The organism is Rhizobium favelukesii (assembly GCF_000577275.2).
Taxonomy (GTDB): domain Bacteria; phylum Pseudomonadota; class Alphaproteobacteria; order Rhizobiales; family Rhizobiaceae; genus Rhizobium; species Rhizobium favelukesii.
In genome coordinates, this window is the sequence record NZ_HG916852.1 from 1852154 (window position 1) to 2076186 (window position 224033).

Annotated in this window: 225 protein-coding genes, 4 tRNA genes and 10 pseudogenes (2 of these 239 running past the window's edge); 145 read left to right on the forward strand and 94 right to left on the reverse strand. The window is 58.1% G+C overall.

Annotation, left to right across the window (positions count from 1 at the left end):
• From LPU83_RS47720 to LPU83_RS47740, 6 genes and pseudogenes are all read right to left on the reverse strand, one after another.
• Positions 1-623 carry the 5' portion of a serine hydrolase domain-containing protein gene (locus LPU83_RS47720; RefSeq protein ID WP_024313986.1) on the reverse strand. The gene continues 607 nt to the left of window position 1, outside the view, so 623 of the gene's 1230 nt are visible here — the first part of the coding sequence; it begins with the start codon at positions 621-623; the stop codon falls past the left edge of the window.
• A 229-nt stretch (positions 624-852) separates the two neighbouring features.
• The gene (gene mhpT, locus LPU83_RS47725; RefSeq protein ID WP_024313987.1) at positions 853-2043 is read right to left on the reverse strand and encodes a 3-(3-hydroxy-phenyl)propionate transporter MhpT; all 1191 of its coding nucleotides are present in this window, start codon (positions 2041-2043) and stop codon (positions 853-855) included.
• Positions 2044-2363: 320 nt separating this feature from the next.
• Positions 2364-2669 (reverse strand): AMP-binding enzyme, encoded by a 306-nt coding sequence (locus LPU83_RS75795; protein ID WP_425301948.1) that lies wholly within the window; start codon positions 2667-2669, stop codon positions 2364-2366.
• 165 nt (positions 2670-2834) lie between these two features.
• Positions 2835-3804: pseudogene (locus tag LPU83_RS75800) on the reverse strand (AMP-binding protein); the annotation flags it as partial.
• 21 nt (positions 3805-3825) lie between these two features.
• Positions 3826-4656 (reverse strand): p-hydroxycinnamoyl CoA hydratase/lyase, encoded by an 831-nt coding sequence (locus tag LPU83_RS47735; RefSeq protein ID WP_024313988.1) that lies wholly within the window; start codon positions 4654-4656, stop codon positions 3826-3828.
• Positions 4657-4668: 12 nt separating this feature from the next.
• Complete coding sequence (locus LPU83_RS47740) at positions 4669-6114, reverse strand: aldehyde dehydrogenase (RefSeq protein WP_024313989.1); 1446 nt, start codon at positions 6112-6114, stop codon at positions 4669-4671.
• 112 nt (positions 6115-6226) lie between these two features.
• Between LPU83_RS47740 and LPU83_RS47745 the strand changes: the two genes are divergently transcribed.
• Positions 6227-6670, forward strand: a complete 444-nt coding sequence (locus LPU83_RS47745; RefSeq protein ID WP_024313990.1) for a MarR family winged helix-turn-helix transcriptional regulator — start codon at positions 6227-6229, stop codon at positions 6668-6670.
• 45 nt (positions 6671-6715) lie between these two features.
• Here LPU83_RS47745 and LPU83_RS47750 read toward each other — a convergent pair whose 3' ends face one another.
• Together LPU83_RS47750 and LPU83_RS47755 are read right to left on the reverse strand one after the other, a co-directional pair.
• Positions 6716-6961 carry a hypothetical protein gene (locus tag LPU83_RS47750; RefSeq protein WP_141652543.1) on the reverse strand — a complete coding sequence of 82 codons (246 nt, stop codon included), beginning with the start codon at positions 6959-6961 and terminating at the stop codon, positions 6716-6718.
• Between the two features lie 847 nt (positions 6962-7808).
• A complete protein-coding gene (locus LPU83_RS47755; RefSeq protein ID WP_024313992.1) occupies positions 7809-8636 on the reverse strand; it encodes an oxidoreductase in 828 nt (275 codons plus the stop codon).
• Positions 8637-8711: 75 nt separating this feature from the next.
• Between LPU83_RS47755 and LPU83_RS47760 the strand changes: the two genes are divergently transcribed.
• Positions 8712-9662: an AraC family transcriptional regulator gene (locus LPU83_RS47760; RefSeq protein WP_029709940.1), complete on the forward strand. Its 951-nt coding sequence runs from the start codon at positions 8712-8714 to the stop codon at positions 9660-9662.
• Positions 9663-10302: 640 nt separating this feature from the next.
• On the opposite strand, the gene LPU83_RS47765 is transcribed toward LPU83_RS47760, so the two are convergent.
• A complete protein-coding gene (locus LPU83_RS47765; RefSeq protein ID WP_024313994.1) occupies positions 10303-10728 on the reverse strand; it encodes a winged helix-turn-helix transcriptional regulator in 426 nt (141 codons plus the stop codon).
• 45 nt (positions 10729-10773) lie between these two features.
• Between LPU83_RS47765 and LPU83_RS47770 the strand changes: the two are divergent.
• The 5 genes and pseudogenes from LPU83_RS47770 to LPU83_RS47790 all read left to right on the forward strand — a co-directional run bounded on the left by LPU83_RS47770 (position 10774) and on the right by LPU83_RS47790 (position 14852).
• Positions 10774-11582 (forward strand): annotated as a pseudogene (locus LPU83_RS47770) (SDR family NAD(P)-dependent oxidoreductase).
• A gap of 249 nt (positions 11583-11831) precedes the next feature.
• Entirely contained in the window at positions 11832-12422 is a 591-nt protein-coding gene (locus LPU83_RS47775) for a TetR/AcrR family transcriptional regulator (RefSeq protein ID WP_024313995.1), read from the forward strand.
• A gap of 74 nt (positions 12423-12496) precedes the next feature.
• Positions 12497-13123 (forward strand): hypothetical protein, encoded by a 627-nt coding sequence (locus LPU83_RS47780; RefSeq protein WP_024313996.1) that lies wholly within the window; start codon positions 12497-12499, stop codon positions 13121-13123.
• Between the two features lie 104 nt (positions 13124-13227).
• Positions 13228-14082 carry a cytochrome b/b6 domain-containing protein gene (locus tag LPU83_RS47785; protein ID WP_024313997.1) on the forward strand — a complete coding sequence of 285 codons (855 nt, stop codon included), beginning with the start codon at positions 13228-13230 and terminating at the stop codon, positions 14080-14082.
• Positions 14079-14852, forward strand: a complete 774-nt coding sequence (locus tag LPU83_RS47790) for a molybdopterin-dependent oxidoreductase (protein ID WP_024313998.1) — start codon at positions 14079-14081, stop codon at positions 14850-14852. The genes LPU83_RS47785 and LPU83_RS47790 overlap by 4 nt, the downstream gene beginning before the upstream one ends.
• 280 nt (positions 14853-15132) lie before the next feature.
• On the opposite strand, the pseudogene LPU83_RS47795 reads toward LPU83_RS47790, so the two are convergent.
• The 4 genes and pseudogenes from LPU83_RS47795 to LPU83_RS47810 form a co-directional block, all read right to left on the reverse strand.
• Positions 15133-15273, reverse strand: a pseudogene (locus LPU83_RS47795) (RadC family protein); the annotation flags it as partial.
• A 58-nt stretch (positions 15274-15331) separates the two neighbouring features.
• Complete coding sequence (gene map / locus LPU83_RS47800) at positions 15332-16168, reverse strand: type I methionyl aminopeptidase (protein WP_024314000.1); 837 nt, start codon at positions 16166-16168, stop codon at positions 15332-15334.
• Between the two features lie 674 nt (positions 16169-16842).
• Positions 16843-17244 (reverse strand): ester cyclase, encoded by a 402-nt coding sequence (locus LPU83_RS47805; protein ID WP_024314001.1) that lies wholly within the window; start codon positions 17242-17244, stop codon positions 16843-16845.
• 491 nt (positions 17245-17735) lie between these two features.
• Complete coding sequence (locus LPU83_RS47810; RefSeq protein WP_024314002.1) at positions 17736-19067, reverse strand: DUF2778 domain-containing protein; 1332 nt, start codon at positions 19065-19067, stop codon at positions 17736-17738.
• A 315-nt stretch (positions 19068-19382) separates the two neighbouring features.
• Between LPU83_RS47810 and LPU83_RS47815 the strand changes: the two genes are divergently transcribed.
• The gene (locus LPU83_RS47815) at positions 19383-20405 is read left to right on the forward strand and encodes a methyltransferase (protein WP_024314003.1); all 1023 of its coding nucleotides are present in this window, start codon (positions 19383-19385) and stop codon (positions 20403-20405) included.
• A gap of 24 nt (positions 20406-20429) precedes the next feature.
• On the opposite strand, the gene phaC is transcribed toward LPU83_RS47815, so the two are convergent.
• Positions 20430-22268: a class I poly(R)-hydroxyalkanoic acid synthase gene (gene phaC / locus LPU83_RS47820; protein ID WP_029709942.1), complete on the reverse strand. Its 1839-nt coding sequence runs from the start codon at positions 22266-22268 to the stop codon at positions 20430-20432.
• Between the two features lie 154 nt (positions 22269-22422).
• Here phaC and LPU83_RS47825 point away from each other — a divergent pair, with 154 nt between their 5' ends.
• The 4 genes from LPU83_RS47825 to recJ all read left to right on the forward strand — a co-directional run bounded on the left by LPU83_RS47825 (position 22423) and on the right by recJ (position 27653).
• Positions 22423-22839, forward strand: a complete 417-nt coding sequence (locus LPU83_RS47825) for a hypothetical protein (protein WP_024314004.1) — start codon at positions 22423-22425, stop codon at positions 22837-22839.
• A 224-nt stretch (positions 22840-23063) separates the two neighbouring features.
• Positions 23064-24281 (forward strand): LL-diaminopimelate aminotransferase, encoded by a 1218-nt coding sequence (locus tag LPU83_RS47830; protein WP_024314005.1) that lies wholly within the window; start codon positions 23064-23066, stop codon positions 24279-24281.
• A gap of 65 nt (positions 24282-24346) precedes the next feature.
• Complete coding sequence (locus tag LPU83_RS47835; RefSeq protein ID WP_024314006.1) at positions 24347-25669, forward strand: homoserine dehydrogenase; 1323 nt, start codon at positions 24347-24349, stop codon at positions 25667-25669.
• Positions 25670-25850: 181 nt separating this feature from the next.
• Positions 25851-27653, forward strand: a complete 1803-nt coding sequence (gene recJ, locus LPU83_RS47840) for a single-stranded-DNA-specific exonuclease RecJ (RefSeq protein WP_024314007.1) — start codon at positions 25851-25853, stop codon at positions 27651-27653.
• Between the two features lie 88 nt (positions 27654-27741).
• On the opposite strand, the gene LPU83_RS47845 is transcribed toward recJ, so the two are convergent.
• The 6 genes from LPU83_RS47845 to LPU83_RS47870 all read right to left on the reverse strand — a co-directional run bounded on the left by LPU83_RS47845 (position 27742) and on the right by LPU83_RS47870 (position 33054).
• A complete protein-coding gene (locus LPU83_RS47845) occupies positions 27742-28986 on the reverse strand; it encodes a glycosyltransferase family 2 protein (protein WP_024314008.1) in 1245 nt (414 codons plus the stop codon).
• Positions 28987-29413: 427 nt separating this feature from the next.
• Positions 29414-29488 (reverse strand) — tRNA-Glu (locus LPU83_RS47850).
• A 363-nt stretch (positions 29489-29851) separates the two neighbouring features.
• The gene (locus tag LPU83_RS47855; RefSeq protein WP_024314009.1) at positions 29852-30403 is read right to left on the reverse strand and encodes an alpha/beta fold hydrolase; all 552 of its coding nucleotides are present in this window, start codon (positions 30401-30403) and stop codon (positions 29852-29854) included.
• 718 nt (positions 30404-31121) lie between these two features.
• Positions 31122-31196 (reverse strand) — tRNA-Glu (locus LPU83_RS47860).
• A gap of 196 nt (positions 31197-31392) precedes the next feature.
• Positions 31393-32457: a YcbK family protein gene (locus LPU83_RS47865; RefSeq protein WP_024314010.1), complete on the reverse strand. Its 1065-nt coding sequence runs from the start codon at positions 32455-32457 to the stop codon at positions 31393-31395.
• A gap of 156 nt (positions 32458-32613) precedes the next feature.
• Positions 32614-33054, reverse strand: a complete 441-nt coding sequence (locus LPU83_RS47870; protein ID WP_024314011.1) for a VOC family protein — start codon at positions 33052-33054, stop codon at positions 32614-32616.
• A 195-nt stretch (positions 33055-33249) separates the two neighbouring features.
• Here LPU83_RS47870 and LPU83_RS47875 point away from each other — a divergent pair, with 195 nt between their 5' ends.
• The 7 genes and pseudogenes from LPU83_RS47875 (at position 33250) to LPU83_RS47905 (ending at position 38802) form a co-directional block, all read left to right on the forward strand.
• Positions 33250-33828: a cold-shock protein gene (locus LPU83_RS47875; protein ID WP_007535143.1), complete on the forward strand. Its 579-nt coding sequence runs from the start codon at positions 33250-33252 to the stop codon at positions 33826-33828.
• Positions 33828-34310 (forward strand): DUF192 domain-containing protein, encoded by a 483-nt coding sequence (locus LPU83_RS47880; protein WP_024314012.1) that lies wholly within the window; start codon positions 33828-33830, stop codon positions 34308-34310. The genes LPU83_RS47875 and LPU83_RS47880 overlap by 1 nt, the downstream gene beginning before the upstream one ends.
• A 570-nt stretch (positions 34311-34880) precedes the next feature.
• Entirely contained in the window at positions 34881-35579 is a 699-nt protein-coding gene (locus tag LPU83_RS47885; protein WP_024314013.1) for a hypothetical protein, read from the forward strand.
• Positions 35580-35582: 3 nt separating this feature from the next.
• Positions 35583-36128, forward strand: a complete 546-nt coding sequence (locus tag LPU83_RS47890; protein ID WP_024314014.1) for an acyltransferase — start codon at positions 35583-35585, stop codon at positions 36126-36128.
• Positions 36129-36182: 54 nt separating this feature from the next.
• Positions 36183-37046, forward strand: coding sequence for a hypothetical protein (locus LPU83_RS47895; RefSeq protein ID WP_024314015.1), 864 nt, complete (start codon positions 36183-36185; stop codon positions 37044-37046).
• A 74-nt stretch (positions 37047-37120) separates the two neighbouring features.
• Positions 37121-37319: pseudogene (locus LPU83_RS47900) on the forward strand (DUF192 domain-containing protein); the annotation flags it as partial.
• A 148-nt stretch (positions 37320-37467) separates the two neighbouring features.
• Entirely contained in the window at positions 37468-38802 is a 1335-nt protein-coding gene (locus tag LPU83_RS47905) for an ISNCY family transposase (RefSeq protein WP_037069090.1), read from the forward strand.
• Positions 38803-38993: 191 nt separating this feature from the next.
• Here the strand turns inward: LPU83_RS47905 and LPU83_RS47910 are convergent, their stop codons facing one another.
• Complete coding sequence (locus tag LPU83_RS47910) at positions 38994-39110, reverse strand: outer membrane protein (RefSeq protein ID WP_374046192.1); 117 nt, start codon at positions 39108-39110, stop codon at positions 38994-38996.
• Between the two features lie 401 nt (positions 39111-39511).
• Here LPU83_RS47910 and LPU83_RS47915 point away from each other — a divergent pair, with 401 nt between their 5' ends.
• Entirely contained in the window at positions 39512-40174 is a 663-nt protein-coding gene (locus LPU83_RS47915; protein ID WP_024314016.1) for a DUF4145 domain-containing protein, read from the forward strand.
• 53 nt (positions 40175-40227) lie between these two features.
• The gene (locus LPU83_RS47920; protein ID WP_024314017.1) at positions 40228-41235 is read left to right on the forward strand and encodes a hypothetical protein; all 1008 of its coding nucleotides are present in this window, start codon (positions 40228-40230) and stop codon (positions 41233-41235) included.
• A 2-nt stretch (positions 41236-41237) separates the two neighbouring features.
• Here LPU83_RS47920 and LPU83_RS47925 read toward each other — a convergent pair whose 3' ends face one another.
• The 4 genes from LPU83_RS47925 to LPU83_RS47940 form a co-directional block, all read right to left on the reverse strand.
• Positions 41238-42842, reverse strand: a complete 1605-nt coding sequence (locus LPU83_RS47925; RefSeq protein WP_024314018.1) for a DNA methyltransferase — start codon at positions 42840-42842, stop codon at positions 41238-41240.
• 127 nt (positions 42843-42969) lie between these two features.
• Positions 42970-43254 carry a DUF2293 domain-containing protein gene (locus LPU83_RS47930; RefSeq protein ID WP_024314019.1) on the reverse strand — a complete coding sequence of 95 codons (285 nt, stop codon included), beginning with the start codon at positions 43252-43254 and terminating at the stop codon, positions 42970-42972.
• Positions 43255-43305: 51 nt separating this feature from the next.
• A complete protein-coding gene (locus LPU83_RS47935) occupies positions 43306-43626 on the reverse strand; it encodes a hypothetical protein (protein WP_024314020.1) in 321 nt (106 codons plus the stop codon).
• 222 nt (positions 43627-43848) lie between these two features.
• Entirely contained in the window at positions 43849-44034 is a 186-nt protein-coding gene (locus LPU83_RS47940; protein WP_024314021.1) for a hypothetical protein, read from the reverse strand.
• A 248-nt stretch (positions 44035-44282) separates the two neighbouring features.
• Between LPU83_RS47940 and LPU83_RS47945 the strand changes: the two genes are divergently transcribed.
• Together LPU83_RS47945 and LPU83_RS47950 are read left to right on the forward strand one after the other, a co-directional pair.
• A complete protein-coding gene (locus LPU83_RS47945; RefSeq protein WP_024314022.1) occupies positions 44283-44591 on the forward strand; it encodes a hypothetical protein in 309 nt (102 codons plus the stop codon).
• Positions 44592-44938: 347 nt separating this feature from the next.
• Complete coding sequence (locus tag LPU83_RS47950; protein ID WP_024314023.1) at positions 44939-45223, forward strand: hypothetical protein; 285 nt, start codon at positions 44939-44941, stop codon at positions 45221-45223.
• Between the two features lie 89 nt (positions 45224-45312).
• Here LPU83_RS47950 and LPU83_RS47955 read toward each other — a convergent pair whose 3' ends face one another.
• The 12 genes from LPU83_RS47955 to LPU83_RS48010 all read right to left on the reverse strand — a co-directional run bounded on the left by LPU83_RS47955 (position 45313) and on the right by LPU83_RS48010 (position 55805).
• Positions 45313-47973 (reverse strand): phage tail tape measure protein, encoded by a 2661-nt coding sequence (locus LPU83_RS47955; RefSeq protein ID WP_024314024.1) that lies wholly within the window; start codon positions 47971-47973, stop codon positions 45313-45315.
• An 11-nt stretch (positions 47974-47984) separates the two neighbouring features.
• A complete protein-coding gene (locus LPU83_RS47960) occupies positions 47985-49610 on the reverse strand; it encodes a terminase large subunit (protein WP_024314025.1) in 1626 nt (541 codons plus the stop codon).
• Entirely contained in the window at positions 49610-49999 is a 390-nt protein-coding gene (locus LPU83_RS47965; protein WP_024314026.1) for a phage terminase small subunit P27 family, read from the reverse strand. Before LPU83_RS47965 ends, LPU83_RS47960 begins: the two co-directional genes overlap by 1 nt.
• Positions 49996-50313, reverse strand: coding sequence for a phage head closure protein (locus LPU83_RS47970; protein ID WP_024314027.1), 318 nt, complete (start codon positions 50311-50313; stop codon positions 49996-49998). The genes LPU83_RS47965 and LPU83_RS47970 overlap by 4 nt, the downstream gene beginning before the upstream one ends.
• Before the next feature lies 1 nt (position 50314).
• Positions 50315-50731 (reverse strand): DUF3168 domain-containing protein, encoded by a 417-nt coding sequence (locus LPU83_RS47975; protein WP_024314028.1) that lies wholly within the window; start codon positions 50729-50731, stop codon positions 50315-50317.
• Positions 50724-51158, reverse strand: coding sequence for an HK97-gp10 family putative phage morphogenesis protein (locus tag LPU83_RS47980; RefSeq protein WP_024314029.1), 435 nt, complete (start codon positions 51156-51158; stop codon positions 50724-50726). The genes LPU83_RS47975 and LPU83_RS47980 overlap by 8 nt, the downstream gene beginning before the upstream one ends.
• Positions 51148-51450: a head-tail connector protein gene (locus LPU83_RS47985; protein WP_024314030.1), complete on the reverse strand. Its 303-nt coding sequence runs from the start codon at positions 51448-51450 to the stop codon at positions 51148-51150. The genes LPU83_RS47980 and LPU83_RS47985 overlap by 11 nt, the downstream gene beginning before the upstream one ends.
• A 260-nt stretch (positions 51451-51710) precedes the next feature.
• A complete protein-coding gene (locus LPU83_RS47990) occupies positions 51711-52064 on the reverse strand; it encodes an HNH endonuclease (RefSeq protein ID WP_024314032.1) in 354 nt (117 codons plus the stop codon).
• Entirely contained in the window at positions 52061-52657 is a 597-nt protein-coding gene (locus tag LPU83_RS47995; RefSeq protein ID WP_024314033.1) for a hypothetical protein, read from the reverse strand. Before LPU83_RS47995 ends, LPU83_RS47990 begins: the two co-directional genes overlap by 4 nt.
• Before the next feature lie 3 nt (positions 52658-52660).
• Positions 52661-54184 (reverse strand): phage major capsid protein, encoded by a 1524-nt coding sequence (locus LPU83_RS48000; protein WP_029709944.1) that lies wholly within the window; start codon positions 54182-54184, stop codon positions 52661-52663.
• A complete protein-coding gene (locus tag LPU83_RS48005) occupies positions 54181-54576 on the reverse strand; it encodes a gene transfer agent family protein (RefSeq protein ID WP_082321192.1) in 396 nt (131 codons plus the stop codon). Before LPU83_RS48005 ends, LPU83_RS48000 begins: the two co-directional genes overlap by 4 nt.
• Positions 54576-55805: a phage portal protein gene (locus LPU83_RS48010; protein ID WP_024314036.1), complete on the reverse strand. Its 1230-nt coding sequence runs from the start codon at positions 55803-55805 to the stop codon at positions 54576-54578. The genes LPU83_RS48005 and LPU83_RS48010 overlap by 1 nt, the downstream gene beginning before the upstream one ends.
• 176 nt (positions 55806-55981) lie before the next feature.
• Here LPU83_RS48010 and LPU83_RS48015 point away from each other — a divergent pair, with 176 nt between their 5' ends.
• Positions 55982-56536 (forward strand): hypothetical protein, encoded by a 555-nt coding sequence (locus LPU83_RS48015; RefSeq protein WP_024314037.1) that lies wholly within the window; start codon positions 55982-55984, stop codon positions 56534-56536.
• A gap of 5 nt (positions 56537-56541) precedes the next feature.
• On the opposite strand, the gene LPU83_RS48020 is transcribed toward LPU83_RS48015, so the two are convergent.
• The gene (locus LPU83_RS48020; RefSeq protein ID WP_024314038.1) at positions 56542-58107 is read right to left on the reverse strand and encodes a site-specific integrase; all 1566 of its coding nucleotides are present in this window, start codon (positions 58105-58107) and stop codon (positions 56542-56544) included.
• Positions 58108-58201: 94 nt separating this feature from the next.
• Positions 58202-58278: transfer RNA gene (locus LPU83_RS48025), tRNA-Pro, on the reverse strand.
• 320 nt (positions 58279-58598) lie between these two features.
• Between LPU83_RS48025 and LPU83_RS48030 the strand changes: the two genes are divergently transcribed.
• Entirely contained in the window at positions 58599-58904 is a 306-nt protein-coding gene (locus LPU83_RS48030; protein ID WP_024314039.1) for an ETC complex I subunit, read from the forward strand.
• Positions 58905-58953: 49 nt separating this feature from the next.
• A tRNA-Arg gene (locus LPU83_RS48035) sits at positions 58954-59030 on the forward strand.
• Positions 59031-59050: 20 nt separating this feature from the next.
• On the opposite strand, the gene LPU83_RS48040 is transcribed toward LPU83_RS48035, so the two are convergent.
• From LPU83_RS48040 to LPU83_RS48120, 17 genes are all read right to left on the reverse strand, one after another.
• Complete coding sequence (locus tag LPU83_RS48040; protein WP_037069585.1) at positions 59051-60127, reverse strand: tyrosine-type recombinase/integrase; 1077 nt, start codon at positions 60125-60127, stop codon at positions 59051-59053.
• Positions 60127-60309 (reverse strand): hypothetical protein, encoded by a 183-nt coding sequence (locus LPU83_RS48045; RefSeq protein ID WP_037069587.1) that lies wholly within the window; start codon positions 60307-60309, stop codon positions 60127-60129. The genes LPU83_RS48040 and LPU83_RS48045 overlap by 1 nt, the downstream gene beginning before the upstream one ends.
• Position 60310: 1 nt before the next feature.
• A complete protein-coding gene (locus LPU83_RS48050) occupies positions 60311-60856 on the reverse strand; it encodes an HNH endonuclease signature motif containing protein (protein WP_051509084.1) in 546 nt (181 codons plus the stop codon).
• Entirely contained in the window at positions 60853-61188 is a 336-nt protein-coding gene (locus LPU83_RS75805) for an HNH endonuclease (RefSeq protein ID WP_082321193.1), read from the reverse strand. Before LPU83_RS75805 ends, LPU83_RS48050 begins: the two co-directional genes overlap by 4 nt.
• Complete coding sequence (locus tag LPU83_RS48060) at positions 61178-61618, reverse strand: hypothetical protein (RefSeq protein ID WP_037069592.1); 441 nt, start codon at positions 61616-61618, stop codon at positions 61178-61180. The genes LPU83_RS75805 and LPU83_RS48060 overlap by 11 nt, the downstream gene beginning before the upstream one ends.
• A complete protein-coding gene (locus LPU83_RS48065; protein ID WP_162392078.1) occupies positions 61619-62740 on the reverse strand; it encodes a hypothetical protein in 1122 nt (373 codons plus the stop codon).
• 233 nt (positions 62741-62973) lie between these two features.
• On the reverse strand, positions 62974-63336 hold the full coding sequence (locus LPU83_RS48070; RefSeq protein WP_037069598.1) for a hypothetical protein: 363 nt from the start codon (positions 63334-63336) through the stop codon (positions 62974-62976).
• Positions 63333-63581 (reverse strand): hypothetical protein, encoded by a 249-nt coding sequence (locus tag LPU83_RS48075; protein WP_037069601.1) that lies wholly within the window; start codon positions 63579-63581, stop codon positions 63333-63335. The genes LPU83_RS48070 and LPU83_RS48075 overlap by 4 nt, the downstream gene beginning before the upstream one ends.
• Positions 63581-63787 (reverse strand): hypothetical protein, encoded by a 207-nt coding sequence (locus tag LPU83_RS73605; RefSeq protein WP_037069604.1) that lies wholly within the window; start codon positions 63785-63787, stop codon positions 63581-63583. The genes LPU83_RS48075 and LPU83_RS73605 overlap by 1 nt, the downstream gene beginning before the upstream one ends.
• A gap of 352 nt (positions 63788-64139) precedes the next feature.
• Entirely contained in the window at positions 64140-64490 is a 351-nt protein-coding gene (locus tag LPU83_RS48085) for a DUF1367 family protein (RefSeq protein ID WP_244656140.1), read from the reverse strand.
• 76 nt (positions 64491-64566) lie between these two features.
• Complete coding sequence (locus LPU83_RS48090) at positions 64567-65319, reverse strand: hypothetical protein (RefSeq protein WP_051509085.1); 753 nt, start codon at positions 65317-65319, stop codon at positions 64567-64569.
• Positions 65319-65990, reverse strand: a complete 672-nt coding sequence (locus LPU83_RS48095) for a 3'-5' exonuclease (RefSeq protein WP_037069612.1) — start codon at positions 65988-65990, stop codon at positions 65319-65321. Before LPU83_RS48095 ends, LPU83_RS48090 begins: the two co-directional genes overlap by 1 nt.
• Positions 65987-66136 (reverse strand): hypothetical protein, encoded by a 150-nt coding sequence (locus tag LPU83_RS48100; protein ID WP_157997342.1) that lies wholly within the window; start codon positions 66134-66136, stop codon positions 65987-65989. Before LPU83_RS48100 ends, LPU83_RS48095 begins: the two co-directional genes overlap by 4 nt.
• Complete coding sequence (locus LPU83_RS48105; protein ID WP_037069615.1) at positions 66136-66372, reverse strand: hypothetical protein; 237 nt, start codon at positions 66370-66372, stop codon at positions 66136-66138. Before LPU83_RS48105 ends, LPU83_RS48100 begins: the two co-directional genes overlap by 1 nt.
• Positions 66365-66601 (reverse strand): hypothetical protein, encoded by a 237-nt coding sequence (locus tag LPU83_RS48110; RefSeq protein WP_037069618.1) that lies wholly within the window; start codon positions 66599-66601, stop codon positions 66365-66367. Before LPU83_RS48110 ends, LPU83_RS48105 begins: the two co-directional genes overlap by 8 nt.
• A complete protein-coding gene (locus LPU83_RS48115; RefSeq protein ID WP_157997343.1) occupies positions 66598-66837 on the reverse strand; it encodes a hypothetical protein in 240 nt (79 codons plus the stop codon). The genes LPU83_RS48110 and LPU83_RS48115 overlap by 4 nt, the downstream gene beginning before the upstream one ends.
• Positions 66838-66848: 11 nt before the next feature.
• Positions 66849-67808 (reverse strand): pentapeptide repeat-containing protein, encoded by a 960-nt coding sequence (locus LPU83_RS48120; protein WP_051509086.1) that lies wholly within the window; start codon positions 67806-67808, stop codon positions 66849-66851.
• Between the two features lie 229 nt (positions 67809-68037).
• On the opposite strand from LPU83_RS48120, the gene LPU83_RS48125 reads away from it, so the two are divergent.
• The gene (locus LPU83_RS48125; protein WP_157997344.1) at positions 68038-68277 is read left to right on the forward strand and encodes a helix-turn-helix domain-containing protein; all 240 of its coding nucleotides are present in this window, start codon (positions 68038-68040) and stop codon (positions 68275-68277) included.
• 197 nt (positions 68278-68474) lie between these two features.
• Here the strand turns inward: LPU83_RS48125 and LPU83_RS48130 are convergent, their stop codons facing one another.
• Entirely contained in the window at positions 68475-68729 is a 255-nt protein-coding gene (locus LPU83_RS48130; protein ID WP_051509087.1) for an Arc family DNA-binding protein, read from the reverse strand.
• A 405-nt stretch (positions 68730-69134) separates the two neighbouring features.
• Positions 69135-69557, reverse strand: coding sequence for a helix-turn-helix domain-containing protein (locus tag LPU83_RS75810; protein ID WP_425301942.1), 423 nt, complete (start codon positions 69555-69557; stop codon positions 69135-69137).
• On the opposite strand from LPU83_RS75810, the gene LPU83_RS48140 reads away from it, so the two are divergent.
• From LPU83_RS48140 to LPU83_RS48330, 40 genes and pseudogenes are all read left to right on the forward strand, one after another.
• Entirely contained in the window at positions 69556-69786 is a 231-nt protein-coding gene (locus tag LPU83_RS48140; protein WP_037070275.1) for a hypothetical protein, read from the forward strand. The genes LPU83_RS75810 and LPU83_RS48140 overlap by 2 nt on opposite strands.
• Complete coding sequence (locus tag LPU83_RS48145) at positions 69783-70172, forward strand: GIY-YIG nuclease family protein (RefSeq protein ID WP_037069632.1); 390 nt, start codon at positions 69783-69785, stop codon at positions 70170-70172. Before LPU83_RS48140 ends, LPU83_RS48145 begins: the two co-directional genes overlap by 4 nt.
• On the forward strand, positions 70169-70360 hold the full coding sequence (locus LPU83_RS48150) for a hypothetical protein (protein WP_037069635.1): 192 nt from the start codon (positions 70169-70171) through the stop codon (positions 70358-70360). Before LPU83_RS48145 ends, LPU83_RS48150 begins: the two co-directional genes overlap by 4 nt.
• A complete protein-coding gene (locus LPU83_RS48155; RefSeq protein WP_037069636.1) occupies positions 70357-70656 on the forward strand; it encodes a hypothetical protein in 300 nt (99 codons plus the stop codon). The genes LPU83_RS48150 and LPU83_RS48155 overlap by 4 nt, the downstream gene beginning before the upstream one ends.
• A complete protein-coding gene (locus LPU83_RS48160) occupies positions 70653-70844 on the forward strand; it encodes a hypothetical protein (protein WP_037069637.1) in 192 nt (63 codons plus the stop codon). The genes LPU83_RS48155 and LPU83_RS48160 overlap by 4 nt, the downstream gene beginning before the upstream one ends.
• Positions 70844-71056: a DUF551 domain-containing protein gene (locus tag LPU83_RS75815; protein WP_082321196.1), complete on the forward strand. Its 213-nt coding sequence runs from the start codon at positions 70844-70846 to the stop codon at positions 71054-71056. The genes LPU83_RS48160 and LPU83_RS75815 overlap by 1 nt, the downstream gene beginning before the upstream one ends.
• A gap of 364 nt (positions 71057-71420) precedes the next feature.
• Positions 71421-71768, forward strand: a complete 348-nt coding sequence (locus tag LPU83_RS48170; RefSeq protein ID WP_231052229.1) for a hypothetical protein — start codon at positions 71421-71423, stop codon at positions 71766-71768.
• A gap of 198 nt (positions 71769-71966) precedes the next feature.
• Positions 71967-72194, forward strand: coding sequence for a hypothetical protein (locus LPU83_RS48175; RefSeq protein WP_037069641.1), 228 nt, complete (start codon positions 71967-71969; stop codon positions 72192-72194).
• A gap of 64 nt (positions 72195-72258) precedes the next feature.
• Positions 72259-72807 (forward strand): annotated as a pseudogene (locus LPU83_RS75820) (DNA cytosine methyltransferase); the annotation flags it as partial.
• A gap of 163 nt (positions 72808-72970) precedes the next feature.
• Entirely contained in the window at positions 72971-73525 is a 555-nt protein-coding gene (locus LPU83_RS74075; RefSeq protein ID WP_244656141.1) for a hypothetical protein, read from the forward strand.
• Positions 73526-73538: 13 nt separating this feature from the next.
• Positions 73539-73856 (forward strand): DUF3824 domain-containing protein, encoded by a 318-nt coding sequence (locus tag LPU83_RS48185; protein ID WP_037069645.1) that lies wholly within the window; start codon positions 73539-73541, stop codon positions 73854-73856.
• The gene (locus tag LPU83_RS48190; protein ID WP_037069648.1) at positions 73853-74062 is read left to right on the forward strand and encodes a hypothetical protein; all 210 of its coding nucleotides are present in this window, start codon (positions 73853-73855) and stop codon (positions 74060-74062) included. The genes LPU83_RS48185 and LPU83_RS48190 overlap by 4 nt, the downstream gene beginning before the upstream one ends.
• Positions 74059-74436, forward strand: a complete 378-nt coding sequence (locus LPU83_RS48195; RefSeq protein WP_037069650.1) for a DUF1064 domain-containing protein — start codon at positions 74059-74061, stop codon at positions 74434-74436. Before LPU83_RS48190 ends, LPU83_RS48195 begins: the two co-directional genes overlap by 4 nt.
• Positions 74433-74801, forward strand: coding sequence for a hypothetical protein (locus tag LPU83_RS48200; RefSeq protein ID WP_051509088.1), 369 nt, complete (start codon positions 74433-74435; stop codon positions 74799-74801). The genes LPU83_RS48195 and LPU83_RS48200 overlap by 4 nt, the downstream gene beginning before the upstream one ends.
• Complete coding sequence (locus tag LPU83_RS48205) at positions 74798-75022, forward strand: hypothetical protein (RefSeq protein ID WP_037069653.1); 225 nt, start codon at positions 74798-74800, stop codon at positions 75020-75022. Before LPU83_RS48200 ends, LPU83_RS48205 begins: the two co-directional genes overlap by 4 nt.
• On the forward strand, positions 75019-75216 hold the full coding sequence (locus tag LPU83_RS48210) for a hypothetical protein (RefSeq protein WP_037069656.1): 198 nt from the start codon (positions 75019-75021) through the stop codon (positions 75214-75216). The genes LPU83_RS48205 and LPU83_RS48210 overlap by 4 nt, the downstream gene beginning before the upstream one ends.
• Entirely contained in the window at positions 75213-75764 is a 552-nt protein-coding gene (locus tag LPU83_RS48215) for a GcrA family cell cycle regulator (RefSeq protein ID WP_037069659.1), read from the forward strand. Before LPU83_RS48210 ends, LPU83_RS48215 begins: the two co-directional genes overlap by 4 nt.
• The gene (locus LPU83_RS48220) at positions 75761-76216 is read left to right on the forward strand and encodes a helix-turn-helix domain-containing protein (RefSeq protein WP_037069663.1); all 456 of its coding nucleotides are present in this window, start codon (positions 75761-75763) and stop codon (positions 76214-76216) included. Before LPU83_RS48215 ends, LPU83_RS48220 begins: the two co-directional genes overlap by 4 nt.
• Before the next feature lie 17 nt (positions 76217-76233).
• Positions 76234-76884 (forward strand): hypothetical protein, encoded by a 651-nt coding sequence (locus tag LPU83_RS48225; RefSeq protein WP_037069666.1) that lies wholly within the window; start codon positions 76234-76236, stop codon positions 76882-76884.
• An 88-nt stretch (positions 76885-76972) separates the two neighbouring features.
• Positions 76973-77161, forward strand: coding sequence for a hypothetical protein (locus tag LPU83_RS48230; RefSeq protein ID WP_037069669.1), 189 nt, complete (start codon positions 76973-76975; stop codon positions 77159-77161).
• A 9-nt stretch (positions 77162-77170) separates the two neighbouring features.
• Entirely contained in the window at positions 77171-77539 is a 369-nt protein-coding gene (locus tag LPU83_RS48235; RefSeq protein ID WP_037069671.1) for a DUF2493 domain-containing protein, read from the forward strand.
• Positions 77540-77821: 282 nt separating this feature from the next.
• On the forward strand, positions 77822-78199 hold the full coding sequence (locus tag LPU83_RS48240; RefSeq protein WP_157997346.1) for a phage tail fiber protein: 378 nt from the start codon (positions 77822-77824) through the stop codon (positions 78197-78199).
• 9 nt (positions 78200-78208) lie between these two features.
• Positions 78209-79459, forward strand: coding sequence for a hypothetical protein (locus LPU83_RS48245; protein WP_037069677.1), 1251 nt, complete (start codon positions 78209-78211; stop codon positions 79457-79459).
• A gap of 8 nt (positions 79460-79467) precedes the next feature.
• Positions 79468-79740: a phage fiber-tail adaptor protein gene (locus tag LPU83_RS48250; protein WP_037069679.1), complete on the forward strand. Its 273-nt coding sequence runs from the start codon at positions 79468-79470 to the stop codon at positions 79738-79740.
• A 4-nt stretch (positions 79741-79744) separates the two neighbouring features.
• Positions 79745-80203, forward strand: a complete 459-nt coding sequence (locus LPU83_RS48255; RefSeq protein WP_037069681.1) for a terminase small subunit-like protein — start codon at positions 79745-79747, stop codon at positions 80201-80203.
• Positions 80181-81686, forward strand: coding sequence for a terminase large subunit (locus LPU83_RS48260; protein WP_051509089.1), 1506 nt, complete (start codon positions 80181-80183; stop codon positions 81684-81686). Before LPU83_RS48255 ends, LPU83_RS48260 begins: the two co-directional genes overlap by 23 nt.
• Positions 81687-83789, forward strand: a complete 2103-nt coding sequence (locus LPU83_RS48265) for a portal protein (RefSeq protein ID WP_037069683.1) — start codon at positions 81687-81689, stop codon at positions 83787-83789.
• Positions 83789-84031 carry a hypothetical protein gene (locus LPU83_RS48270; RefSeq protein WP_037069685.1) on the forward strand — a complete coding sequence of 81 codons (243 nt, stop codon included), beginning with the start codon at positions 83789-83791 and terminating at the stop codon, positions 84029-84031. The genes LPU83_RS48265 and LPU83_RS48270 overlap by 1 nt, the downstream gene beginning before the upstream one ends.
• A complete protein-coding gene (locus tag LPU83_RS48275; protein WP_037069687.1) occupies positions 84031-84267 on the forward strand; it encodes a hypothetical protein in 237 nt (78 codons plus the stop codon). The genes LPU83_RS48270 and LPU83_RS48275 overlap by 1 nt, the downstream gene beginning before the upstream one ends.
• 31 nt (positions 84268-84298) lie before the next feature.
• Positions 84299-85285 (forward strand): hypothetical protein, encoded by a 987-nt coding sequence (locus LPU83_RS48280; protein ID WP_037069690.1) that lies wholly within the window; start codon positions 84299-84301, stop codon positions 85283-85285.
• Positions 85286-85309: 24 nt separating this feature from the next.
• Positions 85310-86302, forward strand: coding sequence for a DUF5309 domain-containing protein (locus LPU83_RS48285; RefSeq protein ID WP_037069693.1), 993 nt, complete (start codon positions 85310-85312; stop codon positions 86300-86302).
• 73 nt (positions 86303-86375) lie between these two features.
• Entirely contained in the window at positions 86376-86546 is a 171-nt protein-coding gene (locus LPU83_RS48290) for a hypothetical protein (RefSeq protein WP_157997347.1), read from the forward strand.
• Entirely contained in the window at positions 86543-86860 is a 318-nt protein-coding gene (locus tag LPU83_RS48295) for a hypothetical protein (RefSeq protein WP_037069696.1), read from the forward strand. Before LPU83_RS48290 ends, LPU83_RS48295 begins: the two co-directional genes overlap by 4 nt.
• Positions 86861-87454 (forward strand): phage adaptor protein, encoded by a 594-nt coding sequence (locus LPU83_RS48300; protein ID WP_051509090.1) that lies wholly within the window; start codon positions 86861-86863, stop codon positions 87452-87454. It abuts the gene before it with no gap.
• The gene (locus LPU83_RS48305; RefSeq protein ID WP_051509091.1) at positions 87451-88065 is read left to right on the forward strand and encodes a phage adaptor protein; all 615 of its coding nucleotides are present in this window, start codon (positions 87451-87453) and stop codon (positions 88063-88065) included. The genes LPU83_RS48300 and LPU83_RS48305 overlap by 4 nt, the downstream gene beginning before the upstream one ends.
• Complete coding sequence (locus LPU83_RS48310) at positions 88062-89678, forward strand: hypothetical protein (protein ID WP_157997348.1); 1617 nt, start codon at positions 88062-88064, stop codon at positions 89676-89678. The genes LPU83_RS48305 and LPU83_RS48310 overlap by 4 nt, the downstream gene beginning before the upstream one ends.
• Complete coding sequence (locus tag LPU83_RS48315) at positions 89675-90133, forward strand: hypothetical protein (protein WP_037069698.1); 459 nt, start codon at positions 89675-89677, stop codon at positions 90131-90133. Before LPU83_RS48310 ends, LPU83_RS48315 begins: the two co-directional genes overlap by 4 nt.
• A gap of 4 nt (positions 90134-90137) precedes the next feature.
• The gene (locus LPU83_RS48320) at positions 90138-91151 is read left to right on the forward strand and encodes a tail fiber domain-containing protein (protein ID WP_051509092.1); all 1014 of its coding nucleotides are present in this window, start codon (positions 90138-90140) and stop codon (positions 91149-91151) included.
• Between the two features lie 416 nt (positions 91152-91567).
• Entirely contained in the window at positions 91568-93337 is a 1770-nt protein-coding gene (locus LPU83_RS73450) for a hypothetical protein (protein WP_197901952.1), read from the forward strand.
• Entirely contained in the window at positions 93334-94710 is a 1377-nt protein-coding gene (locus LPU83_RS48330) for a hypothetical protein (protein ID WP_157997349.1), read from the forward strand. Before LPU83_RS73450 ends, LPU83_RS48330 begins: the two co-directional genes overlap by 4 nt.
• Here LPU83_RS48330 and LPU83_RS48335 read toward each other — a convergent pair.
• Positions 94707-94988 carry a hypothetical protein gene (locus LPU83_RS48335; RefSeq protein WP_037069700.1) on the reverse strand — a complete coding sequence of 94 codons (282 nt, stop codon included), beginning with the start codon at positions 94986-94988 and terminating at the stop codon, positions 94707-94709. The two genes, LPU83_RS48330 and LPU83_RS48335, sit on opposite strands and share 4 nt — an antisense overlap.
• Before the next feature lie 79 nt (positions 94989-95067).
• Here LPU83_RS48335 and LPU83_RS48340 point away from each other — a divergent pair, with 79 nt between their 5' ends.
• Both LPU83_RS48340 and LPU83_RS48345 read left to right on the forward strand, forming a co-directional pair.
• Positions 95068-96078 carry a hypothetical protein gene (locus tag LPU83_RS48340; RefSeq protein ID WP_037069703.1) on the forward strand — a complete coding sequence of 337 codons (1011 nt, stop codon included), beginning with the start codon at positions 95068-95070 and terminating at the stop codon, positions 96076-96078.
• Between the two features lie 3 nt (positions 96079-96081).
• Entirely contained in the window at positions 96082-96939 is an 858-nt protein-coding gene (locus tag LPU83_RS48345; protein WP_157997350.1) for a hypothetical protein, read from the forward strand.
• Here LPU83_RS48345 and LPU83_RS48350 read toward each other — a convergent pair whose 3' ends face one another.
• A complete protein-coding gene (locus LPU83_RS48350) occupies positions 96940-97959 on the reverse strand; it encodes an FkbM family methyltransferase (RefSeq protein ID WP_157997351.1) in 1020 nt (339 codons plus the stop codon). It lies immediately after the preceding gene.
• A 166-nt stretch (positions 97960-98125) separates the two neighbouring features.
• Here LPU83_RS48350 and LPU83_RS48355 point away from each other — a divergent pair, with 166 nt between their 5' ends.
• From LPU83_RS48355 to LPU83_RS48365, 4 genes are all read left to right on the forward strand, one after another.
• Entirely contained in the window at positions 98126-98974 is an 849-nt protein-coding gene (locus tag LPU83_RS48355) for a glycoside hydrolase family 108 protein (protein ID WP_051509096.1), read from the forward strand.
• The gene (locus LPU83_RS48360; RefSeq protein WP_157997352.1) at positions 98971-99189 is read left to right on the forward strand and encodes a hypothetical protein; all 219 of its coding nucleotides are present in this window, start codon (positions 98971-98973) and stop codon (positions 99187-99189) included. The genes LPU83_RS48355 and LPU83_RS48360 overlap by 4 nt, the downstream gene beginning before the upstream one ends.
• A gap of 171 nt (positions 99190-99360) precedes the next feature.
• Positions 99361-99567: a hypothetical protein gene (locus tag LPU83_RS72795; protein WP_082321198.1), complete on the forward strand. Its 207-nt coding sequence runs from the start codon at positions 99361-99363 to the stop codon at positions 99565-99567.
• A gap of 153 nt (positions 99568-99720) precedes the next feature.
• Positions 99721-100182, forward strand: coding sequence for a hypothetical protein (locus LPU83_RS48365; protein ID WP_037069715.1), 462 nt, complete (start codon positions 99721-99723; stop codon positions 100180-100182).
• Between the two features lie 91 nt (positions 100183-100273).
• Here the strand turns inward: LPU83_RS48365 and LPU83_RS48370 are convergent, their stop codons facing one another.
• The 3 genes from LPU83_RS48370 to LPU83_RS48380 form a co-directional block, all read right to left on the reverse strand.
• Positions 100274-100561, reverse strand: coding sequence for a DUF982 domain-containing protein (locus LPU83_RS48370; protein WP_037069717.1), 288 nt, complete (start codon positions 100559-100561; stop codon positions 100274-100276).
• 119 nt (positions 100562-100680) lie between these two features.
• On the reverse strand, positions 100681-102063 hold the full coding sequence (locus LPU83_RS48375) for an IS701 family transposase (RefSeq protein WP_037068948.1): 1383 nt from the start codon (positions 102061-102063) through the stop codon (positions 100681-100683).
• A gap of 245 nt (positions 102064-102308) precedes the next feature.
• Positions 102309-102575, reverse strand: coding sequence for a hypothetical protein (locus LPU83_RS48380; RefSeq protein ID WP_037069720.1), 267 nt, complete (start codon positions 102573-102575; stop codon positions 102309-102311).
• 262 nt (positions 102576-102837) lie between these two features.
• On the opposite strand from LPU83_RS48380, the gene LPU83_RS75140 reads away from it, so the two are divergent.
• Positions 102838-102963: a hypothetical protein gene (locus LPU83_RS75140; RefSeq protein WP_258579698.1), complete on the forward strand. Its 126-nt coding sequence runs from the start codon at positions 102838-102840 to the stop codon at positions 102961-102963.
• Between the two features lie 87 nt (positions 102964-103050).
• Here LPU83_RS75140 and LPU83_RS75355 read toward each other — a convergent pair whose 3' ends face one another.
• The gene (locus LPU83_RS75355) at positions 103051-103401 is read right to left on the reverse strand and encodes a DUF982 domain-containing protein (protein WP_309475109.1); all 351 of its coding nucleotides are present in this window, start codon (positions 103399-103401) and stop codon (positions 103051-103053) included.
• A 257-nt stretch (positions 103402-103658) separates the two neighbouring features.
• On the opposite strand from LPU83_RS75355, the gene LPU83_RS48390 reads away from it, so the two are divergent.
• Positions 103659-103844 (forward strand): hypothetical protein, encoded by a 186-nt coding sequence (locus LPU83_RS48390; RefSeq protein WP_024314041.1) that lies wholly within the window; start codon positions 103659-103661, stop codon positions 103842-103844.
• A gap of 729 nt (positions 103845-104573) precedes the next feature.
• On the opposite strand, the gene LPU83_RS48395 is transcribed toward LPU83_RS48390, so the two are convergent.
• Entirely contained in the window at positions 104574-105740 is a 1167-nt protein-coding gene (locus tag LPU83_RS48395) for a dihydrodipicolinate synthase family protein (protein WP_024314043.1), read from the reverse strand.
• 267 nt (positions 105741-106007) lie between these two features.
• Here LPU83_RS48395 and LPU83_RS48400 point away from each other — a divergent pair, with 267 nt between their 5' ends.
• From LPU83_RS48400 to LPU83_RS48465, 14 genes are all read left to right on the forward strand, one after another.
• Positions 106008-107051 (forward strand): LacI family DNA-binding transcriptional regulator, encoded by a 1044-nt coding sequence (locus tag LPU83_RS48400; RefSeq protein ID WP_024314044.1) that lies wholly within the window; start codon positions 106008-106010, stop codon positions 107049-107051.
• Entirely contained in the window at positions 107048-108052 is a 1005-nt protein-coding gene (locus tag LPU83_RS48405; RefSeq protein WP_024314045.1) for a Gfo/Idh/MocA family protein, read from the forward strand. Before LPU83_RS48400 ends, LPU83_RS48405 begins: the two co-directional genes overlap by 4 nt.
• Before the next feature lie 9 nt (positions 108053-108061).
• Entirely contained in the window at positions 108062-109672 is a 1611-nt protein-coding gene (locus tag LPU83_RS48410) for an acyl CoA:acetate/3-ketoacid CoA transferase (RefSeq protein ID WP_024314046.1), read from the forward strand.
• Positions 109665-110444 carry an enoyl-CoA hydratase/isomerase family protein gene (locus LPU83_RS48415; protein WP_024314047.1) on the forward strand — a complete coding sequence of 260 codons (780 nt, stop codon included), beginning with the start codon at positions 109665-109667 and terminating at the stop codon, positions 110442-110444. The genes LPU83_RS48410 and LPU83_RS48415 overlap by 8 nt, the downstream gene beginning before the upstream one ends.
• Positions 110444-111964 (forward strand): aldehyde dehydrogenase family protein, encoded by a 1521-nt coding sequence (locus LPU83_RS48420; protein WP_024314048.1) that lies wholly within the window; start codon positions 110444-110446, stop codon positions 111962-111964. The genes LPU83_RS48415 and LPU83_RS48420 overlap by 1 nt, the downstream gene beginning before the upstream one ends.
• Positions 111965-112051: 87 nt before the next feature.
• A complete protein-coding gene (locus tag LPU83_RS48425) occupies positions 112052-113314 on the forward strand; it encodes an ABC transporter substrate-binding protein (RefSeq protein WP_024314049.1) in 1263 nt (420 codons plus the stop codon).
• 80 nt (positions 113315-113394) lie between these two features.
• The gene (locus tag LPU83_RS48430; RefSeq protein ID WP_024314050.1) at positions 113395-114348 is read left to right on the forward strand and encodes a carbohydrate ABC transporter permease; all 954 of its coding nucleotides are present in this window, start codon (positions 113395-113397) and stop codon (positions 114346-114348) included.
• Entirely contained in the window at positions 114345-115292 is a 948-nt protein-coding gene (locus tag LPU83_RS48435) for a carbohydrate ABC transporter permease (RefSeq protein WP_024314051.1), read from the forward strand. Before LPU83_RS48430 ends, LPU83_RS48435 begins: the two co-directional genes overlap by 4 nt.
• Positions 115293-115296: 4 nt before the next feature.
• Complete coding sequence (locus LPU83_RS48440; RefSeq protein ID WP_024314052.1) at positions 115297-116412, forward strand: ABC transporter ATP-binding protein; 1116 nt, start codon at positions 115297-115299, stop codon at positions 116410-116412.
• Positions 116413-116432: 20 nt separating this feature from the next.
• Positions 116433-117938: an FAD-dependent oxidoreductase gene (locus LPU83_RS48445; RefSeq protein ID WP_024314053.1), complete on the forward strand. Its 1506-nt coding sequence runs from the start codon at positions 116433-116435 to the stop codon at positions 117936-117938.
• Positions 117935-118714: a 3-ketoacyl-ACP reductase gene (locus tag LPU83_RS48450; protein ID WP_024314054.1), complete on the forward strand. Its 780-nt coding sequence runs from the start codon at positions 117935-117937 to the stop codon at positions 118712-118714. The genes LPU83_RS48445 and LPU83_RS48450 overlap by 4 nt, the downstream gene beginning before the upstream one ends.
• A 12-nt stretch (positions 118715-118726) precedes the next feature.
• Positions 118727-120382 carry a GMC family oxidoreductase gene (locus LPU83_RS48455; protein WP_024314055.1) on the forward strand — a complete coding sequence of 552 codons (1656 nt, stop codon included), beginning with the start codon at positions 118727-118729 and terminating at the stop codon, positions 120380-120382.
• Between the two features lie 41 nt (positions 120383-120423).
• A complete protein-coding gene (locus LPU83_RS48460; RefSeq protein WP_024314056.1) occupies positions 120424-121683 on the forward strand; it encodes a glycerate kinase type-2 family protein in 1260 nt (419 codons plus the stop codon).
• A 392-nt stretch (positions 121684-122075) separates the two neighbouring features.
• On the forward strand, positions 122076-122843 hold the full coding sequence (locus tag LPU83_RS48465; protein ID WP_024314057.1) for an SDR family NAD(P)-dependent oxidoreductase: 768 nt from the start codon (positions 122076-122078) through the stop codon (positions 122841-122843).
• A gap of 85 nt (positions 122844-122928) precedes the next feature.
• Here the strand turns inward: LPU83_RS48465 and LPU83_RS48470 are convergent, their stop codons facing one another.
• Entirely contained in the window at positions 122929-124140 is a 1212-nt protein-coding gene (locus LPU83_RS48470; protein ID WP_029709945.1) for an MFS transporter, read from the reverse strand.
• 109 nt (positions 124141-124249) lie between these two features.
• On the opposite strand from LPU83_RS48470, the gene LPU83_RS48475 reads away from it, so the two are divergent.
• From LPU83_RS48475 to LPU83_RS48520, 10 genes are all read left to right on the forward strand, one after another.
• Positions 124250-125074, forward strand: coding sequence for an AraC family transcriptional regulator (locus LPU83_RS48475; RefSeq protein WP_024314059.1), 825 nt, complete (start codon positions 124250-124252; stop codon positions 125072-125074).
• A 211-nt stretch (positions 125075-125285) separates the two neighbouring features.
• A complete protein-coding gene (gene glpD / locus LPU83_RS48480) occupies positions 125286-126803 on the forward strand; it encodes a glycerol-3-phosphate dehydrogenase (RefSeq protein ID WP_024314060.1) in 1518 nt (505 codons plus the stop codon).
• Positions 126804-126844: 41 nt separating this feature from the next.
• Positions 126845-127921: an ABC transporter ATP-binding protein gene (locus tag LPU83_RS48485; RefSeq protein ID WP_024314061.1), complete on the forward strand. Its 1077-nt coding sequence runs from the start codon at positions 126845-126847 to the stop codon at positions 127919-127921.
• 11 nt (positions 127922-127932) lie between these two features.
• Entirely contained in the window at positions 127933-129003 is a 1071-nt protein-coding gene (locus LPU83_RS48490; RefSeq protein ID WP_024314062.1) for an ABC transporter ATP-binding protein, read from the forward strand.
• 2 nt (positions 129004-129005) lie between these two features.
• A complete protein-coding gene (locus LPU83_RS48495; protein WP_029709946.1) occupies positions 129006-129872 on the forward strand; it encodes a carbohydrate ABC transporter permease in 867 nt (288 codons plus the stop codon).
• A gap of 26 nt (positions 129873-129898) precedes the next feature.
• Complete coding sequence (locus tag LPU83_RS48500) at positions 129899-130729, forward strand: carbohydrate ABC transporter permease (RefSeq protein ID WP_374046193.1); 831 nt, start codon at positions 129899-129901, stop codon at positions 130727-130729.
• Positions 130730-130745: 16 nt separating this feature from the next.
• The gene (locus LPU83_RS48505; RefSeq protein ID WP_024314064.1) at positions 130746-131027 is read left to right on the forward strand and encodes a DUF2160 domain-containing protein; all 282 of its coding nucleotides are present in this window, start codon (positions 130746-130748) and stop codon (positions 131025-131027) included.
• 78 nt (positions 131028-131105) lie between these two features.
• A complete protein-coding gene (locus tag LPU83_RS48510; protein ID WP_024314065.1) occupies positions 131106-132830 on the forward strand; it encodes an ABC transporter substrate-binding protein in 1725 nt (574 codons plus the stop codon).
• Between the two features lie 150 nt (positions 132831-132980).
• Entirely contained in the window at positions 132981-134498 is a 1518-nt protein-coding gene (glpK, locus tag LPU83_RS48515; protein ID WP_024314066.1) for a glycerol kinase GlpK, read from the forward strand.
• Between the two features lie 172 nt (positions 134499-134670).
• Positions 134671-136332, forward strand: coding sequence for a phosphoethanolamine transferase (locus LPU83_RS48520; RefSeq protein WP_024314067.1), 1662 nt, complete (start codon positions 134671-134673; stop codon positions 136330-136332).
• An 86-nt stretch (positions 136333-136418) separates the two neighbouring features.
• Here LPU83_RS48520 and LPU83_RS48525 read toward each other — a convergent pair whose 3' ends face one another.
• Both LPU83_RS48525 and LPU83_RS48530 read right to left on the reverse strand, forming a co-directional pair.
• The gene (locus LPU83_RS48525) at positions 136419-136778 is read right to left on the reverse strand and encodes a response regulator (RefSeq protein WP_024314068.1); all 360 of its coding nucleotides are present in this window, start codon (positions 136776-136778) and stop codon (positions 136419-136421) included.
• A 226-nt stretch (positions 136779-137004) separates the two neighbouring features.
• Positions 137005-137790, reverse strand: coding sequence for an IclR family transcriptional regulator (locus tag LPU83_RS48530; protein ID WP_024314069.1), 786 nt, complete (start codon positions 137788-137790; stop codon positions 137005-137007).
• A gap of 232 nt (positions 137791-138022) precedes the next feature.
• Between LPU83_RS48530 and LPU83_RS48535 the strand changes: the two genes are divergently transcribed.
• The 3 genes from LPU83_RS48535 to LPU83_RS48545 all read left to right on the forward strand — a co-directional run bounded on the left by LPU83_RS48535 (position 138023) and on the right by LPU83_RS48545 (position 141588).
• Positions 138023-139300 carry an L-fuconate dehydratase gene (locus LPU83_RS48535; RefSeq protein WP_037069725.1) on the forward strand — a complete coding sequence of 426 codons (1278 nt, stop codon included), beginning with the start codon at positions 138023-138025 and terminating at the stop codon, positions 139298-139300.
• A 173-nt stretch (positions 139301-139473) separates the two neighbouring features.
• Entirely contained in the window at positions 139474-140628 is a 1155-nt protein-coding gene (locus tag LPU83_RS48540; RefSeq protein ID WP_024314070.1) for an amidohydrolase, read from the forward strand.
• A 303-nt stretch (positions 140629-140931) separates the two neighbouring features.
• The gene (locus LPU83_RS48545; protein WP_024314071.1) at positions 140932-141588 is read left to right on the forward strand and encodes a CBS domain-containing protein; all 657 of its coding nucleotides are present in this window, start codon (positions 140932-140934) and stop codon (positions 141586-141588) included.
• Between the two features lie 9 nt (positions 141589-141597).
• On the opposite strand, the gene LPU83_RS48550 is transcribed toward LPU83_RS48545, so the two are convergent.
• Complete coding sequence (locus LPU83_RS48550) at positions 141598-142710, reverse strand: acetate/propionate family kinase (protein WP_024314072.1); 1113 nt, start codon at positions 142708-142710, stop codon at positions 141598-141600.
• A gap of 338 nt (positions 142711-143048) precedes the next feature.
• Between LPU83_RS48550 and LPU83_RS48555 the strand changes: the two genes are divergently transcribed.
• The 7 genes from LPU83_RS48555 to LPU83_RS48585 all read left to right on the forward strand — a co-directional run bounded on the left by LPU83_RS48555 (position 143049) and on the right by LPU83_RS48585 (position 153311).
• The gene (locus LPU83_RS48555; protein WP_024314073.1) at positions 143049-144488 is read left to right on the forward strand and encodes an MFS transporter; all 1440 of its coding nucleotides are present in this window, start codon (positions 143049-143051) and stop codon (positions 144486-144488) included.
• Positions 144489-144525: 37 nt separating this feature from the next.
• Positions 144526-145083, forward strand: a complete 558-nt coding sequence (locus LPU83_RS48560) for a DUF924 family protein (protein ID WP_024314074.1) — start codon at positions 144526-144528, stop codon at positions 145081-145083.
• Positions 145084-145114: 31 nt separating this feature from the next.
• Positions 145115-147712: a mechanosensitive ion channel family protein gene (locus tag LPU83_RS48565; RefSeq protein ID WP_051166641.1), complete on the forward strand. Its 2598-nt coding sequence runs from the start codon at positions 145115-145117 to the stop codon at positions 147710-147712.
• Between the two features lie 121 nt (positions 147713-147833).
• Positions 147834-148097 carry a hypothetical protein gene (locus LPU83_RS48570; protein WP_024314076.1) on the forward strand — a complete coding sequence of 88 codons (264 nt, stop codon included), beginning with the start codon at positions 147834-147836 and terminating at the stop codon, positions 148095-148097.
• A gap of 207 nt (positions 148098-148304) precedes the next feature.
• Positions 148305-150818, forward strand: coding sequence for a GcvT family protein (locus LPU83_RS48575; protein ID WP_024314077.1), 2514 nt, complete (start codon positions 148305-148307; stop codon positions 150816-150818).
• A gap of 146 nt (positions 150819-150964) precedes the next feature.
• A complete protein-coding gene (locus LPU83_RS48580; protein ID WP_024314078.1) occupies positions 150965-151795 on the forward strand; it encodes a response regulator in 831 nt (276 codons plus the stop codon).
• A 184-nt stretch (positions 151796-151979) separates the two neighbouring features.
• Positions 151980-153311, forward strand: a complete 1332-nt coding sequence (locus LPU83_RS48585) for a diguanylate cyclase (RefSeq protein ID WP_024314079.1) — start codon at positions 151980-151982, stop codon at positions 153309-153311.
• A 14-nt stretch (positions 153312-153325) separates the two neighbouring features.
• On the opposite strand, the gene LPU83_RS48590 is transcribed toward LPU83_RS48585, so the two are convergent.
• The 3 genes from LPU83_RS48590 to LPU83_RS48600 all read right to left on the reverse strand — a co-directional run bounded on the left by LPU83_RS48590 (position 153326) and on the right by LPU83_RS48600 (position 156457).
• Positions 153326-154348: a GlxA family transcriptional regulator gene (locus LPU83_RS48590; RefSeq protein ID WP_024314080.1), complete on the reverse strand. Its 1023-nt coding sequence runs from the start codon at positions 154346-154348 to the stop codon at positions 153326-153328.
• A 297-nt stretch (positions 154349-154645) separates the two neighbouring features.
• Positions 154646-154837: a hypothetical protein gene (locus LPU83_RS48595; protein ID WP_024314081.1), complete on the reverse strand. Its 192-nt coding sequence runs from the start codon at positions 154835-154837 to the stop codon at positions 154646-154648.
• Between the two features lie 1023 nt (positions 154838-155860).
• Positions 155861-156457, reverse strand: coding sequence for a hypothetical protein (locus tag LPU83_RS48600; protein WP_141652544.1), 597 nt, complete (start codon positions 156455-156457; stop codon positions 155861-155863).
• 944 nt (positions 156458-157401) lie between these two features.
• Between LPU83_RS48600 and LPU83_RS48605 the strand changes: the two genes are divergently transcribed.
• The 4 genes from LPU83_RS48605 (at position 157402) to LPU83_RS48620 (ending at position 162575) form a co-directional block, all read left to right on the forward strand.
• Positions 157402-159702, forward strand: coding sequence for a DDE-type integrase/transposase/recombinase (locus LPU83_RS48605; protein ID WP_024314084.1), 2301 nt, complete (start codon positions 157402-157404; stop codon positions 159700-159702).
• 24 nt (positions 159703-159726) lie between these two features.
• Positions 159727-160686 carry a TniB family NTP-binding protein gene (locus LPU83_RS48610; RefSeq protein WP_024314085.1) on the forward strand — a complete coding sequence of 320 codons (960 nt, stop codon included), beginning with the start codon at positions 159727-159729 and terminating at the stop codon, positions 160684-160686.
• A 112-nt stretch (positions 160687-160798) separates the two neighbouring features.
• Positions 160799-161584, forward strand: a complete 786-nt coding sequence (locus LPU83_RS48615) for a hypothetical protein (protein ID WP_141652545.1) — start codon at positions 160799-160801, stop codon at positions 161582-161584.
• A complete protein-coding gene (locus tag LPU83_RS48620) occupies positions 161541-162575 on the forward strand; it encodes a hypothetical protein (RefSeq protein ID WP_024314087.1) in 1035 nt (344 codons plus the stop codon). Before LPU83_RS48615 ends, LPU83_RS48620 begins: the two co-directional genes overlap by 44 nt.
• Before the next feature lie 98 nt (positions 162576-162673).
• Here the strand turns inward: LPU83_RS48620 and LPU83_RS48625 are convergent, their stop codons facing one another.
• From LPU83_RS48625 to LPU83_RS74085, 4 genes and pseudogenes are all read right to left on the reverse strand, one after another.
• Positions 162674-164413, reverse strand: coding sequence for an ATP-dependent nuclease (locus LPU83_RS48625; RefSeq protein WP_024314088.1), 1740 nt, complete (start codon positions 164411-164413; stop codon positions 162674-162676).
• A gap of 346 nt (positions 164414-164759) precedes the next feature.
• Positions 164760-164825, reverse strand: a pseudogene (locus tag LPU83_RS74080) (arsenate reductase ArsC); the annotation flags it as partial.
• Positions 164826-164863: 38 nt separating this feature from the next.
• Complete coding sequence (locus LPU83_RS48635) at positions 164864-165235, reverse strand: GNAT family N-acetyltransferase (protein WP_231052168.1); 372 nt, start codon at positions 165233-165235, stop codon at positions 164864-164866.
• Between the two features lie 104 nt (positions 165236-165339).
• The gene (locus LPU83_RS74085) at positions 165340-166641 is read right to left on the reverse strand and encodes a DUF5623 domain-containing protein (protein WP_024314089.1); all 1302 of its coding nucleotides are present in this window, start codon (positions 166639-166641) and stop codon (positions 165340-165342) included.
• Positions 166642-166883: 242 nt separating this feature from the next.
• On the opposite strand from LPU83_RS74085, the gene LPU83_RS48645 reads away from it, so the two are divergent.
• From LPU83_RS48645 to LPU83_RS48655, 3 genes are all read left to right on the forward strand, one after another.
• Positions 166884-167390 carry a hypothetical protein gene (locus LPU83_RS48645; RefSeq protein WP_141652547.1) on the forward strand — a complete coding sequence of 169 codons (507 nt, stop codon included), beginning with the start codon at positions 166884-166886 and terminating at the stop codon, positions 167388-167390.
• A gap of 622 nt (positions 167391-168012) precedes the next feature.
• Positions 168013-169125, forward strand: coding sequence for an AAA family ATPase (locus tag LPU83_RS48650; RefSeq protein ID WP_024314091.1), 1113 nt, complete (start codon positions 168013-168015; stop codon positions 169123-169125).
• Positions 169126-169128: 3 nt separating this feature from the next.
• Positions 169129-169905 carry a DUF4435 domain-containing protein gene (locus LPU83_RS48655; RefSeq protein ID WP_024314092.1) on the forward strand — a complete coding sequence of 259 codons (777 nt, stop codon included), beginning with the start codon at positions 169129-169131 and terminating at the stop codon, positions 169903-169905.
• A 449-nt stretch (positions 169906-170354) separates the two neighbouring features.
• Here LPU83_RS48655 and LPU83_RS48660 read toward each other — a convergent pair whose 3' ends face one another.
• Together LPU83_RS48660 and LPU83_RS72800 are read right to left on the reverse strand one after the other, a co-directional pair.
• The gene (locus tag LPU83_RS48660; RefSeq protein WP_082321199.1) at positions 170355-173813 is read right to left on the reverse strand and encodes an SIR2 family protein; all 3459 of its coding nucleotides are present in this window, start codon (positions 173811-173813) and stop codon (positions 170355-170357) included.
• Positions 173702-174055: a hypothetical protein gene (locus LPU83_RS72800; RefSeq protein ID WP_162392071.1), complete on the reverse strand. Its 354-nt coding sequence runs from the start codon at positions 174053-174055 to the stop codon at positions 173702-173704. Before LPU83_RS72800 ends, LPU83_RS48660 begins: the two co-directional genes overlap by 112 nt.
• Before the next feature lie 232 nt (positions 174056-174287).
• On the opposite strand from LPU83_RS72800, the gene LPU83_RS48665 reads away from it, so the two are divergent.
• Entirely contained in the window at positions 174288-174890 is a 603-nt protein-coding gene (locus LPU83_RS48665; protein WP_024314095.1) for a hypothetical protein, read from the forward strand.
• A 98-nt stretch (positions 174891-174988) separates the two neighbouring features.
• On the opposite strand, the pseudogene LPU83_RS74095 reads toward LPU83_RS48665, so the two are convergent.
• Together LPU83_RS74095 and LPU83_RS48670 are read right to left on the reverse strand one after the other, a co-directional pair.
• A pseudogene (locus tag LPU83_RS74095) lies at positions 174989-175164 on the reverse strand (S-(hydroxymethyl)glutathione synthase); the annotation flags it as partial.
• 492 nt (positions 175165-175656) lie between these two features.
• On the reverse strand, positions 175657-176574 hold the full coding sequence (locus LPU83_RS48670; RefSeq protein WP_024314097.1) for a PD-(D/E)XK nuclease domain-containing protein: 918 nt from the start codon (positions 176572-176574) through the stop codon (positions 175657-175659).
• 167 nt (positions 176575-176741) lie between these two features.
• On the opposite strand from LPU83_RS48670, the gene LPU83_RS48675 reads away from it, so the two are divergent.
• From LPU83_RS48675 to LPU83_RS48690, 4 genes and pseudogenes are all read left to right on the forward strand, one after another.
• Positions 176742-178124 carry an IS701 family transposase gene (locus LPU83_RS48675; RefSeq protein WP_037068948.1) on the forward strand — a complete coding sequence of 461 codons (1383 nt, stop codon included), beginning with the start codon at positions 176742-176744 and terminating at the stop codon, positions 178122-178124.
• A 97-nt stretch (positions 178125-178221) separates the two neighbouring features.
• Positions 178222-179055, forward strand: a complete 834-nt coding sequence (locus LPU83_RS48680; protein WP_037070297.1) for an IS5 family transposase — start codon at positions 178222-178224, stop codon at positions 179053-179055.
• A 169-nt stretch (positions 179056-179224) separates the two neighbouring features.
• Complete coding sequence (locus LPU83_RS48685; protein ID WP_141652662.1) at positions 179225-179608, forward strand: hypothetical protein; 384 nt, start codon at positions 179225-179227, stop codon at positions 179606-179608.
• Positions 179609-179626: 18 nt separating this feature from the next.
• Positions 179627-180975: pseudogene (locus LPU83_RS48690) on the forward strand (L-serine ammonia-lyase).
• A gap of 197 nt (positions 180976-181172) precedes the next feature.
• On the opposite strand, the gene LPU83_RS48695 reads toward LPU83_RS48690, so the two are convergent.
• From LPU83_RS48695 to LPU83_RS48710, 4 genes and pseudogenes are all read right to left on the reverse strand, one after another.
• Complete coding sequence (locus LPU83_RS48695; protein ID WP_024312936.1) at positions 181173-182780, reverse strand: AAA family ATPase; 1608 nt, start codon at positions 182778-182780, stop codon at positions 181173-181175.
• 106 nt (positions 182781-182886) lie between these two features.
• A pseudogene (locus LPU83_RS48700) lies at positions 182887-183192 on the reverse strand (AMP-binding enzyme); the annotation flags it as partial.
• 736 nt (positions 183193-183928) lie between these two features.
• Positions 183929-184267 (reverse strand): metallophosphoesterase, encoded by a 339-nt coding sequence (locus LPU83_RS74100; RefSeq protein WP_231052167.1) that lies wholly within the window; start codon positions 184265-184267, stop codon positions 183929-183931.
• A gap of 162 nt (positions 184268-184429) precedes the next feature.
• On the reverse strand, positions 184430-186433 hold the full coding sequence (locus LPU83_RS48710) for an AAA family ATPase (RefSeq protein WP_024312934.1): 2004 nt from the start codon (positions 186431-186433) through the stop codon (positions 184430-184432).
• Positions 186434-186908: 475 nt separating this feature from the next.
• Here LPU83_RS48710 and LPU83_RS48715 point away from each other — a divergent pair, with 475 nt between their 5' ends.
• The 3 genes from LPU83_RS48715 to LPU83_RS48725 all read left to right on the forward strand — a co-directional run bounded on the left by LPU83_RS48715 (position 186909) and on the right by LPU83_RS48725 (position 191598).
• Entirely contained in the window at positions 186909-187463 is a 555-nt protein-coding gene (locus LPU83_RS48715) for a helix-turn-helix domain-containing protein (protein WP_082321200.1), read from the forward strand.
• 4 nt (positions 187464-187467) lie between these two features.
• On the forward strand, positions 187468-189159 hold the full coding sequence (locus tag LPU83_RS48720; RefSeq protein WP_024312931.1) for a hypothetical protein: 1692 nt from the start codon (positions 187468-187470) through the stop codon (positions 189157-189159).
• 246 nt (positions 189160-189405) lie between these two features.
• Complete coding sequence (locus LPU83_RS48725; protein WP_024312930.1) at positions 189406-191598, forward strand: putative bifunctional diguanylate cyclase/phosphodiesterase; 2193 nt, start codon at positions 189406-189408, stop codon at positions 191596-191598.
• Positions 191599-191819: 221 nt separating this feature from the next.
• Here LPU83_RS48725 and LPU83_RS48730 read toward each other — a convergent pair whose 3' ends face one another.
• The 3 genes from LPU83_RS48730 to LPU83_RS48740 form a co-directional block, all read right to left on the reverse strand.
• Complete coding sequence (locus tag LPU83_RS48730) at positions 191820-192974, reverse strand: glycosyltransferase (protein WP_024312929.1); 1155 nt, start codon at positions 192972-192974, stop codon at positions 191820-191822.
• A gap of 182 nt (positions 192975-193156) precedes the next feature.
• The gene (locus LPU83_RS48735) at positions 193157-193384 is read right to left on the reverse strand and encodes a hypothetical protein (RefSeq protein WP_024312928.1); all 228 of its coding nucleotides are present in this window, start codon (positions 193382-193384) and stop codon (positions 193157-193159) included.
• Between the two features lie 320 nt (positions 193385-193704).
• Entirely contained in the window at positions 193705-194511 is an 807-nt protein-coding gene (locus tag LPU83_RS48740) for a class I SAM-dependent methyltransferase (RefSeq protein WP_024312927.1), read from the reverse strand.
• Between the two features lie 318 nt (positions 194512-194829).
• Here LPU83_RS48740 and LPU83_RS48745 point away from each other — a divergent pair, with 318 nt between their 5' ends.
• Together LPU83_RS48745 and LPU83_RS48750 are read left to right on the forward strand one after the other, a co-directional pair.
• A complete protein-coding gene (locus tag LPU83_RS48745) occupies positions 194830-195771 on the forward strand; it encodes a LysR family transcriptional regulator (protein ID WP_024312926.1) in 942 nt (313 codons plus the stop codon).
• A gap of 93 nt (positions 195772-195864) precedes the next feature.
• A complete protein-coding gene (locus tag LPU83_RS48750) occupies positions 195865-196020 on the forward strand; it encodes an entericidin domain-containing protein (RefSeq protein WP_007788385.1) in 156 nt (51 codons plus the stop codon).
• Positions 196021-196027: 7 nt separating this feature from the next.
• On the opposite strand, the pseudogene LPU83_RS48755 reads toward LPU83_RS48750, so the two are convergent.
• Positions 196028-196376, reverse strand: a pseudogene (locus LPU83_RS48755) (hypothetical protein).
• 179 nt (positions 196377-196555) lie between these two features.
• The gene (locus LPU83_RS48760; protein WP_024312925.1) at positions 196556-197554 is read right to left on the reverse strand and encodes a glycine betaine ABC transporter substrate-binding protein; all 999 of its coding nucleotides are present in this window, start codon (positions 197552-197554) and stop codon (positions 196556-196558) included.
• 562 nt (positions 197555-198116) lie between these two features.
• Between LPU83_RS48760 and LPU83_RS48765 the strand changes: the two genes are divergently transcribed.
• Positions 198117-199571 (forward strand): cobyric acid synthase, encoded by a 1455-nt coding sequence (locus LPU83_RS48765; protein WP_024312924.1) that lies wholly within the window; start codon positions 198117-198119, stop codon positions 199569-199571.
• Here LPU83_RS48765 and LPU83_RS48770 read toward each other — a convergent pair.
• Positions 199568-201358, reverse strand: coding sequence for a chloride channel protein (locus LPU83_RS48770; protein WP_024312923.1), 1791 nt, complete (start codon positions 201356-201358; stop codon positions 199568-199570). The genes LPU83_RS48765 and LPU83_RS48770 overlap by 4 nt on opposite strands.
• Positions 201359-202128: 770 nt before the next feature.
• Between LPU83_RS48770 and cobU the strand changes: the two genes are divergently transcribed.
• Genes cobU through cobO form a run of 4 tightly spaced genes read left to right on the forward strand, consistent with a single transcriptional unit; the run spans position 202129 to position 208119 of the window.
• On the forward strand, positions 202129-202653 hold the full coding sequence (gene cobU, locus LPU83_RS48775; RefSeq protein WP_024312922.1) for a bifunctional adenosylcobinamide kinase/adenosylcobinamide-phosphate guanylyltransferase: 525 nt from the start codon (positions 202129-202131) through the stop codon (positions 202651-202653).
• 5 nt (positions 202654-202658) lie between these two features.
• On the forward strand, positions 202659-203708 hold the full coding sequence (cobW, locus tag LPU83_RS48780; RefSeq protein WP_024312921.1) for a cobalamin biosynthesis protein CobW: 1050 nt from the start codon (positions 202659-202661) through the stop codon (positions 203706-203708).
• Between the two features lie 9 nt (positions 203709-203717).
• Positions 203718-207485, forward strand: coding sequence for a cobaltochelatase subunit CobN (cobN, locus tag LPU83_RS48785; RefSeq protein WP_024312920.1), 3768 nt, complete (start codon positions 203718-203720; stop codon positions 207483-207485).
• A gap of 1 nt (position 207486) precedes the next feature.
• Positions 207487-208119 carry a cob(I)yrinic acid a,c-diamide adenosyltransferase gene (gene cobO, locus LPU83_RS48790; protein WP_024312919.1) on the forward strand — a complete coding sequence of 211 codons (633 nt, stop codon included), beginning with the start codon at positions 207487-207489 and terminating at the stop codon, positions 208117-208119.
• Positions 208120-208209: 90 nt separating this feature from the next.
• On the opposite strand, the gene LPU83_RS48795 is transcribed toward cobO, so the two are convergent.
• Positions 208210-208995, reverse strand: coding sequence for a TSUP family transporter (locus LPU83_RS48795; protein WP_024312918.1), 786 nt, complete (start codon positions 208993-208995; stop codon positions 208210-208212).
• 102 nt (positions 208996-209097) lie between these two features.
• Between LPU83_RS48795 and LPU83_RS48800 the strand changes: the two genes are divergently transcribed.
• The 13 genes from LPU83_RS48800 (at position 209098) to LPU83_RS48860 (ending at position 221262) form a co-directional block, all read left to right on the forward strand.
• Positions 209098-209517: a cobalamin biosynthesis protein gene (locus LPU83_RS48800; protein WP_024312917.1), complete on the forward strand. Its 420-nt coding sequence runs from the start codon at positions 209098-209100 to the stop codon at positions 209515-209517.
• A 74-nt stretch (positions 209518-209591) separates the two neighbouring features.
• On the forward strand, positions 209592-210542 hold the full coding sequence (locus LPU83_RS48805) for a nucleoside hydrolase (RefSeq protein ID WP_024312916.1): 951 nt from the start codon (positions 209592-209594) through the stop codon (positions 210540-210542).
• A 135-nt stretch (positions 210543-210677) separates the two neighbouring features.
• A complete protein-coding gene (cobA, locus tag LPU83_RS48810) occupies positions 210678-211514 on the forward strand; it encodes a uroporphyrinogen-III C-methyltransferase (RefSeq protein ID WP_024312915.1) in 837 nt (278 codons plus the stop codon).
• On the forward strand, positions 211511-212818 hold the full coding sequence (locus LPU83_RS48815) for a cobyrinic acid a,c-diamide synthase CobB (protein WP_024312914.1): 1308 nt from the start codon (positions 211511-211513) through the stop codon (positions 212816-212818). Before cobA ends, LPU83_RS48815 begins: the two co-directional genes overlap by 4 nt.
• Positions 212815-213819 carry a threonine-phosphate decarboxylase CobD gene (gene cobD / locus LPU83_RS48820; RefSeq protein ID WP_024312913.1) on the forward strand — a complete coding sequence of 335 codons (1005 nt, stop codon included), beginning with the start codon at positions 212815-212817 and terminating at the stop codon, positions 213817-213819. Before LPU83_RS48815 ends, cobD begins: the two co-directional genes overlap by 4 nt.
• Complete coding sequence (cbiB, locus tag LPU83_RS48825) at positions 213816-214796, forward strand: adenosylcobinamide-phosphate synthase CbiB (RefSeq protein WP_024312912.1); 981 nt, start codon at positions 213816-213818, stop codon at positions 214794-214796. Before cobD ends, cbiB begins: the two co-directional genes overlap by 4 nt.
• 172 nt (positions 214797-214968) lie before the next feature.
• The gene (locus LPU83_RS48830; RefSeq protein WP_007533215.1) at positions 214969-215247 is read left to right on the forward strand and encodes an acyl carrier protein; all 279 of its coding nucleotides are present in this window, start codon (positions 214969-214971) and stop codon (positions 215245-215247) included.
• Positions 215248-215361: 114 nt separating this feature from the next.
• On the forward strand, positions 215362-215844 hold the full coding sequence (locus tag LPU83_RS48835) for a 3-hydroxyacyl-ACP dehydratase FabZ family protein (protein ID WP_024312911.1): 483 nt from the start codon (positions 215362-215364) through the stop codon (positions 215842-215844).
• Positions 215841-217037: a beta-ketoacyl-ACP synthase gene (locus tag LPU83_RS48840; protein ID WP_024312910.1), complete on the forward strand. Its 1197-nt coding sequence runs from the start codon at positions 215841-215843 to the stop codon at positions 217035-217037. Before LPU83_RS48835 ends, LPU83_RS48840 begins: the two co-directional genes overlap by 4 nt.
• An 11-nt stretch (positions 217038-217048) precedes the next feature.
• Positions 217049-218335 carry a beta-ketoacyl-ACP synthase gene (locus tag LPU83_RS48845; RefSeq protein WP_024312909.1) on the forward strand — a complete coding sequence of 429 codons (1287 nt, stop codon included), beginning with the start codon at positions 217049-217051 and terminating at the stop codon, positions 218333-218335.
• Between the two features lie 54 nt (positions 218336-218389).
• Positions 218390-219418, forward strand: a complete 1029-nt coding sequence (locus LPU83_RS48850) for a zinc-binding dehydrogenase (RefSeq protein ID WP_024312908.1) — start codon at positions 218390-218392, stop codon at positions 219416-219418.
• A gap of 4 nt (positions 219419-219422) precedes the next feature.
• A complete protein-coding gene (locus tag LPU83_RS48855; RefSeq protein ID WP_024312907.1) occupies positions 219423-220355 on the forward strand; it encodes a lipid A biosynthesis lauroyl acyltransferase in 933 nt (310 codons plus the stop codon).
• A gap of 184 nt (positions 220356-220539) precedes the next feature.
• Entirely contained in the window at positions 220540-221262 is a 723-nt protein-coding gene (locus LPU83_RS48860; protein ID WP_024312906.1) for a PAS domain-containing protein, read from the forward strand.
• Here the strand turns inward: LPU83_RS48860 and LPU83_RS48865 are convergent, their stop codons facing one another.
• The 3 genes from LPU83_RS48865 to LPU83_RS48875 all read right to left on the reverse strand — a co-directional run bounded on the left by LPU83_RS48865 (position 221263) and on the right by LPU83_RS48875 (position 222882).
• A complete protein-coding gene (locus LPU83_RS48865) occupies positions 221263-221616 on the reverse strand; it encodes a VOC family protein (protein WP_024312905.1) in 354 nt (117 codons plus the stop codon).
• 9 nt (positions 221617-221625) lie between these two features.
• Positions 221626-222024 (reverse strand): polyketide cyclase, encoded by a 399-nt coding sequence (locus tag LPU83_RS48870; protein WP_024312904.1) that lies wholly within the window; start codon positions 222022-222024, stop codon positions 221626-221628.
• A gap of 69 nt (positions 222025-222093) precedes the next feature.
• Positions 222094-222882, reverse strand: a complete 789-nt coding sequence (locus LPU83_RS48875) for a helix-turn-helix domain-containing protein (protein ID WP_024312903.1) — start codon at positions 222880-222882, stop codon at positions 222094-222096.
• A 115-nt stretch (positions 222883-222997) separates the two neighbouring features.
• Between LPU83_RS48875 and gndA the strand changes: the two genes are divergently transcribed.
• A protein-coding gene (gene gndA / locus LPU83_RS48880; protein WP_029709870.1) for an NADP-dependent phosphogluconate dehydrogenase crosses the window boundary here: on the forward strand, positions 222998-224033 show its 5' portion. Its footprint extends 416 nt past the window's final position; only the first 1036 of its 1452 coding nucleotides appear in the window; its start codon is at positions 222998-223000; its stop codon lies beyond the right edge, outside the window.

Sequence of the window (224033 nt, forward strand, 5' to 3'; positions counted from 1 at the left end):
GCGGCGATGCCCGGATTCGCAAAGTCGTAGCGCTCCTCATAATCCACACCCGACCGCATTTCCAAAATCTGTCGAATCGTCACATCGCGATATCCGCCATTTTTCAATTCCGGCAGGTATTTTACGATGGGATCATCGATGGATTCGATGGATCGATCGGCCACCGCGGCTCCAACCAGTATGGAAGTGATGGATTTCGTCATGGACCAGCCCATGAAGCGAGTACTTGCATCGCTATTATTGCGATAGATTTCCGTGACGATCTTGCCGTTTTTCATCACCAGAAATGCGTTGGTATAATTGCGTTCTAGAAAATCTTCGGCGTTGAAAGTCCGCCCGTTGAATTCATAGGAGAAATCCATCCTATGATCCTCACGCGGGAGGATCCATGCAGTGCCGGAATGAGGCACGGTGCGAATGCTGAAAAGTTCGTCCATATTGCGGAAAGCAAACGCGTTGACGTCGCCGTCATTCATATGCCAGCGCATTATCTGCGTCGCGATCGGAACGTCTGAAGGTTTACCTTTCGCAATTTCGTCGGGCAGTGCCTGCTGTGCCCCGGCCGTATTGATGTTCAGCATGACGACAGTCATGGCGGCACCCAGCTTGATCAATTTCTTCATTTTTCCTCCCATTTGTCTGTTGCGTCGAGCGCGAACGCATGCCCGCCCGACTGTCCCTTCGAAATCGCGGACGCTGGCCAATTACGCTCTCCATGGATCGGCATTCGAGCAGATGAATCGATGTGCTGATAATCCGCTATCCAGCATAGCGGGTTGGTTGCCTATATAGCCATTTCAACGTGGAAAATGGCGAGTGAGAAAGCCGGGCGCGCCTGGGCGCCCGGCTTTCTCAGGAAATCGACGTCGCGCGCTTGCGGCGAGTCAGAAACCAGGTCGCAATGCCGCCAAGCACAGCGATTGGCAAGATACCCGTCAGCACTTCGGAGGCACTCTGACCCGCGGCAACCAGTGCTCCGGCAAGCAGCGGTCCTGCCACCGAGCCGAAACGACCCACCGCCACGGCAAGGCCGACCCCCTGACCGCGCACCTCTGCCGGATAGCACTGCGGGGCGATGCCGTAGAGCACTGCTTGCACCGAGATGATTGCGGCACCCAGTATCGCCCCCACCACGAGCGTCACGAAGATATTTGCGGGCGCCACGGCCAATAGCGCAAGCGCTACGACGAGTCCGCCAAAGGAACCGGCAACCCAGAATGAGCGGTTTCGCGCATCGAGGGCCACGCCCCCTAGGAGACTGCCAGCAGCTCCTGCCAGATTGAAGGCAAGTTGGACCATCCCCGCCTCGGCACGCCCGAAGCCGCGCGAGACCATAAGCGCCGGAAGCCAGTTGAGCAGCAGATAAAGCACCAGCAGCGAAAAGAAGAAACCAGCCCAAAGCAATAGCGTCGGCGCAAGGTTACCGCTGCCAAGAACCGTACCGATCCCTGTCACATCGCGCCCCTTGGGTGCCACGCGCAGTTCGGGCAGGGTCATGACCAGGGGCACGATCATCAGGGGAAGCAGACCGCCGATCACAAACAGCACCCGCCAACCATCGCCCAGACCGGCGATGGAGATCAGGCTGACCGCGGCACCACCCAGGGGAATGCCCGCATACATCAGCGCGACGGCGCGGCCACGGCGCTCCGGTGCCGCTGCCTCCGATGCGATGGCCACGAGATTCGGGAGAGCCCCGCCCAGCCCCACGCCAGTCATGAACCGCATCACCAGAAGGGTCTCGTAATTTCCCGCCAACGCCGTTCCGATGGCAAACAATCCAAACACGGCAAGCGAGATTGCAAGTCCTGCCCGCCGCCCATGCCTGTCTGAAAGCCATCCGCCCGCCAATGCGCCGAAGATCAGCCCGAAAGTTGCTGACGAGAAAAACATCCCCATCTGGGCAGGCGAAAGACCGAGCGCCGGGCCGAGGCGCGGCGCCGCAATGCCGGCAACCTGGATATCGAAACCTTCAACAAGGGCTGCGGCGAAGCATATGAGTATGGCCCGGCTACTGCCGGCACCTGATGTTGAAATTCCCATTGATCCTCCAAAATCAAAATAGTGAGTGGAAGGCGCGTCTCCTCCTGCGACTTCCGTTCGAGCAAGATGTCGTCAGGGCATGCGTTATGTCAAGAAAAAACGCTATGTCATATAGCGATATAAAATAGCAATCTTGCTGTTGTCCATGCAGCGGCGTGTAATCCTGCCACCCGGACAGTCGCTCATTGCTCATCATTCACGATTTCGACCGTAAGCCCGGCATGGTCCGATATGCGCCGGGTCGGCATCGGCGGCAGAATTCGGCGCCCTGCCGACAGAGCGGGCAGGGTGCCGAGCGTCGCCAGCAGTCGGCGTTTCGTTCACGCCGTGAGGAATTCGTCGCGCAGAATGTGTTTCATGACTTTGCCAGAGGCGGTGCGCGGCAAGGCATCGACGGTTACGAAGGTTTTCGGGATCTTGTAGCGAGCGAGGGAGGTTTCGCAATGCTGGGCCAGTTCGTTCACCGCAATCGACTTACCGGGCACCAGCACCACGAAGGCACGGCCAACCTCGCCCCAGCGCGAGTCGGGCACGCCGATAACAGCGACCTCGCGTATGGCTGGATGGGAGGCCATCACGGATTCGATTTCAACCGGATAGACGTTCTCGCCACCCGAGATGAACATGTCCTTTCGCCGGTCTACGATAGTGATGTAGCCGTCAATATCTGCGCGGCCGACATCGCCCGTGCGCAACCAACCATCGGCACCGAGCGCGCTGTCCTCCCGGTCCCAGTAACCCCTGATCACGTTCGGCCCGTGCACAAGGACCTCGCCTTCGGCCCCGTGGGGCACCTCCCGCCCATCTTCGTCCACTAACCTTACGCGAGTAAGAGGGCCTGGCAGGCCGACCGCCCCGGCCTTTTCGCGCACGATCCGGGCCGAGAGAGGCATTCCCAGGATCGTGCCGCATTCGGTCATGCCGTAGCCATCGACCATTGCCACGCCGCGGTCCAACCACCAGTGGATATGAGCGGCCGGATTCGGCGCGCCGCCGGTGAACAGGGCTTTCAGCGCCCATCGATCTGGCGCAAAATTCCGTGCGTGGCGTAGCCCCTCGGCCATTTGAGGCACACAGAAGATGTGTGACACGCAGCTCCGGATCGGCCAACCGCGTATTGGTCAGTTCAGGATCGAATCCGGCTGAGATCATGCATGTCCCGCCGCGCAGAAGCGCGGGCCAGATCTGTGTCACCAAGCCTATGACGTGGAAAATCGGCGTGTCGCAAAGGAAGACGCTGTTGCTGTCCACTTCGCCGAGCACACCGAAATTGACAGCGGTGGCCAGAAGGCAGCTCGCACTCAGCATCGCGCCCTTGGGACTTCCGGACGTGCCGGAAGTATAGAGGATCGTGCAGGTCTCAGACTGCGAACGAGGCGTGCAACGGTCACCCGGAACGGCCAGTTCAACAGCTTCAGCAAAACCCGCCATGTCACGATACAATTCCTTCGGGGCGCAATCGGCCAGAAGGATATCGATCTCGGGCTCTGAAAGCCTCCAGTTCAGCGGAACAAAAATGCCGCCCATGCGGATTAGCGCTTGCTGCATCACGACCTGCCAGCCCGAATTACGAGCCAATACAGCCACGCGGTCGCCTTCCGTCACTCCCTTGGCCCGCAGCACCGCTACGGCACGCTCAATGTCAGCATCCAACGCCGTGTAGGTCCATTTCTTGCCCGTAGCGAGGTCGAGACAGGCAAGAGCATCGGGCCGGAGGCGCGCGTGAAGCGCCACCGGATCGGGGGTTGTAAAGTCCAGCATCACATCTCCTCCCTGAGATCGTCAGCCTGCCTTGCGCGACGTGTCGTAAGCGCCTAGGCCGGGCTTGTAGCTCTTCTCGTCGATAAACTGGCGGATTCCCTCCTTCCGCCCCTCGGCATCGTAGGAGTTGGCGGCCTCCTGCGCGCGGACGAGATAGTCCTCGGCGTCGTCATAGCTCATCGGCCCGACACGGCGAACAGCGTCCTTGGTGGCCTTCAGCGCAACGGGGTTTTTTTCCAGAAGCACCCTCGCGACCTGCGTCACGCGGTCCTTCAACTCTTTCAAGGGCAGGCTCTCGTTCACAAGGCCCCAGTCTGCGGCTGTCTTCCCGTCGATCGGCTCGCCGGTCATTGAGTGGTACATCGCCTTGCGGAAAGGCAGCAGCTCCACCGCAACCTTCGTGGCTCCGCCTCCGGGCAAAATGCCCCAGTTTATCTCGGAAAGGCCGAACTTCGCCTCGTCGGCGGCAAAGGCAAGATCGCAAGCGAAGAGCGGTCCGTAGCCACCGCCGAAGCACCAGCCGTTGACCATAGCGATGGTCGGTTTCTGGTACCAGCGCAGCCGCCGCCACCAGCTATAGCTTTCGCGCTGCGCCTTGCGTGTGCCGGCAAGACCATCAGCCTCGGTCTCGCGGAAGTATTCCTTCAGATCCATGCCCGCGGTCCAGGCGGAGCCTGCGCCGGTCAGCACCAGCACGCCCACGTCGTCGCGAAACTCCAACTGGTCCAGCGCCTCCATCATCGCCCGGTTAAGCGTTGGCGACATAGCGTTGCGCTTGTCGGGGCGGTTAAAGCGCAGCCAGGCGATTCCGTCCGCTATATCCCAAGTCACGGTATCAATGTCGTTTGCCATATGTTCGTCCTTTCAAATTGGAAAATGTCCAGGCTGTGTCTCGACCGTGATCCAGCGCAGCTCCGTGAATTCGGCTATGCCGGCACGACCACCGAAGCGACCGTAGCCAGAGGCACCGGTACCACCGAAGGGCATTTGGGCCTCGTCATGCACAGTGGGTCCGTTGACGTGGCAGATGCCGGACCGTATCTGCCGCGCCACGGCGATCCCGCGCGAGATGTCGCGGGTAAATACCGCCGCCGACAGCCCGTATTCACTGTCGTTGGCAAGCCTTACTGCGTCCTCTTCATTTTCTGCGCGCAGAATGGCGACGACGGGACCAAAACTCTCCTCCGTGTAGATCCGCATGTTCGAGGTGACGCGGTCAACGACCTGCGCGGGCATTAGAACGCCCTCAGCCGAGCCGGCACTGGTCACAGTGGCTCCTTTTGACTGCGCGTCCTCAATTAGCGACTGGACCTTCGTTACCGTGTGGGCGTCCACGACTGCTCCCAAAGGGGCGTTGCCCTGTGCCGGATCGCCCGCCTTCAGCTGCGCCGCGCGGTCGGTGAACTTCTCAACAAATGAATCGGCCACGTCGCTCACGACAATAATGCGTTCGGTGGACATGCAGATCTGGCCTTGGTTGAAGAAGGCTCCGAAGATTGCCGCCTTGACCGCCTCGTCAATGTCGGCGTCCTTCAGCACCAGAAGCGGAGCCTTGCCCCCCAGTTCCAGCAAACAGGGCTTCAACTGCCGCCCGGCACGTTCCGCGATGATCCGGCCCACCTTGGTTGACCCGGTGAAATTGATGCGTCGGATCGCCGGGTGGTCGATCAGCGCTCCGACGATCTCGGCTGCGTCCTCGGGTGCGTTGGTCACGAGGCTGACAAGACCCGGGGGAAGGCCGCCTTCCTCCAGCGCCTCAACGATCAGCGCGTGGGTGCGAGGGCAGATCTCGGAAGCCTTGAACACGACGGCATTGCCGCAGGCGAGGGGCGTGGCCAGCGCGCGCACCCCGAGGATCACTGGCGCGTTCCAGGGCGCGATGCCGAGACATACGCCCGCGGGTTCGCGGATGCCCATCGAAAGGCAGCCCGGTTTGTCCGAAGGGATCACCTCGCCCGAGACCTGCGTGGTCAACGCCGCAGCCTCGCGCAGCATCGAGGCGGCGAGCATCACGTTGAACCGCGCCCAGCCTTCGGTTGCGCCTATCTCGGAAGCCATTGCGATGACGAAGGCCTCACCCTTCGCTGTGATCACGTCGGCGGCCTTAAGCAGTACCGCGCGACGGGCATTAGGACCAAGGGCAGCCCATGCAGGGAATGCATCGGCCGCCACTTCCGCGGCTGCACGGGCGTCTTCGACGCTGGCGGCGGCGGCCTCGCTGGCAAGTGCTCCCGTCACCGGGTTATATCGGCGGAATGTGCGGCTCGCGGCCCGCTCTGCCCCCGCGATGCGAAGATTGACAATGCTCACGACAGTCCTCCAAGAATGCTGCCCGAACCGTCGAGCATATCGTCCGAGGGTAAATTAACGCGAAGATCGCTATCTTGTATAGCGGTTTTTTTGGAAAGGCACATGACGGCACATGATTGACAACGAAAAGAGCGCCTTGCTGAGCCTTGTAGGCTATCATCTTCGCCGTGCATCGGTCTTCGACCTGAACGGAGCAGTGGAAACGCTTGCGCAGGTGGATGCCCGCCCAATCGGCCTGAGCGTGCTATTGTGCATGGTCGAAACGCCTGGGCTGACCTCGGCCGAGATTTGCCGCATCCTCGGGATGCAGCGCGCCAACATTGTGCAGTTCCTGGCCGATCTGGAGGCAAAGGGCCTGTTCACCCGAGAGGCTGAGGCGACCGATCAGCGCGTTCAACGGCTATTCCCGACACAGGCCGGCAAAGACGCCGCCGCCGATTGGCTGCGCCGCCTGAACGAACACGAGGACCGGATGCTGGAAAGGCTTAACGCGGACGAACGCGCCGAGCTTCGCCGCCTGCTAGGGAAAATCTGGATGAACGCGCCCCGGCGCTAGTTGCTCAGTTTCGACGTCTGGTGGATCGGATTGGCGATGAATCTGTCAGTTCTGAACCAACTGCACCCCCGCGTCGAAGCCGGCCGCCACGATGTCAAATGTATCGTCGGTCACCGTCACACCGCTGCGTTCAAGTCGTTCTGCAACATCTGCGCTATGCACTCGCTGCCGCCGAGAAACGCCCGTTTCCGTCAAGCTTCCATTGCGCTGGACTTGCAGGAGCCGACAATCAGTTGATGCATCCGCGTTTTCCAAGACGAGATCGGCTTCACCCTGTTCGAACGCAGCCATGCTGGCGTGCGCTTGACGAAAGCAGATAAGCATTATCTGCGCAACGTCCGCGCAGTTCTCAGATATCTCGATCGCGCTACGGGGAGGCGCTGTCGATAGCGTCGGGACGGAACAAAAGAGTCAGCGACATTCCAATACCCAAAGATAAGGAGCAACATGAAACTGAGCGGCAATACTATCCTCATCACAGGCAGCACAAGCGGCATCACCTTCAGTTCACTCTCGATCGTGCAGGATCATGTAAAGCCACGGTGCGGCACATACGATGTCGAATGAGCGATGGGACGGCACGAGTACTTTTAGTCCAAGAAAGTTGGGGCAAAGGACTGGGGTATGAAGACTAGGGTTGCACTCGCCGTCGGGCGCTTCAGGCTAAAATCTCCCACATCCACCTGCGCCGCAGCATTGTAGACTTCGATGATGCGCCGTCCGCTAGCGTGCGTCACTTGACGGGCTGTGCCGCGGACATTCCTGACGGCTACATGGAACGCTTTCCGTTGTCGGCAGCGCGGGATGTGTAGAGTTCGGCGAACTTGTGCGGACCGCGCGCGCAGTGACGCTCGAGCGCCTGATGGCACGCTTTGGCCGAGGAGAGGAGGGTGGCGAGATTCCGGTGTCGACGGGCACCCATGCGCTGGCCCGGTTCGTACCGACCGTCCAATTCAGCATGTCCATCCTGGCGCGGGTGGTGTCGGACGCGCCCGAGGGTGGAAGCGGTTGCTAGGGTCGCGCTGACGGGCTAGGACGCCCGTACCATGCGGCTTCCCGCCACTGCTACACCATAGTTCAGTCGATCGAAAAAGATTCTGCTCGTGCTTTGCATTAGGAGCGAGCCCACTTGCAGCCATCAGCCGTCGGTCGAGACGGTGACAGACTTCCATTCCGCGATCTCCTGCTGCAGACGCTCCACTCTTTCCGATACAAACTTGAGCGCATCGCTCCCAAGCAGAAGCTGCGGTGGAGGATTGTCAGACTCGATCAGCCGTAGAACGGCCGTTGCCAGTTTGTCGGGGTCACCAAGCTGCTTGCCGCTTTTTTCCTGGCGCGCCTTTCGGATCGGATCGAAGAGTGCGTCATAATCGGCGATGGACCGGTCGGTCCGGGCCATCGACCGTCCAGCCCAGTCCGTCCGGAACGAGCCGGGGCAGAGTGCGGTGACACGCACACCAAACGGAGCCATTTCGGAACGCATGACTTCCGAGATGCCCTGCAGGGCGAACTTACTGCCGCAGTAAAAGGCAATCCCCGGCATGGTGATCATTCCGCCCATGGACGTGACGTTGACGATGAAGCCGCTACGCCTCTCACGGAACAGCGGCATGAAGGCCTTGGCAATCGCAACCGCACCGAAGACGTTGACGTCGAACTGACGCCGCATCTCTTCAAGCGGAGACTCTTCCAGAATCCCCTCGTGGCCGTAACCGGCGTTGTTGATCAGGACGTCAACCGGGCCGTGCTCTTCCTCGACTCGTCGGACGATGTTGGGGATCCGGTCGAATTCGGTCACGTCACACAGGACTGAATGCACCCTCGGCAGGCGTTCCGCAAGGAAGGATCGCGAGGCTCCCGAGCGGACGGTACCGATAACCCTATGGCCCTCACAGTCGGCGGCAGCTGCTATGGCGAGACCGAAGCCGGAATTGGCACCGGTTATGAAGAAGGTCTTCTGTGACATGATGTGTTCTCTGCTTGATAACTCGAATGATTAGACAAATAGTCTCCCTATCGAGGGCTCACGATGCTGAGAACTATGAACTCCTTGCCAAATCCTATTAAGCTGAAGGACGAGAGATTAAAGCGCCAGGAGTTGGTGGAACGGGCCGGGCTTCTTGCGCCTCTTCATGGATACAATGCGACGCAGCTCGACAGCGTTCGCATCCTCAGGACAGAGGCAGTCCTTCACGACGTCCCTGTGCTCTATAGGCCGGGTGCGGTATTCGTGTTGCAGGGGCGCAAGCAAGGCCTGTGTGAGGGGAAGGTCTATCTCTACGACGAGGAGCATTATCTGGCTGTGTCGGTGCCTGTTCCGTTTCGGATGGAATCGGTGGCTAGCCCATCACGCCCTCTGCTGGCGGTCTATGTTGAGTTCGACATGCCGATGGCTGCCGAAATCGCTTCAGAAGTGGAGATGAGACGTTCCGGTCCGGCAGTCGGAGAAGCCAAAAGCCTTGTTTCGAGCAGAATGGAACCGGAGATCGAAGATTGCCTGCTGCGCCTACTGCGGGCGCTCGGCGATCCGCTTGAGACGGCGGTTCTAGGATCGGCCTTGTTGCGCGAGCTGCAATACCGGGTGCTGATCGGACCGCAGGGCGATGCAATAATCTCCGCCTTGCAGCAGAGAGGCACAGCCGGGAGGATTATGCAAAGCCTAGCCCGGCTCAGCGAAACCTATTGCACGCAGATTTCGGTCGCCGCGCTGGCGAGCGAATCGGGCATGAGCGTCCCTTCCTACCACGCCCATTTCAAGTCTCTGACCGGCAGTACGCCGATGCAATACGTGAAGGCGATGCGACTTCACGAGGCGAGGCTCATGATGGCGCGCCGGGACCGAACCATCGCGGAGGTCGCGCTGTCGGTCGGCTATGTCAGCCCCTCCCAATTTAGCCGCGACTTCAAACGCCACTTCCGCCGCACGGCCTCCGAAGAGGTGAAATGGGTCCGCCAACATCTCGGCGAACTCTACACGGACGCCGCCGGATAATGGTGCTTAGCCGTCTCAACATCGATCCTTCGAGAAGGTGGGCATGAGTGCCGATGAATAAGAAGAGCCGGAACCACGCGCAGCCGCGTCGCTCGATCTGCGTCACCGGAGCCGTGGGGAGAATCAAGATCCCATGACCAACGGATCGGCCGACGAAGGGACAAACGTCGTGCCTTGGCGTGGAAGACGCGTTGGCAGAGCCCTTTGAAAAGGACAGGTCATCAAGGCCCTTCCGCAGCAGTTCCTGGTGAGATTCCGAGCCATCAACTGGCAGGAGGGTTAGCCTTCTAATTTTCCATCTGCCCCCATGTCGCTCCAGTTCCCAGCGGTTCACCACAGCGCGATGAATCCGGTAGCCCGTCGACATGCCAGGGTTGGCGAGAACTCTTTGTTCGCCCTGGCAGTCCAGGTGAAACGATCTGAAGATAAGATGTCACCACCGCGACATCGCCCGCAGGTCGATCAGCGGCTGGCCGTAAAAATGTGCAAGGCCGCCGGCAATCGCCTCATCATGCTCGGGACGCTCGATGAAGGCACCTCGGCGCCCGTCGCGCCGTCCAATGAGGGACCACGGTCGAGGCCCAATCCTCCCTTCTCAATGTTCCGATGGGCGCGATTGCGCGACAAAACTGCGCGTTGCTCAACCACCACCCTCGTTACGTCGACGTGCAACAACCGAGCTCGTGGGGTTCAGATCTGGATGAAGGCGGGAGAACTCCCTTGCTGACATCAGCACCGGCATGAGGCCGCGACCAGAATCCGTAAGAGCGTACTCGACATGTGGCGGCTGCTCACCAAAGTCTCGCCTCACGACAAGCCCGTCGTTCTCAAGCTCTCTGAGATGCTGCGTCAGCATTTTCTGCGAGATGTTGGGAATGCCCCGCAACAACTGCGAAGTCCGCATCGAAGATTTTGCGAAAAGGCGGAACAAGATCGGCAGCTTCCATCGTCCGCTGATCATACGAAGCACCCTGTTCACATGCGCGACCGAACCTTCCGGGCCAAGGCAAACATCTCTTTCCTCACGTTCTACAGGCACTTTTAAGTGCGTAATTGCGTCACTCATCGTCCTGTCCTCATAACATCCTGACACTAGCACGGGAGCGACGTAATGGATCTGAAACTCGATGAAAGGGTTGCGCTGGTCACTGGCAGCAGCAAAGGGATTGGCGAAGGGGTGGCTCGCGTGCTTGCCCGCGAGGGTGCGATCGTCATTGTTCATGGCCGCAACAAGATCAAGACTGAAGAAGTCGCTCACGACATAGTCGCTCAAGGTGGACGCGCCCATGTCGTCATCGGCGACCTGACGGACGACGATCAGGTACAACGCCTTGTCGATGATGCGCAGGCTTTTGTTAAGCCCGTTGAGATCGTGATTAATAACGCAGGTGGGTCCGGCGCGACTGAGGACTGGACAACAACGCGGCCCGAGACTTGGGCGGCGGGATATGATCGCAACGTCCTTGCGGCGGTTCGAATTACATCGCGTCTGCTGCCGGCCATGCGGGAGGCGAAGTGGGGAAGGATCGTCAACATTTCCAGCCTCGCGGCAATGATGCCTCCTTTCAAGAGACCTGACTACGCGGCAGCAAAAGCGGCCATGATCGCGATGAGGCATCTCTGGCGAAGGCTGTCGCTATGGATGGTATTACAGTGAATACCGTTTCGCCCGGGACGATCCATAGCGCCAGCCTCGACGTAGCTTTCCGGAAGGTGGCTAGCAACCAGGGAGTTGCGGCCGACGCTCCATGGAGGGAAATCGAAGAATCGGTACTGCCCCTGTTCCCCCAGGTTCCTGTTGGACGAGTGGGAACGCTTGAAGAGATTGCCGACGCGATCTGTTTTCTTGTCAGCCCGCGAGCAAGCTACATCACCGGAGCAAACCTCAGGCTCGATGGCGGAATGTGGCCCGGGCTTTAGCTCTTGCCTGGCGCTTCGGCCCGACATCCATCGAAGGTCTTTCCCGTTTCTGAGCTGCAACGGCAGGTTGATCATCGGCCGGTTGGTTCAGATGCGGCCGGGCGGCCGGAACGCGGCTGCGCACCATGCTTGGAGTTTGGATGCCGGTGAAACATCGACAGGTGCTCACCCTGCGACCTAACGACCGGAATGTGAGACCTTTCGCATCTTTCACTTGACCGTCTTCCTACTGGAAGGTAGATAAACTCCATGAGCAATCTTTTGACAACCTCTGACGAAATCCTGGCCTCCGCCCGATCCCTGATCATGAGCGGAGGATATAACGGCTTCAGTTACGCCGATATCGCTGAAGTGGTCGGGATCCGCAAGGCCAGCATCCACCACCATTTCCCGAGCAAGGTCGAGTTGGTCCGCGTGCTTGTAGCGAGATATCGTGACGATGCCGAGCTGGCCGTGGCGGGTCTGGAACGGAACGTCCAGAACCCCTTCGAGCTCCTCCAAACCTACGCGGGCCACTGGGCCAAATGCATCGAGGACGCGAGCAGGCCTTTTTGCGTGTGCGCTCTGCTTGCGAGCGAACTGCCAGCGCTGCCGCCCGAAGTTGCGGCGGAGGTGAAGGCGTTTTTCCACTTTGCCTCAAAATGGTTGACCTCCGTCATGGAACGCGGCGCCAAGGAGGGATCTTTGAACCTCTCCAGCGAACCCAGCGTTGAGGCCGAGGCGTTCATGGCGTCCGTGCATGGAGCCATGCTCTCAGCGCGAGCTTACGGAACCCCTGAAGTGTTCGCCACCATTCTGGCGCCCACCTTGCAGCGACTGTCCCCGACCGTCGCTCAATAAAGCTGCGGGCGGGATTGCCGCCCGAAGCAACAACTGCGGCAAATAATCCTATCAACTAGTAGGAAGATACACTGATGATCAAGAAGATTCTCCCCGCCCTTGTGTTGGGGCTGTCCAGTATCTCGGCGGCCGTCATCGCGGCGCCTGTCCATGCCGAAGATATGAAGGCCGAACGGGTCAATGTCCGGGGCACCATCGTCAACTATAGTGGGTCCACTCTCAAGGTGAAGACGCGCGAAGGACAGACCCTCGATGTGGCCCTCGCTGACGACTGGAAGGTTTCCAGCGTCGCAAATGCAAAGGTCACGGACATCAAGCCCGGCGACTTCGTCGGCATTGCTTCTCTGCCGAAAGAAGGTGGTGGTGACGGCGCGCTTGAAGTGCTCATCTTCCCGCCGGCTCTCAAGGGTGCCGGTGAGGGCAGCTACGGTTGGGACCTCAAGCCCAACAGCAGCATGACCAACGCGACCGTGGCGGATGCAGTTAAAGGTGTCGACGGCCGGACCGTCACCATGTCCTACCATAGCAAGGAAAGGAAGATTTCTATTCCGGACGGCACGCCCGTCGTGACATTTGCTCCGGCGACCAAGGAGGATCTCATTCCCGGCGCCGTCGTCTTCATCCCGGCCGAAAAGGCTGCGACCGGCACGATCGCCCAGCAGGTGCTTGTCGGAAAAAATGGCGTGGTCCCGCCCATGTGACCACGCGTCGCCGGTCGGCTCGTCCGCCCCACCGGTTCGACCGGCGACTACCAACGAATGCTGCCTGACTTGCAGCCGATCGATGTTATGGACGGAGCCGCGTCATGAACGAGAATGCCAGCAATGACAATGTGCGATATCCTCAAACGATCTTCATCCGCCGCCACTCCCTCGTCACGCGGCTCACGCACGGGCTGAACGCGCTTTGCCTGAGCTTCCTCCTGCTGAGCGGGCTGCAGATCTTTAACGCCCATCCCGAGCTTTATTGGGGCCATTACGGCGCAGACGGTGATCGTGCTGACTTGACGATTGGCTCTGAGGAACGGGGAGGCGAAACGCGCGGTTTTGTGCGTGTCGCGGGCGTCGGATTTGCGACAACGGGCGTCCTCGGAGTCTCGGATGTCGACGGCGGGCGGACGAAACAGGCTTTTCCGGGTTGGGCTACGATACCGTCGATTCAGGATCTCGCCGCTGGACGCCGCTGGCATTTCTTCTTTGCTTGGCTCCTTCTTTTCAATGGCGTCCTTTACCTCGGCTTCAGCCTCCTAAGCGGCCATTTCAGGCGGGATCTCGCACCGACAACCCGCGAGCTGTCGCCGCATCACCTGTGGCACGAAGTCCTTGACCACGCTCGTCTTCGCTTCCCGGAAGGCGAGGAGGCCAAGCACTACAACGCGCTTCAGAAACTGACCTACCTTGCCGTGATTGTTGTTCTGCTGCCGCTGATGGTTTTGACCGGCCTGACCATGTCGCCCGGTATGGACGCTGCCGTTCCCGCGCTGGTTGATGTCTTTGGCGGGCGCCAATCCGCGCGAACCATCCACTTCATCACCGCATCGCTTCTGGTGCTCTTCGTCATCGTTCATATCGCGATGGTCGTGCTGTCGGGGACCTGGAACAATATCCATTCGATGATCACAGGCCGCTACGCGATCCAGGAGAAAGGCATGAAATCATGAGCCATCTTCTCACGCGCCGCCGGTTCCTGATCGGCAGTACACTGGGCGCCAGCGCCATCACCCTGTCCGGCTGCGACCTGTTGGATCAAAACACCGACGTCGCCAATATCCTTCGTCCAGCCGAACAGTTGACAATGAAGGTGCAACGGCTGCTTCAGGGGCGTGATGCCCTGGCCCGTGAATTTACCGAGGCCGACATTTCGCCATCCTTCCGCGTAAACGGCACCAGCGCTCCCGACAGCGACGAATATGCTCAACTGGCGGAGGGCAAGTTCAAGGACTGGAAACTGAAGATCGACGGCCTCGTGGAGCGGCCTCAGGAGATTTCGCTCGCCGACCTCAAGAAGCTCCCGGCCCGTACCCAGATCACCCGCCACGACTGCGTTGAAGGATGGAGCGCCATCGGCAAATGGACCGGCGTTCCAGTCGCGCTCCTGCTCGCTTTGGCGGGTCTAAAGCCCGCAGCGCGCTACGTGGTCTTCCACTGCGCCGATGAGCTCGAAAAGACGCTCGACGGAAGCGGCCGCTACTACGAAAGCATCGATCTTGTCGACGCTTTCCACCCACAGACGATCCTCGCCCATGCGATGAACGGTAACGAGCTCAGCATCGGTGGCGCGCCGTTGCGGCTCAGGGTCGAGCGGCAGCTGGGCTACAAGCAGGCAAAGTACATCATGCGTATCGAGCTCGTCGACAGCTTTACGGGTCTCTGGGGCGGAAACGGCGGTTTCTGGGAAGACCGCGGATACGAGTGGTATGCGGGGATCTGACCCGCGTATGCCAGCTCCGGCGGCTGGCCGGCACGGCTCCTGGTCTAAGTCAACCAACTGCAGGATGATCCCGCTGCGCCTTTGTTTTCAGTAAGCAAAAAGCAGACGCCAGGCGATCAGGAACAGAAGACGCGGAGGGCCCCATGAGCAGACGAAGGGCAGCCTCCGCAGACTCATTGAACCGCATGCCCGCATCGAGGCCGACCGCAACCGCTTGCGCAATCGTAGTGACGCCTTCGAGGATGGAGTTGGTTAAAGCAAAATCAATTGCTTATAACTGAATGCGGAACTGCTCACGTGTCTCGTGCGCCATCGCTGCGTGGCGGTACTGGGTCACCGACGACCAGGACGACAGGACCTGCTTGCCTCGGAGTTCGCTCTTCAGGGTGCGGTGAGCGACCGTCGATACCAGTTCGCTGTCGGCGAAGGGCAGTTCGGCGTCGTTGGAGTGCGAAACAGGACCCTTCGTCATCAAGCGCTCATCGGTTCAGGGACGGAAGGCCTGGTCGGTCGAGGCCGCCGGGCGAAAGCGTGAAGATCTCGCAGCCGCCGGCGGTGACGCCGACCGTGTGTTCGTATTGCGCCGAAAGCGAGCGGTCGCGCGTGACGGCAGTCCAGCCGTCCGCCAGCACTTTCACATGCGGCCGGCCGAGATTGATCATCGGCTCGATGGTGAAGATCATGCCCTCGCGCAGCTCCGGCCCTTCGCTTGCGCGGCCATAATGCAGAATATTCGGGGAGTCGTGGAAGAGCGCGCCTACGCCATGACCACAGAAGTCACGCACGACGGAACAACGCTCGGCTTCGGCATATGTCTGGATGGCTTCTCCGATCGCGCCGGTACGAGCACCGGGACGAACGGCTGTTATACCGCGCAGAAGGGATTCATAGGTCACTTCAAGCAGCCGCTCAGCGGCGCGCTTGATGGTGCCGACCGGGTACATCCGGCTTGAATCGCCGTGCCAGCCATCCACCACGTAGGTGACGTCAATGTTGACAATATCGCCCTCGCGCAGCGGCTTTGCATCCGGAATACCATGGCAGACGACATGGTTGATCGAAGTACAGGTCGATTTCGTGTAGCCGCGATAGTTTAGGGTCGCCGGAATCGCCCCGTTGTCCATGCCGAACTCAAACACGAAGCGATCAATTGCATCGGTCGGCAGGCCGGGCCTGACGACAGCAGCCAACTCATCGAGGCAACGCGCCGTCAGCTGGCAAGCCTTGCGCATCCCCTCGAAAGCTTCAGGACCGTAGAGCCTGATTGCGCCCGTATTCTTCGATGGCGCGGAAGAGGCTTCGATATAATTCACCATTGCATGGCCTTAGCGATTGTCATTCTGGTACATCATGCAGCTATGCCGGGTTCGTGCATCGCGATCAATGGGGTGGATGTCATTTCTACCGTACTAGGGTGTGTTCGATGGCGGCGGGTGGATTTGATGAACCCACATTAAAGCGACGCAAATACTGGTCTAAAGCGCCTCAGATTCACCTAAAGCGAGCCCGATTCAGCCAAAGCGAAGCAGTCGAGGATCAACAATCTCAAGCATTTAGCATACTCGCTTTCGGGTATCGAAAGCAGGACCCGATCTGGCCAAGATGCGTTATTGTGGTGATGCCTGTGGGGCAATCTCTGCCATGCCACCGAGGGAACGCAAAGAGACCGTTACTTCACTTGAGGCGCTTCGACCGAAGAATGTCGGGATAAGTCATTTGCGACGGTAGATCCGATGCGGACGGTTTCTAGCGCCGATCGATCCCGAACAGAGCTATTCGAGCGACAATGTCGAGTTCCATTCGTACTGCCCAATCGACGATCCGCGGCAAAGCCGAAAACGAAAAATCGACCACTAAGAAAGGCCGCTGCGGCCAAACTTCGTTGCCCTTCGGCCCAAGAGAAAAGAGCTCTTGAAATCCGGGAGAGGGACGAGCGCCGACAGAGACTGGTGCGGCGCTCGTGAGCCTGCAAACCGGTGACAACTTCCCTTTACTTGCCAGTTGAGACAGCGAGCTGCCGTTCGATCGCTTGCTTGTCCAGAGCCGACCATACGCGGCGAATCTTCGTCCCCTCGAACTCATAGATCACATTCTCCGCGAAGGATACCGTTCGACCATTCAGGAGCAGGCCAAGGAATTCGCCTTTCGGCGAGCAGTTGAATGTCAGGCGCGCCGCGATCATTGGCGGCTCGCTGACGATCGTGTCGGCATTGAAATGAAGGTCAGGAATGTCTTGGTAATCTTTGATCAGCATTGCCCGATAGCCTTCCAAACCAAACGGACGACCGTTATGTTCGGCATCTTCGCAGACGAACTTCCCCAACTCGTTCCATGCCTGCCGATTGAGGCAGCAAAGATACGACTGATAGATGTCACGCAAGGTCGTCGTCATCGTAGGTCCGGCGCTCCATCGGTCAAGCCGGTGGCCCATGCTCGCCGAGTGCCACTTGGCATCGTGCAACCTTTTGCCTGGCCGAAGAACTTTACCCTAGCAGTAGTAGCCATGTCATTCCTCTGAGGCGCTCTGTCGCTCACGTGCCGCCCAATCCGGTGTCCGCAACTGAAATCATCCTCTCGCTTTGCGTTCGGTGCGCTGTCGAACGGGCTACGCATTCTGCCGGCGATGTTGATGACCATGTAGTTTCGGCGCCCAATGGTTCAAACGCTCGCCCGTTTTCGCTCTGAATTCGAACCCGGCAAATTTTCTCACCGTGCGCATTTCTGCGAAACCCCCGAAGGAGCCTGCGTCGTTCTCCATCATCCAGCGCCGGTCCCGTCTCGCCGCAACGCCTTGCGGTGTATCCGAAGATGGAACGAGGAGATGCTAGCATGGCGGCGCGATGCGGGGAAAATCGAGCGCGCGTCGTTTTGCCTACGATCTGATTAGGAGCGCGACGAGAACAGCGAGGCAAAGGTGGACGTCGGCTTGTTCGGCATGCTCGTGACCACCACCAGCTGACGGATCTGGCCGCGTTTGAAGGCAGCGAGAAAACGCCTGTAGTCCTTGAAGGATACGCAGCCATTGGAGTCGCCGCGGGCGCCGAGCATGTAGGTATGCGCAAGCAGGCCAACGCGGTTGTAGATATAGCCCGCCCCACCGACGGGGCTAAGGCGGATGGCCGCAACGCCATGGAACAGGCTTTCGCGCATCGTCAGATTGTAGGTATGAGGCGGGGTTGGTCCGCGGTTCTTGGCATGCACATAGCGCGGGTTGTCACGCATCTTGCCGAGGCCGGAATGGGCCTCCAGGCGTTCGCCGTTCGGAAGGTAGACCATGTTGGCGGAAATGTCGTAGACCGCGACGCCATTGCGGGCGATGGGGCCCGAAAGTCCCTTCTTCAAGGTCGGCATGGCGTCGTCGTCATCATCCGAAGCGCCGGCATCGGGCCGTGCATAGGCCAGCACGGGTTCTGCCGGGGCGTTGCGATCGTCGGGCGCGGCCCGCTTGTTCAGGCCATCGGGCCGGGCCATCGGCAAGGGGATCGACGTGTCGCTGCCGCTCAGCACGAGATCGAACGGCTGGGCCGTCGTGGACGCAGGCTGCTCGGTCGGGGCAGTCGGCGCAAGGCTTGCAATTTCGACCGGACCCGGCTTGGCGGCGGCAGCCGGTGCCTCTGCCTTGGCGTCGGCCAGGGGCACTGCGAGCGCCAGTAGAGCCGGTCCTTCGGCGGCTGCAACCTCTTCCTTCGACGGGATGATGATGCGATCAGCCGAGGCGACAGCGACCGGCGTGGCGGTCACGGCATCGTCCTTGGTCGCGCGGGCCGGCTGGGCAGGTGCTGTTGATGCGACAATCATTGCCGGCGGCTTATTCGGAGAGGCTTCGGAAAGAGTGAGAGGTTCGGACTGCCCGACGAATGCTGCTGCCAGCGCAGCGGACGGAGCGGCCACGTGAGCACCCCTTACCAGTGCTAGCTCTCTTTCCGTGCTCATGCGCAACCGCGAGAATTTCGTGACGTGAACGAGGCGCTGCGTGGGATCGGTCTTGGCGATGGCAGTGGATGCAAGCGCGACATCGGCATGCGGACCGGCGCTCGGATGCGGAGCCGGCGCGGCCATGTGCATGGTAGCGACTGTGGCGACCACCCAAACTGAAGCGGCAAAGCCCGCACCGATAAGAGCTGCACCTGAGAGAAAGCGGAAAGAGCGACGGAAGCGAGAAATGGACGTACCTATGGGCCTGCTATTGCTAAACACATCGACCGCAAACGCCATAACACTTGTCTTTCACAACTCGTTACTAGGCCGGCGGTACTGACAGATTGATATTTTCTTCGCCGGGGCCGGTATAGGAGCATCAGGGCTAAATTGCGGCCCGCTAATATATCCGGTCGCCTGATAGAATGACGAATTATGGTAACCAATTCCTTTACGTGATCGCTCGCCTCGTACGAATTCGAATGCAGGGATTTCAGCGCATCGCCGCGGTCCGATATTGCCGGCCTCCTCCTTTGTCATGAGGTGTCGAAGAGTGCGGGTTCTGCTATGAATGCCTCCCGTCGCGGAACTCCGCGTTGGGAGGAAAAGCCAATGTCTTCGACACATCCAGTGGCGCATGAAGAAATCTCGCCGGCCTTGCTGGTCGATGCGATGTTCGCATTTCGGAAAACGGCCGCGATCAAGGCGGCAATCGAATTCGATCTTTTCACGAAACTTGGCGGGGAAGGCCGCACGGCGACAATCCTCGCGTCGGAATTGGGCTGCGCCGAGCGCGGAGTGCGTATTCTCTGCGACTTTCTGGTGGTTTCGGGATTCTTGACGAAGAGCGGCGAGACTTACGGGCTGACGCCGTCGAGCCAGATCTTTCTCGATCGGCGTTCGCCTGCCTATATGGGAGCAGCAATCGATTTCCTGGCTTCTCCGCAAATGGTGTCGTTGTTCCTAGACGACCCGGCCGCCTATGTTCGTAATGGCGGCTCCGTCGGCTTGGCGAACGTGGCGCCGGATAATCCCATATGGGTCAAGTTTGCCAGAGCCATGGGGGCATTCACCGGCGCAAGCGCGAAGGCCGTGGCATCGGACGTGGCGACATGGTCAAAACCGCCAAGCAAGGTGCTGGACATTGCCGCCGGTCCCGGCGCTTTCGGTATTGAAATCGCGAAAGTATCGCCATCGGCAAGCGTGGTCGCACTCGATTGGAAGCCGGTTCTTGCGGTGACTGAGGAGAATGCGACGAATGCGGGGGTGGTGGCGCGCTTCACCTTCCAGCCCGGCAGCGCTTTCGACGTCGATTGGGGCAGCGGCTATGACCTGATCTTGCTGCCGAACTTCCTCCATCATTTCGACGTCGATGGCTGCGTCACGCTCTTGAAGAAGGCGCGCGCGAGCCTGGTGCCTGGAGGCCGTGTTGCGATTGTCGAGTTCGTTCCGAACGAGGATCGTGTGTCGCCCGAATTTCCGGCTGCTTTTGCCATGGTCATGCTGGCGACGACGCCGAAGGGCGACGCCTACACCGAGCGGGAGCTTGCCGACATGGCCAAGTCAGCCGGTTTTCCTGACGTCGTCACGAAACCGCTGCCACCATCACCAGCGAGCCTGATCTTCCTGGAGTGACGAAGCCGAGCAGGAATATCGCGCTCAGACGCGCTCCATCACATAGCTTCCCGGCGCCTCTTCGATGGCGTTGAGCGCGGCGCCGCCCGGCTTGCGGGCGGGCACGCGCTTGCCGTCCTTCGCCTCGATCCAGGCTTGCCAGTGTGGCCACCATGAGCCGGCATTCTCGGCCGCTTCGGTAAGCCACGTGTCGTAGTCGCCCTTTGCAGCGCCTCCCGTCCAGTATTGGTACTTCTTCTTGTCCGGCGGATTGACGACCCCGGCGATATGACCGGAGCCCGCCAGCACGAAATCGACTTTGCCGCCGAAGAACTGGCTTCCGACAAACACCGACTTGGCCGGCGCGATGTGATCTTCGCGGGCGGCGAGATTGTAGATCGGAATCTTGACGTCCTTCAGCGACAGCGTTTGACCGTCGAGGATCATCTCGTTCGCGGTCAGTGCGTTCCTGAGGTAACAATTGCGCAGGTAGAAGGCGTGGTTTGCCGCCGCCATGCGAGTGGAATCGGCGTTCCAGAAGAGAAGGTCGAAGGGCATCGGTTCCTGGCCCTTCAGGTAGTTATTTACGAAATAGGGCCAGATCAGTTCCGAGGCCCGCAGCATGTTGAAGGCGGTCGCCATCTTCGAGCCGTCGAGATAGCCGATCTCGTCCATATGGGCCTCTAGTCGCCCCAACTGCTCCTCGTCGACGAAGACCTTGAGATCGCCGGCATAAGTGAAGTCCACCTGCGTCGTGAAGAGGGTGGCGGTCTTGATCCGCTTGTTCTTCTCCTTGGCGTGCAACGCCAGCGTTGCGGCAAGCAGTGTGCCGCCCACGCAGTAACCAATGGCGTTTGCTTCCTTCTCGCCCGTCGCCTTCTCGATCGTATCGAGGGCAAAGTCGATGCCTTCGCGCGCATAGGCCGCCCAATCCTTCTGAGCATGGCGCGCGTCCGGATTGACCCAGGAGATGACAAAAACGGTTTGCCCCTGATCGACACACCATTTGATGAATGATTTCTGTGGGTTAAGGTCTAGGATGTAGAACTTGTTGATCCACGGCGGGCAGATGAGGAGAGGGCGCTTCAGCACCGTCTCGGTCGTTGGCTCGTACTGGATGATCTGGCAGATTTCGTTCTGCGCGATCACCTTGCCCGCGGTGAGCGCCATGTCGCGTCCGACGGCGAATTTGGTCATGTCGGTCTGGCGAAGCTTAAGGTCGCCATGGCCCTTGACGATGTCCTCGGCGAGCATCTTCATGCCACGCACCAGGTTCTCGCCGCTCGTCGCGATCGTTTCCCGGTAAAGCTGCGGGTTTGTTGCAACGAAATTGGTCGGCGAGAGAGCGGCCGTTATCTGCTTCACATAAAAACCGGCCTTGTGCTTCGTGTGCTCGTCGAGGCCCTCGGTTTCGGCCACGATCTTTTCGGCCCAATCAGCGGTGATCAGGTATACCTGCTTCAGGAATTCGAAGAACGGGTTCTTCTGCCAATCCTCGTCGGCAAAGCGCTTGTCCTTGCTGTCCGGTTCCGGCGCCGGCGTTTCGCCCTGCATCCGTTGCATCGAGCGCATCCAGATGCCGAAGTAGCTGCTCATCAGCTGCGTCTGCGCTTCGAAGGTGCGGCGCGGATCGGAAATCCAGTATTCGGTGACCTTGGAGAGCGTCTTGACCATGTCGGTCACCGGCTCCGCCGCATTTTGTGCAATCTCGCCACGTTCGCGTGGCGCGAGCCAGGCCGTAGCCGCCTTGCCGAGATTCTCGAGCGCGCGGGCGAAATTGATCGCCATGGCCTCGGGATCTTTCAACAGGTAGGGATCCAGGTCCTTTGCATCAAAGCCCTGGCTCTTTGCCTTGTCGCCGTTTTCCTGCTTGCTGTCGGTCACGCGTTTCCTCCGGCGGCAGCATGTTCCTGCAAATCGAGTTGTACATCTGGAAAGATCGATAAAACAAGTTCCGCTGATGCTCGCTCGTGCTATTGCTTTGTGGCGGCGACGAATTTAACAGTCGAAGCACCTCAGGATTTGGGACCTCTGGCACATGACGAAAAACGGCATTCGCACCATCGCAAACGTGACCTGCATCGCGCTCATCGGCGCTGCCGCGGCCATGACGCTTGCCGGATGCATGCAAACGCCTGAGGAAAAGGCCGCCTTCGCGGCCAGGCAAGCGGCGCCGACGCCCGTTGTCATGAACGCGACAAAGGGTGAGGCGCCCACCCAAAGCGGCCTTTCGCATTACAAGGACGGCTACCCGGGATTCGGTGCGCCGCTGACAGCCGCAAACGTTCAGATGAGTGACGACGAGGCCGGCGGGCTTCAGAAAAAGCTGACCGCACTCGGCGCCCAGCGCAACGCCGGCACCATTTCGGAAGCCGAGTATCTGCGTCGTGTTGCGGAATATCGCAAGCTCGCGGCTGAGCACGGCGCCGAAACGCTCTCCGAAATCGCCAATTAGGCCTTGCCTTCGCTGCTATTTGGAAGCAAAGCCTTCCGACAGTAGCGGAAGATCAATTTTTCCTGATAATGCGCGGCCTGCACGGCTTTCCGTCAAACAAATGCCTTGTGACGCAAGTCTGATGAATACGGCGTTGGCGATTCTGAAGTTCGTATCGCGAACAGCCGGGAATTAGGACGAACTTCGAGCGCGGTCGTGGTGGCCGCATTTCCGTGGGGAAAGAAATGGAAGAGTTTCACAAAGTCCGGCGTTTGCCGCCTTACGTTTTCGAACAGGTCAACCGTTTGAAAGCGAGCGCGCGAGCGGGCGGGGCCGATATCATCGATCTCGGCATGGGAAACCCTGACCTTCCGACCCCGAAGGCGATCGTCGACAAGCTCTGCGAAGTTGTCCAGGATCCGCGCACGCATCGCTATTCGTCGTCCAAGGGCATTCCCGGCCTGCGCCGGGCCCAGGCTGCCTACTACGCCCGCCGCTTCGGCGTGAAGCTCAACCCGGACACGCAGGTCGTCGCGACGCTGGGCTCCAAGGAAGGCTTCGCCAATATGGCGCAGGCGATCACCGCACCGGGCGACGTCATCCTCTGCCCGAACCCGACCTATCCGATCCACGCCTTCGGTTTCCTGATGGCTGGCGGCGTCATCCGCTCGATGTCGGTCGAGCCGGACGAAAGCTTCTTCCCGCCGCTGGAACGTGCCGTCCGTCATTCTATTCCGAAACCGCTGGCGCTGATCCTCAACTATCCGTCCAACCCGACGGCGTTTGTGGCAACGCTGGACTTCTACAAGGACGTCATCGCTTTCGCCAAGAAGCACGACATCATCGTGCTTTCCGACCTTGCCTATTCGGAAATCTACTTCGATGGCGAGCCGCCTCCGTCGGTTCTGGAAGTTCCGGGCGCAATGGATGTGACGGTCGAGTTCACCTCGATGTCGAAGACCTTCTCGATGCCGGGCTGGCGCATGGGCTTTGCCGTCGGCAACGAGCGGCTGATCGCGGCCTTGACACGTGTCAAATCCTACCTCGATTATGGCGCGTTCACGCCGATCCAGGTGGCGGCAACGCACGCGCTGAATGGCGACGGTTCGGACATTGCGGAGGTCCGCAACGTTTACAAGCGCCGCCGCGACGTCATGGTGGATACCTTTGGCAAGGCTGGCTTCGAGGTGCCGCCACCGGCGGCGACGATGTTTGCCTGGGCCAAGATCCCGGAAAAGTTCCGGCATCTCGGTTCGCTGGAATTCTCCAAACTGCTGGTCGAGAAAGCCGACGTGGCGGTAGCGCCTGGCATCGGTTTCGGCGAAATGGGCGATGACTATGTCCGTCTCGCACTGGTGGAGAATGAGCATCGCATTCGCCAGGCTGCTCGCAACATCAAGAAGTTCATGTCGACGGCGGATGAGACGATGCACAACGTCATCTCGCTCAACGCACATCGCTGATATAATCCCCCTCAATGGCAGCCGCTCCGGCGGCTGCCTTTCATGACACATTTCAGGATCAATCCATGGCAGATGCCCTCAAAATCGGCATTGCGGGCTTGGGCACCGTTGGTGCTTCGCTTGTCCGTATCATTCAGCAGCGCAGCAATGAGCTTGCCGCAACATGCGGGCGCCCGATCCTGATTACGGGCGTTTCCGCCCGCGACAAGAGCAAGGACCGCGGCATCGACGTCGGCGGCATCGAGTGGTTCGACCGGCCGGAGGACCTGGCGGAGAAGGGCGACATCGATGTCTTCGTCGAACTCATGGGTGGCGTCGACGGTTCGGCAAACACCTCCGTGCGCGCGGCGCTCCAACGTGGTCTCCATGTGGTGACCGCGAACAAGGCGCTGCTTGCCTATCATGGCGTCGAACTGGCAACGCTCGCAGAAGAGAAGGGCGTGCTGCTGAACTTTGAAGCAGCCGTCGCCGGCGGCATTCCCGTCATCAAGGCACTACGCGAATCTCTGACGGGTAACACGATTTCCCGCATCTATGGGATCATGAACGGTACCTGCAATTACATCCTGACGAAGATGGAGAAGGAGGGCCTGTCCTTTGCCGATTGCCTGAAGGAGGCCCAGCGTCTCGGTTATGCCGAAGCCGATCCGGCCTTCGACATCGAGGGCAATGACACGGCCCACAAGCTCTCCATTCTCACCACGCTTGCGTTCGGAAACCAGATCGCAGCCGACGACATCTATCTCGAAGGCATCACCAACATCTCGATCGAGGACATTCACGCTGCTGCCGATCTCGGCTACCGCATCAAGCTGCTCGGCGTTGCACAGCGGACGGATACCGGCATTGAACAGCGCGTGCATCCGACGATGGTGCCCGTCGATTCTGTCATTGCACAGGTCGACGGCGTGACGAATGCCGTTGCGATTGAGTCCGACGTTCTCGGTGAACTGCTGATGGTCGGCCCGGGCGCTGGCGGCAATGCAACGGCTTCGTCGGTGCTCGGCGACATCGCCGACATCGCTAAAAGCCGCCCCGGCGCACAGCGTGTGCCGGTTCTCGGCCATCCCGCCAAATCGCTCGAGCCGTACCGCAAGGCGCAAATGCAGAGCCACGAAGGCGGATATTTCATTCGCCTGACCGTGCTCGATCGCACTGGCGTGTTTGCAAGCGTCGCCACCCACATGGCGGAAAACCATATCTCGCTGGAGTCGATTGTTCAGCGCTCGAAGCAGCATTTGGCGCCGTCGCATCACCAGACAATCATCATGGTCACCCATGCGACGACGGAGGATTCCGTTCGCAAGGCGGTCGCTGCGATCAAGGGCGAGGGGTATCATGTCGGCGAGCCCCAGGTGATCCGCATCGAGCGGCCCAAGGAAGACTGAAAACTCTTCCCTCCGACCACATCGACATTGCCTGAGGCGCGCCGCGGCAGACTTGCCCGTGCGTCCACAGCTAACGTCGCCCGCCTCGTCCAAAACCGTTGTGCGACCGCGCGAAGGCGCATAAGCTGCCGATATCACTCCGGTCCCGGGGTGGTGACAAGCGATGAGGGCAGCAGACCACATGGAACTTCCGGCCGATCCGGTGCAACGCGCATTTCTGGGGGTGGAGAAGTCCGTCTTGGACAACCGCTGGATATCGCGCCTGGATCAAGCCGGTCAGAACCGGGCGCTCGCCATGTCCCAGATGCACGGAATGCCTGAGCTCATTGCGCGCGTTCTCGCTGGACGTGGTGTCACCGTCGATGAGGCGCTGGAGTTTCTTGATCCGACGCTTCGCGGCTTGATGCCCGACCCCTATACGCTGACGGATTGTGAGAAGGCGGCCAAGCGGCTCGCGCAAGCCATTCGCGGTCAGCAGCAGGTCGCGATTTTCGGTGACTACGATGTCGACGGCGCCTCCTCCTCGGCGCTGATGTTCCGTTTTCTCAAGCACTTTGGCGCCAAGGCCGAGATCTACATTCCCGACCGCATTTTCGAGGGCTACGGCCCCAACGCGGCCGCAATCGGCAGCCTGATCGGCAACGGTGCACGGCTGATCGTCACCGTCGATTGCGGGTCTACCAGCCATGATGCTCTGGCTGAGGCTTGCAGGCGCAACACCGACGTCGTGGTGATTGATCATCACCAGGTGACACATGATTTGCCGCCTTGCCATGCGCTGGTCAATCCGAACCGCGAGGACGATCTCTCCGGCCAGGGACATCTCTGCGCCGCGGGCGTCGTATTCCTCGTACTCGTCGCGACATTGCGCCTGCTGCGAGAGGCTGGGGATCCACGCGTGCGATCGATCGACCTGCTGCAATGGCTTGATATTGTCGCGCTTGCGACCGTTTGCGACGTTGTCCCTCTGAAGGGCCTGAACCGTGCCTATGTCGTCAAGGGGCTGATCGCCGCACGCCATCAGGGCAATGCCGGCCTGTCCGCTCTGTTTCGCAAGGCCGGCCTTGCCGGCCCGGTGACACCCTATCACTTTGGCTTCCTGGTTGGCCCGCGCATCAATGCGGGTGGACGCATCGGCGATGCGGCGCTCGGCAGCCGCCTGCTCACCCTGGACGATACGGGCGAGGCCGAGGCTATCGCCCAGAAACTGGATGAGCTCAACCGCGACAGGCAGGCGATGGAAGCGGCAATGCTGCAGGAAGCCGAGGCCGAGGCGCTGGCGGAATACGGGGATGGCGAGGGGGCCTCGGTCATCGTCACTGCGCACGAAAAGTGGCACCCAGGCATCGTCGGCCTGATTGCCGCCCGCCTCAAGGAAAAATTCAAGCGTCCAGCCTTCGCAATTGCTTTCGATCCATCCGGCAAGGGCACCGGCTCGGGCCGCTCGATCAACGGTTTTGACATGGGCAAGATGGTGCGCGCGGCAGTCGATGAGGGCTTGCTGGTCAAAGGCGGTGGCCACGCTATGGCCGCCGGTCTCACCGTCGAGCGCGACAAGCTCGGCCACCTGCGCAGTTTCTTCACCGAGCGTGCCGAAAAGACGGTAGCGGCGCTCGTGGCCAACGAAACCCTGAAAATCGACGGTGCGATTGCTGCCAGCGGTGCAACGATCGATCTGATCGATCGCCTGGAGACCGCCGGGCCTTACGGTTCTGGCCATTCTCAACCGCTCTTCGCGATTCCCGCTCATCGAGTCCGCGATTCCCGTCTGGTTGGCGACAAGCACGTGAAGGTGACGCTCGAAGCCATGGACGGCGCCCGCCTCGACGGGATTGCTTTTCGGGCCGCCGATACGCTGCTCGGCAGCCTGCTCCTGAATTCCAGGGGCGCCAGCCTGCACGTTGCAGGCTCGCTCGGCGCGGACCACTATCAGGGCTCCCGACGCATCCAGTTGCGCGTTCAGGACGCTGCGCCTGCCCGCTGAGCTCGGTGGATGTATAGGCGCAGCGTTTCGTTAGACGGCTGCCGTGCCATAGACGTGAGTTCCGGTCCCTGGCGCGGCGATCGTCGCGTCAGATGAGAATGTGCTGCGTCAAGTCGCTTTCGATGAAGATCATGTTGGGCTTGTAGCCGAGCTCGAGGAACTTCTCGCGGCGTGCCATATCCGCCGCGAAGATTATCGTGCTTTCGACCTCTGCTGAGGCGCTATCGTCTAGGTCTGCGGTGACTTCGATTTCTGGCGCTAGACCGACGTCGCGAAGGAGTTCGGTGATCAACGCCGGATCGGCCATTCCGCTGAGAACCAGCCGGTCAACGCCTGCCGTTGCACTCACCTGGTAGGCGAGGGTCTGCATGGCTACCAGCATCGGGAAGGATTCGCGCAGCGCTGCCACCTCGGGGTGATTGCCCATGCCGCCAAGTGCCATGCGCGTGTAGAGTTCATAGGCCTTGATGAAATCCTTGCGAACGGCCCAGAAGCGCACCGCCACCGCCATTCGGTTGAGGGTGAAGACCTTGCACATTTCTTCGTAGATTGCGCGCGATTCCGGCCCTGTGTTGAGCTTTCCGCGCTTGGCGGCCATGTAGAGGAAGTACTCAAGCCCGCCGCGATATTTATCCCACGCGACCATGACCTCTTCGTTGCCGGTCTGCGAACGGTTGGGCGCCAGCTTCGAGGTGACGACAGAGCGATAGAAAGGCTGCTTGAGGAAGGCCACTCCACCTTGATCGAGAACGTGCGCGAGATAAGCAAAGAAGCAGAAGCAAAAATCGCGCGGAACCCACACGGATCGAAGCGCCGACGATCGGTAGATTGCGATTTCCGGGAAGATGTGGCGTTCAAAAATGAACTGAAACACTTCGACAAAATCATGTCGGCCAAACTTGATATCCTCATCGACCTTATAGAACGTCGTGAGGTCGCGGTCGGCGATCTCGTCATAGAGATACCAGGAAGCGTGGCACGCGGACACGTCCGAATTAGCATCGAGATACGCGACGGCCGCCTTAACGCCATCTGGCATCAGGAAGTCGTCGTCGGCGAGATAGATCGAATACTCGCCAACGGCGTGGCGGAACGTGCTCGCGATATTCTTGTATGGCCCGCCGTTGACCGCACGGCGGTGAAAGCGAATGGGAAGGCCCTTGGCGACGAACTCTTCGACCACCTGCGCTGTATTGTCGGTCGAGGCATTGTCCGAGATCACGATTTCGTATGAGAAGTCGAAGTCATAGGTTTCGCAATGCTCGAGTGCATTGCGGAGATAGGCCTCCCGATTGTAGGTCGGGATACATATGCTGAGTTTGATGCCGCTCAATTGAATTGTCTCCGGGGCAGGGGCCTGTCGCCTTCATGGCATTGGTCGAAGGGCGCGGGGCGCCCGAAATTGTGCGGATCATGATGTCAGAGTAAGGCGTGCGCCCGCGGGACGGCAAAGAAGGTGCCGCCTCTTCTCCATGGGGAACTGCTCCCCAGCGCGCATCATGACTTCCACCAAGATCGCCTCCGCGATGGCGATATCTGCGCGGCTCGCTTGCCGGCAAAGATCTAGCAATGACTATCTATGGGGCAGAGTTGGAGCGAGGCTGGTGTTCGCGGCCGCGGAGGAAGCGGCAATGGTCGGTGCGAAAGAAAATCGGAGCGAGGCGCCAGCATCCCACGATATCAGGGGCACCACGTCAGCGATACCCTTTTGCCCAGCCCACCAGAGGGACAGCGTATGATGCTGATTTTTATTATGAAAATGGCACGCCCTAGGGGAATCGAACCCCTCTTTACAGAATGAGAATCTGTTGTCCTAACCGATAGACGAAGGGCGCATCAGGCAAGGAAATAGGAACAGACAAGCCTCTCGGCAAGATGCTCAAGCTTTGTAGAAAAAGAGAAATGGCACGCGCCAGGGTGAAAAGACGACGCTTTTTTCGGGTGCACATGGGGCCGCGTGCCCATTTGCGCCCAGTATTTAATGCGGGTGCAAGGGCAGGGGCATGTTCAGAACTCTTATGGAGGTCTGCTCGTGCCGTTTTCGTAGACTACGGTTGCGACGGTGCGCGTTCATGACAGTTCTTAGCTAGGTGCGAGTCGGCGGAATAAGAATCTTGTTTGAGAAAGTCTCACCGCTGCACGCAGAGACCGGCGGCTTCTTGGTCTTCCTCGGCCGGGCGCGAATCGGCGCCCTCAGCTTAGCCCACTGAACGGATGTCTTGCGCGACGTCGCTCATATCATTGTTGAGCTGATGATCCCTACGTTCAAACGTGCGGACCACGGCGTGCGGAATCGCTTTCGCATAGAGATGAACATGGGCAGGGGGCACGATGGCGTCGTCAGCGCCATGATAGAGATAGACGGGAACGCCGGGCGGAAGGCGTTCTGAGAAGTCCTTGCAATCGTGGATGTCATCGCTCGGCCATCCACCTTCACCGATGAAGGGCGCCGCGATGATAAATAGGCCGCCGAGCCTTAGTTCCGGCGACTGCTCGGCAAGCGCATGGATCAAAATGGTGCCACCGACTGAGTGGCCGACGAGAATCGCCCCGGCCTCCAGTGAGACGAATTCTCCCATCAGCGCTGCCTTCCAGGCCGAGTAGCTAGGATCGTCCTCGCCGGGCATTCGGGGGTAGCGCACAGCATAGCTTTCGCCGAGTTCTCGCGCGAGGCTCGCCACGAGCTTGTTGTCCCAGCGATCGTGGACGCCTTCGCCGGCTCCTTGAACGAAGAGGACCTGCTTAGCCATGGCGCCATCTTATTCGACGAACGCTGACCGACGCAAGGCTGGGCTATCCGCTGCGTGGATTACGCAGAACCTTTGCTGTCGCGCCCCCTAAACGGGAGTCGATGTGCGGGCGCCTATCTTCGCGGGACGGCGCTAGAGGCCGTCTTCCTTTTCGATTTTGGTGGCATTGGGTGATAAACGAGGGAACAGGCGAACAGATCTTGGTTCATATGCACAACATTCGATTTGGCGAGATCAGTCCATTCCGTGGAGCTATGGGTAGGTCCGAAGAGAGTGCCCGTGTAGCGTAGCTTTCCGGTTGGGCTCGATCCTGGAGTAGGTCACAAGAATGGATGCCTTGAGTTCGATACAGAAAGCCGCATCCGTATCAAGCTCTAGTTCGACCTCGTAAAGGTCCTTCTCGCTGAACCAAAACCTGCTTTCGAACCTATATTTTTCAGCACTTAATTGCCGGTTAGATAGGGCCCGTCGGTGGCCGATTTGGGAGGCGCAGCAGCGATGACTTGCTCGGGGGCATGCCTCATTTGGTATATTGCCAATCAGCTTGTGCCGATGGAGCGGCACAGGGAAGGGTCATAGATATAGCCAAACAACCGATAGTCCTCATTTTCCCCTCCTGCATTTTTTGCAACCAGGCGAAAACGAAAATCTGCTAAGAGGGTAGCGGCTTTAGCAGCTGCCCGTAAGATACTGAAAACATTTAAGGAGGAGAATGAAGTGGCACGCCCTAGGGGAGTCGAACCCCTCTTCCCAGAATGAAAATCTGGTGTCCTAACCGATAGACGAAGGGCGCTTCCTTCGTGGTGGCGCCCTTATAGTCAGGCACTTTGAATCCCGCAAGCGGCAAATTCGATTTTTCTCAAAATAATGACAGGATTTTTTTGCGAGCGCGAAACGCCGTTTATTGCAGCCGAATCAAAACACTACTGGTCGGTGCTCGCAATTCATCGGGCAAGCTTACGCTGCGTTATGAAAGCCTGAATGAGACGTCACAGGGCGCGCGCGATGGTCGCCGGAGCCGTCCTGCCGCCGCAACCCCAGTTCCAGTCCCGGCTTTTGCCGGTATCGAGGTGGACGGAGTCCGTATGGCAATAGGTACCGACACCGCCGCGATCCGGCAGTGAGCGTATATAGCTTGCAATATCCCATTTCGACACGCCGTCGATCTGAATGTCGGCAGCGTCGCACGTCTTGTGCATGGATTCCTCGGCGCCGCCGACCATGCGGTTATGGTCCGGGTCGCGATAGCCTGACGTGACCACGACCGACTTGCCGAAATGCGTTTCGACGGCCTTGATCACGTTCAGCAGGTTCGGCTTGAAACAGCCGACGTCCACCCCGTCGTTCTGAAGATGCAGGCCGTTGGGGGCGATCCGCGTCATACCGGGCAAGGAGACCTTTTGCAGCAATCCGGAAAGACTGCCGAGCAGGTTTTGCCTGGGCGCGCTGTAGAGCGCATTCATCGTCTGGCCAGCAAGGGCTCCCGTCGAGGATGAGGCAGTCTGAACCGGCGCTATTTGGGTGCCCGTATTTTGTGAGGACTGCTGCGGCAGCAAGGGTTGACCCTGCTGCGTTTGCTGCGGTTGATCGACCGGGACCTGGCTGCTGTAGACACTCGAGCGCATGGGGCTGACACCGACCGGCGCGTGGGCGTCGCCACCGGCCGGATGCAGTTGGGTCGACGTCGGATTGTTCTGCGGCGTCGCGCGCACCGAGAAGATGCTCATCGCCTGGGCGTTAATACCGGTTGATTGCATTGCAAGGCCGCCGATATTGGCGGGAGCCGAAGCGGTTGATCCAACTGCCATCGGCTGCGCGTTCGGAGCCTGCGCCGGCTGAGCGCCCGATACATTCGCCACCATGGGGTCGCGATAGCCGGGTTGGGCAGGCGTGGCTGCGGCGGCCTGCTGCGCTACTGCTGCTGGTTCGACAGGGGCAACGACGGCTGCGGCATCGGCAGTCTTCTTGTCCGACACGCAGCCGGTGAGCAGCAGCGCCGATGTGGCGATCAGCAGGGCAGGTCCGAAAGGAATCCGCTTTTCAACAGCGAGCACGCGAGCATTCTCCAAGGGACGGCGAAAGCTGCGCCAAAATCGCATCGTTCGCCTTGAGTCGGCCGGAGAGTGCCTGCGCCGCAAGGCTGCGGCAAGCGCGATGCGGACCCGCAGATCCGAAATCGCAAAAGCCGCAAGCCTCGCAAAAGCCTCGGCCTACCAGGCGCCGGTATTTCCCATTGAAGCCCAGGGTTCGGCCGTCGGGAGGCTGCCGCCCTTCTGCAGAATCTCGATCGAGATTCCGTCCGGCGAACGAACAAAAGCCATGTGGCCGTCACGCGGCGGACGGTTGATCGTGATGCCGCTATCCATCAGCTTCCGGCAGATGGCATAGATGTCGTCGACCTCGTAGGCGAGATGACCGAAATTCCGCCCGCCGGTGTAGTCCTCGGCGTCCCAATTGTAGGTCAATTCCAGGCAGGGCGCGCCCTTGGCGCTGGCCTCGGTCTTGTCGCCGGGCGCTGCAAGGAAGACGAGCGTGAAACGGCCCTTCTCGTTCTCCGTGCGCCTTATTTCCTCGAGGCCGAAGAGCGTGGTGTAAAAATGCAGGGAGGCGTCCAGATCTTTCACGCGGACCATGGTGTGGAGATAACGCATTCTATTTCCTCTCTAATGCAGGGCGATGGATTCTTATGTGGTGGAACACCAGTTTCGGGCAAGACAGGGGGGTATGATTGGCAACTGGGAATAATCGAAAAGTAGGACTTGCGCTAATCCGTTACCAACATGTTAATCTTGATCTCAAGAATCAGTTAACCGTAACAGTGTGACGCGTATTGAGGGGCTGGCGATATGGCTGACAGGATTTCATCAAAGGAATTCACTGACCTCGATCAACTCGCGGGGGAAGCGGTCGACCTCATTGAAATCACCGGCGTCGTCAAGTGGTTCGACGTGGCCAAGGGCTTCGGTTTCATCGTCCCTGACAACGGCATGCAGGACGTTCTTCTGCATGTGACCTGCCTGCGTCGCGACGGTTATCAGACAATTCTCGAAGGCACGCGGATCGTCGCGCTGATCCAGCGCCGTGAACGCGGCTATCAGGCATTCAAGATTCTCTCCATGGATCAGTCGACGGCCGTACATCCTTCGATGCTGCCGCCGGTTCGCACGCATGTGCAAGTGACGGCAACGAGCGGGCTTGAGCGCGCACTGGTCAAGTGGTTTAACCGCACGAAGGGCTTCGGCTTCCTGACGCGTGGCGAAGGCACGGAAGATATTTTCGTCCACATGGAAACGCTGCGTCGGTTCGGTCTCACCGAGTTGCGCCCCGGCCAGGTCGTGCTCGTGCGCTACGGCGATGGTGACAAGGGCTTGATGGCTGCCGAGATCCATCCCGACGTGCCGAGCCCGGTGAGCCGCGCACACTGATGCGTAGGTCCGCAGCCCATTGGATCAGAAGCGCCCTTGCGGCGCTTTTTTTCATCGTCACCCTTCCGGCTCTTTCCCAACAGCCGATGACGTTCGACAAGGAACCGCTGATCATTCAGACGGCGTCCGGCAAGCGGCTGAATTTCACCGTCGAGATCGCCGACACGAACGAGCAGCGCCAGCGCGGCCTCATGTATCGCAAGGAAATGGCCGATGATGCCGGCATGATCTTCGACTTCGGCGTTTCGCGGCGGGTGCAGATGTGGATGGAAAACACCATCCTGCCGCTCGACATGCTGTTCGTCGATTCGACCGGCACCATCCGCAGCATCAAGCAGAACACTGTGCCGTACTCCCAGGACATCATCGATTCGATGACGGAGGTGAAATACGTGATCGAACTCAATGCCGGCGTGATTGCCAAGCTCGGCATTCAGCCTGGCGACAAGGTGATGAGCGCGACGACCACGAAGAAGAGGTAGCGCCCGCGCCGCGCTGTGTGAATTGCCGGGAGAAGGTGTTCGACTGCACGGATCAGAGCTTTTCGAAAAAAAAGGGTTTCGAAATCCTCGCAAGGAGCCCGGCGAGGGGCAGTCTTCGTGAAGCGCCGCCTTGTTTTTGCTAACAGTTCTCGAAGCCTCCCAAGCTGCGTACACCCAGGCAGGCGGCGGGATTGGAAAGGCACGGGACCTTGGCTTGCTCGTCTCGACATAGAAGCCCTCATCCGTTCGCTTTGGACTGGCAATCAATCTTCCGATCATTTGTCACCATCGAGCCTCGCGCGCTTACTGGTCGCGGAATGTCCACATTTTTCGTCATCTATGGTGAGATTTACTGTTTACATTCGTTGTTTACATTTGTTCAAGTCAACCTTGAGCGTTCGAGGAACGCGGCTGACGCTCTGACGTTAGCAAGCAGTAGAGGTCATTCAGTGCGCTCCTAGGCATCCGCATTTCGGTGCGCGAGGTAGCAATGATCGGTGCTGATAAAACGCATACAGCGCCGAGTGTCATCCATTGGCCTCTGGTTAGCGAAGAACAGGAGGAGTGTGTATGGCGGAGCTATCAGTCTATATCGGATGGGATTCTCGTGAAAATATCGCCTACGAAGTGGCGAAAGAAACTTTGCTGGAAAATGCCTCTATCGACGTCGATGTACACCCAATCAAGCTGCAGGATCTGATCGACCGTGGTGTCTACACCCGTGAGGTGGATCCGCTAGCATCAACGGAGTTCACATACTCGCGATTTTTCACTCCCTGGCTCGCTGACTACAAAGGCTGGGCTTTGTTTTGCGATTGCGATTTCCTGTTCTTTGGCGATATCGCTGAACTCATTCAGTTTAAAGACGAAACGAAAGCGGTGTGCTGCGTCCCCCATGATTACGTCCCGAAAGAAGGGGTGAAGATGGATGGCAAGGTGCAAACCACCTATCCGAGAAAAAACTGGTCCTCATTCATGCTCTTCAACTGCGCGCATCCGTCCACCCGGGCGCTGACCCCTGAACTCGTGAACAGGGAAACCGGTGCCTATCTGCATCGGCTGCAATGGGCCGCAGACAGCGAGATCGGGCAGATACCTGAAGAATGGAACTGGCTCGAGGGTTGGAATACCAAGCCTTCAGTCGGCTTCCCAAAGGGCGTGCATTACACGAATGGCGGCCCCTGGTTTCACAATTGGCAGGATGTCGAATACGCGCAGATCTGGCGTGACAAGGCCCTGGCGATCGATCCTCAGTTCATGCCTGTGTGACGCTTGAACCTCGGCTTTCTGGTCAAGCTCCGTTCGTTTCTCTCAGGCGGGTCTTTGAGGATCGGAAAAGAACCGAACATGCGCTATTGGCCACGATTCCGGTACCGGCGCGGCAAGATCGAGATCGGCGACCGGCTTTTTACCCGCTGTGGGGTGATTATCGATGCTCAGAGCGGAGTGATCACAATAGGAAATGATGTCTCCATAAACGACTATTCCATCCTGCTGGGGCATGGAGGCATCCAAATCGGCGATAATGTTCGTATCGCCGCTCATGTGGTCGTGGTCGCATTCGAACACAGGTACAATGATCCCGCGGTACCAATACGGCTGCAACCCGTGAAGAAGGATGGCATCGTTATCGGAGACGACGTTTGGATCGGTGCCGGAGCAAAGGTGCTGGCAGGCTGCCACATCGCTCAAGGTTGCGTCATCGGGGCGAACAGCGTGGTGAAGGGGGCAACGGTGCCGTTTGGCGTCTACGTGGGGGCACCAGCGCGTCTGGTGAAAACACGGACGGCAAAGGCGGTTGAGAATGGAGAGCAATGATCGCGTATTGTGGAAGCGCTCCATCAGCAAGATAACATCAACATGGTTCCAACGATGAGCAGATCTGACACTAGCGATCCCGATACAATGGACGCAACTGAGGAAATCCACACGGAGGACTGGAGGTCGTTCTTTCTCGGCTACAGCGATATCGTCCTGGTCGCAAATAGCGATGAGGTCGACATCGACGAGCTTATGTCCCGCTTTCCTGAGACAACGCTCTTCATCTTTTTCAACAAGGTTTACAAGGTTCTGAGCGAACCGTTCACGCGCAAGGCCCTGCTGGTATCGCGAAGCGGAACGTTGGGTGCCAACCTCGTCAAAAGCGGCAAAGTGTCCAAGGTTCTGCAGTATTTCGACAGAAGCAGCTTCCTCGGGATCGTCAATCTGACCATCGGCAACCGCGAAAAATTCAGCCCAGCTTCTGCATTTGGTGATGTGAAAGTCAGGCATCTGGATCTGACGGACGTGTTCGCTCCGTTTTATCCACCTGCAAGTCTGCCGACCACCGGGTTTGCACTGTGCCTTTGGCTCACCAACCTCCAACTGGGCGTCAAGATCACTCTGGCGGGCTTCTCGTCAAAGCGAAGCGAGCGCTATCAGGTCCTCGACGTCCATGACTGGACGTTCGAGCAGGTCCTTTTGCGGCTCCTGTACCGCAACGGGAAGATCGACATTATTGGTCGCGAGCGGACCAATCCTTATGCCGAGCTTTCCACGCACTTTCCGGAATATTCTCCAGCCGAGATCGCTTTGACGGCAAACGAAGTACTGGCGGAGCGTCTTGTGAATTTGAGCTCATTCGTTGACAAGTTGATGCATGTGACGAGGTTCCTTCGTTTCGTTGATAGAACGTACAAGAGGCTAAAGCCGAAGACGCGGAAGGAACGGCGATGGGAGTCGATGGAGGGCAAGTAGGATCCGTCGCACCTGACCGGCGAAAGTTGAGCCTGGTGCGCTTCCAGTAATCGCAGCCATACAAAGGTTCCGCCAAGCAGAACGCGGTGCCGTACTCCCGGGACATCATCGATTCGATGACGGAGGTGAGGTACGTGACGGAACTCAATGCCGGGATCACCGCCAAGCTCGGCATCAAGCCTGGCGACAAGGTGGATGAGTGCGACAACCGCGAAGAAAAGTGGGCGCGCTCGCTTCAACCCGGTCTGGCGCGTCGGAGACTATCGGCCGTGACGCTAGTTAGTGTCCGTCCACAAACGGTAAACCGCTGAAATTATTGGAGGAATCGCGATATTGCCGCGGGCAAAGCCCGGCGGTTTCAGGTACACTTTAGATCAAGCCATTGATTCTAAAGACAAACCCGCAACCGCCGGAGCCGACAATGCGCCAAGAACGCACCGTCCAATCCAATATATTCGATCTTTTCGCCGAACACGAGATCGGCCGCGAGCTGAAAGCCATGTCGCAATGGCTGGATGAGCATCGTGATCTGCTCGGGCTGGTAGCGCAGGACCTGCGCCGCCACGGCGTCAAGGAGACCGGCCGCGAGGGCCTGCCGGCGGAGGCCGTGCTGCGTTGCGCCCTGCTCAAACAACACCGTCAGTTGAGTTATGAGGAGCTGGCCTTTCATCTGGAAGATTCCGCCTCGTTCCGGGCTTTTGCCCGGCTGCCATGGGGGTGCAGCCCGAAGAAGTCGGTCTTGCACAAGACGATCAGCGCGATCCGGGCCGGGACCTTTGAAGCGATCAATCGCGTGCTGTTGACAAGCGCCCGGCAGGACAAGGTGGAACGCGGCAAGGTCGTGCGCATCGACAGCACCGTCACTTCGGCGCTGATGCACGAACCGAGCGACAGCAGTCTTTTGTGGGACTGCGTGCGGGTGATGGTGCGGCTGTTGCAGCAGGCGGCTTCCTTGGGCAGCGCCATCTTATGGCACGATCACTGCCGCGCGGCGAAGAAGCGATCCCGGGCGATCCAATTTACCCGCGGTCGTCCGAAACGAGTTCAGCACTATCGCGCGCTGCTCAGGATCACGCGCACCACCTTGAGCTATCTCGAACAGGCGGCGGCGCAGCTGCCCTTGGCGGCGGGCCCGGCGGTCGAACGCTGGCAGGCCCAAGTCCGCCACTATAAGCCGCTGATCGAACGGATCATCGCCCAGACCGAGCGGCGGGTCCTGGCCGGCGAGGCGGTGCCGGCTGGCGACAAGCTGGTCAGTTTGTTCGAGCCGCATGCCGACATCATCGTCAAAGGCAGCCGCGACGTCGAGTATGGCCATAAGATCAATTTGACCACCGGCACAAGCGGGCTGATCCTCGACCTCGTCGTCGAAGCCGGCAACCCGGCCGACAGCGAGCGCTTGCTGCCGATGCTGGAGCGTCACATTGGCATCTGGGGCGAGCCGCCACGGCAGGCCGCCGCCGACGGCGGCTATGCCAGCCGCGAAAATCTGAGCGGAGCCAAGGCCTGGGGCGTGCGAGACATGGCCTTCCACAAGAAGTGCGGCCTCAAGATCGAAGACATGGTCAAAAGCCGTTGGGTCTATCGCAAGCTACGCAACTTCCGCGCCGGCATCGAGGCCGGCATCTCCTGCCTCAAACGCGCCTACGGCTTGGGGCGCTGCACCTGGCGTGGGCTCGACCACTTCAAGACTTATGTCTGGTCCTCGGTGGTCGCTTACAATCTCGCCCTCTTCGCCCGCCTCAGATCGAACTGACATCCCATGTCGCCAGCCAAAACCGGACCGGCGGAACGCCGGCAGTTCCCAATGCGCGCATTTCCACCAGAAATCCTGGCCGCCGCAATTAGCACCCATGAGCCACACCGCATGGCTTCAAAGCGGCCACCAAGCGGAACCCAAACGCGCTGCAAGCACAAGAAAACCAGCCGTTTATGGACGGAAACTAGTTAGAATTTCACGCCGATACCCGCCGAGACGGCATGTTGATCAAGATCGACGCCGGTTCCCTGAATTTCTTCGTCGCCATAATCGCTGTAGCGATATTCCGCCCGGCACGACATCATGCGACTTCTCCCGTGGGGCTAAGAAAATGGGATCGAATATAGTGAATAATATCAGACACAACCTTAACAACGGGTTTCTTGGCTCGTTCGCGCGTTAGTGTCGTTGCTTGCTCCGCGGCTAGCCGAAGGACAAGACCTTTTGCGGGAGGGGGTCGGATGGCGCGGCTATTTTCGCGCGGCTGCGGGGCCAAGCCACAATCGTTAGTCATGCCGTTAACTAAGGGGAAGTGGTCGGAGTGGAGAGATTCGAAATCTCATATCATATTGAAAAACAAAGATTATTTTTATAATTTGTAACATTGTGACGACCAGGATTTTGATGTGGAAAAGTAAGTTGCGCCCGCGCCGAGCCCGCCACTTTAGGTTAATTTGCAATGTTGCAAGTTATGGGAGTTTGCTCGATGGGAGCGTTGATTACGCGTGATTGTATTCGCTGCGGGACGGCGAAGGTCCAGCTAACGGCGGTGGGGTGGATCCAACAAGGCTCTGACTGCGAAGTAGCCTTTGTATGCAACAATTGCAGCCAACTCAGTATCTACCAAGCGCAATGCCGCATCGACCTCAAGAACAATCACGTGAACCTAGACAAGAACGCAAACGCTAGTTGTGAACCAAACCCTGTCTTCAACACGGTTCCGCTTGAGCCGCTAAATGACGAAATACCAGGGCGAATAGCTGAAATATTCACACAAGCCGCAAAGGCGCGTCGCCTCCAAATGTTTGACGCATCAGGTGCGATGTTTCGCAAGACGATCGATGTGGCAACTAAACACATATTTGCTACAGACTCGCGCCTCGAGGGCCGAAATCCCGCTGACGCCCTACGGGTGAGAATCAAAGCGCTCGGGGATTTGAAAATTCTAGAGGATGACATCGTCGAATTGGCTGATGTTGTCGCAGTTGATGGCAACGACGCCTCGCACGACATGGATCCCTATACCGGGGAAGAGGCAGAAGCGCTCGAAGATCTGACCCTCGACCTTCTTGATCGCCTTTTCGTTAGGCCGGCACGTGTGGCAAAGGTTCGCGCAAAGCAAATTGCTGCCGGGCAGCGAAAGGAGTAGGTCGAACATCAGCCGACTGCGCTCACGCCAATGACCATTCTGGAAGATCGTGCATGAATACCAAAAAACCAATAGATAAGATTCGTGACGGCGCGGGCCAAATGGACGTAGGCGACGAAGCCGACGGCAGGATCACGAGTGCCACTACAATCAATGATCGACTCTACATTATCAAGGAACGAGCCGTTTACGTCATCGCAATGGCGGATGAGATCGATCCAGATCGCACCAACATTGGCATCCCCAATACTCAGCAACTTGTGTTGAGTATCGGGTCTGACTCGGAAATCATCCAACGGATCCTGCTCACAGCCGCTGAACTTTTCAAGAAGGATCGCCTCCTACCAGAAATTGACTGGAACGCGGCGCTCGTCACTGCATTAGATATCGTTAAGGACCTTGTTGCAGCTCAAGAGATTGCCGAGAGCTACAACGTCGCAAAGTTGAATGCCGAATCGAAAATGCAATCTGCGAAGGGCATGTCCTTCCGGCTACCGGCAATCCCAGATATCCAAGCTCGGACCAAAGATTATATCCAGAAAATGGATCACGCGTTTCAAAACGTTTATCGATTGTGCTCAATCTTTTACGACGAGAAAGATATGAGGGCTGCTGGCGCGTGGCTAGATGGGTTTGTTGTCAATCTACAAACACGCTTGGCAATCGACGATCCTTTCATCCCATTCGCCACGGCGCTCGCTAATTTTGGGAAGCTTGTAAGAAATATCCGACACTGTATCGAGCACCCGAAGTCTTCGCAGCGGCTGGATCTCAGGGATTATCATCTTACGCCGAATCGAGAATTAGTCGCCCCATCGATTGCGGTGGTCCACCCGGCGACACCAATTGATCAAACGCCACTTGAAGAGTTCTTTGCGGTCATTCTTTCGCAATCAGTCGACGGCATTGAAACTCTAATGGCCTTTCTGGCCGCCTCAAACGTTGCTACTTTGGGCAAGTTTCAAATCATGGTAGGAGAAGTGCCTGAGCATCAACGTCGGGACGGAGTGCGTTTTGGCTATCTGGTCGGTGTAGGGGGCGGGTGGAACCGGCTCGGCTGATATCAGAGTAGATTTCCTTGCCTGCCTTCCGATTCCCTTTCTGCCTTCTTGTAGCCCTCGCTATGTCCGAACGGTAATTGGGGACGCCGCTTATCTAAAATCTGAGCGGCAGTCATAATTTGGAGGCGCGGTATTTTTTGCCCGCCGGTTTCGTAGATACCTGCAGCGGCAGCCTCTTTTTCCATCTCGCGAGTAGGCTCATTCAATGAAAGAAAAATGCCTAAGGCGGCTTTTTCTCGCTCCATAGTTCCTTTCAAATCGCGAATATCACCAGATTTTATTCCGCCTCCTTTAACCGAAATAATCGCAAACTGCGGCTTCTTGTCAGCATCACGGAAATGCAAGTAGCCGTCGATACCGCGGTCCATTCCCTTTTTCCCACCTTTATAAGGCTGTCCGCCGATTGACCCCACGATCCATTTTTGGAATTCGTGTTTGTCCCGCAGGGCGAGATCTTGCGCCGCTTGTTTGTCCTTGGGCACGCCAATGACTTCGTAGACAATGCTGGGAAAGCTTTCTTTAAGGCGACGCTCTATCAGACCGATTGCAAGATGCGTGACGTCAATGCCTATCCATTGGCGACCTAGTTTCTGCGCCGCGTGCACGGTTGTCCCGCAGCCGCAGAAGGGGTCGAGCACCACATCACCAGCATTTGATGATGAAGCGACAATGCGCTCAAGAAGCGCAACCGGCTTTTGAGTAGGATAACCAAGACGTTCTTTAGCCTGCGAATTGATTGGAGGAATGTCGTCCCAAAGGGTGTCAACAGTTTCGCCGTCGAGTTCATCGAGATAACGCTTGCGCTGCAATCTCTTCGTTTTGTCTTTTGGGAAGTATACGCGGCCGTCGGCGTCCATCTCCCTCATCCGCTCAATCGATACTGCCCATCCGTTTGCCGGCGGCGCGTAGCCTTTGTATTCATACGTCAGATTTGGGCGGGGCGATGGGCTGGTGAGGTTGTCAAGTCGATATAGGCGCCCATCCCCGTCATCGTGCGTGAATTTCGTGGCGATGTAGTTTTCATTGTTCTGGCGAAATTGGCGATTGAAGCGGGCAGCGCTCGATTTGGCTACGAAAAGTATAACGTCGTGGCTAACACCGAACCTAACGGCGGCGTTGTTCGTCTCACCACGTCCGGCTTTTCGTTTCCAAATGATCTCATTTCGGAAGTTGCTGGCCCCGAAGATGGAATCGAGGATGATCTTGAGGTAATGGCTCGAGGTCGGGTCACAGTGAAGATAAAGTGACCCTGTCGGTTTCAAAACACGATGCAGTTCAATCAAGCGGACTGTCATCATTGTCAGGTAGGCCATCATGTCATTTTCGCCGAGCGCGGAGCGCATCGCTCGGAGCATGATCGCAGCGTCAGAATGCTCGCCTGTCAAAACCTCATCAAAGGCCATTTCTGCGGAATCAGTCCAGTGCCAAGTATCATCGAAAGCTTCAATCTGCGCGGCTGACTGTTCACCTGCCGGACCTCTAAAAAGAACGTTGTAAGACGCGTTCGAGTTAAAGGGCGGGTCGAGATATATGAGGTCAACGGACTCGGATCGGATGCTCTCCCGGAGCACCGAGAGATTGTCTCCATAATAGAGTTTATTTGGCATCCGATCCCACCCCGACTCACGATTTTCAATCGTTATGCAACATTAAATTGCGGTGGGGAAGCCCGGTGATTTCCCTTGGACAACAACGCCTATACTGAGCCCGCCGACTAAGATTGGTGAGCGTCCGTCATTCAGGTTGCTTCTTCCACGTCGCTATCATTGCATTGATTTTCGGCTGCACCCGTCGACGGGCGTCATCGCGATCAACGCCGGCCAAAAGCATCTGATCATAATCGGTCATTGAATGGCGCATCACATTCTGCATCGTGATGCCGACGGCTTTCCCGATTGATGCGCCGTTCCAATCCTTCTTTGTGATCTCGGAGACAAAGAACGCGATAGCGAACTCTGGGCATCCGGGATGCTTGCGCCGAATGTGCTTTTCGACGATTGCAGGTGAGAATTTTGCCATGGAAGGTCCAAAAAGCGAAAGGCCCGCTGTTACGCGGGCCCTCGATCTCCTTTAAAGCGTCGCAGCGATTGCTCTTGCGCGCTCGGCACCATCATCACCAGCGACCAGAGCCGCCACGTAACCAGCGGCAAACGCATAATCATGAAAATGGTCCGGCGACGCGGCACACGCCACTTCTGCGGCTTTGATCAGAACTGCAAGCTGGTGAAGGTCGTCAGGTTCATCTTTGACCACAACATCGGCGAACCGTTTTCGATTTGCATCGATAAGTTCTTGAAGTGCCGGAGAGAAGCGTGACGCTACACTCGGATTGGCTTCGATGCGCTCACCGTGCTCATCAATGATAAGCGTTGCGGCAGTAATCTTAGACATGTATTTTCCACTTCTGGCCTTCGGGCCGCTGAGGACAGGTTGCGCCTGTCACGCTGTTTCCTGCTGGTTGAGAGAGGGTCTCAAGCTGCCCTCAACCAGCAGGACCAGACGACGCTTCTGCGCGGAAAGGCCTACGCCTGCCGCTTCGATATGTCTCAATGTCTGGGATTTCGCATTAGTCACATAGTTAGTTGGGAAACAAGATGGCGAAAGATGGCACGTTCATTTCGCCGCCGGAACGTTCGCGCCATAGCCGCCCGTCACGCTCTCTGGCCAAAGCCCCGCGATTTCACCTAGAGCGATTTTGAAGGGATCGGTGTCTTGAGAGACATAGACGTCGGCTGAGCAAGACAGCAAGGCGTCCATGAGCCGTGCGTAGGTCACACTGTCGAGAATGAATTGAGGCATGTCGGTAGGAGGCTCCTTCTACCTGGTTTCAATTGATACGTGAATCATCACCCAACGCCGGACAAAGGTCAAGCTTCATTGAGAGTAAACCGTTAAGTTTCAATAAGTTAGTAAGTAAATTTTGACTGATAGACTCTCCGATCGAGGCGCTGGGACCGAGGCCTTTTTAGCGCCGCACCTTCCGTTGTTATTGTCGCGGCGCGCGGTGCGCTATACGCTCCTAGATAGAATCGTCTTAGGGGGAATTGATGCTTAGGGTTTTATGCGCTGCGCTGCTTGCGGCTGCGTGTTCGAACGTGGCGAAAGCCGAGGAACTGCCGGACGATACACAAGTCAGAGCAATGACTATTCACCCAAGCGATGACATGACCATTCCGGCAGGGACTGGCACGCTCAAAGAATGCCGGGAAGCGGTAGCGGAGATGATGGAGCAGCTAAAGCAAGAAAATGATCCGCTTTCAGACGGCACTATATACGCGTGCATTCCGGTGGATCTCCCAAGTGATCAACCAACGCTCCTCAAGGCCTCTCGTTTCAAGCGGAACATGTTCAATTAAAGTTCCGGCGACAGCTCGCGTCTTCCGCTGTCTTAGTTACCGAACCAAGGGTGCATCAGATGTTGAAGGCGGTCCTACAAACCTCTTAACCTACAACCTTTCTCTAGGAAGCTGACATAGCTTTACCTAGGGCATGAACAGGATGTAACGCCTATCGGCCAAGCATCCAGTCACATCGCTCTAGGCAAAGCTCTGTCTGGAAAGAAGAAAATTCTTTCTCTGAGGCCACACGACGGCCCATATGGCGGGCCAATCGGGGAGACATACCAAACTTGACAACCTTGTCACAGGGAGGCCGGGGTCAGACTGTCGGCCTTTATGTCAGACTTCCCATACCGTTGCCGGATATGGCTGGCGTAGAGTTATCAAACCAGTTTGGCGATCTGATAACGCTCACGAGTCGCAATCTACCAGCGTTGCTCGTCCTGCCGGATCTGACGTTATTGGGTGGAAATCATCGGCGGCTATGCCAGCCTATTCTACAGCAGATAAGTCAGACCCTGCTTGAGAACATAATAGCAACAATCGTAGCCGGTTGCGCGAAATTTTTCTTCGAAAAGGCAAAAAAACTACACGCAACCGGTGCTTTTGCCGACTATTATATTGGTGATCGCGGCGCAGCGATTGAATGAAAGACCCCGGCGACGTCAGACCCGCCGGGGTCTTTCTGTTTCAAATTGATTATGAAGCGCAAGTCAGAGATAACTTCCGGCGTCTGCTTCTATCGCCCGCGCCCAGGTGAAAGCATATTGCCGGGCCGCATCTGTCGCGCCAGCTCACTACAGACGACGCCGCGCATGGTTGCCTCCATTTGTGCGCCGATCTGCTTCGCGAGATCGGCGTTTTGTTCTGGCGTTCCGCTACCGGACGTATTGACCGTGACCGGCGCGGAAATGCTAATCTGCTGAAGCGGCGAAATGCTGTTTGGCCCGGTCTTGAGGTTCGGTGAGCGGATAGCGGGCGCATTCCCAACGTAGCCACCTTCGGCAAAGCCACCGAGCGCACCACGGTGTAGAGATTCAAGGTTGCCGACACCAATCCGGCTGGTCGCCTTCTTGCTCATGACGTATTCCCCACGATGCACGACGCCTGCCCGTTCATACTTGCCACCATCGCCGGTATAGCCACCCTCGCTAAAGCCGAAGATCGCGCCGAGAATGCCGCTACCCGCACCGCCGAACAAACCGGCTAGCGGGCCTTTCCCAAGCAGCGCGGCCTGAAGCGTCGCGTCAACGAGGTTGTTAAGTAGGCTCTTAAGCGCGCCGTTGAGGTCTTGCGTGCCTGTAAGGAGGCCGGAAAGTGTGCTTGTGAAACTTTCCGCGAAATACTGCTCTGCCGTCTTCAAGCCTTCCGTAGAAGCGGCGACTTCCTTGCTCTTGCCGTCAAGCTGCTGCGTGAGAGTGATCTTCTCGCGAAGCTGCTGAAGTTCGGAGTCGCTAAGCGTGATGCCTGCGCGTTTCGCTTCCTGCTGCGCCTGATACACAGCAAGCTCAATTCGCTGCTGGGATGCCGACATACCGGAAATCGACTGTTCGAACCGGGCAAGGTCAAGACCTTCCTGCACCGTCTGGTTCAGGCTCTTGCGGGCAGCGTCTTGCTGCTTGATGAGTTCGGTCCTCTCCTTCTCGCTATCTGTCGGGGCGAGGGGCTGTGCTGCGGTCGGCGTCCCGGCATAGGCGTTACGAATGGTGCCGTCATCAACGCGGTTAAGCCCGGTCCATTCCTGCCGAAGTGCTGCCGGATCATTGCCCCGACGTCGAAGAAGCGCGCGGGCAAGTTCGTCCTGGGTCTTCTCATCAAAGAGACGATCACCGGAAAGGCCAAGTTCCTTAATAAGCCCTTCAAGGGTTGCGCCCGTGATCTGATATCGGCCAAGGGCCGATGAGCCCCTACCATCGCCATAGAGAGCGCGGTTAGCGGGGTCGGCGAGCATACGGCGCTGAAGATCGCGAACTTGATCGAGTGTCATGCCGACAAGGTTCTGAGCGCCACCGGTCCAGCGGCCATTGTCGAGGGTAGAATTATAGTCCCCGCCGCTTTCGACGGTGGCGATGAGATCAAGAATGTTATCGTGCTTGCCGAACCGAGCGATGCTCTTGGCGCGATTGGCGAGGTCGGTGGCGTTCATGACCTCGCCCATTGTCCGGGCGCTGCCAACGGCCTTCTGATAAGCCGCGTCAATGCCGTCAGTCGTAGCGAGGGTATCGAGTTCGGACTTTAGTTCCGGCACAAGCTTCTTCAGGTCGGCGAGGGCGGTCTTGAAGTTTGCCGCTGCGGTCGTGTTCGCGGCAAAGCCCCTACCGACGTTCACGGTCATGTCGGACAGTTCCTTGAGGGCGTTCTTCAGTTCCTCGCTGCCGCCGCCTAGATCGCTAATCTGTTCGTCAACGGCAGCAAGTGCCGCGCGAAGCTGGCGAAGTTCAACTTCCTTCATGACGTTGAGCGGGTTCGCTTCGGTATCCGCGATCTGGCGTTCGATCTTTGCCCGCTGTTCCTGAAGCCGCTTCAACTGCTGTTCGGGGCTATTAAAGCCTGCAATGGCGCGGTCACGCGCGCCCCCGGAAGGGTCATTGATATAGCCGATGATCTTGGAAGCCACGTTGACGCCTTCGACTGCCGCCTGCTTGGCGTAGATCGTGAAATTGCGCCACATGGTGGAGAACTCGCGATCGATCTTCTTCGCGGACTCAATCTGTTCGTCGGTGAAGGTCGCGGCCTCGCTGCGCATCTTCTGGATTTCGGAGACGGACAGGCCGAGAACCTTGGCGAGGTCTTCCGCTCCCTGTCCCCCGAATACCTCGTCAAGGATACGGGTCTGCGCTGCCGCGTCCAATTTCTGAAGCTTGCCGATAATCTCATCAAGGAAGCGGTTCGGGTCCTTCAGCTTGGCCGCAACGTCGGTTGCGGTATAGCCAAGGCGCTGAAACGCCTCTTCGGCGCTGCCCTTGCCGGTCTTGGCAAACTCGTCGCCGCGAATGTTCAGTTCCTTGAGGGCGTCGGTTACGCCGTCAATGCTCATGCCGGTAGCGGTAGCGACATAGGTCCACTGCTGCCAAACCTTCGAAGAGACGCCAGCCTTGCGGGCTTCGCGGTCAACTTCGGCAACGGTATCGGCGATTTCCTTGAGCGCAATGGCAGCACCGCCCACGCCAGCAACAAGTGCGCCGCCCTTCATGAGTGGGGCAAACATGCCTTCAAGCTTCGCACCGATGGACGCGGAAGCCTTGCCGAGCGTCTTTTCCATGTTCTCAGCCGACTGGCGGGCGCGGCCCTCCATCTTCTTGAAGTTGTCGTTCGTCGCCGTCCGCGCGCGCATCATGTCACGCTCATACTTGTTCAGGCGGGCCTCAAGACTCACGACAAGGCGCTGTGTGTCATCCATTACTAATGTTCCTATGCTGCTTCGGCGCGGAGCCGGTCAAATTCGTCGGGGTCGAGATCGAAAATCGAGCGCTGGTTATCGTTTGCAACGGCACGCGATACAGCCATTGCAGCCGCAACCGCGCCGTCAATCCGGTCGGTTTTCTTGCCCTTGTGCATCCGCACTAGGCCGGTATCGTTGCGGCTGGCAACGACACTATCAAAGTGATGCCGAAGGATCGGGTGCCCGTTGTGCCGGATCATGCGACCGTTAACGGTGCGTTCGAGGTGCCCGATAGCGGGTCCCATCGTGAGCGGTCCCTGTCGCATCTCAACTGCGGGCAAGCCGTCATCATGAAGGCGCTGCATCGTCATCCGGGCAAGGTGCGGGTCAAAGGCGATTTCACGCACGTCGCCATTGTCGGCGCAAATCTCGCGAATGTGTGCTTCGACTACTTCCGGCTCGATCACCGGGCCGTCAATGACAGTGATTAAGCCTTCGTCGCGCCATTGCTCGTAAGGCACGCCGTCACGCTGCGAACGGCCCTTCAGGTCTTCGCCAGGAACGAAGAACCACGGGTGAACCGTGACGCGGCGATCATTGTGACGCCATGCGCCAACAACTGCCGTCAAGTCGCCGTTGACGGACATATCGACGCCAAGGAAGCACGGCAGCCCGGACAGATCGGCAAGATCGAAGTGCGGATCAAGCCCAGCGTCGTAGACTCCCATATCGAACAACGGATCGCGGGAAGCTGCCTGCCAGATATTCAGGTTGAATTGCTGGAACGCGAAACGCTCTGCCGGGCGGTCGGCGGCTTCCTTCGCTGCCGTGCGCAACGCGTTCAAGTTGGGGAAGCCGTGGGCAAGGCCGGGATTGACGCGGTGCCATACGATCTCATCCTGCCAATCGTCGCCGGGCGCTGCTTCGAAAATGATCGGCAGATAGGCCGGGTTTTCAATCTCACCGCGCGCTACCTTGCGGGCATAATCGTATTCGGTGAAGCCAAGATTTTCGGAACCGCGCCCGGCAGTCGTGGCGATCACCATAAGCGTGCCGCTGGTCTTGACCATACCGGATTTGAGCGCTTCCCAAAGGTCGCGGCCCTTCCAAACGTGGATTTCATCGACAAGCACAAAGGCAGGCGTCTTGCCGTGCTGTGCCGCGCCGTCGCTGGAAATCGCCTGAAGTTCGACGCCTTCCGACTTGAGAACAATCTTCTTCGCGCTGTTGTGTGCGTCATAGATGCGGGTCGCGGCGACAAGACGCTTGTCCATGCGGACGATGTTCGCGGCTTCCTTGAAGCCAAGCCCGGCTTGCTCACGGTCGGACGCGGCAAAGATCACCTGTCCGGCAGGAACGCGTTCCGGGCCGATGGTATGAAGAAGGGCGAGGGCAGCGGCGAGGCTGGTCTTTCGATTGCCGCGCGGGATCATCCAAAAGACAGTTTCGACAATGCGCCTGCCGTCTGGGTGCCGGGGTCCATAGATGCGGCGAACAATCCGCTCCTGCCAATCATAGAGCTGAAAGAAGTGGCTTAGCGCCGTGCTGTTCGGATGCCTGAGCAAGCGAAGGAAATTCACGGCACGTTCGCCATAACCGAACGGGTCATCAATCGGACTGCCGTCAAAAATCCACGAAGGATAGGTGCTCGCCATCAATGCACCTTCAGCGGATTGTCGCTGTCGTCATCGTCGGTCGCTGCGTTGCCGACACGGGCGCGCGAGACCGGCGAGAGGCCGTATTCAGCGGCAAGCTGCCGGGCGGTTTGCATAGCCTTGTCCTGAAGGCGGCAAAGCTTCATGTCGATTTCGCCAGAACTGCGAAGGCCGTCTTCAATCTCGCGAACAAGGCCACGGGCGCGGCAGTAGTCTTCGACGCCACCAAGGTCGCCGCGCGTGATAATACCGCGCTCAATGAGGCCGGGCATAATCCGCTTCCATTCGGCGCGCGCAAAAGCCGAAAGCTGCTTCGGCGCTGCCGGTGCCTTTGTTAATGCGCTGCTGTCCGGTGAAATAGCGGGCTTGATGCCGCGAAGGTGGGTCACTTCAGGGCCTCGCCGCGAAGCTCAAGGGCGTCACGCCTGCCGAGTTCCTTAACTTCTTTGAGGCCGTAAGCGGTGCCGTCATAGGTCACGCGGTCGGCGGTCGTGATGCCAGGGCGAAAACGGACACGAAAAATCATGGTGCCGGTCTCTGCCTCGCCGTAGCCGGTGAAGAATTCGCTGGCCGTCTGCTGAAGGACTTCCGCCCATACGGTTGCAACGGGCGTCCACGCCTTCACAACGCTGCCCGACGGCTTAACAGTCTCCGTCTCGCGTTCGATCGTGACGCGCCGGTCCATGTTTCCGATATTCAGCACGTCAGATGATCCACCGAGCAAGAGCTTCGACGGACAGGACACCATGACCATAAGCGGGGTCAGGGTCACGCGGGAACCGGGCAGCCGTCACGCGGAAATGGTCACAATAGCCGCCGTCAATGGGCAGGCTTCTCTTGTCGAGAGCAGCCATAGCAGCGCCAGCAATCTCCTTCGCCACGTCCTGTCCGGCGTCCAACGTCCAAATATGGAGGTCCAGATAGACCCAGGCCGTGCGCTGGCTGGCGTAGTCGTGGCCGTGCAAGCTGGTGTTGCCGTCGCTCATGATGATGGCGGGCGTCTTGTCCGGCCGGGTGCTACCGGCGCGAATGTGGTTTGCCGGAACAAGGTCGGTGACGCTCTGCGTATTGACGAGAGCGGTGCGGATTGCAGTTTGAAGGGCCAAAGTAGGTTCAATCATGCTCATTCCATGCGTCTTTCACGGCCTTCTTCGCGGCGCGATTGATCCGGTTCTGAAGGCGTTTGCGGAGAAGTCGAAGGGCGGGCCAAAAGAAGGGCTGAGCTTCGGTGTCATTGGTGCCGTATTCAACGAGGTGCGCGTAACGAACGTCTGCGTTTCCAGCGGTGACGATGACTTCCGTCTCACCGGCAAGGCGTGCGCCGCCCGGCTGCGAATAGGCAGGCGTCGATTGTCCCGGCATGGTGACATGAATGCTGTCGATCAGTGCGCCCGTGTCGCGGGACGTTTCGGCAAGCGCCTTCTGATGGTGCGCAAGCTCTTCGCCGGACTTTAGCAACGCGGGAAGCACTGCCTCACGCGGCGCGCGCCTGATCCGGTCGAAAGCTGCCAGGGTTTCGGCTAGGCCGTTGCCGCTCTTATTCGCCATCGCCGAACCACGTTTCACGGTAGGAATCGAGGATCGAGGTAACGCCGAGCGGTGCAAGCTGCGCAGAAACGCCAAAAGTCGCGATGTTTCGGCACTCGAAATAGAAAGAAACGAGCCGCAAGAGTGCGATTTTGACGTCTGCCGGAAGTGGGTCCAGGTCGGCGAGGGGCCTGCCGATGTAATTGCCGATCCACGTTTCTGCGCCGTCGATATAGAGCGAAACAAGCTCATCTTCGGCGTTTCCGTCGACCTTCATGTGTGCCTTGGCGAGTTCAAGACTGACTGGGGACATGCTGAATTTAGGCCTTCTCTGAAAAAGTTATTTTCGGTGTCTCTTGTGCGGTGCTCCCCGCGCCGGTCCCCTCGAACGCGGGTAAGTTAGAGACCACCCCCGCCCGTCGCTGCTTGGGTGTCGGGCTGCCCAAGGCTTGTTCCATCGTCCATCCAAGGCGAATACGTGCATGGATCGTGCATGCGGGAATGCCGGTGATCTCGGAAAGCTCTTTGAGAAGCCATCGCTGGCCGCGAAAAGTGTAGAGGCGCATTCCCATGCTAAGGCTGCCTTTCTTGGCGTTGCTTGAATGAGTTGTGGCAAGGTGCGCAAAGCGGTTGCCAGTTGGCGCGATGCCAAAAGAGATTCTTGTCGCCGCGATGTGGGATGATGTGATCGACCACGCTTGCAAGGCGGGTGATGCCGGACTTACTGCATTCGCGGCAGTGTGGATGCGAGGCGAGATATTCGAGGCGGGCCTTGCGCCATTCGTAGTTATAGCCACGGTCGCGGGCAGACGGTCGGCGAGCGTCATGACGCGCGTTGCGTTCGCGCCGGGCGTTGCTCTGGCAGGCGCAGAGCGCGCCATGCGGAACGATGTTGCCGCAACTGCAAAGGCGAGGTGGCTTGCTCATAGCTTCCCCCGCTTTGCATTGGCCTTCAGCTTGGAGAGCCCGTTGCGGGCCTCTTCGTCAGAGACTTCCTCACGCGGATCGTGCGCGGGCTTGTCTTGCTCAGCGCTGCCGTGAATGGCCTTCAGCTTGGCGATATAGCCTGAATAGGCGCGGTCGATTTCGGTCGGCGTGGCGTTCCATGTCGTTTCCGGCGTCCAGCCAAGCCAGCCGGTCGCCTTTTCATAGAGGTCTCTATAGAATTCGGCCCATGCCACGGCTTTGCCCGGATTGGTGGTCTTCGCCTTCGGATCGGTTGCGGGCTGCAACATGGACACGAATTCGGCGAGCGGCCCGACGACTGCGGGGAAAAGGGATGAAAGCGGCCTTCGAAAGTTCCCGCCCAAGAAGGCCGCTGCATCCTGCCGTTTGATGGAAGCCGTCAGGATGATTTCAGAGATGATTGTGAAGTTGCCTTCGTCTAGCGCCCGGAAGAGGGCCGCAAAGCCAAAGCGTGCTTCAAGAGTGGCAGCGGCCCGCAAAGAAGGGCGAAGCGTCACGGTGTCGCCACCGTGCGCAATCGTCACTTCTTCAAATGCGGGCCGCTGATAGATCATGGATTAGGCCGCGACCTTCAGCTTCGTGAGGGCCTCGCCCATGACGACACGGCCACCGACACGACGGCGAGCATGAAGCTTCACGATGCCGTTGCCAGCGCCGGTCAGGTCGTCGCGGATGATTTCGAACCCGACACGATCAGCAACGGCGTAGCCCGTAGCAAAATCGCCGAACACAATCGGGGTTGCGTCTGCGGCAACGTCGGGCATGTCCACGCCTTCGTAGACCGGGCGACCGAGAAGCAAGGCGGGCTGGCCTGCCGCAATCGAGCGTTCCCAAAGGTAGCTGCCATCCGTATCCTTCAATTTGCGGACTGCGGCCATCGTCTTGCGGTTCATAAGCCACGAACCGTTTGCCGAATAGGCAGTTTTAATGCTGTAAAACAGGTCAATCAGGTCGTCGGCAGCAATCTCGCCTTCGAACTCCTGCACGTCGTCAGACGTAAGGACGCCTTCGGCCTGAGTCGTGCCATTGCCGCTGACGAACCAAGCGGCCTCTTTCTGACCGAACCGGCGCGCAACGTGGTTGCCCAGGTAGCTCGAAAGATCGATCTGCGCGTCTTCCAGCAGGATGCGCGTGACCGGAACCACGACGGCCATTTCAAACGGCTTCAAGTCGATCTGATCGAACGACGGTTCACTTTCCGGGCGCGGCGCGGTCTCGGCGACTTCACCAACGGTGATTTCCTCGACAAGGCGCGGAAGCTGAAGCAACGGGCCGGACATGCTGATCGTCTGGGCAAGGCCGCGAACCGGGGAAAACTCTGCGACCTTTTCGAGGATCGAAGTCGAGACAGCTTCCGGTGCCAAAATACCGCCTGTGGACGGCGAACCATAGCCGAGCGACTTCACTTCGCTGGCATCACCGTTGCGGATGAAATCAGCAAAAGCCTTCTTCTCGCTGTTGTCGTTCTCGCCTGCCGGGTGGTTGTTATTTGCGGAAAGCGGGCGGTGAGCCTTGGCTTCCAGCTTATCCATGCGGGCCTTGATGGCCTTCAGTTCGTCGGCAGACACAACCGGATCGCTCTTCGTTTCCAGTGCGTTCTGTGTATTTTCGTTTTCCATACTATTTTCCTCAAGATCGGATTTAACGACGGTGACGTGCGCGCCGGGATGAACCGGGCGACGGCAAAGACTGATTTCGTTGACGGTGATGGACTTGAAGACGCGGCCACCTGCGGGACGCGGATCAAAACCGGTGTGACGGAAGCCGATGGACAATCCGCCGATCTTACCGGCCTTAAGCTGCCGGTGAGCATCGCGAGCGGGTCCAATGCCTTCCACGAACAAGCGGCCGTTAACTTCAAGGCCCTTGTCGGTCTCGGCGTAGGTTTCCCACACACCGACAACCTTCTGCTGATCATGTTCCATGACCATAGGCACGCTATTCGCAAAAGCGATGGTGCCCTTTTCGATGACGTCGCCGACACTATCCGGCGAGCCGAAAGGCCACGCGATGCCGGTCACGATGCCAGTATCATCAATCGAGACTTCGGCCTTGATTTCGAGGTTTTCAGCTTCGATCACAGGCCGGACTCCGCAAGTGCTTCGTTGATAGCTGCCGAGAGGTCGCCGGTTGCTGCGGCCTTTCCGATTTCGTCCAGGGCGATTGCCGGGACTTCCGGCTTGCCGTTCCAACGGGCGTCAAGAATGTCGAAGGCGAGGGGAAGAACTTCCATGATCGGGCGCGGCTTGGCGTAGGTATCAACAAGCGTCTGAGCTTCAGCCGGGGACGTTCCACCGCCAATCAGGCCCGTGCGGACGATTTCAACCATGTCGGCGAAATGGAAATCCTGCCGCATGAAGCGGGCGTAAAGGGCTGCAATGCCGACGCCGGTCTTGCGTTCCAATTCGAGAATCATTTCGGAGGTGAGGGCGAAGGTCTTTTCGCCGTCACCAAAAAAGGCGATGTGCTGCATTATTCGGCTGTTTCCTTCGGCTGCTGGCGTTCTGCCGGGCCGCTCGCGGTTGTGTAGGGGTTTGCCAGTTCGTCGCCGCCCGCCAATGCCGGAAGGTTCATTGCGGCGCGGACTTCGTTCGGGGTCATGGCGCGCATGGCGACAAGCTTGCCAAAGATTTCGGCCCGGCCTGCCGCGTCGGCGCGCTGAAGGTCGTCAATGACGAATTCGAAATAATGGCTGTCGCGCTCATCATCGGAGAGAAGCACGGTCGCGTAGGCGTCCTGCCATTTGTCTAGCCAGGGCCGAAGGCAAAGCTGAAGGAAGCTTGCGGCCATCTGTTCGGCATTGCTCCACGTCGCGCGCTCAAGCTGATAGAGCATGTGCGGCGGCACGCCGAATATACGAGCGACTTCGTTGATCTGCTCCAGCCGGTTTTCGATGAACTGAGCATCGGTGCTTGCCATGGTCGGCTGTTCGAACTTCCAACCGGCGTCCATAACGAGCGGATCACCGTTGGCGCTGGCGCGCCACTTGCGCCACGACTTCAGAATATTGGCTATCGCTGTGCTTCCGGCTTCGCCGCCCTGAAGCTTTTCATTGGTGATGATGCCGCTAGGGCGAGCGCCGGAACTAAAGAACTGAGATGCATGGCGCTCAAGAACTGCCGCAACGCCGATAGCCTCGCGGCCAAGCTTGACCGGCGAAACGCCAGCGAAGGCCGGGATATAGAGAACATCACGATAGGAAAGCCGAACCTGTCCGCGTTCCGTAGAAACGAGATAGAATGGTTCGCCGTCATCCTCGAAGCGCTGTTGCACCTTCGAAGGGTCTAGCCGGTGAAGCTCAAGGGGGCGATCGTCTGACGCGCGGACAACTTGAGCATAGCCAGCTCCGCGAAGCAGGGCGTCAATCGTGAGATCAACGCGAAGCTGCCCGGCGCTGGTCCAGTCATTCGCGCGACTATGGGTGATCTTGTGGCCGGTGTTATCCTTGGCAGCTTCCTTGCTGCCATCGCTGTCGCGATAGAGCTTGCAAGGAAGTGAGCCAATCGTTTCGGAGATCAGGCGGACGGCTTGAAGAACAGCCGGAACGCGCATCGCGGAATATCCAGTAATGGACACGCCTGACGCAGTAGGGACAACGCCGAAAAGCTCATTGATGGCGGGATCGCTAAGGGAATACGCCTTCTGTTCTTGGCGAAGGCCAAGTGCGGTTGCAGCTTTCGTAACTACAGAGGCGATTTTCATTTAAGCTCCCAAAAACAATCTGGGAACTATTGTCTCATGGTCGGAATCCCCTGTGAATCCCAAAAATGAAAATATTCCTATTATAGGATAAAAATACTAAAATGGGGCAAGCTGTTCTGTTCCCTTGGCTGCGTCCGAATGTGTGCTAGACCTGTTCGCAGGGTTTGGGGGATCACATGGATCGAACAATATTTATAGCTTTGTTGTTGTTATTGGCTGGGTGTTCAGATCCAGGGGTGCGAAACCTCGACTACTTTAAGATTGGAAAGTTCGACACGCGGGAAGGAAGGCAGGCGCTTCTTTCAAAGCTGACATCCACGGACGAGACGGTGGATGTATTCGATCCAAAGTTTCGCGTAGCCACTGGAAATGACGCTGATGGGAATGCTGTTACAGCGGTTTTCTACGAGGAGAAGGCTGTCAAATTCAGCATTCAATTGAAATACGAAATTAGAACGCAAACTTCTAACGAATTCAAAGCCGTTGAGGTGAAGTATGAGTTAGATAAGCTGCGACGAGACAGCCTTGGGGAGTGCCAGGTCGATAAATGCGTGATTGCGGACTACAACTGCGACTATACCATCATTGATAATGCTGAATGCTCAGTTGTCGTCCACTCGCACGACAACGGAGACGGTTGGTTCACTGATATCCGTTGGTCAGATCAAGCTTTTTGGAGGGCGCGGACGAACGATTACTTGAGTTCCGTCAGCAAAAAATTGCCTGACTAACTCGGCTACAGAAAATGCCGCACGTTTCTCATTTGATTCGCTAGCTCTAGTAGCTTGACATCACTCCCGCCGTAGTCGTCTGCGGAGGAGCCCGAAGAGCGGCCCGTAATATAGAGCGCGGCCTTGTTGCTTACGCCGCCGAAAAGCGCGTCCTCGAAAAGGTGCCGAAATCCATGGTTAGGCGGTGGGGCGTTGTCGACGTCTTTTAGCGGTCCTTCTTTGATCCACTCGCGAAGCCGCTGATCTTGGAAGGTCCCTGGAAACAACTTACCGGCAGGACGTTCTTTGATCCATTCGATAAAGCCTTCGGCAACGAGAGCTTGATGAATCGGAACCTTACGGCCCTTGCGGGTCTTCGTCGTCCGGCCATCGCCGACGCGAATGTGCATGAACCAGTTCCCCTCAAGCTCAACGACGTCTGCCCTTTCGAGCTGAAGTGCCTCACCAACTCTCATCCCACTATGAGCGAGCAGCCAAGGTATCCAACGGAAGTTAGGACGCGCGACCTCTGCGCGCGCTGCCTCGAGGACCTTGCGAGCTTGCTCAAGCGTGTAGGTGCGGTCAGCGCTATCCTTCACTTCGGCGACCGGAAGTTCTAGGTAGTCAAACGGAGTTCCCTTAGGTATTGCCGGAAATAGCTTTCCTCTGCACTGTTCCTGTCCCCATGTCAGGATAGCGCGTATCGCGGCGAGTTTGTCTCGAATCGTCTTTCTCGAAAGCTTGCCTGCTTCAAGCATGGCATTACGCCAAGCCTCGCCTTCCTCAAGCGTAACGCTCGCGACTTTTTTGCTACGGCGATGATGCTCGAAATCATGGACAGTCTGGCGATACTTCTCCAATGTCGAGGCGGATTTCTCGTTGCCGCCTAAACCCATCCCGGTCAGCCGCTCTTTTTCTTGAATGACGGCCTCAAAAGTTAGGTTGTTGAATTCGGCTTCCGATACATCAGCGGCAATTTCGTCAACCTCAACGGCCTTCGCTAGCATCGGGTTTTCGGGCTTTCCGGCGAAATCCCCTTCATCGCGTTCGGCGACACGGGCAAGGGCCTCCAATTCCGACATGCACAAAGCACGCGCCAAGGTGCGCCATTCATCGCTGCCATTCACAACGGTCGTGTTGCCTAGGCTGCGATATCGGTCGATCCTTTCACCGACCAACCGTTCAAGAGCAGCGTCGTTAAGCTTGCCTGCGATACCGTCGCGCAAAAGCGCGACGTGCAAATCGTCAATGCCGACGCTGGTCCACCGGGGACCGGAGTTTCGCAACAAATCATCAAAAGAAAGGCGTTCATTGTAATTGCGAAGCGCGATCTGATCGACCGGAAGCGGGTAGCGGCCCGGCGTGATCCGCTCGCCCCTCGCAATCTTGGCCTTACGTTCGGCGACTGCTATTTGAGCCTGGAGGCCTGCGAGTGCCGTTGCGTGCCGGGCGAGCGCAGCGCGCCGGTCAGGGCCAAGAGCCTCGCGGAGCTCCGTTTTGTTGTCGAGAAATGGCCGTAGCTCCCTCGGGACCACAATCCGAGAAAAATAGCGCCCGTCGCGATTGAGAAGGTTCTTCACCTTACCGGCCATTTCAAATCACCCGTTTTGTAACGAACTTTGTAACGGACGATTGGAAAATCCCGTTGGGATCTCAGTAACCTAATTGATTTTAAAGGGAAATAGGTGGTCGGAGTGGAGAGATTCGAACTCCCGACCCTCTGGTCCCAAACCAGATGCGCTACCAGACTGCGCTACACTCCGTGCCGACGAGGGAGGGCAATACACGGTTCGCCTCGCGTCCGCAATATCTAAATCGCCTAACCCCCAGCTTGGTGTAGGCGCTCTTTTCGTTCAGGTCGGCGTGAGGAATGTTTGACGTCAGCGCGAATTGTGGGAAGGCACGGCTGCCGGAAATGGCCGAACATCCAGCTCCCGCCGCCGCGGCTTTTTTCTTGAAAAGAAAGGGATTCGCCGCTAAGCAAAATTCATCTCTTCGTGCGACGGTTTGGATGAAGAGCCCCGACCGTGGGATCGAATGAAGTTTCAAGTGCGAAAGCCGCTAATTCGGAGGCGCTGCAGCAATGTCTGCCAAGATCTATCGTCCAGCCAAGACCGCGATGCAGTCCGGCAAGGCAAAGACAAATATTTGGGTTCTTGAGTTCGATCAGGAGACGCCGCGCACCATCGATCCGATCATGGGCTACACGTCGTCTTCGGATATGCGCCAGCAGCTAAAGCTGACCTTCGAAACGCAGGAACTCGCCGAGGCTTACGCAAAGCGCAACGGCATCGAGTACCGGGTCATTGCCCCGAAAGATCCGCAGCGCCAGATCGTGGCCTATCCCGACAATTTCCGCTATACGCGGACGCAACCCTGGACGCACTGATCCGCGTTCAACAAGACGGATTTGACCGGGACATGTTTCCCGGTCACGCGGCCCCTTAGCTCAGCTGGATAGAGCACCTGCCTTCTAAGCAGGTTGTCGCAGGTTCGATTCCTGCAGGGGTCGCCACTCAATTTGCAAGCTATTGATTATGCTTGATCTTTTGCCTTTGTTCCCCTCACTGAATTCAAGTGAGGGGTTAGGCTGTTCTCGTTCAGTTTCTCCGCGCCCGCAATTGCAAGCTTCCGCTTGTTGGCGTTTCGCGTGTAAAGGCTGGCCATTGCATCGCTTCTCCAGCCAAACCGAGCCTTAAGCTCGCTGTTGCTGTTTCCTGCTTCAGCCAGGATCGTTGCCAACGTCTTGCGCAGCCCATGCGCTCTTCCATCGACGTTCGCTTCATCGCAAACATCCCCGAACCAATTACCGAATGCCGCCGCGCTCTTGAAGGGCCGGCCATGAACTGGCGTCACCAAATATGCCATGTGCGTTGTCTGGTGGTTCTCAAGGATCTCCCTGAGCGTGGTGTGGACTGGGCTATACGTCATTTCCTCATTCTTCGACGCCCTGTATTCAATTACGCCATCCCTGATGTGCTGGGGGCCGATCCTGTAAATGTCTGATCGACGCAGACCGGTGAACAGCAGCATATCCATGGCAAGGCGCGCTTGGCTGCCTTCCTTGTGCTTTTCGTAGAACCGCTCTAGGTCAGCCATCGTCCACGGCTTGTGACCTTCGGTCTTTGCTTTGGGTTTCTTCACCCCTCGGGCCGGATTGTCCGACATAAAGCCAGAATCGACAGCCCATTCAAAGAGGTATCCCATAACCTTGAGATAGGTTATCGCAGCGAATGGCGTGTCTGCTCGCCTGTCCCGGCCGGCGGCAATCATCTTGCGGTCGATTTGGGAGAGAATGACCTTCCCGCCTGTCTTGCAGACGACCTTAAGGATGTTATGACGAGCGCTCTGCGTCGATTCTCTGAGGCCCTTGAAGGCCGCGCTCTGCACGTACTTATCCACAAGCCATTGGAGAGTGTGCTTAGTAGGAGCCGTCGGGGCTTCCTCGTTTGCCATGCACTTTCGCCATGCGGCGGAAAATTCTTTTGAGCCCCATTCGCCGGGGAGGCGTGTCCGCTTTCCCTTGCCGACGCGAAAATACCAGCGGACATTCCCGAACCGGTCAACTTCTCTCAGGGTGTTGGGATATTTGTTGCGGGGCATGTCCTCCATCAGAAGTAACCTGCCGCACTTTCGTCAAGTTGTTTCTTGGAAAACCCGTCGCTTTCGCCGTTGATAACGACGGAACCGTCCGGCTCGACGCGAACAGTCTTCACATCAACGCCAGCCTTTTTCACGGCGCGGATGGCGCGAGAAACGGAATCCTCGGTAAAGGATACGGCGCGGCGCCCCATGTCACATGCTCCTCGTCTTCTGAAAACCTTCAGGCCATGACTTTCCCTGTCTGACCAAGGATACCAATTGAGGAGTGACCTTGAATTTACGAGCTAGGGCTACGCCAGTAAGGCTGTGCGGATTATCCCGTATTTCTGCGACTGCCTCATTAGTGAGCTTCGCTCTGCCGTTTCGCTCACCCCTGCTATCAGTGGGTTTCTTCAAGCCAGTGTCGAAAGCGTGCTTGTTGTTTTGGCCGTAAGTTACCCACTCAAGATTTTCAGCGTGATTGTTGGTTTTATCGCCGTCGATGTGGTTTACCACCCTTCCGTCTGGTTGTCCGTGGAAGGCAATGCAAACTAGACGGTGGATAGTAACGCTGGTGACTTTTGATGCCTTACTGAGACTGACGTAGTCGTATCCGGTGTTCAGGCGCCTAGTCATCAAGACACTTTTCCCAACGCGCCGCACTTTGCCAGACCGGCAGACTTCGTAGAGGTCATTTTGCTCTACAATTCTCCATTCATCGTCACTCATGTCCGCTTTCCCAACGAGATCTGTTTTCATCGGAGAACAACCTTTCCACTCAGAGTTCGCTTCCACTTTGAGTTCTTGCCGCCGGGGAAATGCGTTGGTGGGACGGCCTGTATGTGTTTGGCGCGAATTCTGTCCGCCTTTCGGATATCGGCCACATCGTCGGCTGTTTTTACCTTGTGGCAGGTTTTATGGGCTGGCCGGATATTGCTGTCGCTGTCGTCGCGCGTCAGTTCCCACGGAACGAGATGTTCTATGTCCCAAGCTTCGCCAACCTGTATTTTCTGGCAGCAGATATGGCATCGACCGCCTGAGAGGTCGAAGATCCGCACCCTGTCCGTTCTTGAAAAATGCTTACGAGGCATCTGTCGCCTCCTTGCGGTATTCGGAGAGGGCCGCGCGCGCGATTGCTGCGCAACGATATGGTCGAATGTCGAGATCGCAGATTTGCTCCAGCGCTTCCGTTAGGATGACGTACTGCGCCTGAAAATCATTGGCGATGGCTCGAAGTCGTTTTGCTTCCTCCATTGCGGCGTCCCTGTCTACTTCCAAAGAGAGGGCTATGGCCGCCTCAAGGTCACGAGATGCTTCAGCCTCACGACGGAGACGCCAGTGTTCGGCCCGCTCCGCTTCCGCCTTCTCGGCTCTGGCGCGGAGGGCTTCGATCTCGTTAGCTTGGAAGACGATAGTTGCTGCGGCCTTCTCCGCCGTTTCAATGTCAACCTCGATAAAGGTCTCGCCTCGGACGCGGGCGCGACCGGCCCACGTCGCCAGATCATTATGAACGCTCCCCATCTACGCCTCCGCCTTGTTGGATTGGCGGAAGGACGCTTCTGCGCTGTCTCTGCGGTAAAGCCCATTGTATTCGAACCCGCTGTTTTGCGCGGCGATTTCTGAACGGGTCAGATATGTCCCATTCTCTTGGTCAAGAACTTCGAATGCTGCTGGCAGTTTATCCAACAGGGGTGCCGCCTCGTGGCTTCGGATGACCGCATAGATTTCTTCTATGACTGAGGCGTCTTCGATAGCTCCATCGAAGACCTCGTCCACAATTCTTCCCATGAGTGCGCGGCTGATACCCGCCTTCTCATGCCCGCTATCTTCCTTGGGGGCTGGTGTGGCGCTATCGGTCTGTTCCGGCTTTGCGGTGAGGGCGGCGAGACGGCCAACAGCTTTGTTGAAAAGTTGGCGCTGCACCAACATGACGGCATCACCACCCGACTGGTTGTCAACCAAGTCTCGCAAACGAGCGATCAGCGCTTTATCGTCTTGCCGCCAGTCACCCTTCTCATGCGCCCCGCCTTCCGTTGCATCTGGGTTAGCGCTTGCTAAAGCGGCAAGAGCAGCCTTTCGGGCATCGTAATAGAGACGAGCGTCGTAGCATTGGCTTCCTTCGCCTCCGTCATTGTCCAAGACGTTCTTGAGCAGATAGCGGAAGTTTTCGACTGGCGCGTAGTTGTCGTGCAAAGCGGCCATGATATCGCTGATGTCGTATTCGTCTCTCTGATCCATCATTTCGTGCTTTACGAAGAAGCCGACTATCTGGCTGAACCAGTCGTCCGTTGCCTCTGGCTTTGGCGGATGGGCGTAGAGAGGCACGCTAGGACGAGTAAGCTTCAGTTGCTCATGCCCATCCTTGTCCCAAATCAGGCCGGTGCCGTACTGGGAAACGCTTTCGATTTCCTTCGTGTCGGTCCACGCTACCGGCTCCGCCTCTGGCTTTGGAGTGGCGATGAGGGCTGAGAGGATGCGGCGCTCGTGGTCGGCTTGTGCCGCTTCCTGCGCGGATGGCAGGTCATCGCCATCGTAGAGGATTTCCCCATCGTATCGGACAGTGGTGAAGTAGTAGCTGTCAGAACCGAAGGTCTGATTTATGTGGTAGATGACGCCGCAATAATCCTTGACGACATAGGTCATCATCTGCCGCTCGCGGTATTCCCACTGCAAAGCCTTCACACTCACCGGCATCTCTGCCCCGCGCTTCTGTTCCGGGTATTCGGCGTTGAGGTAATCTCGCACGGCTCTGCTGATGTCGCCCGCTCGCACGTTCCCAATAATCCGAGCATCTGGAACCCATGATTCCGCGCACTCAAGGACCGCCAGCAGGACAACGCGAGGATTTGCGTCGTCAGAATAGGATTTCCGTTCCGTCATGGCGTTACTCCTGCTTTGGAGAGAGCGGCTCCAGCCACGTCAACGGCATGGCACGGGCGCTGCCAAGCCTCGTAATCCTTCACATCAGCCAGCAAGAGCCGTAGGGCTTCCCGTAGCTGACTGATCGTTTCAGACTGGCGCTCGACTTGGCCCTTCCACATTTCGCGGTTCCGTTCGATCCGGTCGCGGTCTGCGGCGAGGGTGGCAATGTCCTTCTTTGCGTCGTCAATGAAATACATCACCTGAGCCAGTGAGCCTTCGGCAATGGCCTTCGCGCTGCAAGCGGCGTAGCGTTCAAGGGTTCGGACACGTTTCATCTCACTCATGGCGTTACCAGCCTTCTCGTGGGGGGAGGTCATGGGGTCGTGTCTCCGTAAAAGCGAGGATCGACGAACTTCACGACGGGCAGCGGCGTGCTGCACCAAAGCTCAACGAGGGCCTTACCAAGGTCGCTGGTGGTGAGGTGTTCGCCGGAGTGAACGAGGATGCCGCTATCGATCAGATCCCCGATGGTGGGCTGGTAGAGCGGCGCTGAATGGTTCGGATACATCGCGTGGCTGGTGTGATGATGCAGGATCACGTCGATGATGTATGGGGTCCACATTATCGAGCCTCCCCGCGAAGTGCTGCCGTCATCACGTCCGTCCGCAGCTTGCGGATATCGCTCACACGGCGATGGCGCTCTCTGGCTTCACGCTCTGCCTCGTCGAGGACACGGAGGCCGGGAAGTGCTCGGTACAAGCGGCGGCGTGTCTGCCAGGATTGCCAGGATGAAACAGCGCGGCGGATTAGTCTGTCGAAGCGGGTCATGCTGCACCTGCCTTGGCTATTGCGCTCCTGCGCAAAACGTGAACCTTTTCGATCTCTTCGGCCGGCGTGAAGAGTATGCCTTCCTGATAAAGCTTCTCCGCTGCCACTAACGCCTCCAATAGCTCAGGAGCGGCGGAGATCAGGCGGGCGTTGGCTATCTCGACATCGCGAGGATACCGTTGCGGCTCGGTCCCTTCCTGCCCTTCCGGTGCAGGTTCGTGTCCGGGCTGGCATATAGCTCTGCCATCGCCTTCTGGTCCGTAGATAACGCCGCGATATCCGCATGAGCATTGATCTCCGTCTCGGAGATGGGCGCACAGTGTCCAAGGGCCCGGTGTGTGCTTACTCTCGCTCATGCTGCTTTCTCCACATCTTCCGGAACGATTCCGTATTCTCTCGCGATGAAGGCCAACGCCTCTTGCAGGAAGGCGCTGAACTCAGTTTCGTCCATGGCTTCGAAGGCCACGCTTGCGGGAATTTTCACCTTGAAGCCGCGAAAGATGACCTCTTCCGTGAAGCCGGTTTCCATCTTGATGAGCGAGTGAAACGCCTTGTCCGTGGGTGCGCAGCCGGTGGCGATCCTCACCTCGCGAATGAACGACCAATAGAACCGCAACCTTTTCGGCACTCTCCCGGTGCGCACGTCAACGCGGACGCGCTCACCTTCCTTGATTTCGGCTATGCGCTCACGGTCGGCTGCCATCTCTCCAACGAGGTTGGAACCGTATCTGACAACGTAAATCGAAGGCGATTCTGAGGATTTCTTGCTCATCCGCGCCTCACGCATTCAACGGGTGCTGGAGGGCTTCGCCGTCCGTCACCATCTTCGGGAGGGCCGAACGCTTGGCAGCGAACCGGCGCCGTGCCTCGTTCCAATACTCGGTTGACCAGCCGTCGCGCTCGGCGATGTTTGCCCAGATGTCGACAAGGCGCTTCACGTCCACTTCGGAGTGAGCATCCATAAGATCGTTGTCTATCTCTGCCAGTTGGCGCTTCTGCTCGGCCGCGCTGATAGGCTTGGGCTCGTCCTTTGCCTTGGCGCCGCCCTTCTTCTCGTCTTCGAACTCCTTGGCGACGGTGTTGACGTATTTGCTATCGTCAAACATCCCCATGTGAACGTCAGCGCCGACGCCGATCATTTTCAGGGCATTGGTAACGGCGTCGGTGTAGGCTTTCTTGAACGCCTCGTCGTCGTTCTCCCAGCGCTCTGGACGCTTGTATTGGTCATTGGCCTTGATGTGGGTAACGATCTTGTCGCCGCCGACGCCGTAGACGGTCTTGCTGGCGCTCTCGTACCAGACGGAAACGGTGCAATAGACCAGAACTTCCTTGTTATCGCCGGGGACAACCTGGAATGAAGGCTCGTTGATGCCCCAGCCTTCGCCGCAGGAGCCGAACTCTTCCGTCATGCGACGGTAGGACCACATCGGCTTGATCGCCGTTCCTGAGAAGCCTCCGCCGCGCTTGAACTGCTTTGTGTGGGCCGGGTCGGTCTTGCCGAGCTTGTCCCAAAGAGCTGTTTTGTCAGACATTACGCTGCCTCCCCATATGCTACGAGCATCCGGCGATGAATGGCTCGGGTGCGTTCGATGTCGGCTCGGCAGTAGGAGTCGATCCGTTCGAACTCGCCACGCGCCCACATGTCACCAACCATGGAGCCGTCCACGTCGTCCTTGCCTTGAAGGCCAAGAGCAGAGCAGAGATTGTCCATGCTGATCGTGTCGCGAGCGCCGGCCCACGCTGCCATTGTGTCGAAAACTTCGATGCCCCACGGCTTAGGATCGCGAGGGAACCAACCGGGCATCTTCACGCCCAGAACCATGGCGCGCTGCCACATGAACCGGATATCGAAACCAGCGACGTTGTGGCCGATGATAACCGGCGATCGATTGTAAGATTCCATCGCTTCCGAGAACGCGACCAGCAGCTCACGTTCGCCGCTGTAGTCGAGCGGCCACGAAAGGGAGGTTGGACGGTTTTCGTCTAGGGCGTACCCGATGCAGCAGATATGGCCGAACGCGCCATTAAGACCGCTTCTGGAGATTGCCTCCTCGACGGCGGCGGGTCTCTGGTCCTTCTCCCAAGCGGCGATGCTATCAGCCTTCTTGAGGTTGCCTGGAGGCTTTACCGACGCGGAAATCCTCTGCTTGGCCGCGTCCGTCTGGGCCGGGATGGTTTCGATGTCGAGATACAGATAGGTCATTTCTTCACCTTCCATTGCCTTGCCTGCAGAAGCGGGAGGCGGGTTTCCTGCATGATGAGGCGGTGCATGAAGCGGTCGCCTCTGCGGAGGTATCGGAGAGCGTCACGGCGCAAGGAAAGCGCTTGATCGACGCGGGTACGGAGCATCACTTTTTCCATGACGACACCTGTTCCTGATTGATGCGATCCTGAATGGCGAACTGTCTTTCGGCTTCCGAAACCGCCCAGAACGTCGCGACCGTGATGACGATGGCAGCCCCGAAGAACATGGCGAAGTCCTTCCAGACGGCATGAATGTATGGAGCCGGAATGGCTACGACCTGCTGGCAGGTGCCGGTGCAGTCGCATTCCCGATGGTCGCGGAGATGGCATATGTCACGCATTGGATTTCTCCGCAGCCTTGCTGTAGGCTCGCGCTTCGCAGTCGCTTTCACAGACAGCCAGATAGAACCAGCCGCCTTCCTTGTTCGCGCCTCGGTTCTCGTCGTCGGCCAACTTGGCCTCACAGAACATCTGTGCATCGCGCATGTACTGGAACTTGGCGATCAGTTCGGACGAGCCATCGAAGCGCCAAATCATCATGACGAGGGCGCCACTGGTGAAATTCTTCATTCTGCAGCCTCCCGGTATTCGAGACGCGCACGAACGCTGTGACCGGTAAACCTCGGGCTTTCGGAAGCATTGATGCTGGCGTTGTAGCCTTGGCTTTCGAGATATTCGTAATCCTCGGTCGCCTCGTCGAGGTCGGTGTATTCAAGGCAGTCGTCGCGGTTGGACGACAAGACGCCAGTGCCGCAGAGGTACAGGGCGTTGCCGCCTTCGAGGACTTCGATGAACCAGAATTTCATTTCCATCATCCTCAACCAGAGTAAGATTCTGCTTCCGCGCGGGTGATGAAGAAGTGGATGCCGGAAGAGCACTCCACGACCCAATTTTCATCGAATTTGTCAGGTGTTACGCGCTGGCCTACTTCGTACTTCGTCTTGCCGTCGTGCAGAGAGACACCGACTTCAGCGCCGTGGACTTCGATCACATCGGCGTATTCAGCGCGGCACTTTCGGCCGAATGCATGGGAGCGTTTTGCCTCTGCAGGTATGCGAAGTTTGATAATCACGTCGCTCCTGCACTTCTTCCAGCCGATCAAATCGCCTTCAGGAAGAATGCGCGTCATGGCGATAGCCATATCAGCATTATTGGCGGAGCTCAGGTCGGCGGAGCGCAGGTCGGCGTAGCTCAGGTTGGCGGAGCTCAGGTTGGCGTAGCTCAGGTTGGCGTAGCTCAGGTCGGCGGAGCTCAGGTTGGCGTAGCTCAGGTCGGCGGAGCTCAGGTTGGCGTAGCTCAGGTTGGCGGAGCTCAGGTCGGCGGAGCGCAGGTTGGCGGAGCTCAGGTCGGCGGAGCGCAGGTCGGCGTAGCTCAGGTTGGCGGAGCTCAGGTTGGCGTAGCTCAGGTCGGCGGAGCTCAGGTCGGCGGAGCTCAGGTTGGCGGAGCTCAGGTCGGCGGAGCGCAGGTTGGCGGAGCTCAGGTCGGCGGAGCTCAGGTTGGCGTAGCTCAGGTTGGCGGAGCTCAGGTTGGCGTAGCTCAGGTCGGCGGAGCTCAGGTCGGCGGAGCGCAGGTTGGCGGAGCTCAGGTTGGCGGAGCTCAGGTCGGCGGAGCTCAGGTCGGCGGAGCTCAGGTTGGCGTAGCTCAGGTCGGCCTTTTCCTTGATTGCCCACTTCACAGCCAGTCCAAGCTTCAGAGAAGGCAGCGCGTCATCGGCGCATTCGATCTCTGCCGTGAACTTCACTTCGCCTGTGAACCTGTTGAGTACGTCGAATTTCATGATTGCCCCGTCCTCTCTTCTGATGCCGATCCCGTTTCTCGCGTCCCGTTTGGGAGGTCATTCGTCGTCGGCTGTCTATGAGGATCAACGTACGATCTGTACGAAATCAAGTCAAGTACATTTTGTACGATTTTGCTTGAGACTCGTACTTTTTGTCCGTATGTTCGTCCGCATGGAACAAACTATCGGTACAGATGCGGGCAGATGGCTGAAACGACGAGACGCATGGATGCGTCAGATCGTCAGCGACAGCTTTGTAAGCAGGAACGGGAAACTGGCCGGCGTCTATGTGGCGCTGCGTCTGAGCTCGAAACGGCCATTCACTTATCCAGCCATGAGGACAATGGCCAAGGATCTTGGGATATCGCTACGGCAGGTAGCCAGAGCGCTAAAAGAGCTTGAGGATGAGGAATTCATTCTGGTGAAGCGCAATCTAGGTCGATCGAGCGTCTACAGCCTCAACCTATGACATGGCTGGCATATCCACCTATGACATGGTTGGCAGACGAAATACGGAAAGCTGAAATACGGAAAGGGTTATTTGTTTTAGAAGGTTCTTGCTCTGAGAGGAGTAATTGGAAGGGTGAGAACCACGAAAACACTGATATTCACAAGCATGCTATGCAATTGGTTCACGCAGGACCGAACTGTCCCAAAACCGTGATATCAGCGCTGGCTCAGTATCTCCGTAGCTTTAGCGAGCAGATCGAAAGCCTCTTTTTGGTCCGAAGCTTTCAAATCGGCGATAGTTTTCAGGAGATTCTCTATCTCGCGCTTAGTATCCGGCGCGAACGATGCTTCCAGCCGAGCCAATATCTCAGCGTTCATCGATCGGCCGTTATCGACAGCCGAGTGCGCAATCTTTCGCTTTAGTTCGAGCGGCAAACGCAAGTTGTGTCTAGGGTCATCGATCTGAGGCATGATCGCCTTATGGCCGAAAACCTACTCTGTGAAAATGGTGCAAGTATGGTGCGGATGTGCCGTGGGTGTGCCATTGTATATTCGGTAGGCGAAATCTATCAATTGACGGCGTTAGGATTTGGTTCCTATTATGTTCTCGTCTGACGGGAGAAATCAAACAAGGTGGCGCGGCTGAAATGAGTTCTGAATACGTGGGTGGACTAAGTCGTAGGTCAGTGATTCTCGGGGCTGTAGCAACGGCGGTGGTGGTAACTGCAGATGACTGTTCTGAGGCTGCAGAGGATCCGCTTGAAGCGGTCGAGAGAAACGCTCGACTGGTCGCCGATTGCATGAAGGCTATTCACGGTGGTTCATGGAACGTGAATGTAAGCCATAGCCTGGGAATGGTATCGATCAGCAAGCAGGTCACGTAGGCTTGTTGAGCTGTTCCAATTCGAATGTGATGAAATTGATAATGCGCTCCTTGATTATCGGAGGAGCGTCAGACGCCGACAGAACGGCATCTTGTAGCCGCTTATCAACGGTTGTTGCGACTTCGCCACCAAAAAGCAGCCAGCCAGGATCGACCCCAAATACCCTGCCATACTTCTCGGCGGCTTTGCGAGAGATCGGCCGCGTACCATTTTCGTTGCTGATCAGAGTATTTATATTCAGGTCACGCGGATGCGAACGAGCTGCATCTGTTGGGTTCTTAAACCCAGCAGCAGCGCGCGCTTGCTTAAGTCTATCCTTTGGACTCTCCATTCGTACGTTATGACTTAATTTTATCGTGCAAGGTGTACGATTTTCGCTTGCTTTTCTTTCGTACGTTTTGTACGTTATGTTCATGAGCAACGCACCCACATCAATTTCCGCCCTCATCGAGCAGTGGCCCACGATCACGGAATTCGCAGCCGAGGTTGGTTGCGGATACGAAGCGGCGCGTCAGATGCGTCGTCGTCAAAGCATCGCTCCTGAGCATTGGGCAAAAGTCGTCGAGGTGGCAAAAGCCAAATCGATCGATGGCGTCACGTTTGAATGGTTGGCGAAGCAGCGTGTGTCGGAGACGGCAGCATGAACGCGTCCATCTATTTCATAGCCGTGAAGGGAAGGGACATGAGCCCCATCAAGATCGGGACATCCAAGAACCCCGATCAACGGCTTTCCCTTCTCCAAGCTGGATCGCCGGATGAGCTTTACACCATCGGTGTAACTGCTGGCTCTTACAAGGATGAGGCCCTGATACATCGGGCATTCTCCGGGCTTCACATGCGGAACGAGTGGTTCCGATACGACGCAGAATTGGAGTTCTTCGCTCATGAAATTATCCGGCGAGGGGTCAATGCCGTCCGTGTGGAATTGCAAGATCGCGCGCAGTCCGGTCGAGGCATCCGCGTAAAAAGTATCGGCGGCATCGAACGTATCCGCCTCGGGGTCGCTCGTAGAAGTGAGGTTGCAGCATGATCACCCTCCCTGCCTACCTAATCGACGCCATCACCAACTACGACAAGATGACCGAACAACTCGACACCCGTCCATCTGTCGATGATCTCCAATCCTCCCAAGCAGAATATGCCGCCGCGTTCGAACGAATGAAGGCAGCGATGAGCAAGGCATTCGTCGAGATCGAGTTGAGGGCAGGTGAAGCATGAGCAACTTCCGTGTTGGGCAGAAGGTAGTTTGTGTGGTGGACGAATGGCCATTCGGCAAATCACCGCTTCGCAAAGGCTCAGTCTACACGATCACGCAGATCACTGAGCCGCGCGTCACTCTCAGTTTTAACGGCTTTGGCCGCAGGCCTGATTTGAAGCTGGCGGAAACCAAAAATCCGGACAGCAAGGACGGCGGGTTCAATCCTGAACGCTTCCGTCCCGTCGACACCCGTAAGGCTGACATATCCATCTTCAAAGCCATGCTGAATTCTTCCAAGCAGAGGGCAGACGCATGAGCGACACGGTTTACATCCTACTCCTGATCGTCGGCGTCCCTGCCATCTTCATCGCTGGCCTTTGCCTCGCGATCTGCGTCACCTCTGGACGGTGCAGCCGCAGGGAAGAGGCAGCAATCGACGCTGCAGCTCTGGAAGGCGACCTAACACACTACATCCGCGCCCTGAACAAAGGCGAGGTGGCGTGATGGGCGAGTGGCAACCAATCGAGACTGCCCCAAAGGACGGTACGTCCATCTTAGGCTCGAATGGTAAGTGGCTGCACGTCATTTACTGGTCAGACGGCTGGGATGAATTCGTAATCGCGCCTCAGCTTATAGCGAGAAACGCAACACACTGGATGCCACTCCCGGCCCCACCAACACCAATCCTCAATCCTGGTCCTCCCCCGGTAGATTGAGGCGCCGGTCCCGGCTCTCCTCCTCATATCCGGCCGGGACCGGCAACATTTGCATTCTAGGCAGCGTAAATCGCGCCATGACACGAACGGCTACGGAGCCCAACTGCTCAAACCCCAAGTCGGGCTCCGTAGCATCACCAAACCCATCCGAGGCGGCGGCGGAAGATGGGCGGTGAACTAGAATTACGGGTTTCCGAGTTGCCTCGGCGGGCCTGGACATAGGGGCATCAACCTCGCCAAAGACCTTGGCCCCTATGTCGTCTGTATGAGTGATCCGGTGGGACATCTCGCGGCTCCTTTGCACGAGTTGAGATAACCACAGGAGTTTTCGGAAATGTCCGAATATCAATCGGAGAAGTCAGAAATGTCTACTGTCGAATTTTGTCAGAGAGCTTTGAGAGACGAAATCGCTCCCCGCAATATCGGGGACGTTCAGACGCGAATCCGTCAGGCAGCGCGCGCACTCGGCTGGTCTTACACCCGAACCAAGGACACTTGGTATGCTGATCCACGAATTTCCATCAAGCCTGAAGAGCTGTTCCGTATCGAGGCGGTCAGCGGGCTTGTCTACGCACGAGAGGAGATGCGGAAGAATGAACAAGCAATCGAACGAGCAACGGCTCTCCTTGGCGGCGAGGATGCGCATCTCATTCGCTCGATGGTTACTGCGGTCTTCGCGGCGCTTGGCCTATCGCATAGCTCCCGAGCTTAGGGAAGACGGTGATGGCTAAGGCCTCGCGCCAAGTGAAAAAGGCAGGGAAGAACCCGCCTTACAGAATTCAACCCATTCCAAACCAGGACCCAAAAAATGGCAATGATCGAAAAGGGAAGTCCAGACCGGCAGTATTCAACTGCAGGAGGCCTTCAAGGGCAGGTTAACAGAAACGTGCCAGTCCGGAAAGAATCGCCAGTGAATACCGTTCGTGACGCCCTGAAGCAGTCACGAGAGCTTTCTGGATACGTTCATTCGCTCGTCAACCGGCTTTGCGGCGCGCAACCGGAAGTCTCCGGGGTTGGCACAGACTCCGAGCCATCCAACGGCATTCTCTTCGATATCGAGAGCGATGCAAACGACGCTTTGCATATGATGTCGAACGCGATGCAAGCCCTTCGCCGGCTCGAAAGCCATCTCCCCTAACCCTTCCCCCTGCGGCTCCCTCCAAGCCGCACACCTAAGCCGCGAATGGCTTTCTTTCTTTTCGATGAGGCGATGCGAAGTGAATGTGGCTCTACGTTCCCAACCTCTCAACATCCTCTCCATCTGCACAGGTGGAGGAGGCCTCGATCTCGGCGTCGAGCTGGCAATTCCAAGCGCTAGAAGCGTCTGCATGGTCGAGAGGGAAGCCTTCGCGATCGCGCAACTGGTATCAGCTATGGAAGCGGGCCTCATGGCTCCAGCGCCTATATGGAGCGATGCCAGAACCCTCGACGGCCGCGCATGGCGTGGCGCAGTGGACGGCTTCATTGGGGGCATCCCGTGTCAGCCTCATAGCCTTGCCGGCAGGAAGCAAGGCAGCCTCGACCAGCGAGACCTTTGGTCAACAGCCCGCCGCATCATTGTCCAGTCGCGGGCATGGTTCGTCCTCATCGAGAACGTCGCCGGCATGCTCTCGGCGGGGGATGACGAAATCGCTGGCGCAGAGCGGGTTCACCGAGACCTTCGCAAGCTTGGCTTCCAGGTGGAGGGAGGACTGTTCACGGCGTCAGAAGTCGGCGCGAGCCACCAGCGCGAGCGAGTCTTCATCCTCGGCATCTCAGGCGAACGATTGGAAGGGCAGCGGACCGACGTTGCTTCGCTCAGACGGACAGATGCGGGGCGATCGGCTGGATTATGCGGCCGAGCAGCTTTGGTCGACCCCGAGAGCGTCCGATGCGGAAAAGGGAGGCCCGAACCAGAGCTTCGGAGCGGGCGGAATGCCTTTGCCGGCTCAAGCAAGCCAGTGGTCGACTCCTTCAGTTGCGGACACGACTGGCGGACGGATGAGCCGCTCGGGACAACGATCGAACGAGTTGCTCCTGAAGGGGCAGGCTTTCGATGTGAGCGAGAAGATGTGGTCGACACCGCGGGTTTCCTCGGAACGAACGTCATCGATCGCCATGGATCGGCCGGACAGCGTGTCGTCGCTATCGATCGCCCAGCAGGCGGAGATGGTGATGGGCGAGGTACCGCGCGAAATTTATCTCGTCAGCGAGAAGACGCAACGCCGGCTAGGCTTCGACCCCTCTTTGCTCCGGGACCGGCTGACCTATCCAGTTGGAGCGACACTCTCGCATCCGCGCCGGAGTTTGAACCCGCTTTTCGTCGAGTGGCTGATGGGCTGGCCTCCCGCATGGACGTTGGTCGCGTGGACCGACTTCGCATGCTCGGAAACGGAGTTGTCCCACTTCAAGCAGCGTATGCGGTCCGCACTCTTGTCACTCGGCTTGCCGCAAGAGGCTCCTTTGGCGCAGCTAAGCTTGTTCGGATGATGGAGATCGCAGCATGACACAGAAGCTCCTCTCCCTCTTCCGAGAGCCCCACAACATGGACACGGCGCAGATTGCCAGACATCTCGGCAAGTCAGAGGCATGGGTCTACGCCGCCATCCATCGCGAGCGTTGCCTTGAGAAGGGCGACACGGCCCACGAGGACGCCAAAGAACAGCAGCGCTCTGCGGCACAGAAGGAACGCGAGCGCCGCCGTCAGGAATACCTCAAGAACCGCGACCGCCGCGAAGAGTACGTCCGCACCAAGAAGCGCACTCTGAAGCCGCTGATCATGCCGGCAGGCGTCACGCGTCAAGTATGGGTGGAGCAATGACCGATCCCCAAGAGATGTTGGATTGGCTCGACAAGCGCATCGCCAGCGCCATGACCTGGCTCGACGACCACGGCCGGGAATCTCGCAAGCCCCGCCCAGATCACGAGATCGAAACCAAGGAATACGACATCTCCATGTTTGAGGAGATCAAGGTGGCTTATGTCAAGGCTCTCAATCGGAAATTGGCGAACGAGGCAGCGGCATGACGGCAATCCTCTCCCGCGAAGAAGGTCGCAAGCTCCTCTCGGCCCCGAAGAAGAAATCCAAGTACGGCAACACCCGCGTTCAGGTCGATGGCATCTGGTTCGACTCGAAGCGCGAGGCAGCCTTCTACGGCGAACTGAAGCAGCGCGAAAAGGCTGGCGAGGTGTCCGGCGTCGATCTTCAGCGCTCGTTCGCCCTTCTCGGCCCGCAAGGGATGCTGATGGCAACCTACCGATGCGACTTCGCCTTCATCGACCACAGCCAGGATCACCGCCTGCGCGTCGTCGATGTGAAAGGAGTCGAAACGAAAGAATTCAAGATCAAGCGCCGGATGATGAAAGCGCTGTTGGGCATAGACGTGGAGGTGATCAAGTGAATGAGCTTATGGAAATCCTCTCTCCCATCCTCGGGGATGAACTGGCGAAAGACATTATTGCCCATCGCCGCGGCAAGAAATGCCCGCTAACGCCTCGTGGAGCGAAAGCATTGCTCCGAGAGTATCAGGCGACCGGCAACCCTATCAACGCGGCAGAGGAGCACCTGAACCGTGGCTGGCAGGGCTTCAAAGCCGAGTGGGTCATGAAGGGCAAAGGCTTCCACGATCCGCACAATCCCATGCCCCGCCAGGAGACGCGCGAAGAATACCTCGCCCGCGCCATCCAGAAGAACCAAGACGATTGGGAAGGCAACTCCCGCGCCCATCAGGTACGCCAGCTTATGGCACAGGCGGTGAAGCAATGACGGGATGGTACATCTACCGCGTTGCTGATCTCCTCGCGCCTTTCGGCAATGAAGTCGGCATGGAAGGCAAGTGGTATCGAGCGGTTCCATTACCGTTTTATCCCGGCCCCATAGGTCGCCTCAAAGCAGCATTCCTCGTCTTCACCGGCAAAGCCCACGCCGTTCAATGGCCTGAGCCTGGAGACTTCGAGAAGGCTTGGCGACGGGGGATGGGTCAATGATCGACCATTGCCAACGTCAACGCGACATCATCGCCCGAGAACGCCTCCAGTTCGTCGGGGAGAACGTCTCCCAAGAGGCCTTCGTCATGGGCGTCAACCGCCGCGCTTGGCCGATTGGGGCCCGATATTTCTTTGCATTGCAACAGGTTTGGGCGCCACGCAGCGCCGTCATGCCGAAGGAAGCCGCAGAATGAACATGAGACCCGAATTCGACATAGATACAGCCTCGAAGATGTGGAACGACGGTTTCTCTGCGGGCATGATCGCAAACGCCCTCGGTGTGTCCCGCAACGTCGTCATCGGGAAGGCCAACAGAAACCGGGAGCTTTTTCCAAACAAAGCAAAGACAGGCATCAGGGGAGGCCATCGGGTAGGTATACCTCGCGCCGAGCTAACCGAAGAAGAACGCGAGCGCCGCAGAAACGCTCAGAACGCCAAGCGCAGGACTGAACGTGGGTTTACGAGGCGGACCAAGGCAGAGTCGGTAGAGCAGCGCCGCGAGGAGCGCGAGGACAAGGCAGCACAGCGCCGCCAGCGCGGATTTACCGCGTCGATCGACATTCTCCGCCAGCCAACCGCCAAGCCGCTATACGACCTTCGTGCATGTGACTGCCATTGGCCTTGCAGTGACGGCCCCGCGTATCTCTTTTGCGCCGCCGAAACGACCGAGGGGTCTGCCTACTGCGCCGAACACCTCGAGCGCTCCCTGCCGTCTCTGGCCGAACGGAGGGTAACAGCATGATCGTCCAAGCCCGAGATTACACGTCAGCCGACGAGATGCGCGCCAGCGCCCACGCGCTTCATCAAAAGCTCATGAACACGCGGCCAGCAAAGAAGGTAGCCGTAGTAATTGCCCCGAAGGTCATTGCCCTTCGCCCTTCATGGCGGCGTGCTGTTCAGCCCTTCGATGCGCATGTGAAGGACTGGCAGTTGTGGTGCCTTGAGCGCATGTCTCCCTGCAAGGCCCATATGCGCCGCCGCTGCGAAGATTTCGGCATCACCATGGAAGAGCTAACCGGCCGTAGCCGACGCCATCCGATCGTCGAATATCGCCAACTCGTGATGTGGGAGATCAAGACAATCATCAAGCCAGAGATCAGTTACCCGGAAATCGGCAGGCTTTTCGGCGGCAAAGACCATACGACGGCACTTTGGGCAGTACGCAGAGTGGCGGCAATGAAGGCGGCTCAGTAATCGAGGAACAGGCGGCAATGGCATCACAGGCGGAAAAACTACGGCGCAAGCGAGCGGCACAAGGCGCAGGGCGTCCACGCAAGCAGGGCGTCGACAGATATCCGAGCGGCAAGATCAAGCCGGCAGAGACCGAGAAGGAAACGCAGAGCGTGGCAATCCAGGCAAGAAAGCGCGTCAACGGCTGGAGCGATGAGACACCGGACAAGAAGGCGCTTGACCCCCGCGCAGGGTACACGCTCGGCCTCATATGCATCGATGGCAAGATCACCGAAGAGCAGATGGAGATAGGGAACGAGTACGCCCTAGCCATCGCTCGTTATCACCGCCTCGTCGGCATCCCGTTCCCTTCGGCGCGGGCTCAGTCGCTATTCAGCATCAAAGGCCATGACGGGGAAGTCACCGACGAGCACGCAGCTCGGGCTCGATCGGCAAGCAATCTGATGATGAGGCTTCAAGGCATCCTGCTTCAGTGTGTGGACGGACCACAGGTGCGGCAGACGGTAAACTCTGTTTCGGTTATGGATCTCCAGCACCTCCGCGACATGCCTCCACAGCAATTGTTGTGGCTTCGCAGGGGATTGACGGCTCTCATCAATAGCGGGGCATTGCCAAATCATAACCGAAATGCTACCGATATTACACGCTTCGAAGTTCGTGCTTCGGCGTGATCCCATTTCCAGAGTTGCAGTTAGCTCCAGAGAACCCGCTGCCGAACTTTCCAACCGGTCGGCGGGTTTCTCGATTTCAGGGATTGAGATGAGCGACACAGACGCATTCCCCCCTCTCGAAGCCCACTGCTACGTACGCCAAGCGGAAACTGAGGACGGCCGTCAAGGATGGGCCCTCATAGACAGTGACGGAGAGGTGGAGCTTTTCTCCGAGAACCGCAGCGACGTGTTCTTCTACGCCGCAGCGCATGAGATCCGCATCGTCCAGACTAATTGAGGGCCACCGATGCGCGTTCTGATCTGCGGTGGGCGTGATTACAACGATTACAACAAGTTCGGTTCTGTCATGGAGCCAATCGCCAGAAAGCAGTGGAATAGCGTCAAAGGTGCGTTCGATCTCACCATTATCTCCGGTGGAGCGCGTGGCGCCGACACGATGGCGATAGAATGGGCCGATGAGTTCGCCGCCAACCTCATGAAGTTCAACGCAGATTGGCAGAAGCACGGGCGCGCCGCTGGCCCGATCAGAAATCAAGAGATGATCGATATAGGCCAGCCTGATTTGGTGATCGCGTTCCCCGGCGGGAAGGGTACTGCTGACATGGTCAAGAGGGCAAAGCAGGCCGGAATTGACGTCATGGAAATCGCATCATGACCCCCACCATTCGCTCCACTCTCATCCTCATAGCCATACTAGCAGGGGCGATAGCAATATCGTGGCTGGCAGGGTGTGCTCACCAGCCGCCATGCTCTGATTGCTGGAAGGCGCTGTAATGGAAGGCAATGTCCTGAAGCAGGCCAAAGAGGCTAGCATCTCAGCGGTTGTCACCCGCGCTGACGGAACGGTCGAGCACCTTGGCATCATCAGCTACTGGCATAAGAACCCACTCCGCAGGATGGCGTGGCACGTCAAACAGGACTTGAAGGATTTGCTGCAATGGTCTCACGAGTCCAAAACGCGGGTCTAGCCCGCATCACGTCCTTGCTCGCCGCCGCATCCTGGTGGCTGCAGTGGGGGACGGGTTCGGCAGCAGCAGCGGCGGCGAACGTAGTCACGACCACGACGACGACCGAAGCGCGGGTTTCCGCGACGCCTGCACAGGGCACAACCACCGTCACCAACGACAAGATCACCTTCACTGGCACCGTTACTGCTGCCGGCACGCGTGCGATTACTGAGGTCGGTGTGTTCGATGCCGTTGGGTCCGGTTCACCCCCAACGGGCGGGAACATGGACGTCTATGGCGATTTCACCGCAATCAACCTTGCGTCCGGAGACTCGATCGCTTTCACGGTAAACGTCACCTTCTCGTAAGGTACTGCCATGGCTATAGCGTTTCGGTCGATTTCGAGCACGACATACGCGAGCCGCGCCAACACTGCCGTCACGGCACCCGCTGGTATCGTCAACGGCGACATACTGATTGCCATCATCTTCTTGGGCCAGTCTGGCGGGACAGCGCCCACGGCGCCCACGGCGCCAAGCGGTTTTACACAGATCGGCACAGGGACCAGCGTTACCGAGAGCGGCAACAGTTTCAGCGCCCTGTTCGGTGTCTATTGGAAGCGGGCAGCCAGCGAAAGCGGCTCCTATACGTTCACGCACTCGACCGCTTCGTCGCAGGCCGCGATTGCCGTGTATAGCGGCGCGCTTTCTTCCGGTTCGCCTGTTGATGTGTTGTCTCAGAATTCAGGGACGCTGAGCCCAGGCACCACGGCAACGGCAACGGGCGTCACAACGACTGCCGCCAACGATTTAGTTATTTATGCCGGTCACAATTGGGACGCGACCGGGACGCTATCGCCGCCGACAGGCATGACCGAACGCGTTGACAGTCTCGTCTACATCGCCGACGTGGCGCAGCCTTCCGCGGGGGCTAGCGGAAACAAGACGCAAACGCTTGCTTCGAATAATCCTTGGGCTGCGTTCCTTGTCGCGATTAAGGAAGCTGCCGGTGGAAGCTCGACGCCGCAGTCTGTCACGACAAGCTCAACCACTTCTGCAACGTGCAGCAAACGAGCTGGGAAGGTTTCGTCGGCGACTTCTGCTAGCTCGGTGACACTGCGAAAGGTGGCCTCCAAGATCATAGCTGCGACGGTTGCTGATACCGTAGTCATCAGGAAAGCGGCCGGTCGTATCATCGCCGTCGCGTCATCCTCCGCGGTGAGCTCAAGCAAGAGAGCGGGCAAGGCATTCAGCGCAACGTCTTCGGCAATAGCCTCGATCGTTGCTCATGCGGCAGTGACATTCACCAAGACCGTGGGTGTGTCATGCACCGCGGCAGCGTCGGTCACGAAGTCGATCGCCAAGCGCATAAGTGCAACACTATCAATCGGCGCCCTCGTAGATGCCATCGCGCGCATCCTGGCGCCATCGCCGATCGATTTAAGACGCAAGAGCGCCACAGCAGCGGCAGAGGGCCGAACAGTCTCCACGCCGCCCGAGACAAGATCGGCACTGACAATTCTGGAGCATCGCACGGTTCCAGCGCCTGAAGAGCACAGAGCAGTCTCTGTGCAGGAACCGTCAAGAGCAATAACGCCATCCGCCACAAGGCGTCGAGACAACGTCTAGGAGACACCATGGCGCTAGAATGGCCCTTCAAAGACCCCGACGAGGTTCTTGACTATCAACTCGATTGGTCCGGTCGCCTCGGTGAAGACCAGATAGCAACCAGCACATGGACCGTGCCCACCGGCATCGTGAAGAACAGCGATACCAACACGACCACGGTGTCTACCATTTGGCTTTCATCCGGCACGCTCAATTCCGCATACGAACTGGTCAACCGCATCACAACGACAGGCGGGCGCACAATGGACCAGACAGTCCGCATCCGTATCAGGGCGAAGTAAAGCAATGGCCGGTGTATCAACATACACAGAGGAGATGGCAGACATCATCTGCGAGCGCATCGCAAACGGTGAGAGTCTGAAGGGCATTTGCGAAGACGAGGCCATGCCGTCAAAGGCGACCGTGTTCAAATGGCTTGGTGAAAACGCCTCGTTCTCTGACAAGTACGCGCGCGCACGCGAAACCCAGGCGGACGCTATTTTCGATGAAATCCTGTCGATCGCCGACGATGGCCGGAACGATTGGATGCAGAAGAATTTCGGCGAGGAATCTCGTTGGGTTGAGAACGGAGAGGCGCTTCGTCGCTCACAGCTGCGCATCGATGCACGTAAGTGGATGGCAGGAAAGCTCCGCCCGAAGAAATACGGCGAGAAGCTAGAGATAGACCAGAAGACAACGCATGAGGTCGGGAACTCGGTTTCTGCGCTCATGGAAGCGATCGATGGCCGCACCCGCACTAAGTGAGGCTCTCGTAGAGCAATGGGCTGACCGCAAGTGGCGGCTCAATCACCTTTATTACATTCAGGACAAGCGCGGAAACGTGGTGCTGTTCGAGCTGAATGAAGCTCAACAGACGCTGCTCGATGATCTACATTATCTGAACATCATCCTCAAAGCCCGCCAGATGGGCTTCTCGACATTCATTCTTATCCTGGCGCTGGATTGCTGCCTGTTCAATAGCAACCTCGCCGCCGGCCTCGTCGCAGACACGATCGACAACGCCAAGGGCCTGCTGAAGCGCATCAAGTTCGCATACGAGCATTTGCCGGAGGAGATAAGGGCTGTTGTCCCGATCAAGACGGATAATGCATACGAGATTGAGTTCGGCAACGGCTCTGGTGTCGAAGTCGGTGTTTCGCTGCGTTCTGGTACGAAGAACTTCGTGCACATCTCGGAATACGGGAAGATCTGCGCAAAGCAGCCAGACAAGGCCAAGGAAATAAAGTCGGGCACGCTCAACACGATTGCGCCGCGGCAGTTGGTGTTCATCGAGAGCACGGCAGAGGGCAGGGCGGGCGACTTCTACGACAAGACGCAGCAGGCCCGGTCGCTGATCGACGCTCGCAAGGATCTCGGTGAGCTGGATTACCGGTTTCACTTCTTCCCATGGTGGAAGGATGCCACGTACCAAGTCGAGCACGAGCACCTGATCACAGATGAGGACGCCAAATACTTCGCAGAACTGCAGGCAGAGCACGGAATCGTTCTCACTGAGCCACAGCAATGGTGGTACGCGGCCAAGAAGGTCGAACAGGGCGAGGATATGTGGAAGGAATACCCATCCACACCCGACGAAGCCTTCAAGGCAGCAAAAGACGGAGCCTACTTCGCCAAGGAAATGCGGTCGCTTCGCCAGATGGGAAAGATCGGCGCATTCCCGTTTGTGCCTAAGATTGCCGTCGATACCATGTGGGACTTCGGACTCGGCGACACGCAGACCATCTGGCTTCATCAGCTCGTGGCCGGCGAGAACCGGTTCGTTGGCTACTTCGAAGACAGCGGCATGGGCCTCGGTCACTACTTCAACTGGCTTGAGAAGTGGCGGGCCCAGCGCAACGCGACATGGGGCAAGCACCTCGCACCGCATGACGTTGACCATCGCAGGCAGACAGCGACCAGCGGGCAGGCAGAGACAATCAAGACGATGGCCGCGGGGCTTGGCTACACATTCACGACGGTCGAGAGAAATCCCGACAAGATCAACTCAATCCAGAGCATTCGTTCGAAACTTCCCGGTTGCTGCTTCGACGAGTCGGGTTGTTCAGCCGGCATTGTGCATCTCGAAAATTACAGCCGCGATTGGGATGAGAAGCTCGGCGTCTGGCGCAGTCATCCACGACATGACGAACACAGTCACGGTGCTGATGCGTTCATGGTGTTTTCGGATGGCTATACACCGCCAATCAAGACGGGCGAATGGAATTTCAAGGCTCGAAAGGTCGTATAAATGGCAGAAATGACCGACGAGCGCCTTGCCGCCATTGTCTCCGCGCTGGTCAAGGACAGCGAGACCTATCGCACCGATCTGTCGACAGACCGCGAAAAGGCGATGGAATACTACGACGGCGTCATGAAGGACGTTCCGGTCGAGGACAATCGCTCGAAGGTTGTCTCGCGCGACGTTCGCTCTGCCATCAAGAAGGTCCTGCCGTCTGTTATGCGCACGATCCTCGGCAATGACCAGGTCGTCGAGTATGAGCCGGTAGGCGAGGGCGACGAAGAGGCTGCAGAGCAGGCAAGCGATTACATCAACTATATCGTCTTCCCGGAAAGCGACGGATACGAGGCTGTTCAGGACGCGATCAATGATAGCCTGAAGCTTCGCAACGGTATCATTCGCTGGTGGTACGACAAGCGCATCAAGGTCAGCGTGTCGACGCACACCGGGCTGGATGAAGCTGCACTTGTCCAACTGGTCAAGGACGATGACGTAGAGGTTCTGGAGCAAAACCAGACCGTCCAGCAGATCGACACACCGGAAGGCCCGGTCGAGCAGACGATTTACGACGTGAAGATCCGTCGCAAGGCGCCGTATGGCTGCACCAAGCTTGCCGCGGTGCCACCGGAAGAGTTCTTGATCCATCCTGACGCACTCGACATTGAGGAAAGCCCGCTCACAGGTATCAACCCGCGCCTCCGCCGGTCTGATCTCGTCGCCATGGGCTATGACCGCGCCAAGATCGATTCGTTGCCGGCCGCTGGCAGCGATATTGACAAGGACACGGAGGAAGACACCCGCCGCCGTGAGATAGACGACAATCTCGACCAGACAGCGCGGGAACTGCATGAAATCGAGTACTACGAGCTCTACGTCAGGGTCGACGCTGACGACGACGGCATTGCCGAGCTTCGCAGGCTGGTCTTTGCCGGTGGCACTGGCGTTAACAATCTGCTCGAAAACGAGGAATGGGACGAGGTCCCGTTTGCAGACATCATCTCGGAGCGCCGCCCGCATCAGCGCGAGGGCAATTCCATCTCCGACGACACGATGGACATTCAGCGCATCAAGACCGTCCTGCTGCGCCAGACCCTGGATAACCTCTACTGGCAGAACATGCCGCAGCCGGTTGTGCAGGAAGGCGTGATCGTCAATCCAAGCTCGGTCCTGAGCCCAAAATTTGGCGAACCGATCCGAGTATCGCAGGGGACGGACGCGAATACTGCTGTTGGCTACAATAGGGTGCCATTCGTCGCCAAAGACTCGTTCTCCATGCTGGAATATATGGACAATGAGGCCACAGACAGGACGGGCGTCTCTGACGCATCGAGCGGCCTCGCCCCTGACGCGTTGCAGAACATGACGGCCAAGGCGTCGGCCATGATCGAGCAGGCCGGCATCGGGCAGACAGAATTGATGGTTCGCACCATCGCGCATGGTCTCAAGCGGGTTTTCCGTGGCCTCCTGCGCATGGTCATCAAGCATCAGGACCAGCCGCGCACGGTTCGCCTCCGCGGCAAGTGGGTGACGTTCGATCCGCGCGAATGGAATGCGGAGATGGACGCCACGGTCAACACCGGCCTTGGTGCAGGCACCCGCGAACGCGACATGATCATGATGCAGCAGGTCATCAATCTGCAGAAGGACTTACTGCTCTCGCTCGGGCCAGACAACCCGTTCGTGAAGCCGGATAATCTCTACAACTCGATTTCCAAGTTTGCGGAATCGGCCGGCGCGAAGTCTCCGGAGCTGTATTTCACCAAGCCTGATCCGGCTGAAATCCAGGCGAAGATGGACGCGGCAAAGAACCAGCCGAATCCCGATGTGGTGAAGGTTCAGGCTCAGGCAGAAGCAAAGAAGCAGAAGGCAGCGCTAGACGCACAGATCCAGCAGCAGCAGAACCAGACCGATGCAGAGTTGGAAATGGAGAGGCTGAACCGCGAATTTGCTCTGAAGCAGGAGCAGTTGAACCGTGAGCTTGATCTGAAGCGCGAACAGTTGGTTGCCGAACTCGACCTGAAGCGCCAGCAGAGCGCCGCACAGATCGCCATGAACGCGCAGGTGACGAACGCTCAGACGTCGCAGGTTGAAATCGGAGGGCAGCCAGGCTGATGGGTAGTGTTCATCACATTGACGGCGACGAGATCGTCCCGAATGCCGGCGGCAACCAAGAGTGCATTGAATGCCTCGAACGACTGCTGGAGAAGGCCCGAAACGGTGAGGTCGTCGGAGTGGCGATCGCCGCACAATATGCCGACGGTTCGACCTCTGGCCCAGCCGGCGGGTTCCTCTACAACTCAAGGATCGTCGGAGAACTGATGATCCGCGTCACTCGCTTAAGTTTGGGGCAATAATGACCGAAGCTGAAAAGGTCGCACAGGCCCGCTCCCTACTCGATACGCCGCTCTTCCACGTCCTCTGGGATGAAATGGAGAAGGCAGCGATCGACGCTTGCATATTCGCAGACCCAAAGGATGACGAGAAGCGCCACGCCTACGCGGCAGAGGCGCGCGCCATCAAGAATTTCCGCAGTAAGCTGAAGGCTCTCGTGAGCGAAGCCAATACCCAGCGGAAAGGCGCTCCTGCATAGGGCAGGCGGCCGCAACCCGTAAGGAAAACCCATGACTATAGGCGAAAGTGCCAACCTGCCATCTGGCGGGAGCAAAACCGCTGACCCCTCGACTGATCTCAACAACCCGGAAAACCTGAACTTCCTGGATTCTAGCGACGAAGACGAGCAGAACAACCAGGCCGAAGGCGACGAAGGGATTGAAAGCGAGACGGATGAGGCCTCTGAAGATGGCCAAGAGTCCGACGATGCCGAACAGCAGGACGACCAGGACGCAGAATCCGAAGGCGATGAGCCCGAGGAGGAAGGCGAAAAGGAAGAGCCGGTTGTTGTTACCCTGAAAGGTGGCGAACAGGTTCCTCTTGAGGAACTGAAGCTTGGGTATATGCGGGATCGTGACTACCGCCACAAGACGCAAGAGACGGCGAACAAGGCCAAGTCTCTGGACGAAATGACAACGCGCGTCACACGCACCGTGGACGCCATCGCAACCCATCTCGCCGGCATGTTGCCGGAAGAGCCGCAGCACACGTTGGCCATCCAGGACCCGAACGAGTACACGCGCCGAAAGGCGATCTACGATTCGGCACTGGCCCAGGTCAACGCGATCATCAACCTCGCCAACGAGCCCAAGGAAGTGGCGAACAAGCTCACCAAGCAGCAAGAAGACGAGTCCATCGCCTTCAACGACGCCAAGCTTGCTGAAGCATTCCCACAAACCCGGAAATCTGCCGAAGAACGCAGGAAATTCTTCGAACAGACATTCCAGACGGCTCGTGATCTCGGTTTTACCGACGAGGAACTGAAGGGGCAGATCGACCACCGTTATTTCAAGCTCGCGCACTACGCCCGTATCGGCCTCGAAGCTGAACAGGCGAAGGGCAAGGCCTTGGCGAAGGTGCAGAATGCTCCCCCGGCAGCGGTCAAGGTCAAGCAACGGGCCGCGGTCAATGCGGACGTGCAGAAGAGCAGGGACGCGATGAAGAAGTTGTCGAAAACCGGTTCGATCCAGGACGCGCTCCGGATCGACTTCGACTAACCCCATCTTCAAAGGAACAGAACCATGGCAGCACTTGCCAATACCTTCCTCACGAGCGCCGCCAAGGGCAACCGTGAGCAGCTTTCGGACGTTGTCTCCCGTATTACGCCCGAAGACACACCGGTCCTTACGGAAATCGGCTCCGAAAGCGTCATGGGCTCCCACCCGGAGTGGGAAACCATCGACCTTGCCGCACCCGCCGCGAACGTCCAGGCTGAAGGCGACGAATATTCGTTCAACGCCTCTACCCCCGCCGTCCGCGTCGGCAACTACACCCAGATCATGCGAAAGACCGGCATCGTCTCGGGCACGCAGGATGCGGTGGACAACGCTGGCCGCGCTGAGCAACTGAAGTATCAGAAGCTGATGCGCGGTCTCGAACTCAAAAAGGACGTCGAGTTCTCGATCGTCTCCAACGTCGCATCGGTCGGTGGCACAAGCCGTGTTTCCGGTGGCCTGCCATCGTGGGCAACCACGAACGTTTCCCGCGGCGCGACTGGCGCCAACGGCGGCTACAGCTCGGGCACGGGTCTGACGGTCGCAGCAACGGATGGCACCCAGCGTGCCTTCACGCAGGCGCTTCTTGATACCACCATGGGTCTCGGGTTCAACAGCGGCGCAAACTTCAAGATTGCGTCTGTTTCGCCATACGTGAAGTCCGTGTTCGTTACGTTCATGTCTAACTCCAACGTCGCGACATTCCGCTACGCAGTGGATAGCGGCAAGAACAACACGGTGGTTTCGAACGCCGACTACTACGAGGGTCCGTTTGGCCGCATCAAGGTCATGCCGAACCGCGTACAGGCCGTCAGTGCAGGCGTTGCGAGGAATGCGTTCCTCCTGGATTCGGAGATGTTGTCGTGGCTCTGGCTGCGCAAGATCAGCTCCGACCCGGATGTCGCGAAGACCGGCGATGCTGAGAAGTTCGTTCTGATCGGCGAAGGCTGCCTCAAGGTGAAGAACGAGAAGGGTATCGGCGTCGTTGCCGACCTCTTCGGCCTGACAGCTTCCACGTAATCGGCGACCTGCATGTCAATCTAATGGGCTGCTTCGGTGGCCCATTTCTTTATCCAAACGAAAGGAAACGGCCATGGCCGAAACAGCTAAACCACAGATGGTAGACGTCGAAATCCTGCGTGACTTCTGGGACTCGGAATGCGTTCGGCACCCTGCCGGGACGATCATCTCTGTTCCTGTCGAAGCCGCTCTCGATGGCATCGAGAAGGGCGCCATTCGCCGTGCAAAGAAGGACGGTAAATGATCAAGGACGGCGACTGGACTTTGATCGACTGGGAACCAGTATCCGGTCGCTCCGTCTGGCACTATTTCGACGGCGAGAAAACGCATATCCGGACGGACTATCCGGTAACCGCGACGATTGCCGAGAATACAGCATTCCGCAACGAGGCTGGAACTGCGTGGAAGGGCGACTGGCACCGCGTGGCTTCGGTCCCCCTGAATATCTACTACGACCAGCTTCATGAGGCTGAACGACAGGGCGACGAGAAGTTCGTCAGCCGTTGGCTGAACAATGGCGATAATCGCGCCTGGCGCACGAAAGACGGGACACTATAGATGGCCGTTTTCGCAGGATACGTCGATCTCCGAATTGCTGTGGCTGATCACGTCGGCAATCGCAACATTTCGGATGTGATGAGCCGTCTCACGCAGGCCGCTGAAGCTTGGCTGAACCAGAAACTGCGCGCTCGTGAGCAGATCACCATGGACACGGTGACTTTCACCAGCGGTGTTGGGGCTCTCCCCGCCGACTATCTGGAAATGATCGCCCTCTATGACACCAGCGGACGCTATCCTCTGACGCAGGGAACATTGCAGGAGGTCAAGCGGGTTAATTCTCCCTATTGGCGATATGCGATCGACGGGTCGAGCGTCTATCTGTACGGCGTGACCGGAAGCCGCAATATTGAATATTACGCCTCGCTGCCGACGATTTCGGCCAGCGCGACCGGCTCCAACTGGCTCCTGCAGAAATACCCGAACGTCTACCTCTACGCCGTCGGTCTCGAAGCCGCGAAGTTCCTTCGTGATGCCGAACTGACACAGGCAACCGCTGCGCTCCTACAGGGCGCGATGAACGACCTCAAGATCGACGACGAACGCGCCCAATGGGGCAATGGTGCCGTCCGTCTGCAGATGCAAACGCCATGATGACCATTCTCGAAATCATCCAAGCCGTTTCCAAGAACGTCGGCCTTGATGTCCCGTCGCTGGCTGTCGCCAACACCAAGCGAGAAATCGTCGAGCTTATCCAGTTCGCGACGGAAACAGCTACCGAAGTGGCCCGCCGTGCCGATTGGAGCGCATTGCGCGCGACCGCGACCATTACAGGGACGGGGACCAACGATAATTTTGCGCTGCCGGCCGGTTTCGCAAGGCTGACGATGGGAAGCGCAGTCACGACGGGCGGGAACCCCGTCCGTGGCGGCATCAGCCAGGATGAATGGCTGTCTCTCACCTCTATTTCGGGAACGCCTCGCTATTTTCGCATCAACGGCACGTCCTCGATCTCGTTCTATCCGTATCCAGCTCTCGCAGCGACCGCGACCGTTTCCTACCTGTCGAAGAATTGGGCATCGAACGGCACAGCCGCTTGGGTCAATGATGCAGACACGCCGCTCGTGCCTGATGTTCTCGTCACTCAGGGCACGATCTGGCGCTTCAAGCGCAAGTCAGGCCAGGATTACAGCGACTATCTGGCCGAATTCGAAGCCACATTGGCGGACCTCGCCGCAACTGACATGCGGGAACGCCTGCCGTGACGGTGAAGCCAGGAAGGGCGCAAGTCAGGCCCACAGCAAAGGCAAACCCGCAAGCGCCGCGCATGCAGCACAAGGCATTCCCGGCGCCGACGAGGGGATGGATTGCCAACGAGAACCTTGCACTGTCGCAGCCAGCCGGCGCGCTGATGCTGGAAAACTGGATTCCGACGTCGACGGGCATCCGGTCTCGGGGTGGTTCGCTGAAGCATGCGACCATCTCAACCGGTCCCGTTCTTCGCATGTGGACCTACAAGAGCGGCGACGTTGAGGAATTCTTCGCTTCTGATGCGACGAAGATTTTCAACATCACGACGGTTGCGGACGCTGACGTCATTCCTACGCCGGTCGTTACCGGACAGACGAGCGGATACTACTCAACGGCTCAGTTCGGCACGGCCGGTGGCGATTATCTCTATGCTGTCAATGGCACCGATAGCCCCAGGCTTTACGATGGATCAACGTTTACCGCGATAACCGGTGTATCAACGCCCGCTATAACCGGCGTGACGACTTCGATCCTGTCATTTGTTTGGTCCTTTGCCAACCGGCTTTTCTTCATCGAAAAGAACTCGATGAACGTCTGGTATCTGCCGGTTGATAGCATCGGCGGCGCAGCACAGTCTTTTAGCCTCGCGGGCATATTCCAGGATGGCGGATCTCTCCTTTGCGGCGGCAAATGGTCGATGGATTCTGGTGATGGCCTTGATGACAAGTGGGTTGTCATCTCGACCGCTGGCGAGGTCGCCGTCTATCAGGGAACAAACCCCGGAAGCGCTGCAGATTGGCAGAAAGTCGGCGTCTACCAGATCACAGGCCCAATGGGGCCGAATGCGACCATGCAGGCTGGAGGCGATCTTCTGATCGGGACGAAAGACGGGATTGTCCCGATCTCGGCTGCCGTCGACAAGGATATCGCTGCGCTGTCTTTGGCGGCAGTCACGGCGAGCATCGAGCCTGAGTGGAAGGCGGAAGTCGTCGCCCGCGGCTCGCTGCCGTGGGAAATCATCAAGTGGCCGACAAACAACCTTATGGTCGTGTCTCTCCCGGTTCCGAACGACACGATTGCCCCATATTGCTTCGCAGCCAATCTGGAGACTGGCGCATGGGCTGGCCGGATTACCGGATGGAATACTCGCTGCATCGCGCTTTTTGCCGATCAGGGCTATTTCGGGACAAACACCGGCACCATCCATGCAATGGAAGTGGGCGGCTCCGATGATGGCGAGAACTACACCTGCAAATACGTCGGGCTTCCGGACCATCTGGACGCACCGGGCGTCACAAAGACCATTCACCAGGCGCGGTCGATCTTCAAGTCCACATGCCCATTCGATGCCCAGATAAGCGCCTCTGTCGACTATACCGTAGATCTTCCGGGTATTCCGTCCTCCACCGCAGATTTCATCCAGGATGTGTGGGACGTCGGGCTCTGGGATGTGGCCATATGGGATGCGGGCACGGCCTCGACGATCAGCACGCAGTGGGTATCAGTCGGCAAGACCGGGTTCGTGTTCATGCCGCAAGTGCAGATCACGTTCGGCGTCACGCCGAAGCCGGTGACTGAGCTTGTCGCGTTCGATGTGCTCTACGAGAACGGCGGGGTAATGACGTGAGGTTCACATGGGCCTTCACGAACCCTGCCGACACCGCAATCCTGTCCCACCTCGTTGCCGATCGCATCTGGCCGACGAAGGGCCGCAACTTCGGAGAGTGCAGGGGGATTGCCGTTATGGAAGGCGGGAATCTCGCGGCCGGCCTGATCTATCACAACTACGACCCCGACGCCCATGTCATCGAGATATCCGGGGCTGCGTGGGTCAAAGGGTGGCTCACCAAGGATGTCCTCAAGGCCATGTACGGCTATCCGTTCATTGACTGCGGCTGTCAGGCAGTCGTTCAGCGGGTTTCCGATGACGACACGGCGCAGCACCGGATGCTGAAAGTCTACGGCGCAGAGCGCTACCGCATCCCCAGACTCCGCGGCATTGATGCCGCTGAAAACATCTTCATTACGACGCGCGAGGCATGGGCTTCGAACAAGTTTAATCGTTCGGCCAAGGAAGGATAGAATTGTGGGGAAACCGAAGGCGCCAGCCGCTCCAGATCCAGCGAAAACCGCCGCAGCGCAGACCGGCACGAACGTCACCACTGCGCTTGCTAACGCGCAACTCGGCAACGTCAACCAATACGGCCCTGACGGCAGCGTAACCTATTCGCAGAATGGCGGAACGACGTTCACGGACCCGACGTCTGGCGCTAAGTATTTCATCCCGCAGTATACGCAGACGACGTCATTATCTCCGCAGCAGCAGGCGATCAAGAACCAGTCTGACGCGGCAAGCCTGAACCTCGGATCGATCGCCAACCAGCAGTCCAACTTCCTGAAGGACTATCTGGCGAAGCCGGTCAACCTCGATACGCAGGCCACTGAAGCGCGAACGATGGATCTGGCCAATCAGCGCCTCGCGCCTCTGATCGCAAAACGGGATGAGGATCTGCGCACACGTCTCGCCAATCAAGGTATTAAGGCCGGTTCTGACGCCTACAAGAACGAACTGAACACTTTCAACCAGGGCACCAACGACGCGTACAACTCACTAATCCTCAATGGCCACCAGCAGGCGGTTCAGGACATCCTGACGCAGCGCAACCAGCCACTCAACGAGATTTCCGCACTCATGTCTGGCTCGCAGGTTGGCATGCCGCAGTTCGGTGCCGGCACGAACCAGCCGAGCCTTCCGACCGTCGATTATTCCGGCCTCGTTGAGCAGAACTACCAGAACCAGTTGGGCGCCTACAACACGCAGATGCAGCAGCGTAATGGCATCCTCGGGGGTCTGTTTGGCCTCGGCGGCAAGCTTATCGGCCTGTCTGACAAACGCTCAAAGGAAGACATTCACGAGGTAGGCGAGATGGCTGGGCATAAATTATACTCCTTCAAATACAAGAAGGGCAAAGGCGACGGCAAGCATCACGTCGGCGTCATGGCCCAAGAGGTCGAGAAGAAGCGCCCGGATGCGGTCTCTCGCCGCCCTGATGGCATGAAACAGGTCGATTACGGCAAGCTATTCGGAGCATCCAAATAATGGCTGTACCTTCTTTCCTGTTCGGCGGGTCGACCAACGAAACGCCGCAGTCGATCAAGCAGAAACGCGATCTCGTCCGCGCGATCATGGGTGCATCCAGCGCCCCTAGGAACATCGGCGAGGGCCTGAACGCCCTGGGTGATGGCATCGTGGCAAACGTCCTAGATCGCCGCGCCAACAAGGCTGAGGAAGCAGGGCAGAGCGCCGCAAACAGCCTGTTCAACAGCATCCTTGGCGGCTCTTCCGCGCCAACCCCTGGCGGTTCGGCCATGCCTGCGGTATCGTCCAGCTCAGCAGGTGGCCCGTCGTCGTATCGTGATGCCATTGCTTCGATCGAGAGCGCCGGCAGCGGTGACTATTCTGCAGTCGGGCCAACCAGCCCGAAGCTTGGGCGAGCACTCGGGCGGTATCAGGTCATGGAGGCCAACATCGGCCCATGGTCGAAGGAAGCGCTTGGCCGTGAAGTGACTCCTGACGAATTCCTTGCCAATCCCCAGCTTCAGGACGCCATCTTTGACAAGAAGTTCGGCGGCTACGTCCAGCAGTATGGACCACAAGGCGCTGCTCAGGCGTGGTTTGCCGGTCCCGGTGGTGTGGGCAAGCTTGATCGCAAGGATTCTCTTGGAACGAGCGTTGCAGCATATGGCGACAAGTTCAACCGTGCAGTTGGTGGGGACCAGGTCGCAAGCCTCGATCCGTCCGTAGGGATGCCGCAGCAGCCGGCCCAGAAGCCCTACGTCGACCCGCAGGTAACGACGGCCTATGCGCAGCCCGCGCCTGTAGCCAACACGCCGGCCGCGCAAGCTATTCAGCAGCAGGCGCCCGCTCTTGCGCCACCAACGACGGTTGCGACTCCTCCGTCGCCTCCGCAGCAATCCATGCAGCCCCAAGCGCCGCAGCCGGTCCAGGTCGCTCAAAACAGCCCGTTCGGTGGGGTTGACCCACGTCTATTGCAGGCCATTCAGAACCCTTGGCTGAACGAAGGCCAGAAGGCGGCGGTTCAGTTGCTCATCCAGCAGCAGCAGCGACAGGCGGAGCAGTCCGCAGAGCAAGAGACATGGAAGGCCCGCGAGGATTACAAACTCAACTCTCAGCGCGCCGATCCTGCCTATAAACTTGAGCAGGATTACAAGCAGGCCCAGCTTGACGCCCTCAAAGCCAAGACAGGGAAGCGTGCGAACGTCACCAATCTTGGCGATGGCTGGCTATACGACAACGATAAGGGCGAAGCTTTCAGGCCGCAGGACGAGGTTGATAGACCAGGCGGAGGCTTCCGCTTCGGCGGCAATTCCGTCGAGGCACAAGCTCTTAACGGTCTCATCGACAGCCGGCAGATCACCGCAGATCAGGCGCAGCAGCTAGGTGCGGGCAAGACAATCACCGATCCGAGCACTGGCGCAATGATGTTCCTCACGCCGCAGGGCATATTCAAGCAACAGGGGCAGCAACAGCCAGCGCCCCAGCAGCAGAGCGTGGATCTGTTCGGTGAAAACGCACAGCAGCCCCCTCAAGGTGTGGACTTGTTCGGGCCAAGCTCAGGCGCACCTTCAGCACAGACGCCTCCAGTCGCACCAACCGCCCAGCAGCAGTCTCCTGCTCCGCAGGCAACGGACGCTGTTTCTTCGAACAACGCTGGCATCATCCCACTGACAGGCGGGAAGCCTCAGAAGCTTCTCTCAGAGGCAGAGCGTAAAAATCAGTCTCTCTTCTCTGTCATCAAGCCCGAATTGAAGACGGTTGAAGACAACTACGACGCTCTGTCCGAACTCGGGAACCAAGCTTATTCGAAGCTCCCCTTTAGCGAATTCGCGACGACGCCCGAATATCAAAAGGCGGCAAATTCTCTTCAGACGATAGTGTCGTCCTACCTGTATAGCGTTTCTGGCGCGACGGCCACGCCCGAAGAGGTGCGGAAACAGACGGATATTCTGACGCCTCGGCCCGGGGAATCGAAAGAGTCGATCGATAATAAGAAGCGACGGGTTCGGACGATGGTCAATGCGGTGGCGCAGGCAGGCTCATTGCCTCCTCTGGATGAACCGCAAGCTGTTGCACCGGTAGCGGCTCAGACCGAAAATCCTCTCCCCCCAACTCCTAAGCCTCAAGGTCAGCGCCCGCGCGCGATGAACCCGAAAACAGGCGAAACCATTGAGTTTGACGGCACGAATTGGGTCCCCGTACAATGAGCGAACTTCCTCCGCTGCCCCCGGGTTTTGTCCTGCAAGGATCGTCAGGAAATGGGTCGCCCCCGACTCCTCCAGATGGCTTCGTTGTGGCCCCGCCGGTTGACCAGTCATATACTGGACAGTTTCTGCCATTCAGCGTTGACGCCCAAGGGAACAAAAGCTTCGACAGCAACGCGGGTATCCTCGGATTTGCCAAGGATATTCTTGGTTCTGCAAAGAGCGCGTTCATGCTCCCCGGCGACGTCTACACAGGCAAGGAACAGGTCATGGGCGCGGACGGCAACGTCAGGCCCGAGGTGCTTGGCCGATCGCTGGAGTTCGCCGGTACGTTCTCGCCGTCAACCCCTGGGCTTCGCACCGGTACCGGTATCGTCCCCGGGGAGAAGCAGCAACTTCGTCAGAGTGTGCCTAATGTCCCGTCTGCAGATGATCTTTTTGCTGAAGCAGGCCGGAATTTCGACGCCATGCGCGAAAGCGGCGTTGATTATGCGTCAACTGCGGTTAAAGATGCGGCGCAGGCGGCAAAGGCAAGATTAGAGGAACAAGGCTTTGACGCACAAGTTGCCGGGAAAACACATAGTATCCTCGACAAGCTATCCAACCCGCCAGAAAACAGCGTTGCCAGCATCAAAGGGCTCCACTCCGCCCGCAAAACCTTTGGCAAAATCGCTCAGAACTTCACCGACCCAACCGACCAAGCGGCGGCAACGCAAGCGATTCGAGGGCTGGATGAGTTCATTGGTTCTGACAATCCGGCAAGTGTTGTGGCTGGAACCGCTAGCGATGCAGCCAGTGCGCTCAAAGCCGGTAACGCCAACTACGCCGCAGCCAGCCGCTCGGACGCCCTTACCGGTGTCGAAAGAGCCGCAGATCTTCGCGCCGCGGCATCCAATTCCGGCACAAATACCGGAAATGCGATCCGTCAACGAATTGCCGCCGCTATCCTCAAGCCAAAAGAAATCTCTGGTTATTCTCCCGAAGAACTAGTCTCTCTTGAGAGAATCGTGACGGGTACACCAGCGCAGAATGCCACGCGATATGTTGGCAATCTCCTCGGCGGGGGCGGTGGCCTTGGGCAGATGCTCACTGCCGCTGCCGGTGCTGGTGCTGGTGGTGCAGCGGGTGGTAGCGCAGGTGCAGCCATCGGTGCAGCTCTGCCTCTCGGCGTCGGGGCAGCAAGCAAGGCGATATCGAACGCTTTGACCAGAGGCGCGCTTCGATCAGCCGATGAAGCCGTCCGCACTCGATCCCCGCTTTACGAGAGAATGAAAGCAGATGCCCCGCTTGAAGTTGTCCGCCAAGCGAGGACGGAAGCGCTAATCAGGGCACTGCTCATGGGAAGGCCGCGCCAGCTAGATCCAAACGAGACCTAGAAGCACACCACGCTGTTTCCGTAACCCTGGCAATAGGTCGACGAGTTGGCTGCAGCCTGGAGGCGGGCGTTTCGGTTGTGACGAAGAGCGGCCTCGCGGTTCATTTCATGCGTCACGCACATCTTCATTTCGTTCGTCCCCGGCTTGATGCCTTGGGCGGCGCATTCCTTGTTCTTCTGGATGGCTAGGTCTTTCGTCTGGGAATAGCTCATCTCCGAGACTTCTTGCGACTGGCAACCGGCTAGCAGAAGCGCCAGCCCAATAATCAAAACCCTCATTCGGTTCTCCAACATAAGCCGCCAACACAATCTTAGCGGGTTTGTGGGCGCGTGCCTAGATATGGAAGTGGAAACGTAAATGCCTCGCAACGGCGCAAACGTGTACAGCCCGCCAGCAGGAACGCTCGCGACAACTCTCACGACCATCAAATCGCCTGAGTACAACGCATTTGTGAACGATCTCACGGCAGATGCTAATTTGGCTCGCCCGATCGTTGCAGGCGGCACAGGAGCTACGTCTGTAGCCGGCGCGCAGACATCCCTTTCTGTCGTGGGGTTCAACAGCCAGACATTGACGGCTGCCCAGCAGGCGCAAGCAAGGGCGAACGTATCCGCAGCCCTATTCGGCCATCTCTACGGCTTGACGCTTTCGAACAACGCGACCGACGCCACCAACGATATCGACATTGCAGCAGGCGAAGCCGCCAGCACTGAAGCAAGCCCAGTGCTCATGGTGCTCGCCTCGGCCCTAACAAAGCGACTAGATGCCGCCTGGGCTGTCGGCAGCGGTAACGGTGGCCTGGACACCGGCTCGATCGCCAACACGACCTATCACGTCTGGCTTATCCAGAGATCGGATACGGGCGTTGTAGACGCTCTGTTCTCGGCCTCTGCCACGGCCCCAACAATGCCGACGAACTACGACCGCAAGCGGCGCATCGGCTCAATAATCAGGAAATCAGCAGCAATCATCGCTTTCAGCCAAAGAGGTGACCAGTTTCTTTTTTCTACCGTTCAGGAAGATATCTCGCAGGCAAACCCTGGGGTGGTAGCACTAACGCCCACACTGACGGTCCCGAGCGGAATCGTGGTGGAAGCATTGCTGCACACCAGAGCCGTCAATACAGCGGATCTGGTAACGTTCGCTGTATATTTTTCGTCCTTGTCGCAAACCAGCGAAAGCGTTGTCGCATCAAAGATGCAATTGATCGCGCGAGCTGGGTCCAACTATTCGAGAGAAACCGCACAGGATGTCTCCATAAGAACAGACACCAGCAGCCGGATAAGGGCGCTCGCCAGCGCTTCCGACGCTAACTGTACTCTTATTGTTGGGACTTATGGGTGGCTCGATGAGCGGGGCCGCGTGTAGGCCATGGGAAATGTGAGCCCTCAAGAGTACGGAGCCATCGGAGACGGGATCGTTGATGATACCGCTGCGATCGATCTCTGGTTGTCTGAGATTTTAACGCAAAAGCATTCCGGGCTACTGGATGGGTGGTATCGTTACCGCCCTACGTGTCCATGGAATTTAGGCGGTAAAAATTTCGGTGTGACGATAGAAGGGAAGCGGAGAAACTATGATGGGTTCATTCTGGACCCAGGATATTCTCTTAGTATCCACGCTGAAGGCGACGTCTTCTATCCTCTTTTTTCAAATTTCAGAGTGGGTGGCCATGTTGCCGGGCCTCTCGTTCGTATCGGAAATGACAATCTGTCTGGCGCCATAAATTCAATGATCGTTGACGGGCTTGTAATTCAAAACGGCTTGCAGTCTCCGAGCAACATTGGGCTTCTGTGTAACCATGTCTGTAACTCATTCTTTCGCGGCATAACCGTAAACTCCGGTGGGTCTGGTAGGCCTGCAGCCGTCACCGGGATGGCGAACAACCCTTGCGCTCCGGGGTATGGGAATGCCCTAAGATTGAGACAAACACAGTTCTCGAGTTTTAGCGGCTCCTTTTCCAATGCAAACATCGGGATATTGTTGACTGATGGGTACAGCTTCTCAAACTCTTTTGAAAATCTGGACATCGAAGAAGTAAATACCTGCATATATATAAACAGCCCGTATGCGAACAAAAACGATTTCAGGAATGGCCAGATTCTCGGGAAAATATCGTTCGATTGCCCATCAGGCAGGAATTTATTTAATTCTAAGTCTTGCAATATCCAGACGTACGCCAGCCCAGAGTCTTCGATAGGCAACACGTACGGTATAAACTTCTACTAACTACCGATGAATGGAGCCCGTAGAGATGCGGGATCGCTTCATCCGGAATTCCTCACCGCGCAGCAATTCAGAATAAAGCATGCCTAGTGTTAGGTCGTTTCTGCCCTCCCAATGCTTAACGTCCGCGTCCCCAGGCCCTCGGTTAAGGACGCGATTGAACGCCAGGTTTATGCCCTCTCGGGAGGCTGATCGGTTCCGTTCCTCTTCAAGCAAGTCCCACGTCATCACCTGATAAAGCCGCTCATCCGTCTCAGTTGATGCTGCATTGAACAGGCGCTTAGCAAAATTGATGGACCATGCATGGTCTGGGTGTCTGTTATCATGCAGAGGGTGTCCGAACGAGTGAAAGACGGTGGCGCCGTCAAATGGATTAATCGGCGTTTGAAAGTGGACGCAAAGGTCACTTCTTTCTCGCGCAACGTACCATTTGTTCACACCGTCAAAAAATACACTGATGTAATCTGCATTGAGCAGATCGTCTTCCCATGCGACCCATGTCGGGGAGTGGTCGGATGCGTCCACGGCCTCTATTAGTAGAACGGCCGGCCGCCACTTGGACCAATTTGCTCCCGCGATGACTTCGGCCTCGGCACCTTCGACATCGATTTTAAGGAAATCGATTTCCTCCGGAGCGTGCTGCTCACAAAGCGTTGCCAAGGAGATCAGATCAACATTGAGTCTGTGTACAGATGCCCGATGAGAGCCGATTATATCTGCGCTTTGTTGGTGAAGCGATGACAAATGGTCAGCGTTCAAGCTGAGATTGAAACTGGCCTTTCCGTCCTTCCTGCCCACCGCTGCCATAATGTTGATGTCACGCGGACGCGCGCGGACAAGTTCTCCAAAGCGATAGGGTGTCGGCTCGACGTTAATGCCCGACCACCCGCGCTGATAGAAGTGATACGTGGAGTTGCAGTGCACAGGATGGCTCGCGCCGATATCGATGTAAAAGCCGCGATCTTTTCCTGAAAAGCAGCGGTGGAGAAAAACATCTTCGGAAAGTTGAGCATAGGAAAGCACGTCGATAATCCCCTTTTGGCAGCCTGCCATTTGCGCGGAATATTTCACACCCGCAGGGCATGATCAACCATAGCATCTGGTCCTTATCCTCTCGACTCGGCACCCGGCCGGCATCAGCTCAAGTCCAAGCCTTTCTGAATCTCTCTCGACAATCTGGAGCCTATCAATGCAGGTCATAGACCCGGCAAAGGAATTCTCTCGTTCTCTCGCCAAGGTGCTGAAAAGCGAAGGCGGATACAGCAATCATAAACTCGATCCCGGCGGAGCGACCATGATGGGGGTAACGCAGCGCGTCTATGACGCCTATCGCGACCGTCAAGGCCAGCCACATCGCAGCGTCCGCTTCATAGACACGGAGGAACTTCAGGATATCTACAGGTCAAGCTACTGGAACACGGCCCGCCTCGACAAATTCCCCGCCGGCGTCTCCTATGTCGTCTTTGACGGCAATGTGAACTCTGGCGTCAAGCAATCGGTTCTCTGGCTTCAGCGCGCCCTCGGCGTCAATGCTGACGGCGTCGTAGGCCCTGCGACCATCTCTGCGGCGGTCAACCACCAGAACCACGACCAACTCATTGCCGATATCCTGGCGCACCGTCTGGCCTTCCTCAAGGCGCTGAAGACGTGGCCGACGTTCGGCAAGGGGTGGGCGGCTCGCATCAAGGATGTGAAGGCGACGGGGCAGGCGTGGGCGACAGGGGACGATGCTCCGCTGCCGATTGCCAGATTTGCCGAAGTATCGCCATCCCACAAGGCCTATGCGTCCGATATCAAGGCGGCACCATCGCCCGCAGTGGCCGATGCGGCGACAGGCGGCGGCATTGCCTCCGGGGGCCTCGCTGCCACGCTCCAGCAGGTTCAGGACCAGCTTACGCCCCTGAGCTACAGCAGCGATCTTGTCGGCAAGGTTGTCGCCGGCCTGATCATCGTTTCGGCGCTCCTGACGGTCGGCGGACTTGCCTATGGCTTCTATGCGCGTCGCAAGAAGGCGCGGATCGCGGAGGCAACACAGTGAATATGCCCTCCGCAAACACACTCACCAACGGCACGGCCTATTTCCTCACCTTCTCGTCATTGCTCATCGCCAGCTTGACGACATTCAATTGGCAGTCGTTTTTCACCCCTGAACAGTCATTGCAGATCGTTGCGGGCCTGAACGTGGCTAGCCTCGGGCTGCAAGCGTGGATGAAGACTGCCGAGATGATGGCGAAACAGATGGCGGCAAAGTGATGTTCGGTCTCGGCTTTCTCGACGCAATCAAAATCGGTGCTGGTGTGGCGCTAGGCGCTGCTTTGACCGTCTACCCGTCAATACTCATCGGGCGGCATGAGGGACGCCAGCAGGCCGCTACGCAAGCCCTTTCCAATTCGGTCAACATCCTTCGCAAGAGGAACGAAATCAATGATCAGGTCTCTACTGCTGACGCTTCCGCTCTGTGCGCTTCTATGGGGCTGTCAGACGACGACCAAGCAGAATGCGTGCGACGGGTTCTCACGCCTGACGCCGAGCCTGGGGACATCGGTCACAATCCTCCGCACTGATCGACCTTTCGCCAATCAGGTCGCCAGCCACAACAAATTCGGCAAGTCGCAAGGCTGCTGGAAGTAACGAAAGCGGCCCGACACCTGCGCTAACAGGATGCCGAGCCTACCATCCACGATTCATCGCATCGCAAATGGCTGGCAAACACAATGCCCGTCGATCGTTCCAAAAGCTTTAACAGGCAGCAGCAGGGCAGGGGCAAGAATGGCAGGAGATACTATGCATATCGATATCGAGAAGCCAAAGATCAATCCAGTTCACTTCATCGCCATCGTCGGAGGCGCCATCGTCAACGCGTTCTTCGTTGGTGGCGTATGGGTTAGCCTAAACCGAGATGTTGCCGATATCAGGGAAACACAGCGTTCCCAGGCAAGCCGTTTCGACAGTGAGTCTCTGGACCGTAAAAACGACAACAGCGAAGTGCAGCGGCAGATAGCCCAGATTGCGCCCCTGTCATTTCAGACAACTCGAGCACTCGAAGCGACGGCGGAGAACAAGAAGGGGATAGAGGCGGCGAATACCCGCATTGACCGTGTCGTGGAATCCTTCGGTGGCAAGCTCGACACGATGATCGATACCATCAACAAGGTTGCCACTCGTGTTGAGGTTCTTTCGAGCAAGATCGACGCCAGTGGGAAGAGCGACAAGACGCTCTATAAGATGCCTATCGTTCGCCCCTAAACGGGTGGCCGGTTATTCACGGGGATACCCTGTTTATTGACGAAAATGTCAATGAAATCAACGATGGTATGGTGGCCGGTAATTTGAGGCCCTAGAGCTTCGGCGGTCGAAACTGCTCCGCGTCAGCATTCACGCGAATACCGGCGTCTTCCGCAGCCATGATGAACGCGGCTCGTGCGGCCTCTCCATTGGCTTGCTCCTCAAGAGCCCGTAGGCAGGCACTCACTGCGGCTTGCCATGCATCCCCCTGCTGATCCTCTGGCCATCTCATCGTCAGGATCTCGCCCATTGCGGCGACAGAGGTCACAACCCGATACTTGCCGGGGCGATCCAAGACAATCCCAAGCGGCGGGATTGGCATTGATGAAGGTTCTGGCATTTCAGCCTCACTTATTCGGCGCGACTCGAATCCCCCACGGCATCTCGATTGTCTTCGGTGGGTGAAGCCCTAGAGCCTCCTCAATGTATTTCGGCAACACCTGAGCTCGACTTTGTACATTATGCAGCGAAGCAAAGTGCTTGTGTCATCCGCTTGAGGCGGCTTGGTTGAGTTTCAGGAATGTCCGGGTCTGGCGGGTGCTGTCGATAAATATCCTGATCCCACAGGATCATGCGAACCGCACCGATGGCATCGGAGAAGGTGAACTCTGTTTTCTTGTACCAGGCGGCGGCATAGGGAAGGACGCCATGACCGAGCAGATCGCATGCCCAGAGTGTGACGAGGCTGTAGAGCGCCAGCAGCGACGGGGTCGTGCGCATGATGGCTTTGTCGTTCCACTGCCGTTGGGTTTCCACGCCAAGATGCGCTCGCGTTTCGGCGAAGGTGACCTCGATCTGCCAGCGCCGAACGAAATAGGCAATGATCTGAGCGGGCTCAAGGTTGACGTTGGTGCTCATGAACGCCTGGGGTTCACGACGGCCTGATGGATCGCGAACGAGAACCCAGCGAATTGGTCTTGGGGGCGTTCCACGCCGATACCAGAGGCCGGTTCCTGATGTGACATCAAGGGTTTTGTCGGTTTGCTTGCCGTACCAGGACGATGCGACGATGCGCTGCCACTCGGTCTTTGCGTCTTTGAGGAGCGTTTTCAGTTTCGGCAATGGCCTGCCTTTTTGCGCCGGTCGCCCGAGCGTATGTTCGTGCCGTTGATCTGGTGGAGCAAAGAGACTGGCATCCAGACGCAACCGCGTGATGAGAGTGGCCGTGTCGGGAAGAGCCGCAGCCAGTGTATGAACGGCAAAGCTGCTATCGCCGACAAAGATGATTTCGCGGCCCGGCAGCCAGCGGCAAAGCTGCAAGACGCCTTGCCTTGCCCAATCAGTCAGCAGCTTGTGCTTTCGGCCCTTCTTCTGATCATGGCGCTCAGAGGGACACAGGATCGTCAGCACCGGCAGGGCTTTAATACATTTTGCCCATGGGACAGGTGAAAGAACCATGAAGCTCAACCATCTCAAGCCGCTGGCCTTGACAAAGTGGCCATGGCTGGAGCGCACCGGGTCACGATAAATTCCACGCGCGGCGATGCGTTGGCCCCAACGCCGTTCGATTGTATCATCCATGCCAATCACGACAGGGCCCTCGGGCACGAGCCGGGCAACAATGATGGACAGCAGACGGGCCGCCAACGTGCGAGGGTTCCAGCGGGCTCGGTTGAGGAGTTGATGATAGGCGGCAAAATTACTTACCTCCGCGCGTCCGGTGATGCGCAGGCAGGCCGTCACCGTTCGCTTGCCAGGCGAAAGGAGCGCACCCATCACCAGGACCAGCAGATGCTCCCAGCTTGGCGCGGTAAACCAGAAACGAAACGGCGACAGCCATTTGCGAAGGATGTGGGGGACCGCGTCTCCCGGCTCACGGCTACAATCATGTTGTTCGCTCATCCATTCGTTCGAATCCGATCAAACGAATGGCGCAAGGCCGGGACCCTGCGGCGAATTGATTCACCCAGGGCTGCTCAGATGCCCCCGAAATCACCACCGATTTTGTACAAAGTCGAGCTGAGAGCATAGCCCGTTGCCGTGATCTATGATCTGAACCCCCATATGAATTCCCACAGGAAGCGCAGGTGGTTGCCCATAAGGCCACTTGGCGCGCTCATCGTCGGTGAATGGCTCGCTCTGCTGTCTCATCCCACCTTCTCCTCTTCCTTGAGGGCTGCAGAGATCATATGGCCCCACGTTTCTTCCGGAGTCATCACATCACCGGGTTCATCGCAAAATCCGGGGTCTCGGTTGTCGTAGGCTTCCTTGATCATCTCTGGAGTAGGCTCCCGCATTGCCTCGATCGCCACTCGGGCCAATCTCGTCTCTATCGGAATGTGATGCGCTAGCGCTCCCATGTTTTGGGTCTCAGCCAATAACGCACTGGCAACCTTCTCCACCATGCTATCCATCACTTCACCTTCCGTGCATCTGCTTCAGCTTATCATAAGTCTCTTCGAGCAATCGAGGTGCCTTTCAGTGAGGGGAAGGCGATAAAATAATCTAATGATATCAATCGCACCAAATCGCCCCTCACTATCGACAATAATCATTGTTTTTACGTCTAAAATTGAAACTTCTTGCAGTCCTGCAGGGGTCGCCAATCATTTCAACCTCTTAGATAACCTCTAATCGTGTTCCTGCCAGGGTAGGCCAAGAATCGGGATAAGCCGCATGAATGCAGATGCTGCCAAGGCGCCCGGCTGGGTTCGGAATGTCGCAGCGGCAAAGTTCATCCTGCCGGCGATCGGAAGTTTCGCGATTACAAGCTCGGGACCTTCGGCGCTGCTTCTGACATGAAGCGCATCGACCGGCTGCGTACCTGACTGAGCAAGCCGCGCGAGGTGAGCGTTGAACCAATCTCCAAACAGCACCAGTCCGAACGACTTAGCGTGCAGCCGCGAACAGAACGGCGGGTTTGGCATCTTCGGCCCTCATCCGACCCTCAATGACCGCTCGGCAAGCTTCCCATGCTCGCTGCCATTTCGCCGTGCTCTGGTTCGGCTCATGAATGAGCCAGGTCAAGGCCTCCTCCGGGGAACCGACAACGATGCGGATGCGGCTATCTCCCAGCACGAGGGGTTTTTTCCATCGGTGTACCAACATGGCTGCGCTCCAATCGTGGGGGTGTCCTGTCATCGACGGGTGTTGCTCCGCCTCTCCAAAAGTGGGGATCGCGAGCCCGCAATGGAAGAGGAAGACAAGCAGAACCCTTCGGTGACGCCGCTGCTCAATCATTGACAAACGGCAGGGATTTGAACATGGAACTCACGCCTTCCTTCAAATCAAGGAAGAGGCATTCAGGACTTTGCGAGCCGGTGAGGGTATCATTGGCAAGTCGGACTCGCCGCGCGAGCGCTGGTAGGCATCCTGATGAGCGCTATAGTACAAGCTACTAAGTCGCTGGTGACATTCTCGTGCCGTACGTTCAATCGTTGACATTGCTGTGGCCGTGAACGGCCCGTAAGATTCCCGTGCTTTCAGGGTACGCCGCCGTGACCGATACGATTGTCCCACAGCTGATATTCACTCTGAACGTTGCGTGGGAAATCGCCTCGCGGGAGACTCCGGACTACGATCTCGTCGTGTATTTTATCCAGCAGGCCATCCAGGCAGCTCAAGAGGAGGCACTGCGACACGGAACGGTTATCGCTTCTGAAGAGAAGTCTGAGCTTCAGTAGGCCGTCGGCTTAAAAGCATCCGCCGGAAGCGTCTTAAGCGCCGACCGGGTGCTCTTGACCCGGGAGGGCTGCGCGGGCTTCAACCCCATCGATGTATCCGTGTTCATATCGCCGCTTTCGTCGTTGTTCTTTTCGTATTGAATGGAGCGTGAACCAACCGCCCCAAAGGTTGCGGGGCCCAGGTCCAATGTGCAGTCCTCTTGGGTCATCTATATTCGGGATTGCCACAATCTCCTGGTGGCTATGAACCGAGGACAAAAGGGGCTGGCGTCGGTTCGAACGAGACGAGGGAACTTTGCTGCTTCCCCACGCCGTGAGGTTCCTTCGAACTTTATCGGCAGGCGGTCGTCGCCTGTTGCTTCGGAGCGGGTTATGATGCTTGATCCTACGAAGGAGAAGGTCAGATGAACCGATTTCACAGATTTGTAGTGGCGGGGGCGTTGATCAGCCTTGCGGCGATCACATCGGCCTGTACTTCGACAACCGGCCAACAGGATCGAAATCGCCCCCTAAACTCAGCCTGCGCACTTGGATTCGATAACGACCGGCCTTGTAGCTACTAGGTAGAACAGCCGAACAAAAAAACCTCGGTGTTGGTGAGGCGAGAGCAAGGTATGCCGGAAAGGTCGCGCCGGAGAAAGACAATCTCGACGCGATCTGCGCCTTGAACGCCGAACGTTCGCTCTGGTTCCCTTGTTCGAGCCCCCTTTAGCGCCTCTCGTCGGCGGCTCATTCTATGCCAAACACGCCTACGAAATGCCTCATGCGTGCGACGGCAAGGTCGGGTTTGTCCAGGACGTTTGCTTTGTCTGCGAGCCGGAAAATATCGGCATAGTGATTGACGCCGCGCGCCGACTGCAGCCCTGCCGGAAGGCTGAAATGGCTCTGGTGACCGTTCAACCACGCCAGGAAGACGACGCCGGCCTTATAGTATTGCGTCGGGGCTTCGAAAATCTTGCGGGAGAGCGGAACGGTCGGCTCGATGATGGATCGGAAGGTAGCGGCGTCACCCGCAGCGAGCGATGCCAACGCCTTTGATGCCGAAGGGGCGACGGCGTCGAAGATGCCAAGCAGCGCATGACTATAGCGCTTGCCATCCCCCTCGATCAGTTCCGCATAGTTGAAATCGTCACCGGTAAAGCAGAGCACGCCTTCCGGAAGCCGATTGCGAAGTTGCACCTCCCTGGCATTGTCGAGCAGCGAGATTTTGATCCCCTCGACCTTGTCCTTGTTCTCGTTGATGATTCTGAGGACGCACTCGAGCGACGGTTCGAATTGCGCGCTGCCCCAGTAGCCGGCTAGGTTCGGGTCGAACATTTCTCCCAGCCAATGCAGGACGACCTTGTCCTTGGCCTGCGAGAGAATTCTGCCATAGACCTTGGCGTAGTCGTCGGGGGAGGACGCCACGCGGGCGAGGGCGCGGCTGGCCATCATGATGGCGCGGCCGCCATTCTTTTCCACGAATTCGATCTGCGTCTCGTACGCCTGGATGACATCGTCAATCGATCTCGCATCGGCTGCCGCGAGATGATCAGTGCCGGCACCACATGCAAGGTCAGCGCCCGGAACCGTGCGAGCCTCCTGCAGCGATCGCCGGATCAGTTCCTGCGCGCCAGCCCAGTCGAGCCCCATGCCACGCTGGGAGGTATCCATCGCTTCGGCGATCTTGAAGCCGAGGCTCCACAGGTGCCGGCGGAAGGCGATCGTCGCGTCCCAATCGATTGCCGGACGGCCCCAAGGGTCAACGTCCTTTCGAGGCTCCGATACGACATGGGCGGCCGCATAGGCGATCCGGTTGAATTTTGGCGGTGTGGAAGGGCGCCCGATCGGTGTGCCGAGAAGCCGGTACTCGCTGGCGGAACCGTCAGTGTTCGGCAGATTTAAAGACAAGCTCATTGCGATCCTCCTCGATAGGTGAATGACGCAATAATTTGGATCGTTCCAAATTGCAATAGCCTTTTTTTAAATCTAGGGAACGGGGGCGGGGAAGCGGGAACCTCGGCGCGAACTGGTGACAAAATATAAGAGAAACAATGAGAAGCAATGCGATTGTTGTGTGTTTTGTCGCGTTACGGGGGTGAAGGTTTTCCAAAGAATGTGCTTGACAAGTTTGGAACGTTCCAATTATTTACTGCCCAAGTTGGCGCGGGCCGGGAGGAATTCATGTCGAAAGGGAGGGTGACGGTCATTGACATCGCGAAGGCCGCCGGCGTCTCGAAGTCGACCGTCTCGCTGGTATTGCAAGGGTCCCCTCTGGTGAATGAAGGGACGCGATCCAAGGTGAATGCAGCGATGCGTGAGCTTGGTTATGTCTATAACCGCGGGGCCGCGAACCTTCGCCAAACGAGTGCAAAGTCGAAGATCATCGGCGTCGTGGTGAACGACCTCACCAACAGCTTCTTTGCCGAACTTGCTGTTGGCGTCGATATGGTCGTGCAGTCTGCCGGCTTCGTGCAGTTCCTCTCGAACACGAGCGAGAGCATTGACAGGCAGCGGGAAGTCATCGCCTCGATGAGGGAGCATGGTATCTCGGGGCTCATCGTCTCTCCGGCGCGTGCTACCGAGGCGGCCGATTTCAAGCCGCTTGTTGCAGCCGATATTCCGGTTGTCGTTGTTGTTCGCAGCCTGCCTGGTGCAAAGGTCTCGTCGATTGTTTCCGACAATCAGGACGGGACTTCAGCGGCAGTCGAGCACCTGGCGTCCCTCGGCCACGCACGAATCGCATTTCTCGGCGGATTTCCAGACACGGCGGTCTTCGAGGAGCGTCTTGCGGGTTATATGGATGGCATGAACGCCGCCGGTTTCAGTTTTCATGAAGAGCTGGTGGTCTCATCGGCGCCCTCGAGAGCAGGCGGAGCCGATGCGATCGGGCGGGCGATGGCAATGAGCAACCGGCCAACGGCGGCGGTTTGCTTCAATGATGCCGTCGCCTTCGGCGTGTGCGATGGCCTGCGCGCGCGTCATATGGAACCCGGTCGTGACTTCGCTGTCGTCGGCTTCGACGACGTGATCGAGGCACAAACGGCGGTCCCTGCTCTCACGACGATCTCCGTCGATCCGCAAAGCATGGGCAGACGCGCAGCACAGCTTCTCCTCAAGCAGATCAACGCAGGCAAGGCGGAGCCCGAAAGCGTGACCACGGCTGTCCGGCTCGTCATTCGCGAGAGCTGCGGAGCCGCGCAGAAGACAGGGAGAAAGATGGCATGACCGTTCGTTGGGGACTGATTGGGGCAAGTACCATTGCGCGTGAATGGGTGATTGACGCTATCCGCGCTACTGGCGGCGATATCGTGTCCGTCATGAGCTCGAGCGTCGAGCGCGGCCGGTCCTATGCGAAGGAAAACGGGATCCCGAGGCATGTCGCTGATGTCGATGTCCTTGTGAACGATCCGGATGTCGATGCGGTTTACATTTCGACGACGAACGAACTTCATCGCGACCAGGCGATCGCTGCGGCGCGCGCCGGCAAGCATATTCTTTGCGAGAAGCCGTTGGCGATGTCGCTGCACGATGCGCACGCCATGGTCAAGGCGGCGAAGAACGCCGGTGTCGTTCTCGCCACCAACCACCATCTCCGCAACGCCTCCACTCACATCGCCATGAGAGACGCCATCGCCTCCGGCAAGATCGGCAAGCCGTTGGCCGCTCGCGTTTTTCATGCGGTGTACCTCCCGGCTCACCTGCAAGGCTGGCGGCTGGATCGGCCCGAAGCCGGAGCCGGTGTTATTCTCGACATCACCGTTCATGACACCGACACGCTGCGTTTTGTGCTCGGCCGCGATCCGGTCGAGGTCATTGCGTTTTCGCAGGCGGCGGGGATGGGCAAGCCAGGCGTCGAAGACGGCGTGATGGGTGTCATGCGTTTCCAGGACGGGATCCTTGCCCAATTCCACGATGCCTTCACGACCAAATATGCGGAGACCGGGTTCGAGGTGCATGGCACTGAAGGTTCGATCATCGGCCGTAACGTGATGACGCAACGTCCTGACGGAACGGTGACGCTTAGAAATGCGGATGGCGAGCAGCAACTGCCGACCGACGCGAGCAACCTTTATGAGACGGCACTGCAAGCCTTTCACGGTTCTGTCGCCGGAAAGGGTCGTCCTTCGGCGACGGCGGAGGATGGCATCTGGTCGCTGGCGACAGGTCTGGCGGTCGTCGAAGCCACCAAGAGCGGGACGGCCGTGAAAATCCAAACAGGACTTTGAGCAATTCCAATGAGCAAGCATATCACCCCGGCCGAAGCTGCCGCACTGATCCCCGACGGAGCCATGGTGTCGGTGTCGTCGTCCAGCGGTCTTGGTTGCCCTGACCTTATGCTGAAGGCGATTGGCGAGCGCTTCGACAGCACCGGCCATCCGCGGGAGATCACGACCCTGCATCCGATCGCCGCGGGCGACATGAGTGGTATCAAGGGTGTCGACTACATCGCCAAGAAGGGCCTGATCAAGCGTATCATCGGCGGCTCCTATCCGTCGGGTCCATCCAGCGCAGAGCCGCCGCTGATCTGGCAGATGATCACGAACAACGAGATTGCGGCCTACAATATTCCTTCGGGCATCATGTTCGATATTCACCGGGAGGCTGCCGCGAAACGACCCGGTGTCCTGACGAAGGTCGGTATCGACACTTTCGTCGACCCGAGAAGACAGGGTTGCGCGATGAACGACCTCGGGGCCAAGGAGCCCGTCGTCAAGCGTGTCTCGTTCGAAGGAGAGGACTGGCTGTTCTTCCCATCGATCGTGCCGCAGGTCGCGATCATCCGAGCGACAACTGCAGACGAGCGCGGCAATCTGACTTATGAGCACGAAGGCGCTTATCTCGGTGGTCTGGATCAGGCGCTCGCCGCCCGCAACAATGGCGGCATCGTCATCGCCCAGGTCAAGCGCATCACCAAGGAAGGTTCGCTGAAGCCGCACGACGTGCGCGTACCTGGCATGTTGGTCGACTATGTCATCGTCGATCCGGATCAGAAGCAAACCACTCAGACGCTCTATGATCCGGCCATCTCAGGCGAGATCCTCCGTCCGCTGGAGAGCTTCCGCGTTCCGGAATTCAACATCCAGAAGGTCATCGCGCGCCGCGTTGCACAAGAGTTGCAGGCGGGGAGTTGCGTCAATCTGGGCTTCGGCATTTCCGCCAACGTGCCGCGCATCCTGCTTGAGGAGGGGCTGCACGGCGCGGTCACCTGGGTCATCGAGCAGGGGGCCGTCGGAGGGGTTCCTTTGCTGGACTTCGCATTCGGCTGCGCTTCGAACGCCGACGCCTATATGCCGTCGCCATACCAGTTCACCTACTTCCAGGGCGCCGGCTTCGATGCTTCGCTCCTGTCTTTCCTCGAGATCGGCAAGGACGGTTCTGTCAACGTCTCGAAGCTTTCATTCAGACCCCATGTGACAGCGGGGGCCGGCGGCTTCGTTGATATAACCGCGCGGGCGAAGAAGATCGTGTTCTCGGGAATGTTCAATGCGGGAGCGAAGCTTGGCATCGCCGACGGCAAGCTGGTCATCGAGAAGGAAGGCAAGTTGAAGAAGCTCGTCAATGAGGTCGAGCATGTCACCTTCTCCGGCAAGCGCGCGATCGAGCAGGGCCAGGACATCACTTATGTCACCGAGCGGTGCGTGATGAAGCTGACGCCGGAAGGCGTTGTTCTCACGGAGATCGCACCGGGGATCGACCTGAGCCATATCCTCGCTCAATCCGAGTTCCCGCTGATCATAGCAAAGGACCTCAAGGTTATGGATGCACGCCTCTTTGACGAAGCAAACATAGGCCTGTCTCTGCCGACGAAGAGCGCCCGCGTTCTGGAGGGTGCCTTCAATGGCTAGCGGCACCGTAAGAATCCAAGTCGAGGATCACGTCGCGATCATGACGGTATCGCGTCCAGAAAAGCTCAATGCGCTTGATCTGGACATGCTGAAAGCGCTTTCAGATGCAGCCGACAAAGTCGAGGCAAACGCCGACGTGCGCGCGGCAATCCTGACGGGCGAGGGCAAGGGCTTTTCTGCCGGCGGCGACATCAAGGCCTGGGGCGGCATGCAGCCGCAGGAATTCGGTCATGCCTGGGTGCGCCACGGACATCGCGTTTTCGAAAGACTTGCGACCCTCAGGATACCGCTGATCGCCGCCCTCAATGGGCATGCCCTCGGCGGTGGGCTGGAGCTCGCTGGCGTCGCTGACATTCGCATTGCTGAAGAGCACATCAAGATCGGACTTCCCGAGACCGGTCTAGGCATGGTTCCCGGCTGGTCTGGCACGCAACGCCTGGTCAAGCGCTTCGGCGCGCAGGTCGTTCGTCGCATGGCGCTGGGTGGCGAAATTTTCACTGCGGAGGAAGCCCACGTGCTCGGCATCGTGGATGCGGTCACATCGAGCGGAAACGCGGTCGATGCCGCGAAGGATTATGCGCAGAGGGTCTCGGCAAGAGGGCCTGCCGCGCTCGAGATCGTGAAGCTGATGATCGCTTCAGCAAACGGCGAGGACAACGGCACCGCCGTCGAAGCGTTGGGTTCGATCCTCGTTGCGAAGACCGCCGATCTCAAGGAGGGCATTGCTTCCTTCAGCGAGAAGCGCCCGGCAAAGTTCAAGGGAGAATGGTAATGACGGTTCTGGTGAATCCGAAGGCGCTTAGCGACCACAGGGCCCGCGAATTCAAGATGCTGGTCGACGGCAAGTGGGAAGCCGGGTCCTTCCAACCGATCGAGCGCGTTGCTCCGAGCCATGGTGTCGTGGTGAGCCGATTTCCGGCTGGCAGCAAAGCAGATGCCGAGCGGGCGATCCTCGCTGCTCGCAAGGCTTTCGATCATGGACCGTGGCCGCGGATGACCGCTTCCGAGCGGTCCGCCATTCTGCTCAAGGCGGCTGGCCTGATTACGGCCCGTGCGGAAGAACTCGCGTTTCTGGACGCGATCGAAGCCGGCAAGCCGATTTCCCAGGTGCGGGGTGAGATCGCCGGCTCGGTTGACATCTGGCGATATGCCGCAGCACTTGCCCGCGATCTGCACGGTGAAAGTTACAACACCCTTGGAGACGGTACGCTGGGTGTCGTCCTGCGTGAAGCGATCGGCGTAGTATCGATCATTACACCCTGGAACTTCCCCTTCCTGATCGTCGGCCAGAAGCTTCCCTTTGCATTGGCGGCGGGTTGCACCACGGTCGTCAAGCCATCGGAACTGACCTCAGGGTCGACGCTCGTGTTGGGTGAAATCCTTCAGGAGGCGGGCGTTCCGGACGGCGTCGTCAACATTGTCACCGGTACGGGACCCGAGGTCGGCGCAATGATGACGTCCCATCCTGCGGTCGACATGGTTTCATTCACCGGCTCGACCGGTGTCGGCAAACTCACCATGACGAATGCCGCGCAGACGCTCAAAAAGGTCTCGCTGGAACTGGGTGGCAAGAACCCACAGATCGTGTTCCCGGATGCGGATCTCGATGCGTTCATCGATGCGGCCGTCTTCGGCGCCTATTTCAATGCCGGCGAATGCTGCAATGCAGGCTCCCGCTTGATCCTCCACAAGAGCATCGCGTCCGAGGTTGTCAGGCGCGTGGCGGAACTCGCCAAGGACGTCAAGGTCGGCGATCCACTTGATCCAACAACGCAAGTTGGTGCTATCATCACACCGCAGCATCTGGAGAAGATTGCTGGTTACGTGGCTGGCGCGACAAGCAGCGGTGCACAGGTCGCGCATGGCGGTGAAAAACTCGACTTGGGCATGGGGCAATACATGGCACCAACCATCCTCGAAGCTGTTACGCCTAGCATGGCGGTTGCGCGCGAGGAGGTCTTCGGTCCTGTCTTGTCCGTACTCACGTTCGAAACCACTGCGGAAGCGATCGAGATCGCAAACGCGATCGACTACGGCCTTTCGGCGGGCGTCTGGAGCCGAGACTTCGATACCTGCCTGACCGTCGGGCGCAGGGTGCGCGCCGGTACGGTCTGGATGAACACTTTCATGGACGGGGCTTCCGAGCTCCCGTTCGGTGGCTACAAGCAGTCTGGCCTGGGCCGCGAACTCGGCCGCCATGCGGTGGAGGACTATACCGAGACGAAGACGCTCAACATGCATATTGGCAGCCGGACCAACTGGTGGATGCCGCAGAGGGAAAAGCTGGCGTAGCTGGCTTGAGGGAGACCACGCTCGAGGAGGGCGGGTAATTGGAGCGGGAATGGGTTCCGTTCCACACTTTAAACTGGGAGGTTTAACATGCGCAGGTTTCTTACGGCGACCGCAGCGGTCGCATTGGCAATGGGCGCGGCGGGCGGCTTGGCGCGCGCTGCCGACGTGAAAGAAGTCCAGATGCTGCATTGGTGGACGTCGGGCGGCGAAGCTGCGGCTCTCAACGTCCTCAAGGAGGACCTTTCCAAGGAAGGGTTTGCCTGGAAGGACGTGCCGGTTGCCGGCGGTGGCGGTGATGCGGCAATGACCGCGCTGAAGGCCATGGTCGCAGCGGGCACCTATCCGACGGCATCCCAGATGCTCGGCTACACCGTCCTCGACTACGCGCAGGCGGGCGTCATGGGCGACCTCACCGAGACGGCAAAGAAGGAAGGCTGGGACAAATCCGTTCCGGCAGCGCTGCAGAAGTTCTCCGTTTATGACGGCAAGTGGGTTGCTGCTCCGGTCAACGTTCACTCCGTCAACTGGCTGTGGATCAACAAGGCTGTCATGGAGAAGATCGGCGGCACCGAGCCGAAGACCTTCGACGATCTGATCGCGCTGCTCGACAAGGCCAAGGCGGCAGGTGTCACTCCGCTCGCGCTCGGCGGCCAGAACTGGCAGGAAGCGACGATGTTCGACTCGATCGTTCTGTCGACAGGCGGCCCCGAGTTCTACAAGAAGGCCATGAACGATCTCGACGAGGAGTCGCTCAAGTCGGACACGATGAAGAAGTCGTTCGACAACCTCCAGAAGATCGTTACCTACGTCGATCCGAACTTCTCCGGACGTGATTGGAACCTTGCAACGGCCATGGTCATCAAGGGCGATGCCCTCGTTCAGGTTATGGGCGATTGGGCAAAGGGCGAATTCGTAGCGGCCAAGAAGACGCCGAATACGGATTTCCTGTGCTACCGCTTCCCGGGCACTGACGGCAGCGTCATCTACAACTCCGACATGTTCGGCATGTTCAATGTGCCGGACGATCGCAAGGCGGCCCAGGTCGCGCTTGCAACGGCAACTCTTTCCAAGAGCTTCCAGTCTGCATTCAACGTCGTCAAGGGCTCGGTTCCGGCTCGTACCGACGTTCCGGATACCGACTTCGACGCTTGCGGCAAGAAGGGGATCGCCGACCTGAAGGCTGCCAACGAAGGTGGCACGCTGTTCGGCTCGCTGGCACAGGGCTATGGCGCTCCTCCAGCAGTCGCCAATGCTTACAAGGACGTCGTCTCCAAGTTCGTGCATGGCCAGATCAAGACCTCCGATCAGGCGGTCGAAGAGCTCGTCAAGGCAATTGAAGACGCCAAGTAATCACGGCCTCCTACGGTCTTCCCCGCCTTTGTGGCGGGGAAGATTTCGTAATGGACGACATCGTCGGAGGGGATGAACCCATGAGCACCATCGCTACAGATAAATCTGTTCTCGCACCACATCGGGGAACGCCCATTTCAATCCGCGCGCGCCTGCAGGACGCGCTGCCGAAGATCGTGCTCGCGCCGAGTTTCGTCATCACGCTCGTCTTCGTGTACGGCTTCATCATCTGGACGGTCTATCTGTCCTTCACCAATTCCAAGACCTTTCCGTCCTATGCCCTGACGGGGCCACGCGCCTATCAACGGCTGTGGCGCTGGACGTTTGAAAGCGATCCGCCGTCCAGTTGGTACACCTCGATCACCAACATGGGCATTTTCGGTTTTCTCTACATCGGTATCTGCCTCGCCCTCGGCCTGTTTCTGGCGATCTTGCTGGATCAGAAGATCCGCGGGGAAGGCTTGCTGCGACCCATCTTCCTGTACCCGATGGCACTTTCCTTCATCGTCACGGGCGTTGCCTGGAAATGGTTCCTCGATCCGGGGCTTGGCCTTGAGCAGACACTGCATCAGTTCGGCTGGACGAGTTTCCATTTCGACTGGATCAAGAACAAGGATTTCGTGATCTATACCGTGGTGATCGCCGGCGTTTGGCAAGCTTCCGGCTTTGTGATGGCGATGTTCCTCGCAGGCCTTCGCGGCATTGACAGCGAGATCATGAAGGCGGCACAGATTGACGGCGCAACGACGGTGCAGCTCTATCGACGCATCATTATTCCGCTGCTGCGGCCGATCTTTCTGTCGGCGTTCATCGTGCTCGCGCACATGGCGATCAAGTCTTACGACCTCGTCGTGGCGCTGACATCGGGCGGACCTGGCGGCTCGGCCTGGCTGCCGTCCAACTTCATGTACGAATACACCTTCAAGCGAAATGAGATGGCGGTCGGTTCGGCCAGCGCGGTGATCATGCTGATGACGATCTCGGCAATCATCGTTCCGTATCTTTATTCCGAACTTCGGGAGAAATCGCGATGAGCGCCGTAACCTCCACTACCCTTTCCGACGCGGCCAATGCGGCACGCTCAAGAATGTTCAGCCGGATCTTCATCTACGGCCTGCTGGTCATATTCGCGATCATCTACCTGATGCCGCTGTTCGTCATGCTCGTCACCTCGTTCAAGACCATGGACGAGATCCAGAATGGCAATATGCTGGCCTTGCCGAAGTCGCCGACCACCGATCCCTGGTTCAAGGCATGGGGCGAGGCCTGCGTCGGTCTGACCTGCGCCGGCATCAAGGGTTACTTCTGGAACTCGATCAAGATGGTCGTTCCGGCCGTGGCGATCTCCACGATCATGGGTGCGCTGAACGGCTACGTGCTGACGAAGTGGCGCTTTCCGGGGCACACGCTGGTTTTCGGCTTGATGCTGTTTGCCTGCTTCATTCCGTTCCAGTCAGTCCTCCTGCCCATGGCGACCATCCTTGGCAGCCTCGGCCGGTTCGGAGCGATGTTGCGCAACGAGATTGGCGTATCGCTGGGCTTCGGCAATCCGACCGTCAATCTCGTCACGGTTCACGTCATCTACGGTCTCGGCTTCACGACGCTTTTCTTCCGCAACTACTACGAGGCCTTCCCGACCGAGTTGGTGAAGGCGGCGCAGGTGGACGGTGCGAGCTTCTTCCAGATTTTCCGCCGCATCATGCTTCCCAATTCGCTGCCGATCATCGTCGTCACCGTGATCTATCAGTTCACCAACATCTGGAACGACTTCCTGTTCGCGTCAGCCTATGCGGGAACCGGTGATTCCATGCCGATGACCGTGGCGCTCAACAACGTCGTGAACACCTCCACCGGTGTCGTTGAATACAACGTCAACATGGCGGCGGCGATGATCGCAGCCCTGCCCACACTCCTCGTCTACATTCTCGCCGGCCGCTACTTCGTGCGTGGTCTGATGGCGGGCGCTGTCAAAGGATAATCCAATGGCTTTCCTCGAAATTTCAGGTCTCAAGAAGCGCTTCGGTGCATTGGAAATCCTCAAGGGCATCGACCTTGAACTGGAGAAGGGCGGCTTCCTCGTGCTGGTCGGCCCCTCCGGTTGCGGCAAGTCGACATTGCTAAACACGATTGCCGGCCTTGAGTCGATCACCGCGGGCGATATTCGCGTCGATGGTCGGAGCATCGCCGACCTGCATCCGTCGAAGCGTGATATCGCGATGGTGTTCCAGAGCTACGCGCTTTATCCGAACATGACAGTCGCCGGAAATATATCCTTTGGCATGGAGATGCGCGGCGTGCCGGTTGAGGAGCGCAACAAGGCGATCGACAAGGTCGCCAAGGTGCTGCAGATCGGTCATCTGCTCGATCGCAAGCCGAGTCAGCTGTCGGGTGGTCAGCGGCAGCGTGTTGCCATGGGCCGTGCACTTGTGCGCGATCCCAAACTGTTCCTGTTCGACGAGCCGCTGTCAAACCTCGACGCCAAGCTGCGCGTCGACATGCGCATCGAGATCAAGCGGCTTCATCAAGCAACCGGCACGACGATCGTCTACGTGACCCACGACCAGATCGAGGCGATGACGCTCGCCACCAAAATCGCCGTCATGCGGGACGGAGAGGTTCAGCAATTCGGAACGCCTGCGGAAATCTATAACAACCCCGCCAACATGTTCGTCGCCGATTTCATGGGATCGCCAGCCATGAATCTTCTCTCGGGTACGATAGAGAAGGGTGCTGCGGGACTGACCGTATCGCTGGCGCGTCCGCATGGGGAGCCAATCCGACTTCCCGTGACATCGGGCAACGGCGCCCTTGAAGCGCATACAGGCCGAGAGATCGTCTTCGGCATTCGGCCGGAGGCGCTGACCGATCCTGACGGTGCAGACCGCAACGCCAAGGCCCTGGCAGAGAGCGATTGCCTGATCGAGGTGGTGGAGCCTGCGGGATCGGATACGTTCGCGGTGACGAAGCTCGGCGGGAAGGAAGTCGTGGCACGTCTGCGCGCAGACGCCCGGATTCAGCCGGGACAGAGCGCTCGCCTGGCATTCAATCTCGACAAGGCGGTGTTCTTCGATCCGCAAAGCCAGATGCGCATCGCTTAGTCTAGCGCTGGATTTTCGAAATGAGCAGCACTCCTGATATCGTCATCATAGGGTCGGGCGTGGGCGGTTCCACCGTTGCCGCCGGACTGGCGGCGACCGGCGCCGAGATCCTAATCCTCGAGGCTGGCGACTTCATTGCCGATCGCCCCGAAAACCGTGACCAACGGGCCATTTTCCAGCGCGGGCATTTTCGACCGAAGGAAACCTGGTACGAGGCTGACGGGACCGGCTTTAACCCGGGCAACTACTACAATGTCGGCGGCAACTCGAAATTCTATGGCGCGGTGCTGTCGCGCTATCGCAGGGAGGATTTCGAGGAGATCCGCCACGCGGAAGGGATCTCGCCCGCATGGCCGTTTCCCTATGAGGCCCTAGAACCTTGGTACAACCGGGCGGAACAGATGTATCAGGTCCGGGGAAGCCTGAACGAAGACCCCACTGAACCAACCCACTCCGGCAACTACGAATACCCCGCTGTTCCCGACGAGCCGCCGATCGCCGATGTCAGAGCGCGGCTGAAGGCGAAAGGTCTGCACCCGTTCTCGCTGCCATTGGGCGTGAACGTTGAGGCATGGCTTTCGAAGGCCAAGACGCCTTGGGACGCGCACCCGAATTCTCGCGATGGAAAGATGGATGCGGAAACTGCTGCTCTCCTTAAGGCCTTGGAATATCCGAATGTCCGTCTCGAAACGAACGCCAAGGCCACGAAGCTGGAGTCAGGCCCGGGCGGCACGATCGAGCGTCTCCGCTACCGCAAGAACGGTGAGGACATTGTTGTCACTCCAAAGCTTGTCATCCTGTCGGCAGGTGCGGTTCAATCCGCTGTTCTGTTGCTGCGTTCGGCGGACACGCGCCATCCAACTGGACTGGCGAATTCTTCCGATCAGGTCGGGCGCAATTTCATGAACCACAACTCTTCGGCGGTGATTGCGGTATCGCCAACCTATCGAAACAGCTCGATCTATCAGAAGACGTTCGGCTTCAACGATTTCTATCTGTCCGACGGAAACGGCGGTCCGCCACTCGGGAACGTTCAGTTGCTGGGTCGGATCTCGGCGAAGGTGCTGAAGGGATCGCTGCCTTGGGCGCCGGAATGGCTGCTGCAGAACATCACCGCTCACGCGATCGACTTCTATGCCATGAGCGAGGACGTGCCCAACCCCGAAAGCCGCGTGAGGGTGGATGGAGACCGCATCGTTCTGCAATGGCAGCGGACGAATTGGAATGCGCATCTCGCACTGGTGGCGAAGCTGAAATCAATACTCAAGTCGATCGGATTCCCGATCGTCCTCGCTAGGCCCTTCGACAAGCGCACGCCATCTCACCAATGCGGCACCGTTCGAATCGGAAACGATCCGGCAAGTGCTCCTCTCGACCCATACTGCCGCTCCTACGACCACGCGAACCTTTTCGTGGTGGATGCCAGCTTCCTGCCGACCTCGGCGGCGGTGAATCCAGCTCTGACGATCGCCAGTCAGGCGCTGCGGGTCGCCGACCACATCGCATTGAAGGATCTGCACGTATGACAGACCACGTTGAAAGGCCAGTCGGCATCGTGACCGGCGGACGTCGCGGCATCGGTCTCGGGATCGCGACCGCGCTGGCGAAAGCCGGTTACAACATCGCCATCACTGGCGTGGGTGCTCAGGAAGGTAGCCAGGACGCCGTTGACGAACTTCGGTCCTTCGGGGTGGATGCAGTCTATCTGCAGGCTGATGTTTCCGATGTTTCGAGGCATGACGAGACCGTGCGCGCCGTTCTCTCGAACTTCGGTCGCATTGATTGCCTCGTTAACAATGCCGGCATGGCGGCGGTGGTCCGGGGAGATTTCCTGGGACTGCTTGCCGAGAATTTCGACACCGTCATGGCGACGAACCTCAAGGGCACGGTGTTCTTCACGCAGGCTGTCGTGAAGGCCATGCTTGTCACCGGCGCGGCTCCCCATCCAAGATCGATCATCAACATCACATCGGTCTCCGCCGAGGCAAGTTCGCCGGAGCGACTGGATTACTGCATCAGCAAGGCCGGCCTTGCCGCCTTTTCGCAGGGGCTTGCGCTGCGGCTGGCGGATTCCGGAATCGCGGTTTTTGAAGTGCGGCCCGGCATCATCCGAACCGACATGACCGCAGGCGTGACATCAAAATATGACGCCCTCATCGAAAACGGCTTGGTGCCGATGAGACGATGGGGCGAAGCCGAAGACCTTGGGAAAATCTGCGCCGCGCTTGCTTCCGGTGATTTCGGTTTTGCGACCGGAACGGTGATCGACGCCGATGGCGGCCTGTCCATTCCTCGCTTGTAACAGGATAGAAAAATGCGTTTTGACTACATCATCACCGGCGCAGGCCCAGCGGGATGCGTGTTGGCCAACCGGCTGAGCGAAGATCCCGACATCAATGTGCTGCTGCTGGAGGCTGGTGGGGGCGACTGGAACCCACTCTTCCATATGCCGGCGGGTTTCGCGAAGATGACAAAGGGTGTTGCGAGTTGGGGCTGGGAAACAGTCCCGCAGAAGCACATGAAGGGCAGGGTGCTGCGCTATACGCAAGCCAAGGTGATCGGCGGCGGCTCGTCGATCAACGCCCAGCTTTATACCCGTGGGAACGCGGCAGACTATGACCTCTGGGCAAGCGAGGATGGATGCGAAGGCTGGGACTATCGCTCCATATTGCCGTACTTCAAGCGCGCAGAGGACAATCAGCGCTTTGCCGACGACTATCACTCCTACGGCGGCCCCTTGGGCGTATCGATGCCCGTGTCGCCCTTGCCGATCTGCGATGCCTATATCCGGGCGGGCCAGGAACTTGGCATTCCCTACAATCATGACTTCAATGGCCGACAACAGGCGGGTGTCGGTTTCTATCAGCTGACGCAGCGCGACCGCCGCCGGTCGTCGGCGTCGCTGGCATATCTCTCTCCGATCAAGGCGCGGAAGAACCTAGAGGTCCGCACGGGCGCGCGGGTTGCTCGCATTGTCCTGGAGGGCAACCGCGCCGCCGGCGTCGAGATCGCAACCGAACGTGGCGCCGAGATCGTTCACGCCGAACGCGAGGTGCTTGTTTCGTCCGGCGCGATCGGATCCCCCAAGCTTCTCCTTCAGTCAGGGATCGGTCCCGCTGACCATCTCCGATCGGTAGGGGTCAAGGTGCGCCACGATCTCCCCGGCGTCGGAGGGAACCTTCAGGATCATCTCGATCTCTTCGTCATCTCCGAATGCACCGGCGACCACACCTACGACGGCGTCGCGAAGCTCCACAGGACGATCTGGGCAGGCGTTCAGTATGTCCTGTTCAAAACAGGCCCGGTTGCCTCCTCTCTCTTTGAGACCGGCGGTTTCTGGTATGCCGACCCGGAGGCGCGGTCGCCGGATATTCAGTTCCATCTCGGCTTGGGATCGGGGATCGAGGCAGGGGTCGAGCGTCTGAAGAACGCCGGCGTGACGCTGAACTCGGCCTACCTGCATCCACGCTCACGAGGAACGGTGCGGCTTTCCTCGGCTGACCCGAGTGCCGCGCCTCTGATCGATCCGAACTATTGGTCCGACCCGCATGACAAGGTCATGTCACTCGAAGGATTGAAGATCGCACGCGAGATCATGCAGCAGGCAGCGCTCAAGCCCTACGTTCTGGCCGAGCGTTTGCCGGGCCCGAAGGCAATGACCGACGAGCAGCTCTTCGACTACGGCTACGCGAATGCCAAGACCGACCACCACCCTGTCGGCACGTGCAAGATGGGGACGGGGCCAGAAGCTGTTGTCGGTCTCGATCTCAAGGTCCATGGTCTCGAGGGGCTTCGCGTGTGCGATTCGTCGGTCATGCCGCGAGTTCCATCCTGCAATACCAACGCACCGACCATTATGGTTGGCGAACGAGGCTCCGACCTGATCCGGGGACTGCCGCCGTTGCCCGCAGCGATCTTTGCTCACGAGCGCAACGAAACGCGACCAAGGGCGAGGGCAATCGTCAGCTAGACCGAGTGTCCGGACTGCGAACTTTTAGAATGGAGAAGGGTTTGATTTCTGATCCACGAGCTTTCCTGCAAACCCTATTTCACGAGGCAGTCAGGGCGGCGGACCCGTACGAGGCGTTGGTCCGCCATCTGCCAGATCCGCCGAAGGGAAGGACAATCGTTGTCGGGGCCGGCAAAGCAGCGAGCCAAATGGCTGCCGCGTTCGAACGCGCGTGGTCTCATCCCTTCGAAGGGCTCGTTGTTGCCAGGCATGGGCCGATTGCCGATTGCCGATCGACCAAAGTTCTCCAGGCGGCCCATCCCGTCCCCGACAGAGCGGGTCTCGTCGCAGCGGAGGCGCTGATGAACCATCTGCATGGGTTGACCTCCGACGATCTGGTCATCGCGCTGATATCCGGTGGCGGGTCGGCGCTCTTGCCGGCGCCCCCGACCGGCTTTACTCTCGCTGACGAGAGCGCCCTGAACGAGGCATTGCTGGCGTCGGGCGCTCCGATTTCCGGAATGAATGTTGTGAGGAAGCATTTCTCTCGCATCAAAGGAGGACGACTTGCCGCCCTTGCCCACCCGGCAAGGGTTGTCAGCCTGGTCGTGTCGGATGTTCCGGGGGACAATCCGGCCTTCGTTGCCTCCGGACCAACGGTTCCCGACGGCAGCGATGCGGAGGAGGCGCTACGGGTGATCCGGGACTACCGGATAGATCTCCCGGCGCGCATGATCGACTGTATCCGCAATGCCAGAGCACCAACCGCCGGCGACAGCGTGTTCGCGAACAACGAAATTCATGTGATTGCCTCCGCGCGGGTGTCCCTGGAGGCAGCTGCCGATCGGGCGAGATCTCTTGGTGTGCAACCCCTCATTCTTTCGGATTCGATCGAAGGGGAGGCGAAGGATATCGGCCGGATGCATGCGGCGCTCGCTCGTGAGTTCGAAGCGAGCCCCCCGGCTCCAAAGCCTCTCGTGCTGCTTTCCGGCGGAGAGACCACAGTCAGTATCGGAGCTGGAACGTACGGCAAGGGGGGCCGAAACTCCGAGTTTCTTCTCTCGGCAGCGATCGATCTTCAAGGTGTCGACGGCGTCGTGGCAATGGCCGCGGACACCGACGGAATCGACGGCTCGGAAGACAATGCGGGCGCGTTCTGTGACGGCGGGACGGTGGCGCGCATCAGGAGCGCAGGCGGCGATGCGCGCACGTTCCTCGCAGGCCACGACGCGTGGTCGGCCTTCAACCTCACGGGCGATCTCTTCGTGCCGGGGCCCACTGGTACGAATGTCAATGATTTCCGAGCTTTTTTTGTAGTGTGACGACGAGAGTCTGATCAGCTTTCGCGTGCATCGACCCGAATTGTTCCCAGCAGTCGCCGGAGCGTCAGGTTCAGCGTGCCGCAAGACGCCGGATGGCATTGCCACCGGCGCGTATGTCTTTGTTCTGATATTGGAAGCCCGCCCCGGGCCCCTCGGGGCGGGCTCTATCGATCCGGACCCCTTCCGGACCGCGGCTGATGGTGAGCCGCTGGAAATACAAATGGCCGTTGTCGCGCGTTGAGACAACCGAAAGCTGTTTTGTTGGTTATTTGGTAAGGTTACCGGCCGGCGCGCCGTGCGTCTGGACATCGGACGGGATTCTCTTCAACACTGGTATCGGCAGCGTTCTCTTGAACGAGAGTGCGCGACGGCGGAACAAAGGGGACTGTGTCATGGTGGACCGGCTGAAGGGAAAAGTTGCAATCGTTTCAGGTGGCGCGACGGGCATGGGCGGGGCAGCCTCGCGTCTCTTTGCTGCCGAGGGCGCCAAGGTAGCGATCATTGACCGAAATGAAACGGCGGCTCGCCAAACGGCGGAGGAGATCCGCGCTGCCGGTCATGTGGCGGAGTACTGGGTCGCCGATGTGTCCGAAGAGACGGCGGTCATCCAGGCCGTCAAGGGTGTGGAAGGCAAGTTCGGTGCCGTCACCGTGCTCTTCAACCACGCGGGGACCATCGTGATAAAGCCGTTCCTGGAAACGACACTCGACGAGTGGGAATGGCTGCATGCGGTCAACGTTCGATCCATGTTCTTGATGACCCGAGCCGTGCTGCCTGGGATGATCGCTGCAGGCGGCGGTTCCATCGTCTGCACGTCGTCGATCTCCGCTGTCGCGGCAACGCCGATGGAGGTGCTGTACGACACGACGAAGGGCGCAGTGCATATGTTTGCGCGGGCGATCGGGGTTGAGTTCAGAGATCGCAATATTCGCTGCAATGCTGTCTGCCCCGGTTTCATCCGCACACCGCATGGGTTGCGCGAGGTCAGCGAATTGCAGGCGCTTGGCGTGGATGTCTCAGATGCCGCCATCGCCGCTCAACAGGGCCGTATCGGCGAGCCCGACGACGTGGCGCGTGCTGCGCTCTACCTTGCCAGCGACGAATCGATGTTCGTCAATGGCGCGCATCTCTTCGTCGACAACGGCTTCACCGCCATCTAGGTCCGGTCAGCTCATCGAGGGTAAAATCGAAAGGGCCGAGATTATGATCTCGGCCCTTGTCGTTTCGTATCCTGCGGGTACTCTCTTACCTGCCCGCTTTCGCGGTGTGGCGGCGGCCCTTGCCGATATCGGGCAGGAAGACGGTCAGCAGGCCAAGCAGTGGCAGATATGAGCAGATACGATAGACAAACTCGATGCCCATGTGGTCTGCCACCATACCGAGGCCGGCAGCGCCGATGCCGCCAATGCCGAAGGCAAAGCCGAAGAACAGGCCGGCGATCATGCCGACGCGACCCGGAACCAACTCCTGCGCGAAGACGACAATGGCCGAGAAGGCGGAGGCGAGGATCACGCCGATCAGGAACGTCAGGAAGACCGTCCAGTTGTAGTCGGCGTAAGGCAGGGCAAGCGTGAAGGGCAGGGCGCCGAGGATCGAGAACCAGATCACGAACTTGGTGCCGAACCAGTCGACGACAGGGCCGCCGGCGACGGTGCCGATGGCGACGGCGCCGAGGAATACGAACAGCAGAATCTGCGCGTGCTGCACAGATACCCCGAAGCGCTCGATCATATAGAAGGTGTAGTAGCTCGACAGGCTTGTCATGTAGACGTACTTCGAGAACACCAGAAGTGCCAGCACACCGATCGCTGCGATGACTTTCTTGCGTGGCAGGTGTACGGCGGGCACGGCGACCTTGCGGCCGGCGTTGCTTTTGCGGTGGTCGGCATACCAGGCGCCGACGCGCCACAGGATGATCATCCCAGTCAGCGCCGCGAGCGAGAACCATGCTACGCTATGCTGGCCGCGCGGCAGCACGATGAATGCCGCCAGCAACGGACCGATCGCCGAGCCGAAATTACCGCCAACCTGGAACAGAGACTGGGCAAGGCCGTGGCGACCGCCTGATGCCAGGCGGGCAACCCGTGAGGATTCCGGATGGAACACGGCCGAGCCGAGGCCGACGACGCCGGCGCCGACGAGCAACACCCAATAGGCATGTGCATAGGCCAGGAGCACCAGGCCGATCAGCGTGAAGCCCATGCCGACTGCCAGCGAATATGGTAACGGGCGTTTGTCTGTGTAGAAGCCGATCAGCGGCTGTAGAAGCGATGCCGTGACCTGGAACACCAGGCCAAGGAAGCCGATCTGCGTAAAATCGAGGCCGTAGCCTTCCTTGATCATCGGATAAAGAGCGGGAATCAGCGACTGCATGGTGTCGTTGAGCAGGTGGCAGAAGCTCACCGCCATGATGATGCCGAAAACCGTCTGTTCCGCAGAGTGCCTCTCTGCCGTCATTGCGCTGTTTGTCACGATTCCACTCCGTCAATTGACGATCCGGAGATAGCCGACTTGCCGTTGTCCCGCTTTCGTGTTTTGGTCTTGTTGTTTCGCGAGTGGGCCAAAGATGACAAAATCCGGACAGCGGTTGGCGGTGAGCGAGCTGGCCAAGCTTCATGTGGAGCGTCTTGCCGCCATCGAGGCTGCCTCCGAGCCGGTCTACGCCATCCCCTCGGAATATCCGGCCGGCTATCACGTGAAGCCGCACCGCCATAGCCGCGCGCAGTTCGTCTATGCCCGAGCCGGCGTCGTCATGGTGTCGTCCGTGCAGGGGCGTTGGATGGTGCCGCCGCAGCATGCCCTGTGGATACCCGCGGGTCTTGTGCATATGGTCGACATGCTGGGCGATGTCACCATGCTGTCCGCTTATGTCGCGCCGAACGCCTTGGCCGATCCGCCGACGGCGATTCGTGTTGTGGCACTGACCGACCTTGCCCGCGCGCTGATCATAGAGGCCGCCGCGTCACCGTCGGGAGCCACGAGCGGGCGGCATGATCTCGTCATGGCTCTGCTGCTGGAAGAGGTCTTGCGGCTTCCTGACCGGCCGCTGGGATTGCCGTTTCCGTCTGATGCACGCCTGGCGGCCCTTTGCCGCGGCTTCATAGAAAATCCGAGTGCCCGGCTGCTTATCGACGACTGGGCAGAGCGGCTTGCCATGAGCCGTCGCGCCTTCACCCGATTCTTTCGCAAGGAAACGGGAATCAGTCTCTCGACCTGGCGCCAGCAGGCGGCCGTATTCACAGCCTTGCCCCGCCTCGCGGCCGGGGAGGCCGTCACGGCCGTCGCCATCGACCTCGGCTACGACAGCGTCGCTGCCTTCACCACGATGTTCAGACGGATGCTGGGCGCCGCTCCGCGAGCATATTTCAAAGCGCCGCCCGAACAATATTGAGCCTCGGAGGGACGGATCGCGGTGTCGCAAGGCCCCCTGCGGTATCCGTGGGGAGTCCCGACATGACGTTGACGTTCACGGCAAATCTGTGGCTTTCAAAAATTCGAAAAACATTCGTTTGACATTCGAATAATCTTCGCTTTAACTGCATTCACTTTCGCAAATGCGCAAGCATGTTGCGTTGCAGTATATTCTGGCTCGGAGGGGGAATGTGAGCCGTCAGATTCACGATCTTTTCATCATCGGCGGTGGCATCAACGGCTGCGGGATCGCGCGTGATGCGATTGGGCGCGGCTATACGGTCGCGCTTGCGGAGATGAACGATTTCGCGTCCGGCACGTCCTCCGGCGCGACCAAGCTCATCCATGGGGGCTTGCGATATCTCGAACATTACGAGTTTCGTCTGGTGCGCGAGTCGCTGATGGAGCGCGAAGTGCTCTGGGCGATGGCGCCGCACATTATCTGGCCGATGCGCTTCGTACTGCCCTATCACAAGGGCGGCATCCGACCGGCATGGCTGATCCGCGTCGGGCTGTTTCTTTACGACCATCTCGGCGGCCGCAAGCTATTGCCGCCGACCGCCGTTCTCGACATGCGTCGGGATCCGGCTGCTAAGCCGTTGAAGGCGCTCTTCACGAAGGCATTCGAGTATTCGGACGGTTGGGTCGACGATGCACGCATGGTTGTGTTGAACGCGAGGGATGCCGCCGACCGCGGCGCGCTGATCATGCCGAGAACGAAGGTGGTGTCGGCGCGGCGCGAGAACGGTCTATGGTCGATCGAGACGATCGACACCGTTAGCGGGCAGGCGAACAGTTTTCAGGCGCGGATGCTGGTGAATGCAGCCGGTCCCTGGGTCGATCACGTCATTCGCGCGGCCTTCGGGCAGAACGAGGCTCACCATGTACGGCTCGTCCAGGGCAGCCATATCGTGGTGAAGAAGAAGTTCAACGATCCGCGTGCCTATTTCTTCCAGAACCCAGACAACCGCATCATCTTCGCGATCCCCTACGAGCAGGACTTCACACTGATCGGTACCACCGACCGCGACTACTCGGCCGATCCAAAGGATGTGAAAATTTCCGAAGAAGAAACGGCGTATCTCTGCAACGCGGCGAGCGAGTATTTCAAGGAGCCGGTGCGGCAGGAAGACATCGTCTGGACCTATTCGGCCGTGCGGCCGCTGTTTGATGACGGCGCTTCCAAGGCACAGGAGGCAACCCGCGACTACGTGCTGAAAATCGAAGGCGAGGGTGAAAGTGCGCCGCTCCTCAACGTCTTCGGCGGCAAACTCACGACCTATCGGCGGCTTTCCGAGCATGCGCTGGAAAAAATCGCTGCGGCGATCGGTGCCAAAGGCGCGCCGTGGACAGCGAAAAGCCATCTGCCGGGCGGCGATTTCGCAGCAACCGGCTATGAGGCTGAAGTCGCGAAACTGAGGGGCCGCTATCCGTTCCTGGCCGACCGGCACGCGCGCCGACTGGTGCGCCGCTACGGCACGAAGGCGTCGGTTCTTCTTGGACGGGCGACCAACACCGAGGACCTCGGACGCTGTTTCGGTGGCGATCTCTACGAAGCAGAGGTTCGCTATCTCATCGATCACGAATGGGCCAGACGCGCAGATGATGTGCTGTGGCGAAGAACGAAGGACGGCCTGCGTCTAACCAAGGAACAGGCTGCGCTATTGGAGGAGTACATGGCCGCGCGACCGGCACAGATGGCTGGTTGAAGCGGTAATGTCCCCGCTGTTGAGGAGGCACGGGAACCGGAATGCTTGAATTGCGGAACGCCGCAAAGATGGTGGGCGGGGAGTATCATATCCACGCGACCAGTCTTGCGTTTGAAAAAGGCACGCTGAATGTGCTGCTGGGGCCGACGCTGTCCGGCAAGACGTCGCTGATGCGGCTGATGGCCGGGCTCGATCGTCCGACGAGTGGTTCCGTCCATTTCGACGGCGCGGATGTGACCGGCATGGCGGTGCAGAAGCGCAATGTCGCGATGGTCTACCAGCAGTTCATCAACTATCCGGCGCTGACGGTGTACGAGAACATCGCCTCGCCGATGCGGATTGCCGGCAAGAATGTGGCGACGATCGACCGGGAAGTGCGCAAGGCCGCCGATCTGCTGCGCCTCACGCCCTATCTGGACCGGACGCCGCTCAATCTCTCCGGCGGCCAGCAGCAGCGCACGGCGCTTGCGCGCGCCCTCGTCAAAAATGCCAGCCTGGTGCTGATGGACGAGCCGCTCGCAAACCTCGACTACAAGTTGCGCGAGGAACTGCGGGCCGAGCTACCGAAGATTTTTGCGCAATCCGGCGCGATCTTCGTTTATGCCACGACGGAGCCCTCCGAAGCGCTTCTGCTCGGCGGCAACACGGCGACCCTTTCGGAAGGTCGTGTGACCCAGTTCGGACCGACCATTTCAGTCTATCGAAACCCGTTCGATCTTGTCACGGCAAAGACCTTTGCCGATCCGCCGCTCAATTTCATTGATGTCGTAAAGGCTGGTGGAGTGTTCCAAAGGAAGGATGCGACGATGCTTCCGGTGCCTGCACATCTGGCCGCAATGGCCGATGGTCCGGTCACCATTGCCTTCCATCCGCATCACCTCGGTCTTTCGCTGCAAACCCCGGCCGCCGCAAGGCTGCAGGCTCGCACACAGATCTCGGAAATTACCGGGTCGGAGAGCTTCGTGCACCTGGATTTCGATGGCGTGCGCTGGGTCATGCTCGCCCACGGTATTCACAACATTGATCCCGACACCGAGGTCGACGTGTACCTCGACACGCGTCATGTCATGGCTTTTGGCACCGACGGTCGCGCTATCGCAACTGGCGCAAAGGCGTAAGGGAGAAGGACATGGCACGCATCACGCTCGACCACATCCGCCACGCCTACGGACCGAACCCGAAGTCGGACACGGACTACGCGCTTCGCGAAGTCGATCACGAATGGAGGGACGGCGGCGCCTACGCGCTCCTCGGACCATCCGGCTGCGGAAAGACAACACTGCTCAACATCATTTCCGGCCTGCTGCAGCCATCGCATGGCCGCATCCTCTTCGACGGAAACGATGTGACGAACCTTTCGACACAGGCGCGCAACATCGCGCAGGTGTTCCAGTTCCCGGTCATCTACGACACGATGACCGTCTACGACAATCTGGCCTTTCCGTTGCGCAATCGTGGCGTCGCCGAACCGGACGTCGACCGCCGCGTTCGTGACATTCTCGAGATGATCGACCTCGGGGGTATGGCCAAACGCAAGGCGCAGGGCCTGACCGCCGACCAGAAGCAGAAGATTTCGCTCGGTCGCGGCCTGGTGCGCAACGACGTCAACGCCATCCTGTTCGACGAGCCTTTGACCGTTATCGACCCGCACATGAAGTGGGTGCTGCGTTCGCAGCTGAAGCGGCTGCACAAACAGTTCGGTTTCACCATGGTCTACGTGACCCACGACCAGACGGAGGCGCTGACCTTCGCTGACAAGGTCGTCGTTATGTACGAGGGGGAAATCGTCCAGATCGGCACGCCGGCAGAGCTTTTCGAGCGGCCGAGTCACACGTTCGTCGGCTACTTCATCGGCTCACCGGGCATGAATGTCCTGCCGGTCCAGTTGCAGGGTAACGCGGTCCGTATCGGCAGCGAGACATTGTCATTGGACTATGCGCCGCAAACGGCCGCTGGTGCAAAGACCGAGTTGGGCATCCGTCCGGAGTTCATCAATCTCGGCCGCGAGGGGATGCCGGTCACCGTCAACAGGGTCGAGGACATTGGACGGCAGAAGGTCGTGCGGGCCACCTTTGCCGGTCAACCGATCGCCATCGTCGTGACGGAGGACTCCGAAATCCCGACCGATGCGCGGGTGACCTTCGATCCGGATGCAATCAACATTTATGCCAATTCCTGGCGCGTCGGCAGGGAGGGCTGAGCATGGAAAAGACCTGGAACAACAAAGCCTGGTTTCTGGTTCTACCAGTTCTGGTCCTGGTTGCCTTCTCAGCCGTCATTCCGCTGATGACCGTTGTGAACTACTCGGTGCAGGACACATTCGGGAACAACGAGTTCTTCTGGGCGGGTACGGACTGGTTTGTGCAGACGCTTCATTCCGACCGCTTCTGGGCGGCATTGCAGCGCAATCTCGCCTTCTCGCTGATCATTCTGGCGTTGCAAATCCCGCTTGGCATCTTCATCGCGCTGAACATGCCGAAGAAGGGGCTCGGCGTGCCGGTCTGCCTCGTGCTGATGGCGCTGCCGCTGCTCATCCCATGGAACGTGGTCGGTACGATCTGGCAGGTTTTCGGTCGTGTCGACATCGGCCTGCTCGGACATACGCTGGAAGCACTGGGGTTTGACTACAACTATGTCCGTGACCCGATCGATGCGTGGATCACCATCATCGTTATGGACGTCTGGCATTGGACAAGCCTTGTCGTCCTGCTCTGCTATGCCGGCCTCGTGTCGATCCCGGATGCCTATTATCAGGCGGCGAAGATCGACGGCGCGTCGCGCTGGTCCGTCTTCCGCTATATCCAGCTGCCGAAGATGAAGCGGGTGCTTCTGATCGCCGTGCTGTTGCGCTTCATGGACAGTTTCATGATCTATACCGAGCCTTTCGTCGTCACCGGCGGCGGTCCCGGCAACTCGACCACGTTCCTGTCGATCGACCTCGTGAAAATGGCCGTCGGCCAGTTCGACCTCGGTCCGGCAGCGGCAATGTCGATCATCTACTTCCTGATCATCCTGCTACTCTCATGGATCTTCTACACCGTGATGACCAGCGGCGACGAGAACGCGTGAGAAAGGAGAGGACCATGGATCAGACAATGAAATACAAGCCTGCGAAATACAAGCCAGCGGGCAACTTCTCCTGGGTCGTTTCGACGATCTACATCATCTTCCTGCTGCTGCCGATCTACTGGCTGATCAACATGAGCTTCAAGGAAAATGCCGAGATCACCGGCACCTTCTCGCTCTGGCCGCTTAACCCGACGCTCAGAAACTACACAGTTATCTTCACCGATCCGTCCTGGTACAACGGCTACATCAATTCGATCACCTATGTCGCCATGAACACAGTGATCTCGGTGCTGGCGGCGCTGCCTGCGGCCTATGCCTTCTCGCGCTACCGGTTCCTCGGCGACAAGCATCTATTCTTCTGGCTGCTGACGAACCGGATGGCGCCGCCGGCCGTCTTCGCGCTGCCGTTCTTCCAGCTCTACTCCGCCTTTGGCCTCATCGACACGCACATAGCGGTGGCGCTCGCCCACTGCCTGTTCAACGTGCCGCTGGCGGTCTGGATCCTCGAAGGCTTCATGTCGGGCGTGCCGAAGGAGATCGACGAGACGGCCTATATCGACGGCTACTCGTTCCCGCGCTTCTTCATCCGGATCTTCATGCCACTTGTGGCTTCAGGCATCGGCGTGGCCGCCTTCTTCTGCTTCATGTTCTCGTGGGTGGAACTGCTGCTGGCCCGCACGCTGACGACGACGGCGGCCAAGCCAATCTCGGCGATCATGACGCGAACGGTGTCTGCCTCGGGCATGGACTGGGGCGTGCTGGCGGCAGCCGGCGTGCTCACCATCATTCCCGGCGCGCTCGTCATCTACTTCGTACGCAACTACATCGCCAAGGGCTTCGCGCTCGGTCGCGTCTGACAAGGGAGGACCACTCATGCATTTTTCCTGGATGGCGTGGACGCTGCCGACAGCATTGTTTTTCCTGACGATTCTCATGCTGCTGGTCGGCATGAGCGTCTGGGAGTATCTCGCGCCAGGCGGTTCGCCGCGTGTGGGAATCCTCAGGTTTGAAACCACGCGAGGAGACCGGCTCTTCGTATCGCTGCTTGGCGCAGCGTTCATTCAACTCGCATGGCTGGGTCTTGTTGGACCCAACCTGTGGTGGGCTCTTGCCATTTCCGTAGTCTACGCCATCGGCGTCTTCCGCTACGTGTGACGGCAGGGAAAGACAGATGGCCGGGGGCACTGGCCGCCTGAAACGTGAAGACTGCAATCGCAACCCTGGGAGGATATTATGCGAAAGCATTTACTAGCGACAACAGCAAACATGTTGCTGGCCATGGCGGGCTCCGCCTATGCCGGCATGGATGAGGCGAAAACCTTTCTGGACAAGGAAGTCGGCGAACTCTCGACGCTTTCCCGCGCCGACCAGGAAAAGGAAATGCAGTGGTTCGTCGATGCGGCAAAGCCTTTTGCCGGCATGGACATCAAGGTTGTTTCCGAAACGCTGACGACTCACGAATATGAATCGAAGGTTCTGGCGCCTGCCTTCACGGCGATCACCGGCATTAAGATCACCCACGACCTGATCGGCGAAGGCGACGTCGTCGAAAAGCTGCAGACACAGATGCAGTCGGGCGAAAACATCTACGACGCCTATGTCAACGACTCGGACCTGATCGGTACGCATTGGCGCTACCAGCAGGCCCGCTCGCTGACCGACTGGATGGAGAAGGAAGGCAAGGACGTCACCAATCCTGGCCTCGACATCAATGACTTTATCGGCACCAAGTTCACGACGGCACCTGATAAGAAGCTCTACCAGCTTCCCGACCAGCAGTTCGCGAACCTCTACTGGTTCCGTTACGACTGGTTCAACGACGAGAAGAACAAGGCCGACTTCAAGGCGAAGTACGGCTACGATCTCGGCGTTCCGGTCAACTGGTCCGCTTATGAGGACATTGCCGAATTCTTCACCGGCCGTGACGTAGGCGGCAAGAAGGTCTTCGGCCATATGGATTATGGCAAGAAGGATCCGTCGCTCGGATGGCGCTTCACCGACGCCTGGCTCTCGATGGCCGGCAACGGCGACAAGGGTCTTCCGAACGGCCTTCCGGTCGACGAGTGGGGCATCAAGGTCGATGAGAACTCCCGTCCCGTCGGCTCGTGCGTCGCGCGCGGTGGTGACACCAACGGCCCGGCCTCTGTCTATGCGATCCAGAAGTATCTGGATTGGTTGAAGGCCTATGCACCGCCGGCAGCGCAGGGTATGAACTTCTCCGAATCCGGCCCCGTTCCGGCGCAAGGTGAAGTGGCCCAGCAGATCTTCTGGTACACCGCGTTCACGGCCGATGCCGTCAAGCCCGGCCTGCCAGTGGTCAACGAGGACGGCACGCCGAAATGGCGCATGGCACCGAGCCCGCACGGCGTCTACTGGAAGGACGGCATGAAGCTCGGCTATCAGGACGTCGGTTCCTGGACGCTGATGAAGTCGACACCTGACGATCGCGCCAAGGCTGCGTGGCTATACGCGCAGTTCGTGACCTCGAAGACGGTGGACGTCAAGAAGAGCCATGTTGGTCTCACCTTCATCCGCGAATCCACCATCCGCGACAAGAGCTTCACGGAACGTGCTCCCAAGCTCGGCGGTCTGATCGAGTTCTACCGCTCGCCGGCCCGCGTCCAGTGGTCGCCGACCGGCACCAACGTTCCTGACTATCCGAAGCTGGCACAGCTCTGGTGGCAGGCCGTCGGCGATGCATCTTCGGGTGCGAAGACCGCGCAGGAAGCCATGGATTCGCTTTGCGCAGAGCAGGAAAAGGTCCTGCAACGCCTGGAGCGCGCCAAGGTGCAGGGCGATATCGGTCCGAAGCTCGCCGAAGAGCATGATCTCGAATACTGGAACAAGGACGCGGTCGCCAAGGGCAACCTCGCTCCCCAGTTGAAGATCGAGAATGAGAAGGAAAAGCCGGTTACCGTCAATTACGACGAACTGGTCAAGAGCTGGCAGTCCAACTGATCAGCGGCATTTGGTCGGGTACGAGGCCCGACCAATAGCAATGCCGACGGCGCGCAAACGCCGTCGGCACCAACCACCCCATGGAATGACCTATCGTATGAGCTGGCGCATTCGCGGCGGCGAGGCGAACTGTTGCGCCCGGAGAAGACAATGAGCGGCCATATTCTCGCGATCGACCAGGGCACGACGTCCTCGCGCGCGATCGTCTTCGACGCCGGGATGAAGATGATCTCTTCTGCGCAGGAAGAGATCAAGCAATCCTATCCCCAACCAGGTTGGGTCGAGCATGACCCGGACGAGATCTGGACCACGGTGGTCAATACGGCACGGAAAGCTTTGGCAAACGCCAACGTTCCAGTGGCCGATATCGCCGCGATCGGTATCACCAACCAGCGTGAGACGACCGTTGTCTGGGAGCGAAAGTCGGGCAGGGCGCTCTACAAGGCAATCGTATGGCAGGATCGGCGCACGGCCGAGGTCTGCGACAGTCTCAAGGCTGACGGTTACGAGAAGCTCTTCAGCGCTAAGACGGGTCTGCTACTGGACCCTTATTTTTCCGGAACGAAACTGCGCTGGCTGCTCGACAATGTCGACGGATTGCGGGAGCGTGCCGAGGCTGGCGAGGTGTGTTTCGGTACTGTCGACAGCTGGCTTATCTTCAATCTGACCGGCGGACGCGTTCATGCCACGGATGCCACCAACGCGTCGCGAACGCTGCTTTTCAATATAACGGAGGGCCGGTGGGACGACGAGCTTCTTGGCCTCCTCAGGATCCCGGCAGCCATGCTTCCGGAGGTCAAGGACTGCGCGGACGATTTCGGCGTCACCGATCGCGATGTCTTCGGGGCAGCCATCCCAATCCTCGGTGTTGCCGGCGACCAGCAGGCGGCCACTATCGGCAATGCCTGCTTCAAGCCCGGCATGATGAAATCGACCTATGGGACAGGCTGCTTTGCCCTGCTGAACACAGGGCGTGACTGCGTGGCATCCAGCAACCGGATGATTACGACGATCGCCTATCGGCTCGGCGGCAAGACGACCTATGCGCTGGAAGGCTCGATTTTCATCGCCGGTGCAGCCGTGCAATGGCTCCGCGACGGCCTTGGCCTTATTTCACAGGCATCGGAGAGCGGCACCCTGGCGACGCGAGCCGATCCCAATCAGCAGGTCTATGTGGTACCTGCCTTTACGGGGCTCGGCGCTCCTTATTGGGATCCAGAGGCGCGGGGTGCGATTTTCGGCTTAACCCGAAACAGCGGCCCGGCCGAATTGGCGCATGCGGTACTCGAATCCGTGGCCTACCAGACACTCGATCTGCTGATCGCGATGCGGAAGGATTGGGGCGGCCATCACATCGAGACGGTCCTGCGCGTCGATGGCGGTATGGCCGCCAGTTCCGACTGGACGATGCAGCGTCTTGCCGATGTGGTCGGCAATCCAGTGGACCGGTCCGCTGTTCTGGAGACAACGGCGCTGGGCGCGGCCTGGCTCGCGGGTTCGAGAGCGGCGGTCTGGCCGGACCACGAGCAATTCGGAAAGGCCTGGGCTTGCAACAGGCGGTTCCAGCCCTCGATGGAGGAGGCCGAGCGGCAGACGAAGATCGCCGGTTGGCGCAATGCCGTGTCGCGCACGCTATCCGGCGCGCAATACGGCAATCCGCTGGCCTGAACCGCTCAATGTATGCTCGCCCTTTAGAGGCGGCTGCGATGCCTCGTCTTCAAGCGTTCAGGTGACTGTCAGAAAATCCGGCCATGGCTGGCGAATATTATCGGCGGCCATGAACTACCTATGATCCAATCCTGGTTCCGTCGACGCCAAATCTGGACGCGGAGACGACCAATTGAAAGATAGTGCCACCAAGGCCGGCCTGATTGACCGGCGGCCGGCAATCGGCAGCGTGACCCTTTGCGTTGCTACCACTCTCTACCTGCTTTTTGTGACAAATCACGCGTTCTGGAGCACTGCCTATGGCGATTTCGCTACCGATCGTCTGTCGTTCGTGCTGTTTGCGATCGGTATTTCGGCAGTCAGCATGGCAATCGTCACTGCTTTCTCTGCGAAGTACGTTACCAAGCCGTTTCTGATCCTTTTCGTGCTCACGGCAGCCGCCGGCTCCTGGTTTACCGATCAGTTCGGGGTGATCGTGGACAAGGAGATGATCCGCAATGCAGCTGTGTCGACAGGCGCGGAGGCAGGGCATTTGATAACGGTGCGCTTTGCGCTTCATATGCTGCTCACTGGAATATTGCCGTCGCTTCTCATTGTGTGGGTGCGTATCCGGCATCGCCCGGTGCTGTCCAAGCTTGCTCATAATACGGGCGTGATCCTGGCTTGCCTTTCCGTCTTCGCCACAATCGGATTCGGCGACTACCGGGCCTTTGCGGGTGTCGGGCGGGCTCACAGGGACATCCTCGAGAGGTTAAATCCATTTGCGCCGATCACAAGCACCATTGGATTTGCAGTCTCGTCCGAGGAGGATGCGCGTGTCGCTGCTGCGCCGCTTGGCATAGATGCGCATCGGGTAAATACGGCCGGTCTAAACAAGCCGCGCGTGACAATCATCGTCGCCGGCGAGACTGCCCGTGCAGACGATTTCTCGCTTGGTGGTTATCCGCGCAAGACCAATCCGGAACTCGAAAAGCAGAACGTCGTCTATTTTCCGAATACGAGCAGCTGCGGTACAGCGACGGCAATCTCGATTCCTTGCATGTTCTCCATCTATCCGCGGACGGCCTATACGCATCGCAAGGGCCTGGCGACCGAGAACCTTCTCGACGTGCTGAGCCACGCCAAGGTCGACGTGTCCTGGCTGGACAACGATACCGGCAGCTATCACGTGACTGACCGCGTCGCCTATACCTCGCTGCCGCAGTCTAACGATCCACGCTTTTGCAAGGACAGCGAGTGCCTTGACGCCATCCTGCTCGACAAGGTCGACGATTGGCTCGATCACGTGAAGGGTGACAGCGTCTTAGTCCTCCACCAAATCGGCAGTCACGGGCCTGCCTACTTCGCTCGTTACCCCGATGAGTACCGACGCTTCGTTCCCGACTGCCGGGCAAATGACTTTGGCAACTGTACGGCCGAAGAGATCACCAACGCCTACGACAATACCATCCTCTATACGGATCACGTCGTTTCGACCGTCATCGACAAGCTCAAGCAGCATTCTGAGAAAGTCGCGGGTGCAGCGATCTACGTATCGGATCACGGTGAATCGCTTGGCGAGAACGGCATCTACCTGCATGGTGCGCCGTATATCGTGGCGCCGTCGCAGCAGACGCACGTCCCGTTCCTGGCGTGGGTCAGCGACGATCTCGCCAAATCCGCCGGCTTCGACATGAGCTGCATGGCCAAACAGACGGATGGCTCCCGTTCACATGACAACCTCTTCCACAGCGTGCTTGGGCTGATGGATGTGGCGACCAAGGTTTATGATCCGCATCTCGATGTTTTCGCCGCGTGTCGCCGACAGACGGACAAGACGGCAAGTATCCAGTGATGAACCAGTCAGCCTCGGTGTGCTGCCGCAGCGGTTGGCCGAGGCCTACGGGTATTGGCCGCCTCATTTGGGCGGCCAATCAGGATTCAGTGCTTGCGGTTTGCCGCTTTCATCCGCTCCGAAAGTTCCGAGAGCCCGAAGGGCTTCACCAGGAAATCGTCTGCGCCACTTTGCAAGCCCTCGATCTGATCCGAGGTCTGGTCATGGGCTGTGAGAATGATGACGGGGACGAAATTCGCTTGTCGTCTAAGCGCCTTCAGCAGAGTAAGGCCGTTGCCATCAGGTAAGCGCAAGTCGAGCAGAATTACGCCGTACTTGCCGGTTCCGGCCGCTTCCGTCGCTTCGGCGAGGTTAAGGCACCAGTCGACTGAATGACCGTCGGCCGCGATGTGATCGCGCACGGCATCTCCCAGCAGGACGTTGTCCTCAACCAGCAATACGTTCACGCGTCACCTCCGCTGCTGCGTGCCTGCCTTGCGGCAGCATGCCCAATCACCATGATGGTTTCGCTTGGGGGCGTCGCAGAGCGTCGCCAGGATTTCTAATGAGGTCGCTAGCTGACAGTGGCCTTAAAGCTGTGTGGGTCGCGTTCAAAAGCTGCCGTGGCGAACGCTCCGAAGCTGTGCCCCGGCAAGCGACCAGCCGAGCGAAATGTGCTCTTGGCGAGCTGGCTCACGCCGGTGTTCTGACGTCAGAGCCGGCCAGCAGCGAAAGCTCGCCCGCGGTTTTCATCACCATGGTGATCGTCTGGCTGATGTCGGGAGAGGCCGGCGCGTTGACCAGGGCAATATAGGGACAGGTAAGAGCTGCAATGCAGCGCCCGTCTGGCCCAAGGATCGGCGCCGACAGGTTATGAACGCCTGCCGTCTGCGCGCTCGCCATCATTTCGTAGCCGCGCTCGCGGATATGGGCGAGGCGCTCGTGAAACTCCGGTCCGAGATTGACCTCCTCGCGGCTGCGTGCATGTTCTGCGATCATCATCTGTCGTTCTTCGTCGCTTCGGAAGGCAAGAAGCACATGGCCGGAACCGGTGTCGAAGAGACTAATATGGGAGCCGACGCGGATCGAGATGCCCCAATAGTCCGGCGCCTCGTGCTGGGCGATCACCACCGCCGAACCGCGATCAAAGACGACCAGGTGGTTCGCCTGCTTGGTCCGTTGCGCAAGCTCGCGCATCAACGGTGTGGCGAAGGAAGCCAAGCGGCGCGTCGGCGCATGCAGTTGCGACAGCCCGAAAAGCTTGAGCGTGAGGGTGAACCGATCGCCCTCCAGCTTGGTGACGTAGCCGCGTCGCACGAGGCGGTCGAGCATGCGATAGAATTCGTTGGGGCTGCGATCGAGACGTTTGGCGATCTCCGCCTGGGTCAGCCCTTCCTCGACGCTGGCCAAAAGCTCAAGGATATCGAGCCCCTTGTCCAGCGCCGGGGCGCGGTATCGATCAGCGTCATCAGCTTCCATCAAACTTCTCCTGTGAATACGCACTTACATATACAAATGTGCAATTGCCGAAAAGCGTAAGTTGACATCGCGTTGCGCCCCCGCGCGTCTTGCATATAAAAAGAAAACTCATTCATGAGTTGTCGGTGGCGACGCAGCGTGGTTGTATTGGCGCGATGTTCCGAGCTTGCCGTCTGATTGGTGGGTGCCATCTATAGAACCGAACGCCCGTGTAACCGAATTCGAGAATGCCATGACCCGTATCACCGACCTTCGCGTCTTCGACCTTCGTTTTCCGACGTCGCAGAGCCTTGATGGCTCTGACGCGATGAACCCGGATCCCGATTATTCGGCGGCCTATGTCGTCTTGGAGACCGATGAAAGCGGCCTGTCCGGCCACGGGCTCACCTTCACCATCGGCCGCGGCAACGACATCTGCTGCATGGCGATCGAGGCGATGCGCCATCTCATCGTCGGCGCTGAGCTTGCCGATGTTCTTGCTCATCCAGGCAAATTCTGGCGGCATCTCACCAGCGACAGCCAACTGCGCTGGATCGGGCCGGAGAAGGGCGTGATGCATCTCGCGACAGGCGCTGTCGTCAACGCCGTCTGGGATCTGCTCGCCAAGCAGGCCGGCAAGCCCGTCTGGAGACTGGTGGCGGAGATGTCGCCGGAGGCGATCGCCGACATTGTCGACTATCGCTATCTGACCGATGTTTTGACCCGCGATGAGGCGATCGAGATTCTGAAGCGCGCGGAGACTGGGAAGGCCGAGCGGATCGCGACGCTCGAGACGGAAGGTTATGCCTGCTACACGACCTCGGCAGGTTGGCTTGGTTACGACGATGCGAAGCTGCGCCGCCTGTGCCAGGAAGCGATCGACGCGGGCTTCAACCATGTGAAGATGAAGGTCGGCCGCGACCTCGAAGACGATGTCCGTCGCTTGAGGATCGCCCGCGAAGTGATAGGTCCCGACCGTTACTTGATGATCGATGCCAACCAGGTATGGGAGGTGGGGCAGGCGATCGATTGGGTGAACAAACTCGCTTTCGCCATGCCGTTCTTCATCGAGGAGCCGACGAGTCCGGACGATGTTGCCGGCCATCGCAAGATCCGCCAGGCGATCGGTCCCGTGAAGGTCGCCACCGGCGAAATGTGCCAGAACCGCATCATGTTCAAGCAATTCATCGCTGAAGGCGCGATCGATATCGTGCAGATCGACTCCTGCCGCATGGGGGGCTTGAACGAAGTACTGTCTGTCCTGCTGGTCGCAGCGAAGTTCGGGCTACCGGTCTGGCCGCATGCGGGCGGCGTCGGGCTTTGCGAATATGTACAACACCTGTCGATGATCGACTACGTCGCCGTTTCCGGAACAAAGGACGGGCGCGTTATCGAATATGTCGATCACCTGCACGAGCACTTCCTCGATCCCTGCGTGATCAAGGATGCGGCCTATATGCCGCCGCAAAAGCCGGGCTTCTCCATTGAGATGAAACCTGCTTCGATCGCCGACTATACGTTTCGGGGATAGATCTTTTCCCGGCTGAGTCCGCAGTCGCGGCCTCTTTATCTGGCGCGGCCGCCGCCTCTGCGCGCTCGGATCCTACCGGCGACCTTCTCCATCGACTATGAATGACGGACAGGCTAGGTTCGTGCCCGGAGCGCTTCGTGCGGCAAGGTCATTGTATTCCCGGGATTTTGACGATGTTTCTGACGGATGGAGAATTCAGCGAAATCAAGGCGTTTCGGCGTGAGCTTCACCGTAATCCGGAAGTGTCCGGTGAAGAGGCGCAAACCGCGTTGCGGCTGAAAGAGGAACTCTGTCTCACCGGACCCGATCGCATCGTTGCCGACATCGGCGGACATGGCCTAGCAGCCGTCTACGAGGGGGCGGCGTCAGGCCGAACGATCATGATCCGTGCGGAACTGGACGGCCTGCCGATCGACGAAATCTCCGATGTAACACACCGCTCGACCGTCCCGGGTAAGGGTCACCTCTGCGGCCATGACGGCCATATGGCGATCCTGATGGCGCTCGCAAAAGGGCTCGGGCAGAGGCGGCCTGCGAGAGGGCGGGCAATCCTGATGTTCCAGCCGGCCGAGGAGAACGGTGCGGGCGCGGCGGCCGTGCTTGCGGATCCGAAGTTTGCGGCACTGACGCCGGATATGTCGCTCTCACTTCACAATTTCCCAGGCGTCCGGCTCGGCCACGTCCTGCTGAAGGCAGGGCCGGTCAATTGCGCATCGCGCGGAATGAAGATCGTTCTGAAGGGCAAGACATCGCACGCTTCGTATCCGGAGCAAGGTATTGCGCCGACTTTCGCGATGGCGCGGCTGCTCGATGGTCTGACAACACTGGGGAACAACGGTTCGCTGGGCCCGGATTACTCGCTGGTGACGGTCACACATGCGCGTCTGGGGGAACCGGCGTTCGGCATCAGTCCCGGTGAAGCGCAAATCTGGGCAACCTTGCGGACGCTGACCGATGAAGCGATGACTGCCTTGGTTTCGCGCGCCGAGGAACTGGTACTGACCCAGGCGAAAGCCGGACAGTTGCAGGTGGAGATCAGCTACGAGGACGTGTTCCACCAGTGCTACAATTCCGCCGAAGCAGTGGCGCAGTTGCGCCAGGCGCTGGATGACGAGGGCGTGAGCCATGACGATGCGAGCAGCCTGCTGCCGATGAAAGCATCGGAAGACTTCGGTGTGTTCCGGACCGTGGCGCCCGCCGCGATGTTCTTTCTCGGGGCAGGCGAAGATCATCCGCGCCTGCACAACCCCGACTACGACTTTCCCGATGAGCTGATTGCCATCGGTTCGCGGGTATTCATGCGGGCCATCAGAAACCTTCTCGGCTGAGCCACCGCCGTGCCGCCATCCCTAAAGGAGCCATTGAACACTCCGGCCGACGCTTGGCCGGAAGGCGAAGGTGCCGCTTCCCCGGCACACCTCCGCTTCACGGACAGACGCGTCGGTCGCGGCCTTCGCAACTGTTTTGCGCGCGATTGAAAACTAATCTCTCAGGTTGAAATTAAGATCGTGATCGCTGATCGACTTGCGCGCCGATTTGCGCAATATTTTTCGGCGGCCGATGTATGCGCTGTTTGCGCTTGGCATCCGATCGGCACCATTCGACTTCCTCCAGAGTGCGATGGGATTATCATGTTTGCTCAAGACATCATGAATACCGACATCACGACGATCAGCGCCGACAGCAGCGTGCATCAGGCAATCGACCTGATGGTTGCCAAGAACATCAGCGGCCTGCCTGTGATCGACAACGATGGCAACATTTGTGGCCTGCTGACTGAGGGCGACCTGCTTCGCCGCATCGAATTTGGCGGCGGCAGGTCCGCCGGCAACCCCGATGAAACATCGCTCGTCGATTTCGACGACTATATCCGCAGCCGCAGCTGGCGGGTATCAGATGTCATGTCCGCAAGCGTGATCAGCGTTACGCCCGACACGCCCGCGGCGACCGTCGCCGAGGTGATGTTCCAGCACAAGATCAAGCGTGTTCCTGTCGTCAGCGGCAAGCGACTCCTTGGCATTGTCAGCCGCATCGATCTCCTGAAGGGCATCGTTGCTGCACCGGCCGAGAGAACGGCAAGTGGTGACGATGCCCTCGCTCGTGCCATTCGAGCAAGACTGCAGGGCGACCTCGGTCTCGACACCGATGCGATCAAGGTATCGGTTCAGGATTCCAGAGTAGTGCTTGAAGGGACGGTATCCAGCGACCTGGAACGCCGCGCCATCCGCGTGCTGGTGGAGAACGTCAAGGGCGTCAGCGGCCTTATCGACAAGCTGAGCCTGGCCTGATTGGAGATCCTAGGCTGCCGAGCGTAGGAGCTTTTTGGCGTGCGTTGCCATCAGGCGTTCCTCGTTTGTCGGGATCACGAGCGTCTTGAAATCACCGAGGAAGCGGAGCCTTCCGAGGATTGCCTCGCGGACCGGGCCGGCGTGCTCGCCGATCCCGCCCGTGAAGACAAAGGCATCGATCCCGCCCATGGAGACGGCCATCATCGCGGCATGCTGGGCCGTTTTCAGAGCGAAATATTCGAGGGCGAAGGCGGCGTGCGGATCGTCGCTGCGAAGCAACGCCTCGACGTCATTGCTGATACCGGACAATCCCTTCAGGCCGGAACGCTCATAGAGGATATCCTGGACCGTCTCGACGCCGAGATCCAAGTCGTGAAGCATGTAGAGGACGGCGCCGGGATCGATTGATCCGCTGCGCGTTCCCATCGGTATGCCGTCGAGCGCGGTCATGCTCATCGTGGTATCTACGCTGATGCCGTTCTTCAGCGCGCAGAGGCTGGCGCCGTTGCCGAGGTGGCCGACGACGACGCTGCCGGCACAAAGGTCCGGATAGTCCCTGGACAGCACCTGCGAGATCCATTCATAAGAAAGCCCGTGGAAACCATAGCGGCGAACGCCTTTGTCGCGCATCTCCTGTGGCAGGGCGAAGCTGCTGGTCAATTCGTCGTGTCCCGCGTGGAAGGCGGTATCGAAGCAGGCGATATCGGGCGCTCCGCTTGCGAGCCTGGCAGAAGCGGTGATGCCGGCGAGGTTGTGCGGTTGGTGAAGCGGCGCCAACGGGATCAGCGCTTCGAGGCGGTACATCACCTCGGGCGTGACAATGACGGGCTCTGCGAAATCCTGCCCGCCATGGACGACGCGATGTACAACCGCCGCTGTGCGCCAGGCGTGGTCGTGCCCGCCGATGAGGTCCATCACGGCGCTGAGCGCCGAATCGTGATCCGTGTTCGCGGGCAGGGAGGTTTGCGTCTCTTGTCCACCGGGGAGTTTGGCGCGCATCTCAGGTGTGTCACCAATGCCGGTGACCTTGCCGCTCATCAGCACGTCCAGGGTCTGATCCTCGAAAATCTGAAACTTGAGGCTCGATGAGCCGGTGTTGAGAACAAGCAGCGTGTCGATCATCGAATTGTGCTCCGAGTCCGGTCACGTGAATGGTGAAGCGACGCTGCGTCAGGAGCCGGGTGCCACCGCGCGGCCGCTGAGATGACATTGACGCTGCCCCTGCGGGCCACGGTGGCCGCAGAAGATGTAGCTGTCAATTGTTTTTGTTTCGAAATTTCGCGCAACGCGAGGTGCCTGCGGCGTGCCTGGATGGCCTTTCGGAGATCAAAATCCTTTGAGATCTCAGGATTTTCTCTTTCCGCATTGCACCGATCGGCCTATCTAGCGGTAGTGCTATTCGGCACTTATCGGATCCGGCTTCCTGCCCGTTCCTGCATCCAATTCACACCGGCAGATCAATGATAGCTATGCAGACGACAGAGAAAGACGATGCGGAGAGCATCCGCAGGGCAAAGATCGTAGCGCTGGTCGTCGCCGTTTCGTTTTTCATGCAGATCCTCGATGGCACCATCGTCACTACGTCACTGCCGCAGATGGCCGCGAGTTTCGGTGTTCAACCGGTGTCGATGAGTATCGGCATCACCGTCTACATGCTGACGATGGCGGCCTTCATTCCACTTTCGGGATGGCTTGGGGATCGATACGGCGCAAGGCGGATCTTCATGGCGTCCATTGCCGTCTTCACCGTCGCCTCGCTGTTCTGCGGGCTCTCCGGCGGCCTTGCCGAGTTTGTCGTCGCTCGCGCCGTGCAGGGAGCGGGCAGCGCACTAATGACGCCGGTCGGCCGGATCATTGTCCTGAAGAATGCCCGCAAATCGGAACTCGTCCAGGCGATCGCGCTGATTACCTGGCCGGCGCTGACGGCTCCCGTTATCGGTCCGCTGCTTGGCAGCTTCATCACCACCTATGCAAGCTGGCATTGGAACTTCCTCATCAATCTGCCGATCGGCGTGCTCGGTATGGCGCTGGTTCTTCGCTTTGTGCCGGAGCAGCGCGAAGAGGATGCCGGCCGGCTCGATATGCTGGGATTCGTTCTCAGCGCTGGCGGGCTGACCTTCCTGCTGGCGGCGCTTGAACTCTCCGTGAAATGGGATGGCGGCCTGCTGCCGATCCTGCTGATGCTCGCGGCCGGCATTGCATTGTCTGTCATGGCGACGCGACACTTCCTGCGGGTCAGCAATCCGCTGCTCGATCTATCCGCCTTCAGGGTGCAGACATATGCGATTGCGACCCTTTCGGCTGGGACGGCGAGCCGTGTCGCGATCAATGCCACGCCGTTCCTCTTGCCGCTCCTCTTCCAACTCGGCTTCGCACTGAGCTCGATCGAGGCGGGTGCCTATCTGCTGGTGTACTTCCTCGGAAATCTCGGCATGAAGGCCGTGACGACGCCGCTGCTCGCCAAGCTTGGATTTCGCACCGTGCTCTTCTTCAATGGGATGATTGCCGCCTTGTCGATTGCGGCCTGCGGCTTTCTCGTGCCCGAGACGCCACGCGCGATCATCTACGCGCTGCTGATGATTGCGGGCCTCTCGCGGTCGATGGAATTCACGGCACTAAACACGTTGGCTTTTGCCGACATTAATCCAGCGCAGCGCAGCTCTGCGTCCACGCTCTCGAGTATGCTGCAGCAAGTTTCGATGCTGCTTGGCGTCGCGATCGCGGCGGCGGCGCTCAACATCTCCGTCGCTTTGCGTAGCGTTGAAGGTCCCGGGCTCATCGATTTCCGCTGGACGTTTCTTGTCGTCGGAGCAATCGGTATCATATCGTCACTGCGTTTCCTGCAGCTGGCGCCGGATGCAGGCGCCGAAGTGTCGGGTCACAAGATCGGCACGAAATAGTTGGTCGCTTTGCGGTCGGCCTTTGTCAGGAGGAAATATGGATCTCGGATATATCTGCACGCCGCAAGAGGTCTTCGACTTCTGGTTCGAGGAGTGCGGGCGTGACCAATGGTTCAAGGCGACGTTGGACCTTGATCGGGATATTCGCCAGCGCTTCCGCGACACCCATCTTGCACTCTCGCGTGGCGTGACGGAGGAATGGCGCTCGACCCCGAACAGCAGGCTTGCCGCAGTGATCGTGCTCGATCAGTTTCCGCGCAACATATATCGTGCGACACCGCTCGCGTTCGCCACCGATGGGCTTGCGCTGCGCGAGGCAAAGCTCGCGCTGGAAGCCGAAGCGGACCAGCAAGTCAGCCCGGAATGCCGGACGTTCTTCTACATGCCTTTCGAGCATTGTGAAGATCTGGAGGAGCAGGAGCGTGCCGTGGCGTTGTTCAGGGCGCTTGGCGATGAGGAATATGTCGACTATGCGCTTCGCCACCGGGAGGTGATTGCAGTCTACCGTCGCTTTCCGCATCGAAATGTCATCGTCGGGCGGCAATCGACCACGGCAGAACTGGAATATCTGGCACAGCCGGGCGCCGGCTTCTGAGCGCGTCGCCTTTCTGTCGCCTTTCTTTCTTATGAAAAGCTGGAAATCCAATTTTGATCCAGCAAACCCGAGTGGGGATATTTTGCGGCCGATACGACTCTTGCTTCGCATTCTCCTTGTTGCAACGCTGGCGGCCGCCGCCGCGAACCTTGCAAGCGCGCAGGCACCGCAACCGCAGGCTTCGCAACAGCCACAAGCGACCGAGCAGGCGTCTGGTGCTGACAATCCAATCGAGCAGGCCGCAAAGGCGATAGAGAAAGCAAAGCAAGATCTCGTCTCGCTGGAGGATGCCGTCAAGCAGAAGAGCGACGATGATGATGCGCTGGTGGCTCTCGCTGGACAGACCGACGAACTTGGCCGCTCGGTTCTCAACATATCCGTTGGCCTCAGACCGCGGCTCGACCAGATCAAGAGCCGCCTTACCGAGCTAGGCGACCCACCGAAGGAAGGTCAGCCGGCGGAGGCGGAGATCGTCACGACCGAACGCAACGCCCTGACGGCGGAGCGTGCCCAGATCAATGCCGTCACCGGCGATGCCGAAACCCTGTCCGCCTCCATCGGTAAGCTCGGCAACCGCATTGCCGAAACCCGCCGTCAGCTTTTTGCCGCCACCTTGCTGCGGCGTACCGACATCTCGTTTTCCGTCCTCGACGATGCGGCACGCGCCTTCGTCCAGGAAGGCTCGGAGTTCATCCAGGCGCTCAGCAGCTGGCTGGGATTCGTTCTGAAGTTCAAGGCTTTTGCGTTCTTTGCGGCCATCTTCATGTCCCTCATGACGGCAATGGTGCTCTTGTCTGGCGGCTACCGCATCTTTGGTCGTTACCTTCAGCGTAAGGAGACGGAAGAGCAGCCCTCCTATATCAACCGTCTCTCCATCGCTTTCTGGTCGACGCTGATCAGGACGTTTGCGCTTGCTGCCCTCTTGGTGACGTCTTACTTCTTCCTCAATGGTTTCAACGTTCTGAGGCCGGATATCGCGCCGATCATCGGCGCGCTCTTCGGATCGATCGGCCTGATTTATTTCGTCAGGCGCTTCACCAATGCGGTGTTCGCACCAAGGGAGCCACATTGGCGTCTTGTCAGGCTTTCCAACCGCGGTGCGAGCTCCATCGGCGCCTGCCTGCTTGCGATGGCAGCCGTCAATGCGCTTGACTACCTCTTCGGCAGCATCAGCGAAGCGATGGGGTCTCCACTCGTCCTGACCGTCGTCAAGAGTCTGATTGCAGCCTTGATCATTGGTTTCATCCTGATCGCAGCGTCTTTCGGCCGGCCGATGCTGGCGCGAAACGGGGATCCGGACGCGCCGGGACGCCATTGGCCGCGCGGCATGGCGATCATTCTGCGCGTGCTGGGTGCAGGTTTGATCATAACGGCGTTGACCGGCTATGTCGGCCTTGCGCGCTTCGTCGCGACACAGTTGATTATCACCGGTGCAATCATCGTCACGACCTATATTGGTCTTCTGTCGGGGAGGGCGATTTCGCGCAGCGAAACCTTCGGCGAGACATCGCTTGGTCGCTTCCTCCAAAGGCGCTTCAAGCTTGGTCCGGTCGCCATCGACCAGGCGGGACTGTTGGTCGGCATGTGCATCTCCGGCATCGCCCTGATGGTTGGGATCCCGCTGGTACTGCTCTTGTGGGGCTTCCATATCCAGGATCTTCAACTCATCGCCTATCGCCTTCTCACGGAGGTCAGGCTGGGCGGCATCAGCATCTCGCTGGTCGGGATATTGACCGGCATCCTGCTCTTTGCCGGTGGTTACCTGCTGACGCGCTGGATCCAGCGCTGGCTTGACGGCAACGTCATGGCGCGCAGCCATGTCGACCTTGGCGTCCGAAACTCGGTCAAGACAGGTATCGGCTATCTCGGCGTTGGTCTTGCGACGATCGTCGGCGTTTCCGCCGCGGGCATCGACCTCTCCAGCTTCGCACTCGTTGCCTCTGCACTGTCGGTCGGTATCGGTTTCGGCCTCCAGAACATCGTGTCGAACTTCGTCTCCGGCCTGATTCTGCTGGTCGAGCGGCCATTCAAGGTTGGCGACCACGTGGTCTCCGGGGCTGCTGAAGGTATCGTAAAGCGGATTTCCGTGCGCGCGACCGAAATAGAGACGTTCCGCAAGCAGTCGATCATCGTGCCGAATTCCGAACTGATCAATGCGTCTGTTGGCAACTGGACCCATCGCAACAAGATGGGGCGCTCCGAAATTCCGGTCTCGGTGAGCTATGATTCCGACCCGCAGAAGGTCATGGACATCCTGCTGGAGCTGGTAAACGCCGTGCCCGTGGTTCTTCGCAATCCTGAGCCGCACGTGGAATTCCTCCGTTTCGGGCCGTATTCGCTGGACTTCGAGCTGCGCTTCATGCTTGCCGACATGGGTGACGGCTTGAAAGTCAGGAATGATCTCCGCATCGCGATCCTGAAGCGGTTCAGGGAGGAGAGTATCGAAATACCTCTTCCGCAGAGCGACGTCGTGTTCCATCGACAGCCGGAGCAGGTTGGAGCAGCGGCCAACGCAGGCAAGCCGCCGGCAAAGATCGACAACGTTTCCGAGACGAGCGAATTGGACGAGGAGGCCGGCACGGTGCGCCGGTTGCGCGGCAAGTCGGCTGATGGCAATCTCAAGGGGTAAAGGCGTTGTTCAGCGATCGTTCAGAGCGGTCGCCGTATAACGTGTGCAATCGGGTTTTCGTTGCTGGGGGCAGCAGCGCCGAGACGCTCCAAGGGAGGGCGCATGATCCGCGCCGCACTGTATGGCAAGATTTGCCGTCGTACTGCTTCTTTCGCTCGTGGCCGCAGGCCAAACTCACGCAGCTTCCATTACCAACACCGACAGCGCGGCTGTTGTGATCGTCCTGACTGAGGGCGGCAACAAGATGCAGCTCGTGCTCGATCCCGGCGCATCGGAGACGTTCTGCCCGTCGGGCTGCTTCATCACCGCGCCTGACGGCGACCGGATCGGTCTAAATGGCGGTGAAACGATCGACATCATCAAGGGATCGGCCGTCGTAAAGTGAACGACGTTTCTCTCTGATCGCAATTTCTGTCCACGGATTTTCGGTCAAAGGCCTTTTGCGGCTTGCCTATTTGCATGCAGTCGCGGCAAGCTTTTCCCATGTCGTAAACAGGCATTTGGCAAGCCCGACGTCGCTGCATAGTTCGCAAAGGCGATTTCCGTCGGCGGCATTCGTCGGACAGGTTAGTAGAACAGAGGGTAATTCTCCATGAAGACACATGCGCGCGCAGTGGTCATCGGCGGCGGCGTCGTTGGCGTTTCGACGCTTTATCACCTTGCCAAAAAGGGCTGGGACGATGTCGTCCTGATCGAACGCAAGGAACTGACCTCCGGTTCGACGTGGCATGCCGCCGGCCTGCTGCCTCTGTTCAACATGAGCTATTCGGTCGGCCAGATCCACAAGTACTCCGTTCGATTCTATCAGGAGCTTCAGCAGGAAACGGGCATGAATGTCGGTTTCAGCCAAGTCTCCAACATCCGCCTGGCGCGCACCAAGGATCGCTGGGACGAATACATGTACTATGCCGGCATCGCCGAAACGATCGGCGTCAAGGTCAACGTGCTGACGCCGGAGCAGGTCAAGGAAATCTGGCCGCTCTGTGAGACGGACGGCCTTCTCGGCGCGATCCAGCATCCGGACGATGGCTATATCCAGCCGGCCGACCTGACGCAGGCGCTCGCCAAGGGTGCCCGCGACCGCGGCGCCACGATCTACCGCAACACCACGGTCACAGCGATCGAGCAGCAGCCCGACGGTCTCTGGAAGGTGACGACAGACAAGGGCGAGATCACCGCCGAGCATATCGTCAGCTGTACCGGCAACTTCGCCCGCAAAACCGGCGAGATGGTCGGCATCAACATCCCCGTGATCCCCGTCGAACACCAGTACATCGTCACCGAGCCGCATCCGGCTATCCTCGAGCGAAAGGCCAAGGGATTGCCGGAGATGGGCGTGCTGCGCGAATCCGACAGCGCCTGGTACATGCGCGAAGAGAATGGTGGCCTCATTCTCGGCCCTTATGAGCACGGCGCACCGGTCTGTTATGTCAACGGTCCGTCGGACGAGAGCGAATACGAACTCTTCCAGGAAGAGCTCGATCGCCTGATGCCGCATATCGAGACTGCTATCACCCGTGTTCCGGCATTCGGCGAAGTCGGCATCAAGAAAGTCTACAACGGCGCCATCGCCTATACGCCTGATGGTAACCCGATCGTTGGTCCCGCGCCGGGCCTCAGCAATTTCTGGCTCAACGAGGGGCACTCCTTCGGCATCACCGCAGCCGGCGGCGCCGGTTGGCAGTTGGCGGAATGGATCGTCGACGGCGAGCCGACTGTCGACATGATGGGCGTCGATCCCCGTCGTTTCGGCCCTTACGCAACCGAAGGATATCTCATCGCCAAGAACGAAGAGGCCTACGCGAACGTCTTCACCATGCACTATCCAGACGAAGAGCGGGAGGCTGCGCGCCCTCTGAAGACAACGCCGGTTTACGAGCGTCTGAAGAAGCTGGGCGCCGTCTTCGGTTCTGTCTACGGCTGGGAGCGTGCCAATTGGTTTGCCCCCGAGGATTACGATCTGCCGAAGGACCAGCTCGGCGTCGGCGCAGATGTCCTCACCAACCATAACCACTCATCGCCTGAAGAAGACGGCCGCATCCTCGAAAGGTGGTCCTTCCGTCGCTCGAACTATTTCGAGCATGTCGGCAACGAAGTCACGAACGTAAGCAAGAATGTCGGCGTGCTTGACATGTCGGCCTTCGCGAAGATGGAGGTCTCCGGCCCTGGTGCGCGCGCCTGGCTCGAATCGATCTTTGCAAACGCCATCCCGAAGAAGCGCGGCCGCATTGCTCTTTGCCACATGCTGACAGTCCACGGCGGCGTACGAGCCGAGTTCACGGTCTACGAATGGGCGCCAAACCGCTTCTATCTCGTCTCCGCAGGCGCCTACGAGGCGCACGACCACGATTACCTGCGCAAGCTGGCGCCGAAGGACGGTTCCGTTCGCCTTCAGCAGATCACCCAGCGGCTCGGCGTGCTTGTGCTGGCCGGCCCGAAGTCACGTGACCTCCTCAAGAAACTCACACGCACGAGCCTTGAGAACAAGGACTTCCCGTGGCTTTCCGGCAAAGAGATCTCGATTGGCGTTGCGAGTGCTCATGCGCTGCGCGTCAATTTCGTCGGCGAGCTTGGCTGGGAGTTACATCACCCGATCGAGATGCAGAACTACATCTTCGATCAGTTGATGGAAGCGGGCGCCGAATTCGGTATCAAGCCCTTCGGTATTCGCGCGATGCTGTCGATGTCGGTCGAAAAGTCCTACCGCCTCATCCCGCGCGAGATGTCGATCGAGTACAACGCCTATGAATCGGCGCTTGATCGCTTCATCAAGCCGGAGAAGGAATTCCTCGGCCGCGACGGGCTGCTGGCCTATAAGGACAAGGGCCTGAAGTGGAACTTCGCGACCCTCGTTGTCGAGACCGGCAACGATGTCGATGCCCGCGGTTCGGAGGCCATCTACAACGAGGCTGGCGAGCTTGTCGGGCGTGCGACAAACGGCACGTTCGGCTACCGCATCAACCGCTCGCTTGCGCTGGCGATGCTGCGGCCCGACTACGCCAAGGAGGGTACCAAGCTCAAGATCAAGATCCTCGGGACGACGTATAACGCCACTGTCGTTGGCGAGAGCCCCTTCGATCCAGACAATGCGGCGCTGCGCGCATAGTCTTTTAAGCATGTTTTGAAGAATGTCAGGGCGGCCCTCGTGGCCGCCTTTTTGTTGGTTAGAGAACACGGCCGATTAATACTTATTCAAACCCGGTATTGTACCGATTTGAACCGGGGACAGGAGTTTCATCAAAAGGTTTGGAAATGGCGTTTTTGGGTATTTCGGGAATGCAATATTCCGGAGGCATGTTTGCTGATGCGCGCATTATTCTGGCGGAGGATTCGAACGTATTTACGTCGATGATCGGCAAGCGGCTGAAGGAGCTCTTCGATATCGATGTGGAAATCTGCCGGAGTTTCGAAGAGCTGCAGCTGTCCTACGACAAGTCGACCGACCCGATCACGCTCGCCATCTCCAACATCAACCTGCCAGGCGCGGAGAACGGCGAGGCTCTGGAGTATCTGGTCGACCTCAGCATCCCAACCATCGTCTTTACCGGCACCTTCCAGGAAGGCATGCGCGACAAGCTGATGGCCAAGGACATTGTCGACTACATCCTCAAGGACAATGTCTTCGCGGTCGACCTGCTTGCGGAATCGATCTGCCGATTCCTCACCAATCATCGTCACCACGTTCTGATCGTCGACGACAGCCCGACGGCACGCGCCCTGCTGTCAAGCCGTCTCAAACGCTACAATTTCCGGGTCAGTACAGCCGACAGCGGCGCCAAGGCTCTCGAGATCCTCAAGGCGAACCGTGACATCGGTTTGATGATCACCGACTACAACATGCCCGACATTGACGGATTCGAGCTGACCCGGCGCATCCGCGCCAGCATCGGCTCCCATGAACTCCGCATCATCGGGGTGTCGTCATCGTCGAACCGGCTGCTGTCGGCGCGCTTCCTCAAGGCTGGCGGCAACGACTTCATGCTGCGACCATTTATCGACGAGGAGTTCTATTGCCGCGTCAACCAGAATCTGGACACGCTGCTGCAAATCCAGTCGATGCGCAAGGAGCGTGCCGTTGCCTGACGCGCTGCCTCCGCCCGACGATGGTAGGCGGAGGCGCTCTCACGCGCTTGAGATCGAGATTTCTGCAATTTCCGGTATTGCCAAGTTTCGATATCTTCTCAGGCGTGTTTGTGTGAGTTATCTTCACATAAGCCGAGAAGATGATCGATTCGGACCGCTGCGGCTTTCTGGGGGATAGGAGTGAATGGCTGTCCGGGAGGATCTCCATCGGGATGGGTCCGGGCCACGCTTTGGCGGCCAGCGGTTACTGCTGGTTGAAGATTCCCGGATGTTCTCCGCCGTTTTGTGCCACCGGCTTCATGCCGAACTGGGGCTGAACGTCAAACCGTGCTCCTCCCTCAAAATGCTCGAAGAGACGATCGCCCAGTCGCCGACTGATTACAGCATGGCGATCGTCGACCTCAATCTGCCGGACGCCCCCTATGGCGAGGCGCTCGACTGCACCATAAAGGCTGCTGTTCCAACCATTGTCTTCACCGCCACGTTCGACCTCGATACGCGCAACCGCATCATGGAGCGCAATGTCATCGATTATGTGCTGAAGGACAACGAGTTCGCGCTCGACAACGTTGTTGCCAGCGTCAGACGGGTATTGTCGAATCGGAAGACGCGGGTTCTCGTGGTCGACGATGTCGCTTCCGCGCGCCAGGTCCTTGTCGGGCTGCTCGAGGCGCAGCAATATATGGTAGTTGAAGCCGCATCCGGACTGGAAGCCTTCGCCGCGCTTGAGGCCTACGACGATATCGAGGTTGTCGTCACGGATCATCAAATGCCCGACATCAGCGGTTACGAATTGACACGGCGGATACGGCGGCGCTTTGGCTCTGACAGGCTGCGGATCATCGGGGTCTCATCCTCGAGCGATCGCATGCTTTCTGCGAGCTTTCTGAAGGCCGGCGCATCCGATTTTCTCTACAGGCCGTTCGTCGCCGAAGAACTGCAATGCCGGATCGCCAACAACGTCGAGACCTTGATACAGTTGAAGCAGCTTCGCGCGGCTGCAGCATGCGACTATCTGACGGGGCTCTACAATCGCCGCTATTTCTACGACCTTGGACCGAAGCTGGTGAATGACTGCCTGCGTCACAAGGCTGCGAGCGCCGTTGCGATCCTCGACATCGATCACTTCAAGCGGCTGAACGATACCTATGGGCATGAAATCGGCGATGAAGTCTTGAAGGCGGTCGCCGGCAGGCTGGCGGCGATCTTCGAGGGGAGCGATCGTCTGCTTTCGCGCCTCGGCGGCGAAGAGTTTGCGATCCTGTTCCCGATGATGGACTCGATTGCCGCGACCAAGCTGTGCGACGAGATACGGTCGGACATCTCACGCCTGAAGGTGATGGCGGATGACGAAGAGCTTTCCGTCACCGTGTCGATCGGCGTTGCCGAAATTTCCGACCACGAAACCTTCGACAACTACCTGAACGCCGCGGACCAGTTTCTCTATATGGCCAAGCACAAGGGTCGCAATCAGGTCTATTCCGACGCGCGTATGACGGAGGAGGCGGCTCAATAGCCGCTTTGCCATTGTCAGGCTGCGATGGCCTGGCGTGCCGTTGCCATCGTCATCTTGCGCTCGGCTCGCTCCTGCTGCGGCGAACGGTGGTAGAGTTCGCGATAACACTTAGAAAAATGCGAGGCAGAGACGAAGCCGCATGCGACCGCCACTTCGACCACCGGCATGGACGATTGCACCAGCAGATGGCGGGCGCGATCCAGCCTTATTTCCAGATAGTAGCGGGCCGGCGAGCGCCCCATTTCCTGGCGGAAGAGCCGTTCGATCTGCCGGCGCGACAGATCGACGCCATCGGCGATCTCCAGAAGCGAGAGCGGTTCGGAAAGGTTGCCCTCCATCAGTTCGATGATGGAAAGAACCTTGGCATTCTGGACGCCGAGGCGCGCGCGCAGCGGCAGGCGCTGGCGATCGTTCGGGCTGCGCACGCGATCGGTCAGGTGCTGCTCGCAGACCCGGTTCACCAGCGTTTCGCCGAAATCCTGGCCGATCAAATTCAGCATCATGTCCAGCGAAGCAGTGCCGCCAGCACAGGTATAGAGATTGCTGTCCACTTCATAGAGATCGGCGTAGACCTCGGCCTGCGGAAAAGCTTCGGAGAAGCCAGGCAGGTTTTCCCAATGGATCGCACAGCGCTTGCCATTCAGCAGCCCCGCCTGGGCGAGGATATGTGCGCCCGTACAGAGGCTCCCGACGGCGACGCCGCGATTGTAGGATTCGCGCAGCCAAGCGCTGACGGACTTGTTATTGAAGTCTTCGACATCGATGCCGGAACAGACCAGCACCATGCTCGGGCGATGCTCGCCACCGAGGTTGCGGCGCTCGTCGGCAAGCGACGTATTTGCCTCGATACCGATGCCGCAGGAAGAATAGACCTTTTGCCCGTCAACCGAGGTCAGCCGCCACGTATAGGCCTGGTAGCCGAGCATACGGTTGGCGATGCGCAGCGTATCGATTGCCGCTGAAAAAGGCAGCATCGTAAACTGCGGAACCATGAAGAAGACAAGAGAGCGTTGTTGCTTATGCGACATCTTATTCATGAGACAAATCCGTGCTCGAGGTCGAATGCACTATTCGTTGCTTGGAATACGTCGTTTCGATATCCTGAAAGCGACATTCTCATGGATATATGCGGCCGCAAAGAGCAAATTTGCGACATTGCTGAAATTGACGAAGGTCAAATGACGATCGCTGCCTTCAAAAGTTCAAAAAAGGGCGATTGCCAAAAATATATGTCACGGAAATTCAAGATTTAATATGGTGGCCGTCAAGACGGAGAAAGCGGCGCTGCACAAATGCGAGGCGCCGCTTTCACACGGGGAGGAATGTCGGATTCATTACATAACCTTGCGCTCATCCGCGTCATCCGCCGACGGCCAGCCAATGTCCTTGCGCATGTCGAAAGGCATGGATTCGATTTCGCGGGCGGCCTGCCACTGATGCCATGCACGAACCAGTTTGCGGGCGTAGTCGGCAATATGCAGATGGGCTTCGCTTGAAGGCGTCTTGGTGTGCGTAATCGTCGTCATGGCCTATTCCTTTCCTCGGCGGAGGACGCTTGTTTCATGCCTAGAATATGGGTGTTTCCATCCCATCAAACAAACGAATAGATTTTATGGATATCATCAGTGTTTTTGAATGATGGCGGGCAGCTGGGCGCTCGGTCCAAACATCGATTGTCTTGTCTGGGGAAAAAATATTGTACTCTGAGGGAAGTTATTTCGTCTTTTTTTGGAAAAAATATGGGGTCTAGAGTCAACTAAAATTTCCAAAGCAAGCAAAATCAAGGGTTTAGTTTTTTGTCGCTTTTTGGGTTTGTTCGGAGAAATATCGTTGGACCCCGACAAGCGGCGGAGGCGTCTCTCCGTAATGCAGGCGTCGCATAGTAGCCCTGAGCGAGTGCTGCCTGAGCATTTAGTTAGAGCTTTCATGGCACTGCCCTTCTGCTTAGTGTCAACGTCAGCGAAAACACTAAGGTGCGGCTCTCCTGTCGTCGGCAGACGAGCGCTAGCACCCATCCGCTACATTAACCTGTGCCTTCCAAAGTCCTCCCCCCAGCGCGAGCGACCCAATGGACGCCGGGCGATGCCTCGCGACTATCAAGATGAAGCGCTCCCGCGTGCTCCTGGGTTTGATCCCGCTTCGTTGCTTTGTGAACGATGGAGCTGCTGGGTCGGCTGTAAAACGCTCTAAAGGCCATGCGACGTGCAGCGGAATGCCTCCTTTGCAAGGGCGGAGGAGGAATGCAATGGGCAAGGAATTCTTTTGAACTTCCTTGCGCTCCATTAGGAAACAGTAAGGAATTCTTTTCCTTGAAAGGAATTCTAATTCACCGTCTGGCTGAAATTCCGACTGATATAATCTCGACCTAAGCATCAAGGAAATCTGGAAGGAAATTTATAATCACCGTTTCTTTAAGTCGTTGAAATAAATCCGTTGTTGGTCAAACGGAAGCATAGTGCCATTGATGTGCGCACAAGGAAAAGAAGTTGGAGATCGTGATTTCCTTCAGCACATACGGGAATAAATTCCGACTGCGCCGCTCTTTTCCACTAGGAATTTTTTTTACGATTAGGCGCTCTAAATCGTTTTTCACGCTTATAGCCAGCCGCGATTGGCTCTCCGACCAGCCAGTATCCGTTGTCTTGATATTCGAATTCGTCGGATTCCCATAGAATTTTGCCGACGCGCTGCGCGGGCTTCGCACCCTTAATCATGACGCCGTCGTCGATAAGTTGAGCTAATATCTCTGTGCGCCCAAGGGGATGCCCGGCGGCTTTGAGTATCTCCTTCGCACGTTCGCGTACGAGCGCGGTGAGAGTTGCACCTCTTCCGCTTGGCTGCCGCGTCTTGCGGCCTGCTACCGGGCCCAGGTTCTGGGTAGTGGTCTCCATCTGCTTGAGCAGATCGCGGAGCGCCTTCGTCTTGGCATCAGACGCCTTCGCCATTTGTCGGAGGGTATCTGCTCGTGCCTGCAGCACGTCAGCTCTCGATCTAAGCGAAGAGGCCTCCGCTTCCGACGAAGCGATGTTCTGTCTCAGTTCTCCAGCCCAGGCGGAAATATCAGGATCGCCGAATGTATCACTCTTTTTGTTAATTTTAAGATTCTCGTCTTCCTCCTGTTTGAGAATCATATATGAGTCATTCATGTTCGTTCGCATCTTTTCAAACCTGATTTGCCTCTGAGAATCGTACCGAGTTATAGCTTTCATGTCATTCGTAAACGTTGAAGATTGGTCGCAACCCTCACGATGTTCACTGAGATACAGATAAGGAGGACCTCGTCCCGTGCCAACTTACCGAGAGCCATATGTGGTTGAGTGGTATGCGTTTGGCAGGGCCGAGGGCGGCGGTCCTGTACGGTGGATCGCGAATGGTCACCGAAGGCATGCCGTGGGTCTATTGCCGCTCAACAAGAGCCGTCACATGGGCAGTCCATGGGAATCCAGGGCTGTAGAGTCAGTCGTGCTGCGCATGTTGGCAGCCTGCTCGCGTGTCGTTGATATCGTCGCACAGCCTCATAGCCTTTTTATCGGGGTGAGGGGTATCAAAAGGCAGTTACGCTATACTCCCGACATCGAAGTTCGGGTCCACCCTTCATTCAGGGACGAACTCATCGGGGGCAGGCCACTTCATGAGATTGTCGCGGCACCTTTCGCGGAACCCACGCACTCTTTCGATCCAGTGGCACTTGTTTTCGAACTGAAGTCGGATAGCGACCAAACTGTCAACGATGATGTTCCGAAGACGAAAATGGACATAGTGAAGGCGGTGTATGGCCATGGAGGCCACTCTTTTTTCACGCTCCATCACACTCCCCATATTGATCGCGATTTTACCGATTCACTAATATTTCTGGAAATCGCAGCAAACGACCGTGTTGGGCCCTTGGAAAGGTCGCGGTGCGTTCTCGCATTCGGACGGGAGCAGTGGCTACCATTCAGCACCCTTTCTGCAGAGCTTGGAGGGCAGCCCCGGGGCGATAGATTAGTCAAAGCCCTCCATTATAAGCATGCGGTTTCAATAGACTTGAGCAGGGGCCTTTCGCCTAGTTCGCCAGTGTGGCTTAGGCTTGCCGGAGAGCAATTCGGTAATGGTTAGCATCCTTCTCGACGACCGTTTCTTTCTCCGCGACATAATGGTGCCAGGCGAATTCTCCGTGGATGCGCTTAACAAGAAGGACATTTCTCTTTCGAGATATCCTCGCGGGGAGACTATACGCATCGAGTTCACAGAGTTCGCGGTGCGTCACGCGGGCGGACACATTACCAAGACAGCAAGTGCCGGACAGAAGCTTCCGACGATGAGAGTGAAGCATCTTCTTGCTCTATTCGAACCTGAAGGTCGCCAGGTTACGGCGGGTCAGGCTAAGGATCATGACGACGAGCTTGAAGCGGTTCTTTGGGCGGGAACCAAGCAGTTCTATGCCAATCGGTACATCGATCACCGCGCAGAGGTAGGGTATTATACGAAGGGGGACCCTCATCTGTTGGCCTTTATCGCAGCCAACCATGCTGATGCAGCGAGTAGAGGGTTCGGGAAGACCATACCGTCAACGTCAACCATCAGAAAGCTCGTTTGCGGAAGGACTTCGCATGTCTCGCTTGTCGACTGCTTCCGCAAGGAAGGTAGTGGTGTACGTGACAGAGGAATTTGGCCCAGCTGGGTTTATGAACTTGCGACCGAAGCGATAGAGGAGCGGTTCGACGGTGGGTTTGCCACGCCCGGCCAGGCATACGAGTGGTTCTTCGGCGAGTTTCATAAGGAACGGGACGAAGGCGTCGGAATTCCAACGGACAAGCGGCAGAAACCGCCGGATGAAAAAACGTTCAACAACTGGCTGAAGAAATACTCAACTAAAGAGAGGCTTGCAAAGCTTCAGGGCGAACGAGAAGCCGCGCGGCGACTGCAAGGGACTATCGTGCCACAGGATGCTCGATACCCCCTACACATCGTCATCATCGATCAAACATTGGGAAACATTTGGTCAGCGGTCAAACGCCAGACGACAGAGAGTGGCCAGACTGATGCGGAGGAAGTGTTATCCGATGCGGAAGAAGCTGAAGTCCTTGATACGAAGCGCGTTGAGGTCGTTTACGCCGTTGACACGTTCACGAGGATGTCCCTTGGCATCATCTTGACCTTTGAGCCGCCGAGCATTTCGACGTTCATGGCGTGCTTGAAGATGGTCATGACACCAAAGACCGCGTGGGCAAGGCGGTTCCCGGACCTGACTGACGCGACCGACGGCTACGGATGCCCCACTACCGTTGTCATCGACAACCTTCGTGCTCATGTCACCAAAAGCGTTCAGTTAGGTCTATTGTCGATTGGGATCGGCATCGAATACGCACCACTCGCGTCGCCGGAATGGAAGGCCATAGTAGAAAGAGCCATCGGGACCTGCAAACGAGTGATGGCCACGTTGCCGGGTGGATTCTCAATCGATGAAGACGTGACATCAGCAAATTATCGGAAATACGCTCGTTTCGATGTTGGAGAAATCAACGATCTGGTGATCCACAAGATCGTCACCGAACACCACATGCTCGCGCACGGTGGAATCGATGAGCCACCGGCCTATCGATGGTCCAAACACCTGCCTTTGCACGGGCGTGGCATGGTAGCCGATATGCGCGTTCTCGACCTGCTACTCAGACGACGTGGTAAAGCCAAGCTCACGCCGAGCGGCGTGATGTTCAAAGGCCACCGATACCACAATACAGCATACGCGACCCAAATTTTGAATTCACGCGCGTCCGAGTTGGCGTCGAAATCTGGCAAGCGATCCACCTTAGAAGTCGAGGTGTTATGGAATCCTAGCGATGTCTCATCGCTTGGAGTGATCGATGCAAAATCGAACGACATACTGTTTTTCGGAAACGTTGACCCGGTGTTCGCGAACAAGGCCGTCTCGTTCAAATTCGCGACATCCGCGCGTCAGGCGAACAAGAAGATATTCGAAGAATACTATCCTTCCGCCACCAGGGCTAAGTACCTTCGCGAGTTTTTCGAAATGCTGCAAGCCCGCATCAAGAAGGAGACGCATCGCGATGCTAAGAAGACCGCGCGATTGCTCGAAGGCGGCAGAGCTGTTGTCATTTCGGCCGACGTTCAACAGTTCGACGTGGTCATCCCTGTGACCAATCTCGGCGTGTCGCAGGTTGATGTGCCGGTCCAACTTCGGCTGGAGCACATACAAGGGCCAACGGAAACGCCAAAACAGACTGGACTTAACCGGTCCATGAAGAAGACCGAAAAGACCGCTCCTCCGTCCCAACCGGTGAACCGCGATCAAGCCGACGCGCCCGCCATGTATGCAATGTCGGCCGAAGAGAGTGAAGCTTTCCTAGATCAGCTAGAGCGGAGTGGACGTCGCTCGCTTCGGCATTGACGACCTGTTTGAGGAACAAGAGCGATGGATGGACGGCCGAACATAACCACCGAATTTCGCCTCATGCGCATCGTCTATCCTGAGATGGTGGCTGCCCATTCCGCCTTTGACAACGTTCGAGAGGCGCGAAGAAGCGCACTAGAGATTGGCGGGCGGTCGAAAATTGAAGGCTCGCTGGTCAGCCTTTTTGGAAAGTCGCACGCAGGAAAGACGACAATCCTGGAGGCCTACATGGAGGCAAGCTTTCCTGATGACGTCGATCCAGAAAAACTAGACAACAAAAGACCCCAGCGCAAAGTCGTCGCAATAACCTTGAACGGCGACTCTTCTCACATGAGTTTCCTCAAGCAAATTCTCCGAGCTTACAAAGACCCGTTTCCCGGTGACGGCAATGCGGACGACAAATTGGAAAGGATCATCAAGTACATCAATCACTACAAAACCGAGTTGTTGATCTTCGACGAGGCGAGCAACCTTCGCATCCGTAAAGCAACTGATCTTGACGCGACCAAGACCCACAATACGCTTCGTGGATTTGCCAAAATGGGGTGTCCCGTTGTTGTCGCAGGTACGGAAGAGGCCGAAAGTAAGATACTCAGCGACGGCCAGCTCGTCAGCATGAATCACGACGTGTCGATAAAGACGTTAAAGCAAGACTGTGCAACAGATATGCAACTCTTCGGGAGTTACTGCGCCGATCTCGGCTTAGCATTGAAGGAGCATAAGCTCTTTCCCAAGCGCAGCAACTTCGTCATCGACAATACCATCGCCTGTCTCTTTATCGCGAGTGGCGGCCTTCGTGGTCGTGTATCGCGCCTAGTCGAGCACGCCGCATATATTGCGCGACAGGAGGATGCCGATGAGGTCCGGTTCGACCATCTAGAGGCCGCAACGGACGCGTATTCGATCAAGAATAAGATCGTCACCTACAATCCCTTTCGCGAGAGCCGCAAGACCCGGAAAAAGGAGACGCGCGTTGCCTGATCCCCTGAGCATACATTCAAGTAACCACGAGGTCGATGACATTGTCCGAGCGTTGTATCGGCCGCCTGCAGATGGCGATGACTTTGATGTTCTGCGGGAGGAGACGATAGATATGGTTTTTCCGGTTGCGCTTGAGCTGCAACCCGGTGAAAGCCTTCGCGACGCTGCGTATCGCGCCACAGAGGAGAACGGATATCGGCGTACGCAGTTGGCAGTTCGTCTAGCGCGTCCCGTGTCGTTCAGGAGCTTATCGGGATTTACATCGATTGCCCACCAGGAGGATGTCTCTCGCATCGTCGATGTCCTCGGTATTCGCCGTGATGCCGAACACTTGCACAAGCTTTTGGAAAACCGTCAGGTCCGCTCCCGGCAGTTTGTTTCGTTTTTCGGTCACCACCTGCAGCGAGCCGACTTTTCACAGTTCCGTCGCGTCTCTCCCCGTGCACTTAGGGCGTCAGAGTATCAACGGGCAATTTGGTCGGTCCGCTGGCTGCCCTGTGATCCCGAGACGATGGAGCGTCTAATGGATCGCTGCCCGGTGTGTCATGCCAATCTGGGCTGGCAAACGACCAGCGGAGTATCCTTCTGCCACAGGTGTACAGGTCCCAAGACCGACCTGCGCGATTTTCCGCAGCCGTTGGTCGAATGCAGTGACCCGGATGCAATGCGGTTCGTCCTGGAGATTTTGGACCCGCTGATGTCGGACGGCTCCTTCCGGGCGCGATGGCCAACGGCCTATGCCGCGAACACACGAGCGGAGCTTTACCAATTCGTCGTTAAGCTGGCTATGGAATGCCAGCGCCACGAATCGCCGCCGTGGCCCTGTGAGCACCATCTCGACGAAGTGCCTCGAAATGGCCGCTCGTGCATTGTTAACTTGGCCCAAGGGGCTGGCTGAACTTGCTGATGGACAGAGCGTAATCCGCGACGACACTCGAATGCTCAGGTATCTTCAAGCAGATGCTTCGCTGAGTACCCAGGTTCGTGCTGAAATCAAAGCGATCCTGAATGTTCGCACCCGTAAGATGGCTTTGACGGTATTCCAAGGGATGGAGAACCCCCCGAGTTCGTCGAGCGCTGTCACGCCGAATGCCCCTAAACGCAACGCTCGTACCAGCATGATGGAGCTGATCAACCGACCCGGCCATGTTCGGAGTAGGGCGGAGGTCGCAGTTCGTGTCGTCCGGGACATTGGTTCGGCTCGGTGCATTTCGCGTTACCTCGGCGCTCCGGTACCCGATGTTGTCGATCTTTACCTGTCCGGTCTTCTTTGTAGTCTTCGCGTCGAGATATCCATTTTGGGAATTGATCCAGCCATCCAAGAGAAAGAAATCAACATCATCGAGTGGATGGAGGACAAACTGCCTTACGCGAAAGAGCCGAAAGGACATAGACTGGCAGCCGCGAAGTTTGCTCTCGACCCTAAGCACTCGCTCTCTTGGTCAGCGGTGTTACATGCCGCGTTGAGAGGGGACCTTGGCTTGCAGCGGGGGCCTCTCTCTGAGCGAGGATTTCTGCACGATCTCTATGTTGAGAACGTCAATCACCTTGAGACTCTCAGCCATCTCCCTTCAAGTGCCGACCGATTCGCCGATGTTTCGATTACCTCGACAGAGCTTGCCATGACTTTAGGGAAAAGCCGGACGGTCGCCGCCAATCTCGCAAAACATTTTCAGTGGCATGGCGCTACGACACTAAGAAAAGTTACCGACCTGCGACAATCATATGCGTTCGGTTTTGAACTGGCGGCCCTATGCTCGATCAGAGGCTTCACAGTGCCCGAAATATTTTCGGTTTTGGATCGGGCACGAGTACCGCGCGTCAACATAGACAAAATGTCTTTGTGGGATAGGGGCGTGGCTCTGTCGTGCCTTGGATTGTATCCCTGAGCGTGGTGGGCATGCCGTAAGTGCGCAGAAAGCTGCGAGCAGATGGCGGCCTGAAATCGGGAGCGGCCTTCCAGCAGCCCCCGATTTCACCATCGGAATCAGGCGGCTAAAGCCGATTCGAGGTCACTGATTTCTGCCCATTGAATCGCTCCCTCCGGCAATGGCTCATCGTGGTCCACCAGTCCTCTTAATAGCACTGTGATCACTTTCCGACGGCCCTCATCATTCTCCAGGCTCTGCACTGCAGTGTAAGGCTTTTCACCAGTGAGAGCGGTGTCGAAGAATGCGGCCTCAAAGTGGACCCTAGAGGCGACAAGCCGAACGGTCTTTGCATCAAGCTGTTTCTGCACGGCGGCGAGGATGTTGTTGTTTGTCGTCCAGGCAGGATTGACGATTTCCTCCCTCTCACCCGTCTTCTGGTTCTTCCGCATCGTCTTAGGCGTGTCCGTATCATGCAGGATGGAGTAGCTCGCGCCGAACTGGTTCAGGATTTTCGCCAACGAGGCTATCGTGGCCTTGCCGCGTGCCCTGATGACATGAGCTTTCGGAAAGCTTTTGTCCGTTTCCATGATCATCCGGAACGCGGAATATTCGGTGTCCCCCTCCACGAGGATCACCCGTCCGCCAAAGAAGAACTCTGCCACATACGGGTCATATATATTCAGAAGCTTCAGGTTTGCTCGGTCGCTCTTGTCGAGCTGGGCATTCTCGGGACGATAGAGGGTTGTACCCACGATCTCTCCCTTATCCCTCCGCTCGACCCGGACAATCGAGGTGTTGTCGCGAGAAAGGTCGATAAAAACCGGCGAGTGCGTGGTGATCATGACCTGCCAGCCGTCCTTCGATGCCAAGTCGTACAGTACCTTGCAAGCATCTCTGATCGCGCTTGGATGCAGGCAAAGCTCCGGTTCGTCGATCAATAGGACGTTGGCGCGTTTCTGGTCTGGGGCGCTGTCTTTCAGAAGCTTGAGGGTCGCCCAGAGCATTGTCCGCCGAGCACCGCTGCCTTGGGATTCGAGGTCCGACATATGGCCGTCCTTGTGACCCATCGTAAGCTTTCCGCCTTCCGGGAAAAGCTTCAGCGAGGAATCCGAGGCATCCGTTAATTGGATGTATTCGACCGCATGGTCGATGAAGATCGACGAGACAATCTCATTCAACATTTTTTCCGCTTCTTCGATCTTTCCCTTGTTGTGATCGACGGCGAGCTTCTGGAATTCCGTAACATCAGCAAGCAGCTTATCGTAGAGGTTGACGCCGTCCTTGCTTAGCTGCCGTGCTGATCCAATGATCGCCTTGCTAAGCAGATCATGTATCTGCTTAGCCTGTGCTTCCGGTGGGTCAAACGCTCTGACGGGATGAACGGCCGGTCGACGAGCATTTGCAACGTTCGCCCAACCCCAGGGCTTTTTGTCATCCCACGCTTGTTTGTCGACGTTCCAACCGAAACGAGTGCCTTTTCCGGCGGCTGTCCAGACCCATTTTTCTTTAACGTATTTACGGCCACCCTCTGCGGCAGGTTTGCCTTGAAGGTCCCCGATCCAATGCTGTCCTGGATCACCGGCAACTACCTCTGTCACAAGTTCGATCTCCGTCGGCGCATCTGCAGATGACACGCCATTCGGGAAATCTTCCTGCTTGAGTTTGCCGGGAGTCGAACCCTCGCTGACTGCGATCTCGTACGCTCGCAGAATCGAGCTTTTGCCCGAATTGTTCGGACCAACAAGAACAACAATATCGTCAAGGTCCACTTTAACCGGCTCGTTCCCGATACATCTGAAATTCCGCACCGACAGGGACCGTAGTTTCCCTCGCTCGACTTCTTGCGCCTCAGCCATTCACGCCCCCAGTTGATTCCGTGGATTAAAATATCAACTAAAGAGGGTGGTACGCAATGCGCTTCGTGAGCAGCCCATCAAGGTTTCATTGACCATTTTCAACACTTCTGGTGACAACGACATCCACACCCTGAAGTTTATTCGCCGGGCTCTGACATTAGGTTCCCTTTATACCGCATCAGTGACAACGGGCAGAGGATAACCTGGCGTGATTTTTGGATCGCAGTAGTCCGAAGAAGTAGATCGACCTTTCCAACATGGTAAGGTCGAGCACAGTTTGGCTGGGATTTTTTTGGCGGAGGGCGGTCGGTGAAGCACCTTTTCCTTCGCCGTTGAGGATGGATTAGGCAAGGATAGAGCGTGCGGAATTGCCCGTGCACAAGAAGAGCACGTTGTACGTCTTGTCGGTCATTGTGGTGATCCGTGGTTAGCTTGGAGCGCGGTTAAGTTTCATGACGGTTGCGGAAGCTGGGCAGATGCTCGACAGTTGTCGGTGGCGATGACATCGGCAGGAACGTCGGCGCGGTTCACCGCCGCAAAACCAAGTTTCTCGAAGAACGATGCAGCTGATGTTGTTGCGAGGTAGACCGCCGACCCTTCGCCTATGAAAGCCAGCGTCTCTCGCACAAGCAGGGCTCTCAGTTCCCGCCCTCGGTGTTCCGGCAGGACAACGACCGAACGAAGCAGGGCGTCGCCGCCGCACGCTTCAATTCCAGAGTAGCCGATAGCGTCGCCATCCTCGTTGCTCGCGCAAAAAAATGAGCGATCTGTGTAGCCTAAATCCTCAATCGGTAAGCCAGACGCTGCTAGCGCAAGTTTCAAGCCAGGATCGGTTCCGTGTATCCGATCCGTCGACTGAGCGGCATTCGCAGGGGCTTCGACTGGCTTCCCCCGCGAATGTCACGCTGCATTTAGTAAAGATAGACTCACTTCCAGCTCGTTAGCGATTTTACTGCCAGATCGAGCTTGCGAACTAAGTTGCGGACGGGCTCGCAATCAGGATACGCAGAGCCAATCAGTTCCTTGGCTTCAATCAGCCGCTCAATGTGCACTTCGCGACCAGCGACACCACGCTCATCATCGGGGACAGTCACACGCTCCCGGTAGTAGAGTTCGAAAAAGACATCGTTTGGAAGAGCGTCGTGGTCGTACTCCATCTGGACCCAATCGTCGAGTTCTGACCGAACGGACCCAATTCTATTAGCAACGCCAGCTCGATCACGGGTCGCCGTCAGCACATCTTTAAGCAGTTGCCCGACCCGCTGGTGGGTAGCGACGGCCATCTTTGCATTCGGTCGCCGTCCTGAGGCCATCACCATTTTGAAAGGAACGGTATGAGGGGTCGCGCGAGGAGGGCGCTTTTGCTTCAGCTTCAAAACCTTTGCAGTGGCATCGCGTTCCTGCCCGGGTGACCTGAAATACTCGCCATCTGGCACATGAACCTGCTTGCAGTTCTCCGGCACGGTCGCGGCCTGAATGCGGGACATGCCTGAAAGAACAGGACCAATAGGCAGTCCCTTCTTACGATCCGTTGCAAGATAAAGCTCGCTACCACCCTCGGGATAATACATTCCCGGCCAAATTGCTCTGGCGACTTCCCATCCATTCCGGCGGGCCCAATCGGCACGCTCGTCCTGGCGGTCCTTCACTGCGGCGGCGTAGGGCTCATCGACGTAGATGTATCGCCTCGATTCCGGATCGAACCAGCTGCTCCCGTGGTCTCTACCCGGCAGTCCACTTCCACGCCCGTCACTCACGGGCATAGCCTTTGAAGATGGCTGTAGTCCGGTTGCCGCCATGAATTGCAAGACCCGCGCTGCCTTGCACGCCAATGCGACTGCAGATGAGCTGTCGTTAGTCATCTCACAGTAAATAAGGTCTGACGCCGAACGCGTGAAGTATGCCAGTCCTCGTGCGTGCTTGTAGTTTCTGCTCGGAATGATGTCGTCCAGAGCCTTCGACAGCGATACCTCGATGATTTGGTTGCCGCTGACCTTCGTCTTCGGGTCACGCCAGTAGACGCTGATGAACGTCGAAAACCGGAATGTGACAGAAGTGGTGCCATAAGCCAGTAGCGAGCGGCGGGCGTGCTGAAAGTTTGAGAAACCAGCGCGGGACGATGCGCGGTCGAGCCCCACTGAATGAGGAACGCCGTCATGCTTCGAGATATCTCTCGCCAGGCGCTTTATTCCTTCAATGGTGGTAGGTGTGACGTCGTGTACGGACATGTTTTCTCTCCCGGACTCTCGTTTGAAGCGTCACCCGTCAACCACCTCGCGAGCCCGATCAAAAACATGAACGGGTGAACGTGTTATCAAAGGCAGTGCTGTCAACAGCTTCGCAACTGACGGGTGGCGTGCTCCTGCCGGGAACACCAGAAAGATAGTTGGGATTCGAGCAGCTTTCAAGTCTCTCCCGTATGGCGAGCTTCGGCCCTTGCTGTATGAGTTTCCTGGCGATGGAGGATTTCTTGGATTCGCTGAAGAATTTTGTCAGTGACGATTTTGGGAAAGCCATCTTTACGGTGGTGGGGACCTTGCTGGTCACGGGTTTTGGTGTCTGGCTCGGAGCCTTCAAGGAAATTTTCACCGACTGGTGGAAGCGCAGGCGGCAAGCCCGTTATCATGCGATGTTGCTTGCAGTGACGCTGGATCAGCTTGTCGACGACTGTATGACCGCAGCGTTCGACGACGGGATCGCAGATCAAGAGGGTGAACGCGTCAGGACCTCAGCAAATCCGGCTATTGTTTGGCCCGACGCTTTGGATTGGCCGCTCCTCAACACCGAGGTTATGTACCGTTGCCTGCTATTGCCGGGTATGATCAAAAGCGCCATCGAGAGTTTGGCCTTCATTCGAAGAACATTGCCGGTCCGCCGGACTATGAGGAGTATTTCGATGAGCGCCAGCATCGATCTGCCGCTATCGGTTTGTCGGCATTTCATCTGCTTGAGCGGATCAAGGGCAATTACGGCCTAACGTTTGAAAGCCAGCGAAAAGGCGATTTGCGGAAATCATTCGAGCAAAAAATCGAGGAGATCGAACTGTATAGGGAAGAAACACGCGTCTCAAGGCAGCGGCTTCAGGATGAGATCGCTCCGAGAGGTTCTGATGCGCGATATGAAAGGTCTCTTGAGCTGCTTCAGATTGATTGAGCTTTTTTTGATCTAGTCCCGCTGAGTCCGCCGAGGAACTACCAGAAGGCCAGCCCCATATAACAGGTTCGGATGCCATCCTCTTCCTGATTTCCTCGGCACGATCAGATGCTGGTAACAAGGCCATGAGCGTGACCGCAAGCGTCGGGGTGGCCGTTACCAAAGGGCAGAGGACTTCGCGGCGCTGATGAACCGAGCAGACGCTGCTCTCTATCGTGCCAAACGACGCGGTCGAAACAGAGTAACCGCTTAAGTGGAGGCACTTCTGTTTAAAGTCGACGTTTCAATGCATTTCGCTTGGCTCTGGGGCTAAACGGCATGTCGCGATCATTGATCCGAATGCGTGTTCCGCGCTGGCCCATTGTCGAAACAACTAGCGTGAAGCGGTTGAAGCCAAACCATATCTACGGTAGGTATCGTCAACGCACGGTAGTATTGGTTTTAGTATGATCATCGAGAAAATTTCGGTAACGGGCCTTTTTGGTAAAACCGGTGAAACAGTTTATGACCTTAATGCTGACCTTAATGTAATTACAGGTCGGAACGGGTCCGGAAAAACGACAATTCTGAAGCTTGCGTGGTTTATCGTGAGCGGAAACATTATTCACGCTTTGCAAGAAGTATCATTTAGAGTTTGCACGATAAAAACTGACCTATATACTTGCACGGTTCTGCGTACTGGCAAGGCACATTGCAAGGTAACCCTTGAGCGAAACGGCGATGTAACAACCTTTGAAGACGACGTGGGTGACCCGGAGGAGCACCCATTTTTCGAATCAGCAGAAGACAAAGTCCGTCCACACCTAGTTGAAGCAGGAAGCTCAATCTTTTTCCCGACGTTTCGACGCATCGAGGGTGGGTTCTCCTTGCCGTCGGAGAGTCCTTCACGCATCCGAGCGACTGCTTGGGGAACGACGACTTCTGACGTCGATGATGTTTTGTCGTCGCTATCCCGAAAGCTATCGAACAACGAACATATTTTTGTGGCGGCAATATCGACGCAGGACATCGTTGGTCTATTGCTTAGGCGGTACGCTAGGTTTTCTGAGGAGATCAATTCCTATCAGGAGCAGGTAAGCCGCAGTGTTATCGAAAAGATCAAGCACTACGAAAGCTCCCAGGGTTCACAAACCACAGCAGACTCTCTTCTTTCGGAAACGCGCGAAGAAATTGAAAGAATTGAGCAGTTTAGATCAGAGACGATGAGTCCCTTGGACGCTGTGCGTGGCCTAGTAGAGAAGCTGTTTCAGCACTCTGGCATTTCTTTCGGAAAGCGACTGAGTTTCGGAGATGCTGCAGCCGCCGTTAACAGCGACAAGTTGTCAGCTGGGGAAAAGCAGATGCTTAGCTTCATCTGCTACAACGCCTTTTACTCGAATACAGTCGTTTTCATCGATGAACCTGAACTCAGTCTCCACGTTGATTGGCAACGGCAGTTATACCCAATCTTGAAATCTCAGAATTCGCAGAACCAGTTTATCTTCGCGACCCACTCGCCATTCATTTACGGAAAGTACCCGGACAAGGAGATGGTTGTCGGTATGGACCGGGGTGATTAATTTATGTCGGCAGAGAAGGCTGTCCCCACAACCGACGAGCTTTTCGAAGTTCTGAAACGCTCAAGTCTACCCACGGTCCTAGTCGAGGGTAAAAATGACATAATTTTCTATAGAGGTATTGAGGAAGAGCTGAGGGATATCGGTATTGATATGCTACCGGCGGGCAATAAGGACGCTGTCCTTGAGCTGAAGCAAAGGCTTGATGCGCAGAAACTCAGCACGCCTTTTGCATTCGTCGTTGACAACGACTTATGGGTGCATACTGGAATTCCCGACCTTGTGGAGCTGAATGGGCTTATAACCACGGCGGGTTATTCGGTGGAAAATGACCTATTCTCAGACGGTGTTTTACTGAATTTACTCACGCCTGAGGAAAAGGTTCAATTTCACAGCGACGTAACACGCTTCTGTGAGTGGTATGCGTTGTCGATACACCGGCATCTCAACGGAAAAATTGCCTCGTTTAGAACACACCCCGGGAAAGTGCTCGATGACCAGGATTTTTTTGCCAGCAGTGTAGCGCTAGAAACAGGTGAGACTTATCCAACAGGTTTATATGATAAAATATTGATTGAATTCAGCAGCTTGCTGCGTGGCAAATCGCTCTTTGCTATTTTGCACCGGCAGCTGTCGAAGAAGGGCCGTGACGTCAAGTTCAGCGAGAAGCAGCTTATGGCCGTTGGCGCTGCCCAGAAAGGGCAGAATTTTCAGCGAATTGGCGAATTGGTTCGAAAAATTATAGGCCAGAATCTGGATTTGCCGAAACCTGGACAAGGGTAATTTGTTACCGATGCACTCTCCCACTTCAGGAAGAATAGTTTCGGTGAACCTCACGAGCAGACTTTCTGGTTGTGAGAAACTCCAATGTACTCTCCATGGAGAAACTCCTTGTCGCTCGTCCATGGAAAGTCGATCACAGATCAGGCGGCTGCCCGCAATGTGGGGGCAGAACACCGGTTACAGAAAGTGCGATGTCCGCAATAATTCAAATGCGCGAGGAAGTCAGTTCAGTAGATCAAGCCATTGCCTGGCACGACGGTGATCAACGGCCGACCATCGAGACACTCTTGGAAGACTGCCGGTTTCTTCGAGAGCAGCTAGATATGGCCGCTAGATGCATGAGCAGTGGCCTGACCCGTGGGTGGAAGCCCAGTTTGGATCGTGGGCAATAAGGCTGGCCGGTGAAGTTAAAGGCATTGATCCTGAAGCTTGGGAGGGACGGTTTTTGCCTATCGCGAATTCCAAATTCGTCGCAACTCAATAAGCCTCTCGTCATTATTAAGGGTCGTGTCAGCGTGTCCGATCCGGTCAAGCGTGGCGTCGATACCGTATGGCCATAGCTTTGCGTTGTCCGGCAAGACGGCATGCAGTAGCGCAAGGACAAGACCGGGGTGCGAATCCGTTACGTTATTTCCAGTTCTCCTCAAGGCTGGGAGAAACACTTGGCTTGGCCCAACCTTTCCGAGAAGCGGTAAAACAAGTTGTGCGACTTGCACAAAATTTCCTTCACTCGAAAAAGCGAGGTCGCAAAGGCGAGCTGTCACTTTCGGCGATTTCACAACGATCTGGCGTGGCCAAACATTTTCAAGCAGCTCGGTCAGGTTTTCTATCCAAGAGTTTTGATCTTCGGACTGGTCCGGCGGCGAGCGCTCCATATTCCACAAGACACGAACACGGAAATCGTCATCGGACTTAACCAGAACGTCCCGAAGTTCAGAGTCGGAAACCAATCGTTGTTGAATCTCAGGGTTCCTTGTCCGCCAGCCTGAAAGAATAAGGCCGGTTAGCGCCTCCGAGTGACCGCGCTTTTCGAGACTTCCAGACTTTGCCAATTCTAGCATCTGCGGCTTAAGGATGCCGAAGAGCTTGTAACCATGCGCTTGTCCACGCCACAGGAAGCCCGCCCAAAAAGCTTGACGGTCTTCAAATTCAATCGACTCTAGAACACTGAGCAAGTGCTGCTCAGTCCACCGAGGGTCAGCCCAGTAGAGCCAATTCAATTGGTGCGCAAAAATAACTAACGCATGCCTTCGAGGTTCACCAGGAGCGGAAAGCAACCGTTCCGCCATCCTGCTCCAAGTTTTGTCGAGACCCTGCAGGTGCACTATCTGATCGCGCTGAGGAACATCAAAGAGCGCTTCAGCCAAGTCACCGGTCGCTGAATTAATCGATTCCATTGTCCAATCCGGCTGTTCGGATGTTCGAACAATAGAGGATTTGCTCTGCGCCGGAAGCTCACGTACTACAGAGATCAGCCTTTCGAGCACCTTGTAGAAAAGGTCAGAGTGGGATTTCGCGAGAGCCTTTGTAGACTTCTGGAGCCAATCCGCTGCGGATCGGATGAAATTTGCGATCTCCGCTGGTTGATGCTTTAATATTTCACCTGCAATCACCGCAGAGAAACGTGCCGGATCGCTTTCTCTGGCCTTCGCGTTTAGAAACGTCCGCCAAGCCCATTCGGGATAGTCGCCTCTTCGTGCGGCATCTCGCAAAACCGCGAGTGTTCGCACTGGTCGCTGTTCGACAAAGCCACGGAATGGGTCATGTTCGGTGAAATCCACACCACGTCGTTTTGAAAGCTCAAGAGCTTTGGAAAGTACGTTCGCCAGTGGCTCGTCCACTATAGCGGTAGGGTCTGACACTGTTCTGACCGTGCCAACGCGACCCTCCAGCGAGCGTGCCTCTCTCGCTGCATACTCAAGCTTCCAAGCTGGAGCGTCCCGCTGCAATTCAACATTTCGGGCGTCCATATCGGTGGAAAGCTGAAGTCCGTTGAGCTTCATCCAATTGATACGATTAAGGACGGTCCACGCGCGGCGTTCGCGGAATTGCTTTTTTCCTTCCTTCTTTCGACGTGACGGTCCCTTAAGAATACGCCTTTCGATTTCGTTTCTAGTCGCACGGTCGAGGTCGGGCCATCGCGCAGATACGGCCAACAGTAAGTCCCTGGCGTGGAAGCTATCCCAGAAGACGTTGTCTGAGAGGCTTTTCACTACCATCCGAAAGGTCTTTGGACCGATGAGGTCTTTCTTAGCAAGCGCCCACATCCGCAGCCGGGAGAAAACGGTCTCGTCTTCTTCGTTCCAGCTCTCAAACTCCCGTAGAGCAGCCTGCGGGTCAAGTCGAAGCAACCGGTCCATCAGTTTGACGTGGTACAGCATCCACGAGGACAAACCGTGTGTCCGACCATACCGATCACCGTCGTCCTCGCCGTCATTGTGTGGCGAAATGGGACTGAGATGTCCCAGGCCGTAACCTCCAATCTCTTTTTCGAGTTGGACTGCGGTTTCTAGGTTTTTCCCAAGATTGCTCACTATGGGACGAACATAGCTGTCGGGAATGTTTAGATCGGCTGGGACGTCTGGGTACTCCACATCGAGCGAGACAAGTTGGCCGATCTCGACGTCTCCAATTTCAATTGGCGCGACTGGCCCATCGAATGATGCAGTTTCAACTTTGATAAATGGAAGTGCAATGTCCGAAAACTGACGGACCAATGTGCCGTTCCAACCGTTCAATCGGATGTCGTCTCCCAACTGAAAGAAATCGTCTGAGCTTCGCAGTTGTCGCTGCCAACTGTCTAAAAAGAAACGCCACGCTGATCGTAGCGGCTCGCCAAGCTTGTCGTCGCCCTTCTTCTCAAGCCAGAAGCCGATTTGACGGAGAAGTTGAGGGTGAAGATTACCTTGGCGAGTTGCCCACCAGAGAACTGCAGGCTGGTGAGAGACTTTCGCAATCCAAGTCCCAACTTGGTCTAGCCGCGAAGGAAGGCGAGGCACACTTGCTGAGGAGTATCCACGCAAGGAACTAATGTTTTCATCCAGCAGCGCCATCCGATCTGATTTGTTCAGAAGGAAGCCGTCCCAAGCATCCGGCGGGACCTTGCGCTTAGCGTAGTCATCTTCTGGGTCGACCTTCTCCGGGATCACGTCCGAATCCAAGCCGTAGAGGTCGAAGGGGTCGATAAACGGTGTTTCCTCGTCAAACCGCTTCTCGCGTTCGGGAGCAGCGTAGCGTCGATAAGGATCAAGAACCGCGAGCCATGTGGCTGGCGGCGGGGGTGTGGTATCGAAGAGAGCCCGTGCACCCTCAACGCTTCCTACGAGGTGAGCGACTTGACCCCGTTGATATGGCTCAAGGTTCTCCGGCCCGCCTTTCGCCATCTGCACAACAGATTGCACCCAAGCATCCGGATTCGTCGCTCGTTCGGCCCATTTCTCAAGGGTTGACCAAAGGGCAGCATGGCGATTGGCTGGATCATAGGCGATAGCTCGGACACCCTTATGCCTCCATCTCATTGTCGCGTATTCGGCTTCACCGGATTGCAACGCAAACACACCATCCAGACTGCCGTTTGTCTTGTTTAGGGCTTCCAGCAGATATTGCACGGGTGGATCGTCTGCGCCGTAGCCGATGAAAACGACTACATATCGCTCAATGATCTCTCTGATGAAGGTTGTCGCCCACCCATCCGATAGATAAGCGCGTCCAAACTCTGAGCTGGACAGGACAAAGCCATCCTCCTCTGCACCATTGTATTCTGGGGTAGCTTTTCCGTGGAGGTAAACGATGCCGTTCATTTCCTTTGGGCGTGCCGGATTGGGAAGGTGAGGTGGCTGAAATGTCTTGAGACCCGCTCTGCAGCCGTCAAACAGCCGGTCAAAGTTTGTAGTGACGATACGAACCAAGCCCCCCTAGTGGTTGCAAGCTTTACAAGAATTTCGTGTGCGCTTGCGTCGCTGGCCGGTCCAGGGTCGAGGGCATGTGCAACGGCTGCGTAGATGTCATGCTGAGGAAAATCGCGCTCAAGCAGGCCGAAGATGCGGTCGGCAGATACGAGGCCGTCGATCCCTGTGCGCTTGCCTATTTCCCGTGCCTCGCTAAGCACTTTTACGATGGGACTATCCGGCGAAATAGCAAGTTGCGCCATAACCTTTTCCGCAAGGCCGAAAAAGTCGGGAAGCGCAGCGCGTGCAAGCGATACGCCTGCTCCGCAGAAAAAGACTACTCGCCCTTGATCCCGAGCCCAGAGCAGTTCGTCAGGTATCGATGGTCCGATGGGGGTAAATCGCACAGGAATCTCTTTGCAGCTGATGATCGATACATGGCAGACTTCTCGCTCAAGTAGAAGCTGTGGCTGACAAATTGTGGGTGGGAACGTTATGGCTGTTGATTTTGATGCGATCATAGAACGTCAGCTGAAGGATGACTTTCCCGCGAAGCTTCATCGATTTCTTAAGCCTCAGCCGAACCCATCCGCTTTCGAGCGCACATGGAGTTACTATTCATTTGCCTATGAGGTAGCGTTCGAAACGATGGCTCGGGACTACTGTCAGCGCTACCCGGCACAAGAATACCTTCTGATACCAATGACAAATTTGGCTCGGCACAGCATGGAGTTGTCTCTGAAATACGCCCTGACCGAGTGCAGCTTTTTCGCAAATAGGCCGCTGAAGATCGAGGGCCATAGTCTGCTTGTACTCAATGATCGCCTCGACAAGTTCCTCATTGAGGAGGGTTTGATGGAAGGGGGGGATGGCTGGAATGAGCAAACACGTCGTGTGCTAGTTCACATCGACAACGTCGACAAATCGGGCGAAGCGTTTCGCTATCCTGCGGACCTAGCAGGCAATCGCTTCGATCCTCTTCTTATCGACGTGGAAGGCCTTATCGCCGCACATCACCACATTACAACGTTGGCGGATGCCACCGTAACTATGCTCCAAGAGACTGGTGCGTGCCGCTATGATAGCGATTATCGTTGATGCGGCACCGGTCCAAATGCCGTGTGGCCGCAGTCTCAGTATTGGGGTGCTATTTCGAGTGGAGGTAGCGGGTAGACGTGCTGGCCGCTACAAATCGCTTAGCTCAGGGTGCCAGTCTTCTTCGCTGTCCAGGTGGCCAGATAGTCCATCAGCCCTGGCGATAAGCAATCGTACGGTTCGAGACCAACCTCGCGCAGTTTCGTTCAAATGCCGTCCATCTCATCCGGATTCACGCAGATTCGATGACGGACGAGACAAACGCTGCAAAACCTGGAACGCGCCTTCGGATGGAACAGCTTTGCGGTCCTGGCGATGAGGGCCGGAAATCCAGAGTCTCCACAGAACGCGATCTCCGGGCAAGCTCAGGCGACGTGCCAGCTCCGCTTTGTAGTCGGAACCGATCCTGCTGACATTCCGGCGCTCAGAAGGCATCTTGATCGTGAGGGCTTCCAAAACGTCGAGATTGTGTCTCGTAAGTCGGAAGCGTTTCCTGCGACACGCACAGATGTCGACGGATCGTGGGTGAAGGCGGTCACGGTTTCGATAACAAGAACACACGGGAAGGCACCACATATTCTGCCGAACTTAGCTGGCTCCATTCCAAACGATGCCTTTAGCCATGTCCTTGGGGTGCCCACAGTTTGGGTGCCTCACAGCTACGGCGGATGCAATCAGCACGCTCCGAATGAGCATGTACTGGGAACGTTGTCGCGGGATGCGCTGCGAAACATGGCAGGGGTTTTTTGGGACCTCGGGAGATGAGAAACTAGGCTTCCTTCTTCCTTTTCTTATGAGGACCGGATTGTGCTGCGGGGCTCTCTGGAGTGGAAGTGTAGCTTAGTTTCGATTTGCGTATACCTGGGCCGTGAACAATGATCGGGGTCCAGTCGATGCTTGCTTCGACACCCTCAAAATGTGCAAGCATTCTCTCTGGAGATGTGACCGGCTTTGCCGTGTAGAACAAGGCGTAAAACTTGTTCCATTGGGACGGATTCCCAGCGTATCCCTTCATATCAGCAAATACCCCATCGATCTGGCTCCGAAGCTCCTTTTCGTCGAGTGCGTACTTAACCTCAACAAGCGTTTTGAGCGCGGAGCTACCCAAATCGGCTTTGTACTGCTTGATGACATGCGCAATAGGTATCTCGCGCCTCATATCCGGAAACACCAATTTCAGAACGTTGTACAATGCGTTGCGCACTTGGGATTCATTGGTCGGAGTAATGTCCGCGTCGGCGAGAATATAGGGGGTATGGTTGAGTATGCGCTCGAATATTGACAACGCACTAACCTGCGTCACTTGGTTCTGCAGTACCATTGATTGCAGCGCTTCAAAATGCTGCTCAATGTAGATCAATGGCTTGCTGTACAGAACGTCCTGGTCTTCGCTCCAATGTATGACCGTCGCGAGGTTCTTGAAGGACTTGAAACCCTGTAGGTAGGTTTCCCGGTACATCGGTATTTTCGATTCTTCGATGAGTAACAATATTCTGAGGTGTGCTTGGAACAGAGTGTGCGCAAGGTATTTTTTCTGATCTCCAAATTCCTCAGTTTCCTGATGATCGTCGTTTCTATCCCTGTACCACTTGTTCGTTGTCTCACACACGCGAAGTTGCTGGCGGCATGCGTTGATCGCTGAATCAGCATTTATCCAAATCGTCGGTTGCTTTTCTTCCGAGACCATTCGATTCCCCCCAAACTGAAAAGTTGAATTAATGAGCCTCGATATCTAAGCTCGACTTTGTACAAAATCGGTGGTGATTTCGGGGGCATCTGAGCAGCCCTGGGTGAATCAATTCGCCGCAGGGTCCCGGCCTTGCGCCATTCGTTTGATCGGATTCGAACGAATGGATGAGCGAACAACATGATTGTAGCCGTGAGCCGGGAGACGCGGTCCCCCACATCCTTCGCAAATGGCTGTCGCCGTTTCGTTTCTGGTTTACCGCGCCAAGCTGGGAGCATCTGCTGGTCCTGGTGATGGGTGCGCTCCTTTCGCCTGGCAAGCGAACGGTGACGGCCTGCCTGCGCATCACCGGACGCGCGGAGGTAAGTAATTTTGCCGCCTATCATCAACTCCTCAACCGAGCCCGCTGGAACCCTCGCACGTTGGCGGCCCGTCTGCTGTCCATCATTGTTGCCCGGCTCGTGCCCGAGGGCCCTGTCGTGATTGGCATGGATGATACAATCGAACGGCGTTGGGGCCAACGCATCGCCGCGCGTGGAATTTATCGTGACCCGGTGCGCTCCAGCCATGGCCACTTTGTCAAGGCCAGCGGCTTGAGATGGTTGAGCTTCATGGTTCTTTCACCTGTCCCATGGGCAAAATGTATTAAAGCCCTGCCGGTGCTGACGATCCTGTGTCCCTCTGAGCGCCATGATCAGAAGAAGGGCCGAAAGCACAAGCTGCTGACTGATTGGGCAAGGCAAGGCGTCTTGCAGCTTTGCCGCTGGCTGCCGGGCCGCGAAATCATCTTTGTCGGCGATAGCAGCTTTGCCGTTCATACACTGGCTGCGGCTCTTCCCGACACGGCCACTCTCATCACGCGGTTGCGTCTGGATGCCAGTCTCTTTGCTCCACCAGATCAACGGCACGAACATACGCTCGGGCGACCGGCGCAAAAAGGCAGGCCATTGCCGAAACTGAAAACGCTCCTCAAAGACGCAAAGACCGAGTGGCAGCGCATCGTCGCATCGTCCTGGTACGGCAAGCAAACCGACAAAACCCTTGATGTCACATCAGGAACCGGCCTCTGGTATCGGCGTGGAACGCCCCCAAGACCAATTCGCTGGGTTCTCGTTCGCGATCCATCAGGCCGTCGTGAACCCCAGGCGTTCATGAGCACCAACGTCAACCTTGAGCCCGCTCAGATCATTGCCTATTTCGTTCGGCGCTGGCAGATCGAGGTCACCTTCGCCGAAACGCGAGCGCATCTTGGCGTGGAAACCCAACGGCAGTGGAACGACAAAGCCATCATGCGCACGACCCCGTCGCTGCTGGCGCTCTACAGCCTCGTCACACTCTGGGCATGCGATCTGCTCGGTCATGGCGTCCTTCCCTATGCCGCCGCCTGGTACAAGAAAACAGAGTTCACCTTCTCCGATGCCATCGGTGCGGTTCGCATGATCCTGTGGGATCAGGATATTTATCGACAGCACCCGCCAGACCCGGACATTCCTGAAACTCAACCAAGCCGCCTCAAGCGGATGACACAAGCACTTTGCTTCGCTGCATAATGTACAAAGTCGAGCTAAGAGGCTGCCTCAAAAAGAAGTGGGTGATTTCAACAGGTTGTGATTCCTTCGGATTTGCGAAGATTCGATGGAGTTCACGATGGCCTGGACCGAAACCACCCGTCGGCAATATGCCCGGCGAGCAGCACGCTATGCAAGCGATATGACGGATAGAGAATGGCGAATTGTCGAGCCGCTCCTACCTGCGCCCCGTCGACTTGGGCGACCGCGAACAACGGTGCTGCGTGAGGTCATGAATGCGCTTTTGTATATCGCCTCGACCGGCTGCCAATGGCGGATGCTGCCAAAGGACTTTCCGCCGTGCTCGACGGTTCAGCGATACTTCTATGCGTGGCGGGGTATTGGGCTTTGGGCCCGCATCAACCACCATCTAGTGATGGCGGCGCGCGAACTGGAAGGCAAAGAGGCCAGTCCTACGGCAGGCGTGATCGACAGCCAAAGCGTCAAAACCACCGAAAGCGGCGGCATTCGAGGTTACGACGCCGGCAAAAAGATCAAGGGCCGCAAGCGCCATATCGTCGTCGACACACTCGGCCTGCTGGTTGGCCTCATGGTTCACAGCGCCGATATCCAGGACCGCGATGGCGCTCCCGATTTACTGAAATCCATTTGTCACAGATGGCCATGGTTGCTGCATGTTTTCGCCGACGGTGGCTATGCGGGCGACAAATTGAAACGGAAGCTGAAGAAGGTCGGTCGCTTCACGGTCGAAATCATCAAGCGCAGCGACAAGACCAAAGGCTTCGAAGTGCTACCACGCCGTTGGGTCGTCGAGCGAACATTTGCATGGCTTGGAAGGTGCCGGAGATTGGCGAAGGACGTCGAAAAATCCATCGCTTCAGCCGAGGCATGGATCATGATCGCCCATATCCGCCTCATCACTAGACGTCTCGCAAGGTATTGTTACCATTGAACTCTTTTCGAGTCCGACTCTAAAACACGACAGGTCGAAAAGGGCTGACTTCCAGCTTGCTCAAATCGGCAACGAAGAAGGCCCGATCTGGCGACCGGGCCAAGCAGCAAGGCAAAGTGCCTCGCGGGGAAACGCTTAGTGAAAGAATTCAGCGATGAGGGTTCCGCAGATGAAGGTACCGGCGTTCGCGACAAGAGATACCACCACGATGCGCCAGCCTAGATTCCTCAAAATTGGAAGGTCTTTTGCTACTGACAAGCCCGCGTATGCGAGAACCGGCGTGACCAGTGGCAGCAGCGTTACCTTTGCAGCGAGTAGCCTAATGAATGCCGCCGTCGGAGAGAACGGGGCAATTGCCAGCACTGCGATGAGCGAAACCCAGCAAACTAAAAGGGATTTTGGTGAACGCCAGCAGCCGGTAGACGCCAGTACCGAGCGCGATGATGACCAACTTGATCAGCATTCCGGGCAGAGCGTCGGCGGGATGAGTGACCGATGCTATCCAGTTGCCGAAGATCAATACGGTTCCCGCAACGAGCAAAGTAGCGATTGAGACCCACGCTGGCACGTCGTGTACTTTCGACATTGCGTCCAGAGCGTCGTCCATGTCCGACGTGGAAATCAACAGGACGGGGAATGGCCGAGACCGAACAACGCTCATCCGACGCGAATTAAAGCTACATTACACGGATCGCTGGCCTACACCGAGGTTGGGCACGCCACTGATCGCGCCGTAGTCCTTGGTCTCTGTGGGTTTTTGCCCGCGACCATCGATCTTGATGCGGTCGATGCGACTTTGGAACTGTTCGAGCGAGCCGTCGCATCGAGCCTGCTGGACATCCAGGATACGATTTCGATCCTGATCGCGATCTCGTCCTGGATCGTAAGACGCCGCTACCTGGCCATGCGAATGGTATGGTCTTCGAAGCCTACGATAACAGCGGCGTCCTGCTGTTGCGCCGGACGTATTTCTCTATCGAGGGCGGTTTCGTGGTCTCTGGTGAGGGACTACAGACCACGAGAAGTGCAAGGCCAACCAACGAAAAAAATGTCCCGTACCCATTTGCGACAGCCACTGAGATGCTCAGCATGGCCGAGCAAAGTGGTCTCTCCATAGCTGCGATGAAGCGAGCAAAAGAGCTTGCCTTTCAGTCGGAACAATCACTCAACAAGGGTCTCGACCAGCTTTGGGAGACTATGAACGATTGCATCAACCGGGGGCTGGCTCACGAGGGTATTCTCCCTGGAGGGCTAAAGGTAAAGCGACGCGCGAGCAAAATCGGTGAGCGACTGAAAGCAGAAAAGGCTCAGAATTCCGTTGGTCCCATGCATGCAAATGATTGGTTGTCGGTCTTTGCAATGGCCGTCAACGAGGAAAACGCAGCTGGCGGCCGTGTTGTGACCGCTCCTACAAACGGCGCTGCTGGCGTTGTGCCTGCTGTGATGCGCTATCTCGATTACTTGCATAATGAGGTTGGAGTTGACGAGCGCCGGATGTTCCTTCTGACGTCGGCTGCTGTTGGTGGTGTGATCAAGCATAATGCGTCGATCTCCGGTGCAGAGGTCGGCTGTCAGGGCGAGGTGGGCTCTGCCTCCGCCATGGCTGTTGCTGGCGCTGCAGCGGTATTGGGTGGAACGCCAGCTCAAATAGGGAATGCAGCAGAAATCGCGCTAGAGCACCACCTGGGAATGACATGTGATTCGGTGGCGGGCCTAGTCCAGGTTCCTTGCATCGAACGGAATGCGTTCGGTGCGGTGAAGGCCATGACTGCCGCCTCGCTCGCCTTACGAGGCGACGGCACTCACTTTGTTCGCCTGGATGCTTGCATCGAGACCATGAGGCAGACCGGTAACGACATGTCTGAAAAATACAAAGAAACCGGCCTGGGTGGGTTGGCGGTCAACGTCCCAGAATGCTGACGCCACTTCGTATGGCGTGGCACCGGAGAACGCATAAGCAATAGCTAGCAGGTTCGTGTTTACGCGTGGTGGGACGCAGGAAAGGGAAATCGCCGGATGCAATATGGCCAACGCCTAACGAGCTAATCTTCAAGATTTTGGCGGGAGCCATTAACATCCACCTACTGCGAAAACATCCACTCGCGCTACGAAACCAGTCATTCTCGATTGAAGATACAGCCGTACAGCTCTTTGTAAGCGGCCATGCCTTCATCAACGTGGCGAGCGAGCGAAACTTTGAAGGTCTCCGCGTTGATGCTCCCCTTAATGCCACAGATGCTCTTGATGTGTCCGGTTACGTCTTTCAGGTTTTGATTGACGATGTCACAGACCAGGTTGTCGTAGGACGCCTCGTCGAATTGCAGGGCGTTGGCTGCGCAATATGCCGCCAAGACCTCTTTGTCGTAGAGGTAGTTCTCGATCTCAAATCGCTTCATAACCCTATGATTTTGTGGGTTTGTCTTTAGGTAGACCTGACGGTCATTCTCATCTGTGATCTTGCCCGAGGCCATGTCTCGATCCTTGAAGACCAAGATTTCGATCTCGGGAAAGACCTTGCTCAAGATCGCAATCGCAACGGCGCTTCGTTGATCGAGTTCCGTATTCCCGCCACTAGAAATGAACATGGCATCAGGCATGTCTCGGTTGAAGATCGCGTTGAAAGCCTGAGCGTCCATCCCCCTTTCAGAACCAGCTTTGCCTGGCGCATCGCGGCCCTCGCAATATATAATAGTCTTTGGGGCGACAAGCGTTGCGAGGTCGTCTAGGGCAACCGCGAAAAGGTCCCGCCAAGCTGAGGTGGATGGCTCCAGCGGCGTCAGTGTCTGAACGGTCGAGGCGAGGTTTAAGTCTCCACGGAATTGGATGATCTGACACCGATCCTTCATCTGTGTCTGGAGCGCCTTCAGAAAGCCGATGCTGTGCGTAGTGATCCATATCTGACAATCTGGGCCAACGAGGCGATCAATTTCGGTCAGAAGGCTGCCTTGGATGGCTGTGTTGATGTGGAGTTCTGGTTCGTCGATTAGGAAAACACTGTCATCATAGTCGTCGCGTCGGAGATAAAGATCGAGCAGAAGATCGATGACCTCCTTTTCGCCGGAAGAAAGCACGTTGAACTCGAATTCGCGCGGACTGTCAGGCTTGCTAAAGTAAAGCGTGCCTTGCGACGCTTCAACGTTCCCAACGCTTGTGATCTCAAGATCGAGACATTTGCTAATTGAAGCATTGAGGTCGCCAATCACCTTGGCGCGTGCCTCACTTGGCCTTACGTCATTGTCCTGCATGTATCGATTTACGAGCGCCTGAAGCCGTCGGTAGTTTTGCTCCATCTTGGAGTCGAGCGCGGACGCGTATCTCGCTCCGTAGTTATTCTCACGAATTGGAGTAGTTGACGTTATGGTGTCGATTTTCACATGGTTGTTGTAGCGGTACGGGCTTCGGAAAGAAAAAACGGTGTTTGGTTTCCCTTGCTTTTCGCGTGCGCTACGCACCTCTTGAAAGGAACCCTGCACGAAATCAATGATTATGGCCTCATAGTTTCCTGCATCGCCCATAAAATGGTAGGTGGGCCCGTCGTCATTCGAATGTGATCCAGTCGAGCCATGAGCCTGTTGGTGATAGAGCATACCGTCGAGCACGCTGCTTTTCCCACTGCCGTTGGGCCCGACGAGCGCTACTATTCTCGCAGGAGATTGGCCGAGATCGATTGTTAGATCATGGAAGCGCTTGTACCCGTTCTTAAGTCGAACTTTTTTAATGCGCATTCGCCCCTCCCGGTAGAATCGAAACAAGCAGAAGTTTAGAAAACCTCGCGTTGAGGTTTCAACTTGTTCTTTTACTTTTCGCCGGGAAGGGCGTCTCGATACATCCTTAAATTCGAATTGCCTGCCTGTTCGCTATTAGATCATCGACTACGGTGGGGTCGGCGAGGGTGGACGTATCGCCCAGCGAGCCGAAGTCTTCTTCAGCGATCTTGCGAAGGATGCGACGCATGATCCTACCTGAGCGTGTCTTCGGGAGGCCGGGCGCGAACTGTATGCTGTCAGGGGCCGCAATAGGGCCGATTTCTGTGCGGACATGCTTGATCAGCTGCTGGCGCAGTTCGTCCGACCCATCGTACCCGCCATCAGCGTCACGTAGCAATGGATGCCCTGACCCCTTAATCGCATGCGGATAGGCCTCTCGTCAGCAACGAGGTGTTGCTGAAATTGCATCTTGTCGCTGCGAAATGGACCTCGGGGCCGAGAAGGTCGTCTTTATTCATCTAGGCATAGGGGCGCTACTGCGTTTACGAACACGACGGTCCACGCGACAAAGCTGATCAGGAAAGCGCCGAAAAGTGCTCCAAACCGAAGAAATGCGGACCAAGAGGGGCCGTGGTCATGAAAGTTACTTTCTTCGAGAAAACGATTGTCAAACCCGAAAGCGGGCCTGACGCGCGTACAACCGAAAACCAGGGTCGAAGACGAGACGCGGACGGGTGGCGACGCGCTTCCTCTTTAGGCCACCGTCTAGTCCTGGTTGGGAATTTACAGTTCAATGTGGTATTCTAGTCGGAACCCAGATGAATAAAATTCTCCTCGGTAACCTAGCGGGTTGCAAATGATTCGGGTTTGATCTGCCATGTAGTCTCGGAATTTGTGGATATGTCCGTGGACCCACAGGCTTGGCTTCCGCCACCTGATAAGATCGGAAAGGTCAGACGCGAAGGCGGCGTTCGTCACATTTCCAAAGAACGCCGGATCGAAGCTTCGCATTGAGGGCGCGTGATGGGAAACGACAACGGTTCGTCCTTGAAAATCGACCGACAACTCCATGTCGATAAATTTCCGGCTATCTCTGTGGCGTTCGAGGATTTCCCGGGCCGTTACCATGCCGTTTTCGCCGAACTAAGAGAGTCCGACCGATAAATTCACTGGAAATCCTTCATGCGCGATGGCACGAGTTCGAAAGCTTTAACGCGCCGCTCTTCCGGCGGGATGTGCTCATCTTCCCCAACGGACACCGCGAAATCAGTCCATAAGGTCGCGCCGATGAACCGGCAGTCACCGATGGTGACGGTCTCGTTTTCAAGGAGATGGATTTGGCTTCCTTCAACGAGCCGTCGGGCACGCTCCAGTGCCCCGCTGATGCTGCTGCCGTAAAAATCGTGATTTCCTAGTACAAGCACCACCGGCATCTTTGGCTCGATGACCCGGCGGATATAAGAAATGCTGTCATCGATGAAGTTCGTGATGTCGCCCGCGCACACGCAGAGGTCTGCTTCTGGAACCTTGGGCGGGTCGCGTACTTAACCTGGTAAGGCGGCTTTCATGGATGTCGCTGATGATCCAAGATTTCACAGGGCCTCCGTCGGCCGTGTTAGAGCACGGCTCGTACCTGCTCGGTAGGGTTTTGATTACGTTAAGGACCGCTAATGTTGGCGGCGGCTTCGGCTCTGGGGTGTCGACGGAGGGGCCTTTCGCGACCCCGGCCAGTACGCCTCCAACTGCCTAGCATCGAGGCGCTTGTGTTTGACGAGCGCGTCCGCAAGCTTGAGCAGTGCGGGCTTGAGGCCATCGAGCATATTTCTTGCTCGCTGATATTGCTCTTGAAGAATTTCCGTAACGTCATCACGCAGCGCTAGGTCCTCCCAGAGCTTGGTAGGGAACGTCATGTCGACTGACCCAGGAAGATAATACAATGAGTTTCCAAAAGCGTATTCCGTCACCATTCGGATCGCCAACGTGGTCGCGCTGGCGAAATCGCTGCTCTTGTTCCCCGTCGACCAATTGGCTCGGTGTCCGAAAATCAAGTCTTCAGCTGCAGCTCCTGCCAAATCCGAGGTGATCATCTCCATCGCGTCCCAACGAGTCAAAAACTCCCGGTGAGGCTTTACCAGAAACATGCCGCCATTTGCATCGACAGCGGTGGCGAAGTTTTCAACGTTGTCGTAGATTTCGACCCACTCGATCTTGCCGAGCATCAATGCGTGGGTCACGAGGGCGTGCCCTGCCTCATGGATTGCAACACGGTATAAGGTTTTGGCGTCGAGCGGAGGGGGCACTTGCACCTGCGATCTAACGTCCGAAATGTTGACATTTCGATTTTCCTTCCGGGCGATCCTTCTCGCTTCTCGCGCCAGTCTTTCGATATCAGCGCCGCTCTTGCCAGGCATTCGCGCAGCTATTTCCCTGAGCGCGGCATCACCGCTCAAGGTAGGGAGATGAAACTCAAGGATTTCTCCTCGCGCTGTTGCGTCAGGCAAAGGAAATTTGACGTGTTTTTCGAGCCGACCGCTCCTTAGAAGGGCAGGGTCGATCCGCTCCGGATAGTTGCACGCACCAAGGACGATAACGCCCTCGCGTCCTTCCGTTCCGTCCAAGCATTCTAAGAGCGCGTTCACGACTGTTGTGGAATAGGTCTCGTGGCGACTAGGAAATTTGGCTCGGTCGCCAATGGCGTCGAATTCATCCAGGAACAATAGACAGGGCGCATTTTCCTTGGCCGAACCGAACGCTTGATACATGGCCTTCAACATGTCACCGAGATCGCCGTCTTTGTAAGACTGCCACTTCGGGATTGAGGTTGCTTCCAGATGCAGGCCGCAGTGAGCCGCAAGAGCGGCGGCAAAACGCGTCTTTCCTGTCCCCGGTGGCCCGTACAACAGACAACCCTTGTCCACCTCCGTCCATGGAAGTTTTCCTTGTCGCCAATCTGCAAGGTCTTTCTTCAAGGACTCAGCCCATACGCTCGCTTCGCCGAAGCCCTTGGTGACATCCAGAAGCCGCTCGTTGCCGGGAGCGGCCTTCGCCGCCTTCAATAGCTTTATCGCGGCCCGGCTCGCTGGTTGGTCCCGACGAAAGATGGCTTCCATGCGCTCCGACGCTTGTTCCGCGATGACCCCTGCCTGTTCGTCCGTCAGTGTGCCGCATTTGCGCAAGACACATAGGGCTCGTAGGTGTTGCACATCGCAAATAGCGAGCCTGTCAAAGAGCGTGGCCGCCAGCTCGAAATCCTCATGAAGGACAGAGCCCTCCTGAGTGAATACAATTAGTTTCTCTCCCGTCTCAAGGAATTCCGCTGGGTCGATCTCCCATCCACGCTTATGCTTGGAAGTGGGGTGAAGGCAGAATTTAACGCCCTTCTTGTCCTTAAAGATGATGTTCGCAGCGTCATGGACGTCCTTGAGTTGCCATTGGGACGGGACGGCGATCACTGCGACGCAGGAAGGTTCGGAGAGCGCACCGATGTTTCTGCGGAAGAGCGCCACAAGAGCGCAATAAGCTAGAAAGTTAGTGGCAGACTTGCGAGCGATTGCGGGTAGATTCCGTTTCGTCAGCCGGAATTCGATTGTTCGAGGGGTTTTGAGCTGTTCGGCTGCTTGCTGCAGCTTTGCAATATAACGGTCCAGGCTATCGGTCAGGGCTTTGTCCATGGTTCGCTCCCCCTTTTGTCGCTAGCCGATCAGCCCGTGGTCGAAATAGTACCACCTGCTGAGGGTCCTGCCGATTTTGCGTTTTTGATCGAGGTAAAAGAGTTCGCTCGTGACGCCCGGGCTACCTTCCTTGATATGCGGGTGACCGGACATCTCGCCGATAAGGCATGGCACGGAGCGCTGGACGAGCATGCAGTTGCGAATGGTGACAGGATTTGCGGGACCGTCTAAGCCGCCAGGCGATGACAAGCCTTGTAAGTCGGCTAGCAGGGACTGCAGCCGGGGAATGATTACACTGGGTGAAGTTCCAAGCCATTTGTCCATCGAGAGTACCTTCGATTCGGTTTGAGGAAGTTGGCCTGAAGCAAGAAATCCGATTCTTGACTCAAAATCAAAGGAAAATGACGCAAAACGTACTTAAGTGACGCACAGCGAATAATGTTGACATTTTCAGCCCTGGGCGTTTTTTCGGGGCATGAACCCGGTAATTCCGCTGTTGCGAGCTGCACGTTTTTTGCTTGGCTGGAGTCAGGCTGAAGTTGGCGTGGCGACGGGGATCAAAGCCAAAACCATCCAGTTGATTGAGGGTGGCAAGTATAAGCTGCTTCCGCGAGAAGCCTGGATACTGAAAGCTCATTATCAGGACGCAGGAGTCGAGTTTGTCGAGGCCGAACATGGGCACGGAGCTGGTGTCAGGTGGAGGACTCCTGGCACCGTTCTAGAAGATAAGACACTTGATCATTTCGGCAGTAGGATAATCCGAGCTTCGAGAGGCTTGGCAGACCTAAGTCAGCGCGAGCTAGCAAAGGCAGCCGGTGTCGATCCGAGCTTCATCGCTCGTCTTGAAAAGAACCGGTATGACGCTGTTAACGAGCGAACGCTGAACAGCCTAGTGAACGGGCTTCGCACGAAGAACATCGAGATGACGTCTGAGACAACTGCGTTCGGCGCGGGAGTTCGTTGGATAAAAGACGTCCGCCTTCAAGCTCCAACTGAAACGAAAAACACCGATACGAAAGACGATAGGTGATGCGATGACTGTAGGTTTTGAGCATCCTAGCGTGTCTGAACCGAAAGCCCTCGCTATCCCAGTCGAACCGCAACCAGGGGAGGGGTTGGCAGATATCGTCTTCCGAGCATGTGCGGAGAATGGTTTTCATGATCTTTGGATTATCAACCGCCTGCTTGGCAAACACAGTATAAAACAGGGGTGGGGTCATTCACGCTTCGCTCGGTCCGATTTCGACGTGAAAGTGCTAGCGGACTTTCTTGGAGTGCCCAACGGTGTCGCCGACATCGAGCGCCTCATGTACCGCAAGGGAAAACATGGCGTTAATTTCTTTGGCGTCGAGATTAGCGGGATCGAGCTAATTGCCACTCGTCGCATTTCGCCGCTCTCGTTACGTGAAAAACCCTTTGCAAAGGCGATCTGGTCTATTCGTAGCCTCTCGTTCGATCCCCGCACTAAAGAGCGACTTCTAGACCGGTGCCCAGAGTGCAGTTCGGTCCTTCAATATCGAATTGCCGGAGACATTTGCCGTTGTACTCGTTGTGGGATAGCCGACTTTCGCGACTATCCCCAAGCACTTGTTGAGGTTGATGATGTTGACGGCCTGGATTTCGTCACCAACTTGATAGACCCCGAGACCCAGAGCGTCTGTCGAGTACACGATGACTTGAAAAACTTCGGCACGGGAGAAATCTTTACGCTGGCGACTACCTTGGCGCGAGTTATTCAGACGGAGAACTCGGGAGGTAGCCGAAGGCCAAGCCCAACGGCTGAGAGTTTAAGCCTCGCGGGCAGTGCCATCAAAGGTTGGCCGAAGAAATTTGCTGAAGTCGTTGAGATTTACGCCCCAAACAAGATTCCAGATCAAAACCATACGCTCGATAGCAGTTTGTACGGTGTGACTGCCGAACTGAAAAAGGTTGTGAGGAAGGAACTTGCTACGGTTCTGAGCGGCCGCACAAGAAATTACGACGTGAAATCTCAAGCACGTCGGGCGGCCACTCGCGTAAAGTTTTGGTCATCACCTGCTGTGATGGAACAGGCCAGCAAGATGGGCCTGCCTGTTATCGACGTACTTGCGCTATATGCTGATCGGGTCATCGAATGCCCGGACAGACGATATGCAGAGCGGTTGGGCATCCCGAGCGGTGCACCGCCCATGGATTTCGCCGCCTTCGCCAGTCATAGGAAAAAAGTAAGCGGATTGGTCTCGGTCCTCGATGCGGTCTGGGGCAGTAAATCGTCCCGCCATCCCTGGTCGCGTGTCATGGAAGAGGTCGTCAATAAGAGGATTGGCGTGAGTATCCTATCGCCATCCTCGAAGAATTTCTTAGAAAGCGCTTACACGGCCGACTTAAAGCGCATCCGGTCTATATGCGAAGCCCACGAGTCGGCTGTCGACCCCAAAGCGATTGTAAATGTCAGAGAGGCAAAGTTTTACTTGCGAATGGGCACTGGAGATGTCGGGGCTCTTAAAGGTCAGGGATACTTCAAAGACGATATTATCACGATGGAACAAATCTGGCGATTCCAGGACGAGTTCATTTCCCCGTTCGAGATTAGGGCAAGACTGATCGTGGCGGGCGTAAAGCCACTGTCGGTCATTCAGATTGGGGCTCGCCTGCAAGCAGCTGGGGCGAAGCGAACCCTACTTGACTTGCATCGATATCACCGTGACGATGGAGAACAGTATCTCTTTTCGATCATCGGTAAATGAGCATTCAGAATCTAAAAAAATTTCCGATAAAGAGCAATTTCAAGCGCTTAGATGAATCAAAAAAATGTTCTCTGCACATGTCTGAGGAGAGCCAACCTATTGGCACCGTGTTTGGCGTGCATGCAGAGGGAACGTAACCAACGGATCCGAGATGTTTGCTCGCTGCATTCTGTAGTTCCGGTTTCAATGAAAGCGCGCCTTAATGTTCGTGTGCTAGTATCAGGACCATAAAAAGGGCTCCTGAGTATGAAATACGCGCGCTTCCGACTGCTTCTCCTCCTCTTCGTTCTTCCTCTTTTCGCTGCGCTCTCGATCTATACTGGGCTCTTCGCAGTCCTGGAGTTTGCCACCGAAAGGAGCGATAAAATCGCAGCCGAGCGTCAAACGCATCTTGCAGAGACGCTCGTTTCGAAAATGCAGGCGGCAGTAGCCCACGACCAGGAGAGTGCGACTGTCTGGGACGATGCGGTTCGCAACGTCAGCGACGGCAATGCGGACTGGATGGAGATGAACCTCGGCAAGTGGATGTTCACCTACTTTCAGCACGATCGCGCTTATGTGATCGCTCCGGATGGTCGCGCAGTATATGTTTTTGCTTCGGACGAGGCGAATTCGGCGAAAGCCTACCAAGAGGTCCGGGATGTCGTGTCGCCGTTGGCGGACCGGCTGCGCGCAAGGCTCGTTGACGGTGACGATACCGGGATTTCTGACCAAGTCTTGAGTATTGGGGAAAGTGATCTCTCAACCGTCAACAGCCACCCGGCAATTGTCAGCGTGAAGCCGATCGTCTCCGACACCGGGAACATCAAGCAGAGCCCTTCGGAGATATATTTCCATGTTGCCATTCGTTATCTCGATGGCAGCTTCCTGACGGGGGTGTCGAGCGAATATCAGTTTGATGACCTCACCTTTGCCTGGACCAAGTCGCCGCAAGTCAAACGGTCTTTCGCGGCAATTGGAAGTGCTGATGGCAAAGAATTCGGATACTTCTCCTGGCGTCCCTTTGAACCCGGGGAAGCTGTCGCCAAGTCAGTTCGCCCGGCTTTAAGCGCTGTCGGAGTGTCCGTGTTCGTCGCGCTGGCAGGAATGGGGGCGATGATTGGTGCGAGAAACCGGAAGTTACGGCAGAGCAGGGCCGAGCTTGAACATCTCGCTCGGCACGACACCCTCACTGGACTGGCCAACCGGGCGCAGTTTGCTGAGCATTTGGCTACAGTGATCTCGGGGTCTGCCGCGACCCAGTCGAACGCGGTCCTGTTCATGGATCTTGATCGTTTCAAGCAGGTGAATGATACATTGGGGCATCCTGTTGGCGATCGGCTCCTCGTGCTCGTAGCCGACAGGTTGCGCGAGATTTTTGCGGACAGTATCGTTGGCAGGCTCGGAGGCGATGAGTTTACAGCGGTCATCACGGATGTCACGAACGATCAGATCTCGCAGTCGTGCAAGCGAGTCATCGAATCCATGCGGCGTCCATTCGAGATCAACGGAACGCCAATCAGCATCGGTGCGAGCATTGGTGTTGTGATTGGTATCGGACCTGATGTTGATCCATCCGACCTGACGCGGAAGGCTGACATCGCTCTCTATAATGCGAAGGCGGCGGGCAGGAACCGCTTTGCGATCTTTGGGCCCCACATGGACGACTTGGTCCAAGACCGCCGCGAACTTGAATGCGACCTGCGGCTGGCGGTCCAGAATCGCAGAGATCTAGAGGTGCATTTTCAGCCGGTCTACGCAGCCCCGAATGGAGCCTTGTTTGGCGCCGAGGCGCTCCTTCGATGGAAGCACCCCTCAAGAGGTCTTATCAGCCCGGAGGTGTTCATTCCTATTGCCGAAGAGTGCGGCGTCATCGCCCAACTTGGCGATCTTGTTCTTGAGGAGGCCTGCCTGGCGGCCCAGCGGTGGCCGGATCTCGAGATTGCGATCAACGCCTCACCCATCGAGCTTCGAAACGAGGCGTATGCGCTCAGGGTCACTGCGGCTTTGAACAATCATGGGATCGATCCGACACGGCTGGAGATCGAAATAACCGAGGGCACGCTTCTCGACAGCGTAGGGGAATGTCAACGGAATATCGAGGCACTTCGCTCCAAAGGCGTCCGCTTCGCGCTGGACGATTTTGGCACGGGCTTCTCCTCCTTCGGTCGCCTACAGTATATCGCAGTCGATCGTATCAAGATCGACAAGAGCTTCGTGGACGGCTTCGGCAGCGAAGAGGCTGACAACCGAGCTATCGTCGAGGCGATGATAAGGCTGGCAAGGGCCAAGGGGCTAAAGACAACTGCGGAAGGCGTGGAGACCGAAGAGCAGCGGGCAATCCTCAAAGAACTCGGTTGCGATCATCTGCAAGGGTACCTGTTGTCGAAGCCTATGACCAAGGACGCATTCGACATGATGGTTGGGGCAAATGTCATTGATTTGCAGGTGAAGCGATAAGTTGACATGCGCGCCTGGAGAAGCACGCGGGCCAAACAGGGCGCCCATCCAGCGGCTCGTGGCGCAGAGCGCGATCGGCAACGGGTGCCAATTTCGCGGATGAGCGGCTCATCGGTCCCATTGCCAAGTTGAGTTCAAACCCTGAAAATTTCGGCTCCGCTGACCTGGAATGGGGCAGCTTCGAAACGAGTACGAGGCGTTCTCGAATGCGCCCGCAGTTGCTAGGGGCTTGCAATTGGTCCGGCCACGCCAGCTTCGAGACGAGACCCTTGCGATCCGATCACCATCCTGTTTCCGCGCCAATCGAAGCTCCCGGCCATCCAGCTCCTCATCCAGATGATTGGGAGCAGAGCATCGCGCGTGACCATTGCGACGAGCGACAGCGGGGACATGTACCAATTCTTGCGGGCTGCAAGAATAAGTTCTGGTGCGTAGGCGGCGCATAAAACCGCCAAGGCCGCTACGAAAAGACTGGTCCCGGAAATAAGCGCAGCGCTCATGCATAGAAATAGAGGCGGAACCACGCCAAGCAGTATTTCCGGCGCGAAAAAATGAGGGAAGGTGACGCGTCTCAACCGCGCCCAACGGCACTGTCTGGCCCATACGTCGCGGAAGGTTCTCCTTCCCAGGGGCTGCTCGAACGGCCCGGCGACGAGATGTACCTTAAGGCCCATGGTGTTCACAAGTTTTGTAGCGGCGGCGTCTTCTGCGATTTCAGCCGCAAGTGCTTGGATGCCGCCGTGGGAGTCGAGGGTTTTCTTGCGCCATAGCATGCTCTTGCCTTGCGCGAAGCCGAATCCAAGGGCCTCTCCCGCATATTGCCAACGCGCTTGATGCGTGTTGAGAAACGCGCATTCGACCTCCGCCCAAAATCCGTTCGGACGGGAACCAAGTGGCGTCGAGCAGACAAGTCCGCTATCAGGCCGCCATGCGGCCATCAGGCGTGCGAGATAGTCCGTGGGCATCAAGACGTTGGAATCGGCAAGAACCACCCACCCATGCGACGCCGCGTTCCAGCCCTTGACGCAATTGTTGAGTTTCGGATTTGCGCTGATGCGATCATCCCCGACGGAAATCATCGCCTTTGTCAGCGGTTTTTTTCGGAGCGCCTCCTCAGCCAGGCAAACAACCGGATCGGTCTTGTCGGCAACGCAGAAGATGATTTCGTAATCGGGCCAGTCCAGGCTCAGTGCGCTTTCGAGCGTCTCTCGCGAAAACTGTTCCACGCCGCAAAGCGGTACCACGATTGAGACAGGCGGACGCGCGGGGACGCTTGGCGTTTCGTCTTGGCGCGATCGAATCCGCCATCCCGCGATCATAAGGCTGAGGGTATTGGCTGCCAGTAGGGTACCAGCGACGGCAATGATATACAGCATCAGTCATTCCAGCGGTGAACAGCGCCGGAATGAAAACGAGTCTCAGCGCCCGGTGCGTTAAGACATCACCGTCACATGACGCGATGATGACATCCGCCCGGCGGCGACATCTTAGCCCATGGGAAGGACTGTCCGACCAGGTGTCTGGCGCCTGCTGCGATGCCGACGCCGACTGGCCTAGCTCAATGTTTTCTCCTCAGAGCCCGCTGAATCTTCACAACCTCACCCTTCATCAAGATCAGAAAGTGCTTCCTGTCGAGGCGATTGGCGACCTCGCCATCCACCGTCACGTAGTCGGTTCTAGGGCTGGAGATGGCTTCATCGGCAACCCTGATCTGTTCAATGACGATGCAGGGATTTCCAGCGTCGCCCGTGCATTTGAACCGCCGCGTCTCCTGGTACTGTGACATCGCTACCCTCCTGGCTGAGGGCAAGCATCATCGTTTCCGAAGCCGCGATTTCAAGTTCTATTTTAGTTGATGCTGAATTATCCGAAGGGTGAATGTCGTGCGCGAGATGACGGGCAGAGCCCGGTGCTGGTTTGGACAGCGCCGGGCCAATGTGACTGCAGTTGAGGGACATGCAGTCCGTGCAACGACAACGGGTTGCGTTGCGAAGAAAGAACGCCGCTCAGCGTTGAATGTTCCGGGGCCACGGCCCATCGGGGTTGTCGACGATAGGCGGTCGTTTTGGCGCCATGAAACGAGCGGTTGGTGCGAGCTTGTCAGGTCTAGCGTCGCGCCTCGGCGGTGAACACGAGCGCCGACATCCGCCCTTCGATCGGACCTTTGCCAAAGATCTGTTCAAGGATCTCGGTTACCCGTGCCAGGACATCGACCTTCGGTTCGCGTGCTTCGATTTCCATGCGGAGCGGACTGCCCTTGCAGAAGGCGGTCGCCGCGTCCCTTGCCGAGGATGCGCGGGCAGTCTTTTCGACCTTTGCGAAGGTCGCCAACTGGAAGCCGGCACGCTCGAGTTCAGATAAGATTGCCTCGGCATCAAAGTAGCCGTGCGGTGTCCGCCGGAAGAAATCCGGCGGATCGTCTGGAAACAGTGCATCCGTCGCAGCCTTGACAGCCTTTGCGAAATCGTTGTTCTCGACGGCGTCCCAGGTGTTGAAGAGGAACGTCCCCTTCGGCCTCAGCACGCGCAGGATTTCGCGGTAGGCGCGGTGCTTGTCGGGAAAGAACATGACGCCGAACTGGCTTGTGACGGCGTCAAAGATCTGATCGGGGAAGGGCAGGCTCAACGCATCGGCCTGTCGCCATGCGACATGCCCCCCGGAATGTCTCAACGCGGCGACATCCAGCATGGCCTGGTTCAAATCGGTGGCGATGATTTCGGCGTGCGGAAGCGCCGACGATATCGCACGCGTCAGGGCGCCGGACCCGGCTGCGACTTCGAGAACGCGGTGCGGATGAAGCAACGCCAAGCGCTGCGCCAGATCGGCCGCATAAGGGTCAAACAGGATCGGCACCAGGTACCGATCATAGGCTGCAGGGATATCACCTTGGAAACACGCGTCATTCATCGCCATGGTCGTTCCGCTCCGTAGCCACCCGGAGCGTATATTAGAACCTTTTACCGCGTCTTTGAAGGCGCAAGGATATACGCTGCGTCCTCAGCAAGGGGGTGTCATACCCAAAGCTTGCAGACCGAGGTCATCGGCGAGATGTCTCGGCAGTCGCGCCAACTGGTCTCGCGTTCGATTGCGTGTCTGACGTGTGATCTGACGCGATCTGAATGCGTAGAAGATGTCGAAGATTGCGTTGAGAGTGCTCATCGCGGCCTCCTTTCATCAGTACTAGCCGCTACGATCGAAGGATATTGCCCGGTTGACTTTCAATCAAACAAAATGATATGGAATTCAAATTCAGAAAAATTGAAAGATGCGACGATGAGCATTCCCTTTCGCCGTCCCATTCCTTTGCTTGATAACGACGTGCTGCGCACGTTTGTTGCCATCGCAGAGACCGGCAATTTTTCCACGGCCGCCGAGGCTGTCTATCGGACACCATCGGCCGTCTCCATGCAGATCAAGAAGCTGGAGGAACAGCTCGGTGCCACGCTCTTCCTGCGGGATGCGCGGTCGGTCAGCCTGACCCAGCATGGCGAACTGCTGCTTTCCTATGCGCGAAACATGCTTGCTTTGTCGAACGAGGCGGTTTCACGATTCATTATGCCCGACCTCAGCGGCGTCGTGCGGCTTGGCGCGCCGGAGGATATAGGCGAACGACTGCTGCCGAGCATCCTGAAAAGCTTCGCCGAGAGTTTCCCGAGCATCATGGTCGATGTCACCATCGACATGAGCATCGGGCTCAAGAAGCGCATGGAAGAGCAGCGGCTGGACCTGGCACTGATCAATTGCGCGACGCGTCCCCTGCCGACGGATGGCGAGATCGTTTTTCGCGAGCGGCTGATATGGGCCGGCGCCAAGTGCGGTACGGCGCACCGCCGCGATCCGCTGCCGATCTCGATCTGGGAGGATGGCTGCATCTGGCGCTCCGAGGCACTGTCTCAACTTGAGCGCATGAAGCGCGGTTATCGTGTCGCTTTCCTCAGCGGCCACACCATGGCCCAGCGAGCGGCTGTGGTTTCCGACCTGGCGATCGCGCCGCTGCCGCGCTCCTATGTCACCGATGAGATGACAATCCTCGGCGTGCAGGAGGGGTTGCCTGAACTCGGCTCCTTCGACATCAGGCTTCTCACTGCGTCGCAGATGAATGGCCCGATGCGGGCAGTGGCCGAAAGCATCCGCTTTGCCTTTGCGGAAAAAGCCAAGGCCGTTGCTGCTTGACAAGTTTGCGGTGACCTCCTTTCTTCCTTCGGCGTTTTAACGCGCGCGGCGGCTGTCGCCGCGCCCTGGACGGTTGAGAAAGAGGATTTCGCAATGACCACAATGGCCAAAATCGGCTCCGCCCTCGCAATTCTGCTCGTGCTTTCCTCGTGTGGGAATACGATCCGCGGCATCGGTCGCGATACGGCAAATGCGGTGAACGCGACTCAGGATGCGGGCCGTTCGGTCGGGCGCGCGGCGACGCGGTAATACGCCATCAGATCACTGCCGGCGGGTAGGCCTTTTCCACCCCGCCGGAACGCAAAATGCCCGGTCCGCAACGCCACATAGGCCGGATGATGGCTTGATTTCGCGGCCTCCATGAGACGTATCTGCAGGAAGGCCGGCGCCGCCTCGCCAATCCGTTTCCCAAGATTCTCGAATTTCGGCGTGTTCACAAAGGGTGCGCTCGCCGCGTTGTTCAGGTGGCGGTAAAGACCATCGATGACGTTCTCGTCCTGTGCCGCATTTTCCATCAGCAGGACGACGTAGGATTTCGCCCGTTCGTCAAGGCTCGCAAGCTTTGATGCGATTGTGTCGCGGTCGGGAAACGGAACGGATGTCATCTTTGTTCTCCTCGTCTTGGCAGCGGCTTGGCGCGATTCGGGCAAGCAAGCAGTCGCCGCTTAGAGGAAACCCATACCGCCACAAGCAAGACGTTCACGATGCCGATCGATCGCGCGCGCGGTTGTGCGAGGATCTATCGAGAAGGCGCATCGGCAGGCGAGGGATTGCCTTGCTCACCTTAAAGCCCAGCCTTGACCTTCTGGGCGACATCGGCGGGAACCCATTTGGTCCACAGGGCGGCGTAATTCTGGAGGAAGTAGATCGTGGCGTCCTCGTTGCTCTCGTGGTTCTCATCCTGCCAGGCAAGCACTTCGTTGATCGTCGTGTTGTCCCAGGAGCGGAGCTTCAGGTAATCCATGGCCGGTCCGGCTCGCTCGGCGAAGGCTTTAGTCACGATCGTGTACGCCCGGGAGACGGGATAGGAATTCACTTGCGGCCGAGCGCAGCCGGGGACCGATGTGCATTTGTCCCATTCTGCCTTGTCATGAGCGACGCCGAAGCTCAGGCGCGTCATGTCGTATTTTCCGAGGATGGGCGTCGGGGCCCAGTAGTAGCCAAGCCAGCCGGCCTTTTTCTGGAATGCGTTTGCGATGGAATCATCGAGGTCCTGCGGGCTGCCGGTTTCGATAAGCTGAAACCCGTCCCTCTCGGCGCCCAGCGCACGGAACAGATTTGACGTGGAAATCTGGCAACTCCAGCCGACGGGACAACTATAGACCGCGCCCTGCGATGAATTGCCCGGCGCCGGGAACAGTTCGGGATGCTTGAGGGCATCCTCTACGCTGCGGATATCCGGGTTGGCATCGGCGATGAATTTCGGAATCCACCAGCCCTCGACAGCGCCCTCCGAGAGGATTTCAGCCGCCTGGATCAGCTTGCCTTCCTTGACCGCGCTATCGAGTTCGGTACGTACCGAGTTGATCCAGAACTCGGAAGCGATATCCGGCTCGCCTTTTCCGTTCATCGACAGGAAGGTCGGCATCGTGTCGCCCGGGACGATCCTAACCGAGCAGCCGTAACCCTTCTCGAGAATGAATTTATCGAAGTTGGCGGCAATGCCGGCCGAAGCCCATTTCATTTCAGCGACGGTAACGTTGCCGCATTCGGCAGCCTGCGCAGTCGCGGCGGCTGCACAAACTCCTGCGGCGAGCAGGATTGACGTGCGGAGAAGTCTCATCTTGCGTTCCCATTCTTGCTGCCGCGGCTACAACCTAGGCGTTCCCACCTTGCGGAGGTCCTCGTTTATCCGGGCTGTAGCTGTGGCGCTCGTCCTGGCACCTTGGAAAGGCAGCCTACGCGTTCGGCTGCGGAAATCAATTCTCTTCTGTGGTTGAGGCGTGAAGCATAAGCGCCTGATTTGAAATCGTTAATGCTAGTCTCATCAAAAGGTTACCGCGAGCGTTCGGAGATCGTGCTGGTATGCTTGCCAGCGACGCCACGATCGAGAAGAAAAGTCAGAAAATGCTGAAATTCACCTTTGCTTAAGGACTTGCTAACCCTCCGGTAACAATGTGGCGCTATCTGTTGTTGCGTAGCGGGGGACACCGCTGCTTCTCCGGATCAGGTATTGCGTCCCGGAGAACGTGAGCTTCGCCGTGTATGGGCGAACGCGCCAGCGTATTTCGGCAGGCCGCGCAACCCTCAACGGTTGACGCGGCCTTCGCATTTTCGACGCCTGCGATTGACCGCAACAGAGACGTCGTTGTAGGCCGAGGCGAGTTCTCCGGAGTTCCGCGACAATGACCAAGGCCATCATGCTACAGGGTACCGGCTCCGATGTCGGCAAGACCGTTCTTGTTGCGGGGCTTTGCCGGCTTGCTGCCAATCACGGCCTTGCGGTCCGTCCCTTCAAGCCGCAGAATATGTCGAACAATGCCGCGGTCGCTGACGACGGCGGTGAGATCGGCCGGGCGCAATGGCTGCAGTCGCTCGCTGCGCGGGTGCAGTCCTCGGTGCACATGAACCCTGTGTTGCTCAAGCCGCAAACCGAATACGGCAGCCAGATCATCGTTCAGGGCAAGGTCTGGGGGCAGGCCAAGGGACGGGACTATCAGAAGCTCAAGCCGACACTCCTCGATTACGTGATGCAGAGCTTTTCGGAGATTTCGGTCGGAGCGGATCTTGTGATCGTGGAAGGGGCGGGCTCGCCTGCCGAAATCAATCTCAGGGCCGGTGATATCGCCAATATGGGATTTGCGACGCGTGCCGGCGTGCCGGTGGTGTTGGTCGGCGACATCGATCGTGGCGGCGTGATCGCCTCGCTGGTCGGCACGCATACCATCCTCTCCGATGACGACCGGGCAATGATATCCGGCTACATCATCAACAAGTTTCGTGGTGACGTTTCGCTCTTCGATGCCGGAATCGATGCAGTGCGGCGTTTTACGGGATGGCCATGCCTCGGCGTCGTGCCATGGCTGAAGCACGCTTCGCGGTTGCCCGCCGAAGACTCGGTCGCGCTGGAGAGCCTGGCACGGGGCGGTTCGGCCGCGCTGAAGATCGCAGTGCCGGTCTTTCCCCGCATCGCGAATTTCGACGATCTGGATCCGCTGGCGGCAGAACCGGATGTCGAGTTGGTTTTTGTTCGCGCCGGAGAGCGGTTGCCGTCGGATGCCCGGCTGGTGATTCTGCCCGGTTCGAAATCGACGATCGCCGACCTGGCGGATATGCGCGCGCAGGGTTGGGATGTTGATCTTTTGACCCATGTGAAGCGGGGCGGGCGGGTCATCGGCATCTGCGGCGGCTATCAGATGCTCGGACGCAAGGTGCATGATCCCCTGGGCATCGAGGGGGACCCCGCGCAGGTCACCGGCCTCGGGTTGCTGGACGTCGAGACGGAGATGGCGCCGGAAAAGACGGTGCGGAACAGCGTCGCTATGGCGGTGGAAGACGGCGCACCGCTTGCCGGCTATCAGATCCACCTCGGCATCACCGTAGGAGAGGATTGCGGCCGGCCATTCGCGATCGTCGATGGCGAACCGGACGGTGCCGTATCGGCCGACGGTCGGATTGCCGGCACGTATCTGCACGGGCTCTTTGCGAGTGACATCTATCGTACCCGTTTGCTGTGGAGTTTCGGTCTTTCTGGTGAGACGAACGATTACCGTGCCGGTGTCGAGAAAGCTTTAGACGACGTTGCGGCCGAGCTGGAAGCCTGCCTTGACCGGCGCTGGCTTGACGAGCTCTTCGGCTAGATCTCGCCGGATATTTCGCGGCGACGGCGATCGAGTTCTTCGCTATAGCGGCGCAGCGTGTAAGCCTCGCTCAGCTGCCCGACAACCTTCCTCTCGATCAGATTGTTGACGACCGCGAGCGCTTCGCTTTCGGTTTTGTCGAAGATGGCGGCTGCCTGCTTGGCGTTCATCTGCGGCTGCAGGAAATCGTTCTTGTAGCGGATGAATTCGCTGAGATCCTCGCCGGTGTCGTCGGTGTCGGTCAGGTTCGCGTAAATATCCGGGACGAGCACTAGCCCGCTGTATTTGCCCGTATCGTCCACCAGGACGACGCGCTGCGCCGAGCCAATGGGGAAGCGTTCCTTGAACTCTTCGATCGAAAGGCCGGCCTTGGCGGTCTTGACGTCGGCGCGCATCAGCCGGCCGACCGTCAGGTTGCGAATCCAGCCGACATCGTGGGCGCTGCGAATGCTCTCGCCGCGCAGATGGAAGCGCCATGTTGCGAAGGAGTAGCCGAAGGTGCTGCGCACGACGAGTGAGGAGGTGATGACGGCCGCAAGGACAAGTGCCGTGATCGGAAAGTCGCCCGTGATCTCCAGCGCCAGGAACGTCATCGTCAGGGGCCCGCCAATAACGGCGACTGCGAGCGAACTCATGCCGACGACCGCGTAGATAACGGGTGTCAGCGTCGCGTGGGCGAAATAGGGCGCGGAATAGGCAAATAGCTTGCCGAGCAGCGCCCCCATGAACAGCGACGCGAAGAAGAGGCCGCCTCTGAAACCCGAGCCGATCGAGATCGCGGAGGCCAAGGCCTTGAGGAGAAGCAGCCCAAGGAGGACCGGAATCGCGAGATCGCGCCCGAGATTGAGGTGCAGCGCTCCGTGTCCCGCTGACAGGATCTGCGGCGTGATAAGGGCGAGGAGACCGACGACGATGCCGCCAAGGGCAGGGCGCAGCGGTGTTGCGATGGAACTCCTGCGCGCCAGTTCCTCGATCGAGGCGACGCCCTGCATGATGAGAATACCGACGCCGGCGCAGACGGCACCGAGCAGCAGCGCCGGGACATAGTCGGCCGGCATGACGGAGCCGAATTCGCCGACATCGATGAGGAAATCACTGCCGGCCAGCAGCCGCGCAATCTGGGTCGCCACCAGCGCGGACACGACGACTGGTGTCAGCGAGACGATGGTGTATGTGCCGATGATGAGCTCGAAGGCATAGAACGCGCCGGTCAGTGGCGCATTAAAGGCCGCCGCAATCGCACCGGCCGCGCCGCATCCGACGAGAACGCGCAGGTCCGATCGGCGAAGCTGCAACTTCAGGCCAAGCTTCGAGGCCAGACCGGCTGCCAACTGCGTGTAGCCGGCTTCCAAACCAACGGAGGCACCGAAGCCGTTCGAAATGAGGTTCTGAACGGCAACGAGGATGCTGTCGGTCAGCGACAGGCGTCCGCCATGTAATGCGTTCGCCTCGATCGGGTCGACCATCGGCTTCTTACGGGTCTTGGCGAGGATGAACAGCAGAAGACCGAGCAGGATGCCGCCGCAAACCGGTGCCGTCAGCAGCAGGAACTTGTCGTCGATCTGGGAGGAGCTCAGCCTCTCGACGTCGCTGATTCCGAAGATCAGCCTGTGCATTGCGCGGGAAACGAGGCTCATGCCCGTCACCGCCAGGCCGGAGATCACCCCGACGATCGCGCCGGCGATGACCATCCCCATTTCGCTGCGCCGTAACAGAGCGCGCATCCGCCCGATATCGAGAAGCGTATGAAACGGACCGAAACGGCGGATATTGATTTTTAGGAGCATGACAGGAAAACTAGGCAGGTGTAGGCGCGATCAAGTGCAGAAAGGGACGGGCAAATCAGTGGCGCAACCCGCTTGCGATGCAATTGCGGCAAAAGACCGGCGCCGGCAACAATTATTTGTGACGTAAGCCACTGATAAAAGACGATAAATTTGGTAGAGAAGGTCGTCTTGGTCGCGGTTTCAGGCATGCAATGTCATATTGCGAGACGACGGCTTACGATTGACTTCGCCAGGGGCCTTGCCTAACGATGACTCCATAACGGATGGTTCCGGACCGGTTGAATCGGTGCGGATGAAAAGGGAATGTGAAGCGGTGGACCCAATCCGGGCGCCGTCATCATAGCCGACCCCGCGACTGTAGAGCGGTCAGGGTTTTCCGTCCGGCGTTGGTTCCTCGTGGTTGACAGTCTGCAATAGTGCAGGCGGGCGGCGCGGAAGCGGCGACGGAAAAGTCACTGGCAGTGCGTCATGATCAACCGGGGCTGGACGCCTCTCAAGTCTACGAATCGTCCGCCTTTTCATGAAATGCAGCCGGGAAGACGAGGAAAATCCGCTGGCACGATCAGGGGCGACCGGTTTCCGGTCTGCCCCGATCGCGGCCAAAACCCGCGAGCCAGGAGACCTGCCAATCGTGCCGGGCAAAAAGCCCATCCCTGGGCGATGCCCGCTGCCAGCACGGAGGTTGTCATGGCTGAAAGTAAGATTTTAAGGCTGCGTGCAGCCGTTCCGGTTCCGTGCGGAAGGCGTCCGCAGATGGGACAGTATTTTCCATGAGCCTGATATCATCTGACACGACCTTCGTTCTCGGCGGTGCGCGCTCGGGAAAATCGCGCTTTGCCGAGCAACTGGTCGTTTCGGGCGGCCTGGAGCGCCACTATGTGGCGACCGGCCGGGCTTGGGATGAGGAAATGCGCTCCCGGATCGACACGCACAAAGCCGACCGCGGCGATCTCTGGCACACCCATGAAGAGCCGCTCGATCTTGTCGGATGCCTGCGGGCAATCGATGGCGAAGGACGGGCGATCCTGGTGGATTGCCTGACGCTTTGGGTCACCAATCTGATGATGGAAGAGCGCGACATGGTGGCGGAGTTCGCCTCGCTTGCCGCCTACGTGCCTGCGGCACGCGCGCGCCTCGTCATCGTTTCCAACGAGGTCGGTCTCGGCATCGTTCCGGAAAACCGCATGGCGCGGGAGTTCCGGGATCATGCCGGCCGCCTGCATCAAATGATCGCGGCGGAAGCTGCGGACGTGTATTTTATCGCGGCAGGTCTGCCGCTGAAGATGAAGGGTTGAATTTCATGAACCAGCAGAAAATCCCGGCGACCGTGATCACCGGCTTTCTCGGCGCCGGCAAGACGACGATGATCCGCAATCTGCTTTCCAACACGAACGGCAAGAAAATCGCGCTGATTATCAACGAATTCGGCGATCTCGGCGTCGACGGCGAGGTGCTCAAGGGCTGCGGCGCCGAGAATTGCACCGAAGATGACATCATCGAGCTCACCAATGGCTGCATCTGCTGCACGGTTGCCGACGACTTCATTCCGACGATGACCAAGCTTCTGGAGCGCGAACAGCGCCCCGACCACATCGTCATCGAAACCTCCGGTCTCGCGCTGCCGCAGCCGCTCGTGGCGGCCTTCAATTGGCCTGACATTCGCACGCAGGTCACCGTCGACGGCGTTATCACCGTTGTCGATAGCGCTGCCGTGGCGGCCGGCCGTTTTGCCGACGATCACGGTGCCGTGGAAGCCCGTCGCGTGGAGGATGAATCGCTCGATCATGAAAGCCCGATCGAAGAACTTTTCGAAGATCAGCTCACCTGCGCCGATCTGATCGTGCTCAACAAGATCGATCTTCTTGACACGGCAGGCCTCGGTCGCGTGCGCGATGAGGTCGCGTCCCGTATCGCCCGCAAGCCCGTGATGATCGAGGCGCGCAACGGCGAGGTTCCGGCAAGCGTGTTGCTCGGGCTCGGGGTCGGTACCGAGGATGACGTGGCCAACCGCAAATCCCACCATGAGCTCGAGCACGAGGATGGTGTACCGCATGACCACGACGAGTTCGATAGCTTCGTCGTGGAACTCGGCCCTGTTGCCGATCCTGCCACGTTCGTGGATGCGCTGAAGGGCGTCATTGGCGAACATGACGTGCTGCGGCTGAAGGGCTTCGTCGATGTCCCCGGCAAGCCGATGCGCCTGCAGCTGCAGGCGGTCGGAAGCCGTGTGGACCATTATTTCGATCGCGCCTGGGCGCCCGGCGAAGCACGCGGCACCCGCCTGGTCGTGATCGGCCTGCACGACATGGACGAGGCGGCAGTTCGCACGGCAATCGAAGCGCTGGCATAAGGCAGACCAATGCATCTGCTCCTGGCACAACAGGGAACGATCAGCGACGGCGAGGAGGCGATCGATCTCGGTCAATCTCCCGGCGATGTCCTATTCCTGTCGGCCGCCGATACCGAGCTTGCCGCCATGGCGGCCGCGTATGATGGTGCGGCCGCCGGTTTTTCGCTGCGGCTCGCAAGCCTGATGAGCCTGAAACACCCGATGTCGGTCGATGCCTATATCGAGCGGACAGCCCGGCACGCGAAGCTGATCGTCGTCAGGGCGCTCGGCGGTGCCAGCTATTTTCACTATGCGCTGGAAGCGCTTCATGCGGCGGCAGCGCGCTATGGCGCGCTCATCGCCGTACTGCCGGGAGATTCGAAGCCGGACGCGGGTTTGACACCGTTTTCGAATGTGCCGCTCGAAGAGTTAAATGCCCTCTGGGCCTATCTTATCGAAGGAGGTGACGCCAATTCGCATGCGTTTCTCTCCTATGCCGGCGCGATGCTCTCAGGCGCGGAAAAGCCCGAGGCGGCTTCGCCGCTGATGAAGGCTGGGATCTGGTGGCCAGGCAAGGGCGTCGTCGGCGTCGAGGAGTGGAAGTCGGCGTGCGACGAGCGGGTTCGATTCCCGCAGGAGGTGCCGCATTCGCCAGTTGTGGCAGTCAGCTTCTATCGCGCGCTCGTGCAGAGCGGCGAGACGCGACCGGTCGAAGCGTTGATCGATACGCTGCTGGCCGAACGCATCCGGCCGCTGCCGGTGTTCGCCTACAGTCTCAAGGACCCCGTCTCGAAGGGCATTCTCGAAAGCGTCTTCGACGCCATCAAACCCGAGGTGGTGATCAACACGACTGGCTTTGCAGTGTCTGCGCCCGGTGCGGATCGCGAGCCGACCGTGCTTGAGGCCAACGACGCGGTTGTGCTTCAGGCGATCTTTTCGGCGTCGTCGCGGCAGGCATGGACCTCCTCCTCGCAGGGGCTCACCGCGCGCGACCTTGGAATGAATGTTGCTCTGCCGGAGGTTGATGGGCGCGTGCTTGCCCGTGCGGTCTCGTTCAAATCGGCGGCCCGCTATGACGCGAGGGTCGAGGCCAACATCGTCGGCAGCGAGCCCGATATCGAGCGAATGCGCTATACAGCCCAGCTTGCTGCCAACTGGGCGAAGCTGCGCACGACATCCGCCGGCGACCGGCGCATTGCGCTCGTGATGGCGAACTATCCGAACCGCGACGGAAGGCTCGGCAATGGCGTCGGGCTGGATACGCCTGCCGGCACGGTCGAGGTGCTGAAGGCAATGCGTGCCGCCGGTTACACAATCGCGGGTGTGCCGGATGATGGCGACTCCCTGATCCGGCGCCTGATGGAAGGACCGACAAATTCCGGCACGGATGGGAAGCTTGTAAGTGAAGTGCTTTCATTGAGTCGTTACAATGCCTTCTTCAGAAGTCTTCCCAAAAAGATTCAGGACGAAATCAACACGCGCTGGGGTGCGCCTGAGACCGATCGCTATGTGCTGGACGGCGCTTTTGCACTGCCGTTCCTGCGGCTTGGAGAGGTGCTCGTCGGCATCCAGCCGGCGCGCGGCTACAACATCGATCCGAAGGAAAGCTACCATTCGCCGGACCTCGTGCCGCCGCATGGCTATCTCGCCTTTTACGCTTTCCTTCGCCACGAGTTCGGCGCTCACGCCGTCATCCACATGGGCAAGCACGGCAATCTCGAGTGGCTGCCAGGCAAGGCATTGGCGCTCTCCGAGGAATGCTATCCAGAGGCGATCCTCGGGCCTATGCCGCATCTTTATCCGTTTATCGTCAATGATCCCGGCGAGGGAACGCAGGCCAAGCGGCGGACCGGGGCTGTCATCATCGACCATCTGACACCGCCGCTGACGCGTGCCGAGAGCTACGGGCCCCTGAAGGATCTGGAGGCACTGGTCGACGAATACTACGAGGCGTCAGGTGGCGATCCACGCCGCATTCGGCTTCTCAGCAAGCAGATTCTCGATCTTGTCGCAGATATCGGTCTCGACCGCGATGCTGGTATCGACAAGGGCGAGAGCGAAAACGAGGCGTTGAAGAAGCTCGATTCCTATCTCTGCGATCTCAAGGAAATGCAGATCCGCGATGGTTTGCACGTCTTCGGTGTCTCGCCGCAGGGTCGATTGCTGACCGATCTGAGCGTGGCGCTGGCTCGGGTCCCGCGTGGTCTTGGCCACGGTGGCGACCGCAGCCTACAGCGGGCGATTGCTGCCGATGTAGGCTTGGATTTCGACCCTCTCGACTGCGACATGGCCGGGTCTTGGCCGGGGCCGTTCCCGGATACCCTTGCGGCGGCCATGGATGGTGTCTGGCGCACGAATGGCGATGCGGTCGAGCGGATCGAACTGCTTGCGGCACGGCTGGTCGCCGGCGAGGTCGCTTGCCCGGAAGATTGGGGGGCTACGCGCGCCGTCCTGGGGATGATCGAAACGCGGCTCAAGCCTGCCATCGTTGCATGCGGGGCCGCGGAGATCGAAGGCCTGCTCCGGGGGCTCGACGGTCGTTTCGTGCCGCCCGGGCCGTCGGGTGCGCCGACGCGAGGACGCCCGGATGTGCTGCCGACCGGGCGGAACTTCTATTCGGTAGACAGCCGCGCGGTTCCGACGCCGGCGGCCTACGAACTCGGGAAAAAGTCCGCCGAACTGCTGATCCGCCGGTATGTGCAGGATCACGGCGAATGGCCGGTATCCTTCGGCCTGACCGCCTGGGGCACATCGAACATGCGCACCGGCGGCGATGATATTGCCCAGGCGCTGGCGCTGATCGGCGTGAAGCCGGTATGGGACATGACCTCGCGGCGCGTCACCGGTTATGAAATCATCCCGCCGGCGCTGCTGCGCCGCCCGCGTGTCGACGTGACGTTGCGCATTTCCGGCTTCTTCAGGGATGCGTTTCCCGAACAGATCGCGCTCTTCGACAAGGCGATCCGTGCCGTCGGTGCGCTGGACGAGGACCCGGCGGACAATCCGATTGCCGAGCGCATGCGCGGCGAAGCGGCGCGGCTCGAGGCTGCCGGGCTGGACGCGGCGCAAGCCCGACGCCGTGCCGGCTATCGTATCTTCGGCTCGAAGCCGGGCGCCTACGGTGCCGGCTTGCAGGCATTGATCGACGAGAAGGGATGGGAACGCCGGGCCGATCTCGCCGAAGCCTATCTCGTATGGGGAAGCTACGCGTACGGCGCCGGCGAGGAAGGCCGGGCCGAGCGCGGCGTCTTCGAAGAGCGCCTGCGCTCGATCCAGGCGGTGGTGCAGAACCAGGACAACCGCGAGCACGACCTTCTGGACAGCGACGACTACTACCAGTTCGAGGGCGGCATGGCTGCCGCGACCGAGATGCTGGCGGGTGACCGACCGTCGATCTACCACAACGACCACTCGCGACCGGAAAAGCCGGTCATCCGATCGTTGGAAGAGGAGATCGGGCGTGTCGTGCGTGGCCGCGTGGTCAATCCGAAGTGGATCAATGGCGTCATGCGCCATGGCTACAAGGGAGCCTTTGAGATCGCCGCGACCGTCGATTACCTCTTCGCCTTTTCCGCGACGACAGGCGCGGTGGGCAATCATCATTTCGAAGCCGTCTATCAGGCCTTCGTGGTCGATCAGAAGGTGCGCGATTTCATGGTCGAGAAAAATCCGGCCGCCTTCGACGACATGAAGGAACGGCTGCTCGAGGCCATCGATCGCCGCCTTTGGACGCCGCGCAGCAATTCGGCGCGGTTCGACCTTTCAGACACATTCAAGCTTGCATCCGGGGAAAATTGAGATGACTGACGAAACCACTGAGCCGGCTGGCCACGACGACGCACGCCACGCCGAGAAGATGGCCAAGAAGAAAGCCGCCCGCGACAAGATCATGGCCTCAAAGACCGATGAGAAGGGCCTCATCATCGTCCATACCGGTAAAGGCAAGGGCAAGTCTTCCTCGGCGTTCGGGATGATTTTCCGGCATATCGCGCATGGAAAGCCCTGCGCCGTCGTGCAGTTCATCAAGGGCGCGATGTGGACCGGCGAGCGCGATCTGATCGAGAAGCACTTCTCCGACATCTGCCAGTTCCACACCATGGGCGAGGGCTTCACCTGGGAGACGCAGGATCGCGCCCGTGATGTCGCCGCCGCATCCGCGGCCTGGGAGAAGGCCAAAGAGCTGATCCGGGACGAGCGCAATTCGATGGTGCTGCTCGACGAGATCAACATCGCGCTTCGCTACGACTACCTCGACATCAACGAGGTGGTGGCGTTTCTGAAGACCGAAAAGCCGTATATGAGCCACGTCGTTCTGACCGGGCGCAACGCGAAGGACGAGCTGATCGAAATTGCCGATCTCGTCACCGAGATGGAGCTGATCAAGCATCCGTTCCGCTCGGGCATCAAGGGGCAGCCGGGCGTGGAGTTCTGACAGGAACTGTCTCGGGGTGCCGCCGGTCTCCGTCAGGACGCTGTTGCTTACGCTCTTCTAGGAGCCAAGCCGGCACACCGGGCGCCAGCGTCAAATCTCCAGCCAGACGCGGATCGGATTGGCTGGATCGGCCAGAAGCTTGATCGTGAAGGCGACGCAGACGACGACGAGCAGCGGCTTGATCAGGCGCGCGCCGGTGCGCATCGCAAGCCGCGAGCCGAGCTGCGCCCCGAGGAACTGGCAGACGCCCATCATTAGCCCGATCTTCCAAAGGATCGCACCGAAGGAGACGAAGACGACGAGCGCGCCGATGTTCGAGCCGAAATTCAGGAGCTTGGTATGCGCCGTGGCCTTTAGCATACCGAAGCCGGCCAGCGACACGAAGGATAGCATGAAGAAGGAGCCGGTGCCCGGACCGAAGACGCCGTCGTAAAATCCGATTGCCGGAACCAGCGTCAGGCCGAAGACGAAGGGCATCATGCGGCGATGCTTGTCGACGTCGTTCAGGTTTGGCTTCAACGCAAAATAGAGCGCGATCGCCACAAGAAGGACCGGCATGATTGCCCGCAGGACGTCACCAGGCACGATCGTTGCCAAAGCGGCTCCAAGGGAGCCGCCGAAGATTGCCATCAGCGCCATCGGCAGCTGCGTACGCAGATGAACATGTCCGTTGCGGGCATAGGCGATCGTGGCGGAGGCTGCGCCGAACACCGACTGCACCTTGTTGGTGCCAAGTGTTTGCAGCGGTGGAATACCCGCAATCAACATCGCCGGGACCGTGATGAGGCCTCCGCCGCCAGCGATGGAATCGACGAATCCAGCGAAAAAGCCGGCTGCGGCGAGCATGAAGAGCAGATGAGGGGCAAGGTCGGACAAGGGAGGAAACTCTGGAATGCAGTATGCGGCGCACGCATGTTGCATTTCCGGCCCCTTGCTGCAATGGCTTGAGGGACACAGGGGCGGGTTTCATTGTCGCACGTGACTGGAATTGTATTCGATAGGACCCACCGGTACGTGCTCGGTCTGGGCTGCGAGCGCGGAACGTCGGAGGACGAGGTAAACGAGCTTGCCCGTACGGCATTGGCGGCAGCGGGCATTGTCCAAGCCGAGCTAGCGGCCGTCGCCACCATCGACTGTCGCATCAATGAAGCCGCGATCGTTGCAGTAACACGTGACCTCGGCGCGCCGCTCTTATTCTTCGCTGCCGCGCGGCTCGAAGAAGAGACGCCGCGGCTGAAAAATCCGTCGGCGATCGTGTTTGCCCGCGTGGGATGTCACGGCGTCGCCGAATCGGCTGCGCTGGCCGTGATTGGACCGCATGCGGAGCTCATCGTCCCGAAGATCAAGTCGCGCCGTGCCACTGCAGCGATTGCGTGTGCCCTGTTGCAGAAAGATTAGCGGGCGCTATGGTGGCCGCCGATTTCGCGGCGCCGTCCGGCTGCCCTACGACAATAACGAAAAGAGGCATACTCATGCACAAGGTCATTTATGACACGGATCCGGGCGTCGATGATGCAATGGCTCTGCTCTTCCTGCACCGCCATCCCGAGATCGATCTGATCGGCATCACGACGGTCTTCGGAAACGCCTCGGTCGAGACGACGACGCGCAACGCGCTGTTCTTGAAGCGTGAATGGAACATTCCTGCTCCCGTCGCCAAGGGGGCGAGCGTGACGATCGATCCGGAGCGTCGGGAGGGGGGGTGGCCGACCTTCGTGCATGGCGAGAACGGCCTCGGCAATATCAAGGTGCCTGAAACGATCGATCTGCCGCTCGATCCGCGTTCTGCGCACCGCTTCATCATCGATACTGTCCGCGCCAATCCGGGCGAGGTCAGGCTGGTTGCCGTCGGTCGCATGACCAACCTGGCCATGGCGCTCAAAGAGGACCCGGAGATTGCCGGTCTCGTGAAGGACGTTGTCATCATGGGCGGCAACTTCTACGTTCCGGGCAACGTGTCGCCGGTCGCGGAAGCCAACATCCATGGCGATCCGGAAGCGGCCGACATCGTCCTGACCGCGCCCTGGAGGGTCGCCGTCATTGGTCTTGACGTGACCGCGATCACGACGATGAGCCGCAGCTACCTCGCCGACGTTGCGGCCAAGGGCGACAGCGCCGCGAAGCTGCTGAACGATCTTTCGCAGGACTATATCGATTTCTATAAGCACGCCGTCGAAGACGGCATGATGGTTCACGACAGTTGTGCATGTGTCTATGTCGTCGCTCCCGAGCTGTTCTCGACCATCCATGGTCCGGTTCGCGTCGTCTGCGGCGGTATTGCCGACGGGCAGACGATCGTGAAGCCGGACGGCCGCCACTTCCCGCCCGGTAATTGGGACGGTCTACCGAGCCAGGTTGTCTGCACTGGCATCGACTCCGAAAGGGTGATCAATCTCATACGCGATGCGGTTTTGCGCGCGTGAGAACTTGCGCTCGGTCGGGCGCGGATCTTTGCGCGTCCGTTGGACCGGCAGAGGGGTCTGAGAGAGCCTGCCTTTCATATCTTTCTCTTGCCCAGCGGCGTTGACCTCGCCACCTGCGGAGCATAGATCATGCCAATGATCGAAGCTGCGTTTTCACATCTGCCGGCTCTTGAGCCGGGCAGCGTCTGGCTTGTGGGTGCGGGTCCGGGCGAGCCGGGATTGCTGACGCTTCTTGCCGCCAAGGGGCTGGCGGAGGCGGACGTGGTGGTTCACGATGCGCTTGTGAACACCGATTGCCTGAAGCTCGCGCGGCCGGACGCCCTGCTGGAATATGCCGGAAAGCGAGGTGGAAAGCCGTCCGCCAGGCAGCGCGACATTTCGTTGCGGTTGGTTGAACTTGCCCGTGCCGGAAAGCGCGTCTTGCGTCTCAAGGGTGGCGATCCCTTCGTCTTCGGGCGTGGCGGCGAGGAAGCGTTGACGCTGGTCGAGCACAATGTTCCGTTTCGCATCGTTCCGGGCATCACGGCCGGTATCGGCGGATTGGCCTATGCCGGCATTCCTGTAACGCACAGGGATGTCAACCATGCGGTTACATTCCTCACCGGGCATGACTCCTCAGGAATCGTGCCGGATGCCATCGATTGGGAGGCCATCGGCAAGGCCTCGCCTGTGATCGTGATGTATATGGCGATGAAGCATATCGCCCAGATCAGCAGAAATCTCATTGCAGCGGGGCGGTCCCCGGAAGAACCGGTCGCCTTCGTCTGCAACGCATCGACGGGCGATCAGCAAGTGCTCGAAACGACACTTGGCGAGGCACCTTCGGCGGCCTCGGGGCTCGAGCCGCCGGCGATTGTTGTGGTCGGGGAGGTGGTGCGGCTGAGGCAATCGCTTGATTGGCTGGGTGCTCTTGCGGGACGCAAGTTGCGCTCTGATCCCTTCCGGGACTCGAACAGCAGGGAGACGGCATGAGCGGTTTGTTGATTGCGGCCCCGTCCTCCGGATCGGGCAAGACGACGGTGACACTGGGGCTCCTGCGGGCGCTTCGAAGGCGCGGTGTCGCGATAGCACCCGGCAAGGCGGGCCCCGACTATATCGATCCGGCCTTTCATGCGGCGGCGAGCGGCGTTGCCTGTCTCAACTTCGATCCATGGGCGATGCGCCCGGAACTGATTGCCGCCAATGCGACCCTGCATCGCTCCGGCGACCGCATCCTCGTCATCGAGGCGATGATGGGGCTCTTCGATGGTGCGACCGACGGGAAGGGGACCGCAGCCGATCTTGCCGCCATGCTTGGTCTTTCCGTGGTTTTCGTCGTCGATGCCTCGCATATGTCGCAGTCGGTGGCGGCACTGGTGACTGGATTTGCTGGCTTCCGGGCCGATGTTCGCATCGCCGGCGTGATTCTCAACAAGGTTGGGGGCGAACGGCATGAGATGATGCTTCGCAAAGCGCTTGATGCGGTCCGCATGCCGATCGTTGCCGTCGTCCGCCGCGACAATGACATCGCCCTTCCCGAAAGGCATCTCGGTCTCGTTCAGGCGGGAGAACATCAGACGCTCGAGAGCTTCATAGAGCATGCAGCCGATGCCGTGTCCGATGCATGCAATTTCGAATTCCTGCTGCGCATCGCGCGTCAAGGGCTCAATCGTCCATCTACTGCCAACATCGCCCGGTTGCCACCGCTCGGTAGCAGGATCGCCGTGGCGCGCGACGTCGCCTTTGCTTTCTCATACGAGCACATGCTTCTCGGCTGGCGTCGGCGCGGTGCCGAAATCTCGTTCTTCTCGCCGCTTGCCGATGAGGCGCCGGATCCCGCTGCAGACGCGATCTATCTGCCAGGCGGCTATCCCGAGCTTCATCCCGGGCGGATCGCGTCTGCCAGCAACTTCAGGTCAAAGGTTATCGACGCCGCGGGCAAGGGCGTGCGAATCTATGGGGAGTGCGGCGGATATATGGTTCTCGGCGAAGGGCTGGTTGACGGCGCCGGCGAGCGCCATCAGATGCTCGGCCTCTTGCCCGTAGTCACCAGCTACGAGGAGCGCAAACGGCATCTCGGCTATCGGCGGGTGAAGCCGTTGAACGCTGCCTACTTCGAACAGCCGATGACCGCGCACGAGTTCCACTATTCGGCCGTGGTTTCCGAGGGCGGGGCCGATCGTCTGTTTCAGGTGACCGATGCGTTGGGCAACGACCTCGGGCAAGCCGGCCTTCAGCGTGGACAGATTGCGGGATCCTACATGCATCTGATCGACCTTGCCGAGGGGGCAAGATGAACGCCCCGATCGTCCATGGAGGCGGCATCACCGCTGCCGCTGCAATCTACGGCGGCGAGGCAGAACACTGGCTTGATCTTTCGACGGGCATCAATCCGTGCCCGGTGCCTGTGCCCGAGATCCCGATGCGCGCCTGGCACCGGCTGCCCGACAGGCATCTGATTGATCAGGCGCGCGCGGCGGCGCAGAGCTATTATCGCAGCGGCGATATTCTCCCGCTGCCTGTTCCCGGCACGCAATCCCTCATCCAGCTATTGCCGCGGCTTTTCGACGGGGGCGGCAAGCGGGTTGCGATTCTCGCTCCGACCTACGGCGAATATGAGCGCGCGTTCCCGATGGCAGGCTGTTGCGTTGAGCTTATCGCCGGTCTGGATGACGTCAGAGCCGATCACGCAGTTGTCGTCGTCGTCAATCCGAACAACCCTGATGGTCGCATCTACGCTCCGGAGAGGCTCGTCGCACTCAGCGAAGAGATGAAGGCTAGGGGAGCTGTTGTCATTGTGGACGAAGCCTTCGGGGATACATGCCCGGAGATGAGCCTGGTCCCTCTTGCCTCGCGAATGCCGAACGTTGTCATCTCCCGTTCCTTCGGCAAGTTCTTCGGGCTGGCAGGGTTGCGCCTGGGGTTTGTCGTGGCCGCTCTGCCGATCGTGGAGCGCATCGAAGGCTTGCTTGGCCCGTGGGCTGTCTCCGGTCCTGCTCTCTCGATCGCAGCAGACCTCCTCCGATCGGACATCGCGCCGATACAGCTTCGGATCTCAGAGAGGTCCGGTGCGCTACGCAAGGTTCTCGATCAAGGCGGTCTGCGCATTATTGGCGGAACCGATCTCTTTGCGCTTGTCGACCATAAGCCGGCAGCCCAGTTACATCGGCATCTCTGCCAACATCATATTCTGGTCCGCAAGTTCGACTATCAGCCGCGTTGGTTGCGTTTTGGTCTCACCGCCGATGCGGCTGGCGACCAACGGCTTTCGGATGCATTGCAGAGTTATACGTCATGACACTCGACCATAACCTTCTCGTGCTGGTTCTGGCCCTTTTGCTCGACAGGATTGTCGGGGATCCGGATGCGCTATGGATGCGGCTTCCGCACCCCGTCGTGCTGCTCGGAAACGCGATCTCCCGCGTCGACCGGATGTTCAATCGAGCCGAGCTCCACAAACGCGATCGCCGGCGCAACGGCGTCTGGTCGATCGCCGGTCTCTTGTTCCTAAGCGGTGTGGCTGGTCTTGTGCTGTATTGGTTCTTCTCGCTGTTCGGTCTTCCTGGAATCCTCCTGGAAGTCATTTGCGTTGCCGTCTTCATGGCGCAGAAGAGCCTTGCCGATCATGTGGAAGCTGTTGCCGCTGGGCTGAAGAGCGGAGGCCTCAGCGGTGGCCGACTGGCTGTTTCGCGAATCGTTGGGCGTGATCCGGAAACACTGGACGAGCCCGCCGTCTGCCGCGCCGCGATCGAGAGCCTTGCCGAGAATTTTTCAGATGGCGTGGTTGCTCCAGCTCTATGGTACGCCGTTTTTGGCTTGCCCGGCCTCTTCGCCTACAAGATGCTGAATACGGCGGATTCGATGATCGGCCACAAATCCGAGAGATACGCGGATTTCGGCTGGGCGGCCGCGCGCCTGGACGACTTCGCCAACTGGCCGGCGGCGCGCTTTTCGATTCTCCTGATCGCGGCCGGAGCCTGGCTGCGGCGAGGAAGCACGGCCTGCCGGGAGGCGCTGCGCATTGCCGCGCGCGACGGCGGCCTGCATCGCTCGCCGAATTCCGGGCGACCGGAGGCGGCAATGGCGGGGGCACTGAATGTGCAGCTCGCCGGACCACGCGTTTATTCCGGGGTTGTCGTCATGGAGCCGATGATCAACGGCGGCGGGCGCGATTCGGCAACGGTGGCCGATATCGAAGATGGCGTCTCGGTCTTCTATGCGAGCTGTTCAATCCTTGCCGCGGCCGCCTTGGTTCTTTTCCTCGTGCTGCTCTAAGCGCAAACAGGGGTGTTTTGCCAACGCATTGCGCGACAAACGGCGCGTTATGCGTTGCTGTTTAAGCAACACTGGTCTTGCAAATTGCGTGCCGAGACGGATGAAAGCATTGGCTTTTTGAAATGGATTTGCCTATGAGGAGGGTTAAATCGTCATTTCAAGAGGTAAAGGCGTGACCGCTACATTCGATAAAGTTGCCGACATCATTGCAGAAACCAGCGAGATCGATCGCGATACGATCAAGCCGGAGAGCCATACGATCGACGACCTCGGTATCGACAGCCTCGATTTCCTCGATATCGTCTTTGCGATCGACAAGGAATTCGGCATTAAGATCCCGCTCGAGAAGTGGACACAGGAAGTCAACGAAGGCAAGGTTTCCACGGAAGAATATTTCGTGCTGAAGAACCTCTGTGCCAAGATCGACGAGCTGCGCGCCGCCAAGGCCTGATCGGCACCGTCATCTTTTTCTCCGCCCTGCCGCTGTTAACCATGGCGGCCGGGCGGTTTCGTTCCTAAGTAGGCCTAGCCGCGGGGCAAGGTGTCCTTGTGGCCGGAGGATCCGATGCTACTGGAATACTTCCAGATGATAGACCGCATCGAGGCGGTCGACCTTCAGAAAGGGACGCTCAAGGCGCGCTCCGTCGTGCCGGCGAAAAGCCCGGTCTTCGAAGGTCATTTTCCCGGTATGCCCCTGGTTCCCGGCGTGCTGCTGATTGAAACGATGGCGCAGGCATCCGGCATGCTCGTGCTGGCGGCCACTAATTTTGCGGCCATGCCGTTCCTGATGTCCGTCGACGGCGCCAAGATGCGTACCTTCGTTGAACCGGAGGCGGTACTGGATATCGAGGCATTTCTGGAGCATGACGGCTCGGGATTTGCGGTAACCAAGGCGAAGATCACAAGCGGCGGCAAGAAGGTTTGCGACGCGCAGCTGAAGCTGCGGACCATGCCTTTCAGCGAAGTTCCGCTCGGGGATATCGTCAAGAAACGTGCCGGTGAAGTTGGCCTGATGGATGCGATCGCTGCGCAGGGAGTGAATGGATGAGCAAGGCTCATAATGATGTCGTGATCACGGGCGTCGGCATTGTAACGTGCCAGGGCGTCGGCAAGGAGCCGCATGTTGCGTTGCTCAACGCCGAGAGCCCACCTCAAACGATCGTCGAGCTTGAGAAGTTCAAGCCGTATCCGGTCCACCCGCTGCCGGAGATCGATTGGTCGCAGCAGATTGCCAAGCGCGGCGATCAGCGGCAGATGGAAAACTGGCAGCGCATCGGTGTCTTTGCAGCCGGGCTCGCCCTCGATGACGCTGGCTTCAAGGATGATGCGGAAGCCTGCGGCAGCATGGATATGATCGTCGCGGCTGGCGGCGGCGAGCGCGACATCAACGTCGATACGTTGATCGTTGACGAGGGCCTGAAGCGCAACGACCGCGAGGTTCTTCTGAACGAGAAGCTGACGACGGAGCTGCGTCCGACGCTCTTTCTGGCGCAGCTGTCCAATCTGCTCGCCGGCAACATTTCCATCGTCCATAAGGTAACGGGGTCTTCGCGGACCTTCATGGGCGAAGAATCTGCCGGCATTTCGGCAGTCGAAACGGCCTTCTATCGTATCAAGTCGGGTGAATCGACGCACGCCCTGGTTGGCGGAGCTTTCTCGGCGGAGCGTCTGGACATGGTGCTCTTGTTCGAAGCCATCAACTCCCACAGCCGCAACGAATGGCAGCCGCTCTGGTCGCGCGACCAGGGCGGTGTGATTTCCGGCTCGCTCGGCGCATTCCTCGTTCTGGAATCGCGCGCCCATGCTGAGGCACGCGGCGCGCATATCTACGCGTCGATGTCCTCCATCGAAGGCGATCGTGGCAATCGCAATCCCGGCAATCTTGAGAAGCGCCTCGAGCGATTGCTGGAAGCCGCGGTCGACGTTCCGCCGGAAAGCACGGCGATCTTCTCCGGCTCGACAGGCATTCCGGATCTGGCGGGGCGCGAAAAGGCCGTTCTCGAACGTCATCTGCCAGGCGCGGCTATCCGCGGTTTCGGCGGCGTTACCGGCCATGGACTTGAGGCGCACTTCACGCTCGGTCTGGCGCTGGCGGCATTGGCCATCGACAGCAAGGCGAAGGTCCCGGTCTTCGACCCGACCCACGAAAAGCCGATGGGCGCCGCGACCAAGGCAGCCATCGTTACGACAGTCGGTCATCAGCGCGGCGAAGGCGTCGCGGTTCTTTCGGCGGAAGCGTGAGGAGTGTGCAAATGAAAGATTCGGCTTACAAGGATCACCTAGGCCGCCCGATCGTCGCAGTGACGGGTGTCGGTATCATTACCTCGCTGGGGCAGGGCCTGAAGGACAACTGGTCGGCACTGACGGCCGGTACCTCAGGCATTCATGCGATCAACCGCTTTCCGACCGAGGGGCTTTCGACCCGCATCGCTGGCACCGTCGATTTTATCGACATTCCGGTCGCAAACGCCGTCGAACGCTCCTATGCGTTCGCCCGGGAAACCACGATCGAAGCGCTCGCCGATGCTGGTATCAGCGGTGATTTTGATGGACCGCTGTTCCTGGCTGCGCCGCCGATCGAACCGGAATGGAGTGCGCGTTTCGAACTCGCCGACCGTTCGCCGCCGGCCGATCACGCCGGAGACGCCTATGACCGGTTCCTGGCTGCCATGCGTCAGCGTCCCGATGCTGCTTTCCATGAGGCATCGCTGTTCGGTGCAATTTCCGAACGCCTTGCTGATCGTTTCGGCACGCGCGGCCTGCCGGTGACACTGTCCACGGCCTGTGCGTCTGGCGCGACGGCGATCCAGCTCGGCATTGAGGCGATCCGCCAGGGCCGCACCTCGCGCGCACTCGCTGTCGCGACCGACGGCTCGGTAAGTGCAGAGGCACTCATCCGGTTTTCGCTGCTTTCGGCTCTCTCCACGCAAAACGATCCGCCGACCAAGGCCTCCAAGCCGTTCAGCAAGGATCGCGACGGCTTCGTCATCGCCGAAGGCGCCGCCACCTTGGTGCTGGAATCGCTCGAAGCGGCCGTCGCGCGCGGCGCGAAGATTCTCGGCATCATGAAGGGCGCCGGCGAAAAGGCCGACTCCTTCCACCGCACCCGTTCCTCTCCGGATGGCGGCCCGGCGATCGCGACGATCCGCGCAGCGCTGGCCGATGCCGGAATGGGTGAGGGCGAAATCGGCTACATCAATGCGCATGGCACCTCGACGCCTGAAAACGACAAGATGGAATATGCCTCCATGCTGGCGGTATTCGGTGAGCGGATGGCGTCCATTCCGCTGTCGTCCAACAAGTCGATGATCGGCCACACACTGACGGCCGCAGGTGCGGTGGAAGCGGTGTTCTCGTTGCAGACGATGCTGACCGGCACGTTGCCGCCGACGATCAACTACACCAACCCCGATCCATCGATCGTTATCGACGTGGTGCCCAACACGAAGCGGGAGAGCCAGGTCAGCGCCGTACTGTCCAACTCCTTCGGCTTCGGCGGGCAGAACGCCAGCCTTGTCATGGCGCTCGAACCGGCTTAATCGGTTCCCAACAAAACATCGAGATAGAACGCCCTCGCGGCGAAGGACTTTGCCATGCGCGCTTTGCAACTGATTGACGATCGCAAGCTTGAGATCACCGACCTGCCGGAACCTGAGGCTCCGGGCGCAGGTGAGGTTACACTGCGCGTCAAGGCAGTGGCTCTCAATCACATCGACGTCTGGGGCTGGCGCGGCATGGCGTTTGCGAAGCGCAAGATGCCGCTCGTTATCGGTGCGGAAGCTGCGGGCGTTGTCGAATCGATCGGACCCGGCGTTGCCAATGTCCTGCCTGGCCAGTTGGTGTCGATCTATGGCGCGCGCACATGCGGCCTCTGCCGTCCGTGCCGCGAAGGACGCGACAATCTCTGCGAACATGTTTCCGGCGTTCATGGTTTCCATCTCGATGGTTTCGCGCAGGAGAAGGTGAACCTGCCGGCACGCCTGCTCGTTCCGGCACCTCCCGGCGTCGACGCCATCGGCGCGGCACTTGCTCCCGTAACCTTTGGAACGGTCGAGCACATGCTGTTTGACAACGCAAAGCTGGAGCCGGGTGAAACCATCCTGGTGCACGCGGGCGGCTCCGGCATCGGCACGGCGGCGATCCAGCTGGCCAAAAAGATCGGCTGCACCGTCATCACGACTGTCGGCTCCGACGACAAGATCGCGAAGGCCAAGGCGCTCGGCGCCGATCACGTCATCAACTACCGCACCGACCGCTTTGAAGGCCTCGTCCGCAAGCTGACCAAGAAGAAGGGCGTCGACGTCGTTTTCGAGCACGTCGGCAAGGATACGTGGGCCGGTTCGATGCTCTCGATGAAGCGCGGGGGCCGTCTTGTCACCTGCGGTTCGACCTCCGGCGTTTCCACTGACATGAACCTTATGATGCTCTTCCAGCAACAGCTGAAGCTGCTCGGCTCCTTTGGTTGCCGCATGGAGAACATGGCGAATGCCATGCAGAAGATGGGGCGCGGACTGGTCCATCCTGTCATCGACACCGAAGTAAGCTTCGCTGACATCGACCGCGCACTGGAGCGGATGGAATCGCGTCAGATCTTCGGCAAAATCATCCTCAAGATGGATTGAGTTCTTGAAGCTCTTCATCACGCGGATCGTCCTTGCGCTCGACCACTTTCGCCAGTGGTTGATTGCGCAGACCATGTTCGGTTTCCTGAACGTCCTGAAGCTGTTTCCGGCCGACGGTGCGATCAACTTTGCGGATTGGCTGACGCGCAAGCTCGGGCCACGCATGAAGCGCCATCGCCTGATGCTCGCCAATCTCCGCAATGCCTTTCCTGAGAAGAGCGAGGCGGAGCTCCAGGAGATTGCGTTGGCGAGTTGGGGGAACATGGGGCGGCTTGCTGCCGAGTATGTATTCCTCGACAGGCTGTTCGACTTCGATCCTGAACGCAATGAACCGGGCAGGGTGGAAGTCTCGGGCATACCGATCTTCCTCGATCTGCGCGACAATCCGCGTCCGTTTATCGTTTTCACAGGGCATACAGGCAATTTCGAGCTGCTGCCGGTGGCCGGCGCGGCGTTCGGACTCTATGTGTCCGTCCTCTTCCGTCCGCCGAACAATCCGTATGTCGCGCAGAAGGTTTTTGATTTTCGGAGCGCGCGAATGGGTAAGCTGGTGCCGTCTCACGCCGGCTCGTCTTTTGCGTTGGCGCGGCAGTTGGAGGCCGGGCAGGGCGTGGGCGTGCTGGTCGATCAGAAGTTCCGCAAGGGTCTGAACACCAAGTTCTTCGGGCTCGATGTGAAGACCAACCCGCTGCTCGGCAAGCTCGTCCGCCAGTTTAATTGCGAGGTTTATCCGGCGCGCTGCATCCGGCTGCCGGGCAACCGCTATCGGCTTGAAATCGAGCCGAAGATTGAGACGCCTCGGGATGAAAACGGTAATCTCGATATGGTCGCGACGGCGCAACTCCTGAACGATAAGGTGGAAAGCTGGGTGCGGGAATATCCCGAACAGTGGCTCTGGTATCACGATCGTTGGAAGATAAAGCACGACGTGCTGTAGGCCGGCGTCGATCCCTACATCTTATCATTGAAAAACAGGGGCATGCGTTCATTGAATATGAACGTGCGTCATGTTACCGATTACCATCAAGGCGAGTGGCTAGGCGTCGGCGGTTTCAACTTCCGTAACGCAAGCTCAGCCGATCTCTCGGTCGCATTCCCTTAAGGAATGCATTGGAGGCGTCTTGCTAGGGCTTTTTCGGGCGTTCTCATTGTGTTGTGCGCAGATCGACGCAGCAATCGCTGCGGGCGACGATGCGCGCGTGAACACGCTCGATTGCTCAATCGAGCCTCTTGTCGATGCTATCCTTGGATACCCAGCCGCAAATATTCTCGAAGTTCATACGCAGCTCGAGTTCGTCGGCTGCCTGATCGATCAGTATGCTGAGGACAGCGAATCTGTGCGCGCCTATGTCGCACTGCTTTCCGAACTTATGGAAAAGTATTTTGGCGGAGCGGCACCGCCTTGGCGCATGCCGCCGTCCGTCGAGCGGCCGCCTGTGGCTGCCCCCCTTGCGTTTACGCCGAACGTCGACAACGGCAACTTCCTGAACGCTGCGATCCTGGAGGCGATACCGGACCGCGTCGCGGTGCTGACGCGGGATTATCGCTATCTCTATTCCAACACGGTCAACTCGGCATATCTCGGCAGGAAGCCGATCGATATGATCGGCCGTCACCTGATCGAGTTCATTGGCGAGAAGCGCTTTTACGAGGGCGCGAAGGCGAAGCTCGACGCTTGTTTTGCCGGGTGCGGGAGCGATTACGCTTACGTGCGCCGCGACAGCGACGCCGTGAAGACGGTTCGCTGCCGCATGTCGCCACTGCACGATTCCTCGGGTGGCGTGATCGGGGCGCTGATCATTCTCCAGCATGCGGGGGCGACTGCCTCGACCGTCGCTGCCTGATCAACTCTTCGTCCACACGGCAAGCTCATACCCATTCGGGTCGCTGAAGTGAAACCGGCGACCGCCGGGAAAACCGGTGATCGGGCGAACTATTTTTCCGCCGGCACCTTCCACGCTTGAAAGGGCGGCTTCCAGATCGTGCGCATAAAGGACCACGAGCGGTCCGCCTGGCCTCGGAGTGCCCAGCGTCGTAAAGCCACCTTTTAGTCGTCCGTCATCGAATTCGCAGTACTCGGGGCCGTAGTCGGTAAAAGACCAGCCGAAAGCCCTGCCGTAGAATGCCTTGGAGGCTTCTATATTGCCGACGTTGAATTCGACATAGTCGATGCGTCGGTCGTCCGTTGCTGCCGTCATGATTGTCTCCTATCCTTCCATCAATGCCTTCAATGCCGCGAGATCTTTCGCGATATGGGCGGCATCGGCCTCGAACTGCTCATCCGTCATGCCCGGGATACGCAACAGCGTGAACATGACCTCGCAGCCGTCGCCGTTCGGCACGATCCGGAGTGCGTTGTAGACGCGCAATCCGCTCTCGATCGTCACCGTATGGTCGATGACGCCGAACTCGTTGTGCGGGACGAAACTGACCTTCACCGTGCCGAGCGCGCCTGTGGCAATCCAGTCATCGCCGTTGCGCTCCAGCCCTGAGGCCAATCCTGACGCCCAGAGCGGCATATTCTGCGGGGCGGCGGCAAACGCATATACGTCACGCCAATTCCTGTCGATGGAACGGTGAATGATCCTGGCGGGCATCGTAGACATTGCGCTTTCCTGTATTGCTCTAAATGGAGATAGCAGAACAGACCGTTTCGTATTGAAGAAAACGGACATTCAGCCGGCTATCTGTTGCTGAAGCTGCATAGGTGTCAGCGTGGAGATTTCCCGTGCGTCGCGGGTCATATGAGCCTGATCGGCATAGCCGGCCGCTACGGCCAACTCCGCGAGCGGAAGGACCTTGCTGCTCCGGCAGAGGCCGAGCATGCCCTGAAACCGGCGAATTCGGGCGAGGGTCTTCGGCCCGTAGCCGAAATGAGTGTGGCAACGTCGGCGAAGCTGGCGCGCGCCGATGGAGAGTTCGTCGAGCATCACATCGGCCACGTTCTCGGACTTCGAAATATCGCTCGCCCGCGCAAATACTGAGCCCATGTCGCTTGCCGGTGGCTCGCGTTTGGCGGCTTTCTGCTCGAGCGCCGCCTTCAACTGCAGCAGCCGTTCATGCGGTTCGGCACAGCCGCTCAGCAATTCATTCAATCTCAGCGCCGGAGCGCCCCAGAAATCCTCCAGAGGAATTGACTGGCCGACGATGTCGCAGAGCGGCACATTGAGCCACTCGGCCGCTGCGCCCGGGGCGAAGCGCGCGCCCACTATTCTCTCGCTACCGGCAAGGAACGGGAAAGCACTGCTGCGGTCCGGCCCGGCGACCACAAGCCTGCCTCCCATCCAGACGATGTCGCAATAGCCGTCCGGCACGATCGCGATCCTCTGATTGGCTCCGTCATGGATATCATGTGACCAAAGGCAGCAAAAATGAGCCCCAAGCACAGGCGAGGGCGCATACTCCCTGTATCGGCCAGCGCGTGTGGCCAAAACGGCATCGTCTTGTGGTGCTGCGCTACTCATCGGTTCTCTTCCTGTGAGAATATGGCTTAGTTTGCAATGCCGGCAATACGAGGCCGAACCGAAGCCGAATCGAACTTGCCGTTTGAGCCAGAGAGTGCCACAACACCGGTCCAAAATGACTCATCGGAGGTGTATCGTGGAAAAGGCAGAAATCGGGCTGATCGGCCTTGCCGTTATGGGTTCCAACCTGGCGCTCAACATTGCGGAAAAAGGCAACAAGATTGCCGTCTTCAACCGCACGCCTGAGAAAACGGATGAATTCTACGAAAGCGCCGGCGAGCTCAAAAAGCAGATCATTCCCTGCAAGACGATCGAAGAATTCGTCGACGCGATCCGCCCGCCACGCCCGATCATCATCATGATCAAAGCCGGCGAGGCCGTCGATCAGCAGATGGAAGCGCTGCGCCCGCATCTCTCCAAGGGCGACATCATGATCGATGCCGGTAATGCGAACTTCCGCGACACCATCGCACGTTTCGACCGCCTGAAGAACACCGATCTGACCTTCATCGGCATGGGTGTGTCGGGTGGCGAGGAAGGGGCACGCCATGGTCCTTCGATCATGGTCGGCGGCACCGAAGACTCCTGGAAGCGCGTCGAGAAGGTTCTGACCTCGATCGCTGCCAAGTACAACGACGACCCTTGCGTTGCCTGGCTCGGCAATGACGGCGCCGGCCATTTCGTCAAGACGATCCACAACGGCATCGAATATGCCGACATGCAGATGATCGCCGAAATCTACGGCATCCTGCGCGACGGTCTCGGCAAGAGCGCCAACGACATCAGCGGCATCTTCGGCGAATGGAACAAGGGCCGCCTGAACTCCTATCTTATCGAAATCTCCGAGAAGGTGCTGGCCGCGACCGATCCGGTTTCCGGCGGTTCGATGGTCGACATGATTCTCGACAAGGCTGGCCAGAAGGGCACCGGCAAGTGGTCGGCGATCGAAGCCCAGAACATGGGCATTCCGGCAACCGCGATCGAGGCCGCCGTCGCCGCTCGCAGCCTGTCGTCGATGAAGACTGAGCGCGAAGCCGCCGAGAAGATCTTCGGCAAGCAGGAATACAAGTTCCCGATCGCCTACGGACCGGAGCTCAACAAGGATTTGGAACTGGCGCTGTTTGCCGCCAAGATAGGTGCCTATGCGCAGG

What these genes read in the sequence shown, in the direction of transcription:
- mhpT (WP_024313987.1), bottom strand. Translation starts at nt 2,043, where the DNA reads ATGGGAATTTCAACATCAGGTGCCGGCAGTAGCCGGGCCATACTCATA.
- LPU83_RS75795 (WP_425301948.1), bottom strand. Translation starts at nt 2,669, where the DNA reads ATGTTCATCTCGGGTGGCGAGAACGTCTATCCGGTTGAAATCGAATCC.
- LPU83_RS47735 (WP_024313988.1), bottom strand. Translation starts at nt 4,656, where the DNA reads ATGGCAAACGACATTGATACCGTGACTTGGGATATAGCGGACGGAATC.
- LPU83_RS47745 (WP_024313990.1), top strand. Translation starts at nt 6,227, where the DNA reads ATGATTGACAACGAAAAGAGCGCCTTGCTGAGCCTTGTAGGCTATCAT.
- LPU83_RS47750 (WP_141652543.1), bottom strand. Translation starts at nt 6,961, where the DNA reads ATGGCTGCGTTCGAACAGGGTGAAGCCGATCTCGTCTTGGAAAACGCG.
- LPU83_RS47755 (WP_024313992.1), bottom strand. Translation starts at nt 8,636, where the DNA reads ATGTCACAGAAGACCTTCTTCATAACCGGTGCCAATTCCGGCTTCGGT.
- LPU83_RS47760 (WP_029709940.1), top strand. Translation starts at nt 8,712, where the DNA reads ATGAACTCCTTGCCAAATCCTATTAAGCTGAAGGACGAGAGATTAAAG.
- LPU83_RS47765 (WP_024313994.1), bottom strand. Translation starts at nt 10,728, where the DNA reads ATGAGTGACGCAATTACGCACTTAAAAGTGCCTGTAGAACGTGAGGAA.
- LPU83_RS47775 (WP_024313995.1), top strand. Translation starts at nt 11,832, where the DNA reads ATGAGCAATCTTTTGACAACCTCTGACGAAATCCTGGCCTCCGCCCGA.
- LPU83_RS47780 (WP_024313996.1), top strand. Translation starts at nt 12,497, where the DNA reads ATGATCAAGAAGATTCTCCCCGCCCTTGTGTTGGGGCTGTCCAGTATC.
- LPU83_RS47785 (WP_024313997.1), top strand. Translation starts at nt 13,228, where the DNA reads ATGAACGAGAATGCCAGCAATGACAATGTGCGATATCCTCAAACGATC.
- LPU83_RS47790 (WP_024313998.1), top strand. Translation starts at nt 14,079, where the DNA reads ATGAGCCATCTTCTCACGCGCCGCCGGTTCCTGATCGGCAGTACACTG.
- map (WP_024314000.1), bottom strand. Translation starts at nt 16,168, where the DNA reads ATGGTGAATTATATCGAAGCCTCTTCCGCGCCATCGAAGAATACGGGC.
- LPU83_RS47805 (WP_024314001.1), bottom strand. Translation starts at nt 17,244, where the DNA reads ATGACGACGACCTTGCGTGACATCTATCAGTCGTATCTTTGCTGCCTC.
- LPU83_RS47810 (WP_024314002.1), bottom strand. Translation starts at nt 19,067, where the DNA reads ATGGCGTTTGCGGTCGATGTGTTTAGCAATAGCAGGCCCATAGGTACG.
- LPU83_RS47815 (WP_024314003.1), top strand. Translation starts at nt 19,383, where the DNA reads ATGTCTTCGACACATCCAGTGGCGCATGAAGAAATCTCGCCGGCCTTG.
- LPU83_RS47825 (WP_024314004.1), top strand. Translation starts at nt 22,423, where the DNA reads ATGACGAAAAACGGCATTCGCACCATCGCAAACGTGACCTGCATCGCG.
- LPU83_RS47830 (WP_024314005.1), top strand. Translation starts at nt 23,064, where the DNA reads ATGGAAGAGTTTCACAAAGTCCGGCGTTTGCCGCCTTACGTTTTCGAA.
- LPU83_RS47835 (WP_024314006.1), top strand. Translation starts at nt 24,347, where the DNA reads ATGGCAGATGCCCTCAAAATCGGCATTGCGGGCTTGGGCACCGTTGGT.
- recJ (WP_024314007.1), top strand. Translation starts at nt 25,851, where the DNA reads ATGGAACTTCCGGCCGATCCGGTGCAACGCGCATTTCTGGGGGTGGAG.
- LPU83_RS47855 (WP_024314009.1), bottom strand. Translation starts at nt 30,403, where the DNA reads ATGGCTAAGCAGGTCCTCTTCGTTCAAGGAGCCGGCGAAGGCGTCCAC.
- LPU83_RS47870 (WP_024314011.1), bottom strand. Translation starts at nt 33,054, where the DNA reads ATGCGTTATCTCCACACCATGGTCCGCGTGAAAGATCTGGACGCCTCC.
- LPU83_RS47875 (WP_007535143.1), top strand. Translation starts at nt 33,250, where the DNA reads ATGGCTGACAGGATTTCATCAAAGGAATTCACTGACCTCGATCAACTC.
- LPU83_RS47880 (WP_024314012.1), top strand. Translation starts at nt 33,828, where the DNA reads ATGCGTAGGTCCGCAGCCCATTGGATCAGAAGCGCCCTTGCGGCGCTT.
- LPU83_RS47885 (WP_024314013.1), top strand. Translation starts at nt 34,881, where the DNA reads ATGGCGGAGCTATCAGTCTATATCGGATGGGATTCTCGTGAAAATATC.
- LPU83_RS47895 (WP_024314015.1), top strand. Translation starts at nt 36,183, where the DNA reads ATGAGCAGATCTGACACTAGCGATCCCGATACAATGGACGCAACTGAG.
- LPU83_RS47905 (WP_037069090.1), top strand. Translation starts at nt 37,468, where the DNA reads ATGCGCCAAGAACGCACCGTCCAATCCAATATATTCGATCTTTTCGCC.
- LPU83_RS47910 (WP_374046192.1), bottom strand. Translation starts at nt 39,110, where the DNA reads ATGATGTCGTGCCGGGCGGAATATCGCTACAGCGATTATGGCGACGAA.
- LPU83_RS47915 (WP_024314016.1), top strand. Translation starts at nt 39,512, where the DNA reads ATGGGAGCGTTGATTACGCGTGATTGTATTCGCTGCGGGACGGCGAAG.
- LPU83_RS47920 (WP_024314017.1), top strand. Translation starts at nt 40,228, where the DNA reads ATGAATACCAAAAAACCAATAGATAAGATTCGTGACGGCGCGGGCCAA.
- LPU83_RS47925 (WP_024314018.1), bottom strand. Translation starts at nt 42,842, where the DNA reads ATGCCAAATAAACTCTATTATGGAGACAATCTCTCGGTGCTCCGGGAG.
- LPU83_RS47930 (WP_024314019.1), bottom strand. Translation starts at nt 43,254, where the DNA reads ATGGCAAAATTCTCACCTGCAATCGTCGAAAAGCACATTCGGCGCAAG.
- LPU83_RS47935 (WP_024314020.1), bottom strand. Translation starts at nt 43,626, where the DNA reads ATGTCTAAGATTACTGCCGCAACGCTTATCATTGATGAGCACGGTGAG.
- LPU83_RS47940 (WP_024314021.1), bottom strand. Translation starts at nt 44,034, where the DNA reads ATGCCTCAATTCATTCTCGACAGTGTGACCTACGCACGGCTCATGGAC.
- LPU83_RS47945 (WP_024314022.1), top strand. Translation starts at nt 44,283, where the DNA reads ATGCTTAGGGTTTTATGCGCTGCGCTGCTTGCGGCTGCGTGTTCGAAC.
- LPU83_RS47950 (WP_024314023.1), top strand. Translation starts at nt 44,939, where the DNA reads ATGGCTGGCGTAGAGTTATCAAACCAGTTTGGCGATCTGATAACGCTC.
- LPU83_RS47955 (WP_024314024.1), bottom strand. Translation starts at nt 47,973, where the DNA reads ATGGATGACACACAGCGCCTTGTCGTGAGTCTTGAGGCCCGCCTGAAC.
- LPU83_RS47960 (WP_024314025.1), bottom strand. Translation starts at nt 49,610, where the DNA reads ATGGCGAGCACCTATCCTTCGTGGATTTTTGACGGCAGTCCGATTGAT.
- LPU83_RS47975 (WP_024314028.1), bottom strand. Translation starts at nt 50,731, where the DNA reads ATGATTGAACCTACTTTGGCCCTTCAAACTGCAATCCGCACCGCTCTC.
- LPU83_RS47980 (WP_024314029.1), bottom strand. Translation starts at nt 51,158, where the DNA reads ATGGCGAATAAGAGCGGCAACGGCCTAGCCGAAACCCTGGCAGCTTTC.
- LPU83_RS47985 (WP_024314030.1), bottom strand. Translation starts at nt 51,450, where the DNA reads ATGTCCCCAGTCAGTCTTGAACTCGCCAAGGCACACATGAAGGTCGAC.
- LPU83_RS47990 (WP_024314032.1), bottom strand. Translation starts at nt 52,064, where the DNA reads ATGAGCAAGCCACCTCGCCTTTGCAGTTGCGGCAACATCGTTCCGCAT.
- LPU83_RS47995 (WP_024314033.1), bottom strand. Translation starts at nt 52,657, where the DNA reads ATGATCTATCAGCGGCCCGCATTTGAAGAAGTGACGATTGCGCACGGT.
- LPU83_RS48005 (WP_082321192.1), bottom strand. Translation starts at nt 54,576, where the DNA reads ATGCAGCACATCGCCTTTTTTGGTGACGGCGAAAAGACCTTCGCCCTC.
- LPU83_RS48010 (WP_024314036.1), bottom strand. Translation starts at nt 55,805, where the DNA reads ATGAAAATCGCCTCTGTAGTTACGAAAGCTGCAACCGCACTTGGCCTT.
- LPU83_RS48015 (WP_024314037.1), top strand. Translation starts at nt 55,982, where the DNA reads ATGGATCGAACAATATTTATAGCTTTGTTGTTGTTATTGGCTGGGTGT.
- LPU83_RS48020 (WP_024314038.1), bottom strand. Translation starts at nt 58,107, where the DNA reads ATGGCCGGTAAGGTGAAGAACCTTCTCAATCGCGACGGGCGCTATTTT.
- LPU83_RS48030 (WP_024314039.1), top strand. Translation starts at nt 58,599, where the DNA reads ATGTCTGCCAAGATCTATCGTCCAGCCAAGACCGCGATGCAGTCCGGC.
- LPU83_RS48040 (WP_037069585.1), bottom strand. Translation starts at nt 60,127, where the DNA reads ATGGAGGACATGCCCCGCAACAAATATCCCAACACCCTGAGAGAAGTT.
- LPU83_RS48045 (WP_037069587.1), bottom strand. Translation starts at nt 60,309, where the DNA reads ATGGGGCGCCGCGCCGTATCCTTTACCGAGGATTCCGTTTCTCGCGCC.
- LPU83_RS48050 (WP_051509084.1), bottom strand. Translation starts at nt 60,856, where the DNA reads ATGAAAACAGATCTCGTTGGGAAAGCGGACATGAGTGACGATGAATGG.
- LPU83_RS75805 (WP_082321193.1), bottom strand. Translation starts at nt 61,188, where the DNA reads ATGCCTCGTAAGCATTTTTCAAGAACGGACAGGGTGCGGATCTTCGAC.
- LPU83_RS48060 (WP_037069592.1), bottom strand. Translation starts at nt 61,618, where the DNA reads ATGGGGAGCGTTCATAATGATCTGGCGACGTGGGCCGGTCGCGCCCGC.
- LPU83_RS48065 (WP_162392078.1), bottom strand. Translation starts at nt 62,740, where the DNA reads ATGACCTATGTCGTCAAGGATTATTGCGGCGTCATCTACCACATAAAT.
- LPU83_RS48070 (WP_037069598.1), bottom strand. Translation starts at nt 63,336, where the DNA reads ATGACCTCCCCCCACGAGAAGGCTGGTAACGCCATGAGTGAGATGAAA.
- LPU83_RS48075 (WP_037069601.1), bottom strand. Translation starts at nt 63,581, where the DNA reads ATGTGGACCCCATACATCATCGACGTGATCCTGCATCATCACACCAGC.
- LPU83_RS73605 (WP_037069604.1), bottom strand. Translation starts at nt 63,787, where the DNA reads ATGACCCGCTTCGACAGACTAATCCGCCGCGCTGTTTCATCCTGGCAA.
- LPU83_RS48085 (WP_244656140.1), bottom strand. Translation starts at nt 64,490, where the DNA reads ATGGCAGCCGACCGTGAGCGCATAGCCGAAATCAAGGAAGGTGAGCGC.
- LPU83_RS48090 (WP_051509085.1), bottom strand. Translation starts at nt 65,319, where the DNA reads ATGTCTGACAAAACAGCTCTTTGGGACAAGCTCGGCAAGACCGACCCG.
- LPU83_RS48095 (WP_037069612.1), bottom strand. Translation starts at nt 65,990, where the DNA reads ATGACCTATCTGTATCTCGACATCGAAACCATCCCGGCCCAGACGGAC.
- LPU83_RS48100 (WP_157997342.1), bottom strand. Translation starts at nt 66,136, where the DNA reads ATGCTCCGTACCCGCGTCGATCAAGCGCTTTCCTTGCGCCGTGACGCT.
- LPU83_RS48105 (WP_037069615.1), bottom strand. Translation starts at nt 66,372, where the DNA reads ATGCGTGACATATGCCATCTCCGCGACCATCGGGAATGCGACTGCACC.
- LPU83_RS48110 (WP_037069618.1), bottom strand. Translation starts at nt 66,601, where the DNA reads ATGAAGAATTTCACCAGTGGCGCCCTCGTCATGATGATTTGGCGCTTC.
- LPU83_RS48115 (WP_157997343.1), bottom strand. Translation starts at nt 66,837, where the DNA reads ATGAAATTCTGGTTCATCGAAGTCCTCGAAGGCGGCAACGCCCTGTAC.
- LPU83_RS48120 (WP_051509086.1), bottom strand. Translation starts at nt 67,808, where the DNA reads ATGAAATTCGACGTACTCAACAGGTTCACAGGCGAAGTGAAGTTCACG.
- LPU83_RS48125 (WP_157997344.1), top strand. Translation starts at nt 68,038, where the DNA reads ATGCGTCAGATCGTCAGCGACAGCTTTGTAAGCAGGAACGGGAAACTG.
- LPU83_RS48130 (WP_051509087.1), bottom strand. Translation starts at nt 68,729, where the DNA reads ATGCCTCAGATCGATGACCCTAGACACAACTTGCGTTTGCCGCTCGAA.
- LPU83_RS48140 (WP_037070275.1), top strand. Translation starts at nt 69,556, where the DNA reads ATGAGCAACGCACCCACATCAATTTCCGCCCTCATCGAGCAGTGGCCC.
- LPU83_RS75810 (WP_425301942.1), bottom strand. Translation starts at nt 69,557, where the DNA reads ATGAACATAACGTACAAAACGTACGAAAGAAAAGCAAGCGAAAATCGT.
- LPU83_RS48145 (WP_037069632.1), top strand. Translation starts at nt 69,783, where the DNA reads ATGAACGCGTCCATCTATTTCATAGCCGTGAAGGGAAGGGACATGAGC.
- LPU83_RS48150 (WP_037069635.1), top strand. Translation starts at nt 70,169, where the DNA reads ATGATCACCCTCCCTGCCTACCTAATCGACGCCATCACCAACTACGAC.
- LPU83_RS48155 (WP_037069636.1), top strand. Translation starts at nt 70,357, where the DNA reads ATGAGCAACTTCCGTGTTGGGCAGAAGGTAGTTTGTGTGGTGGACGAA.
- LPU83_RS48160 (WP_037069637.1), top strand. Translation starts at nt 70,653, where the DNA reads ATGAGCGACACGGTTTACATCCTACTCCTGATCGTCGGCGTCCCTGCC.
- LPU83_RS75815 (WP_082321196.1), top strand. Translation starts at nt 70,844, where the DNA reads ATGGGCGAGTGGCAACCAATCGAGACTGCCCCAAAGGACGGTACGTCC.
- LPU83_RS48170 (WP_231052229.1), top strand. Translation starts at nt 71,421, where the DNA reads ATGTCTACTGTCGAATTTTGTCAGAGAGCTTTGAGAGACGAAATCGCT.
- LPU83_RS74075 (WP_244656141.1), top strand. Translation starts at nt 72,971, where the DNA reads ATGCCTTTGCCGGCTCAAGCAAGCCAGTGGTCGACTCCTTCAGTTGCG.
- LPU83_RS48185 (WP_037069645.1), top strand. Translation starts at nt 73,539, where the DNA reads ATGACACAGAAGCTCCTCTCCCTCTTCCGAGAGCCCCACAACATGGAC.
- LPU83_RS48190 (WP_037069648.1), top strand. Translation starts at nt 73,853, where the DNA reads ATGACCGATCCCCAAGAGATGTTGGATTGGCTCGACAAGCGCATCGCC.
- LPU83_RS48195 (WP_037069650.1), top strand. Translation starts at nt 74,059, where the DNA reads ATGACGGCAATCCTCTCCCGCGAAGAAGGTCGCAAGCTCCTCTCGGCC.
- LPU83_RS48205 (WP_037069653.1), top strand. Translation starts at nt 74,798, where the DNA reads ATGACGGGATGGTACATCTACCGCGTTGCTGATCTCCTCGCGCCTTTC.
- LPU83_RS48210 (WP_037069656.1), top strand. Translation starts at nt 75,019, where the DNA reads ATGATCGACCATTGCCAACGTCAACGCGACATCATCGCCCGAGAACGC.
- LPU83_RS48215 (WP_037069659.1), top strand. Translation starts at nt 75,213, where the DNA reads ATGAACATGAGACCCGAATTCGACATAGATACAGCCTCGAAGATGTGG.
- LPU83_RS48220 (WP_037069663.1), top strand. Translation starts at nt 75,761, where the DNA reads ATGATCGTCCAAGCCCGAGATTACACGTCAGCCGACGAGATGCGCGCC.
- LPU83_RS48225 (WP_037069666.1), top strand. Translation starts at nt 76,234, where the DNA reads ATGGCATCACAGGCGGAAAAACTACGGCGCAAGCGAGCGGCACAAGGC.
- LPU83_RS48230 (WP_037069669.1), top strand. Translation starts at nt 76,973, where the DNA reads ATGAGCGACACAGACGCATTCCCCCCTCTCGAAGCCCACTGCTACGTA.
- LPU83_RS48235 (WP_037069671.1), top strand. Translation starts at nt 77,171, where the DNA reads ATGCGCGTTCTGATCTGCGGTGGGCGTGATTACAACGATTACAACAAG.
- LPU83_RS48240 (WP_157997346.1), top strand. Translation starts at nt 77,822, where the DNA reads ATGGTCTCACGAGTCCAAAACGCGGGTCTAGCCCGCATCACGTCCTTG.
- LPU83_RS48245 (WP_037069677.1), top strand. Translation starts at nt 78,209, where the DNA reads ATGGCTATAGCGTTTCGGTCGATTTCGAGCACGACATACGCGAGCCGC.
- LPU83_RS48250 (WP_037069679.1), top strand. Translation starts at nt 79,468, where the DNA reads ATGGCGCTAGAATGGCCCTTCAAAGACCCCGACGAGGTTCTTGACTAT.
- LPU83_RS48255 (WP_037069681.1), top strand. Translation starts at nt 79,745, where the DNA reads ATGGCCGGTGTATCAACATACACAGAGGAGATGGCAGACATCATCTGC.
- LPU83_RS48260 (WP_051509089.1), top strand. Translation starts at nt 80,181, where the DNA reads ATGGCCGCACCCGCACTAAGTGAGGCTCTCGTAGAGCAATGGGCTGAC.
- LPU83_RS48265 (WP_037069683.1), top strand. Translation starts at nt 81,687, where the DNA reads ATGGCAGAAATGACCGACGAGCGCCTTGCCGCCATTGTCTCCGCGCTG.
- LPU83_RS48270 (WP_037069685.1), top strand. Translation starts at nt 83,789, where the DNA reads ATGGGTAGTGTTCATCACATTGACGGCGACGAGATCGTCCCGAATGCC.
- LPU83_RS48275 (WP_037069687.1), top strand. Translation starts at nt 84,031, where the DNA reads ATGACCGAAGCTGAAAAGGTCGCACAGGCCCGCTCCCTACTCGATACG.
- LPU83_RS48280 (WP_037069690.1), top strand. Translation starts at nt 84,299, where the DNA reads ATGACTATAGGCGAAAGTGCCAACCTGCCATCTGGCGGGAGCAAAACC.
- LPU83_RS48285 (WP_037069693.1), top strand. Translation starts at nt 85,310, where the DNA reads ATGGCAGCACTTGCCAATACCTTCCTCACGAGCGCCGCCAAGGGCAAC.
- LPU83_RS48290 (WP_157997347.1), top strand. Translation starts at nt 86,376, where the DNA reads ATGGCCGAAACAGCTAAACCACAGATGGTAGACGTCGAAATCCTGCGT.
- LPU83_RS48295 (WP_037069696.1), top strand. Translation starts at nt 86,543, where the DNA reads ATGATCAAGGACGGCGACTGGACTTTGATCGACTGGGAACCAGTATCC.
- LPU83_RS48300 (WP_051509090.1), top strand. Translation starts at nt 86,861, where the DNA reads ATGGCCGTTTTCGCAGGATACGTCGATCTCCGAATTGCTGTGGCTGAT.
- LPU83_RS48305 (WP_051509091.1), top strand. Translation starts at nt 87,451, where the DNA reads ATGATGACCATTCTCGAAATCATCCAAGCCGTTTCCAAGAACGTCGGC.
- LPU83_RS73450 (WP_197901952.1), top strand. Translation starts at nt 91,568, where the DNA reads ATGGAGGCCAACATCGGCCCATGGTCGAAGGAAGCGCTTGGCCGTGAA.
- LPU83_RS48330 (WP_157997349.1), top strand. Translation starts at nt 93,334, where the DNA reads ATGAGCGAACTTCCTCCGCTGCCCCCGGGTTTTGTCCTGCAAGGATCG.
- LPU83_RS48335 (WP_037069700.1), bottom strand. Translation starts at nt 94,988, where the DNA reads ATGAGGGTTTTGATTATTGGGCTGGCGCTTCTGCTAGCCGGTTGCCAG.
- LPU83_RS48340 (WP_037069703.1), top strand. Translation starts at nt 95,068, where the DNA reads ATGCCTCGCAACGGCGCAAACGTGTACAGCCCGCCAGCAGGAACGCTC.
- LPU83_RS48345 (WP_157997350.1), top strand. Translation starts at nt 96,082, where the DNA reads ATGGGAAATGTGAGCCCTCAAGAGTACGGAGCCATCGGAGACGGGATC.
- LPU83_RS48355 (WP_051509096.1), top strand. Translation starts at nt 98,126, where the DNA reads ATGCAGGTCATAGACCCGGCAAAGGAATTCTCTCGTTCTCTCGCCAAG.
- LPU83_RS72795 (WP_082321198.1), top strand. Translation starts at nt 99,361, where the DNA reads ATGATCAGGTCTCTACTGCTGACGCTTCCGCTCTGTGCGCTTCTATGG.
- LPU83_RS48365 (WP_037069715.1), top strand. Translation starts at nt 99,721, where the DNA reads ATGCATATCGATATCGAGAAGCCAAAGATCAATCCAGTTCACTTCATC.
- LPU83_RS48370 (WP_037069717.1), bottom strand. Translation starts at nt 100,561, where the DNA reads ATGCCAGAACCTTCATCAATGCCAATCCCGCCGCTTGGGATTGTCTTG.
- LPU83_RS48375 (WP_037068948.1), bottom strand. Translation starts at nt 102,063, where the DNA reads ATGAGCGAACAACATGATTGTAGCCGTGAGCCGGGAGACGCGGTCCCC.
- LPU83_RS48380 (WP_037069720.1), bottom strand. Translation starts at nt 102,575, where the DNA reads ATGGATAGCATGGTGGAGAAGGTTGCCAGTGCGTTATTGGCTGAGACC.
- LPU83_RS75140 (WP_258579698.1), top strand. Translation starts at nt 102,838, where the DNA reads ATGAATGCAGATGCTGCCAAGGCGCCCGGCTGGGTTCGGAATGTCGCA.
- LPU83_RS75355 (WP_309475109.1), bottom strand. Translation starts at nt 103,401, where the DNA reads ATGATTGAGCAGCGGCGTCACCGAAGGGTTCTGCTTGTCTTCCTCTTC.
- LPU83_RS48395 (WP_024314043.1), bottom strand. Translation starts at nt 105,740, where the DNA reads ATGAGCTTGTCTTTAAATCTGCCGAACACTGACGGTTCCGCCAGCGAG.
- LPU83_RS48400 (WP_024314044.1), top strand. Translation starts at nt 106,008, where the DNA reads ATGTCGAAAGGGAGGGTGACGGTCATTGACATCGCGAAGGCCGCCGGC.
- LPU83_RS48405 (WP_024314045.1), top strand. Translation starts at nt 107,048, where the DNA reads ATGACCGTTCGTTGGGGACTGATTGGGGCAAGTACCATTGCGCGTGAA.
- LPU83_RS48410 (WP_024314046.1), top strand. Translation starts at nt 108,062, where the DNA reads ATGAGCAAGCATATCACCCCGGCCGAAGCTGCCGCACTGATCCCCGAC.
- LPU83_RS48415 (WP_024314047.1), top strand. Translation starts at nt 109,665, where the DNA reads ATGGCTAGCGGCACCGTAAGAATCCAAGTCGAGGATCACGTCGCGATC.
- LPU83_RS48420 (WP_024314048.1), top strand. Translation starts at nt 110,444, where the DNA reads ATGACGGTTCTGGTGAATCCGAAGGCGCTTAGCGACCACAGGGCCCGC.
- LPU83_RS48425 (WP_024314049.1), top strand. Translation starts at nt 112,052, where the DNA reads ATGCGCAGGTTTCTTACGGCGACCGCAGCGGTCGCATTGGCAATGGGC.
- LPU83_RS48430 (WP_024314050.1), top strand. Translation starts at nt 113,395, where the DNA reads ATGAGCACCATCGCTACAGATAAATCTGTTCTCGCACCACATCGGGGA.
- LPU83_RS48435 (WP_024314051.1), top strand. Translation starts at nt 114,345, where the DNA reads ATGAGCGCCGTAACCTCCACTACCCTTTCCGACGCGGCCAATGCGGCA.
- LPU83_RS48440 (WP_024314052.1), top strand. Translation starts at nt 115,297, where the DNA reads ATGGCTTTCCTCGAAATTTCAGGTCTCAAGAAGCGCTTCGGTGCATTG.
- LPU83_RS48445 (WP_024314053.1), top strand. Translation starts at nt 116,433, where the DNA reads ATGAGCAGCACTCCTGATATCGTCATCATAGGGTCGGGCGTGGGCGGT.
- LPU83_RS48450 (WP_024314054.1), top strand. Translation starts at nt 117,935, where the DNA reads ATGACAGACCACGTTGAAAGGCCAGTCGGCATCGTGACCGGCGGACGT.
- LPU83_RS48455 (WP_024314055.1), top strand. Translation starts at nt 118,727, where the DNA reads ATGCGTTTTGACTACATCATCACCGGCGCAGGCCCAGCGGGATGCGTG.
- LPU83_RS48465 (WP_024314057.1), top strand. Translation starts at nt 122,076, where the DNA reads ATGGTGGACCGGCTGAAGGGAAAAGTTGCAATCGTTTCAGGTGGCGCG.
- LPU83_RS48470 (WP_029709945.1), bottom strand. Translation starts at nt 124,140, where the DNA reads ATGACGGCAGAGAGGCACTCTGCGGAACAGACGGTTTTCGGCATCATC.
- LPU83_RS48475 (WP_024314059.1), top strand. Translation starts at nt 124,250, where the DNA reads ATGACAAAATCCGGACAGCGGTTGGCGGTGAGCGAGCTGGCCAAGCTT.
- LPU83_RS48485 (WP_024314061.1), top strand. Translation starts at nt 126,845, where the DNA reads ATGCTTGAATTGCGGAACGCCGCAAAGATGGTGGGCGGGGAGTATCAT.
- LPU83_RS48490 (WP_024314062.1), top strand. Translation starts at nt 127,933, where the DNA reads ATGGCACGCATCACGCTCGACCACATCCGCCACGCCTACGGACCGAAC.
- LPU83_RS48495 (WP_029709946.1), top strand. Translation starts at nt 129,006, where the DNA reads ATGGAAAAGACCTGGAACAACAAAGCCTGGTTTCTGGTTCTACCAGTT.
- LPU83_RS48500 (WP_374046193.1), top strand. Translation starts at nt 129,899, where the DNA reads ATGAAATACAAGCCTGCGAAATACAAGCCAGCGGGCAACTTCTCCTGG.
- LPU83_RS48505 (WP_024314064.1), top strand. Translation starts at nt 130,746, where the DNA reads ATGCATTTTTCCTGGATGGCGTGGACGCTGCCGACAGCATTGTTTTTC.
- LPU83_RS48510 (WP_024314065.1), top strand. Translation starts at nt 131,106, where the DNA reads ATGCGAAAGCATTTACTAGCGACAACAGCAAACATGTTGCTGGCCATG.
- glpK (WP_024314066.1), top strand. Translation starts at nt 132,981, where the DNA reads ATGAGCGGCCATATTCTCGCGATCGACCAGGGCACGACGTCCTCGCGC.
- LPU83_RS48530 (WP_024314069.1), bottom strand. Translation starts at nt 137,790, where the DNA reads ATGGAAGCTGATGACGCTGATCGATACCGCGCCCCGGCGCTGGACAAG.
- LPU83_RS48535 (WP_037069725.1), top strand. Translation starts at nt 138,023, where the DNA reads ATGACCCGTATCACCGACCTTCGCGTCTTCGACCTTCGTTTTCCGACG.
- LPU83_RS48540 (WP_024314070.1), top strand. Translation starts at nt 139,474, where the DNA reads ATGTTTCTGACGGATGGAGAATTCAGCGAAATCAAGGCGTTTCGGCGT.
- LPU83_RS48545 (WP_024314071.1), top strand. Translation starts at nt 140,932, where the DNA reads ATGTTTGCTCAAGACATCATGAATACCGACATCACGACGATCAGCGCC.
- LPU83_RS48550 (WP_024314072.1), bottom strand. Translation starts at nt 142,710, where the DNA reads ATGATCGACACGCTGCTTGTTCTCAACACCGGCTCATCGAGCCTCAAG.
- LPU83_RS48555 (WP_024314073.1), top strand. Translation starts at nt 143,049, where the DNA reads ATGATAGCTATGCAGACGACAGAGAAAGACGATGCGGAGAGCATCCGC.
- LPU83_RS48560 (WP_024314074.1), top strand. Translation starts at nt 144,526, where the DNA reads ATGGATCTCGGATATATCTGCACGCCGCAAGAGGTCTTCGACTTCTGG.
- LPU83_RS48565 (WP_051166641.1), top strand. Translation starts at nt 145,115, where the DNA reads ATGAAAAGCTGGAAATCCAATTTTGATCCAGCAAACCCGAGTGGGGAT.
- LPU83_RS48570 (WP_024314076.1), top strand. Translation starts at nt 147,834, where the DNA reads ATGGCAAGATTTGCCGTCGTACTGCTTCTTTCGCTCGTGGCCGCAGGC.
- LPU83_RS48575 (WP_024314077.1), top strand. Translation starts at nt 148,305, where the DNA reads ATGAAGACACATGCGCGCGCAGTGGTCATCGGCGGCGGCGTCGTTGGC.
- LPU83_RS48580 (WP_024314078.1), top strand. Translation starts at nt 150,965, where the DNA reads ATGGCGTTTTTGGGTATTTCGGGAATGCAATATTCCGGAGGCATGTTT.
- LPU83_RS48585 (WP_024314079.1), top strand. Translation starts at nt 151,980, where the DNA reads ATGGCTGTCCGGGAGGATCTCCATCGGGATGGGTCCGGGCCACGCTTT.
- LPU83_RS48590 (WP_024314080.1), bottom strand. Translation starts at nt 154,348, where the DNA reads ATGAATAAGATGTCGCATAAGCAACAACGCTCTCTTGTCTTCTTCATG.
- LPU83_RS48595 (WP_024314081.1), bottom strand. Translation starts at nt 154,837, where the DNA reads ATGACGACGATTACGCACACCAAGACGCCTTCAAGCGAAGCCCATCTG.
- LPU83_RS48600 (WP_141652544.1), bottom strand. Translation starts at nt 156,457, where the DNA reads ATGAATGACTCATATATGATTCTCAAACAGGAGGAAGACGAGAATCTT.
- LPU83_RS48605 (WP_024314084.1), top strand. Translation starts at nt 157,402, where the DNA reads ATGGTTAGCATCCTTCTCGACGACCGTTTCTTTCTCCGCGACATAATG.
- LPU83_RS48610 (WP_024314085.1), top strand. Translation starts at nt 159,727, where the DNA reads ATGGATGGACGGCCGAACATAACCACCGAATTTCGCCTCATGCGCATC.
- LPU83_RS48615 (WP_141652545.1), top strand. Translation starts at nt 160,799, where the DNA reads ATGGTTTTTCCGGTTGCGCTTGAGCTGCAACCCGGTGAAAGCCTTCGC.
- LPU83_RS48620 (WP_024314087.1), top strand. Translation starts at nt 161,541, where the DNA reads ATGGCCGCTCGTGCATTGTTAACTTGGCCCAAGGGGCTGGCTGAACTT.
- LPU83_RS48625 (WP_024314088.1), bottom strand. Translation starts at nt 164,413, where the DNA reads ATGGCTGAGGCGCAAGAAGTCGAGCGAGGGAAACTACGGTCCCTGTCG.
- LPU83_RS74085 (WP_024314089.1), bottom strand. Translation starts at nt 166,641, where the DNA reads ATGTCCGTACACGACGTCACACCTACCACCATTGAAGGAATAAAGCGC.
- LPU83_RS48650 (WP_024314091.1), top strand. Translation starts at nt 168,013, where the DNA reads ATGATCATCGAGAAAATTTCGGTAACGGGCCTTTTTGGTAAAACCGGT.
- LPU83_RS48655 (WP_024314092.1), top strand. Translation starts at nt 169,129, where the DNA reads ATGTCGGCAGAGAAGGCTGTCCCCACAACCGACGAGCTTTTCGAAGTT.
- LPU83_RS72800 (WP_162392071.1), bottom strand. Translation starts at nt 174,055, where the DNA reads ATGGCGCAACTTGCTATTTCGCCGGATAGTCCCATCGTAAAAGTGCTT.
- LPU83_RS48665 (WP_024314095.1), top strand. Translation starts at nt 174,288, where the DNA reads ATGGCTGTTGATTTTGATGCGATCATAGAACGTCAGCTGAAGGATGAC.
- LPU83_RS48670 (WP_024314097.1), bottom strand. Translation starts at nt 176,574, where the DNA reads ATGGTCTCGGAAGAAAAGCAACCGACGATTTGGATAAATGCTGATTCA.
- LPU83_RS48675 (WP_037068948.1), top strand. Translation starts at nt 176,742, where the DNA reads ATGAGCGAACAACATGATTGTAGCCGTGAGCCGGGAGACGCGGTCCCC.
- LPU83_RS48680 (WP_037070297.1), top strand. Translation starts at nt 178,222, where the DNA reads ATGGCCTGGACCGAAACCACCCGTCGGCAATATGCCCGGCGAGCAGCA.
- LPU83_RS48685 (WP_141652662.1), top strand. Translation starts at nt 179,225, where the DNA reads ATGAAGGTACCGGCGTTCGCGACAAGAGATACCACCACGATGCGCCAG.
- LPU83_RS48695 (WP_024312936.1), bottom strand. Translation starts at nt 182,780, where the DNA reads ATGCGCATTAAAAAAGTTCGACTTAAGAACGGGTACAAGCGCTTCCAT.
- LPU83_RS48710 (WP_024312934.1), bottom strand. Translation starts at nt 186,433, where the DNA reads ATGGACAAAGCCCTGACCGATAGCCTGGACCGTTATATTGCAAAGCTG.
- LPU83_RS48715 (WP_082321200.1), top strand. Translation starts at nt 186,909, where the DNA reads ATGAACCCGGTAATTCCGCTGTTGCGAGCTGCACGTTTTTTGCTTGGC.
- LPU83_RS48720 (WP_024312931.1), top strand. Translation starts at nt 187,468, where the DNA reads ATGACTGTAGGTTTTGAGCATCCTAGCGTGTCTGAACCGAAAGCCCTC.
- LPU83_RS48725 (WP_024312930.1), top strand. Translation starts at nt 189,406, where the DNA reads ATGAAATACGCGCGCTTCCGACTGCTTCTCCTCCTCTTCGTTCTTCCT.
- LPU83_RS48730 (WP_024312929.1), bottom strand. Translation starts at nt 192,974, where the DNA reads ATGCTGTATATCATTGCCGTCGCTGGTACCCTACTGGCAGCCAATACC.
- LPU83_RS48735 (WP_024312928.1), bottom strand. Translation starts at nt 193,384, where the DNA reads ATGTCACAGTACCAGGAGACGCGGCGGTTCAAATGCACGGGCGACGCT.
- LPU83_RS48740 (WP_024312927.1), bottom strand. Translation starts at nt 194,511, where the DNA reads ATGGCGATGAATGACGCGTGTTTCCAAGGTGATATCCCTGCAGCCTAT.
- LPU83_RS48745 (WP_024312926.1), top strand. Translation starts at nt 194,830, where the DNA reads ATGATATGGAATTCAAATTCAGAAAAATTGAAAGATGCGACGATGAGC.
- LPU83_RS48750 (WP_007788385.1), top strand. Translation starts at nt 195,865, where the DNA reads ATGACCACAATGGCCAAAATCGGCTCCGCCCTCGCAATTCTGCTCGTG.
- LPU83_RS48760 (WP_024312925.1), bottom strand. Translation starts at nt 197,554, where the DNA reads ATGAGACTTCTCCGCACGTCAATCCTGCTCGCCGCAGGAGTTTGTGCA.
- LPU83_RS48765 (WP_024312924.1), top strand. Translation starts at nt 198,117, where the DNA reads ATGACCAAGGCCATCATGCTACAGGGTACCGGCTCCGATGTCGGCAAG.
- LPU83_RS48770 (WP_024312923.1), bottom strand. Translation starts at nt 201,358, where the DNA reads ATGCTCCTAAAAATCAATATCCGCCGTTTCGGTCCGTTTCATACGCTT.
- cobU (WP_024312922.1), top strand. Translation starts at nt 202,129, where the DNA reads ATGAGCCTGATATCATCTGACACGACCTTCGTTCTCGGCGGTGCGCGC.
- cobW (WP_024312921.1), top strand. Translation starts at nt 202,659, where the DNA reads ATGAACCAGCAGAAAATCCCGGCGACCGTGATCACCGGCTTTCTCGGC.
- cobN (WP_024312920.1), top strand. Translation starts at nt 203,718, where the DNA reads ATGCATCTGCTCCTGGCACAACAGGGAACGATCAGCGACGGCGAGGAG.
- cobO (WP_024312919.1), top strand. Translation starts at nt 207,487, where the DNA reads ATGACTGACGAAACCACTGAGCCGGCTGGCCACGACGACGCACGCCAC.
- LPU83_RS48805 (WP_024312916.1), top strand. Translation starts at nt 209,592, where the DNA reads ATGCACAAGGTCATTTATGACACGGATCCGGGCGTCGATGATGCAATG.
- cobA (WP_024312915.1), top strand. Translation starts at nt 210,678, where the DNA reads ATGATCGAAGCTGCGTTTTCACATCTGCCGGCTCTTGAGCCGGGCAGC.
- LPU83_RS48815 (WP_024312914.1), top strand. Translation starts at nt 211,511, where the DNA reads ATGAGCGGTTTGTTGATTGCGGCCCCGTCCTCCGGATCGGGCAAGACG.
- cobD (WP_024312913.1), top strand. Translation starts at nt 212,815, where the DNA reads ATGAACGCCCCGATCGTCCATGGAGGCGGCATCACCGCTGCCGCTGCA.
- cbiB (WP_024312912.1), top strand. Translation starts at nt 213,816, where the DNA reads ATGACACTCGACCATAACCTTCTCGTGCTGGTTCTGGCCCTTTTGCTC.
- LPU83_RS48835 (WP_024312911.1), top strand. Translation starts at nt 215,362, where the DNA reads ATGCTACTGGAATACTTCCAGATGATAGACCGCATCGAGGCGGTCGAC.
- LPU83_RS48840 (WP_024312910.1), top strand. Translation starts at nt 215,841, where the DNA reads ATGAGCAAGGCTCATAATGATGTCGTGATCACGGGCGTCGGCATTGTA.
- LPU83_RS48845 (WP_024312909.1), top strand. Translation starts at nt 217,049, where the DNA reads ATGAAAGATTCGGCTTACAAGGATCACCTAGGCCGCCCGATCGTCGCA.
- LPU83_RS48850 (WP_024312908.1), top strand. Translation starts at nt 218,390, where the DNA reads ATGCGCGCTTTGCAACTGATTGACGATCGCAAGCTTGAGATCACCGAC.
- LPU83_RS48865 (WP_024312905.1), bottom strand. Translation starts at nt 221,616, where the DNA reads ATGACGGCAGCAACGGACGACCGACGCATCGACTATGTCGAATTCAAC.
- LPU83_RS48870 (WP_024312904.1), bottom strand. Translation starts at nt 222,024, where the DNA reads ATGTCTACGATGCCCGCCAGGATCATTCACCGTTCCATCGACAGGAAT.
- LPU83_RS48875 (WP_024312903.1), bottom strand. Translation starts at nt 222,882, where the DNA reads ATGAGTAGCGCAGCACCACAAGACGATGCCGTTTTGGCCACACGCGCT.